Source organism: Sanguibacter keddieii DSM 10542, from assembly GCF_000024925.1.
In the GTDB taxonomy this organism is placed as follows: domain Bacteria; phylum Actinomycetota; class Actinomycetes; order Actinomycetales; family Cellulomonadaceae; genus Sanguibacter; species Sanguibacter keddieii.
In genome coordinates this window covers 226661-457346 of the sequence record NC_013521.1, presented here as the reverse complement: position 1 = coordinate 457346, position 230686 = coordinate 226661, and the positions used below count along the sequence as shown (strand labels likewise).

191 protein-coding genes, 1 tRNA gene and 1 pseudogene (2 of these 193 cut by a window edge) are annotated in these 230686 nt (G+C 70.8%); 91 read left to right on the top strand and 102 right to left on the bottom strand.

All coding sequences use genetic code 11. The features are described 5' to 3' along the window. The 5 genes in view from SKED_RS02010 to SKED_RS19690 are tightly spaced (each overlapping or abutting the next) and all read right to left on the bottom strand, a layout consistent with a single transcriptional unit that may run on beyond the window. Positions 1 to 44, bottom strand: the 5' end (the start) of a protein-coding gene (locus SKED_RS02010) for a MinD/ParA family ATP-binding protein (RefSeq protein WP_012865446.1). Its footprint begins 829 nt before the window's first position; the window shows 44 of its 873 coding nt (coding positions 1-44); it begins with the start codon at positions 42 to 44; its stop codon lies beyond the left edge, outside the window. Further along, complete coding sequence (locus SKED_RS18790; protein WP_012865445.1) at positions 45 to 1361, bottom strand: EsaB/YukD family protein; 1317 nt, start codon at positions 1359 to 1361, stop codon at positions 45 to 47. Next, entirely contained in the window at positions 1358 to 1684 is a 327-nt protein-coding gene (locus SKED_RS20415; protein ID WP_012865444.1) for a hypothetical protein, read from the bottom strand. Before SKED_RS20415 ends, SKED_RS18790 begins: the two co-directional genes overlap by 4 nt. Beyond that, a complete protein-coding gene (locus SKED_RS01990) occupies positions 1668 to 2882 on the bottom strand; it encodes a DUF6177 family protein (protein WP_012865443.1) in 1215 nt (404 codons plus the stop codon). Before SKED_RS01990 ends, SKED_RS20415 begins: the two co-directional genes overlap by 17 nt. Continuing rightward, positions 2879 to 4096: an FHA domain-containing protein gene (locus SKED_RS19690; protein ID WP_012865442.1), complete on the bottom strand. Its 1218-nt coding sequence runs from the start codon at positions 4094 to 4096 to the stop codon at positions 2879 to 2881. Before SKED_RS19690 ends, SKED_RS01990 begins: the two co-directional genes overlap by 4 nt. 386 nt (positions 4097 to 4482) lie before the next feature. On the opposite strand from SKED_RS19690, the gene SKED_RS01980 reads away from it, so the two are divergent. The 10 genes from SKED_RS01980 (at position 4483) to SKED_RS01935 (ending at position 12682) form a co-directional block, all read left to right on the top strand. Continuing rightward, positions 4483 to 5412 carry a hypothetical protein gene (locus SKED_RS01980; protein WP_012865441.1) on the top strand — a complete coding sequence of 310 codons (930 nt, stop codon included), beginning with the start codon at positions 4483 to 4485 and terminating at the stop codon, positions 5410 to 5412. Between the two features lie 310 nt (positions 5413 to 5722). Next, complete coding sequence (locus SKED_RS01975) at positions 5723 to 6058, top strand: hypothetical protein (RefSeq protein WP_042437692.1); 336 nt, start codon at positions 5723 to 5725, stop codon at positions 6056 to 6058. A gap of 36 nt (positions 6059 to 6094) precedes the next feature. Next, positions 6095 to 6409: a pore-forming ESAT-6 family protein gene (locus SKED_RS01970; RefSeq protein WP_012865439.1), complete on the top strand. Its 315-nt coding sequence runs from the start codon at positions 6095 to 6097 to the stop codon at positions 6407 to 6409. 107 nt (positions 6410 to 6516) lie between these two features. After that, positions 6517 to 6870: a DUF6507 family protein gene (locus SKED_RS01965; RefSeq protein ID WP_012865438.1), complete on the top strand. Its 354-nt coding sequence runs from the start codon at positions 6517 to 6519 to the stop codon at positions 6868 to 6870. Next, positions 6867 to 9491 (top strand): WXG100 family type VII secretion target, encoded by a 2625-nt coding sequence (locus tag SKED_RS18785; protein ID WP_012865437.1) that lies wholly within the window; start codon positions 6867 to 6869, stop codon positions 9489 to 9491. The genes SKED_RS01965 and SKED_RS18785 overlap by 4 nt, the downstream gene beginning before the upstream one ends. Continuing rightward, the gene (locus SKED_RS19880) at positions 9473 to 9955 is read left to right on the top strand and encodes a hypothetical protein (RefSeq protein ID WP_143755621.1); all 483 of its coding nucleotides are present in this window, start codon (positions 9473 to 9475) and stop codon (positions 9953 to 9955) included. The genes SKED_RS18785 and SKED_RS19880 overlap by 19 nt, the downstream gene beginning before the upstream one ends. Next, positions 9952 to 10407: a hypothetical protein gene (locus SKED_RS01950; RefSeq protein WP_012865435.1), complete on the top strand. Its 456-nt coding sequence runs from the start codon at positions 9952 to 9954 to the stop codon at positions 10405 to 10407. Before SKED_RS19880 ends, SKED_RS01950 begins: the two co-directional genes overlap by 4 nt. Before the next feature lie 103 nt (positions 10408 to 10510). Further along, positions 10511 to 10846: a hypothetical protein gene (locus tag SKED_RS01945; RefSeq protein WP_012865434.1), complete on the top strand. Its 336-nt coding sequence runs from the start codon at positions 10511 to 10513 to the stop codon at positions 10844 to 10846. A gap of 21 nt (positions 10847 to 10867) precedes the next feature. Beyond that, on the top strand, positions 10868 to 11176 hold the full coding sequence (locus SKED_RS01940; protein ID WP_012865433.1) for a hypothetical protein: 309 nt from the start codon (positions 10868 to 10870) through the stop codon (positions 11174 to 11176). A 63-nt stretch (positions 11177 to 11239) separates the two neighbouring features. Continuing rightward, positions 11240 to 12682, top strand: coding sequence for a serine hydrolase (locus SKED_RS01935; protein WP_081447885.1), 1443 nt, complete (start codon positions 11240 to 11242; stop codon positions 12680 to 12682). Positions 12683 to 12778: 96 nt separating this feature from the next. On the opposite strand, the gene SKED_RS01930 is transcribed toward SKED_RS01935, so the two are convergent. The 3 genes from SKED_RS01930 to SKED_RS01920 form a co-directional block, all read right to left on the bottom strand. Beyond that, the gene (locus SKED_RS01930; RefSeq protein ID WP_143755620.1) at positions 12779 to 13909 is read right to left on the bottom strand and encodes a hypothetical protein; all 1131 of its coding nucleotides are present in this window, start codon (positions 13907 to 13909) and stop codon (positions 12779 to 12781) included. Positions 13910 to 14031: 122 nt separating this feature from the next. Then, on the bottom strand, positions 14032 to 17058 hold the full coding sequence (locus SKED_RS01925; protein ID WP_012865430.1) for a hypothetical protein: 3027 nt from the start codon (positions 17056 to 17058) through the stop codon (positions 14032 to 14034). Between the two features lie 215 nt (positions 17059 to 17273). Further along, entirely contained in the window at positions 17274 to 19322 is a 2049-nt protein-coding gene (locus SKED_RS01920) for a beta-galactosidase (protein ID WP_012865429.1), read from the bottom strand. 273 nt (positions 19323 to 19595) lie between these two features. Between SKED_RS01920 and SKED_RS01915 the strand changes: the two genes are divergently transcribed. The 6 genes from SKED_RS01915 to SKED_RS01890 all read left to right on the top strand — a co-directional run bounded on the left by SKED_RS01915 (position 19596) and on the right by SKED_RS01890 (position 25967). Continuing rightward, positions 19596 to 20909 carry an ABC transporter substrate-binding protein gene (locus SKED_RS01915; RefSeq protein WP_012865428.1) on the top strand — a complete coding sequence of 438 codons (1314 nt, stop codon included), beginning with the start codon at positions 19596 to 19598 and terminating at the stop codon, positions 20907 to 20909. Between the two features lie 182 nt (positions 20910 to 21091). Beyond that, a complete protein-coding gene (locus SKED_RS01910; protein WP_012865427.1) occupies positions 21092 to 22072 on the top strand; it encodes a carbohydrate ABC transporter permease in 981 nt (326 codons plus the stop codon). Between the two features lies 1 nt (position 22073). Then, positions 22074 to 22982, top strand: coding sequence for a carbohydrate ABC transporter permease (locus SKED_RS01905; protein WP_012865426.1), 909 nt, complete (start codon positions 22074 to 22076; stop codon positions 22980 to 22982). 104 nt (positions 22983 to 23086) lie between these two features. Continuing rightward, the gene (locus SKED_RS01900) at positions 23087 to 24100 is read left to right on the top strand and encodes a LacI family DNA-binding transcriptional regulator (RefSeq protein WP_012865425.1); all 1014 of its coding nucleotides are present in this window, start codon (positions 23087 to 23089) and stop codon (positions 24098 to 24100) included. Positions 24101 to 24273: 173 nt separating this feature from the next. Further along, the gene (locus SKED_RS01895; protein ID WP_143755619.1) at positions 24274 to 25188 is read left to right on the top strand and encodes a hypothetical protein; all 915 of its coding nucleotides are present in this window, start codon (positions 24274 to 24276) and stop codon (positions 25186 to 25188) included. Further along, on the top strand, positions 25185 to 25967 hold the full coding sequence (locus SKED_RS01890) for a hypothetical protein (RefSeq protein ID WP_012865423.1): 783 nt from the start codon (positions 25185 to 25187) through the stop codon (positions 25965 to 25967). Before SKED_RS01895 ends, SKED_RS01890 begins: the two co-directional genes overlap by 4 nt. Before the next feature lie 25 nt (positions 25968 to 25992). Here the strand turns inward: SKED_RS01890 and SKED_RS01885 are convergent, their stop codons facing one another. The 10 genes from SKED_RS01885 to SKED_RS01845 all read right to left on the bottom strand — a co-directional run bounded on the left by SKED_RS01885 (position 25993) and on the right by SKED_RS01845 (position 35943). Beyond that, positions 25993 to 26637 carry a response regulator transcription factor gene (locus SKED_RS01885; protein ID WP_245534599.1) on the bottom strand — a complete coding sequence of 215 codons (645 nt, stop codon included), beginning with the start codon at positions 26635 to 26637 and terminating at the stop codon, positions 25993 to 25995. Continuing rightward, positions 26630 to 27886: a sensor histidine kinase gene (locus tag SKED_RS01880; protein WP_012865421.1), complete on the bottom strand. Its 1257-nt coding sequence runs from the start codon at positions 27884 to 27886 to the stop codon at positions 26630 to 26632. The genes SKED_RS01885 and SKED_RS01880 overlap by 8 nt, the downstream gene beginning before the upstream one ends. Before the next feature lie 26 nt (positions 27887 to 27912). Then, complete coding sequence (locus SKED_RS01875) at positions 27913 to 28761, bottom strand: ABC transporter permease (RefSeq protein WP_012865420.1); 849 nt, start codon at positions 28759 to 28761, stop codon at positions 27913 to 27915. Beyond that, a complete protein-coding gene (locus SKED_RS01870) occupies positions 28758 to 29801 on the bottom strand; it encodes an ABC transporter ATP-binding protein (protein WP_012865419.1) in 1044 nt (347 codons plus the stop codon). Before SKED_RS01870 ends, SKED_RS01875 begins: the two co-directional genes overlap by 4 nt. A 143-nt stretch (positions 29802 to 29944) precedes the next feature. After that, complete coding sequence (locus SKED_RS01865; protein ID WP_012865418.1) at positions 29945 to 30946, bottom strand: VOC family protein; 1002 nt, start codon at positions 30944 to 30946, stop codon at positions 29945 to 29947. Between the two features lie 164 nt (positions 30947 to 31110). Continuing rightward, entirely contained in the window at positions 31111 to 33042 is a 1932-nt protein-coding gene (locus SKED_RS01860) for an alpha/beta hydrolase (protein ID WP_012865417.1), read from the bottom strand. Between the two features lie 36 nt (positions 33043 to 33078). Next, entirely contained in the window at positions 33079 to 33252 is a 174-nt protein-coding gene (locus SKED_RS20220) for a hypothetical protein (RefSeq protein ID WP_012865416.1), read from the bottom strand. After that, positions 33245 to 33937, bottom strand: coding sequence for a DsbA family oxidoreductase (locus SKED_RS01855; protein WP_012865415.1), 693 nt, complete (start codon positions 33935 to 33937; stop codon positions 33245 to 33247). Before SKED_RS01855 ends, SKED_RS20220 begins: the two co-directional genes overlap by 8 nt. Before the next feature lie 116 nt (positions 33938 to 34053). After that, complete coding sequence (locus SKED_RS01850) at positions 34054 to 34779, bottom strand: DUF2510 domain-containing protein (protein ID WP_012865414.1); 726 nt, start codon at positions 34777 to 34779, stop codon at positions 34054 to 34056. A 48-nt stretch (positions 34780 to 34827) separates the two neighbouring features. Further along, complete coding sequence (locus SKED_RS01845) at positions 34828 to 35943, bottom strand: DMT family transporter (protein ID WP_143755618.1); 1116 nt, start codon at positions 35941 to 35943, stop codon at positions 34828 to 34830. Between SKED_RS01845 and SKED_RS01840 the strand changes: the two genes are divergently transcribed. Continuing rightward, positions 35942 to 36547: a TetR/AcrR family transcriptional regulator gene (locus SKED_RS01840; RefSeq protein ID WP_012865412.1), complete on the top strand. Its 606-nt coding sequence runs from the start codon at positions 35942 to 35944 to the stop codon at positions 36545 to 36547. The genes SKED_RS01845 and SKED_RS01840 overlap by 2 nt on opposite strands. 74 nt (positions 36548 to 36621) lie before the next feature. On the opposite strand, the gene SKED_RS01835 is transcribed toward SKED_RS01840, so the two are convergent. The 6 genes from SKED_RS01835 to SKED_RS01810 form a co-directional block, all read right to left on the bottom strand. Beyond that, the gene (locus SKED_RS01835) at positions 36622 to 36924 is read right to left on the bottom strand and encodes a putative quinol monooxygenase (RefSeq protein ID WP_042438366.1); all 303 of its coding nucleotides are present in this window, start codon (positions 36922 to 36924) and stop codon (positions 36622 to 36624) included. A 218-nt stretch (positions 36925 to 37142) separates the two neighbouring features. Continuing rightward, positions 37143 to 39440, bottom strand: a complete 2298-nt coding sequence (locus SKED_RS01830; RefSeq protein ID WP_012865410.1) for an exo-beta-d-1,3/1,6-glucosidase — start codon at positions 39438 to 39440, stop codon at positions 37143 to 37145. A 235-nt stretch (positions 39441 to 39675) separates the two neighbouring features. Next, complete coding sequence (manD, locus tag SKED_RS01825) at positions 39676 to 40911, bottom strand: D-mannonate dehydratase ManD (protein WP_012865409.1); 1236 nt, start codon at positions 40909 to 40911, stop codon at positions 39676 to 39678. 180 nt (positions 40912 to 41091) lie between these two features. Then, positions 41092 to 41988: a carbohydrate ABC transporter permease gene (locus tag SKED_RS01820; protein ID WP_012865408.1), complete on the bottom strand. Its 897-nt coding sequence runs from the start codon at positions 41986 to 41988 to the stop codon at positions 41092 to 41094. Then, positions 41985 to 42983: a carbohydrate ABC transporter permease gene (locus SKED_RS01815; protein WP_012865407.1), complete on the bottom strand. Its 999-nt coding sequence runs from the start codon at positions 42981 to 42983 to the stop codon at positions 41985 to 41987. The genes SKED_RS01820 and SKED_RS01815 overlap by 4 nt, the downstream gene beginning before the upstream one ends. After that, a complete protein-coding gene (locus SKED_RS01810; RefSeq protein WP_012865406.1) occupies positions 42983 to 44377 on the bottom strand; it encodes an ABC transporter substrate-binding protein in 1395 nt (464 codons plus the stop codon). Before SKED_RS01810 ends, SKED_RS01815 begins: the two co-directional genes overlap by 1 nt. A gap of 246 nt (positions 44378 to 44623) precedes the next feature. Between SKED_RS01810 and SKED_RS20820 the strand changes: the two genes are divergently transcribed. Together SKED_RS20820 and SKED_RS01800 are read left to right on the top strand one after the other, a co-directional pair. Continuing rightward, positions 44624 to 46813 carry an Ig-like domain-containing protein gene (locus SKED_RS20820; protein ID WP_012865405.1) on the top strand — a complete coding sequence of 730 codons (2190 nt, stop codon included), beginning with the start codon at positions 44624 to 44626 and terminating at the stop codon, positions 46811 to 46813. 212 nt (positions 46814 to 47025) lie between these two features. Continuing rightward, positions 47026 to 49206: an Ig-like domain-containing protein gene (locus SKED_RS01800; RefSeq protein ID WP_012865404.1), complete on the top strand. Its 2181-nt coding sequence runs from the start codon at positions 47026 to 47028 to the stop codon at positions 49204 to 49206. A gap of 109 nt (positions 49207 to 49315) precedes the next feature. On the opposite strand, the gene SKED_RS01795 is transcribed toward SKED_RS01800, so the two are convergent. Further along, complete coding sequence (locus SKED_RS01795) at positions 49316 to 50128, bottom strand: FadR/GntR family transcriptional regulator (RefSeq protein ID WP_081447884.1); 813 nt, start codon at positions 50126 to 50128, stop codon at positions 49316 to 49318. A gap of 25 nt (positions 50129 to 50153) precedes the next feature. Then, entirely contained in the window at positions 50154 to 50642 is a 489-nt protein-coding gene (locus SKED_RS01790) for an anthrone oxygenase family protein (RefSeq protein WP_012865402.1), read from the bottom strand. An 80-nt stretch (positions 50643 to 50722) separates the two neighbouring features. Here SKED_RS01790 and SKED_RS01785 point away from each other — a divergent pair, with 80 nt between their 5' ends. From SKED_RS01785 to SKED_RS01775, 3 genes are all read left to right on the top strand, one after another. Continuing rightward, the gene (locus SKED_RS01785; RefSeq protein ID WP_012865401.1) at positions 50723 to 51739 is read left to right on the top strand and encodes an AraC family transcriptional regulator; all 1017 of its coding nucleotides are present in this window, start codon (positions 50723 to 50725) and stop codon (positions 51737 to 51739) included. A 97-nt stretch (positions 51740 to 51836) separates the two neighbouring features. Beyond that, the gene (locus tag SKED_RS01780; protein ID WP_042438360.1) at positions 51837 to 52085 is read left to right on the top strand and encodes a helix-turn-helix transcriptional regulator; all 249 of its coding nucleotides are present in this window, start codon (positions 51837 to 51839) and stop codon (positions 52083 to 52085) included. After that, complete coding sequence (locus SKED_RS01775) at positions 52075 to 53358, top strand: type II toxin-antitoxin system HipA family toxin (protein ID WP_012865399.1); 1284 nt, start codon at positions 52075 to 52077, stop codon at positions 53356 to 53358. Before SKED_RS01780 ends, SKED_RS01775 begins: the two co-directional genes overlap by 11 nt. Before the next feature lie 141 nt (positions 53359 to 53499). Here SKED_RS01775 and SKED_RS01770 read toward each other — a convergent pair whose 3' ends face one another. Genes SKED_RS01770 through SKED_RS01760 form a run of 3 tightly spaced genes read right to left on the bottom strand, consistent with a single transcriptional unit; the run spans position 53500 to position 59161 of the window. Next, positions 53500 to 57000, bottom strand: a complete 3501-nt coding sequence (locus SKED_RS01770; RefSeq protein WP_012865398.1) for an ATP-binding protein — start codon at positions 56998 to 57000, stop codon at positions 53500 to 53502. Beyond that, positions 57000 to 57632, bottom strand: a complete 633-nt coding sequence (locus SKED_RS01765) for a DUF4194 domain-containing protein (protein ID WP_012865397.1) — start codon at positions 57630 to 57632, stop codon at positions 57000 to 57002. The genes SKED_RS01770 and SKED_RS01765 overlap by 1 nt, the downstream gene beginning before the upstream one ends. Continuing rightward, a complete protein-coding gene (locus SKED_RS01760) occupies positions 57629 to 59161 on the bottom strand; it encodes a DUF3375 domain-containing protein (protein WP_012865396.1) in 1533 nt (510 codons plus the stop codon). Before SKED_RS01760 ends, SKED_RS01765 begins: the two co-directional genes overlap by 4 nt. A 206-nt stretch (positions 59162 to 59367) precedes the next feature. Here SKED_RS01760 and SKED_RS01755 point away from each other — a divergent pair, with 206 nt between their 5' ends. From SKED_RS01755 to SKED_RS01740, 4 genes are all read left to right on the top strand, one after another. After that, a complete protein-coding gene (locus SKED_RS01755; RefSeq protein WP_012865394.1) occupies positions 59368 to 60711 on the top strand; it encodes an ADP-ribosylglycohydrolase family protein in 1344 nt (447 codons plus the stop codon). 78 nt (positions 60712 to 60789) lie between these two features. Further along, positions 60790 to 61464, top strand: a complete 675-nt coding sequence (locus SKED_RS01750) for a hypothetical protein (RefSeq protein WP_143755617.1) — start codon at positions 60790 to 60792, stop codon at positions 61462 to 61464. Between the two features lie 184 nt (positions 61465 to 61648). Next, positions 61649 to 63544, top strand: a complete 1896-nt coding sequence (locus SKED_RS01745) for an alkaline phosphatase (RefSeq protein ID WP_012865392.1) — start codon at positions 61649 to 61651, stop codon at positions 63542 to 63544. A 101-nt stretch (positions 63545 to 63645) separates the two neighbouring features. Then, positions 63646 to 64716 carry a hypothetical protein gene (locus SKED_RS01740; RefSeq protein ID WP_012865391.1) on the top strand — a complete coding sequence of 357 codons (1071 nt, stop codon included), beginning with the start codon at positions 63646 to 63648 and terminating at the stop codon, positions 64714 to 64716. A 193-nt stretch (positions 64717 to 64909) separates the two neighbouring features. On the opposite strand, the gene SKED_RS01735 is transcribed toward SKED_RS01740, so the two are convergent. The 5 genes from SKED_RS01735 to SKED_RS01715 all read right to left on the bottom strand — a co-directional run bounded on the left by SKED_RS01735 (position 64910) and on the right by SKED_RS01715 (position 69675). Further along, positions 64910 to 65590: a response regulator transcription factor gene (locus tag SKED_RS01735; RefSeq protein ID WP_012865390.1), complete on the bottom strand. Its 681-nt coding sequence runs from the start codon at positions 65588 to 65590 to the stop codon at positions 64910 to 64912. Continuing rightward, positions 65587 to 67041, bottom strand: coding sequence for a sensor histidine kinase (locus tag SKED_RS01730; RefSeq protein ID WP_012865389.1), 1455 nt, complete (start codon positions 67039 to 67041; stop codon positions 65587 to 65589). Before SKED_RS01730 ends, SKED_RS01735 begins: the two co-directional genes overlap by 4 nt. A gap of 128 nt (positions 67042 to 67169) precedes the next feature. Further along, positions 67170 to 68015 carry an ABC transporter permease gene (locus SKED_RS01725; RefSeq protein ID WP_012865388.1) on the bottom strand — a complete coding sequence of 282 codons (846 nt, stop codon included), beginning with the start codon at positions 68013 to 68015 and terminating at the stop codon, positions 67170 to 67172. Continuing rightward, positions 68012 to 68920: a hypothetical protein gene (locus SKED_RS01720; protein ID WP_012865387.1), complete on the bottom strand. Its 909-nt coding sequence runs from the start codon at positions 68918 to 68920 to the stop codon at positions 68012 to 68014. The genes SKED_RS01725 and SKED_RS01720 overlap by 4 nt, the downstream gene beginning before the upstream one ends. Next, on the bottom strand, positions 68917 to 69675 hold the full coding sequence (locus tag SKED_RS01715) for an ABC transporter ATP-binding protein (RefSeq protein WP_012865386.1): 759 nt from the start codon (positions 69673 to 69675) through the stop codon (positions 68917 to 68919). The genes SKED_RS01720 and SKED_RS01715 overlap by 4 nt, the downstream gene beginning before the upstream one ends. A 170-nt stretch (positions 69676 to 69845) precedes the next feature. On the opposite strand from SKED_RS01715, the gene SKED_RS01710 reads away from it, so the two are divergent. Then, positions 69846 to 70820, top strand: a complete 975-nt coding sequence (locus SKED_RS01710; protein ID WP_012865385.1) for a hypothetical protein — start codon at positions 69846 to 69848, stop codon at positions 70818 to 70820. 45 nt (positions 70821 to 70865) lie between these two features. On the opposite strand, the gene SKED_RS01705 is transcribed toward SKED_RS01710, so the two are convergent. Then, positions 70866 to 71630 carry a YitT family protein gene (locus SKED_RS01705; protein WP_217167931.1) on the bottom strand — a complete coding sequence of 255 codons (765 nt, stop codon included), beginning with the start codon at positions 71628 to 71630 and terminating at the stop codon, positions 70866 to 70868. Between the two features lie 176 nt (positions 71631 to 71806). On the opposite strand from SKED_RS01705, the gene SKED_RS01700 reads away from it, so the two are divergent. Together SKED_RS01700 and SKED_RS01695 are read left to right on the top strand one after the other, a co-directional pair. Then, a complete protein-coding gene (locus SKED_RS01700) occupies positions 71807 to 72343 on the top strand; it encodes a helix-turn-helix domain-containing protein (protein WP_012865383.1) in 537 nt (178 codons plus the stop codon). 13 nt (positions 72344 to 72356) lie between these two features. Continuing rightward, positions 72357 to 72929, top strand: a complete 573-nt coding sequence (locus tag SKED_RS01695) for a PIN domain-containing protein (protein ID WP_012865382.1) — start codon at positions 72357 to 72359, stop codon at positions 72927 to 72929. Positions 72930 to 72953: 24 nt separating this feature from the next. On the opposite strand, the gene SKED_RS01690 is transcribed toward SKED_RS01695, so the two are convergent. Beyond that, on the bottom strand, positions 72954 to 74285 hold the full coding sequence (locus SKED_RS01690; protein ID WP_081447883.1) for an ABC transporter substrate-binding protein: 1332 nt from the start codon (positions 74283 to 74285) through the stop codon (positions 72954 to 72956). Positions 74286 to 74391: 106 nt separating this feature from the next. Then, complete coding sequence (locus SKED_RS01685) at positions 74392 to 75513, bottom strand: LacI family DNA-binding transcriptional regulator (RefSeq protein WP_012865380.1); 1122 nt, start codon at positions 75511 to 75513, stop codon at positions 74392 to 74394. 114 nt (positions 75514 to 75627) lie between these two features. Between SKED_RS01685 and SKED_RS01680 the strand changes: the two genes are divergently transcribed. Continuing rightward, the gene (locus SKED_RS01680; protein WP_012865379.1) at positions 75628 to 77853 is read left to right on the top strand and encodes a DUF2264 domain-containing protein; all 2226 of its coding nucleotides are present in this window, start codon (positions 75628 to 75630) and stop codon (positions 77851 to 77853) included. Continuing rightward, on the top strand, positions 77850 to 78833 hold the full coding sequence (locus tag SKED_RS01675; protein ID WP_012865378.1) for a hydroxyacid dehydrogenase: 984 nt from the start codon (positions 77850 to 77852) through the stop codon (positions 78831 to 78833). The genes SKED_RS01680 and SKED_RS01675 overlap by 4 nt, the downstream gene beginning before the upstream one ends. A 125-nt stretch (positions 78834 to 78958) precedes the next feature. Here SKED_RS01675 and SKED_RS01670 read toward each other — a convergent pair whose 3' ends face one another. Continuing rightward, a complete protein-coding gene (locus SKED_RS01670; protein WP_042437681.1) occupies positions 78959 to 80947 on the bottom strand; it encodes an Ig-like domain-containing protein in 1989 nt (662 codons plus the stop codon). A gap of 406 nt (positions 80948 to 81353) precedes the next feature. Here SKED_RS01670 and SKED_RS01665 point away from each other — a divergent pair, with 406 nt between their 5' ends. The 3 genes from SKED_RS01665 (at position 81354) to SKED_RS20215 (ending at position 83692) form a co-directional block, all read left to right on the top strand. Continuing rightward, positions 81354 to 82652 (top strand): NAD(P)/FAD-dependent oxidoreductase, encoded by a 1299-nt coding sequence (locus SKED_RS01665; RefSeq protein ID WP_012865375.1) that lies wholly within the window; start codon positions 81354 to 81356, stop codon positions 82650 to 82652. Between the two features lie 105 nt (positions 82653 to 82757). Then, positions 82758 to 83531 carry a class E sortase gene (locus SKED_RS01660; protein ID WP_012865374.1) on the top strand — a complete coding sequence of 258 codons (774 nt, stop codon included), beginning with the start codon at positions 82758 to 82760 and terminating at the stop codon, positions 83529 to 83531. Then, entirely contained in the window at positions 83531 to 83692 is a 162-nt protein-coding gene (locus tag SKED_RS20215; protein ID WP_012865373.1) for a hypothetical protein, read from the top strand. Before SKED_RS01660 ends, SKED_RS20215 begins: the two co-directional genes overlap by 1 nt. 292 nt (positions 83693 to 83984) lie before the next feature. On the opposite strand, the gene SKED_RS01650 is transcribed toward SKED_RS20215, so the two are convergent. Beyond that, a complete protein-coding gene (locus SKED_RS01650) occupies positions 83985 to 85037 on the bottom strand; it encodes an NAD(P)/FAD-dependent oxidoreductase (RefSeq protein ID WP_012865372.1) in 1053 nt (350 codons plus the stop codon). Continuing rightward, positions 85034 to 85951, bottom strand: coding sequence for a class I SAM-dependent methyltransferase (locus SKED_RS01645; RefSeq protein ID WP_012865371.1), 918 nt, complete (start codon positions 85949 to 85951; stop codon positions 85034 to 85036). The genes SKED_RS01650 and SKED_RS01645 overlap by 4 nt, the downstream gene beginning before the upstream one ends. Positions 85952 to 85999: 48 nt before the next feature. Between SKED_RS01645 and SKED_RS01640 the strand changes: the two genes are divergently transcribed. Next, complete coding sequence (locus SKED_RS01640; RefSeq protein ID WP_012865370.1) at positions 86000 to 86572, top strand: helix-turn-helix domain-containing protein; 573 nt, start codon at positions 86000 to 86002, stop codon at positions 86570 to 86572. An 84-nt stretch (positions 86573 to 86656) separates the two neighbouring features. Next, positions 86657 to 86944, top strand: a complete 288-nt coding sequence (locus SKED_RS01635) for a DUF1905 domain-containing protein (protein ID WP_012865369.1) — start codon at positions 86657 to 86659, stop codon at positions 86942 to 86944. Between the two features lies 1 nt (position 86945). On the opposite strand, the gene SKED_RS01630 is transcribed toward SKED_RS01635, so the two are convergent. After that, entirely contained in the window at positions 86946 to 87398 is a 453-nt protein-coding gene (locus SKED_RS01630) for a MarR family winged helix-turn-helix transcriptional regulator (RefSeq protein WP_012865368.1), read from the bottom strand. A gap of 66 nt (positions 87399 to 87464) precedes the next feature. Between SKED_RS01630 and SKED_RS01625 the strand changes: the two genes are divergently transcribed. After that, positions 87465 to 87836 (top strand): VOC family protein, encoded by a 372-nt coding sequence (locus tag SKED_RS01625; RefSeq protein ID WP_012865367.1) that lies wholly within the window; start codon positions 87465 to 87467, stop codon positions 87834 to 87836. Positions 87837 to 87962: 126 nt separating this feature from the next. Here SKED_RS01625 and drmC read toward each other — a convergent pair whose 3' ends face one another. The 4 genes from drmC to SKED_RS01605 all read right to left on the bottom strand — a co-directional run bounded on the left by drmC (position 87963) and on the right by SKED_RS01605 (position 95859). Beyond that, a complete protein-coding gene (gene drmC, locus SKED_RS01620) occupies positions 87963 to 88772 on the bottom strand; it encodes a DISARM system phospholipase D-like protein DrmC (RefSeq protein WP_245534598.1) in 810 nt (269 codons plus the stop codon). After that, positions 88693 to 90711, bottom strand: a complete 2019-nt coding sequence (gene drmB / locus SKED_RS01615) for a DUF1998 domain-containing protein (RefSeq protein WP_012865365.1) — start codon at positions 90709 to 90711, stop codon at positions 88693 to 88695. The genes drmC and drmB overlap by 80 nt, the downstream gene beginning before the upstream one ends. Next, a complete protein-coding gene (drmA, locus tag SKED_RS01610; protein WP_217167929.1) occupies positions 90704 to 94477 on the bottom strand; it encodes a DISARM system helicase DrmA in 3774 nt (1257 codons plus the stop codon). The genes drmB and drmA overlap by 8 nt, the downstream gene beginning before the upstream one ends. A 101-nt stretch (positions 94478 to 94578) precedes the next feature. Beyond that, positions 94579 to 95859 (bottom strand): recombinase family protein, encoded by a 1281-nt coding sequence (locus tag SKED_RS01605; protein ID WP_012865363.1) that lies wholly within the window; start codon positions 95857 to 95859, stop codon positions 94579 to 94581. A gap of 125 nt (positions 95860 to 95984) precedes the next feature. On the opposite strand from SKED_RS01605, the gene SKED_RS19875 reads away from it, so the two are divergent. Further along, on the top strand, positions 95985 to 96854 hold the full coding sequence (locus SKED_RS19875; protein WP_143755615.1) for a type IIL restriction-modification enzyme MmeI: 870 nt from the start codon (positions 95985 to 95987) through the stop codon (positions 96852 to 96854). 182 nt (positions 96855 to 97036) lie between these two features. Here SKED_RS19875 and SKED_RS01600 read toward each other — a convergent pair whose 3' ends face one another. The 3 genes from SKED_RS01600 to SKED_RS01590 form a co-directional block, all read right to left on the bottom strand. Next, positions 97037 to 101080: an Eco57I restriction-modification methylase domain-containing protein gene (locus SKED_RS01600; protein WP_012865362.1), complete on the bottom strand. Its 4044-nt coding sequence runs from the start codon at positions 101078 to 101080 to the stop codon at positions 97037 to 97039. Beyond that, the gene (gene drmD, locus SKED_RS01595; RefSeq protein WP_143755614.1) at positions 101077 to 104241 is read right to left on the bottom strand and encodes a DISARM system SNF2-like helicase DrmD; all 3165 of its coding nucleotides are present in this window, start codon (positions 104239 to 104241) and stop codon (positions 101077 to 101079) included. The genes SKED_RS01600 and drmD overlap by 4 nt, the downstream gene beginning before the upstream one ends. A 275-nt stretch (positions 104242 to 104516) precedes the next feature. Next, a complete protein-coding gene (locus SKED_RS01590) occupies positions 104517 to 104852 on the bottom strand; it encodes a hypothetical protein (protein ID WP_012865360.1) in 336 nt (111 codons plus the stop codon). Positions 104853 to 105226: 374 nt separating this feature from the next. Between SKED_RS01590 and SKED_RS01585 the strand changes: the two genes are divergently transcribed. After that, positions 105227 to 105790 carry an NADPH-dependent FMN reductase gene (locus SKED_RS01585; protein ID WP_012865359.1) on the top strand — a complete coding sequence of 188 codons (564 nt, stop codon included), beginning with the start codon at positions 105227 to 105229 and terminating at the stop codon, positions 105788 to 105790. A 75-nt stretch (positions 105791 to 105865) separates the two neighbouring features. Here SKED_RS01585 and SKED_RS01580 read toward each other — a convergent pair whose 3' ends face one another. Then, positions 105866 to 106291 (bottom strand): hypothetical protein, encoded by a 426-nt coding sequence (locus SKED_RS01580; RefSeq protein WP_012865358.1) that lies wholly within the window; start codon positions 106289 to 106291, stop codon positions 105866 to 105868. A gap of 84 nt (positions 106292 to 106375) precedes the next feature. Between SKED_RS01580 and SKED_RS01575 the strand changes: the two genes are divergently transcribed. From SKED_RS01575 to SKED_RS01560, 4 genes are all read left to right on the top strand, one after another. Then, on the top strand, positions 106376 to 107530 hold the full coding sequence (locus SKED_RS01575) for a hypothetical protein (protein WP_012865357.1): 1155 nt from the start codon (positions 106376 to 106378) through the stop codon (positions 107528 to 107530). Between the two features lie 76 nt (positions 107531 to 107606). Further along, a complete protein-coding gene (locus SKED_RS01570) occupies positions 107607 to 108338 on the top strand; it encodes an LmeA family phospholipid-binding protein (RefSeq protein WP_169310123.1) in 732 nt (243 codons plus the stop codon). 75 nt (positions 108339 to 108413) lie between these two features. Further along, positions 108414 to 109436, top strand: coding sequence for an LLM class flavin-dependent oxidoreductase (locus SKED_RS01565; RefSeq protein WP_012865355.1), 1023 nt, complete (start codon positions 108414 to 108416; stop codon positions 109434 to 109436). Continuing rightward, a complete protein-coding gene (locus SKED_RS01560; RefSeq protein WP_012865354.1) occupies positions 109433 to 112039 on the top strand; it encodes a LuxR C-terminal-related transcriptional regulator in 2607 nt (868 codons plus the stop codon). Before SKED_RS01565 ends, SKED_RS01560 begins: the two co-directional genes overlap by 4 nt. 52 nt (positions 112040 to 112091) lie before the next feature. Here SKED_RS01560 and SKED_RS01555 read toward each other — a convergent pair whose 3' ends face one another. After that, on the bottom strand, positions 112092 to 113345 hold the full coding sequence (locus SKED_RS01555) for an MFS transporter (protein WP_245534627.1): 1254 nt from the start codon (positions 113343 to 113345) through the stop codon (positions 112092 to 112094). Positions 113346 to 113639: 294 nt separating this feature from the next. Here SKED_RS01555 and SKED_RS01550 point away from each other — a divergent pair, with 294 nt between their 5' ends. The 11 genes from SKED_RS01550 to SKED_RS01500 all read left to right on the top strand — a co-directional run bounded on the left by SKED_RS01550 (position 113640) and on the right by SKED_RS01500 (position 125699). Continuing rightward, complete coding sequence (locus tag SKED_RS01550) at positions 113640 to 115712, top strand: Ig-like domain-containing protein (protein ID WP_012865352.1); 2073 nt, start codon at positions 113640 to 113642, stop codon at positions 115710 to 115712. Between the two features lie 178 nt (positions 115713 to 115890). Continuing rightward, entirely contained in the window at positions 115891 to 116109 is a 219-nt protein-coding gene (locus SKED_RS01545) for a hypothetical protein (RefSeq protein WP_042437678.1), read from the top strand. A gap of 94 nt (positions 116110 to 116203) precedes the next feature. Next, positions 116204 to 117367: an ImmA/IrrE family metallo-endopeptidase gene (locus SKED_RS01540; RefSeq protein WP_012865350.1), complete on the top strand. Its 1164-nt coding sequence runs from the start codon at positions 116204 to 116206 to the stop codon at positions 117365 to 117367. Next, positions 117367 to 117858 (top strand): DUF4411 family protein, encoded by a 492-nt coding sequence (locus SKED_RS01535; RefSeq protein ID WP_012865349.1) that lies wholly within the window; start codon positions 117367 to 117369, stop codon positions 117856 to 117858. Before SKED_RS01540 ends, SKED_RS01535 begins: the two co-directional genes overlap by 1 nt. Before the next feature lie 16 nt (positions 117859 to 117874). After that, positions 117875 to 118918, top strand: coding sequence for a methyl-accepting chemotaxis protein (locus SKED_RS01530; RefSeq protein ID WP_012865348.1), 1044 nt, complete (start codon positions 117875 to 117877; stop codon positions 118916 to 118918). A gap of 86 nt (positions 118919 to 119004) precedes the next feature. Then, complete coding sequence (locus tag SKED_RS01525) at positions 119005 to 120042, top strand: LacI family DNA-binding transcriptional regulator (protein ID WP_012865347.1); 1038 nt, start codon at positions 119005 to 119007, stop codon at positions 120040 to 120042. Positions 120043 to 120185: 143 nt separating this feature from the next. After that, positions 120186 to 121445: an ABC transporter substrate-binding protein gene (locus tag SKED_RS01520; RefSeq protein ID WP_012865346.1), complete on the top strand. Its 1260-nt coding sequence runs from the start codon at positions 120186 to 120188 to the stop codon at positions 121443 to 121445. An 87-nt stretch (positions 121446 to 121532) separates the two neighbouring features. Further along, entirely contained in the window at positions 121533 to 122501 is a 969-nt protein-coding gene (locus tag SKED_RS01515; protein WP_012865345.1) for a carbohydrate ABC transporter permease, read from the top strand. Further along, entirely contained in the window at positions 122501 to 123391 is an 891-nt protein-coding gene (locus SKED_RS01510) for a carbohydrate ABC transporter permease (RefSeq protein WP_012865344.1), read from the top strand. Before SKED_RS01515 ends, SKED_RS01510 begins: the two co-directional genes overlap by 1 nt. After that, complete coding sequence (locus SKED_RS01505; RefSeq protein ID WP_012865343.1) at positions 123388 to 124689, top strand: family 1 glycosylhydrolase; 1302 nt, start codon at positions 123388 to 123390, stop codon at positions 124687 to 124689. Before SKED_RS01510 ends, SKED_RS01505 begins: the two co-directional genes overlap by 4 nt. After that, entirely contained in the window at positions 124686 to 125699 is a 1014-nt protein-coding gene (locus tag SKED_RS01500) for a glycoside hydrolase family 43 protein (RefSeq protein ID WP_042438345.1), read from the top strand. Before SKED_RS01505 ends, SKED_RS01500 begins: the two co-directional genes overlap by 4 nt. A 196-nt stretch (positions 125700 to 125895) precedes the next feature. Here the strand turns inward: SKED_RS01500 and SKED_RS01495 are convergent, their stop codons facing one another. The 12 genes and pseudogenes from SKED_RS01495 to SKED_RS01440 form a co-directional block, all read right to left on the bottom strand. Next, entirely contained in the window at positions 125896 to 126201 is a 306-nt protein-coding gene (locus tag SKED_RS01495) for a hypothetical protein (protein ID WP_012865341.1), read from the bottom strand. Then, entirely contained in the window at positions 126195 to 126770 is a 576-nt protein-coding gene (locus SKED_RS01490) for a hypothetical protein (protein ID WP_143755613.1), read from the bottom strand. The genes SKED_RS01495 and SKED_RS01490 overlap by 7 nt, the downstream gene beginning before the upstream one ends. 163 nt (positions 126771 to 126933) lie before the next feature. Then, positions 126934 to 127305 (bottom strand): annotated as a pseudogene (locus tag SKED_RS19355) (carbohydrate ABC transporter permease); the annotation flags it as partial. After that, entirely contained in the window at positions 127304 to 128179 is an 876-nt protein-coding gene (locus SKED_RS01480; RefSeq protein ID WP_012865339.1) for a tetratricopeptide repeat protein, read from the bottom strand. The gene SKED_RS01480 and the pseudogene SKED_RS19355, both read right to left, overlap by 2 nt. A gap of 94 nt (positions 128180 to 128273) precedes the next feature. Then, the gene (locus SKED_RS01475) at positions 128274 to 128837 is read right to left on the bottom strand and encodes a hypothetical protein (protein ID WP_012865338.1); all 564 of its coding nucleotides are present in this window, start codon (positions 128835 to 128837) and stop codon (positions 128274 to 128276) included. Between the two features lie 275 nt (positions 128838 to 129112). After that, positions 129113 to 130570: a hypothetical protein gene (locus SKED_RS01470; RefSeq protein WP_012865337.1), complete on the bottom strand. Its 1458-nt coding sequence runs from the start codon at positions 130568 to 130570 to the stop codon at positions 129113 to 129115. Between the two features lie 122 nt (positions 130571 to 130692). Continuing rightward, positions 130693 to 131685 carry a DUF2971 domain-containing protein gene (locus tag SKED_RS01465; RefSeq protein WP_012865336.1) on the bottom strand — a complete coding sequence of 331 codons (993 nt, stop codon included), beginning with the start codon at positions 131683 to 131685 and terminating at the stop codon, positions 130693 to 130695. Between the two features lie 204 nt (positions 131686 to 131889). Further along, a complete protein-coding gene (locus SKED_RS01460) occupies positions 131890 to 133071 on the bottom strand; it encodes an ADP-dependent glucokinase/phosphofructokinase (protein WP_012865335.1) in 1182 nt (393 codons plus the stop codon). 121 nt (positions 133072 to 133192) lie between these two features. Next, positions 133193 to 134050, bottom strand: coding sequence for a ketose-bisphosphate aldolase (locus tag SKED_RS01455; protein ID WP_012865334.1), 858 nt, complete (start codon positions 134048 to 134050; stop codon positions 133193 to 133195). Positions 134051 to 134097: 47 nt separating this feature from the next. Further along, a complete protein-coding gene (locus SKED_RS01450; RefSeq protein WP_081447877.1) occupies positions 134098 to 135003 on the bottom strand; it encodes a carbohydrate ABC transporter permease in 906 nt (301 codons plus the stop codon). A 1-nt stretch (position 135004) separates the two neighbouring features. After that, on the bottom strand, positions 135005 to 135961 hold the full coding sequence (locus SKED_RS01445; protein ID WP_012865332.1) for a carbohydrate ABC transporter permease: 957 nt from the start codon (positions 135959 to 135961) through the stop codon (positions 135005 to 135007). 90 nt (positions 135962 to 136051) lie between these two features. Continuing rightward, entirely contained in the window at positions 136052 to 137332 is a 1281-nt protein-coding gene (locus SKED_RS01440) for an ABC transporter substrate-binding protein (RefSeq protein WP_012865331.1), read from the bottom strand. A 258-nt stretch (positions 137333 to 137590) separates the two neighbouring features. Between SKED_RS01440 and SKED_RS01435 the strand changes: the two genes are divergently transcribed. Continuing rightward, a complete protein-coding gene (locus tag SKED_RS01435) occupies positions 137591 to 138421 on the top strand; it encodes a DeoR/GlpR family DNA-binding transcription regulator (RefSeq protein WP_012865330.1) in 831 nt (276 codons plus the stop codon). 144 nt (positions 138422 to 138565) lie between these two features. After that, the gene (locus tag SKED_RS20815) at positions 138566 to 139753 is read left to right on the top strand and encodes an HNH endonuclease (RefSeq protein WP_012865329.1); all 1188 of its coding nucleotides are present in this window, start codon (positions 138566 to 138568) and stop codon (positions 139751 to 139753) included. Between the two features lie 15 nt (positions 139754 to 139768). Here the strand turns inward: SKED_RS20815 and SKED_RS01420 are convergent, their stop codons facing one another. Together SKED_RS01420 and SKED_RS19870 are read right to left on the bottom strand one after the other, a co-directional pair. Then, positions 139769 to 140251: a hypothetical protein gene (locus tag SKED_RS01420; protein ID WP_012865328.1), complete on the bottom strand. Its 483-nt coding sequence runs from the start codon at positions 140249 to 140251 to the stop codon at positions 139769 to 139771. 52 nt (positions 140252 to 140303) lie between these two features. After that, on the bottom strand, positions 140304 to 140513 hold the full coding sequence (locus SKED_RS19870) for a hypothetical protein (protein ID WP_143755612.1): 210 nt from the start codon (positions 140511 to 140513) through the stop codon (positions 140304 to 140306). A 353-nt stretch (positions 140514 to 140866) separates the two neighbouring features. Here SKED_RS19870 and SKED_RS01415 point away from each other — a divergent pair, with 353 nt between their 5' ends. Then, positions 140867 to 143611 carry an ATP-dependent DNA helicase gene (locus SKED_RS01415; RefSeq protein ID WP_012865326.1) on the top strand — a complete coding sequence of 915 codons (2745 nt, stop codon included), beginning with the start codon at positions 140867 to 140869 and terminating at the stop codon, positions 143609 to 143611. 343 nt (positions 143612 to 143954) lie between these two features. On the opposite strand, the gene SKED_RS01410 is transcribed toward SKED_RS01415, so the two are convergent. The 8 genes from SKED_RS01410 to SKED_RS01375 all read right to left on the bottom strand — a co-directional run bounded on the left by SKED_RS01410 (position 143955) and on the right by SKED_RS01375 (position 154773). After that, positions 143955 to 146027 carry a glycoside hydrolase family 31 protein gene (locus SKED_RS01410; RefSeq protein ID WP_012865325.1) on the bottom strand — a complete coding sequence of 691 codons (2073 nt, stop codon included), beginning with the start codon at positions 146025 to 146027 and terminating at the stop codon, positions 143955 to 143957. After that, entirely contained in the window at positions 146020 to 146871 is an 852-nt protein-coding gene (locus tag SKED_RS01405; protein ID WP_012865324.1) for a YesL family protein, read from the bottom strand. The genes SKED_RS01410 and SKED_RS01405 overlap by 8 nt, the downstream gene beginning before the upstream one ends. Beyond that, complete coding sequence (locus SKED_RS01400; RefSeq protein ID WP_012865323.1) at positions 146868 to 147776, bottom strand: carbohydrate ABC transporter permease; 909 nt, start codon at positions 147774 to 147776, stop codon at positions 146868 to 146870. The genes SKED_RS01405 and SKED_RS01400 overlap by 4 nt, the downstream gene beginning before the upstream one ends. A 10-nt stretch (positions 147777 to 147786) precedes the next feature. After that, on the bottom strand, positions 147787 to 148761 hold the full coding sequence (locus SKED_RS01395) for an ABC transporter permease (protein ID WP_012865322.1): 975 nt from the start codon (positions 148759 to 148761) through the stop codon (positions 147787 to 147789). Between the two features lie 9 nt (positions 148762 to 148770). After that, a complete protein-coding gene (locus tag SKED_RS01390; RefSeq protein WP_012865321.1) occupies positions 148771 to 150384 on the bottom strand; it encodes an ABC transporter substrate-binding protein in 1614 nt (537 codons plus the stop codon). A 212-nt stretch (positions 150385 to 150596) separates the two neighbouring features. Then, positions 150597 to 152528 (bottom strand): glycoside hydrolase family 127 protein, encoded by a 1932-nt coding sequence (locus SKED_RS01385; protein ID WP_012865320.1) that lies wholly within the window; start codon positions 152526 to 152528, stop codon positions 150597 to 150599. Positions 152529 to 152746: 218 nt separating this feature from the next. Further along, a complete protein-coding gene (locus SKED_RS01380; RefSeq protein WP_012865319.1) occupies positions 152747 to 153751 on the bottom strand; it encodes a LacI family DNA-binding transcriptional regulator in 1005 nt (334 codons plus the stop codon). Further along, complete coding sequence (locus SKED_RS01375) at positions 153748 to 154773, bottom strand: LacI family DNA-binding transcriptional regulator (protein ID WP_012865318.1); 1026 nt, start codon at positions 154771 to 154773, stop codon at positions 153748 to 153750. The genes SKED_RS01380 and SKED_RS01375 overlap by 4 nt, the downstream gene beginning before the upstream one ends. A gap of 179 nt (positions 154774 to 154952) precedes the next feature. On the opposite strand from SKED_RS01375, the gene SKED_RS01370 reads away from it, so the two are divergent. The 4 genes from SKED_RS01370 (at position 154953) to SKED_RS01355 (ending at position 158302) form a co-directional block, all read left to right on the top strand. Next, a complete protein-coding gene (locus SKED_RS01370; RefSeq protein ID WP_012865317.1) occupies positions 154953 to 156281 on the top strand; it encodes a glycoside hydrolase family 27 protein in 1329 nt (442 codons plus the stop codon). A 232-nt stretch (positions 156282 to 156513) separates the two neighbouring features. Beyond that, positions 156514 to 157005: an RNA polymerase sigma factor gene (locus SKED_RS01365; RefSeq protein ID WP_012865316.1), complete on the top strand. Its 492-nt coding sequence runs from the start codon at positions 156514 to 156516 to the stop codon at positions 157003 to 157005. Beyond that, positions 157002 to 157670 carry an RNA polymerase sigma factor gene (locus SKED_RS01360; protein ID WP_143755611.1) on the top strand — a complete coding sequence of 223 codons (669 nt, stop codon included), beginning with the start codon at positions 157002 to 157004 and terminating at the stop codon, positions 157668 to 157670. Before SKED_RS01365 ends, SKED_RS01360 begins: the two co-directional genes overlap by 4 nt. 149 nt (positions 157671 to 157819) lie before the next feature. Beyond that, the gene (locus SKED_RS01355) at positions 157820 to 158302 is read left to right on the top strand and encodes a hypothetical protein (protein WP_012865314.1); all 483 of its coding nucleotides are present in this window, start codon (positions 157820 to 157822) and stop codon (positions 158300 to 158302) included. 49 nt (positions 158303 to 158351) lie between these two features. Here the strand turns inward: SKED_RS01355 and SKED_RS01350 are convergent, their stop codons facing one another. From SKED_RS01350 to SKED_RS01335, 4 genes are all read right to left on the bottom strand, one after another. Then, positions 158352 to 158990 (bottom strand): hypothetical protein, encoded by a 639-nt coding sequence (locus tag SKED_RS01350; protein WP_012865313.1) that lies wholly within the window; start codon positions 158988 to 158990, stop codon positions 158352 to 158354. After that, entirely contained in the window at positions 158990 to 159424 is a 435-nt protein-coding gene (locus tag SKED_RS01345; protein WP_012865312.1) for a zinc metalloprotease, read from the bottom strand. The genes SKED_RS01350 and SKED_RS01345 overlap by 1 nt, the downstream gene beginning before the upstream one ends. A 432-nt stretch (positions 159425 to 159856) precedes the next feature. Continuing rightward, on the bottom strand, positions 159857 to 160900 hold the full coding sequence (locus SKED_RS01340; RefSeq protein ID WP_012865311.1) for an LLM class flavin-dependent oxidoreductase: 1044 nt from the start codon (positions 160898 to 160900) through the stop codon (positions 159857 to 159859). 170 nt (positions 160901 to 161070) lie between these two features. Next, positions 161071 to 161706, bottom strand: a complete 636-nt coding sequence (locus tag SKED_RS01335; RefSeq protein WP_012865310.1) for a TetR/AcrR family transcriptional regulator — start codon at positions 161704 to 161706, stop codon at positions 161071 to 161073. 127 nt (positions 161707 to 161833) lie between these two features. On the opposite strand from SKED_RS01335, the gene SKED_RS01330 reads away from it, so the two are divergent. Both SKED_RS01330 and SKED_RS01325 read left to right on the top strand, forming a co-directional pair. Next, the gene (locus tag SKED_RS01330) at positions 161834 to 163120 is read left to right on the top strand and encodes an MFS transporter (protein ID WP_012865309.1); all 1287 of its coding nucleotides are present in this window, start codon (positions 161834 to 161836) and stop codon (positions 163118 to 163120) included. Positions 163121 to 163261: 141 nt separating this feature from the next. Next, the gene (locus tag SKED_RS01325) at positions 163262 to 164485 is read left to right on the top strand and encodes a glycoside hydrolase family 1 protein (RefSeq protein WP_012865308.1); all 1224 of its coding nucleotides are present in this window, start codon (positions 163262 to 163264) and stop codon (positions 164483 to 164485) included. 94 nt (positions 164486 to 164579) lie between these two features. On the opposite strand, the gene SKED_RS01320 is transcribed toward SKED_RS01325, so the two are convergent. Further along, complete coding sequence (locus SKED_RS01320; protein ID WP_012865307.1) at positions 164580 to 165254, bottom strand: DUF2231 domain-containing protein; 675 nt, start codon at positions 165252 to 165254, stop codon at positions 164580 to 164582. A 227-nt stretch (positions 165255 to 165481) separates the two neighbouring features. Here SKED_RS01320 and SKED_RS20595 point away from each other — a divergent pair, with 227 nt between their 5' ends. From SKED_RS20595 to SKED_RS01300, 4 genes are all read left to right on the top strand, one after another. Then, a complete protein-coding gene (locus tag SKED_RS20595; protein WP_012865306.1) occupies positions 165482 to 166774 on the top strand; it encodes an OmpA family protein in 1293 nt (430 codons plus the stop codon). Positions 166775 to 166846: 72 nt separating this feature from the next. Further along, a complete protein-coding gene (locus SKED_RS19685) occupies positions 166847 to 167500 on the top strand; it encodes a DUF3060 domain-containing protein (RefSeq protein ID WP_012865305.1) in 654 nt (217 codons plus the stop codon). Continuing rightward, on the top strand, positions 167497 to 168258 hold the full coding sequence (locus SKED_RS01305; protein ID WP_012865304.1) for a response regulator transcription factor: 762 nt from the start codon (positions 167497 to 167499) through the stop codon (positions 168256 to 168258). Before SKED_RS19685 ends, SKED_RS01305 begins: the two co-directional genes overlap by 4 nt. Further along, the gene (locus SKED_RS01300; RefSeq protein ID WP_143755610.1) at positions 168255 to 169247 is read left to right on the top strand and encodes a sensor histidine kinase; all 993 of its coding nucleotides are present in this window, start codon (positions 168255 to 168257) and stop codon (positions 169245 to 169247) included. Before SKED_RS01305 ends, SKED_RS01300 begins: the two co-directional genes overlap by 4 nt. A gap of 66 nt (positions 169248 to 169313) precedes the next feature. On the opposite strand, the gene SKED_RS01295 is transcribed toward SKED_RS01300, so the two are convergent. After that, positions 169314 to 169847 carry a hypothetical protein gene (locus tag SKED_RS01295; RefSeq protein ID WP_143755609.1) on the bottom strand — a complete coding sequence of 178 codons (534 nt, stop codon included), beginning with the start codon at positions 169845 to 169847 and terminating at the stop codon, positions 169314 to 169316. A gap of 271 nt (positions 169848 to 170118) precedes the next feature. On the opposite strand from SKED_RS01295, the gene SKED_RS01290 reads away from it, so the two are divergent. Next, a complete protein-coding gene (locus SKED_RS01290) occupies positions 170119 to 171288 on the top strand; it encodes a GmrSD restriction endonuclease domain-containing protein (RefSeq protein ID WP_012865301.1) in 1170 nt (389 codons plus the stop codon). 135 nt (positions 171289 to 171423) lie between these two features. Here the strand turns inward: SKED_RS01290 and SKED_RS01285 are convergent, their stop codons facing one another. Together SKED_RS01285 and SKED_RS01280 are read right to left on the bottom strand one after the other, a co-directional pair. Further along, positions 171424 to 172410 (bottom strand): ABC transporter permease, encoded by a 987-nt coding sequence (locus SKED_RS01285; protein ID WP_012865300.1) that lies wholly within the window; start codon positions 172408 to 172410, stop codon positions 171424 to 171426. Further along, a complete protein-coding gene (locus SKED_RS01280) occupies positions 172407 to 173432 on the bottom strand; it encodes an ABC transporter ATP-binding protein (RefSeq protein ID WP_012865299.1) in 1026 nt (341 codons plus the stop codon). Before SKED_RS01280 ends, SKED_RS01285 begins: the two co-directional genes overlap by 4 nt. A 196-nt stretch (positions 173433 to 173628) precedes the next feature. Here SKED_RS01280 and SKED_RS01275 point away from each other — a divergent pair, with 196 nt between their 5' ends. Together SKED_RS01275 and SKED_RS01270 are read left to right on the top strand one after the other, a co-directional pair. After that, positions 173629 to 174351: a thioredoxin domain-containing protein gene (locus SKED_RS01275; protein WP_012865298.1), complete on the top strand. Its 723-nt coding sequence runs from the start codon at positions 173629 to 173631 to the stop codon at positions 174349 to 174351. Between the two features lie 169 nt (positions 174352 to 174520). Continuing rightward, a complete protein-coding gene (locus SKED_RS01270) occupies positions 174521 to 175558 on the top strand; it encodes a glycoside hydrolase family 43 protein (protein WP_012865297.1) in 1038 nt (345 codons plus the stop codon). Positions 175559 to 175591: 33 nt separating this feature from the next. On the opposite strand, the gene SKED_RS01265 is transcribed toward SKED_RS01270, so the two are convergent. Continuing rightward, positions 175592 to 176521, bottom strand: coding sequence for a LysR family transcriptional regulator (locus SKED_RS01265; RefSeq protein ID WP_012865296.1), 930 nt, complete (start codon positions 176519 to 176521; stop codon positions 175592 to 175594). A gap of 71 nt (positions 176522 to 176592) precedes the next feature. Between SKED_RS01265 and SKED_RS01260 the strand changes: the two genes are divergently transcribed. Next, entirely contained in the window at positions 176593 to 177921 is a 1329-nt protein-coding gene (locus tag SKED_RS01260) for an MFS transporter (protein ID WP_012865295.1), read from the top strand. 34 nt (positions 177922 to 177955) lie between these two features. Here the strand turns inward: SKED_RS01260 and SKED_RS01255 are convergent, their stop codons facing one another. The 3 genes from SKED_RS01255 to SKED_RS01245 are packed head-to-tail and all read right to left on the bottom strand — an operon-like array spanning position 177956 to position 179922. Then, on the bottom strand, positions 177956 to 178519 hold the full coding sequence (locus tag SKED_RS01255; RefSeq protein ID WP_012865294.1) for a DUF6036 family nucleotidyltransferase: 564 nt from the start codon (positions 178517 to 178519) through the stop codon (positions 177956 to 177958). After that, positions 178516 to 179034, bottom strand: coding sequence for a helix-turn-helix domain-containing protein (locus tag SKED_RS01250; protein WP_245534597.1), 519 nt, complete (start codon positions 179032 to 179034; stop codon positions 178516 to 178518). The genes SKED_RS01255 and SKED_RS01250 overlap by 4 nt, the downstream gene beginning before the upstream one ends. A gap of 48 nt (positions 179035 to 179082) precedes the next feature. Further along, positions 179083 to 179922, bottom strand: a complete 840-nt coding sequence (locus SKED_RS01245; RefSeq protein ID WP_012865292.1) for an aldo/keto reductase — start codon at positions 179920 to 179922, stop codon at positions 179083 to 179085. Between the two features lie 142 nt (positions 179923 to 180064). Between SKED_RS01245 and SKED_RS01240 the strand changes: the two genes are divergently transcribed. Continuing rightward, positions 180065 to 180730: a GNAT family N-acetyltransferase gene (locus tag SKED_RS01240; RefSeq protein ID WP_012865291.1), complete on the top strand. Its 666-nt coding sequence runs from the start codon at positions 180065 to 180067 to the stop codon at positions 180728 to 180730. 31 nt (positions 180731 to 180761) lie between these two features. Here the strand turns inward: SKED_RS01240 and SKED_RS01235 are convergent, their stop codons facing one another. Then, positions 180762 to 181181, bottom strand: coding sequence for a hypothetical protein (locus tag SKED_RS01235; RefSeq protein ID WP_012865290.1), 420 nt, complete (start codon positions 181179 to 181181; stop codon positions 180762 to 180764). A 108-nt stretch (positions 181182 to 181289) separates the two neighbouring features. Here SKED_RS01235 and SKED_RS01230 point away from each other — a divergent pair, with 108 nt between their 5' ends. The 6 genes from SKED_RS01230 (at position 181290) to SKED_RS01205 (ending at position 189145) form a co-directional block, all read left to right on the top strand. After that, entirely contained in the window at positions 181290 to 185042 is a 3753-nt protein-coding gene (locus SKED_RS01230) for a TM0106 family RecB-like putative nuclease (protein WP_012865289.1), read from the top strand. 174 nt (positions 185043 to 185216) lie between these two features. Continuing rightward, a complete protein-coding gene (locus SKED_RS01225) occupies positions 185217 to 185420 on the top strand; it encodes a cold-shock protein (protein ID WP_042437666.1) in 204 nt (67 codons plus the stop codon). A gap of 396 nt (positions 185421 to 185816) precedes the next feature. After that, complete coding sequence (locus tag SKED_RS01220; RefSeq protein ID WP_012865287.1) at positions 185817 to 187322, top strand: carboxylesterase/lipase family protein; 1506 nt, start codon at positions 185817 to 185819, stop codon at positions 187320 to 187322. Between the two features lie 332 nt (positions 187323 to 187654). Continuing rightward, positions 187655 to 187858 carry a cold-shock protein gene (locus tag SKED_RS01215; RefSeq protein ID WP_012865286.1) on the top strand — a complete coding sequence of 68 codons (204 nt, stop codon included), beginning with the start codon at positions 187655 to 187657 and terminating at the stop codon, positions 187856 to 187858. Positions 187859 to 188058: 200 nt separating this feature from the next. Continuing rightward, positions 188059 to 188268 (top strand): hypothetical protein, encoded by a 210-nt coding sequence (locus tag SKED_RS01210; RefSeq protein ID WP_012865285.1) that lies wholly within the window; start codon positions 188059 to 188061, stop codon positions 188266 to 188268. Positions 188269 to 188353: 85 nt separating this feature from the next. After that, on the top strand, positions 188354 to 189145 hold the full coding sequence (locus SKED_RS01205) for a methyltransferase domain-containing protein (RefSeq protein ID WP_012865284.1): 792 nt from the start codon (positions 188354 to 188356) through the stop codon (positions 189143 to 189145). Between the two features lie 67 nt (positions 189146 to 189212). Here the strand turns inward: SKED_RS01205 and SKED_RS01200 are convergent, their stop codons facing one another. From SKED_RS01200 to SKED_RS01190, 3 genes are all read right to left on the bottom strand, one after another. After that, on the bottom strand, positions 189213 to 189722 hold the full coding sequence (locus tag SKED_RS01200) for a mycothiol transferase (protein ID WP_012865283.1): 510 nt from the start codon (positions 189720 to 189722) through the stop codon (positions 189213 to 189215). A 162-nt stretch (positions 189723 to 189884) separates the two neighbouring features. Continuing rightward, positions 189885 to 190451 (bottom strand): manganese efflux pump MntP, encoded by a 567-nt coding sequence (locus tag SKED_RS01195; RefSeq protein WP_012865282.1) that lies wholly within the window; start codon positions 190449 to 190451, stop codon positions 189885 to 189887. A 324-nt stretch (positions 190452 to 190775) separates the two neighbouring features. Continuing rightward, on the bottom strand, positions 190776 to 191489 hold the full coding sequence (locus SKED_RS01190; protein ID WP_012865281.1) for a GntR family transcriptional regulator: 714 nt from the start codon (positions 191487 to 191489) through the stop codon (positions 190776 to 190778). Positions 191490 to 191626: 137 nt separating this feature from the next. Between SKED_RS01190 and manD (SKED_RS01185) the strand changes: the two genes are divergently transcribed. The 7 genes from manD (SKED_RS01185) (at position 191627) to SKED_RS01155 (ending at position 200806) form a co-directional block, all read left to right on the top strand. Then, a complete protein-coding gene (gene manD, locus SKED_RS01185) occupies positions 191627 to 192835 on the top strand; it encodes a D-mannonate dehydratase ManD (protein WP_012865280.1) in 1209 nt (402 codons plus the stop codon). 136 nt (positions 192836 to 192971) lie between these two features. Continuing rightward, the gene (locus tag SKED_RS01180; protein ID WP_012865279.1) at positions 192972 to 194375 is read left to right on the top strand and encodes an MFS transporter; all 1404 of its coding nucleotides are present in this window, start codon (positions 192972 to 192974) and stop codon (positions 194373 to 194375) included. Continuing rightward, a complete protein-coding gene (locus SKED_RS01175; protein ID WP_012865278.1) occupies positions 194372 to 195409 on the top strand; it encodes an L-idonate 5-dehydrogenase in 1038 nt (345 codons plus the stop codon). Before SKED_RS01180 ends, SKED_RS01175 begins: the two co-directional genes overlap by 4 nt. 80 nt (positions 195410 to 195489) lie before the next feature. Beyond that, positions 195490 to 197205, top strand: a complete 1716-nt coding sequence (locus tag SKED_RS01170) for a hypothetical protein (protein WP_012865277.1) — start codon at positions 195490 to 195492, stop codon at positions 197203 to 197205. 193 nt (positions 197206 to 197398) lie between these two features. Continuing rightward, positions 197399 to 199393 (top strand): BCCT family transporter, encoded by a 1995-nt coding sequence (locus tag SKED_RS01165; RefSeq protein ID WP_012865276.1) that lies wholly within the window; start codon positions 197399 to 197401, stop codon positions 199391 to 199393. 49 nt (positions 199394 to 199442) lie between these two features. Further along, positions 199443 to 200186, top strand: coding sequence for a Type 1 glutamine amidotransferase-like domain-containing protein (locus SKED_RS01160; protein WP_012865275.1), 744 nt, complete (start codon positions 199443 to 199445; stop codon positions 200184 to 200186). Positions 200187 to 200272: 86 nt separating this feature from the next. Continuing rightward, entirely contained in the window at positions 200273 to 200806 is a 534-nt protein-coding gene (locus SKED_RS01155; protein WP_012865274.1) for a GNAT family N-acetyltransferase, read from the top strand. A gap of 13 nt (positions 200807 to 200819) precedes the next feature. Here the strand turns inward: SKED_RS01155 and SKED_RS01150 are convergent, their stop codons facing one another. After that, positions 200820 to 201803 carry a helix-turn-helix transcriptional regulator gene (locus SKED_RS01150; RefSeq protein WP_012865273.1) on the bottom strand — a complete coding sequence of 328 codons (984 nt, stop codon included), beginning with the start codon at positions 201801 to 201803 and terminating at the stop codon, positions 200820 to 200822. 103 nt (positions 201804 to 201906) lie between these two features. Between SKED_RS01150 and SKED_RS01145 the strand changes: the two genes are divergently transcribed. Continuing rightward, a complete protein-coding gene (locus SKED_RS01145) occupies positions 201907 to 202374 on the top strand; it encodes a VOC family protein (RefSeq protein WP_012865272.1) in 468 nt (155 codons plus the stop codon). A gap of 79 nt (positions 202375 to 202453) precedes the next feature. Here SKED_RS01145 and SKED_RS01140 read toward each other — a convergent pair whose 3' ends face one another. Further along, the gene (locus SKED_RS01140) at positions 202454 to 204346 is read right to left on the bottom strand and encodes a C69 family dipeptidase (protein WP_012865271.1); all 1893 of its coding nucleotides are present in this window, start codon (positions 204344 to 204346) and stop codon (positions 202454 to 202456) included. Between the two features lie 274 nt (positions 204347 to 204620). On the opposite strand from SKED_RS01140, the gene SKED_RS18770 reads away from it, so the two are divergent. Further along, entirely contained in the window at positions 204621 to 206438 is a 1818-nt protein-coding gene (locus SKED_RS18770; protein ID WP_012865270.1) for an HNH endonuclease signature motif containing protein, read from the top strand. Between the two features lie 246 nt (positions 206439 to 206684). Here SKED_RS18770 and SKED_RS01125 read toward each other — a convergent pair whose 3' ends face one another. The 9 genes from SKED_RS01125 to SKED_RS01085 form a co-directional block, all read right to left on the bottom strand. Next, entirely contained in the window at positions 206685 to 207839 is a 1155-nt protein-coding gene (locus SKED_RS01125) for a glycosyltransferase family 2 protein (protein WP_081447871.1), read from the bottom strand. After that, positions 207836 to 208462 carry a hypothetical protein gene (locus tag SKED_RS01120; RefSeq protein ID WP_012865268.1) on the bottom strand — a complete coding sequence of 209 codons (627 nt, stop codon included), beginning with the start codon at positions 208460 to 208462 and terminating at the stop codon, positions 207836 to 207838. The genes SKED_RS01125 and SKED_RS01120 overlap by 4 nt, the downstream gene beginning before the upstream one ends. Positions 208463 to 208733: 271 nt before the next feature. Continuing rightward, positions 208734 to 211163 carry a glycoside hydrolase family 3 C-terminal domain-containing protein gene (locus SKED_RS01115; protein WP_012865267.1) on the bottom strand — a complete coding sequence of 810 codons (2430 nt, stop codon included), beginning with the start codon at positions 211161 to 211163 and terminating at the stop codon, positions 208734 to 208736. 160 nt (positions 211164 to 211323) lie between these two features. Beyond that, on the bottom strand, positions 211324 to 214329 hold the full coding sequence (locus SKED_RS01110) for a glycoside hydrolase family 3 protein (protein ID WP_012865266.1): 3006 nt from the start codon (positions 214327 to 214329) through the stop codon (positions 211324 to 211326). 140 nt (positions 214330 to 214469) lie between these two features. After that, positions 214470 to 214892 carry a hypothetical protein gene (locus SKED_RS01105; protein ID WP_012865265.1) on the bottom strand — a complete coding sequence of 141 codons (423 nt, stop codon included), beginning with the start codon at positions 214890 to 214892 and terminating at the stop codon, positions 214470 to 214472. Positions 214893 to 214982: 90 nt separating this feature from the next. Further along, on the bottom strand, positions 214983 to 217397 hold the full coding sequence (locus SKED_RS01100; protein ID WP_012865264.1) for a glycoside hydrolase family 3 protein: 2415 nt from the start codon (positions 217395 to 217397) through the stop codon (positions 214983 to 214985). A gap of 291 nt (positions 217398 to 217688) precedes the next feature. Then, positions 217689 to 219041 (bottom strand): ATP-binding protein, encoded by a 1353-nt coding sequence (locus tag SKED_RS01095; protein WP_012865263.1) that lies wholly within the window; start codon positions 219039 to 219041, stop codon positions 217689 to 217691. Continuing rightward, positions 219038 to 219751, bottom strand: a complete 714-nt coding sequence (locus SKED_RS01090) for a LytR/AlgR family response regulator transcription factor (RefSeq protein WP_012865262.1) — start codon at positions 219749 to 219751, stop codon at positions 219038 to 219040. Before SKED_RS01090 ends, SKED_RS01095 begins: the two co-directional genes overlap by 4 nt. A gap of 133 nt (positions 219752 to 219884) precedes the next feature. Then, positions 219885 to 221264, bottom strand: a complete 1380-nt coding sequence (locus SKED_RS01085) for a sodium/glutamate symporter (RefSeq protein WP_012865261.1) — start codon at positions 221262 to 221264, stop codon at positions 219885 to 219887. Positions 221265 to 221455: 191 nt separating this feature from the next. On the opposite strand from SKED_RS01085, the gene SKED_RS01080 reads away from it, so the two are divergent. Both SKED_RS01080 and SKED_RS20460 read left to right on the top strand, forming a co-directional pair. Further along, a complete protein-coding gene (locus SKED_RS01080) occupies positions 221456 to 224044 on the top strand; it encodes a helix-turn-helix transcriptional regulator (RefSeq protein ID WP_012865260.1) in 2589 nt (862 codons plus the stop codon). Positions 224045 to 224209: 165 nt separating this feature from the next. Next, a complete protein-coding gene (locus SKED_RS20460; protein WP_012865259.1) occupies positions 224210 to 226252 on the top strand; it encodes a hypothetical protein in 2043 nt (680 codons plus the stop codon). 133 nt (positions 226253 to 226385) lie between these two features. Here the strand turns inward: SKED_RS20460 and SKED_RS01070 are convergent. Beyond that, positions 226386 to 226461, bottom strand: a tRNA-Arg gene (locus SKED_RS01070). A gap of 125 nt (positions 226462 to 226586) precedes the next feature. Further along, entirely contained in the window at positions 226587 to 227279 is a 693-nt protein-coding gene (locus tag SKED_RS01065) for a Pr6Pr family membrane protein (protein WP_012865258.1), read from the bottom strand. 250 nt (positions 227280 to 227529) lie between these two features. Here SKED_RS01065 and SKED_RS01060 point away from each other — a divergent pair, with 250 nt between their 5' ends. After that, the gene (locus tag SKED_RS01060) at positions 227530 to 228309 is read left to right on the top strand and encodes an ABC transporter ATP-binding protein (RefSeq protein WP_012865257.1); all 780 of its coding nucleotides are present in this window, start codon (positions 227530 to 227532) and stop codon (positions 228307 to 228309) included. Then, positions 228306 to 229637 (top strand): FtsX-like permease family protein, encoded by a 1332-nt coding sequence (locus tag SKED_RS01055; protein ID WP_012865256.1) that lies wholly within the window; start codon positions 228306 to 228308, stop codon positions 229635 to 229637. The genes SKED_RS01060 and SKED_RS01055 overlap by 4 nt, the downstream gene beginning before the upstream one ends. A gap of 99 nt (positions 229638 to 229736) precedes the next feature. Here SKED_RS01055 and SKED_RS01050 read toward each other — a convergent pair whose 3' ends face one another. Further along, positions 229737 to 230686 carry the end of a glycoside hydrolase family 65 protein gene (locus tag SKED_RS01050; protein WP_012865255.1) on the bottom strand. It continues 1528 nt past the right edge of the window, so the window shows 950 of its 2478 coding nt (coding positions 1529-2478); the start codon falls outside the window, past its right edge; the stop codon is at positions 229737 to 229739.

The following is a 230686-nucleotide window of genomic DNA, read 5'->3' as shown; positions in this document are numbered from 1 at the left end:
GCCTGGAGCCGGCCGGGGCGGGTGCGGGGGCGAGCGGTGACCACTCAGAACACCTCGAGCAGCATGGGGTAGACCCCGAACACACCGAGCAGGGACGGGACGACGACGAGCACGGCGAGCAGCTCGAACCTGTCGCCCCAGCGGCGGAGCCGGGCGCGCTGCTGGGCGTTGGGCGAGACGGCGACCATCACCACGACCACGACGGCGAGCGCCCCGAGGACGAGCGCGGCGCGGGCCGGGTCGTCCGCGAGCAGCGCGACGGCGCCGAGCACGACGCTCACCGCGACCGACGCCCACGCCACGGCGGCCTGGGGTGCGAGCGGGAGGGGACGGGTGCGCAGGGCAGCGACGAGCAGCGTGCCGGCGCCGAGCACGACGGCCCAGCGGGAGCCGCTGCCGAGCAGGACGGGGACGCACAGGACCACGGCGAGGCCGACGGCGACCGTGCTCCAGGTGAGCGCCTGGTAGGCGTCGTGCAGCGACCGCTCGACGCGCGGGCGGGCGGGCTCGACGCCCTCGAGGGCCGCGTCGTCGAGGCGGTGGACCCCGGCTGCTGTGAGGGCGAACCACGGCAGCGCACCGAGCAGCACGACCGCGACGACGGCGAGCACGGCGGCCGACCGCACCGTGGGCAGGTCGGTCCAGCCGAGCCCGAGCCACAGCAGGCTCAGCACGATGCCGAGGCCGGCACCGATCAGCGCCCCGCGGTCGCGCCGGGCGATGCCGGACGTGGCCGCGAGCGCCGCCCAGCCCACCACGAGGGCGAGCGGCACGGTGACGCCGATGCTGCTGTCGGGCAGCACGGGCCCGACGGCGAGGGCGGTCGCGGGCGCGAGGCCGGCGGCTGCCGACCCTGCGGCGAGGCCGAACCAGCCGGCGCGGGCGGTGACGGTCGCGGCGACGACGAGCAGGAGCACGACGACGGCCGAGAGAGCGAGGGCGAGGGAGGACCGCTCGCCGGTGAAGGACGCGGCGCCGAGCAGGCCGGCGGCTCCGGTGAGCAGCCCGACACCGGCGGCGCCGCTGATGCGGCGGGAGCGCTCGCCCCAGCGGTCGCCGTGCGCGTCGAGGGCGTCGGAGGCGGCCTCGGTGACGTCGGCGACCTCGGCGGGCGGGGGCGCGTCCTGGGTGCGGACGATGCGCAGGATCTCGCCGTCGGCGAGGTCGAGGGCGTCGGCGTCGAGGGTGACGTCGAGCTGCTCGCCGGTCGGGCGCACGAGGGCGACCGACCCGGAGGCGGGGGGCTCCTCGACGAGCTCGAGGAGGCCGGGGACGAGCACCGCGAGCTCTTCGTCGGAGGGGACGACGACGTCAGCCCGGCGCACGGAGCCGACGAGGGTCAGCCGGGTGAAGCGGTTCATGGCGTCGAGCCTTCCGTGGGGTCTGACTGCTGGGTATCCGCAGGCGCGGTGCTGTCGGTCGGTGGTGCCGTGTCTGCCGGCGGTGCGGGGCTCTGCGTCACCTGGGTGGGGCTGGGGCGCAGCGGGCCGGCCTTCTGCACGAAGGAGTACCCCGCGCAGGCCGCGCAGGCGACGGCGGCGATGACGATGCTGCCGACGAACCGCTTGACGTTGTCGGCGGTGGTGCGCCGCCCCGGGATGTCGCCGTGCAAGAAGGCAGCGCGGAGCCGGGCGCGCCGGGTGGCGACCGACTCGAGGAGGACGGAGTCAGCGTCGCGAGGCACGCTGCGCCTCTCCGAGGGCGTCGTCGAGGGCGGAGCGCGGTCCCTCTCCCCCGACGGCGGCGAGCACCCGGTCGGCGCCGAGGGTGCGCACCACCCCGGCGAGACGGTCCCAGTCGGCGTGGTCGAAGGTGCCGAGCGGCACGACGACGCCGGGGACGCGGCGCCGTCCGACGACCTGGGCGTCGTGCTGGTCTGCCAGGAGCGAGAGGTCGAGGCCGAGCTCGCGGACCGCGGGCGGGCCGAGCAGCATGGCGAGGGGGACGACGGGCGTCTCGAGGACCGAGGGGACGAGGAGGTCGGCGCGTCCGGTGCGGGTGGTCACGAGGCCGAAGAGCGGCACGAGGGTGCTGCTCAGCTGTCCGAGCGTCGCGGGGACGGCGTCGACGACCGCGCGGGCGGCATCAGATCCCGAGGGTCCTGCGTGCACGAGGAGCTGGGTGGTCTCCTCGAGGCCGGCGTTCGTGCGTCGCACCACGATCGTGCCGACGAAGCCGTCGCCGACCACCACCAGGCGGGCGTCCTCGGGCATGCGGCCGCGGGCGTAGGCGGTGAGCGCGGTCCTGTCCCACGGGACGATCGCGGGCTCGCGCACGCCCCAGCCGAGGACGGGCGACCCGGTGAGCTGCTCGGCGAGGATCTCGGTGGTGCGGCCGAGGAGCGTGGTGCGGCGCGCCTGGTGGCGGACCGACACGGAGACGACGAGCTGGCGTCCGAGCGGGGCGTCGAGGCGACGGCGGACGTCGGCGGCGTCGGGGCCGTCACCCGTGGGCTCGGAGCGCAGGAAGACCGGGGACACCGCGGCGGACCCCGCGCCGGCGCTGGTCCCTGACGCGGTGAGCACCGGGGCGGTGCGGTCGGTCGCGGCGGAGACCGAGGCGAGGACACGCCCGTCGGTCCCGTCGCGGAGCGTGCCGCCGGCCTCGCGGACCACCCACACGCCACCGGTGCCGACGAGGGCGTCGTGCATGGGGTAGGTGAGGCTCGAGCGCTCGTCGGTCACGAGGACGACGCGTCGCCCGTCGCCCGAGGCTCGCCGCAGCAGGTCGGAGCGCGCCTCGGAGAGGTGGACGACCTCGCTGCGGGTCTCGTGCTGGAGGATCGCGTCGTCAGAGCCGTCGACCGCAGGGTGGGCGACCGCGAGGTGCGGGGGCTGGGTGGCCTCGTCGGCGGGCTGTGGCTGCGGCGTCTGCTCGGTCACGGTGCGGTCTCCACGGGGAGGTCGAGGACGTAGGAGCGCTCACCGAGGAACAGGGTGTCCCCGGGGACCGCCTGGACGGGCTGGCCGGGCGAGCACACGAGCCGGCTGCCGTCGGCGGTGACGATGCTCGTGCCGTTGGTCGACCCGAGGTCCTCGACGTCGAGGCGCGTGCCGTCCCAGCTGAGGCGCGCGTGCGTCTTGGACACGGAGCGGGTGAGGTCCATGACGCGGACGGTCTCGGCGACCACCTCGCCCTCGGCCGCGACGGGGTTGCGTCCGAGGAGGGCGGTCGTGGCGACCTCGACTCGCTCGTCGCCCGCCACGAGGACGATCGCGCGGTGCCGGATCCGGCGGGCCGGAGCCGGTGGGGCGGGCGGTGCCGGAGGGGCGTCGAGCGGTGCGGGCGGCGGGGTCGGTGCCGCACGGCGGGCGGCGACGGGCTGCGGTTCAACCGGTCCGGGTGCCACAGGCTGGGGAGCCGGTGCGGACGTCGGGGCGGGGAACGGGGCCGGCGGCTGGGGTGCGGCGCCCTGGGTGGGGAGGCCGTGAGTGGGGAGAGCAGAGGGCAGCCCGTGGGACAGGCCTGCGGGTGCGCCCACCGTCGACGTGGCTCCGTGCCGCGGGAGTGCCCCCGGCACGAGGGCGACGCCGGAGGGCGCAGCCTGCATCGGGGCGGTGGGTGCCGGCGCCCCTGACGGCACCGCGGTGACCTGCGTGGAGAGCCCGGTGACCTCGTCGAGCGGGATGAGCGGCACGGCCGGTACGGGGTCGCGCGGGTCGCGGCCGGAGAGCCCGACGGCTCGCAGACCACGCAGGCGGAGCCCGCCGGGGGCGGTGCCGGTGAGTGCGTCGACCCAGCGCAGCCCGGCGACCACGGCGCCCGGGGTCCGACCCGTCGACGCCCAGGCCACGACGAGGGCGACGACGACGAGCAGCCCGGTGCCGACGGCGAGCCAGGTGCCGAGGGTCTCGCTGATGACGTCGTTGGCGCCGAGCACGAGCGGGACGGCGAGGAGCGCCACGAGGGCGAGGTCGACCACGAGCGAGGCCAGGACGCGGGCGGCCCCGGCGGGGACGGTGCCGGCGAGGAGGAGCGAGACGGGGCGGCGGGAGCCGGTGGGGCGTGTGCCGCAGCGCAGGCACCACTGGGCGTCAGCGCCGAGAGTGGCCCCGCAGGCGCCGCACGTCGACGCTCCCCAAGCTGTCTGGTCCACTCCTGCCCCTCACGTCGTGCGTCGGTGTGCTGTGTCGTGCTGTGTCGCGGTGCTGTGCGTCGGTGCGGTGCAGCGGCGTGCTCGGGCCTGCACCCGGTCCGCACGGGCGGACCGATTCTGGCACGGTCCGGCCGTCCGGACCCGGCGCGGGAGCCGCCCAGCGGTGGGGAGTTCTGCCCGTCGCCGCTCCGGCGAGCAGGCTCCCAGCCCCAGACCCCTGAGATCCCGCCGGTCTGGCGGGTTCGCGTTGCCCGTCCACAGGCCCTCGACCTGCACCGAGACTACTGATCACCCCCTGCTCGGGCGACCGCCTCCGCCGAACCCGTGGAAAACTGACCAGACCAGCAGATCACCCGGGTCTGCCAGGACGAGAGAGCGAGGTCGCCGTGGCGACGATCATGCAGAAGGCCCTCACCCCGCAGGCTGTCGAGCTGCACCTGACCCGTGGCTGGGACCAGGTCGCCGGCTTCGTGCTGCGTGCCGCGGACGTCGTCGAGGCCCGGACCCCTGCTGAGCTCTTCGAGGCGCACGCCCTCGGCTTCCCGGGCGCCCCCTTCTCGGCCGACATGCCGTCGGTGCACCTGCTGCGCTTCCCGGCGACCGCCCAGCTGCGCTTCGAGGACGCCGTCGGTGGCAACGACAACGCGGGTGCCGCGCTCACCGGAGGGTCGTTCGTCGACCGTCCGCCGTTCACCGGCAACGGCTTCGCCCCGTGGTCTCGCGGCTTCGCGCCCGTCTACTGGCTCGTGTCGTCGCGCGTCCCCGCCGGGTCGGAGATCGTCCGGGTCGACGCCGACGGGTCCGCCACCCTGGTGGCCGTCTACGCCGACGTCGCGACCGGGTGGGTGGCCGGCCCCGGCCAGCCTCCGCTGCCCCCCGTGGCGCTCCCGCCGCAGCCGAGCCTCTACCTCGGGCTGCTGGCCCGCTACCAGGGCTCGATGTTCGCCGCCGACCTGCTCCTCGACGAGCAGACCGTGGTGCTGTCCACGCCCGCGCCGCCGGCCGGCGCGACCGGGTTCGTCCAGACCCCTACGGGCCGCTGGCGCCGCGAGGTGCCGCTCGGCGACCTCACCGAGCTCTTCGAGATCGCCATGACGGGCACCATCAACGGGATCCCCGTGCGCGTGACCGGCGAGGCCGCGCAGGACGGCCAGAAGATCTACCAGGTGGTCTACACCGGCCACAACGCCGACATCGCCGAGGCCCTCGGCCTCACCAAGCTCGACGCGGGCGTCTACGCGGTGTCGGTCCGTGCCGAGGACCTCGGTGACGTGCAGACCGTCCAGCTCGTCGCCCCCAGCTGGCCCGGGGCCTGAGCACGGGCGACGTCCGGGAGACCTGACGAGGGCGTGCGGCCGGTGGCTGCACGCCCTCGTCGCGTTCACGGCGACACCGGCGCGTGGCGGGGCAGCCAGGCCTCCTGGGCGCCGGGGAGCCCCGATGGGGAGCGCTCCCCATGCCTGGAACCCTTCTCCCGCCTGAGGTGGGGAGCAGTCCCCACCCCCTGGGGCCTCCACCCCATGGCCGCACCGCCAACCCTGTCGTAGCGTCGTCGATGTGCCGCACCGGTGGCACCCGACGGACACGAGCAGGGCAGTCCTCGGTAGTGAGCCGAAGGAGTTCTCGATGAAGTTTGCGATGGGGTCAGACGTGCTCTCCACGTTGACCAAGAAGACGTCCACCTCGAGCGAGGACCTCGGTGCGCTGGTCCGCGAGCTCGCCCAGGCCGCCGAGCCCCTCGAGGGCAAGTTCAACGGTGCCGGCCGCGCGGCCTTCGACCAGTTCAAGGCCCAGACGGACCAGATCTCCGTCGAGCTGTCGACCGCCCTCGGGGGCGTCCTCACCGGGATCTCCGGCATGGACCGCGCCTTCGGCGAAGGTGACCAGATGATGGCCGACGAGACGCGCGCCACCGAGGGCTCGACCGCCTTCGACGCCGCCCGCTTCGGCGTCCCCCGCTGACCCGCACCCCACCCACTTCGCACGAGGAGACACATCATGGCTGGCAACTCCGCAGACCGCCGCGACTTCGAGCTCGCGGCCTCCACCACCGCCCAGGAGAACTTCAACCGCGTCGCCACGCGACTGGAGACCCTCATCGACCAGCGCGACGGTGACGTCAAGGCCGCGATGGCCGACTACGAGGCGTCCGGCGTCTCCGCCGACTACCACGGCAAGGAGCAGCGCTGGAACACCGTGGCCGGCGAGGTGCGCACCATCATCCGCACCCTGCGCACCTCCCTGGAGCGCAACGACGCCACCGCGCAGGACTCCCTGCAGCGCGCCAAGTCCGCCGTCGACAACATCGGCTGACGTCCCACCGGCCCGGGGACTCCCCCGGGCCCTCCTGAGCAGGCCTCACCGCCTGCGCCACCGTGCGGCTGCGGCCGCGTCCACCGAAGGGTCAAGGGGTCCTTGCGATGAGCGGGTACGAGATCACGTTGAGCGGGTGCGAGACCGTCCTCAACTCCATGCTGGTCGAGGCGGACGAGCTGTCAACCGCGCTCGGCGGCATCGAGGGGATCGTCACGAGCGCCGTCACCGGCTCCGGCGACTGCCCCGTCGTCGCCGAGGCCATCGGCGTGTTCTTCGAGAACCGCACCACCACCCTCCAGGGCATCGGCACCCGGATGGAGGCCGCGATGACAGGGACCGTCGCGGCCATCGGCTGGTACAACAAGGGCGACGAGGAGATGATGCTCACCCAGCAGCAGCTCGCCTCAGAGGTCGCATCGACCGGTCGCTTCGACCAGTTCACGGAGGCACCCGAATGAGCGCGCAGGCCATCAACGCCACCGGGCTGCCCGGGGCGAACCTCGACCCCGACGCCGTCGAGGCCGCCGCCGCCGACCTGCTCACGCAGGCGACGTCGATCCGCGACCAGGGAGCCGACGTCAAGTCCACCTGGCAGGGCCTCGGCGCCTACTACAAGGCACCCGAGTCCGAGACGCTCGTCGCCGTGATGGACCCGGTCGCCACCACGACCGACACCTTCGCGAGCGACCTCGAGCGCGTCTCGGCGGCGCTCAGCACCTACGCGACCGACATCCGCGACATCAAGGCCTCCCTCGACACCCTCCGCTCCGACATCGGGACCTTCCGCACCTCGATCTCCGGCGACGACGAGTGGCAGTTCGAGCAGGACAACATCGACACCAACGACGCGCTCCGCACGCGCGCCGGGAACCTGCAGGTCCAGCTCTGGGAGGCCGAGCGCACCTGCGCCAACGCCATCCGCGCGATCGACTGCATCGCGCCGTGGACGGCGAGCACCGGCGACGACGACCCCAACGGCTACGGGTACTCCGAGATCCCCGAGGACGCAGAGATGCCCTGGGGCTCCCAGGTGCAGCGCGAGGACCACTGCCCCAAGTCGGCCGCCGTGGGCGTCAAGAGCTTCGTCTGGGACGGCATCGTCATGGACATCGGCTGGGAAGGCCTCAAGGGCCTCGGCGGCATGATCGGCCTCGGCGAGGACGGCTTCTCGTGGGAGACCTTCGAGGCGACCTGGGGCGGGATGGGCGCGCTCATCGGGCGCGACCCCGAGACCGGTGAGTGGGGCTGGGGAACCGCCGGCAACGCCTGGACCGAGACCGGAAAGTCGCTCATCGCGTGGGACATGTGGGCAGAGGACCCGGCGCGCGCCGCAGGCACCGCGCTCGGCAACATCGCGCTGACCGTCTTCACCTTCGGCGCCGGTGGTGTCGTCAAGGGCACCGCGACCGCCGGCCGGACGGGACAGGTCCTCTCCGGGATCGGCAAGGGCGCCTCCGTGGTCAACCGCGTCCTCGACCCGACCGACCTCATCATCGGCGGCGCCAAGGCCCTCAAGGGCTTCAAGCTCGACGACGTGCTCTCCGGCCTGCGGACCAACCTCAGCGACCTCAGCACCGGCCTGTCGACGTCGCTGCGCGGCATCGACATCGACGTGGACATCGAGCTGCCCAACACCCACCGCGGTGACGGCACCGGTGGCACCGGCGGGAACTCGGGCGTCTTCGACGACAACCCCGCCGTCAACCGCGGCGGCGACGACGCCGGGGCGACGAACAACGTCAACCGCGACGTCGACGTCTCCAACGAGCACCCGCGCGCCGAGCAGACCAACAACACGAACCAGGCCGAGACGCCCGCGCAGCAGCCCGTCGTCGACCTCGTGCGCGAGCACGAGCTCGTCGGGGCCGGTGCGCCCGGCTCACCGTCGACGCACCACGGGGGCGGGGTCCACCTGATCGACAACGGTGGCAGCAGCCACAGCGGGTCCGGTGGTGGCGGTGGTGACGGGACCGGTGGTGGTCACGGGTCTGGAGGGCACGGCGGGTCCGGAGACGGCACGCCTGGTGGGCCGGGCGACGGGACGCCCGGAGGACCTGGCAACGGCTCTGGCGGCGGCGGAGACAACGGTGGCGGCGGGAACGGCGGCGACGGCACCGGTGGTGACGGACCGTACCGCGGCGACCGCAGCCCCGACACCCCGCTCGGCAACAAGGCGGGGACGCAGGAGCACTTCAACTACACGCTCGCCCAGGGCCTCGTACGGAACAACCTCACCGAGGCGAAGTTCGTCGAGCTCCTCGACACGCCGCTGAACAAGCTCAGCGCAGACGACCTCTGGGCCTTGCGCGACATCCGCGACTCGCTCCCGGGCGTCACCCCGGACACCGTCCTGCAGAAGGTCATCCCGCCGGACCTCGCACACACCTTCATCAACGACCTCGGCAAGCAGATCGACATCGACTCCCCCGACGCTGCGGCTCAGCTCGCCGCGTACGACCGTCTGGTCCGGGAAAACCCGGAGATCATGGGCACCACCCCCACGAGGTATGGGGCATCAGAGGTGGGAGGCTTCGTCTCTCGATCCGTCGATGTCGGCGACCTGGACACGAGAGGCACCTACGACGGGATCGGCCTCGGCTACGAGAACACGAAGTTCGGAGACGCTCAACGGCAGTACGTGGACCAGAACTACTTCTCCATCGAGTTCGAGGCGGGCAAGACCCAGCCATCCACCGTCCACTACGTGACAGACGCGATCGAGGCGCATCACACCGAGCTCTCACAGCTCAGCCCTGATGCTTTCAAGACACGGCTTCACGAGCTCGTCGAGGAGCAGCACATCGCTCGAGAGCCGAGACCTACGTCGCCGAAGGCTCTCAAGGCCTGGGAAGAAGCCCTGCTGGAGAAGCACAACCACGTCGACTACAGCCTCGATCCCACCAACCTCCATCGAGGGAACGGCTTCGGAGGAACGCGGGGGGCGTACACCCCTGAGCTCCAGATCTTCGGTCGCGTCGAGGTGCCCGCCGGAGCGGAGATGTGGAAGATCGCCCCAGATGGAGAACGCGTCCTCGTCGCACGCATGGACAACTTCCAGCAGTGGAAGATGGTCTTGTGAGAAGAGGTATCTACGCTGTCGTGGAGGGCGTCGAGTACGAAGCATCGCTCCATGCCGGTGGCGTCTCGATCTATGTTCCAGGCACACTGCCTCGTCCCGAGGGGTGGGAGCACGGCCGACGTGACTCGTGGGGAAAGGCCATCCCCCTCGACGCAGTCTCGGAAGCCTACGAGATCCTCACAGACGCGATGCTGGACGAGGTGGCTGTCCATGTAGACCAGGTCGATCCCGTTGCCCGGACGGCCGTCGTCAGAGCGAAAAACCCCACATACTCGAGCATGAGCGACCAGCACCGCCCGCCACCACACCCGCTGCTCGAAGCCGTCCAGAACCCGCCGTACAGCGTCGACTGGATGGGCGTCGTCCCCTGGGACCGGCTCACCGACGTCGACGAGGCAGTCGGACGCATCGACCCGGCGACGGGAGAAGACCTCCTGGACGGACACGAGGAGGCCGGGCTGTGAGGAGCGGGCTCTACGCGGTGGTCGACGGGGTCGAGTACCCGGCGTGGCTCAACAGCGAGGGCCTCGGGATCTACCTCGACCACGCCGGTCCGAGACCTGACGGCTGGGCATGGGTCACCGAGTACCGCTCCTACCGACGGGTCCCGCCTGCCCAGGTGACAGAGGCCTACCGTGTCAGCACGAGCGCGATGCTTGACGACGTCCTCGTCGCCGTCGACTCTGTCGACGCCCTGGCGCACACCGCTCTCGTCCGAGCCGTCTGCCCCAGGTACTCCAGCATCAACGACCAGGACAAGCCACCGCCGCACCCTCTTCTCAAGCCCGCCCCGGTCTCGTCCTACAGCATCGACTGGATCGGGGTGATCCCCTGGGACAGGCTGACGACGGCCACGGAGATCGTCGGGAAGGTCGACCCCACGGCCGGGGAGGTCAGCTACGACAACTTCACGTAGCTGCCCCTGTGGACAACCCTCGGCGCCCGGTATGCCCGACCTAGTCTCGAGGGACCGGTGACGACCAGACCGAGGTCGTCGCCCGTCACGACGGGAGCAGGGCATGAAGTTCGCGATGGGTGCAGGGGTGCTGTCGACGCTCGCGCAGAAGACGTCGACCTCGACCGACGACCTGGGGGCGCTCGTCCGAGAGCTCGCCGCGGCCGCCGAGCCGCTCGAGGGGAAGTTCAACGGTGCCGGCCGGGCCGCCTTCGACAGGTTCCGGGCCCGAACCGAGCAGATCGCCGTCGAGCTCGACACCGCGCTCGCCTCGGTGCTCACCGGCATCGGGGGCATGGACCGCGCCTTCGCCGAGGGCGACCAGACCATGGCCGACGAGACGAGGTCGGCCGAGTCGGGTGCCTCGTTCTCCGCCGCCCGGTTCTCGACCGGTCGCTGACCGACCAGGAGGAGGACCACCATGACGAGCACCGACCGCCGCGACTTCGACCTCGCGGCCTCCACGACCGCACAGGAGAACTTCGACCGGGTGGCCGCCCGGCTCGAGAGCCTGGTCGACCAGAGGACCGCCGACGTGCGCGGCGCCATGGCCGACTACGAGGCCACCGGGGTGTCCGCCGACTACCAGGCCTGCGAGCGCCGGTGGTCGACCGTCGCCGACGAGGTCAAGACCATCGTGCGGACCCTGCGCCGCTCGCTCACCAGCAGCGACGCCAGCGCGCAGGACGCCCTCCGCAAGGCCCAGGCCGCTGTCGAACGCATCGGCTGACCAGCACCGTCGCGTCTGCGAGCGGCGCGGCGGCACCCCGCATCTCTTGATAGCGTCACGTGCATGCCAAGGAAGCCTCTCGACTCCCCGCGCCCCGACCGAGCACTACGAGCCGCGGGAGCGGCAGCCCTGGCAGCGACGCTGGTGGTCACCGGCTGCTCGACCGACGACTCGCCGGACGCCCCGAACCCCGGCACGAGCGCGACACCGACCGCGGACGGCGAGAGCACCCCCGCACCGTCGACCGAGCCGGTGCTCATGCCCGACGGTCCGGCAGGCGAGCAGGCCGTCTGGGTCCTCTCCCAGCTCGACCCCGAGGTCACCGTGGACGCCGACGAGGTCGCCGAGCGTGTCGCACCCGAGGCCCTGGCGGAGATGAGCGCCGAGGAGCTCGCCGGCGCCCTCACGTCCGTGGGCGCGACCGGTCCCTGGACCGCCGTGGCGGTCCGCGGCGAAGGATCTGCGGTTGCCGTGACGATCACCGACACGACCGGCACCTTCCTCGAGCTGCAGGTCGCGACCGACGACGCCGGGCAGATCCTCACGCTGTTCTTCGCCCCTGGCGCCGACCCCTCGCGCGAGCCTGCCGCGAGCTGGGAGGAGCTCGACGAGCTGCTCACCGGCACCGGTGTCACCCACGCCCTCCAGGTGTCGACGGTCGACGAGGCCGGGCTGTGCACGCCCGTGCACCAGACAGGCGACACCGCCACGGCCCTGCCTCTCGGGTCGATCGTCAAGATCTACGTGCTCGGCGCCGTCGTCACCGCCGTCGGCGACGGCAGCCTCACCTGGGACACGGACCTCACGCTCACCGACGACGTGAAGTCCCTGCCCTCCGGCACGCTCCAGGACCAGCCCTCCGGCAGCACCGTGACCGTCGAGCAGGCCGCGACCGCCATGATCTCGATCAGCGACAACACCGCGACGGACCTGCTCATCAGCACCGTCGGGCGTGAGGCCGTCCTGGCCGCCATGGGCGACATGGGTCACCACGACCCGACGGTCAACGCTCCGCTGCTCACCACCCGCGACCTCTTCTGGCTCGGCTGGGGTGCGCCCGAGATCGTCCCGAGCTGGACCGACCTCAGCGCCGAGGACCGCCAGGCGGCCCTCGACCAGGTGCCCCTGGGCGTGCTCGACATCGACCCCGCGTCCATCACCGGCTCCCGGTGGGACGACGGGCTCGACTGGTTCGCGACCGCTGAGGACCTCTGCACCGCGCACGCCACCCTGCAGACCATGGCGACGACCGACGCCGGCGAGCCCGTGCGCGACATCCTCTCGGCCAACCCCGGCGTGGACCTCGACTCCGCCGAGTGGCCCTACGTCGGGTTCAAGGGCGGCAGCGCCCCCGGTGACCTCGCCGGGTCCTGGTACGCCGAGACCGCCGACGGCGAGAAGGTCGTGCTGAGCATCCAGCTGGCCACCGACGACCCCCTCGCACTCCCCGGGGCCGTCGATCTCGTCAACCTCGCGCAGGACGCCTTCGCGCTCTCGACGACCTGAGGTCACGAGTCTCTGAGCGGCGCCAGCGCGCCCCGGAGACGCGCCGCTGCAGCCCGGCGCCATGGAAGGCACAGGGCTGCAGCAGTCGGTCGCGCCTCAGCACTCCCAGTTGTTGCCGAACTCGTCTCCGCAGAGGTCGGAACCGAAACCGGTCTCTGTCTCGACCCAGTACGAGCCGTCACCGATAGGGCCTGGCACAGGGGGAGTCTCTGCAGCAGGGGCCGGAGCTGGTGCCGGTGCAGGCGCAGGGACAGCGGCTGGAGCCCGCGGTACCGACACCGCCGGGCTCGGGCTGCCGCCCGTCCCCGAGGCACCTGACCCCGGCCTCGCCGGAGCCGGAGCGGGAGACGACGGCGCCTGCTGCGTCACTTGAGAGGAGCGGGCCGCAGCGAGACGATCCTGCTCCTCCTGCCACGCCGCGCCAGAGTCCTCGACCCCGCTGATCGCCGCCGTGACCTCAGCCACGAGGTCCCGCAGCGCCTCGACGGCGCCCTCGAGGTCGGCATCGGCCGGCAGCGGAGCCGCCAGGACCTCCGCTGCCCGCCCCGCCCACGCCGCGAGGCGCTCACGGGCGCCATCGTCGAGCACCGCACCCTCGGTCCGGACCAGGAGCTCGTCGGCCTGCGCGGCCAGGGCCGCCACCTCGTCGACCAGACCGTCGTAGGCGTCACGTGTGGTCGCCAGGACCCACTCCGCCTGGGCCTCGACGACGGCCGTGATCCCGACCTCGGCCTCGTCGACGGCTCTCACGGTGAGCACCACCGCTGGGGCGACCGTGGCGATGACCTCGCGAACAGCCGAGAGGTCGGCGTCGACGGGTGCGGTCGCGACCTCCTGCACGGCAGAGAGCGTCTCGTCGAGCGCGGAGAGTGCGGCGTCGAGGTGCTCGCGCACCGAGTCGTCGAGCACCTCCCCCTCGCTCGCCCGGTGCACGTCGGCACCTCGCGCCAGGACCTCCTCGGACGTGACCACGACCCGCGCCCGGTCCTCGAGGTGGGCGGCGAGAGCGTCCCGCGCCTCCTCGAGCTGAGCCTGCGCCCGCTGCTCGGCGACCGCGTTCCACACGACCCCCGTCAGGACGACGGCCGCGAGCGCGACCACCGACGCGACGAGGCGCACCCGACGCGGGGACCTCGCCGGGACCGAGGGGTCTGGTGCTGCTCCTGTCGGGTCAGCAGCGGTGGCCTCTGGCGTGGCGTCCGACGGTCCGCTCTCCGTTGTCTGCATGGTGGGATGATAAGCGGAGTCTGTGCGGGTTTGCGCACGTAGCTCCACAACCGGGCCCTCCCCAGCCCCGGGGAGAGCCGCCTCCAGGAGGTCGACCCCCGTCCGGTCCTCGCCGACCGCGGTCATGAGGTCGGCCCGCCGCGTCGACGGGCGGCCAGCGCGGCGAGGACACCGATCAGCAGGAGCGCGGCCCCCAGGATCAGTGCGGCCACCCCGGCTCCGGTCGCGGCGAGGACGCCCGCGGGAGCTGGGTCTGGCGTGGGGACCTCCTCCGAGGGGACCGGGCCGGGCAGGTCCACCAGCACGTCGGCTGCCTCCTCGACCACCGGCTCGTCCGGGGCCTCGGTGACCAGGGTCGTCTCAGAGGGGATGCCGCACTCCCCGCGGTGCAGGAGCTCGTCGCCGGAGGAGTAGAGCGACTCGACCCAGTAGACGGCCCCGGGTCGGTCGACCGTGGTGTCACCTGAGGCGTAGTAGCCCGGCCCTGGCACCTCGACGCGCTCAGAGGTGAAGAAGGCGGCCTCGCACACCGGCACCTCGTCCGGGTCCTGCGGCCCGAAGGCCTCGAAGACCAGGTAGGCGCCGTCGGGGACGGTCCCGGTGACGAGCGCCGTGTCGCCGAAGGGCTCGCCGACCACGGCCGTCGGCGTGGCCTGCGTGACCACCTGGAGGGGCAGCTCGACCTCCGGCAGCCCGGGGACGTAGAAGCGCTCGAGGACGTCGTCGAAGCGCGAGGTGTAGGCCTCGACCCTGTCGTCTCCCTCGACGGAGTACACGAAGACGTAGTGCCCGGGCTCCGTGGGGCTCACCGGGTGGTCGTCGTCGTAGCCGACGTGGAACACGCCGTTGCGCGCCTCGACCGTCCCCTCCCAGAGGACCGGCGTCCCCTCAGGCACCTCGGCTCCGGAGGGCACCTCGACGACGGGCCCGTAGGCCCGGACCGTCGCGGTCCGCACGTCGGGCACCCACTCGGCGAGCCCCTCGAACTCGCCGTGGTCGGGTGCCATGCCGGTGATCCGGATCGTGTCGAAGGCCCGCCCACCCGGCACGACGTTGTACTCCCGGGCCACGGATAGGTGCTCGACCTGGTGCAGCACGGTCGAGGTCTCGATCGGGATCATGAAGTCGTCCGACCAGTCGTCCGCCACGTAGTCCTGCAGGTCGACCGGCTGGTCGTCGACGACGACACGCCACACCCAGGTGTAGAAGCCAGGCCCTGTCGCGAGGACCTCGCCCGCTGTCGTCTGGGTCCCGGGTGCGGAGAAGGTGAGCCGCTCCGTGCCGGCGACGGGCGCACCTGCCGGGATCTGGCCACCCTCCTCGGAGGGCCGCAGGAAGGGGCCGTAGGCCGTGCCCTCGAACATCACCTCGACCGGGCCTGCGCCACGCGCCTCGAGCCACAGGTCCCCCTCGACCACCGACGCGGTCACGTGGTCGACGAGCGGCGTCCCGTCGTCGACCACCCGGTCGGCACGCTCGGTCACCGCCTCGGGCTGGAAGGGGACGACGTGCGTCTCGGCGACCAGCCCGAAGGTGTCCACGAAGTCGCCGGTGATGTACGGCTGGGAGCGGACCGGCTGCTCGGCCGACCGGATCTCCCACACCCAGGTGTAGTACCCGCTCGAGGTGGCGACCGTCTCCCCCGGGCTGTCGAGCGTCCCCGGGCCGCTGAAGACCAGCGTCTCGGTGGTGACCACCGGGGCGTCGGCGGGTGCGACGGCGCTCTCGGCCGGCTGCGCCACGAAGGGCCCGTAGAGCGTGCCCGTCGCGGAGAGCTCGACCGGGGACCCGTCGGCGTGGTGCAGCCAGAGGTCACCGGCGACGGGCTCAGCCGTGACACGGTCGACGAACCTGTCGCCCTTCTCGACGACCGTGTCCGCGACCTCGGTGCGCACCTGGAAGGCGAAGGGCACGATCGAGGTCTCGACCACCTGCCCGAAGGGGTGCGCGAAGCTCGCGCGGACGTAGGGCCGGACGTCGGGCGCCTGGGCCTCCTTGTCGAACTCCCACACCCACGTGTAGTAGCCGGAGCCGGTCGCGCTCAGCGTGCCGGGAGAGTGCTGGGTCGACGGTCCGGCGAAGGTGAGCGTCTCGCTCCCGACGACCGGAGCACCGTCGGGCACCGTCGCGCTCTCGGCGGGCTGCGAGGCGTAGGGGCCGTAGAGCGTGCCGCGCGCCACGAGCGCGACCGGCGCCCCGCCGACCGTCGCCCACTGGTCGCCGGCCGCGGCCGCCGCGGTGACGATGTCGACCATCGGGTCCCCCTTGGCCACGAAGGTCGAGGCGACCCGCGTGGTGATCTCCGGCTGGAAGTCCCGGACGACCTCGAACTCTGCAGGTGGGCTCGTGACCTCTCGCGGGTCGATCGCAGCGCGATTCCCGTAGGTCAGCACCTCTTGCACCGCTCCCGAGAACACCATGCGGGTCAGCGTGACGCGACCCAGGTCGCCGAAGCTCGCACGGTAGGTGACCAGCCCGTTCCCCGTCGCCGTCCACCCGAACGACAGCGCCTGCGCGCCCGTCGTCCCGCGGAGCTCGTTGGTCCCCGTCTCGTCCCAGACCGCTGGGCCCTCGAGCGTCAGCGTGAAGGGCTTGCCCGCCTGCGGCGTCCCGGCCGCAGAGAGCAGCGCGACCCCGTCGACCCGTCCGGTGCGGCTGTCACCGGTCTGGACGACCGGCGACGCTCCCGCGTACGGACCGGCGTTCGCCGCAGCGCCCGAGATCACCGACGCGGCGAGGTCCTTGATCGCGTCCGGCGTCCCCTGACTGATGAGCCGCGCGGCCTCGGCGGCGTCACCGCCGACCATGGTGCCGGGGATCTGGTGCCGGGTGTGCACCAGGTACGAGAGCGCCGCGCGCATCTCGACGGTCTCCACGTGCTGGTGGGCGGCGACGGCGGCCGCCAGCACCGGGTCGTCGACCGCGGAGGACGCCACGACCACGCTGCTCGCGTTCGGCGGCATCATGCGCCCCTGGATGCACCACAGGAGCTCGCCGGTCCCCGAGCCGGGCGGCGGGGCGAGGGCCCCGAGCCACACGTCGCCGTGCCCGGGCGGGCGGATGTTCATCCCGGGCCCGGTCGGCTCGGCCGTCGCGGACCCCGCGGTCGTGACCAGCCCGGCGGCGACCAGCACGAGGCCGAGCAGCATCGACAGCAGGCTCGTCGCCCGGCTGCGACCTCGACGAGGCCGCCCTCTCCGCGAGGCGCCCGGTGGTCCAGGCGGTGCAGGGTCAGGCGCAGGCGGTCCGGTCGGGCACGCGAGAGTCATCGAGGCTCCAGTCGTCGAGGGCACCGGGGCGGTGCCGGGTGCCCTCGACGCTATGGGGCCTGCGTCCTGCTATGGGGTTATCAACAGGGTCGGTCTCAGCCGATCTCGGAGACCGCCACGGCGACCCCGCCGGCCGGCACGCGCGGCGTCCCGTCGACCTCGTCACCGACGATCACGCGACCCGCACCCGGGACCAGGACGTCCTCGGTGCCGTGGTTGAGGACGACCGTGTACTCCGAGCGGCCGTCGGTCGAGCGGCGACGCACGACCTCCACACCCTCGGGCAGGGAACGCTCGGGCACCAGGCGCGCGTCGGCGTAGGCGCCGTCGAGGAACGCGGTGAGCGCAGCCCCCGTGAGGCGCGTCGAGGTGTACCAGGCGACGCCGTCGCCGTGGACGTTGCGCGTGATCGCGGCCTCACCCTCGGCCGGCCCGCTCGCGTAGGTCGCGGCGACGTCGGCCGTGGTGACCACGAGGTCCTCGGACCACACGTCGGCCTCGAGCCCGTCGAAGCGCCCGCCGGACAGGGCGAGGGTCTCGCCCTCGCGCAGCGGCAGCAGCTCGTCGACCCGCACGCCGAGCACGTCGTGCAGCGCGGCCACGAGGCCCCCCGCACGGACGGCGTCGTTCTCGTCGACCAGCCCGGAGAAGCACGAGACCACGAGCGTCCCGCCGGCCGCCGTGAAGGCGGTGAGGTTGGCCGCGCCCGCGTCGGTGAGCAGGTACGAGGCCGGGGCGAGGACCATGCGGTACCCGCTGAGGTCGGCCTCGGGGTGCACGAGGTCGGCCGTGACGTTGTCGCGCCACAGCTGGTCGTAGAACGCGACGATCCGCTCGCGGTGCGAGTGGTCGACGCTCGGGCGCCACTCGAGGTCCTGGGCCCAGAAGGACTCCCAGTCCCAGAGGATCGCGACGTCGGCGTGCACGCGCGAGCCCTTGACCTCGGCCAGGTTCGAGAGCATGCCGCCGAGCTCGACGACCTCCTTCCACACCCGGCTCGACGTCCCGGCGTGCGGGAGCATCGAGGAGTGGAACTTCTCCGCGCCGGAGCGCGAGGCGCGCCACTGGAAGAACAGGATGCCGTCGGCACCGCGACCGAGGTGCGAGAGGGCGTTGCGCGCCATCTCGCCGCGGCGCTTGGCGACGTTGCGCGGCTGCCAGTTGACCCCCGACGTGGAGTGCTCCATGAGGATCCACGGCTTGCCGCCCGCGAGCGAGCGGGTGAGGTCGGCGTCGAGCGCCAGCGTCACGTGGTTCCGGACCTCGGCGGCCGTCAGGTAGTGGTCGTTGCTCACCACGTCGACCTCGCGGGCCCAGCGCCACAGGTCCATCGACGGGCAGCTGGTCGCCATGAAGTTGGTCGTCACCGGGATCCCCGGCGAGAGCTCGTGCAGGATGTCGCGCTCGGCCGTGAAGCAGGCGAGCAGCGCGTCCGAGGTGAAGCGGGCGAAGTCGAGGCGCTGCGCGGGGTTCACCACGCTCGCCGAGGTGGCCGGCGCACCGATGTGGTCCCACTCGCCGTAGGTCTGGCCCCAGAAGGCCGTGCCCCACGCGGTGTTGAGCCCGTCGAGCGTGCCGTAGCGCGCCTGGAGCCAGGTGCGGAAGGCGCGGACCGAGTGGTCGTCGTAGCTGTCCGAGACGGGTGCGCCGTACTCGTTGTGCACGTGCCAGAGCGCGAGCGCGGGGTGCGCGCCGTAGCGCTCGCCGAGCGCACGGGTGATGCGCTCGCAGGCGCGGCGGTAGTCGGGCGAGGACGGACTGACCATGCCGCGCGACCCGTGCCCGAGGACCACGCCGTCGCGGGTGACCACGCGGGAGTCGGGGTAGGTGGCGTAGAACCAGGCCGGCGGGGCTGCGGTCGGCGTGCCGAGGTCGACGCGGATGCCGGCGTCGTGGAGCAGGTCGAAGAGCCGGTCGAGCCACGCGAAGTCGAAGACGCCCTCCTGCGGCTCGAGCCGCGCCCACGAGAAGATGCCGACGCTCACGAGGTTCACGCCGGCCTCGCGCATCAGGGCGACGTCCTCGACCCAGACCTCCTCGGGCCACTGCTCGGGGTTGTAGTCCCCGCCGTAGCTGATGGTCCCGACACCGGGGAGCCAGCCTGCATCGGCTGCTGCGGTGCGGACGGCGGTGGACTCGCTCATGACTCTCCTTGCCGACAGGCGGCTGTTGACGTGCGGCGACGACGTGCGGCTGGGCGCTCCTGTGCACCCACCGTGCTCGACTGTGCTCACTCCTGTGCGCGTTCACAGACTCTCACATCGCTGTGCAACGACGAGGTAACACTATTTTCTGATGTTTGACAACCAGCAGGAGTGTGCCGGTACTGTGACCGGTCACAGGTACAGTGGCGTTTCTGAGTACGACGTCGTACCCCACCTCAGCGACGAAGCGGAGGTGACGATCAAGGAGGACACATGCGTCTGGCCCGCACCCGACTCACCGCAGCTGCGGTGACGATCGCAGCACTCACCCTCGGCGTCTCCGCCTGCGGGGGCGACTCCGAGGGCTCGTCCGCCGACGGCCCCGTGAACCTCACGTTCTGGACGTGGGCTCCCGAGATGGAGGCCGTCGTCGACATCTGGAACGAGGCCAACCCCGACATCCAGGTCACGGTCAACAAGCAGGACGGCGGCGACGCCGCGGTCACCAAGCTCCTCACGGCCATCAAGGCCGGCAGCGGAGCGCCCGACATCATGCAGGCCGAGTACCAGGCCATCCCGACCATGGTGTCCTCCGACGCCCTCGCCGACGTCTCGGCCGAGGTCGGCGACGACCTCCCCGGCCACTTCGCCGACGGCGTCTGGAACTCCGTGACCCTCGGCACCGACGCGGTCTACGGCATCCCGCAGGACTCCGGGCCCATGCAGTTCTACTACCGCGCGGACATCTTCGAGGAGATGGGCCTCGAGGTCCCGACCACGTGGGACGAGTACGCGGACGTCGCCGAGCAGCTCCACACGGCCGACCCCTCCAAGTTCCTCGGGACGTTCTCGGCGACCGACGCCGGGTCCTTCACCGGTCTCGCCCAGCAGGCCGGCGCCTCGTGGTGGGGCATCGAGGGCGACTCGTGGACCGTCGACATCGACGACGAGGCCACCCTCAAGGTCGCGCAGTACTGGGGCGACCTCGTCGAGGCGGGCACCATCGACAACAAGCCGATGTACACCCCCGAGTGGAACGCAGCCCTCAACAACGGCTCGCAGGTCGGCTGGCTCAGCGCCGTCTGGGCACCCGGCGTCCTCGCCGGCAACGCCCCCGACACCGAGGGCCTCTGGAAGATGGCTCCGATGCCGCAGTGGGACGCCTCGGCGCCCGCGACCGGCAACTGGGGCGGCTCGGCCACCGCGGTCACCACGCAGTCCGACCACGCCGCGCAGGCCGTCGAGTTCATCACCTGGATGAACACCTCGGAGGAGGGCGTCGCCGCCCTCGCCGACGTGTCCGGCATCTACCCGGCCGACATCCCGGGCCAGAGCACCGCGCTCACCGACCCGCCCGCGTTCTTCGCGAACCAGCCCGACTTCTACGACATCGTCGCGGAGACCGCCGGCACGGCCAACCCCTTCACCTACGGCCCGAACGTCAACGTCGCCTACTCGGCCTTCAACGACGCCTTCGGCAAGGCCGCCGAGTCCCGCTCCGCGGCCGGGTTCGTGGAGGGCATCGAGTCGATGCAGACCACCACGGTCGAGGACCTCAAGAACTCCGGGTTCTCGGTCGCCGAGTAGTCACCCGCAGGTCCGCTCCACCCGCAGCACCTGCAGCACCTGCAGCACCTGATCCACCCCACCGCCGTGGGGCGCCGCACCTCCGCGGCGCCCCACGGCACGGCCCGGCCCCGCTGCCGGGCACTCGACTCCGGCGCACCGCGCGCACGCCGACCCCCCTCGCTCCCAGGAGTACGACACTCATGCCGCCGACCACCCAGAAGCTCGCCCCGCCGACCCCCGGGGCCCCGGCCCCGCTCCCGACCGCACGCCGGGGTCGCAGCACGGGCACCCGTGACCTCCCGGCCTGGGGCTTTCTCGCCCCGGCGATCGTGCTGTTCGTCGTCTTCATGGCGCTGCCCATCGGCTACGCCGCCTACCTCAGCCTGCGGACCGTCAAGGTCTCCGGCCTCGGCCTGGGCTCCGGCGCCCGCACCGAGTCGTGGGCAGGGCTCTCCAACTACTCGCGTGCGTTGAGCGACCCGGAGTTCCTCGCGAGCGTCGGCCGCGTCGGCCTCTACGGCCTGCTACTCGTCCCGACGATGATCGTCCTGGCGCTGCTCTTCGCGCTGCTGCTCGACTCCCGCGGCGCCCGCGCCAAGGGCTTCAGCCGCATCTCGATCTTCCTGCCGTACGCGGTGCCCGCGGTCATCTCGTCGCTGCTCTGGGGCTTCCTCTACCTGCCCGCGGTCAGCCCGTTCTACTACGTGTTCGAGAAGCTCGGCTGGGACGCGCCGTCCCTGCTGTCGTCGAACCTCGTGCTCTTCGCGATCGCGAACATCGCCCTCTGGGGTGGCGTCGGCTTCAACATGATCGTCATCTACACGTCGCTCAAGGCGATCCCGACCGACATCTACGAGGCCGCGCGCATCGACGGCGCCAACGAGCGCACCATCGCGCTGCGCATCAAGGTCCCGATCGTCACGCCGTCGCTCATCATGACCTTCGTGTTCTCGATGATCGCGACGCTCCAGGTGTTCGCCGAGCCCACCACGCTGCGCCCGCTCACCAACACGATCTCGACCACGTGGTCGCCCCTCATGAAGGTCTACCGCGACGCGTTCACCCGCGACGACCTCTACTCGGCCGCCGCGACGTCGATCATCATCGCGGCCGCCACGTTCATCCTCTCGTTCGGGTTCCTGCGCCTGGTGCAGAGCCGTGCCTTCAGCCAGGAGAAGTGACATGAGCACCTTGACCTCGTCCCGGCGGGCCTCGGCTCCCCGGTCCTCCGAGCAGAACCCTGTGGTGCGCCACTCCCGGCGCCCCCGCATCGGCTGGGGCGGCACGATCGTCCTGCTGATCGGCGCCGCGTACTGCCTGCTGCCCGTCGCCTGGGTGCTCGTGGCCTCGTCGAAGAGCGCCGCCGAGCTGTTCTCGACCTTCACCTTCGCACCGTCGACGCACCTCGTCGAGAACGTCCAGGAGCTGTCCGCCTACCGCGGCGGCCTGTTCTGGCGCTGGATGCTCAACACCGGGCTGTACGCCGGTGTCGGCGCCCTGCTGTCCGTGATCGTCTCCGCGATGGCCGGGTACGGACTGGCCAAGTACTCCTTCGCGGGGAAGAAGGCCGTGTTCAACATGCTGCTCGCCGGCGTGCTGGTCCCCGCCGTCGTCCTGGCGATCCCGCAGTACCTGCTGCTGGCCCAGCTGGGCATGACCAACACCTACTGGTCAGTCCTGCTGCCGAGCATCATCAGCCCCTACGGCATCTACCTCGCCCGCATCTACGCGGCGGCGTCCGTCCCCGACGACGTCATCGAGGCGGCCCGCACCGACGGCGCCAAGGACTTCCGGATCTTCCGGACGATGGCCGTCCCGATGATGCTCCCTGGCCTGGTCACCGTGTTCCTGTTCCAGTTCGTCGGCATCTGGAACAACTACATGCTGCCGTACATCATGCTCGGCGACGACAAGCTGTTCCCGCTGACCGTGGGCCTGTCGGGCCTGCTCAACCAGGGTGCGTCGCAGCCGGCCATGTACACCTCGGTGATCACCGGGGCCCTGCTGTCGATCCTCCCGCTCATCGCGCTGTTCCTCACGCTGCAGCGCTACTGGCAGGTCGACCTCGCCGCCGGCGCCGTCAAGAGCTGAGCCGCAGCACCACCGGCGGAGGGGAGCGCTCACCCGCTCCCCTCCGCCTCGTGGCACCACCAGGTGCCACCCGTTGACCTAGAGTCTGGAACGTGGAACCCGAGATGGAAGCACGCACCGCGCGCAAGCGCCCGACCATCCGCGACGTCGCGGCGGCCGCCGGGGTCTCCCGAGGGACGGTGTCGCGGGTGATCAACGGCGGCCACTGGGTGTCCCCCGAGGCCCTCACCGCCGTCCAGGAGGCCATCCGGACCACCGGGTACTCCATGAACCAGCACGCCCGCTCGCTCGCGACCGGACGGTCGAACTCGATCGCGTTCCTGCTCACCGAGCCCCAGCACCTGCTGTTCGAGGACCCCACCTTCTCGATCCTGCTCCGCGGTGCCGCCGAGGCGCTCGGGCAGCGCGAGATGCCCCTGCTGCTCATGGTCGCCGGCACCACCGAAGAGCGCCGCCGGATCACCGACTACATCACCGCCGGCCACGTCGACGGCGTCCTGCTCATCTCGTCGCACCGCGACAACCCCATGGTGAAGTCCCTGCTGCGCGCCGAGATCCCGGTGATCGCCTGTGGCGTGCCCATCGGCTACGAGGACTCCGTCGGGTACGTCTCGGCCGACGACGTGGGCGGCGCGCGCAAGATGACGCAGCACCTCCTCGACTCCGGCCGCACCAAGATCGCGACCGTCACCGGCCCCCTCGACACCCCTGGCGGCACGATGCGCCTCGCCGGGTACAAGGAGGCGCTCGGCGACCGCTTCGACGAGTCGCTCGTCCGCCACGGCGACTACTCCCGCGAGGGTGGTCGCGCCGCGATGGCCGAGCTCCTCGAGGCCCGCCCCGACCTCGACGCGGTGTTCGTGGCCTCCGACCTCATGGCAGCCGGCGCGATGACCGCGGTCAAGGACTCCGGCCGCAGCATCCCCGGCGACGTGGCCGTCGGCGGCTTCGACGACTCCGGTCTCGCCGCGACCCTCGACCCGCCGCTGACCACCATGCGCCAGCCCTTCGAGCGGATCTCGTCCGAGATGGTGCGGTTGCTCCTCGAGGTCGTCGAGGGCCAGGAGCCCGCGGCGGTCACGCTCCCGGCGACGCTGGTCCGTCGCGAGTCCGCCTGACCCTTCCCCGCACGACCCACGGACGAGGGCGTCGCACCTGCTAGATTATTCCTGTTCACCGTCTAGGGGGCGCAATGGATATATCGCAGGTCTGGCTCGACCTCGCGGAGCGAGGCCTGGTGCTCGACCGCGCTCCCCGCACGCCCGAGGCCACCCACGACAGCGTGGACATCGTGCTCGACGGCCCCGGGTGGGATGCGGCTCGCTACCAGGTCAAGGCCCTCCGCACGCCGCTGCGGCCGGGTGTGCTCGCACGCTTGGCACGAGAGTCCTGCGCTCCGGACGACCCGATCCACGTGTCTCTGCTGGTCGTGACCGGCGAGGCCACCGACAGCGTGGTTCTCCAGGCAGGGCGGCTGGGCATCTCGGTCTTGGTCGCACCGCGTGATGGTCGTCCCACCACCGGGCTGCTGGTCCACCCGCAGACCGGGCTCGTCATGATGGTCGGGCCTGACGCACCGCCGAAACAGCCCGGACGTCCAGGCCCCGTGGCGTGGTCGACCTATGCCGTCGCTGCCAGCCTGCTCGAGTCGCCGGCCCCCTCACAGACGGCGCTGGCGGAGCGTTGCGGCATCACGCAAGGGCGTGTGTCGAAGATCCTCGGCTCCCTGCGCCCGTTCTGGACCCGGAGCGACACGGGGATCCATGTGTCCGACCCGATCGCGCTGTCGGACTGGTTGGTCCGTGAGTACCCCCGTCGCTCGATGGTGGAGACGGCGTGGTTGACGCTCGAGCCTCTGGCGCCGCTCGCCCGGACGACAGCGACGTATCTCGAGGAGCAGTCCGTCGACTACGCACTGAGCGGAGACGTCGTCGCCGATCTCATCGCTCCCTGGGCCAACCCCACCGTGCTGCGCATCAGCGTCAACGCCCCTCTCGACCTCGCGCCGCTCGGCCTCACTCCTGCTCCGAGAGACACCGCGAACGTGCTGATGGACGTCTCGTCCGACCCCTATGTGCTGCAGACCAGGCGCCGTGTCGACGGCCTGTGGACCACCGAACCGTGGCGGGTCTGGCTCGACCTGCGGGCTGAGGGGCATGACGATGCCGCGCACGCGCTCCGCACGATGCTGATCGAGGCTACGTGAGCGAGACCTCGCTCGAGCTGCTGTCGACGTCTCGTGCGACCGACGGTGCCTGGATGGCAGCCGCAGACGTCGCCTCGGCCGCAGTGGCCGCCGGTGTCGAGTACCGGCTCGTCGGTGGGAACTCGGTGACCCTCTTGACCCACGTCCACGGTGTCGCGGGCAGAGTGCCTGAGCGAGAGACCGCAGACGCGGACATGGGCGCTTCTCTGCAGGTCTGCGGCAGCCCTGGTCTGCTGGCAGCGCTCTCGGAGCGGGCCTACGCGCAGCTGGACGGCTCGCGGTTCGAGCGGAAGACCGCGGGGCGGGTACTCACGATCGACCTGCTGGCGCCGTCCTACTCGGGCACCATGCTCTCGAACCAGGCCGCCGGTTCCGTGGTCGTCGACGCGGTCCCTGGACTGGGCCTCGCGCTCGCCAGGCCCGCGATCGTCGTCGCAGTCGCAGTCGCGCTGTCGCACGGCGAGCGCATCGCCTTCCGCGTTCACCTCCCGGACCTGCACTCGGCGCTGGTCCTGAAGTCCTCTGCCTACCGTGGTCGCTTCGCCGACCGAGACGCCCTCGACGTCTGGCGCCTCCTCGAGGCCGCGCACGCAGCCGGCATCAGGAGCGACGAGTGGCCGAGCGGCACCGAGGGGCGTGACGGCGCGCTGTCCTTGCGGACGCACTTCGGCGACGCCAGCTCGGCAGGTCCGAAGAGGGCCACCCGGGAGAAGGCCTCGCAGGCGCGGATCCGAGCGCTGGTCAACACACTGGTCCCTGACCCCCGACGCCGTCGGTGAACCTCAGGAGCGTGGCACCCGCGCATCAGATCCAGCCGTGGCGGCGGGCCGTCGCCGCTGCCTCGTGGCGGTTGGAGACGCCGAGCTTCATGACGGCGGTCGACAGGTAGTTGCGGACCGTGCCCGCCGACAGCGACACCCGCTGGGCGATCTCGTCGACCGGGGAGCCGTCCGCTGCCAGTGCGAGCACGTCGGCCTCGCGGGCGGTGAGCGGGCTGTCACCGGAGGCGATGGCCTCGGCGGCGAGCTCGGGGTCGACGTAGCGACCGCCGGCGTGCACGGACCGCACGACGTCGGCGACCACGAGCGCGGAGGCCGTCTTGGGCAGGAACCCGCGGACTCCGACGGCGAGCGCGCGCTTGAGGTAGCCGGGGCGGCCGTGGCTCGTGACGATGATGCAGCGACAACCGGGCAGCTGCGTCGCGAGGCGCTCGGCGACCTCGATGCCGTCGAGGCCGGGCATCTGCAGGTCGAGGACCGCGACGTCGGGGGTGGTGCGCAGCGCGACGGCGAGCGCCTCGTCGCCGGTCGCCGCCTGGGCGACGACGTCGAGGTCGTCCTCCAGCCCGAGCAGCGTGGCGACGGCGGTACGGATGAGGTTCTCGTCGTCCGCGAGCAGGACACGGATGGCGGTCGGCACGGGGACGGCGGGGGTCGAGGGGTCAGTCACGGTGGGGCGCTCCGTCGGTGGGCTCGTGCTCGGTCGAGGCTGCGGGTGCGGGTGCGGGTGCCGCCGGGACGGTCGCGGTGACCACGAAGGTCTCTCCCTCGACACGCGTGTCGAGCCGCCCGCCCACGGCGGAGAGGCGCTCGCGCAGGCCGGTGAGCCCCGTCCCGCTGACGGGCGTGGCGGCACCGGACGCGATGCCGTCGTTGGTGATGACCAGGCGGACCGAGGTGCCGTCGTCGTCCTGCACGATGACGAGGGTGCACCAGCGGGCGTCGGAGTGCCGCACGACGTTGGTGGTCCCCTCGCGCACCACCCAGGCGAGCACCTCGCGCTCGGCCGGTCCGGGGAGCTCGGCGTCCAGCGTCGTCCGGGCGTCGATACCCGCGGAGCGCAGCAGGGAGCGGGCACCCGCGAGCTCGGCGTCGAGGTCGGCGGTGCGGTACCCGACGGCGAGGGTCCGTACCTCGCGGAGCGATTCCTGCGCGATCTGCCGCACCTCGAGCATCTGCTCGGCGGCCCCGTCGAGCCCGCGGCGGGCGAGCTCGGCGGCCAGCTCGCTCTTCACGGCAACGACGGAGAGGGTGCGCCCGACCACGTCGTGCAGGTCCCGGGAGAACCGCAGGCGCTCCTCCGCGACGGCGAGCTGCGCCTGCGCGGTGCGGGCGGCGTCGAGCTGCCAGACGAGGGACAGCATCCAGCAGGTCATGCGCCCGGCGACGACCACGAGGAACAGCGGCCACAGGACGGCAAAGAGCACCACGGGCAGCGCGGACTCGCCCCCGAGGCCGTCGCCGGACAGCACGACCGCGAGCGTGATGCCCGTGACGGCGAGCGAGAGGAGAGTCAGCGTGCGGCTCACCATGACCGGGGCGAGGGCGAACAGGCCGAAGGAGGCGACGATCATGACCGCGAGGCTGATGGTGCCCCGCGCGTCGGGACCACCCGCGAGGGCGACGGACACCGCGAGGACCAGCAGGCTCGCCGCACCGAAGCCGATCAGCAGGCGACGGTCCAGCTCCTGACCGGTCAGCATGGTCCCGAGGGCGGCCCGCAGGACGACGGCGCACGCCGCCGCGTGGACCGCTCCGAGGAGCAGCCCTGCGACGACGTGACCGGCCGAGCCGCCCAGCGGGACCTGGGCGAAGAGGAAGACCTCGAAGAAGAGCATCGCGTAGAGCGTCCCGCGGATGAGCAGGTCGAGGGAGTCGGTCTGGCTGCGCCGCGTGCGCGCGGCCTGGCGTCGTTCCACGAGCCCTACCCTGTCACACGCTCCCCTCAGCGACGCGGCTCCCAGCGGAAGTACCGGATGGTCGCCGTGACGCCGACGACGCCCCAGGCGACGAGGACCGCGAGCGGCAGGGCCGCGGCCGAGAAGGTCCCTGCGAGGTCGAGGACCTCGCCGCTGCGCCCGACGCCGGAGATGCCCAGCTCGATGAGCTCGACGACGGGGCTCATCGGCAGGAAGCGCGCGATGTCGAGGAAGGTGTCGGGCATGACCGAGGCGGGGACCGCGAAGCCCGGAGCCGCCATGAGCACGAGGATCAGCGGGAGGGTGGTCACCTGGACGGACTCGACGGTGCTGCTGAAGGCCGAGCTGATCGCGGCGAGCAGCGCCACGACCACACCACCACCGAGGACGGCGATCACGACGAGGGCCACGTTGACGGGTGTGAAGGCCCCCACGAGCACCACGGCGAGCACCGACGCGACGACGGTCTGGACGAGCATGACGAGCAGCGACGGCATCGAGATGGCCGTGAGGACGTCGACGACCGAGCTCTCGCCCGAGCGCAGCCGCTTGAGCACGAGGTCCTGGCGGCGTGCCACGAAGGTCGACACGAGCGAGTAGTAGACGCCGAACAGCAGGGCGAAGCCGGTGATGGTGACGACGAGCCGGGTGGCCTGCTCGCTCGCGCCCTCGCCGGTGTCGGGGAGGATGCGCAGCATGAAGAGGCCACCGAGGATCGGCAGGCCGGCCGAGTAGAACAGCAGCGCCTTGTTGCGCAGGAGCAGACGGATCTCGGCGGCGGCCAGCGACCAGGTGCGGCGCGGGGACAGCTTCCGGTCGCTCGGGGACGAGGTGGGCACGCTCGTGGACGGTGCGGGCTGGGTCGCGGTGCTCATGCTGCGTGCTCCTTCGGTGCGGCGTGCAGGGTGGTGGGCGCCATGCCTGTCGAGGCGGCGGAGGTCTGGTCGTCGACGCGCGGCTGGGCGGCGATCGACAGGAAGGCCTGCTCGAGGGTCGACGCGCGGGCGTCGAGGTCGCCGAGGGTCACCTGGTGCTGCTGGGCCCAGGCGAGCAGGCGGGTGAGGTCGCCCTGGAGGTCGTCGGTCTCGACGAGCGCGCGGGGTCCGTCGCCGCGGAGGCCGCGGACGATCTCGGGCGGCAGGGGCGGTGCGTCGGCCGGGAGAGTCGCGCCGATGCGCGAGGGGTAGCCGGAGACGATCTCGGACTGGGTGCCGGTGACGACCACCTGCCCGTGGTGCATGATCGCGAGCCGGTCGGCGAGGCGGGCCGCCTCGTCGAGGTAGTGCGTGGTGAGCATGATCGTGGTGCCGGCGTCGCGCAGCGTGGCGATGAGCTCCCAGGCCGCGATGCGGCTCTCGGGGTCGAGGCCGGTGGTCGGCTCGTCGAGGAACAGGACGGACGGGCGGCCCATGATGGCGAGCGCGAGGTCGAGGCGGCGGCGCTCGCCGCCGGACAGGCTCTGGATGGCGACGCTCTCGCGGCGGCCGAGGTCCACGAGGTCGAGGGCCTCCCCCACGGGACGCGGGTCGGTGAGGGTGCCGGCCCAGGCCTTGGCCATGTCCTTGACGGTGAGGTCGGCGGGGAACCCGGCGTCCTGGAGCATGATGCCGGTGTGCGGGCGCACGGCGGACCGGTCCAGGAACGGGTCCTTGCCGAGGACGCGGATCGAGCCGCCGGTCGGTGCGGCGATGCCCTCGATCATCTCCATGAGCGAGGTCTTGCCGGCGCCGTTGGTGCCGAGGAGGGCGAAGAGCTCCCCGCGGCGCACCTGGAGGTCGACGCCGCGGACGGCGTCGAAGCCGCGCGAGGCGCCCTTGCGCCGGGAGGTCGGGGCACCGTAGCGGCGCCGGGCGTCGCGCACGTCGATGACGAGGTCACCGTTCTGCGCCGGGCTGGAGGTGGTGTGCTGGCTCATACCTCTACTGTCCCGGCGGGCAGGCTCAGAGGTCAGTGCGTGCGCTCACCAGTCCGGGGTGAGGGCGTCCCGGGTCCGGCATGACATCTGTCATGCCGGTCCCTGTGCAGGTCGAGGGCTGTGCCGGCCAGGGGCCGTGCAGCTCAGGCGGCCGAGACGGCGATGCGGTTGCGCCAGGGGTCGTCGAAGGTGAGGAGCTCGCCGGGGCCGCCGGCGGCCTCGTGAGCGACGGGGACGTCGTGGTGGCGCAGGCGGTCGGCGAGCGCGCTGACGTCGTCCGCGGTCGGGACGACGATCGAGACCTCGCCGAGGCCGAGCGAGACGGCGCGCGGCCCGGCGCCCATCGAGCTCCAGGTGTTCATGGCCATGTGGTGGTGGTAGCCGCCGGCGGACACGAACAGGGCGCTGTGCCACTCGGCGGTGGCCTCGAAGCCGACGGTGTCGACGTAGAACTGGCGGGCACGCTCGACGTCGCCGACCTGCAGGTGGACGTGGCCGACCACGGCGTCCTGGGCGTTGGGGGCTGCGGCGACCTCGTCGGTGAGGTGCGTGCGGATGAACCCGTTGGGGTCGAGGGGCCGGTTGTCCATGACCACCTGGCTGCCCTGCCAGGACCACTGGTCGCGGGCGCGGTCGACGTAGAGCTCGATGCCGTTGCCCTCGGGGTCGTCGAGGTAGAAGGCCTCGGAGACGAGGTGGTCGGCGCTGCCGGTGTACAGCTGCGGTGCGTGCTCGGCGACGCGCAGCATCGTGGCGGCCAGCGCCGCCTGCGTCGGGAAGAGGATCGCGGTGTGGAAGAGCCCGGCCTCGCCCGGGCGGCGGGCGGGCATGTCGGGTGCGTGGCGCAGGACGACGAGCGGGGTGCGCCCGCGTCCGAGCGTGACGATGCCGGCGCGACGGTCGGCGGCCGCGGAGGACTCCCCGCCCGCGGGGGCGATGACGTCGAGGGCGATGGCGCTCGTGTAGAAGGCGACCATGGCGTCGATGTCGTGGACGTAGAGCGTGACGGCGTCCATCGCGGTGTCGGCGGCGAGCAGGTCGACAGCCCCCAGGGCGTGCGGCGCGGCGGCGCGCTCGGCGGTGACCCGTGCGGTGGCTGCGAGGTCGGCCGTGCGGGCGGTGGTGTCGATCATGTCGCGGCTCATGCGGGTGCTCCTCCGGGGTGTGGGGAAACTAGTTGATCATTCATTAGTTGTACTGTCAACCATCGAGGGCGAGCGACGCACCGACGAGCACCGGGGCACGACGGCGAGGCACTCCCCGGAGACCCTCGCCGTCGCGCCCCGACCCTCGGGAAGGCCCGCACGGGTCAGCTCCGCTGCGGACCGAGGGCCGCCACCCACTCGCGCAGGGCCGTCGTGTCGGACTCCGTCCAGCCCTCCGGCGGGACGATCGCCGCCCACGAGTCGACCGTCCCCAGCTCGTAGTTGTGCCCGTACCCGTCCGGCATGTCGATCGAGAACGCCATGTCGACCGTCACCTGCCAGAACGTCACGAAGGGGTACCACTGCATGTCCGGGTTGACCGAGGGCGCCAGGTCCTCACGGAGCCAGTCCGGCTGCTGCAGGATCAGGTCCGGCGACCACCAGACCACCGGGTCGGTCGCGTGCTGCAGGTACACGATCCGCGGCGCCTCCCACGGCCCCAGCGCCGTGAGCGCCTCAGGGGTGTCCACGAACCGCACGTGCTCACCGCCGTCGACCACCGGCAGACGCTCGGGCGAGCCCGCGTCGCGCCCCTCCGTGATCCGACCCCACGGCTCCGTGAAGTTCGGCGTCCCGATCCACAGCGCACCGTCGACCCGCGCCGCCATGTCGTCCACACCGCTGAAGGCCGCCTGCCCGCCGTAGGACCCCAGGCTCTCCCCGAAGACCACCAGGCTCGGCCGGTCACCCTCCGGCAGCTGCTCCCACACCGCGTACACCGCCTCGAACAGCGCACGCCCCGCCTCCTGCGGAGTCCCCCGGTCCGCCAAGAAGGCCAGCGGGCTCGGCAGGTACGAGTACTGCATCGCCGCGATCGCCGTGTCCCCGTTGTGCAGGTACTCGAGCGACGTGCTCGGCGCCTCGTTCACCCACCCGCTGCCCGTCGTCGTCGCGACCGCCAGCACCTCGCGGCCAAAACCACCCTCACGCTCGAGCTCCGCGACCACCATGGCGGCGACCTCACGGAGGTCGTCCGAAGTCTCCAGCCCCGCGTACGCACGGACCGGCGTCATGGCCGGCTCGCCGCTGAACGCCTCGAGGTCCTCGACCGTCGGACCGCCCGCCACGAACACCTTGCCGTTGCGCCCCAGCCCGTCCCAGTCCACCAGCGACTCCGGAGAACCGGTGCGCTCGCGGTCCGCAGGCTGCTCGACCCCGGGCACGTCGGCCCGGTCCGTCGCGGCCGCAGCCCGACCGCCGACCGCGAGGACCGCGGGCAGCACACCGTCCTGCACGAGCACGACGGCGAGGACCACCGCCGTCACCGTGCCGAAGACCTTGGCCGGGAGCGCGGGGACGAACCGTGAGCCGAAGCGCGCGACGATCTTCCCGAGCTGGATGAGCGCCCGGAACAGCCCGATCAGCGCTACGGCCACCAGGCCGGCCACCGGGATCGCGAGGGCGTGGAACCAGCGGCTCTCCGACGGCAGGCCGACGAGCTCCTGGGTGACGGTCTGCGCGTGCCCGCCGAGGAAGAACGCGAGCGGCACGATCACCACGGTCACGACGGCGAGCAGGATCCATGCCCAGCGACGGCGGCTCGCCTTCCAGTCGGGCGAGAAGCCGAGCCGACGCAGCAGGGTCGCGAGCGTCACGCCGACGCCGTAGCCGAGCGCGACGCAGATGCCCGTCGCGAGCGCCTGCAGGTACCAGGGGCGCGGGAGGAGCGAGGCGCTCATCGACCACGAGTAGAAGAGCACGCCGAACCAGGCGCCCACCCCGTGCAGGGACCACCAGTGCGGGGTCTTAGGCACCGGAGGAAGGCGCGGGTCGTTGATGTGCGAGGCCCACCGGCGCCAGCTCTGCCGTGCGGCCTCGCCGAGGGTGATCGTGCCGAGGTCCTCGACGGTCGCCGGGTCCGACGAGGCGGCCCGCGCCGTGGAGCCGGCGCCGACCGCCGCGAGGTCGGCGTCGGTGCCGTTGAGGGCCCGGGACGCGGCGGCGGCAGCGGAGGCGTCTCGCGCGGCAGAGCCTGAGGCGTCTGACGCCACGAGGCCGGAGGCGGCTGGCGCTGCAGGGCGCTGCTCGGTGGTCATGCCGGTGAGCCTAGGCGACCGGCGCGGCGGCTGGCGCTAGGAGTCCTCGGGCTGGTCCTGCGGGACGACGGGCGAGGACGCGGCCCCGGGGATCTCGCAGACCCCGTCGACGCACACGCCCACGTCGTCCGAGCCGAGCATCTGCAGCCCGGCGAGGGCCGGGAGCACCGGCGCCGTCTGCGTCGTCTGCCCTGCGAGCCCCTCAGCCACGGGTGGAGGTCGCCTGGTCAGCGGGCTCGTCCGCGTCGGACGCGGCCTTCTCGAGCACCTGGACGAACACGGCCGGCTCCTGCGCGCCGCTCACGCCGTACTTCCCGTCGACCACGAAGAACGGCACACCCTGGATCCCGTAGGCCTGGGCCTGCGCGATGTCCTGGGCAACGGCCGGCGCGAGCTCGCCCGACTCGAGGACGGCGCGGGCGGCGTCGGCGTCGAGGCCCACCTCTGCCGCGAGCTCGACGAGGTCGTCGATGCGGCCGAGGTGACGACCCTCGACGAAGTACGCGCGGAGCAGGCGCTCCTTGAGCTCGCCCTGGAGGCCGTGCGCCTTCGCGTGGTGCAGCAGCTCGTGGGCCTTGAGGGTCTTGGTGTGCTGGAGGGCGTCGAAGTCGTAGTCGAGGCCGACCGACGCGGCGACCTCGGTCATCTGCCCGAGCATCTGGACGACCTGCTCGCGCGGCATGCCCTTGTGCCCGGCGAGGAAGTCGACCTCGGAGCCGTCGAAGTCCACCGGGGTGTCGGGCGCGAGCTCGAAGGAGTGGTACTCGATCTCGACGGGCCGGGCGGCGCCCGACGCGTCGAAGGCCACGAGGGCCTCCTCGAAGCGGCGCTTGCCGACGTAGCACCACGGGCACGCGATGTCGGACCAGATGTCGACCTTGAGGGGAGCAGTCATGCCGTCGACAACCACCGTCCGCCGCACGGCATTCCCACCCCTCACGACCGGGCGCGACGGCGAGGGTCTCCGGGAGGTCCCTCGCCGGCGCGCCCCGTCCCTCGGGACGGGAGGGGTCAGCGCTCGGAGGCGGTGGCCTCGAGGTAGAGGCCGAGGTCCTTGTCGACGAGGACGTCGAGCAGGAGCGGGGTCTGCGAGCCGTCGCCCCACTCCGCGGTCGGGTACGAGCAGCCGAGGACGAGGTTCTGGCCCGAGCCCGACGGCGCACGGACCGTGCCGACCTCGTTGACGTCCTCGACACCGCCGGTCGCCGAGACGAGGCGATTCGCGTCGGGGTCGCCGGCCGAGAGCGACACGTACTGGTCGGCGAGCTCGGTGCACCCGAGGCCCACCACCCCGAGCTCGCTCGCGGTCAGCGGCTCACCCTGGTCGCTGTCGCGGTCCGTCATGGCGTAGCCGACGGCGAACAGCGCCGCGCAGGCGAGGAACGCGCCGAGGATCCCGAGCTTGACGCCCTTGGGGGTGCCGGGCGACGGCGTCGCGTCGGCGGTCGGGTAGCGCTGTGCACCGCCGAACTGGAACCCCGCCGTCGGTGACTGCGGCTGCTGCTGGGCGTCGGGGCGCGAGCCGGGGGCGGCGGACTGCCAGGACGACTGACCTGCGCCCCACCCGGCGGAGCCCTGCGGCTGCGCTCCCGAGCCTCCGGCCTGCGGCTGCTGCGAGGACGTCTGCGCACCCGCGCCGGGGCGGGGGCCGGTGTGCTCGGTCCAGCGCGTGCCGTCGAAGTACCGGATCAGCTGCTGGTCCATCGGGTCGTCGTACCAGCCGGCGGGGGCGCCCATGAGTGTGCTCCTAGTGGTCGGGAGGCGCACCACGGCGCCCTGAGGAGACTAGGTCGCGGGCGAGACCGACGCAAGGGACCGCGCTGCCCGTCGGCCACGGGCCTCGCTGGTCAGCACGACGCCGACGCCCGCCGCGCAGAGCACCAGCCCGGCGAGCGTCCCGGCGGTGACGACCTCGTCGAAGAGCAGCGCCCCGGCGACGGCCGTGGTCGGGGCGACGCAGAACAGCAGCGCGTTGAGGGCGGTGATGCCCAGCCGGCCCACGAGGTACCAGTACAGCCCGTAGGCGGCGAGGGTCGGCGACAGCGCGACGAAGACGACGGTCCACCAGAAGGTCGCGGTGGTCGGCGGGACGGCCTGGCCCGCGAGCACCGCGAAGGCGCCGATCGCCAGCAGGGCGACCACCGCGTGGACGAGCAGCGTGTCGAGCACCCCCGACGACGTCGGGTGCCGCCGCTCGACGAAAGTCCCGGCCACGAGGCTCGCCATCGCCGCGAGCGGCAGCAGGTAGGCGGTCCAGGGCGCGGTCCCCGACCCGAGGTCGGCGCCGACCACGAGCACGACGCCGACGGCGCCGACCGCCAGGCCGGCCCACTGGGCGCCGCGGACACGCAGCCCGAGCAGCGGCCCCACGAGGGTCGCGACGACGAGCGGCTGGACCGCGTCGATGAGCGCCGTCGTCCCGGTGCTCACCCCCAGACCGATCGCGAGGTAGACGGGCACCACGTAGCCGACCTGCGAGAACAGGCCGACGAGCGCCTGGCGGGCTCTCTCGGGACGCGCGGGCGCACCCCGGCCGCCGTCGTCGCCGTCGCCGTCGTCGCCGTCGCCGTCGTCGTCGTCGCTGTCGTCGTCGTCACTGTCGCTGTCGACGTCGACGCTGTGGCCGTGGCCCTCGTCGCCGGCGCCGCGGGCAGCGCGGCGCGCACCGACCCTGCGCCGCCGCAGCGCGGCGACGACCACGGCCAGGACCGCGACGACCACGGCGAAGCGCCACAGCAGGAGCGTCGCGACGGGCGCTCCGACGTCGACGGCGGCCACGAGGAACCCGGAGGACCAGCACAGGACGAAGACGGCGGAGAGGAGCGCGAGCCCGAGCGCAGCGGGTATACCGATCTGTTTACTCATGACGGCGACTATACAGATCGGTATAGTGGTGCGCATGGAGACCGTCCCCGCCGCCCCTGAGCTCACCCCGGCCGCCCGACGCGTGCTCGACGCCGCGTCCGACCTGTTCTACGAGCGCGGCATCCACGCCGTCGGGGTCGACCTCGTGGCCGAGACCGCGGGCGTCACCAAGAAGACGCTCTACGCACGGTTCGGCTCGAAGGACGCGCTCGTGGTCGCCTACCTGCAGGGGCGCGACCGGCGGTGGCGCGAGTTCCTCGAGGTCTTCGTGGCGGCGTCGGACCAGGCGGCGTCAGACCGGGCCGGGACCGACGGTCCGCTCGTGGTCTTCGACGCGGCTGCGGCGTGGTCCGACGAGCACAGCCCGCGCGGGTGCAGCGCGATCAACGCGCGCGCGGAGACGGCCGACCTGGCGGCGCCGGTCTCCCGCGAGGTCACCCGGCAGAAGGTGTGGCTGCTCGGCGTCTTAGCCGACCTGTGCCGGGACGCCGGGGTCGCGGACCCCGAGGGGGTCGCGCGGATGCTCATGCTGTTCTACGAGGGCGCGATCGTCACCGTCGGCACGGCGGCCTTCGGCGAGCCCTTCGTGGTCGCCCGCGAGGCCGCGCGGCAGGTGCTCGCGCAGGCCCCGCGGGCCTGAGGCTCAGAACCTGCGCGGCGGTCGCAGCCGGTGCCCTTCGCGGGACCAGGCGGCGACCGCCGACGACCAGAGGCTCAGAGGCTGAGCGGCAGGCTCTCGGAGTAGATGCGCTTGACCGGAGGCGCGGCGAGGATCTCGCCGAGGCTCCCGCGCCCCTCGGGCGTGGCGCGCCACGCGGCGTAGGCGTCGTGGTCGGCGGTCGTGGCCCAGCGCTCGACGATGATCACGTGCCCGGGGTCGGCGTCGTCGACGAGCGCCTCGAGGCCCTCGTTGCCCGGCCAGGCGCGGGTCGCCGCGAGCGTCGCACTGAGGTGCTCGGCGGCGCCGGCCAGGTGGCTCGGGTCGATCTGGATCTCGAGGTGGACGATCGTCGTCATGGTGCAGGCCTTCCGCTCGACGGCCGGCCCGACGCCGACCACGCTCCCCGCGACCCTACGCCCGACGCGCCCTCCGCTCCTCCGAAGTCGCACGCCCGAGCTCGAGGTCGCACGGACACGCCAGGACACCGCCTCGGGGACGATGATGTGGCGTGTCCGTGCGACCTCGCCGGCAGACATACGACCTCGCCAGCAGGCGTGCGACCTCGCGGGGGCCGTCAGGCGGTGACCGTGAAGCGGGCTGCGAGGAGGGCTGCGTCGCGTGAGCTCGGGCCGACGAGGAGGTCGAAGTCGCCGGGCTCGACGACGCGGCGCTCGTCGGACGTCACCAGGGTGCAGTCGGCGACCGGGAGCTCGAGGGCGACCGTGACGCTCTCCCCCGCCGGCACGTCGACCTGCCGGAAGGTCTTGAGCTCCTTGGTCGCCCAGGTGACCGAGGTGACGAGGTCGCGCACGTACACCTGGACGGTCTCACGGGACGGCCGTGCCCCGGTGTTGGTCAGCGTGACCTCGGCGCGCACCGTACCCGTCTCCGTGACCTCCGGGACGGCCACGACCAGGTCGGAGTACTCGACCGTCGTGTAGCTGAGGCCCTCGCCGAAGGCGAACTGCGGGTCCTGGGTGAGGTCGGCGTACCGGTCTCCGTGCTGGCCACGCAGCTGGTTGTAGTAGATCGGCTGCTGCCCGACGTGCCGCGCAGCCGTCACCGGCAGCCGCCCCGAGGGCTCGACGAGCCCGAGCACGAGCTCGGCGACGGCGCGGCCACCGCGCATCCCCGGGTTGAAGGCCTGGACCACCGCGGCCGCGCCGAGGGCGGAGGCGGGAAGCACGAGCGGCTTCGAGGAGACGACCACGACGACCGTCGGCGTCCCGGTCTCGGCGAGCGCGTCGAGCAGGGCGACCTGCGCGCCGACGAGCTCGAGTGTCGCGGTCGAGCGCCCCTCGCCCATGAGTCCGATGGTGTCGCCGACCACGGCGACGACGTAGTCGGCCTCGCGGGCGCTCGCGACGGCGTCGGCGATCATCTGCTCGTCCGGCGCCGCGTGGTGGACGACCTGCGGGCGCGGCTGTCCGTCGGGGAAGGTCTCGCCCTCGGGGTCCGGGCCCATGACGGCGATGTCGGCGCCTCGGTCGTGGGTGACCGTCCAGCAGTCCGGGACGACGCGGCGCAGGCCGTCGAGGACTGTCTCGGTGAGCTCGCGCGGGTGACCGTCGGGCATCCAGTCGACCTGCCCGGACGCCCCGGCCCAGTCGCCGAGCTGCGCGTGCTGGTCATCGGCGTTGGGTCCGACGACGGCGATCCGTCGCGCTGGGCGCGCGGCGCCCTCCGGGGCGACCGCACGGCCGTCGGAGCCCGCCACGTACCCGCCGTCGATCGGGAGCGTGCCGTCGTTCGAGAGCAGGACGAGGGACCGGCGGGCCATCTCGAGGTTGAGGTCGGCGTGCGCGGCGACGCCGACGACCTCGGCCTGGCGGGCCTCGTCGGGGCGGCGCGGGTCCTCGAAGAGCCCGAGCTCGAACTTCAGCAGGAGGATGCGGCGCACGGCCTCGTCGACCTGGCCCTCCGTGAGCGTCCCCTGCGCGATCGCGTCCTGGGCCCCCTGGAAGAACCCGGGCGTCGTCATGACGAGGTCGTTTCCGGCGGTGACGGCGCGGGCCGAGGCCTCGGCGACGTCGGCGCAGACCTCCTGCTCCCACACCATGCGACCGACGTTGTCCCAGTCGGTGATGAGCGTGCCGGTGTAGCCCCACTCGCCGCGGAGCACGTCGTCGAGCAGCCACCGGTTGGCGGTGATCGGGACGCCGTCCATCGACTGGTAGCCGATCATGAAGGTCCGACAGCCCTCGCGGGCCACGCGCTCGAAGGGCGGCAGGAACCACGAGCGCAGCTTGCGCCGGCTGATGTCGGCCTCGCTCGCGTCGCGACCACCCTGGGTCTCGGAGTACCCGGCGAAGTGCTTGGCGCAGGCGAGGATCGCGGTCGGGTCGTCGAGGCCGTCGCCCTGGTAGCCGCGGACCATGGCAGACCCGAGCTCGCCGATGAGGAAGGGGTCCTCGCCGAAGGTCTCGGAGACGCGGCCCCAGCGCAGGTCGCGGGTGATGCACAGGACCGGCGAGAAGGTCCAGTGGATGCCGGTGGCCGAGACCTCGACGGCGGTCACGCGGGCGGCGCGCTCGACGAGGTCGGCGTCCCAGGTGGCCGCCATGCCCAGCTGTGTCGGGAAGATGGTCGCGCCGGGCCAGAAGGAGTGGCCGTGGATGCAGTCCTCGCCGACGAGCAGCGGGATGCCGAGACGCGTCTGCTCCGCGAGGTCGATCGCGCGGTTCAGGGTCTCCGGGGAGGTGTGGAGGATCGAGCCGACGTGGTAGTCGGCGACGAGCCCGTCGACGCCGTCCCGCGAGTCCAGCTGCATCATCTGCCCGACCTTCTCGGGCAGCGTCATGCGGCTCAGCAGGTCCTCGATCCGCTCCGGGATCGGCAGGGTGGCGTCGCGGTACGGCAGGGTCTCGGTCATCACGAAGGCTCCATCGGCTCGGTGTGCGCAGGGCACGGGTGCCGTCCTCGGCCGCCCCGCAGGCGCGCAACTACCTTAACGCCCGTTCAGCGTTTTCCCTCACTCCCCTCCCTCAGCCCTCCCGCACACCACCCCCGCTCCCACCTTCATGCCCGTGGCGCGCCGCCATGACCTCTCGCAGAGGGTCACGCCGACGCGCCACGGCCATGAGATGTGGTGGGTGGGGGTGCGTGGTCTACCAGTCGTGGACGGTGCCGTCGGCGAGGCGGTTGACGGGGAGGTAGGCGCGCTCGTAGGGGTGGCCGGCTGCCATCTCCTCGTCGAGGTCGACGCCGATACCGGGGGCCTCGCCGGGGTGCAGGTGGCCGTCGGTGAAGGTGAAGGCGTGCTGGAACACCTCGTGCGTGCGGTCGGTGTACCCGGAGTACTCCTGGATGCCGAAGTTGTGGATGGCGAGGTCCAGGTGGATCGCGGCCGCCATGCCGACGGGCGAGATGTCCTCGGGGCCGTGGATCGCGCTCTTGATGTTGTGCTGCGCGGCGTAGTCGAAGAGCTTGCGCAGCGGCGACACCCCGCCGAAGTGCGTCACGGCCGACCGCACGTAGTCGATGAGCTGCTCGCCCACGAGCGTCTGGTAGTCGAAGACGGTGTTGAAGACCTCGCCGATGGCCAGCGGGGTGGTCGTGTGCTCGCGGACCAGGCGCAGCGCGTCCTGGTTCTCGGCCGGGGTGCAGTCCTCGAGCCAGAACAGGTCGTACGGCTCGAGCGACCTGCCCAGGCGCGCCGCCTCGATGGGCGTGAGGCGGTGGTGCGCGTCGTGCAGCAGCGGGATCTCGGGGCCGAACTCGTTGCGCACGGCCTCGAAGACCGTCGGGATGTGGCGCAGGTAGGCGCGCGTGTCCCAGTCCTCGACGACCGGGCGGGCCGTCTGGTCAAGACGGGGCGCACCGGCGACACCGTCGGCCTCGGCGATGGCCGTGCCCTGGTGCACGCCGTAGACGGTCTTCAGACCGGGGACGCCCGTCTGGATGCGGACCGCCGTGTACCCCTCGGCGAGACGCGCGCGGACCGAGTCGAAGAGCTCGGGGAGGTCCGCCCCGTTGGCGTGCCCGTAGGTGCGGACACGCTCGCGGCTCGCCCCGCCGAGCAGCTGGTACAGCGGCAGGCCGGCGACCTTCGCCTTGATGTCCCACAGCGCGACGTCGACGGCGGCGATCGCGGCCATGGTCACCGGGCCGCGGCGCCAGTACGCGCCGCGGTAGAGGAGCTGCCAGGTGTCCTCGATGCGGTGCGGGTCCGTGCCGACGAGCAGCGGGGCGACGTGGTCCTTGAGGTACGACACCACCGACAGCTCGCGCCCGTTGAGCGTCGCGTCCCCGAGCCCGGTGACACCTGTGTCCGTGGTGATCTTCAGGGTGACGAAGTTGCGTCCGGGGTTGGTGACGATGACCTGGGCGTCGACGATCTTCATGAGGTTCTGCGCTCTTCCTGTCGTGTGCTGCCGGTCGGGTCCCGAGCCGGCGAGGCCCCACCTTCATGCTCGTGGCGCGCCCGCACGATCCTCCGTGGAGGTCCTCGCTGGCGCGCCCCGGGCATGAGGGCGGGTGGTGCTGTGGTGCGGGGGTGCTGTGCTGTCGTGTGCGGTGGCGGGTCAGCCCTTGGTGGCGCCGGCGGTGAGGCCGGCGACGAGGTACTTCTGGCCGAAGACCGCCGCGAGGACGACCGGGACGGTCATGAGCGCCGCGGCGGCCATGAGGCCGCCCCAGTCGGTGCTGGCGTACGAGATGAAGCTGAACAGGGTGACCGGCATGGTCTTGGTGTTCTCGTCGGCGAGGATCAGCGCGAACATGAAGTTGTTCCAGCTGAAGATGAAGGCGAGCACCGAGGCCGTCGCGGTGCCGGGCGCCGCGAGCGGCAGGGCGATCCGCCAGAACGCCCCGAAGGCGGTGAGCCCGTCGGTCCGGGCCGCCTCCTCGAGCTCGACGGGGAGCCCCTCGAAGAACCCGATCATGATCCAGAGGATCAGCGGGACGGACACGAACATGTGGCTGAGGATCAGCACTGTGTAGGTGCCGACCAGCCCGACCTGCGCGAAGAGGTAGTACCAGGGCACCAGCAGCGACACGGCCGGCACGATGCGCGCGACGAGCACGACGGACCCGGTGCGCTGCATCGAGAAGCGCCCGACGGCCCACGCGGCCGGGACGGCGATGACCACGGAGAACGCGGTCGACGCCAGCCCGACGATCAGCGAGTTGCCCATCGACCGCAGGATCTCGCCGTCGGCGAGGATGTTGCGGAAGTTGTCGAGGGTGGGCGAGAAGATCAGGCCGACGGTCGGGTCGGTCACCTGGACGTTCGTCTTGAGGGCGGCGGCGATCATCCAGACGACGGGCATCGCGAAGATCAGCGAGACGACGGTGATGGCGACACCGCGCAACCAGCCCCACGGGGAGCGCGGAGCCTTGCGCAGGACGACGGGCGGCCGGGTCTCCCCGGTGCCTGCAGGACGGGGCGAGCCGGCAGGTCGCGTGGCGACGGCGCTCATGCGGACTTCCTTCCGGAGCGGAGGCGCAGCAGGACGACGACTCCGATGATGAACAGGGTGAAGAGGACGAGGACCGCCGAGGCGAGGCCGTACTCCTGGTAGTCGAAGGTGAGGCCGTAGGCGTACACGTTGAGCGTCTCGACCTCGAAGCTCGACCCGCCGCCTGCGCCCTTGGTGGCGTAGAGGATGTCGAAGGTCTTGAGGGCGTCGACCGCCCGCAGCACCAGCGCGGTGAGCAGGGTGGTCCAGAGCATCGGCAGGATGATGTGCCGGAACCGCTGCCAGGCCGTCGCGCCGTCGACGCGGGCCGCCTCCTCGGGCTCCTCGGGCAGGGTGGTGAGCCCGGCGAGGAGCAGCAGCGTCATCATGGGCGTCCACTGCCACACGTCGATGAGCATGAGGGTGGGCAGCGACTGGCTGACCGACCCGAGGAACTCCTGCGGCGGGATGCCGACGAAGCCCAGCAGGTGGTTCGCGATGCCGTTGGTCGGGTCGAGGATGAGCAGCCAGAGGATGCCGATGGCCACGGGCGTCGCGAGCAGCGGGATCATGAGCACCGTGCGGACCATGCGCATGCCGCGGAAGGCCTTGCGCATGAGCATCGCGAGGGCCAGGCCGAGGACCACCTCGAGGGTGACGGCGACGACCGTGAAGATCACGGTGCGCCAGGCGGCCGGCCAGAACCGGCGGGCGTCGCTCAGGGCGTCGGCGTAGTTCTGGAACCCGATGTAGCGGTTGTCGGCGTTCACGGCACCGAAGGCGTCGGTGAAGCTGAGGTTCACCGTGAAGATCAGCGGGAACACGATCATCAGCCCGACGAAGGCGAGGGCCGGGGACAGCATCAGCCACTTGAGCCGGCGGTTCGCCTGCTCGAAGGTGCGCGGGGCCTTCAGCCCACGCGAAGCCTTGGGTCCGCGGGATGCGCGTCCCGTCGTCGACGACGTGGCCGGGCTGGCCTCGGGGAGCGACGGTGCGTCCGTCGTGCTGCGGCTCATCAGAACTCCTGCTGACGGTTGTCACGGTCGAGGAAGTCGCGGAACTCGGCGTCGGCGTCGGCCGCGACGGGCGCGACGTCCTCGCCGAGGATCCCGGCGACGAGCGGGCGGCCGACGATGTCGCGGGCGCGGCCCACCTGGATCACCTCGGGGCGGTCGTGCCCGATGCCGTTCTCGGCGTTGATGCGCATGGTCTCGGCGAGCTCGGGCGGGAAGGCCGCGAGGGTCTCGGGGTCCGACCACGCCGACTGGCGGGCACCGGGGATGCCCTCGGCCTGGAGCCGCGCGACCATCTCGGGGCTCGAGGCCCACTGGACGAACGCCCAGGCGTCGTCCTGCATCCGCGAGAAGGCGTTGACGCCGATGCTCCACGACGGGATGTTGTGCGGCTTGGAGCCGGCCGGCCCCGCCGGGAAGGGGGCGAAGCCGACGGTCTCCTGGACGGTCGAGATCGACGGATCCAAGAAGTTGGAGTAGATGGCGTCGGCGTCGACGTAGAAGGCGGCCTTGCCCTGCGCGAAGATCGGCATGGCCTGCTCGAGGCTCATGTTGGTGGCCCCGGGAGGCCCGGCCTCGTGCAGCAGGCGCCCGTAGTACTCGTAGGCGGCGACGGCCTCGGGCGTGCCGATGCCCGACGACCCGTCGGCGAGCGTGAAGTCGCCACCGTGGGAGAACAGGAAGCTCGACCACTGGCTCACCGCCCCGGCGCGCTGCCCACGTCCGACGAACCCGAACTGGCCGTTGTCCCGGTCGGCGAGCTCGAGGGACATGGCGAGCAGGTCGTCGAGGGTCTGCGGCGCACCGCCGAAGCCCTCGACGAGGTCCTTGCGGTAGTAGAGCGCCGGGCGCTCCGTGACGACAGGGACGCTGAGCACCTTGTCGCGCGTGACCGAGCGGTCGCGCGGCGCCTCCTGGAAGTCGTCCCACTCGAAAGCACTGTCCTCGACACGGTCGGTGAGGTCGGCCATCCACCCGTTGCGGGCGAAGAGCAGCTGCTCCTGGAGGGCGCGGACCATCATGACGTCGATGTCCGTAGCGGAGGCGTTGAGCTTGACGTTGTAGGAGTTGGACAGCTGGTCGGCGGTGAGCATCTGCATGGAGACGCGGCGGCCGATCATGTCCTCGAACTCCGGGAAGTACGCGGAGATCGCCTGGGACCACACGTGGTTGATGGCCATGACGCGCAGCGGGGCGTCGGGGCTCGGGGTGCCGCTGCGCGGGGCGCAGGCCGTGAGGGCCGCGGTGCCGGCGGCTGCGACGAGCAGCTTGCCGAAGGACCGGCGCGACAGCGCGGTGCTCGCCAGCGAGCCGCTGGTGGGCGAGCCGGTCGTGAGCCCGGCAGTCACGCGGTCCAAGCCTCCGGCGCTGCCGGAGGTGGGGCGGATCAGGGACATCGTCATCCTCGTCGCTCTCTGCCCCGCAGCGTCGCGGGGCCTCGTGCTCTGGGTGGGTGGTGCGGGTGCTGCTGTCTCGCTGCCCGTCGAGACTAGTGGTCCAACTGGTAGGACCAGTTGGACCGTAGCAGAGGATGAACGACTTTTTCCACCCCCTCGCACCCTCACAGCGAACCCGACCCCGCCGATAGATCGTCAGCAGCGGACATCTCCGCCGCATCGGTCACTTGTCCCAGGAGGACAGCCATGCGCACTCGTCGCACCCCGGCTCCCCACCAGTCCCGTCTCCGCGCAGCCAGCCTGCGACGCGTCGTCGCCGCCACGCTCGCCCTGCCGCTCGCCCTCGGCACCCTCGCAGCGACGGCGCTGCCGGCCGCGGCCGAGCCGGGCTACCCGACCATGTCCGGCGCTCCGGCCAGCGCGAAGGTCGACGAGACCATCAACGTCGTCTTCACGTGCCCGAACGTCAGCGACGTCGACTACAACAAGATCGACTGGCTGTCTTCCGCGGGCAACGGCACCTCTCACATCCGGGGAACCGTCGTCGAGGACGAGAAGCAGTACTCCGAGAACTTCTCGTTCCCCACCGCGGGCGAGCAGTACGTCGACGTCCAGTGCGTGACCGAGACCGGCGGCGTTCCCACGGTCGTCGGGGCGAACCGCTTCTACTTCACCATCGAGGCTGCCGCCCCCGTCGCAGCACCCACCACGACTGCGGCGCGCGCCTACCCGGAGGCGGTCGAGCCGGGCAACCCCATCGGTGTCGAGGCGACCGTCTCCACCAAGAGCGGCCTCGTCTCCGACGGCACCGTGCAGTTCTCCCTCAACGGTGATCCGGTCGGAAGCGCCGTCGCCGTCGACTCCCACGGCTATGTCTCCACGTCGATCCCGAACCCCGGGTGGGGCACCTACACGGTCGGCGCCTCGTACGCCGGCACGGAGCTCTTCGAGGCCTCGAACGGCCAGGACGAGGTCTGGGTGAAGTCCAAGGCCATCGTCACCTCGGTGGTCCCCGACCGTGTCCGCGCACCGTTCACCACGCTGCGCGCCTCGGTGGCGCAGACGGCAGGCCTGCCTGTCCCGTCCGGCACCGTGACTTTCCGCTACAGCGAGGGAGCGCGTCTCGGCTCCGCTCCTCTCGTCGACGGGACCGCTGTCCTGCAGCTCCCCGAGCTCGCCCACGGCATCTACCCCGAGGTCTTCGCGGTGTACTCCGGCGACGAGAACTACGGTGACGGCAGCACCGGACGACGCGACATGATCGTCGACAAGGCGTTGCCCGTGACCCCGGTCAAGGACGCGACCGTCGTGACGGTCGACGTGCCCGCCACGATCGTCGGTTCCTCAGTGAAGGCCAAGATCTCGGTCGCACCCGGCATGCACTGGACCGCCGTCGGCGTCGCGGCAGCCAGGACGCCGAGCGGCACCGTCTCCGTCTCGCTCGCCAAGGGCGGCCCGACCCAGAAGGTCACCCTCGTGGAGGGCACCGCGACCGTCGTCTTCGAGGGCGTGAAGCCCGGGACGTACGAGATCGAGGGCTCCTACACCGGCGACGAGTACTTCGACGTGTCTGTCGGCAGCGCCACGACCGTGGTCGAGGCGCTGCCCGTCGTGACGCCGCCCACGCCCGTGAACCCGAAGGTCACCGTCCCCGCGACCGTCACCACGACCGTCGGCACCCCGGCGACCTTCACGGTCGGCCTCCCCGCCGAGAACCGCCCCGTCGCCCTGCGGGTCACCGGCACCGACGCACCGATCGACCTGATCGTCCCCGCCACCGGTGACGTCACCGTCGCCCTGCCCGTCCTCGCCCCCGGCACCCACGAGGTCGTCGTCGAGACCGCAGCCTCGAAGACCCTCAACGGGACCAAGCACACCGTCCGCGTCGTCGTCACCGGCGAGCCCGCCAAGGGCTCGACCACCCCGAACGCCGACCTCACCGGCTCCACGAAGACGCTCGTGACCGGCAAGAAGATCACGCTCGTCGCCCGCGACTTCCTCCCTGGCGAGACCGTCGCGTTCTACCTGCACTCCGACCCCGTCTTCCTCGGCACCGCGGTCGCCGACGAGAACGGCGTCGCGACCCTGGTCGTCGCACTCCCCGCCGGCGTGCCGGCTGGAGCGCACCACGTCCAGGCGACCGGTGGCACCTCGGGCCGCTGGGCCGAGATCCCCGTGACCGTCACCGAGGGCACCCCTGCCGTCGAGACCCCGGTGGAGACCGGTCCGATCGTCACGGTCCCCGTCGCAGCGCCGGTCGCACCCGTGGTCGCCGCTCCGGCGGCTGCCGCACCGGCAGCGTCGACGGCAGTCACCGCAGCCCCGCTCGCCGCCACCGGCGCCGAGACCGGCTCGACCGCACTGCTCGTCAGCGTGCTCCTCACGTCCGGCGCACTGCTCCTCGCGGGCCGTCGCCGGTTCAGCACACCGAGCTGACTCCGCAGCACCGCACGACACCAGAGCCCTCGACCGCACCGCGGTCGGGGGCTCTGGCACGTCCGGGGTGACCGTCTGACGACACGCTCCCCGTCAGGTCCGCAGGACGAGATTCCCCCACCACGACCCCTCACGAGACCCGCCGTCCTGCCGATGGACGGTCAGCAGCGGACATCTCCGCCGCATCGGTCCCTTGTCCCAGGAGGACAGCCATGCGCACTCGTCGCACCCCGGCTCCCCACTCGTCCAGGCCCCGCGCGGCGCAGCTGCGCAGGCTCGTCGCCGCGGCTCTCACCGCACCCCTCGCCCTCGGCGCCCTCGCAGCGACGGCACTACCTGCCGCCGCCGAGCCGGCCCAGCCGGTGATCGGCTTCTACGAGAGCGAGGTCGTCGTCGGCAAGGAGTACTGGGCGGAGATCGCCTGCCCGCAGAACGTCGAGTTCCCGCTCCTCGGCGCGTCATGGGAGACCTCGGACAGCACCGGCGGCTACGCCCAGGAGATCAGCAGCGACGCGTCGCAGCGCTACTACGCCGCGTGGGTGACCTTCGCGACCCCCGGGACCCACGACCTCACCGCCGTGTGCCAGTACTCCGACATCGCCGATGTCCGGAGCCAGTCGCAGCAGGTCGTCGTGACGTCCGACGCCCCTGAGGTCCTCGAGACGACGACGGGCCTCAACGTCTACTCGACCGTCGTCGAGCCGGGCGAGCAGATCGTCGCCCAGGCCGTGGTCTTCAGCGCGAACGGACCGGTCACCGGGGGCACCGTCGCGTTCTACCTCGACGGTCGGCTGACCGGTCCGGCGTCACCCGTCGCCGCAGGCACCGCCGACGCGCGTATCGACGCCGCACCCGGTCACCACGAGCTGACGGCGACCTACAGCGGCTCGAAGGACCTCAACCTCAAGGAGTCCACCTCCCTCGCCCAGGACATCCGGGTCAAGTGGAAGTCCGCGGTCCTCGCGCCTGTCCCCTCGCTCGTGACGGGTTCGCAGGCCACCCTGAAGGCCCAGGTCGTCCAGGCTCCGGAGCTCCCGACCCCGGGTGGCACGATCACCTTCACCTACGACGGCGGGAAGCCCCTGGGCACCGCGACCCCGCTCACCGGCGGCGCCGTCGAGGTCGTCGTCCCGGGCCTCGCCCCAGGGACCTACCGGGACGTGATCGCCACCTACTCGGGTGACAAGAGCTACTCGAAGGGTGCGTCCGAGGGCGCGCAGATGGTCGTCGAGGCTCCCCGGCCGGTCGGCAAGGCGCCCACGACCGTCACGGTCGACGTCCCGAAGGTCAGCAGCCCCCGCGTCGAGATCGCGGTGACGGTCGCACGCGCCCAGCTGCCGTCGATCGCTGGGGTCGCCGAGGTCGAGCACCCGACCGGGACCGTCCTCGTCAGGCTCGGCACGAAGGGCTTGCAGAAGGAGGCGACCCTGGTCGACGGCGTCGCGACCGTCGTCTTCGAGAGCACGCAGCCGGGCAACTACACGGTCGACGCCTCCTACTCCGGCGACGAGCGCTTCCAGGACTCCTTCGGGATCTCCTCGACGTCCGTCGAGGCCCCGCCCGTGATCCCACCCGTCACCCCGGTGACCCCGAAGGTCACCGTCCCTGCGACGGTCACCACCACCGTCGGCACCCCGGCGACCTTCACGGTCGGCCTCCCCGCCGAGAACCGCCCCGTCGCCCTGCGGGTCACCGGCACCGACGCACCGATCGACCTGACCGTCCCCGCCACCGGTGACGTCACCGTCACTCTGCCCGTCCTCGCCCCCGGCACCCACGAGGTCGTCGTCGAGACCGCAGCCTCGAAGACCGTCAACGGCACCAAGAACATCGTCCGCGTCGTCGTCACCGGCGAGCCCGCCAAGGGCTCGACCACCCCGAACGCCGACCTCACCGGCTCCACGAAGACGCTCGTGACCGGCAAGAAGATCACGCTCGTCGCCCGCGACTTCCTCCCCGGCGAGACCGTCACGTTCTACCTGCACTCCGACCCCGTCTTCCTCGGCACGGCCGTCGCCGACGAGAACGGCGTCGCGACCCTCGTGGTCGCACTCCCGGCGGGCGTCCCCGCCGGTCAGCACCACGTCCAGGCCACCGGCGGCACCTCGGGACGCTGGGCCGAGATCCCCGTGACCGTCACCGAGGGCACCCCTGCCGTCGAGACCCCCGTCGAGACCGGCCCGATCGTCACCGTCCCCGTCGCAGCACCGGTCGCACCCGTGGTCGCCGCTCCGGCGGCTGCCGCACCGGCAGCGCCCGCGGCAGTCACCGCAGCCCCGCTCGCCGCCACCGGCGCCGAGATCGGCTCGACCGCGCTGCTCGTCAGCGTGCTCCTCGGCTCGGGTGTGCTCCTGCTCGCCGGCCGCCGACGCCTCACCACGTCGGCTCGCTGAGCACCTGCACGACGCTCCCGCACGACGACGAGAGCCCCCGACCGCCGCGCGCGGTCGGGGGCTCTCCCGCGTCACGGCACCGGCTACCGCCGACGCCGTGCGTGGGCGGTCACCCGCCCTGCTGCCCCCGGAGCAACGTCTCGATGTGCCGGGTGGCCATGACGTCGAGGGACACGTCGAGGTCGGCGCCGTAGGTCCGCAGGCCGAGGGACAGGTGCTCGCGCATGCGGTGGCGGGCGAGGTCGACGTCGCGGGCCTTGACGGCCTCGAGGATCTCGGGGTGGTGCGGGACGCCGGGCTCGCCGATGGACGGGTCGGAGTTGGACCGCAGCATCATCTCGAACATCATGCCGCTGATGGACGACAGCATGATGCGCAGCACCGGGTTCCCCGACGCCGCGGCGATGGCGTCGTGGAAGTCGAGGTCAGCCCTGGCCTGCGTGACGACGTCCTGCGCGGTGAGCAGGATGTCGTTGGCGACGGTCATGGCGGCGATGTCGGCCTCGGTGGCACGCTCGGTCGCGAGGCCGATGATCTCGACCTCGAGCGGGATGCGCGCCTCGATGAGGTGCCGGGCGGTGGGCCGCTCGGCACGGTAGAGGGCGTCGTACCCGCGGGCCTGTGCGGAGGAGTGCTCGCTGACGAAGGACCCACGACCAGGGGCGACCTCGATGAGGCTCTGCGCCTCGAGCCGCCGCAGCACCTCGCGGACCACGTTGCGGCTGGCCCCGAACTGGATGGCGAGCTCCCGCTCCGACGGCAGCTTGGCCCCCACGGCGATGTCCCCGGAGCGGATGTCGTGCTCGAGCCTGCGGGCGATCTGCTCGGTGAGCAGACCACGCTGCTGCGGCGGGACGGGATCGCGGGGGCTGCGCAGGCTCGACGTCGTCTGGTCAGGCGTCGGGGTGGGCGGCACAGGCATGTCCCGAGGATAGTCGAGCGGGTGGTCAGGGCAGCAGGACCCGTGTCCCGAGCAGCGCAGCCCCGAGGACGGACAGCGCGCCGCGCAGGGTGTTGGCCCCCGTCCACTCGCGGGCCAGGGTGAGCCAGCGCGCCTGGCCGGCCGCCGACGACGGGTCGAGCCCGGCGACGAGGTCGTTGCGCGGCACGTTGTAGGTGACCGTGACGACGAATCCGGCGAGGGAGAGCGCGGCTCCCGCGACGCCGACGACGGTCCCCAGCCCGACGGCACCGTCCCCCCTCGCCCGGACCACCTCGACGACGACCACCACGACCGCGCTGGCAGCCGCACCGAAGAAGACCACCATGAACGGCGGCCGGACCGCCGCGAGGTTGACCTGCTGCATCGTGGCGATCGCGTCGGCGGCGGGCCGGGAGCGCAGCGCGGGCATGACCATCGCGGAGAAGGCGAGGTAGACCCCGCCGGTGACGGCCGCGCCGCAGGCCGCGAGGAGGTGTGCTGTGGAGGAGGTCATGCGGTCAGTCCACAGCCTGTGGACGAGACTGTGAATAGTTCATCCGTGTCAGAACATACGTGAGCGTCTAGGGTCGAGGCATGGACCCGTTGTCCGGTCTGCTCGACCACCCCCGTGCCCGCGGAGCGTTCACGCTCCGCGTCGTCATGGACCCGCCGTGGTCGGTCGACGTCCGGGACGAGGCTGCACTCACCCTCGTCGTAGTCCTCCGCGGCGGCGGGCGGCTGGTCGCCGGCGGTGCCACGACCGAGCTGCGGCCGGGTGACGTCGCCCTGGTGCGCGGGCCTGAGCCGTACGTCGTCGAGCACCTGACGGCGCCTCGACCATCACCCACCCCCTCGACCGACGCCGCCACACGTCCGCCGGCAAGACCGGCGACGACAGCGCCGACCAGCGCCGTGATCGGCCCGGACCAGTCCTGCTCGACGCCTGACGGCACCGACCTCCACCTCGCCATGGCGCACGGGACGCGCACTTGGGGCAACTCCGCCGACGGCGCGGACTCGCTGCTCGTCGCCACCTACCAGGGCGCGGGCGAGGTGGGGCGGCTCGCGACCGAGGCGCTCCCGCGCGTGGCCCACGTCCCCGCGGGCTCAGGCCCGGGGACGACGCTCGTCGACCTGCTCGTCGGCGAGGTCGCCGCTGACGGCGTCGGGCAGGAGACGGTGCTCGACCGGCTCGTCGACGTGCTCCTCGTGACCACGGTGCGCGCCTGGCTCTCCGCGCACCCGGACGACGCACCCGGGTGGCTGTCCGCCCCGCACGACCCCGTGGTCCACGGCGCGCTCCGGGCGATCCACGACCGCCCCGCCGAGCCGTGGACGGTGGTCGCGCTGGCGCGCGAGGTCGACGTCTCGCGCGCGACCTTCGCGGCGCGCTTCCGAGCGCAGGTGGGCTCCCCGCCGATGGCCTACCTCACCCGCTGGCGGCTCACCCTCGCCGCAGACCTGCTCACGACGACCGACCGCACCCTCGCGTCCATCGCGACCGACGTCGGCTACGGCAGCCCCTTCGCCCTGAGCGCGGCCTTCTCCCAGCAGATGGGCACCAGCCCGGGCCGCTACCGCCGCCAGCAGACCCAGGCTGGTCAGGGCTGAGCCGACCGACCTCGTGGCCCTCGTGTCGTCGTACGATGACACGACGGTCATGTCGTCGTACGTAGACACCACGTTGGTGTCGCCGTATGCTGACATCATGACAGGCCAGTCGATCACCCTCGCACGGTCGCTCCCGAAGCTGGGCGCTGCCGTCCGGCGCCTGCGCTCCGACCGCGGCATGACCCAGGCGCAGCTCGCCGAAGCCGCCGGCGTCTCCCGACAGTGGGTCGTCGCCGTCGAGAGCGGCTCGAAGCACGGTCTCGAGGTGGGGCTGGTCATGCACCTGCTCGACACGCTCGACGCCTCGCTCATGGTGCGCGACGACAGGCCCGACGATGCCTCCTAGCAGCCCTCACCTCGCCGTGCTGCTCGACGGCGAGGTGGTCGCCGAGGTCGGACGCGGTCGGAGCGGCACCCTCAGGCTCGAGTTCACCGAGAGTGCGCGCGGGCCAGGTCGCACTCCCCTGTCCTTGTCCCTGCCGACGTCGACCGGGACGATCACCGGCGCCCCGGTCGACACCTTCCTCTCCGGGCTGGTCCCCGACGACGACGTCGCCCGTCGTGCCGTCGCGCGCGTCCACGGCGCAGACGCGAACGACGTCCTGAGCCTCCTGGCCGCCGTCGGCAAGGACTGCCCGGGAGCGGTCCAGCTCTGCCCACCGGACGAGGTCGACGTCACCGCAGCGCGCACAGGGCGGCTCGTCCCGGTCTCGGACTCCGACGTGGAGATGCGCCTCGCGACGCTCCGGACCGACAGGGACGCGAGCTGGACGATGCCTGGCGAGCACTGGTCTCTCGGCGGGAGCCAGCAGAAGTTCGCGCTCCGACGACACGACGACCGATGGTTCGAGGCGACCGGGTCCGAGCCCACGAGCCACATCGTGAAGCCCGGGATCTACGCCCTCCGCGCCCAGGCGATGATCGAGCACGTGAGCATGCGGGCCGCTGTCCGCTGCGGAGTGCCCGCAGCGGAGACGGAGTACGCCTCGTTCAAGAGCGAGGACGCGATCGTCATCACGCGCTTCGACCGAGCCTCGACCGGAGAGCCCGGTGGTCTGCGCCGTCTGCACCAGGAAGACCTCTGCCAGGCGCTCGGGGTCCGTGAGAAGTACGAGAGCGAGGGCGGCCCGGACGCGCGCGCGGTCGTCCGGCTCTTGCGAGAGAGCTCGTCCACCGCGCGAGCCGCTGCTACGAACGTCGCCCGGTTCCTCGACGGGCTGGTCTACAACGCCGTCATCGCTGCGCCGGACGCGCACGCGCGCAACTACGCCGTGCTGCTGCAGGGCGACGATGTGGAGCTGGCGCCGTTGTTCGACGTCGCGACCGGGCTCGCGTACGACCCTCCGGCGGGCGGTTCGAGAGCACTCTCGATGAGCATCGCGGGGCAGCTCGACCCGGCCCGCGTCACGCCCGACACCTGGAAGAGATTCTGCGAGACGGTGTCCGTGGACGAGACACCTGTCCTCGAGAAGATCCGGGAGGTTGCCGAGGTCGCTCCCGACGCGATGGCCGAGGCTCTCGCGGGGATCGACGACTGGGACGGCGCGGCGTCCGACGTGTCCGCCCGGCTCTTGCCCGCCGTCCGCGAGCAGGCCCACACCGTCCTCCGCGCCCTGTAGGTCGCCGAGGTCGCACCTGCGCGGTCCAGGTCGCACGGACACGCCAGGACCACCGTCCGAGGACGGACATCTGGCGTGTCTGTGCGACCTCGGCGGCAGGCGTGCGGTCTCGGTGACGGGGGTGCGACCTCGCGACGCGTGTCAGACCTCGGCGCCGAGGGCTCCCAGGAGGTGCTCGGAGCGCTTGCTGCGGTACTGGTTGATGGTGAGCGTCTGCAGCCGCGAGCCGCGGCCCGTGGGGTTGTCGACGTAGCCGACGGCGGAGATGAACGGCTCGATCACGTGGATCTTCTGCAGCGGCGTGACGATGAGCAGCTGCAGCCCGAGGTTGCGGAACAGCTGCAACGCGAAGCGCGTCGACTCGTCGGACCCGCGCCCGAAGGCCTCGTCGATCACCACGAAGCGGAAGGCCTTGGACCGCACCGCGCCCCAGTCGAGGCGGAACTGGTAGGCCAGCGACGCCGCGAGGATCGTGTACGCGAGCTTCTCCTTCTGACCACCGGACTTACCACCGGAGTCGGAGTAGTGCTCGAGCTCGACGTCGTCGGCCTTGGACCGCTCCGACGCGGACAGCACGAACCAGTTGCGCACGTCCGTGACCCGGACCGTCCACGCCTGGTCGGCCTCGGTCTGACCCTCGCGCCCCCGGAACCGCTCGATGATCTCCTTGACCCGCAAGAACCGCTGCTCGGAGTACTGGTCGAGGTCCTCGCCGAGGATCCCGTCCGTGCAGGCCCGCAGCTGGGTGCGGAAGTCGCGCACCTCGGTGTTGGGCGTGCTGGTCATCTCGAGGCGGATGTACGTCCCAGGGTTGTAGTCGATCGCGCGCAGCGAGTCGTTGATGACGTCCACGCGGTCGCTCATGAGGTCGGACTGCTTCTGCAGCTCGGCCGCGAACTGGGCGACGTCGCGGATGGTGTTGGTGTTGAGGTACTCCTTGAAGTTCTCCTCGAAGCGCGGCAGGTCGTCGCGCTCGAGGCGCTCGAGCAGCTCGCGGTACTCCCCCGCGGCCCGCACGTCGTTGTCCATCTCAGAGGTCTCGACGGGGAACTGCTGGCTGAAGGCCGTCATCTGCTTCGCGACGCTCGTCGCCAGCTGGCCCTGCTCGCGCTGACGCGCCTCGACCACCCCGGTGAGCTGGGTGCGCAGCGCGGCCTCGGCCGCGTCGATCTCAGCCATGGTCGTGGCGGCGTCGCCCGAGCCCGGACCACCCGCGACGGTGGCACCCGGCCGGCCGCCGCCCTGGCCCGGCAGCGCCTCCCACAGCGCGGCGACGGCGTCGAGCGCCTCCTGGTCGACGCCCGCAGCACCGGTGGTCGCAGCACCGTCGGCACCGGCGCCCGCACCCGCACCGCCGCTGACCTTCCGCGCGGCCTCGCGCTGCGTCCGGAAGGACTCGACCGCGTGCCGCTCCCCGCCGTTGCGGCTGATGAGACGGTCGCGCTCCTCCGCGAGCTCGGCACCGCGGCGCGTCTGCTCCTGGAGGGTCGACGCGAGCTCGGCCAGCTCGACGGAGTTCGCCTCGATGCGGCGCTTCTCGGCGGTGAGCTCGCCGACCTGGTGGACCACCTGCTCCCAGTCGAGCTCGGTGAAGTCACGGAACATCTCGAGGCGGTTGAGGGCGTGCGCGCGGTCGACCACGGCGTCCTTGGTCGCGATGAGCGCAGCCCGCTGGTCGGTGAGGTCGGCGACCGTCTCGGAGACCGTGGTCGCCTGCGCGAGGAGCGTGTCGACCTTGGTCTGGTTGCTCCAGCCGAGCACGTAGGTCGAGCGGTCGTCGACGCGGTTGCGGTCGTTCTTCACGTGGTGGCTGGCCGAGTGCTTGATCTGGCCCTCGCGCGTCACGGCGCGGTGCGCACGGCGGAACTCGTCGAGGGAGTCCACGCAGGCGTAGTCGGCACGGCGCGCGAGCTCCTGCTCGAGCCACCGCGAGACCGTCGACTCCTGGATCTCGAGCATCTCGGACAGGTGCGGCCAGTCCGCCCCGCCGCCGCTCTCGACGCGCGGTCGGACCTCGGCAGGCACCCGGTAGTACTCGAGGCGCTGGCCGAGGTGGTTGCTGTTGATCCACCCGGACACCGCGTCGTAGTGCGCGGCGGGCACCAGCAGTGACAGCGCGAAGCTGCGGAGCACACGCTCCGCGGCGCCCTCCCAGTCGCGGTGGTCGTCGCGCACGGCGATGAGCTCGCCGGCGAAGGCCAGCTCGTCCTCGGGGATGCCCAGCTCGGTCGCGATCTGCGCGCGGACCTGCAGGCTGCGCGCGGGCAGGCTCGAGCTGCGTCCCTGGAGGCTGCGGATCTCCTCGGTGATCTCGCGGGAGACGACCTTCTGCTCACGGAGCGCGTAGTCGATCTCGCCGATCGCGGTCTCGACCTGCTGCAGCTCGGTCTTCTCCGTCGCGACCTGCGCGAGGACCTGGTCGCGGCGCGCGGCGAACTCCGCGGCGTCGGCGACGCCCTCGAGCCCGGCGGCCTCGAGGTTGCTGCGGTACTCGGCCGCGCGCTTCTCGCGGTCGGCGCGCACCGCGTCGAGGCGCGCGGACTCGGCCTCGATCTGGGCGAGGCGGTCGCCGCCGTGCCCGGCCCGCTCGAGCTCGAGCCGACGACGCTCGGCCTCGCTCGTCCTGATCTCGACGTCGAGGGACACGAGCCGCTCGTCGCGGGCGCGGATCGCCGCGTCGTAGGCGTCGATCTGCGCGGTGAGGACGCTGTCCTTGCGCTGCGCGGTGAACACCCGCAGGGCGTCGCGCTGCGCGGTCGCGGCGCTCGCCTGGTCGACGAGACCCGCGAAGCGGTCGCAGTCGGCGACGAGCGGCGTGAGCTGCATGATCTGCGCGCGCGCCCGGGTCACGGCGTCGTGGGCGCGGGTGAGGTCGTCGAAGTGCGCGACCAGACGGTCGGTCCACTGCCCGGAGTCGAAGGGCTCGAGCATGTGCTGGCGGACGAACTCGTTGAGGTCGCCGACGGACTTCATCGACACGGTCTGGTGGAACAGGTCCATGGCCTGGTCGGACTCGATGCCGAGCATGCGGCGGAAGTCCTTGCCGTACTCGGGGAAGGTGTCGCGGACCTGCGCACCGGCCTCGCGCAGGCGCTTGCGCAGCCGCGTGATGTCCCCGTCGAAGTTCGCGAAGTGCTCGGCGATCGTCATGCTCGACGCCGCGGTGACGTAGAAGCGGCTGGGCTGCCCCTGGTCGCCGTCCTTGAGCCAGAACACCTGGGCGAGGACGCCCGTGGCCTCGAAGCCGCGGTTGACGAACTCACCGAGGATCACCGAGTACGTCGAGCCCTCGCGCAGGCCCACGGGGCGCGAGGTGCCCGTGGCCTCGTTGCGCTCGGACTTGTAGTAGCCCGACACGTACGAGCGCAGCGTGCGCTCCTTGGCCTCGGCGCCGGCCGCCTTGTTGTAGCTGATGCGGTTGGCGGGCAGCAGCAGGGTGGTGACGGCGTCGACGATGGTCGACTTGCCCGAGCCGATGTCCCCGGTGAGCAGGGCGTTGCGCCCCTCGAGGTCGAAGGACCATGTGGTGCGGTCGAAGGTGCCCCAGTTGAGCACCTCGAGGCGCTCGAGCCGGAACCCGGCGCGCTGGTCGACGTCCGCCTCCGCGTCGTGCAGCTCGACTGCGCTGAACAGGCCTTCCATCACTCCACCGTCCCGTCGGTCTGCACGTCCTGAGCAGCCTGGCTCGCGTGTCCCTGTGCTGCGTACCCGGAGTACTCGGCCAGCCGCGCGTCGAGGTCGGCCAGCCACTGCGCGTCGACGAAGGCCTTGAGCACGCGCCGCACCTCGTACTGCCCCTCGCCCAGCCCCCGCAGGAACCCGAGCTCGACGGCGCGGTGCACCATGCCCTCGACGCGCGTCACGAGGCGCACCTCGTTGCTCGACGTGGGCAGGAACACCCGGACCATCTCGACGATCTCGTCACGCCCGAGGATGAGGCGCGTTTGACCGCCCTCGGAGTCGAACAGCGCGAGGCGCTTGCGCAGCAGCGCGAGCAGCAGGCTCACCTCGAAGGGCAGCGAGCGGCGGGCGACGAGACGCAGGGTGCCCTCGCGCTCCGTGTCGTCGTCCATGGAGCGCAGGTAGGCATAGCCCTCGGTGTCGTCGACCACGACGCTCAGCCCGATGACGGCGACGTAGTCGCGCACCTGCGGCTGCAGGGTGATGAGGTCGGCGAAGGTCTGGGCATGGGTGTCGCGGTAGACGACGCCCTTCATCAGGGCCGTGACGACGTGCGACAGCTCCGAGTCGGCGCGGGCCGTGGGCTGGCTCATGAGGTCTCCTCAGGCTGTGCGTGAGATGCGGGCGCTGCGATCTGGTCGGACGGTGCTGCGGTGAGGTCGGACGGGCTCGATCCGGACCTGCGCACGAAGGTCACGCGCGGGACGGTCGCGACGCGCTCGACGTCGCCGAGCATCCAGCGCACCTCGTCCGTGTGCTCGGCGTCGACGACCACGCGGAACCGTGGGTCGTCGAGCGACAGGTAGGTGACCAGCTCGGCGAGTCCCTGGTCGAGGGGCTGCGCGGCGACGACGTCGGGCAGCGACACCTGCGATTCGTGCCGCAGCGCGTCGCGCACACCCGCCGTCAGGCGCGCGGGGTCGACGTGGACCTGGTCGAACAGGCGGCTGGTGTCGAAGTCGACCTCGCCGGGAGCCACGTGCTCGGAGTCGATCTTGGCGACGGTCTGCGGGCGGAACAGCGGGCGCTCCATGGGCAGCACGATGTCGAGGCTCACGCCGTCGATCTCGGTGACGAGCTCGGGCGCCCCCACGGCGCTGTCGCGGACGGCGAGCGCGTGCCCCTCGATGCTGCGCAGCAGGTCCATGACGCGGCGGTTCTCGAGCCACACCTGGTCGTCGAGGAACCGCCGGAGCTGCTCGGAGAGCACGCGGACCGTGGCCTGGGTGCGCTCGCCGGCGTCGAGCCAGTCGTAGTGGATGCGGCGCAGGCGCTTGTCCCCGCCGCTCATGGCGCTCACGGCGTCGAGGGTCTGCACCTTGGTGATGAGCTCGGTGAACTCCTCCTGGCGCTCGCGCGAGAGGAGGAAGTCGTAGAACGCGTGGAAGGAGCGGCCCTGGTCGGACTCGGCGATGGCGTCGCGGCTGCCGACCACCTGCTCGAGCAGCTCGCCCTTGGCGCCGTCCCAGCCGGTGATGCGCTCGCGCATCTCGCGGTCCAGGGAGCGGAAGTTGTCCTCGACCTCGCGGAAGTCGGAGAGCAGCTCGGCGGCCATGGCGGCGAACTGCTGGTAGCGGTCGCGCTGCGACCCGGCGTCGAGCACGGGGACGACGCCGGCACGGACCTGCTCGATCTCGGCGTCGATCTGCGCCCGGCGGGCCTCGAGCTGACCGAGCCGGACGTCGGGGTCGGTCTCGGTGCCCACGGCGAGCTGGCGGAGCAGCTCGAAGACGGTGTTGAGGCGCGACTCGGTCCCGACGAAGGACCGTCCGCGCAGGGTGGCCACCCAGCCGACGGCCTTCTCGACCGACGGTGTCGCGTCGTACTGCGGCTCGTCGGAGCCGGGCCGGTAGTACTTGCGCAGCCAGCCGGCCTCGGGCGCGGCCCAGGTGTCTAGGTACGCCTTGGGGGTGCGCGGGTAGGGCGCGGGGTCGTGCCCGGCGTTGAGGTCGTAGAGGGCGTCGTCGAGCAGTGAGACCAGCTCGGTCTCGCCGATGGCACGGACGTTCTGCTCGATGAACACACGCCCGAGGAAGCTCAGCACGAGGGGCGCGGAGTCGGCTCGGAGCAGCCGCCAGGCGGCGTTGTCGCGGCGCAGGGCCTCGACGTCGTCGTGGTTCATCGCTCTCTCTCGCGGCTTCGGTGGGGGGGTGGGAAGCCGCCCTAGCCTACGCGGTCGAGGCGGTCCGCCGGTCGTCCTGCGGTCGTCTCGCGGTCGTGCTCACGGTGCTGCTCACGTGACCTGCGAGGAGGGGGTGGCGGGTGTTCTCGCTGCTCCGGCGGCGAGGGGTCCTGCCGTCGGGTGCCCCGACTCGATAGGGTTCGACCATGACTCCCGACCCGGTCTCCTTCGACGTGCTCGACCGCGCCTCCGGGGTGCTGCTCGGGCAGGCGTGCGGCGACGCTCTCGGGGTCCCCTACGAGTTCGACTACCCGCCCGAGGGCGAGGCGGAGATGCGCGGCGGCGGCCTCGGCCCGTACGCCCCGGGCGAGTGGAGCGACGACACCCAGATGGCCATCTGCGTGGCCCGGGTGAGCGAGCGCGGCGGGGCGCTCGACACGGAGGCGGAGCTCGACGAGATCGCGGCGGCCTTCGAGGAGTGGTTCGCGCGGGGCGCGACCGACGTGGGTGCGCAGACCCGCACGGTGCTCGACGAGGCGGCCCGGCTCGAGGGCTCACCGTCGGCACGCCTGGTGTCGGCGTCGGAGCACCTGCACCTGCGCACGGGGAAGACGGCCGGCAACGGCGCCCTCATGCGCACCGGCGTCGTGGGGCTCGTGGCGCTCACCGACCGGGAGGCGACCGCACGGGCCGCGACGGCCGTGGCGCGCCTGACGCACGCCGACCCGCTCGCGGCGGAGTCCTGCGTGCTGTGGTCGGAAGCCATCCGGGTGGCGGTCACCGAGGAGCGCCTCGACCTGCGCTCGGGCCTCGACCTGCTGCCTGCGGACCGTCGTGAGCTCTGGGCCGCGTGGATCGCGGACGCCGAGTCCGAGCGCCCCGTCGCCGACCTCGGCAACAACGGCTTCACCGTGACGGCCTTCCAGGCCGCATGGCACGCCATCTACCGGTCGCCGTTCTTCTCGGCCGGGGAGATCACCGAGTACGACCACGTGGTCTCGCACCTGCCCGACGCGCTGCACCGTGCGGTGCGCATCGGCGGGGACACCGACACCGTCGCAGCGATCGCGGGCGCGCTCCTGGGCGCGCGGCACGGCACGCGCTACATCCCGCGCGAGTGGGCCTTCGCGGTGCACGGCTGGCCAGGGGTGCGCGGCATCGACGTGTCGCGGATGGGGCGCCGGACCGCGCAGCACGGGCTGTTCGACGCGTCGGTCGGCGGCAGCGACTCTCCCGGCACCGACGCGTCCGGTACGGCGCTGACCACACCCGAGACCGGGCAGAGCTGCCCGGTGTGCGGCACGGTGAGCCGCCAGCTCGAGCGCTACCCCGACCAGGTGTGCCTGTGGTGCGTGGCGTGGGCGACCGACGAGACCGGGCGCGGCGTCCTGCTGTTCAACGCGAGCTTCTCGGGCGGCCTCGACGCCCAGTACGACGACGGCACGCCCGCGTCGGCCGCGGCGCGCTCCGGCCGGGTGCTCATCGACGGGCGCCGCTACTACGCCCAGGAAGCCCGGTTCGGCGGCATCGTCGTGCTGCCGGCGGTCTGAGGCTGCGCGGACCACACGGACGGCGGGGGGGCGGCAGGGCTGATGGCTGGTGAGAAGGCGCGTACGGCAGGTCACAGGGTGACGACCACCTGGCGCTGGGCCCACGGGACCCTCATGGCGTCGGCTCCACCACCGATGCGCGGCGAGGTGATCGCGTTGATCACGACGTCGGTGGCGCTGTCGATCCTCCCGCTCGGTCTCCTGCTGCCACCTCTGCTCGCGCTCGTCGACGCGTCGTGGGCTGCGGACACGCGCTCCTGCATCGCGCTGCGGACCGCGGCCTCCTGCGGACGGTCCTACCCGCAGCTCGCCCTCGGGCTCGTGGTGCTGGTCGGGTGGCTCGCGCTCCTGGCGCACGGGATCCGATCCCTGTCGCGTCGGTCGCGCGAGCCGCAGCACGTCCTCTCGCTCGACGCCCGCGGGATCGTCGCCCCGCTCAGCCCACCCCGCAAGCCCCTCACCAGCGCCGAGATCCCGTGGGACAGCGTGCTCGCCGTCCGCCCTACCGACGACCGGCGTGCCCTCGAGGTGGAGATCCGTCCGGGGACTGGCGCCTGGCTGGTCTCCGGGCTCCAGCCGTCGAAGAACGAGCGCGTCGACTCGGGGACCGTGCGCATCCGGTCCGGTGACAGCCGCACCGACAGCGCGGTGCTCGAGCACTTCAGCGTCAGAGCGGCGCGGGGCGCCCTCGCCCACGCGACGAGCGCCGAGGACGCCGAGCGGGTGGCTCGGCGAGCACGCGAGGTCGGCTGAGCCGGAGCATGACCGACGCGGCAGCGCGGCGCGTCACGGACCGGTATGGGGAAGACCATCGGCACGTCGCCGACGAACCATGAGCGTTCCGCGAGAGTTTCACCCGGGTTAACCCTGGGTCCACAGCCAACGCACAGGGTTGTCGGTGTCCGCTCCTGATGAGTACCTCACCAAGGAAGAGTCCATGACTTCACGCGTTCCCTCCGCCTGGCTGAAGGTCGCCGGCACCGGCGCCCTCGCCGGATCCCTCGCGCTCGGGGCATCGACGCCCGCGCTCGCCACCGACACCGACCCCGCCGGCCCCAAGAACATCATCGTGCTGATCGGCGACGGCATGGGCTACAACCACGTCGACGCCGCGAGCCTGTACCAGCACGGCACCACGAACCACCAGGTCGCCGTCGACCCCGCCGCCGGGACCATCGAGCACGTGCCGGGCACCGCGTCCCAGGTGTTCGAGTCCTTCCCCGTGCAGGTCGGCATGTCGACCCACTCCGCCAACGGCCGTGCCGAGTACGACCCCGCGAAGGCGTGGGCGGACTTCACGTGGATCGCCACGGGCGCCACCGACTCGGCCGCCGCGGGCACCGCGCTCGCCACGGGCGTCAAGACGAACAACGGGATCCTCGGCGTCGACCCCGAGGGCAACAGCGTGAAGAACGTCGCCGAGCGCGCCGCCGAGCTCGACAAGGCGACCGGCGTCGTCACGTCGGTCCAGTTCAGCCACGCGACGCCCGCGGCCTGGGGCGCGCACAACGCGAGCCGCAACGACCTGCACGGCATCTCCGAGGAGATGATCTCCGGCCCGCTCGACGTGATCGTCGGCGCCGGCCACCCGCTCTTCGACGACGGCCACCAGCCGCTCGCCACGCCCCGCTTCGACTACCTCAGCGAGCAGGGCTGGAACTCCCTCAAGGACGGCCAGACCGACTTCACGCTCGTCGAGGACACCGCCGACTTCGAGGCGCTCGCCGCGGGCGAGAACGTCCCGGACAAGCTGTTCGGCCTCGTCCAGGTGGGCTCGACCCTCCAGCAGGCGCGCCCGGGCGACTCGCTCGGCACCCTGCCCTTCGAGGTCCCGCAGAACGACGTCCCCAGCCTCGCGACCCTCACCTCGGGTGCGCTCAACGTCCTCGAGCAGGACGAAGAAGGCCTGTTCCTCATGGTCGAGGGCGGCGCGATCGACTGGACCGGCCACGCCAACGAGACCACCCGCAACATCGAGGAGACCGTCGACTTCAACGCGGCCGTCGAGACGGTCGTCGAGTGGGTCGAGACCGAGTCGAGCTGGGACGAGACCCTCGTCATCGTCACCGCCGACCACGAGACCGGCTACCTCGACGGCTCCGCCTCCGACCCGACGTGGACGCCGATCACCGGTGAGCAGGGCCAGCTGCCCGACCAGAAGTGGTTCTCGGGCAACCACACCAACCAGCTCGTCCCGGTCTTCGCCAAGGGCGCCGGCTCGGACCTGCTCGCGTCGTACGCGGTCGGCACGGACCCGGTCCGCGGCGCCTACCTCGACAACGTCGACATCGCCCGGGTGGCCTTCGAGTCCTGGGGCTTCGAGGACGCACCCGAGGAGTCGGGCATCCCGATCGAGGCGACCGTCCCGGAGATCGGCGAGGCCGAGGGCAGCCTGACCCTCACCGTCGCCGACGGCGTCGTGGCCCTCGACGGCGGGAAGAACATCGGTGACCGGTTGCGGTTCCTCGGCCAGCTCCCGACCGTCTCGGTGACGGACTCGCGGGCCAGCTCGGCTGTGGGCACCGGTGGCTGGACCGTGTCCGGCCAGGCGACCGACCTGTCGTCGGGCCCGCGCACCATCCGCGCCGCGCACCTCGGCTGGACGCCCAGCACCGCGGCGGCCAAGCCCGGGCTGTCCCTCGGCTCCCCCGTGCGCACCGTGCTCGGCGGCGGCGAGGGCCTCGGCTCCCCCGCGACCCTCGCGACCGCGAGCAGCGAGGGCCGTCTCGGCACCACCGACCTCGGCGCCGAGATCGGCCTCGAGGTCCCCGTCGACACGCGTGCCGGCGACTACACGGGCTCGATGAGCGTCTCGCTCTTCCCGGTCGACTGACCTGCGTCAGGTGCCGGTCGGCCTCCGGGCCGGCCGGCACCTCTCGTCGTCCCCCGCTCCTCCGTGCTGCTCCCACCTCTCCCGGAAGTCGCTGACACCCCATGACCTCTCGCCCTGCTCGCGCCGCGCTGCTGCTCGCCGCCGCCTCGCTGCTCTCCGCCCTCGGCACGCTCCCCGCCACGGCCGCCGACGACGCGCCGCTCCCCGGGACCACGTGGACCGTCGAGCCCGCGACCGCCGACGGCCCCGACGGTCGCGTCTCGCACCGCATCGACGCGGAGCCCGGGCAGACCGTGGCCGACCACGTGGCCGTCACGAACTACTCGGAGCACCCCGCGACCTTCGAGCTCTACGCGAGCGACGGCCTCGTCACCGCTGACGGCCAGTTCGACCTGCTGCCCTCCGGCACCACCCCCGTCGACTCGGGGGCATGGGTGTCCGTCGGCGAGGGCGGCGTGCCCGCGACCGAGGGCAGCACGCCGATGCGCGTCGAGGTCGCCCCCGAGGCGACCGTCACCGTGCCCTTCACCCTGACCGTCCCGGCGGATGCGACCCCGGGCGACCACCCCGCGGGCATCGTCGCCGCGCTCGTGCCCGTCGCGGGCGAGCAGCAGGTGTCCTTCGACGCGCGCGTGGGCGTGCGCCTGCACCTGCGGGTAGCAGGCGACGTGCTGCCGACCCTCGCGGTGACCGACGTCCAGGCCGGCTACTCGCCGTCGTGGAACCCCTTCGCGCCCGGCTCCGTCGAGGTCGAGTACACGGTGACCAACGAGGGCAACGTCCGGCTGGGTGCCGGGATCACGGCCGACGCCGCCGGACCGTTCGGCTGGGCCTCGACGAGCGGCGAGGGTGTCGCTCAGCGCGAGCTGCTGCCGCGCCAGGCCGTCACGTCGACCGTGGTGCTCGCCGGGACCTGGCCGCTGGGACCGGTGTCGGGCGAGGTGACCGTGGTGCCGGTGGTCGTCGGCGACGACGTCGTCGAGGTCGAGGTCCCGACCGTCGCGGCCGGCTGGTCGGCGTGGGCCCTGCCGTGGGCGCAGCTCGCCCTGCTGGCCCTCGCGGTCGCCGCGGTGCTGCTGGTCCGCCGCACCCGCCGTCGCCGCGAGCTGGCCACCCAGCGCCGCATCGACGCCGCCGTCGCAGCCCTCGACCGCGAGACCGTCGACGCCTGAGCTGTCGGCGCCGACCAGGTCACCCCTCTCCCCTTCTGCTCCCCATCCGCGAGGTCGCACCTTCTCCGCCGAGGTCGCACTGACACGCCAGATCCTCCGCCTGACCGCGTCCGTCTGGCGTGTCCGTGCGACCTCGCGGGTCGGTGTGCGACCTGGTGTGCAGCTGTGCGGCCTCGCTGGCCGGGGCCTCGGCTCACCCCTGCGAGCGGACGAGGCCGGACTCGTAGGCGAGGATGACGGCCTGGACGCGGTCGCGGACACCCAGCTTGGCGAGCATGTTGCCGACGTGGGTCTTCACCGTGGTGGTCGAGAGCACGAGCTGCTCGGCGATCTCGGCGTTCGACAGCCCCTCGGCCACGGCCCGCAGCACGTCGGTCTCGCGCGGGGTGAGGTCGCGCAGCACAGGGGCGACCTCGTCGGGACGGGCCGGTGACGCGTCGTCGCCGCCCGGCAGGTGCGGGGCGAAGAGGTCGAGCATCCGCCGCACCACGCGCGGCGCGACGACGGAGCTGCCCGACGCGATGGTGCGGATCGCGTCGGCGAGCTCCTCGGGGCGTGCGCTCTTGAGCAGGAACCCGCTCGCCCCGGCCCGCAGCGCCGCGAAGGCGTACTCGTCGACGTCGAAGGTCGTCAGGACGAGGACCCGCACGGCCGGGTGCTCGGCGACGACCCGCCGGGTCGCCTCGATGCCGTCGACCCCGGGCATGCGGATGTCCATGAGGACCACGTCGGGGGCGAGCGCCGCGACCTGGTCGAGGGCGACGGCGCCGTCCGAGGCCTCGCCGACCACCTCGAGGTCGGGCTCGGAGTCGATGACGAGGCGCAGGCCCATGCGGATGAGCGCCTGGTCGTCGACGAGGAGGACGGTGGTCACGGGGTCTCCTGGGTGGCGTCGTCGTCGGTGGTGGCGCTGCTGGTGGCGACGCCGGTCGTGCTGGTCGACGTGCGCGGGGCGAGCTCGTCGCACGGCAGCACGACGTGCACGCGCCACCCACCGCCGACCAGCGGGCCGGCCTCGACGCTCCCGCCGAGCAGCGCGGCGCGGTCACGCATGCCGGGGACCCCGCGGCCCGACCCTCCGTCGCCCGCCTGGGTGCCTCCGGTGTCGACGACCTCCGCCTCGACCGTCCGCCCGGTGCGGCGGACGTCCACCGAGACCAACGTGGTCCCGGGTGCGTGCCGCAGCACGTTGGTGAGCGCCTCCGTGACGATGCGCACGAGGGCGAGCCGCACCGAGGTGCTCGCCGGGAGGTCGACGTCCAGGCCCGTCGCCGTGACGGGCAGCCCGGCCGCCCGGAAGCGCTCGACGATGGTCTGCAGGTCGGTCTCCGTGGGTTCCGTCGACCCGGAGGCCGACGGTCCCGGCTCGCCGTCGGGGTCGAGGGCGCCGAGCACGCGCTGCATGTCGGTGAGCGCCGTGCGCCCGGTCGCGGAGAGCTCGCCCAGCGCCTCGCGGGAGCGGTCGGGCGCGCGGTCGAGCGCGGCGGAGGCACCGTCGGAGAGCGCGATCATCACCGAGACGCTGTGCGCGACGATGTCGTGCATCTCGCGGGCGATGCGGGCGCGCTCGGAGGCGCGGCCGAGCGCTGCGCTGGCCTCGCGGTCGCGGGCTGCTGCCTCGCGGTGGTCGGCCTCGGCCTCGAGCTTGAGGCGCCGGGCGCGCGAGCTGGCCCCGGCGGCGACACCGAGGAGAAGGAGCACCACGAGGAGCGCGACGGTCGCGGACCGCCGTCCGGAGGAGAACTCGGGCTGGATCAGCTGGTGGAAGGGCTCGGTGCCCGCGGGTCGCTGGAAGGTCCCCCAGACGAACATCTCCCCCACCCCGATGACCTGCCACCGCCAGGCCGCGGTGGTCAGCACCACGACCACCGCGACGACGGCGGACCAGGTGACGAGGGCGGTCCGGGTGCTGGCGACCGAGTACAGGGCGACGGCCAGGCACAGGCCGAGGACGCCGAAGATCCCGGCGGTCACGAGGGACGCGAGGGCGAGCGCGGTGAGGATCCCGACGGCGAGGACCGGCCGGGTGCGCAGCGCGACGAGCAGCACGGCACCGACGGCGGCTCCGGCGAGCCAGACGGTCGGGACGGTCTGCAGCCGGTCGGTGCCCTCGGGGAACATCCCGAGGGCGACGATGCCCTGGACCGTCGAGTGGGCGTAGACAGCGGTGGCGGCCCCGACGAGCAGGACGACGAGGGCGAGCACGGTCTGGACGAGCCACGAGTGATGCCCACCGCGGCGCCGACCTGGGCTCGGGCTGCGCTCCGCCCGTGCGGCCGCGTGTCCGGCACCGAGGAGCGGCGCGGCGGGGATCGTGGCGGGCATGGCGCCTACTCTCTCACCACCCGTGCGGGGGTGCTCTTCCGTGTGTGGGACAGGGACGGGCTCAGGCTGCAGCGCGCGGCGGAGGTCGTGCGTGCCTGTGACGGCGGGGCGCTGGCCCCCGGGGCCGGTCACGTGACGTCTCCGTGTCGCAGCCGGGCTCCGGCGGCGACCAGCAGGCCGACCGCCCACGCGGCCAGCACCAGCCCGGGGCCCCAGGTCCCGAGGTGCGGGCCGAGGCTCGCCGCCTCGGTGACCGCGAGCCGACCGTCGGTCTCCACGAGGCGTGTGCCGACCCCGGGCAGCAGGACGCGCACCGTGTCGGCGACGCGTCCCGGGTTGGCCGCGAGGACCCTGTCGGCGACCACGAGCAGCACCACGCCGACGACGAGCGCACCGGCGGGCCGGCGCACGAGGGCTCCGAGCCCGAGGCCGAGCAGCGCGACCGCGGTGAGGTAGAGGACGACGCCCGCGAGCGCCCGGGCCGTCCCGTCGTGCGCGGCGAGGTCGAGCGTCAGCCCTGTCGTGCCGCTCTGGGCCACGGTCACGGCGACCGACGTGCCGAGCGCGGCGAGGGAGGTGACGAGTGCGATGCCCGTCGTGAGGACCACCTGGGCGGCAAGTACCGGGAGGCGCCGTGGGACGGCGGTGTAGGTGGTGGCTGCGGTGGAGGTGGAGAAGTCGGAGGTGCCGACGAGCACCCCGAGGACGAGGGGCCCGAGCTGGGCGAGGACGACGCCGGAGACGACGAGGCCCGCAGCGGTGGTGCCGTCGCCGGGCCGGGCGAACATGCCGAGACCGAGGGGCATCGCGGCGGCGACCAGCACGGTCGCGAGCGGGACCCACAGCGTCCAGGCGAGCCCGGCGGTCTTGGTCCACTCCGAGGCGAGGACCCTGGCGAAGGTGACGGCTGGGCGGCTGGTGGGGTCACCGTGCCGGGCGGTCGTGCGGGTCCGTCCGGCGGCCTCGGCGGTCACGTGACGTCCCGGGTGCGCAGGCGGATCCCTGCAGCGGTGAGCGGGAGGAGGATCCACCCGGCGAAGACGAGGCCGCCGCCCCACGGGCCGAGGTCCGGAGCGCCGTCGACGCCGCCGTCCTCCGAGGTGGTGGTCATGCGGAAGGCGGCGTCTCCCGGGAGGAAGGCGAGCACGGTGCTCACGGGGTCGAGGCCCGTGGGTCCGGTCTCGACCTCGGCGGTCATCTCCGTGGGCGACGTCGAGAGGTCACCCCCGAGGCTGATGCCGACAGGGAGGACGAAGACGAGCGCGAGCGCCGTGACCATCGCCGGGACGGTGCGCCGCAGGAGCGAGCCGAGGCCCAGCCCGAGCAGCGCCATGCCGACGAGGAGCAGCCCGGAGCCGAGCAGCACCTGGGGCGTCGAGCCTGTGGTGAGGTCGAGGGACATGTCGCGGGACTGCGCGGCGGGCAGCACGCCGAGCACCGTCGCGGCGAGCGTCAGCAGGGCGACCACCACGGCGACGCCGGTCGTCGCGACGGTGCGGGCGACGAGGACGAGCACCCGGCGGGGCGCCGCGGTGAAGGTGGACCGGAACGCGCCGGTGCGGAAGTCCGCGGTGCCGGCGAGCACCCCGAGGACGAGGGTGCCGAGCTGGGAGAGGCCGACGCCGTCGGGCAAGGAGCGCGTCGGGTCGAACCCGGGGTCGCCGGAGGACGCGTTCGCCGCGAGGAACGTGAAGGCGAAGGCGACCGCCACCGTGACGACCGCGACCCACAGTGTCGAGCGCAGGCTGGTGAGCTTGACCCACTCCGAGGCCACGAGCCGGGGGAGGGTCGCGCCGCGGTGGGCAGGGGCCGGGGTGCGGGCGGCACTGTGCTCAGGGGCGCCGGCGGAGGTCGGGCGGGAGGTGGCTGACGAGGTCATCGTGCACCTCCCGACGTCGAGGTCTCGCCGGCGGCGCGGCCGCGGTACTCGACCGACCCGGAGGTGAGCTCGAGGTACGCCTCCTCGAGGGAGCCGCCCGCCGAGCGGTCGACGATCTCCTGGACCGGGGCGTCGGCGAGCAGGCGCCCCTTGCCGATGATGACCACCCGGTCCGCGCACAGCGCGAGCTCGTGCATGAGGTGGGAGGACAGCAGGACGGTGCGCCCCTCCGCGGCGAGGTCACGGACGAGGCGGCGGACCCAGAGGACGCCGTCGGGGTCGAGGCCGTTGACGGGCTCGTCGAGGATGAGCGTCTGCGGGTCGCCCAGCAGGGCCGTCGCGATCCCGAGGCGCTGCCCCATCCCGAGGGAGAAGGTCCCGGCGCGGCGGCGGGCGACGGACTCCAGGCCGGTCATCTCGATGACCTCCCGGACTCGGGCCTTGCCGATGCCGTGGGTGCGGGCGTGGGCCAGCAGGTGTCGGTACGCCGTGCGGCCGGGGTGCACCGACCGGGCGTCGAGCATGACGCCGACGGAGTGCAGCGGCGCCGGCAGGTCCGCGTAGCGGCGGCCGTCGACGGTCGCGGTCCCCGAGGTGGGGCGCTCGAGCCCGACGATCATCCGCATGGTCGTGGACTTCCCGGCGCCGTTGGGGCCGAGGAACCCGGTGACGGTCCCGGGGCTGGCCGTGAAGCTCAGCCCGTCGACCGCCGTGGTCGTCCCGTAGCGCTTGGTCAGCGCCTCTACCTGGATCATGACTCTCCTGACGTGTCGCGGCCCGCACCGGTGTTGGCCTGCCTGACGTCGACGCTACGGAGAGAGGTAGAGGCCACGGCACCTGCCGCAGACCGAGATCCGCGCGGGCTCGACCTCCTCCTCGAGGAGGAGGAGACCAGGCACGAGAGGCGCTTCGCTATGCTCCGACGATGGCCCGCCACCAGCACGCCTCGACCGCCGTGACCGCTGTGGCTCTGACCGCGCTCGTCCTGGCGACCGCGGGGTGCACCCAGTCCTCCGAGCAACCCGTCGAAGGGCCGGCCACGATCGAGCAGAAGGTCATCGACGACGTCGAGACCTTCATCAGCACCGTCGCCGCCGGGAACTTCGCCGAGGCACTCACGCTCACCTCGGAGGAGCGGTCGTCGCTCGCCTGCCCCGACCTCTTCCAGGACGCCGAGACGACCATGCCCTTCGTGCTCCCCGAGGTCGGCGACGTGACCGTCACCGGCGACACCGCGACGGCCGAGGTCCGGTACTCCCTCGGCGGCCCGCAGGAGGAGGTCCTCGAGCTCACCCAGGTCCTCGGTCGGTGGAGCCCCGCCCTCCCCGAGTCCTACGCCGTCACCGTCACCTTCGACGGCCCCACCGTCGCCGAGGTCGTCGTCGACGACACCTGCCGGGTCCCCGTCGTCGACAGCCAGGCGCACGTCGTCATGCCGCCCGGCAGCCACGACGTGACGATCGTCGACCCGACCGGGGTGCTCGAGCGGTCCGAGCACGTCATCCAGCGGGTACCCGAGCAGCAGACCATCGGCACCGACGACCTCAGCGCTCTCGAGGCCGTCCCCACGCTCGGCTTCAACCTGCTCTCCGGCGAGGCTGGCGAGGCCTTCGTCGACGCGCTCGACGCGTGCCTCGACTCCGACCTCACCGACCCGTCCTGCCCCTCAGCCCTCGCCGGAGCAGACCCAGGGTCGGTGCAGGCCGTGGCTGCCGCACCGGTCGCCGTGCTCGACCGGCTCTGGACCGACGACGGCGAGACGTGGCGCTTCGAGGCACAGCCCGGCGCGCTCGCCATCACCGTCGACGGCACCCCGGCGGAGGTGGAGGTGACCCTGACCGGGGAGCTCGCACGAGACAACACCGGGACGCTGGTGGCGACCCTCGACCCGGAGGCCTAGCGCCGGTCCGCGCTCGCGGCGGCGCTGCCCGTGGCAGTCCGGCTCTCAGGCCCGGTAGCGCCCGGGGCGGTGGTTCATGGCGAGGATGACGTTGAGGACGACCACGCCGAGCACCGAGGCGAGGACCGTGGGGACGTCGGCGACGAACAGCGCGCAGAGGACGATCACGGCGTCGAAGCACAGCTGGACGACGCCGGCGCTGAGGCCGAAGCGGTCCTGCAGGTAGAACACGAAGATGCCGAGCCCGCCGGCGCTCGCCCCGTGGCGGAACAGCGCGAGGAACGCCAGGCCCATGAACATGCCACCGAGGGCGCAGGCGTAGAACGGCGTCATGTGCTCGATGGTGATGTTCGCCGCGTGGAAGCTCGTGAGGACCGAGATGAGCGCGACGACGGTGAAGGTCTTGATGGTGAAGGGCCAGCCCATGCGGATGATCGCGAGGGCGTAGAACGGCAGGTTGATGAGGAAGAAGACGAGACCGAAGGACCAGCCCGTCGAGTAGTTGACGAGGAACGCGATGCCTGCGATCCCGCCGGAGACGCCGCCGACGTCCTTGAGCAGCATGAGCCCGAAGGACAGCGCCAGGGACCCGATGAGCAGGGCGACGACGTCCTCGACCAGGCGGTGCGGGCGGGTGACGAGCTCCGCGACCGGGTCGGGGACGGGCGCCCCGTCGTGCACGGGTGCGCCGACCCCGTCGGAGGTGGCGGCGACGCCAGGACCGACGGAGGGGTCCGGTGCGAGCGGCGCGTCGCCCGTCGTCGTGCTCGGGGTGGGCGCGGCGGCGGGGGGCGTGCTCTCGTCTGTCACGGGTGCAGCGTGCGCGCCCGCAGCCCCGCACGCCACCCCGCGCACACCTGCTGGTCGTTACGTGCTCGCGATGCGGACAAGACGTCAGCTCGCCACACCCCCATCACCACCAGAGGCGCTGTACGAACGTTACGAACACCAGTACGCTGTGTTCGACGATGACGAAGGAGATGCCCGTGTCCGGAGCTGAGCTCGTAGAGCAGACATTCCTCCCCAGCCAGGCCGGTGAGCTCGCCGAGGTTCACAGCTTCCTGGAGGCGCACGAGCGCAAGCACGGCACGGTCCCGCAGCGGTACCTTCTCGTCGGCGACGGGGAGGGCGACCAGGTCGAGCTGCCGGAGTCGATGTACCACCTGCTGCACCAGGTCGTCGATGCGCTGACAGCCGGCCGGGCAGTCACGATCGCGCCGCGGTCGACGACGCTCACCACACAGCAGGCTGCGGACCTGCTCGGCGTCTCACGGCCGACCGTGGTCCGTCTGATCGACAGCGGAGAGCTCCCTGCGGAGCGCCCTGGGACTCGGCGCCAGCTCCTGCTCCGCGACGTGCTCGACTACCGAGAGCGACGACGCCAGCACCAGTACGACGTCCTCGCGGCCACCTCGATCGAGATCGACGACGATGACCCGGGAGAGGCGCTCGCCCAGCTGCGTGACGTCCGCAGCACCGTGGCGAGACGCCGTCGCGCAGCCATGACCGAGTCAGGGCAGTAGAGCCGAGCTGCGCGTGTTCGCCGCGGTCCTCGACACCTGTGTCCTCTGGCCCAGCCTCCAGCGCGACTTCTTGCTCAGCCTCGCAGCCGAAGGACTGTACCGGCCGCTGTGGTCGTCGGCCGTCCTCGCTGAGCTGCAGGAGCACGAGACCCGAAAGCTCGTCGGCCGCGGAGCAGACCCTGAAGGCGCCGACGCCGCGGCGCGCCATCTCGTCGGCGCGATGCGTCGAGCCTTCGACGACGCCTGCGTCTCCGGCTGGGAACCGCTCGAGGGCACCTTCGGGCTGCCGGACATCGATGACGAGCACCTGGTTGCCGCAGCGGTCGTCGGCGGGGCTGGGGTGATCGTCACGGACAACCTCCGAGACCTCCCGGTCGAGAAGATGCCATCAGGTGTCCAGGTGGTCACACCTCGGGACTTCGCGCTCGAGACGGTGGAGGTCTCGCCGGCGCTCGCGCGACGAGCGCTGGTCGAGATCTCCATCCGGTCCGTCCGGACGCCGCGGACCGTCGACCAGCTCCTGGACATCTTGGACGTCCGCTACGGCATGTCCGCCGCCGTCAGCCTCCTGCGTCGGGTGGGCTGACGACGGCGCGTCGGACAGCCGCACTCAGCTCGCCAGGACGCTCTCGGCCTCGGCGAACCACTGCTCGACGGCCTGGTCGACCGTCATCGTCCCGTAGCCGAGCTCCTCGCTGAGGCGGACGAACGTGGACTCGAGGGTGCCGAAGCCCGAGACGGGCGGCGGCGGGGAGCTGGTGAGGTACGGCTCGAGGGACTGCTCGTACTCGAGGATCTGCAGGTCGAGGCCCTCGGGCTCGAAGCCCTCGATGGCACTGCTCGACGACGGGACGCCCCGCGACATCCCGAAGATCTCGCCGACCTCGGGGCTGTTGGTGAGGAAGTCGACCAGCTTCGCCGACTCCTCGGGGTGCTCCGTGTTCGCCCCCACCGACAGCAGCAGCGACGGCTTGAGGAACAGCCCGGACTGGTCGGGGTCGTCGGCGGGCGGCTGCAGCAGCTCGAGGGTGCCGCTGCGGCTGCCCTCGCTGAAGCGCACCAGGAAGTTGTCCCAGCTGATCTCCGACGCGGTCTCCCCGATGCCGAGGGCGTCGACGCCCTCGAGCTGGGTGAGGCGCGCCGGCGGCATGAAGGTGCCGTCCGCGTGCAAGGGCTGCGCGCGCTCCCACCAGGTGGCGAGGTCGGACTCGTCGAAGCCGAGGGCGTCGCCGTCGAACATCGTCTTGCCCTGCTGGCCGAGCCAGATCTGGAACAGCCAGAAGATCTGCGTGTAGTCGACCGACCCGTAGACCGTCGGGTCGCCGGACGCACCGGCGGTCGCGAGGTCGCCGAGGAGCGTGTCGTACTCGTCCCAGGTGAGCGGCTCGGTCGGGACGTCGACGCCGAGCTCGGTGAAGAGGTCGGTGTTGACCATGGTCGCGAGCGTCGCGGTGCTCGTGGGGATCGCGACGGTGGTCCCGTCGATCTGCCCGGTGGGCAGGAGGGTGTCGGGCAGGGTGCTCACGTCGATGGTGCTGCCGATGTGCTCGTCGAGGGGCGCGAGGCGCCCGGTCGAGCCGTACTCGGTGACGTAGGCGATGTCCATCTGCATGACGTCGGGCAGGTTCCCGCTCGCGGCCTCGACGTTGCGCGAGGACCAGTAGCTGTCCCACGCGCCGTAGCTGGTGCGGACGTCGATGTCGGGGTTCTCCTTCTCGAAGACCGCCACGGCCTCCTCGTAGCGCTCGGCGCGGGACACGTCGCCCCACCACGTGAAGTCGATGACCGTCTTGCCGCCGGCGTCGGCGTCGCCGCTGGAGCACCCTGCCGTCAGGAGCACCACGGCCAGGGCACCGGCCACGGCCGTCCGCGCTCGTCGGGTCGCCCGGCCTGCCGCCGAGACGGTGGGTCCTGTCGTCGCTCGTGCGTGTGGTCGCCTCATATGAGCCTCCTTGCTCAGTACGTCGCTGCACCGCGGATGTCGCTGCACCGCCGCTGGCATCGTGGCACCGGCCGCGACGCGCACGGACGAGAACCGACAAAAACGTTCACGAACGACGTGCCACCGGACCAGTCAGCCCGGCGCCGTCCGGTGCAGCACCGCCCAGCGCGGCGCCGCAGGACTCGCGCACTGTGAGGCGCGGCAGCAGCTCGACGTGCCGGGACGCGCGCACGCCCTCGCCCTGCCCGACATCACCCACCCGGTCGAGGACGAGCCGCAGCGCCTCGCGCCCCACCTCGCGCCGCGGCGGGGTCACAGCGGTGAGCGGGACGGCGGCGAGCTCCGCGTTCTCGTCGTCGTAGGCGACGACCGCGAGGTCCTCGGGCACCCGCATCCCGCGGTCGAGGGCGGTCTCGACGAGGCGCGCGGCGTGGTCGTCGGTGTGCACCAGGACGGCGCGGGTGCCCGTCGCGGCGCAGTCGTCGAGCAGCGCCTCGAGGGCCTGGGCGAGCTCGGCCGGGTCGTCGTACCCCTTGGGCAGGGACGTGTCCGGCGCGGCGTCGAGCCCGAGCCGGGCGACGGCGTCGGCGTGACCCTGGCGGATCCAGGGTGCCGTGGGCGTGCGGTCGTAGACCGCGAGCGCGACCCGCGTGTGCCCCAGGCGGGCGAGGTGCTCGACGGCGATCACGGCGCCGTGCGCGTGGTCGGTGCGGGCGAGGTCGAGCTCGCGGGCGCCGGGCGGCTCGACGCGGCGCTCGACGAGGACGACGGGCACGGTGAGCGTCGCGAGCCAGCGGCCGAGCTGGGCCTCGTCGCGGTCGCGGAGGGTGGGGGCGAGCACCAGGCCGGAGACGCCGAGCGCGAGGAGGCGTTCCGTCTGGGCCTCCTCGACCTCGGGTCGGTAGTGGGAGACACCGAGGACGAGGCGGGCGTGGAGGGAGGGCGCGAGGGCCTCCATGCCGCGGACCATCTGCGGGAAGTGGGCGGTGGTGCTCGGCACGACGACGCCGACGAGCGCCCGGGCGGCGGTGGGTGCGCGGGTGGAGCGGGCGGCGATCGCGCCGCCGTGCACGCGGACGAGTCGGCCGTCGCGGTCGAGGGCGGCGATGTCGCGGCGCACGGTGACCTCGGAGACCCCGAGGTGCGTGGCGGCCTGCGCGGACCGGACGCTGCCGCGCAGCTCGACCTCGCGCAGCAGGTACTCGTGGCGTGCTCGGGGCAGGTCCACCGGTGTCTCCCGTCCTCGTCGACTGGTGGTCCGCACCCTAGCGGGTCTGCACGGGTAGTGATCGAAAATGTCCGCACCTGACCGTCTCGACTCGCGCGTACGCAGACTGGCCGGGTGACTGCGACCGACGACGCCCGCACCCGTGACCCGCTGATCCCCGCTGCTGCGCCCGGAGGTGGCACGTCGCCCTCGACCGCGGCGCTGGCGACCACTGCGCTCACGACCGCGACGACGTGGGACCGCCAGCACTGGGTCGACCTCGCCGACGCCCTGCTCGCGGCGACCGAGCCGCACGTGTCCCCCGGCCGTGCACTGATCCACCTGCCCGGGCCGGTGAGCGCGTCGGGGCGGTGGAGCGACGGTCTCGAGGGCTTCGCCCGCACCTTCTTCCTCGCAGCGCTGCGGCTGCGCGGCGCCGACGGCGACGACCCGCACGGCCTGCTCGACAGGTTCGCCGAGGGTCTGCGGCACGGGACGGACCCGGCGAGCCCCGAGCGCTGGCCCCGCATCCCGGAGCGACGCCAGGCCGTGGTCGAGGCCGCGTCGATCGCCGTCGGGCTGTCCGAGACGCGCCCGTGGCTGTGGGACCGCCTCGACGCCGGCACACAGGAGCGGGTGGTCGCGTGGCTGGGCGACATCGTGGGGACGAGCGGGTACCGCAACAACTGGACGTGGTTCCAGGTCGTCATCGAGACCTTCCTCGCGCAGGTCGGCGGCCCGTGGGACCAGGCCGACCTCGACCGCTGCACCGAGATCCAGGAGTCGCTGTACGTCGGCGACGGCTGGTACTCCGACGGGCGGGGACGCGACGGACGCCGGCAGTCCTACGACTGGTACGCCGGGTGGGCCTGGCACCTGTACCCCCTGATGCGCGCACGGATGGTGGGGCAGCCGCTCGAGGCGCACCACGCCGAGCGCCTGCATGCCTACCTCGGGCAGGCCCAGCACCTGGTGGGCGCCGACGGCGCCCCGCTGCTCCAGGGCCGGTCGGTCACCTACCGCTGGGGGATGCTCGCACCCTTCTGGGCCGGGGCCCTCGCCGATGCGACGCCGCTGGCCGCGGGCCAGACCCGCACCCTGACGTCGGCCGTCGCCGAGCACTTCGTCAGCCGTGGCGCGGTCGACGCCGACGGGCTGCTGAGCGTCGGCTGGCACGGGCGGTTCGAGCGCGTCCGCCAGCTGTACACCGGTGGCGGGTCGACGTACTGGGCGTCGAAGGGGTTCCTCGGGCTGCTGCTCCCCGCCGACCACGAGGTCTGGACGGCCGAGCCTGCGGTGCCGGACGCCTGGCGGCGAGACACGGTGACCCTGCTGCCCGCACCCGGCTGGCTCGTGTCGTCGACCGTCGCCGACGGGATCGTCCGCGTGCACAACCACGGCTCCGACAGGATGCTCGAGCACCCGGCAGAGCCGCGCGCCGACGATCCCTGGTACCGGCGCCACGGCTACTCGACGGTGACGTCCCCTCAGCTGTCACCCGACGCGATCGCCGCCCCGGTCGAGTCGCACGTCGCGCTCCTCGACGGTCGTGGCCGTCCGTCGCACCGCGACGGGATCGTCCGGGTCCGCCTCGACGAGCACGTCGCCGTCTCCCGGTCCCGGGTGCACTGGCTCGACCTGCCCGGGGCGGGGAGCAGCGCCGACGAGGGCGGCCACGACACCGCGCACGACGACGGTGCTGGAGACGCCTCGACCTGGGCCTCCCTGCGGCGCGGCCCCACCCTCACGACGGCCTCTGTGGTCCGCGGACCGCACGAGGTGCGCATCGCCTGGTGGGACGCGGCACCCGCGGTGACCGGCCGACGACCTGACGGCCCGCTCGACGACGACACCGCCTGGCCCCACGACCCCGGGCCGTGGCGCCTGCGGGTCGGCGGGTGGGCGCTGGCCGCCGACGAGCTCGAGGTCGAGTCCGGACCCGGGTGGGTGCGCGTCGTCCGGAGCGACGGGGTGACGTCGACCGTCCGGTCGCTCCTGAGCCTCGACGACGTCGGGAGCCAGCGCCGCACCGGGGCGGACCCGCTGGGCGCAGGGTCTGCGACGCCGTGGGCTGCGACGGGGTCGGTCCTCGCCGAGGGCCAGCCGTGCGCGGCGCTCGTGACCTTGTCGGGCGGCGCGTCGTCAGGCGGCGCGTCGTCAGGCGACGTGCAGCCGGGCAGCACGGCGTCCGGCGACACCGCGGTCTCGCCCGAGGACGCGTCGGACGTCGTGCGCGTCGCGGTCGTGGGCACCGGCGACGCCCGGGCGGTCGAGGTCCGCTGGTACGACGGTGTAGTCGACGTCGTCGACCTCCGCCCGCTCGCCGGTCTCGCGGACCTGTCGTCGGAGGTGCTGTCATGACCCGGCCGGTCGCCGCCTTCGCGGCGCGCGACGCCGCGCTGCTCGACGACCTCTTCGACGCGCAGACGCTCGCCCGGCTGCGGGCCGCCGTCGACCTGCTCCCCGGCGTCGTCGGGCCCGGGACCGACCTCCGCCAGGTCGAGGTGCTCGTCACCGCGTGGGGCGCTCCCCCGCTCGACGACGACCTGCTGCGGCGCGCCCCGAGGCTGCGGGCCGTCGTGCACACCGGGGGGACGGTCAAGCGGCTGGTGACCGAGGCGTCGTGGGCGCGCGGCGTGCGGGTGTCGAGCGCCGCCGCGGCCAACGCCCAGCCGGTCGCCGAGTACACGCTGGCGATGGTGCTGCTCGCCGGGAAGCGGGTGCTCCAGTCCGCGCAGCTCTTCCGCCAGGAGCGGTCCTTCGGCTTCACGCTCCCCGCGCCGCACGGCAACAACGGACTGGTCGTCGGGCTGGTCGGCGCGTCCAAGATCGGCCGGCTGGTGATCGAGCTGCTGCGGCCCTTCGACATGGAGGTGCTGCTGCACGACCCCTACGTCGACGCGGAGGCCGCGCGGGCGCTGGGCGTCACGGCGGTGCCGCTCGACGCGCTGCTGCGGCGGTCCGACGTCGTGTCCCTGCACGCCCCGTCGCTCCCGGAGACCTACCGGATGATCGGCGCACCCGAGCTGGCGCTCATGCGCGACGGCACGACGCTGATCAACACCGCCCGCGGCGCCCTGGTGCACACCGACGCCCTGGTCACCGAGGTGCTGTCCGGTCGGCTGCGCGCCGTCCTCGACGTCACCGACCCCGAGCCGCTCCCCGCCGACCACCCCTTCTACGAGGCGGACGGCGTCCTCCTCACCCCGCACGTCGCCGGGTCGCTCGGCACCGAGGTCCGCCGCCTCGGGGCAGCGGCCGTCGACGAGGTCGAGAGGCTGGCGGCCGGCCTCCCCCTGACCCACGAGGTCCACGCCACCGACCTCCCCACCACCGCCTGACCCACCCCATGCCCGAGGCGCGACGGTGGAGGGGTGCGCGGAGCACTCAGCCGTCGCGCCAGGAGCATGAGAGCGGGCGCCCGGTGGCGCGTCGAGCTCTCACTCGTGAGGAGCCTGGGGACCGGTCAGGGGGTGGTGCCGGGCGTTGATCGGCGGGCGACGACGAGCGTCGCGCCGGCCAGCAGGAGGGGGCCGAGCAGGAGGAGCAGCCGCGCGTCCGCACCGGACTGGGCGAGCGCCCGGGTCGGCGCCGCCACGTCCGACGCGGGGGGCGTCGCGGCGGGGGCGGGCAGGAGCGCGGGCTGCTGCACGACGCCAGGGAGGGGTGTCGAGGTCACCGGTCCGACCGGTTCCGGACTGACGACAGGGACCTCGACCGACGGCGGCTCCTCGCCCGGGGGCGTCACGACGGGTGGCTCCTCGGCGGGAGGTTCGACGACCGGCGGCTCCTCGCTGGGAAGGGCCGCCACCTCCAGGACGGCGTCGACCGTCCTGGACGCGAAGTTCTCGTCGCCGTCGTAGACCACGCTCAGCGTGTGCGTCCCCGGGCTGAGCGTCCAGCCGGAGCTGTCGACCGTGACCGTCGCACGGCCGTCGACCAGCGACGTCGAGCTGAGCTCGGCGCCGTCGAGCAGCACCCGCACCTGCCCGGTCCCGACGACGGCCGGAACCGGTGCCGCGAGCGCCGCGAGGTCCCCAGACGCCGCGGCGAGGTGCACCGGACCAGCCGTGTCGTCAGGCGCCCCAGGTGCCTGCTCCCGCACGTCGACGTCGACGGTCCACGCCTGGCCGAGGGTCAGCGAGGTCGGGGCGACCACGTCGACCAGGGGGACGGCTCGCTCGACGACCACGGGGACTGCCTTCTCTGCCGGCAGGGTCAGGTCGTCTCCCGGGTAGAAGGCGAGGACGTCGTAGGTGCCGGCCGGAAGCCGCCCGGTCCACGTCCCGACGCCGTCGACCAGGTCGATCGGGCCGAGGTCCACGGTCCCGGCGTCGAGGATCACCTGGCCGGTCGGTGCTGCCGAGGCACCTGCTGCGGACGCCGTCACGGTGATCGTCCGGTCCTGGAGGGCGTGAGCCGTCGGGACCTCGAGGGCGAGGTCCGTGCTGGCGCGGTCGACGTCAGCCGTGACGGAGCCGCTCGACGCGGAGAAGTACGCGTCCTGCACCGTGGTCGCCGTGACCGTCTGCTCACCGAGTCCCGCGACGAAGGTCGCGCTGGCGCGAGAGGTTCCCTCGCTGACCTGCGCCGCCGTCGGGGTGGCGGTCGTGCCGTCAGGGAAAGCGAAGGTGATCGTGTCCGCGTAGGTCGCCCGCGACCCGCGGTCCAGCGCCGGGTTGGTGACGGTGGCGGTCGCCGTCACCGTCTGGCCCAGGAGCGGGGCGGCCGGGTCGAGCGTGACCGTCACGTCGGGGGTCTCGTACGGGACGGTGACGACCACGCTGCTGGACGACGCCTCGAACCACCCGTCTCCCGGGTAGCTCACGGTGAGGAGGCTCGTCCCGGCCGGCACCGGGGAGAGGACGAACACGTCGGAGAGGCCGTTCACGGGAGTCGTCGTGGACCCCACCGTCATGGTGAGCCCTCCGGTCGGGGCCACCGTGGTCCTCTCCCACCCCAGCGCGTACCGGACGTTGCCGGAGCCGCCTGCGACCAGGTCTCCCACGACCTCGAGCGAGGCAGCGGTCGGGCGCTTCTGGATCTCGACGGAGACCCTCACGGTCGGGGTGGAGCCGCCCTGCCCGTCGATGTACACGTCGTAGGTCCCGACATCGAACCCGGCCCGGAAGCGGACCTCCTCCGTGAACTCGTCCAGTGAGACGTTCCCCAGGTAGGTGCCCATCGCCGCCGTCCACTGGACGGCTCCCAGCCGGCCCTCCGGGGATGTCACCCGGAGGACGAACTCGTCTCCTGTGAGCACCGTGGAGGGCGCCGTGACCGTCAGAGAGCCCGCCGCTGCGACCGAGGTCGAGTCCTCGCTGCCCGGAGCGGCCCCGCTCGGCGCCGCGAGCGCGACGGAGGGCACGATCCCGAGCGCCACGGCGGTCACCACGGCGAGCAGCCTGGACCGCCAGCGCAGGGCGGAGGACGACGGGTGACGGGTGGCAGGCACGGTGAGACCTCTCGGACGGCGGACCGCCTCGGGGCTCCGTGGCAGCTCTCTCGACGCTATCGACGCACGCCCCGCCGATCGTCGGTAATCACTACCTAAACCGCGTCCGCACCGCCGCGACCTGCACAGACGCACGGAGCGCACCCTCGTCCGCTCCCGTCGACGACCTCACCGCCTGATGTCCCTGCCCCCACCACGCGACACGCTGGCGGGGTACCTCGCGCGATACCCCGCCAGCGTGTCGAGGGATCAGTGGTGAGTGCTGGGGAGCGGTCGGGGCCTGCGTGACAGTGACACCGGTGACAGTTCGTCATGTCGAGTTCGCAGGGGCTCGGGAGGAGTCGTACGGTGAGAGACGACGCCCGCCGCTCCGCGGGACGCCTCACCCCCCCGTCAGGAGAAGCCCGTGCCGCAGGCCCCGAAGACCCCGCACGTCGTCGTGGTCGGAGGTGGGTTCGGTGGTGTGGCTGCCGTGAAGGCCCTCGCGGGTGCGGACGTCCGTGTGACGCTGCTCGACCGCCGCGTCTACAACACCTTCCAGCCGCTGCTCTACCAGGTGGCCACGGGCGGCCTGAACCCCGGCGACGTCACGTACTTCCTCCGAGGGCTGCGCCTGGACCAGAAGAACGTGCGGGTGGTCCACGAGCACCTCGCGAGCATCGACCACGAGGCCAAGCAGCTGCGGCTGCTCAACGACGACACCATCGACTTCGACTACCTCATCGTCGCCACAGGCGTGACGACCAACTTCTTCGGCACCCCCGGTGCCAAGGAGAACGCGTTCCCCATGTACTCGCGGAGCCAGGCGGTCAAGATCCGCGACGCGCTGTTCGTGCGCCTCGAGGAGGCCGCGTCCACACCGGGCACGGACGAGGGGCTGCGCATCATCGTCGTCGGCGGTGGCGCGACGGGCGTCGAGGTCGCCGGTGCCCTCGCCGAGCTCCGCACCGCAGGCCTGCGCCCCGCGTACCCGGAGATCCACGGTGACGCCTTCGAGGTGAAGATCGTGCAGCGCGGCACCGAGCTGCTCAAGGCGTTCCCGCAGCGCCTCCGCGACTACACGGCGGACGAGCTGCGCCGCCGCGGCGTCGCCCTGCACCTGGGCGCCGGCGTCGCCGAGGTGCACACCGACGGCGTGCTGCTCACCGACGGCACCAAGCTCCGCTCCGACCTCACCATCTGGTCCACGGGCGTGCGCCCGCACGAGGAGGTGGACGCCTGGGACCTGCCGCGCGGCGAGGGCGACCGGGTGGCGGTCGGCCGCGACCTCCAGGTGCCGGGGCGTCCCGGCGTCTTCGTGGTCGGCGACCTCGCCATCACCCCCGACGGCCTCCCCCAGCTGGCCCAGCCGGCGATCCAGTCGGGCAAGCAGGCCGCCAAGAACGTCCTCGCGCTCGTCGAGGGGCGGCAGACCACGCCGCTGCGGTACTTCGACAAGGGCACCATGGCGGTCATCGGGCGCCGGGCCGCGATCGCGGACATCGTCGGGAAGGTGCAGCTGACCCGCGGGTCGGCGTGGCTCGCCTGGCTGTTCGTGCACATCATGGGCCTCATCGGCCCCCGCAACCGCCTCACGACGCTCGCCGGCCTGGTGACCCGCTACGGCTTCCCGTTCCACCGCAAGCAGGTGCCGATCGTCGGCGACGTGCCGACCGTCCGCCCGCCCAAGGGTGGCGGAAGCGGACGCGGAGAACCCACCGCCTGACCCTCCTGCCGGTCCTCAGCAGGTCGTGACATACTCGGCAACCTGCGCACGCGAGTCGCGCACCGGATGCATGCCACGAGCCCGCCAGGCGGAGGAGCCAGACAGGTGAGACACCAGAAGAGCCGTGAGCGCGACGCTCGTCAGGAGCGTCGCGGCGGGGGTGTCGGCTCCGCGATCGTCGGCGGCATCGGCGAGCTGCTCATCACCGCGGGCGTCGTCATCGGCCTGTTCGTCGTGTGGCAGCTGTGGTGGACGAGCGTCGAGGCGAACAACGAGGCCGCGCAGCTGGTCGAGGAGTTCCAGCAGACCCTGCCGCCCGCCCCCGAGGTGGTCGCCGAGCTCCGGACCGACGACCCGCCCGTCCCGGCGAAGGCCGCCTACGGGGAGACGACGGGCGTGCTCATCGTCCCGAGCTGGTACGGCAAAACGAACAACACGATGCCCATCGTCGAGGGCACCGGGCTCGACCTGCTCGACCGTGCGACGGCCGGGCACTACGAGCACACCCAGCAGGTGGGCGAGGTGGGCAACTACGCGCTCGCCGGGCACCGCCGCACCTACGGCAACTCGTTCCGGTACGTCAACGAGCTGGTCGCCGGCGACCAGGTGATCGTCGAGACCGCCGAGGCCTGGTACGTCTACGAGGTGACCGAGCACGAGATCGTGCTGCCGAGCGCCATCGAGGTCACCGCCCCCGTGCCCAACCAGCCGGGTGTCGAGCCGACCGAGCGGATGCTCACGCTCACCACCTGCCACTCGCTGACGCTCGGCGAGTACGGCAACGACCACCGGTGGATCACCTACGCGAAGTTCGTCGGGTGGATGGACCGTGCCGATGGCATGCCCGAGCAGGTCCTCGAGAACCCAGGAGTCGTCTGATGTACCCGTGGATCTTCCGGCACCTGCCCGGGCCGCTGTTCCTGCGGATCATCGAGGCCGTGCTGCTCGTGGGGCTCGTGGTCGCCGCCCTGTTCCTCTGGGTGTTCCCCTGGGCCGCCGAGACCTTCAGCTTCCTCGACCGCGACCCCGGCATCGGCTGACGGCTCGCAAGGCCTGCCCTGGGCCCCGAGATCGCATCGCTCGTCCCGAGGTCGTACCTGCTCGCCACGAGGTCGTACCTCCTGCGCCGAGGTCGTATCCCCCACCACGAGGTCCTACCTCCTGCGCCGAGGTCGTACCGACACACAGGAGCACACCCGTCTGGACGAAGTTCTGGCGTTTCTGTACGACTTCGCGGGCACTGCTACGACTTCGCGAGCACTGGTACGACCTCGCGGGAGACCTGACGGGCGAGCGGGGTCCGATCCGCCGTCGGTGCGGTGCGGGAGAGCGTCAGACGCCGTGGCGGCGGTCGGCGAGGACGGCCTCGTGGACCTCGGACTCCATGGCGGCCGAGAACGGTGCGCGACGCTCGGCGACGGCCTTCGCGAGGTCGGCGACGGCGAGGTCCCCGTGGACGGCGGCGCCGGCCATCACACCGGACGCGGCAGCCGCGACGACCATCGCCATGAGGTCACCGGTGTTGCCCGCGACCCACACACCCGGCACGGCGGTGGCGCCGCGCGGGTCGGGGGCGACGTGCTCCCCGAAGGGCGTGACCGTCCGCTCGCCGCCGAGGGCCTCGTAGAGCTCGGTCCGCGCGACGAAGCGCGGCGCGACGACGACGGCGTCCATCGGGAACGACCGTCCGCCCTCGACCTCGACCGCCTGCACCTGCCGGCCGTCGACCACGAGGCGCTCGACGCGGGGCGTCACCACCCGGACGCCGAGGGCGGCGAGCTGGTCCCACTGCTCCTCGGTCGGCTCGGGGGCGTCGTGCACGAAGAACGTCACGTCGTCGCTCAGCTGCCGGAACAGCATCACCTGGTGCAGGGCGTTCTCGGTGGTGCCGAGGACCGCGATGCGCTGGTCGCGCACCTCCCACCCGTGGCAGAAGGGGCAGTGCAGCACGGAGTGACCCCAGCCCTCGGCGACGCCGGGCACGTCGGGCAGCTGGTCGACCAGCCCGGCCGCCAGGATCACGCGGCGTGCAGTGACTCGCTGCACCGCGCCGTCTCCCTCGTCCGCGCCGTCGACCTCGAGGCGGAAGTCGTCGACGACGCCCGACGCGCCGGTCACCAGCCCCCGGACGACGCGGACGCCGTACCCCTCGGCCTCGGCACGCCCGCGCGCCAGCAGCTCGAGCGGCGAGATGCCCTCCTGGCCGAGGACGTTGTGCGCGCCGTCGGCCGGGGCGTTGCGGGGCTCGCCCGCGTCGACCACGACGACGCTGCGCCGCGACCGGGCGAGCGCGACGGCCGCGGCGAGCCCGGCCGTGCCGCCTCCGACGACGACGACGTCGGCGTGCAGGTCTGCGCGGAGGTCCGCGTGAGTGTCCTCGGTCATCGTGCGTCTCCGTCCTGGGTGGGGGTGGTCGGGGTGGTGGTGCGGTCGTCGGCCGGGCGCACCGCGACCCAGACGATGCGGCCCGAGGTCGAGCGGAGCCCGGAGGTCCCGGCCTCGAGGGCGGCGATGGTCGCGTCGAGGCCGGCGAGGTCCTCGGGCGAGAGGTCGTCGGCGATGCGGTCGCGGTTCTTGGCCAGGTGCAGTGCCATGTAGCGGGCGCCGTCGGTGGTGGTGGCGGAGGCCTCGAAGGAGGTCTCACGACGCTCGACCGGCGCGAAGCACGCCTCGCCGAGGGCGGTGGTCCACTCTGCGGTGACCGGGTAGCCGTACGTCGCGAGGGCAGCGTCGAAGCGGTCGCCGAGGCCGTTCACTCCCGAGCCGAGGTCCGTCGGGGACCAGGTGGCCGCGCCGGCCATCTCGGTGACGACGAGCACGCCACCGGGGGCGAGCGCGCCGTAGGCCTGGCGGAGCACCTGGCCGGGGTCGGACACGTGGTGCAGCGAGAGGGCCGCCCAGGCCAGGTCGACGGGTCCGGGCAGCTCGGCGGGCCAGTCGCCGTCGAGGTCGACGAGGTGCGTGGTCACCCGGTCGGTGAGGCCGGCCGCGTCAGCGCTGTCGGTGAGGCGCTCGAGCATGGTGGCGGTCGCGTCGAGGCTGTGGACCTGGGCGCCCGGGAACCGGGCCGCGAGCGCAAGGGTGCCCGTCCCGGTGCCGGCACCGAGGTCGACGATGCTGCGGGGCGCGCGGCCGAGGGCTGCGGCTGCGGCGTCGAGGGCTCCGGCGAGGACGGAGGCGCCGAGGGTGGCGTCGAGGTCGAGGAGCTCGGCCATGCCGGTGTCGCCCTCGGGTGCGGGGCCGTGGCCGGGGCGGTCGGTGTGGGTGTGACCGTGCGCGTGGTGGTGGCTGTGCGTCATGCCCTCCACGCTAGACGAGAGTTTCGTCTAAGACATAGGCTCTTGCGTATGAAGCAAGAACTGCTCGACGACATCGTCCGCCAGCGCATCCGCGGACTGCGCCTCGCCCGGGGCTGGACCCTCGACGCGCTCGCCTCCCGGTGCTTCCTCTCAGCCTCGACGCTCAGCCGCATCGAGACCGGCCACCGGCGCATCGCCCTCGACCAGCTCGTGCCGATCGCCCAGGCGCTCGGGACGACGCTCGACCAGCTGGTCGAGCCCGAGGACGACGAGGACGTGGTCATCCGCCCGGAGCCCGAGACCATGCCGGGCCTGAGCGTGTGGCTGCTGTCCCGCGAGCGCGACCGCCGCGGCGTGACGATCGCGAAGATGCGCATCACCCCCGAGCGAGAGGTGCACGACGGACAGGTGCACCCCGGCCACGAGTGGTTCACCGTGCTCAGCGGCGTCGTCCGCCTCACCCTCGGTGAGCGCACCATCCTGGTCCGCGAGGGCCAGGCCGCCGAGTTCTCCACCATGACCCCGCACACCATCCAGGCCCACGAGGGACCGGTCGAGATCCTCACGATCTTCGACCACGACGGCGAGCGGGCGCACCTGCCGGGGCACCGGCACGCGTAGGGGCGCCGCACGACAGGCATCGCTAGGGTGCAGAGCAGACGGGAACCGTCGCCCCACGACCGCACGACCCACCGAGGAGCCTGCATGAGCATCCAGACCGGACCCACCGACTGGCAGTTCACCGGAGCCATCGGCGTCGACGTCAAGGGCGATGTCTGGTCCTGCGTCGAGGTCCCGGGGTCGGTCGAGGCCTTCGGTACCGGCAGGTCCGTCAAGGTCGTCGCGACGGTCGACGACCAGCCCTGGACCGGCGGCCTCATGCCGACGGGCACGGGCGGCCACATGCTGTCCGTCAGCGCGAAGCTCCGCAAGAGGCTCGGCAAGGAGATCGGCGACGAGGTCACGGTGCGGATCACCGAACGGCTGACCTGACCTAGACCCCACCGCCCCGCAGCGACGCGACGCTGCGGCCCAGCAGGTCGGCGAAAGCCGCCTGCTCGGCGCGGTCCATCCCGGACTTCATGCGGTCCTCGACCCCGCGCACCGCGGCGCTGGCGGTAGCGAGCTGGCGTCGGCCGGCGTCGGTGAGCTCGGTCGGCAGCGCCCGCCCGGTCGCAGCCTGCTCGGCGCGGGTGACGAGGCCGTCGCGCTCGAGCGTCTGCAGCAGGACGTTCATGGACTGCCGGGTGACGAAGGTGCCGCGGGCGAGCTCGGAGTTGGACAGCCCGGGGCGCTGGGCGAGGAGCTCGAGGCAGGAGTAGTGGGTGATGGTCATGCCGAGGGGGCGCAGGACCGCCTCCATCGCGGCACGGAGCGCGCTCGACGCCTCTTTGAGGAGGTATCCCACGGAGGTCTCCAGGTGGATGCCGGGTCCGTCTTGACTCATGTCAGTAGTCTGACATAGGTTCGTGCATGTCAGATAACTGACACCACTTCTCGACGGAGGCTCACCATGTCCGCTGCAGCTTCAGGCCCCGGCTTCATCTCGCTCCAGGTCCGCGACTACGACGCCTCCGCGGTGTTCTACGAGACCTACCTCGGCCTCACCCGCCAGCCCGGACCGCCGCACGCCGTCGTCTTCGACACCAAGCCCGCATCCTTCGCCGTGCGCTCCCCGCTCCCCGGCGTCGACCTCGACTCCGTCCCGCAGCCCGGCGTCGGCGTCGGCATCTGGCTGCACGCCGCCGACGCGCAGGAGATCCACGACCGCATGGTCACCGACGGCATCACCATCACCTCCGCGCCGGTCGACGGCCCCTTCGGACGCACCTTCACCTTCGCCGACCCCGACGGCTACCAGATCACCCTGCACAGCCGCGGCTGACGTTGGGCGGACGAGGCGCACATGGGTCGACGTGTAGACGATCGCCCAACCTATAGGGCGCACCCCTCCGAGTACATGGCCGACGGCCCGGCCCGAACGATCACTTGTCACATGCCTGCAGACCAGCTAACTCACCCGCTCGTAGATGTGCGACTCGGCACGTAAGAGCTCCCTCTCGATGCGTTCCGCGAGGCGCACGTCATCAATACGAACACCCAACTCTACATTTCCGTACTCGGCGCTCCACGAGAAATTGGCGCTCGTGATCACGACAAAACGATGATCTACGGAGAGGAACTTTGCGTGGTTGCGCACAGCCTTCCCCTCAAACAGCCTTGTCTGCAGAACGTGGCCCGGGGCTAGCCACTCGGCCGTCTCCGACGAAGTGGGACCGACACCACCGGCATTCGCCTCGGCGTCAATGTAGACGCGCAGCGACACGCCGGGTCGAGCAGCCACCCCACGAAGCGCCTCCCACATGCCAGAGGTCTTCTGGAAGTTGAACGTCGAACAGACGACGGACTGACGCGCGGCCTCCACCAGAGCAATCAAGGAAGTTGTCAGTCCGCCAGCTTGAGCGACGTGTCCCGGCATCGTCCACACCGTGCTGACCGCACGCGATGTCGAGTGCGCCCCCTCTACCCCGCGCAGCGCGGCGGCGATCAGTGCGCTCTCGAACGTCAGGTCGGCGGCGCTCGTGATCGCCATGACACGAGCCTTCTTTGCTTGATCGATGATGCCGATCGCACTCGTCAGACTCAGCCCTTCCTCCAACGCCGAGGCGACCAGGCCAGCCTCGGTACCGGACAGAAGCGCCCCCAGCTCTCGAAAGGCGTGCGCGCGGAGTTGAGCGACCTCAGTGGAAGAAGCCAAAGCCCTGGCCCCCCGGCAGGTCGACGAGAAATCGACGATCAAGGAATCGATTGGCCCGTTCACACGAAGTCTCTGACGCCATCGCACATGTGTGGCACGCGGCACCGTGAAGGAAGTCCTCCGGCTCCTTGGGCGTTCGGTGCGCACATACCGGGTCTGACGAGCAGCGTGAGGCCCTCCGGAGCGCTCGGGACATGACACGCTCTAGGTTGCCCGACTCGCTGAGCTGGACCAAGCCGCCGAGCGTCCCGTCGGAGTCTGAGGCGGTCGTGACGATGAGCAGCCCGGCTGCGGCGGGGCGGCCCTCCTCCGCTCTCCACGCATAGATCCGCTCGGACAACGAGGCCGCCGAGTAGCCGGAGTACATGGCCATCTCACGGATCAGAACATGGGAGAGCGTGTGCAGCAACCAGTACCGCGCGGGGCGGAACCGGGCATCGGGGTCGACATCCTTCGCCGTCTCAGAGAACCGCGCATTGAAGTTGCGCTCGTGAGCGGCCCGGTGCGCCTCCCAGAGGTCGGACGCCTCAACCTTCGTCTCCCACGCGGCAACAGCCTCCTCATCGAGCTGCAGGTACACCCCCTCGCCACGATCCTCTGTCGCGACGGTCCACGTCGGTCGACCGTCACGAGCAAGTCGTACGAGCCGCTTGCCAACGTCGTTGGCCCGCTCCATCTCGTCGATCCGGGTGAATCCGAGAACAGCGTTGACCTTCCGCAGCTTGTCGACCGCGAGCACCCGAGTGACGTGGTTGGCGGCGAGCTTCTGGTGCACTCCCCCGTTGGGAGGCGAGAGAATCAACCCGCTCGTGCCGTCGGCCTTGTGGTGAGGGCCAAGTGGTTCTCGCTGCAGGTAGTTCCATTCGGGGACGAGCAAGCTCACGGGGTCGAAGTTCTTACGCTGCTCCTCAATCTGCTCCTGTGAAGGAGGGGGCGCGAGCAGCTCAGCGACGGCGGCGGCAAGCTTCTCCTTAGACAGCGTCGCCAGTTCCGACTCCTCATCTTCCAAGAACTCGTGCCATCGGCCCAGATCTCCCTGCCACTTCTCGACACGCTTCGGACCGACGAGCACGAGCAGGTCCGCCGCGATCGATGCAGCGGTCTCGACGTTCGACTCGGGCATGACGACGATGGAGAGCGTCGCGGGGAACCACAGGTTCGACGCGCCAAGCAACATCAGCTTCGTCCGATTGACGCAACCAGCTTGCTCGAACAAGCCGAGGTGCGGGTGCCTGCCACGGCACCGAGGGAGCTTGGCGGCTCCAGCCTCACCCTGCGCCTCGTTCATCGCTCGCCGGCTTCCGCAGGACGTGCAGGTGATCGTCGCCGACGCTCCCTTGCCGACGGTGCGATCCTCCATCTTCAGTGGGGGAACGTCAGCGGAGGGGCAGTTGCCCCCCTGGTGAACCCACCAGTCATAGGGAAACTCGTCGAGATGCCCATCTGGACAAGCGAGCAGGTATCGTGCCGGCACGGCAGGAATCGGTCTCTTTGAGGGTTTGCCGCGACGACCCGGGCACTTCTCGTGCTCGAATCGAGCCTCGTCCGGCCTGTACGGGTTGGTGTTGCGGTAGGAGAACCTGGTGAGGGGTCCAAGCTGGTCGCAGCCTGTGCAACGCATCCACTGCGGAAAGACGCGTGCCGAGACGCCCAAGTCATCTCCCTCCTTGCTCTGTGCCGTCGCCTTGGGCGCCCAGGGGAACGGGCGCAGCTCGGCGACCTGCCGGCCAAGGTGCGTTCGGACGGCGTCCAGCAGGCGGGGGGCGTGAACGCGGGGCGGCTGTCCCGGACGACGCCTCCAGATGCTCTCCCAGTCGTCAAAGCCGGCAGGCATGACGGTGAACGACGGGAGATCCATCGTCGATCCCGGCCCGTAGGTGTACAACAGGTTTGAAGGGCGCGCAGAGCCGACCTTGGCGCGATTCTTCGTCGCAGTCATCGATTCAAAGGACTCGAGATCACCCAGAGGGTCGAGCGACTCACCTACTTGGATCTCAGTCATCTGTAGCCTCCGCGTCCGTGTCTGGCATCGAGCTCCACTCCCGCGGCACGTTCATGACTTCCCATGACATGAGGCTCTTCGGCGACACCAGGAGATTGATCTCGGGTTGCACCTCACGCATCGAGTTCGCGACCACGAACGGCGCGTGGTCATGGAGGCTCACGTCAGCACGGGACTTCTCTGGCGAGAGCAAGAGCGGCGAGAGCTCCCCCTCTTTGCCGTTCGGCACCTTCTCGTAGACCAGTGTGTGCTGCTTCTTCTGCACGAACTCCCGCCGCTTCGACCATGTGCCCACTCGGTTCTCCAGCCGCTCTTTGACAGCGTGCGCGGCAGGTTCGCCACCGGCCACCTTCGCTCGCTCCACGATCTGGGCGATCAGCTCGTCGAGCCGCCCTCTGGCCTCGTCCACATGCCAGGCATGCTGCTCCGCGGAGAGACCGTCTTCCCGAACAGCGTCCATGACGCGCGCCGCGGACACGAGCACGCCGTCAAGAGACCTTTCGATCGAGGTGTACGAGTACGGCGTGACCGACAGCGGCTCCACCTGCGAGTAGAACGTCTCGTGATAGTGCCGAAACTGCTCGAAGTGAGCCAGATCGCGCGGACGCGCCCAGTTGCCCAATGTCACGACCAGACCAGGGCGCGAGGCGTCGCGCCCGACGCGGGAGGACGCCTGGATGTACTCCGCAGTGTTCTTCGGTTGCCCGACCATCAGCATCAGGCCGAGTCGGGTCACGTCGACGCCGACCTGGAGCATCGATGTCGCGAGGACCACGTCGAACGGGTTCGCCTCGCGGTACGCGAACCGTTGACTCGATTCACGCGCAGACCGTGCCGACCTCGTCCACTCGGCACGCCCAGCACTGGAGTCCCACGCAGGCTCGAAGCCCGTGCTCATCTGATCGAGAGTCGCGGTGATGTCGCTCGATGCGACTCGGGAGGTGAGCTCTGCCACGTGAATCCCAGCGGGGCTTGTCCCATACCGCAGCGGGAAGAACTTCCCCGGTCGACGCTTCTTCACGGCGGTCTGGACGTCGTCGGCGATGTACCGCGCCATACCGGCCAGCTCACGAGTCGCGTTGAAGTACCCGACCAGCGTCATGTACGGGTCAGCACTCACCGGCTTTCCGGACGGTGGACTGATCCCCTGGTCAAGCAGCACCTGTCCCGCGGAGAGCAGGGTCGATGCGAGGACGATCTCTGCAGACGTCAGCCGCACTCCGGTGGTTGAGACACCGACATAACGGCGCCCCGGTGTGTCGCGGCTGACCTCAAGCTCCCGAGAGAAGAAGGTGTCGGACACGTCGAGCACTTGCGGCGGGAAGATCGTCACCCCCCGCCCGTACAAGGCCTTGATCTGCTCCGCAGCATTGCGCACAGTCGCAGTGGAGGCCACGACGAGCGGACGAATCGCCTCGCCTTGCGCGTTCCTCCACGTAGTGAGGACGTCGACCGCGAGCTCGAAGACACCGACGGCCGTGCCCAGTGCACCGGTGATCAAGTGCAGCTCGTCTTGGATGATGAGGTCCGGTGGCCGCAAGCGGTCCGCAGGCCGCACGGTCGCGCTAGGCGCACCTGCCTTGCCTGGATGCTTGCCGTTCGCACCCTTGAGACACTCGCGGTAGTCATCATGGACGTATCCATGCCGTTCACATCGGCGTCGAACGTACCCGAAGAGTGACGCAGCCTCACCCTCTCTGGCGAGACGTGCGAACTTGTCGACGGTCGCGATGACGAACGAGGGCACAAGACGATAGATCTCCTCATCAACTGTCAGGACTGGCAGCCCCTCGTCCCCACCGACGGCGCCTTCCGAGAACGGACAGCCACCGAAAGTGTCGCCACAGAAGACGCGAATCCTCCGAGCGTTGTCGTCGCCCTTCACGTGCTTGGGTTCGATAGGCGTTCCGCACCAGGGACAGCGCTGAAGCTGCAGGACCGTCAAGCCGTACTTCCGGCCGTCGTTCGCCTCGGCGAGCTGTCGGGCAGCCTCGTCGTAGCGCTTGGGAGAGACCGCTGTCCCGACCCATAGACCGATGCGGAACGGTTCTCGACCCCAGGTTGACTCGTCATCACGCCGGGCCATCTCCGCGGCACACACGAGTGCCGTCGCACGCTGAAACTGCTGCGCGGTCAGAAGTCGCAGCGTGTAACGCATGAGGACGGCAACTCCGGCGGTTCCGTCGATCCGACCGTCAGCTCCATCGATGACACCCTGGCGGCGGCGCGTGGCGAACGTGTACGCAGCGAGGCCCAGGTATGCCTCTGTCTTTCCACCTCCGGTCGGGAAAAACAGGAGCTCGGCCCGGGCTCCCACCGAGGAGCGTCGCACCATCCCGGGTGTCGACAGCACCTCGATCTGCATCAGGACAAAGGCAAGCTGGAAGGTACGCCACGAGTGGGCGCGCACGCCTCGCGCGAGCACCTGCTCACGGGCCTCGACCAAGGACAGCTTGGGGTTTGAAGACCGGAGCTCTGCTACCTGCGACTGGACGCGCTGGTCAGCCATGACCCGGTTCATGAAGCGGAAGCACTGCTGCGCCTCGATGTCGCTCACCAGGAAATCGAGGCCCGCGGCAAGCTGGGTCGCCACCAGTCCCGCGTCTTGCAGAGCGCCGGATGCAACATCCTTCAGGTGAGCGGGCAGCTCAGCGATTCTCGACTTCTGCCCTTCCAACCACTCGACGTAATTGGCGACGATTGGCCGCAGTCCTGCCTCGAGGTCCTCAGCCGCTGCGGTGGACAGCGTCATCATGTCCAGCAGTGCACCGTCGATCTCGCGTGCCTGAGTCTGAGGTGTCTCGGAGGTGGGGAGCCAGGTGGTGCGCACCTGGGTGGCCCGGCGCGCGCCCTTGGCCACCGTCCAGTCCACCGAGCATGTACGCCCGACGGCGAACTCGAGACGGTCGCGGTACTGGAGGTCCAGTCGTGCCAGCTCAGGGTCCTCGTCGAGGCGGTCCTCGAGCATGAGGTCAGTCACGGGCAGGAAGACGTCCGTCTCAGACTCGTTCACGTCTGCCTCGACGTAGAGGCACGTCTGGTAGAGCCAGGCGTCTGTCGGAATCGTCCGGGGTGTCTCGCGGTCGTTGCACAGGGCGGCCTCGACGATCCGCTTGCCGTCGTAGTCGATGACGTCGACCCGGATCAGGATGTCGTCCTCCAGCACGAAGTCTTCCGTGTTCCCAGGTGTCAGCGAAGCGACGGGCACAGTGACCCGATGCTCGTGAGGAGTGCGACGGTATTTTCGCCTGGGCCGTCCCGACGCAGTCACTTCATCGGTCTCCTCGGAGCGGTACGTCCCCCACGATGCCCGCACAACGACGTTCGTCACCTCGTGAGAGACCTGGAAACGGAGGCCCATCGACGCCGGGATCATCAGTCCTCGTCGCAGCGGCACATCCTCGGCTCCTTGATCATCCGACCCCGCTGTCTCTTCTTCGCGCACCCCGACCGGGACACCACGCCCAAGGTCCGCGGCTTCAGCGGGGACGACGTCCGCGTCGGACTGCTGGTCGGCGTCCTCGGCCAGTGTGACGCCGCCCCTGCCCACGAGCTTGGCCGGAGCGATGCGTCCGACGAGGTAGAGAGCGTCCGGCTGCGCGTCAAGTAGTTCGTCAGCGCCGTGAGTCGGGCCGAGAAGCTCTCGATCGAGGATGTCCGCCAAGTTCTCACGGTCGGTCCACGAAGAGCCGTCAGGAACGTAGGTCAGCTCGTACTCCTTGCGGACTGTGGCTTTGTCCGCTGGTGCTTCCGTCACTCCGTCCACGCCCCCTTCGACCGGGCGGACCACGACGTCGAGCCGTCAACTACTGGAGCCCCCCTGGTGAACGTCACGCTACCGCCCCGTGCCTGCCTGCCATACGCGACTCACGCATGGACTTTCGGCTTCCAGCGCAGGAGGACACGGTCCTTGTCGAAGTAGCGCCCCACCACACCACGCCGGACCCGCAGACTCTCGACCTGGCTCAACAGGATCTCTCGACGAGCGTGCTCGTCTGAACCCGCCGCATGCCACTGCGCTCGGACCGTCGAGCCGAGCAGAGGCTGGCTCCCGCGCTCCGTCAGAAGTCGGCGCACCAGATACGGGTCCAGAGCGGTTCGTCCCATCGTCTGACGGCACTGGGGGCAGCAGAGGACCGGCTTCTTCTGGTTAGTGCCCCGGCACAGATGGACGTCACAGTCGTGGCAGACGACCACGCGGGAGAGCAGCGGACTCGTGGCGACACGTTCATCCTTCTTCCGGGCCTGGGGTACGTCCCGCTGGTCGAGCGTCCGTTGGAGGTGCGCGAACTCCTCCTGCGTCAGGATGGCAAGTGACTCGTTGATGACAGGCTCACCGCGCTCGTCGCGAATCACAGCCAAAGGGTCTACACGAGTACCGCTGCGTCCACGCCCTGGGTTGTAGGGGGTCATGCCTGCGAGCACTGGGTTCCTCAACAACCCGTCTACGGTCTGTCGGTTCCAGGTCCGAGTGCCGTCGGCCACTCTGATGGACGAGCGGATCGGCATGGGCGCCTTCTCATCAGTGAGCCACCGCGCGATCGCGTTGACCGGTTCTCCCCGGATCGCACGAGCAACAGCCTCCGTCAGCCAAGGGATTCGCTCTGGATCCTTCACGAGGATGCGTCCTGGGCCGTCCGGGTTCTGGGCCGAGACGAAACCGTACGGCATCCCGCCGCCGGGCCAGCGCCCGGCCTTGAGGATCTGCGCGCGGGCCGCGCGAACCCTTGAACGGATCGCCTCCGCTTCCATCTCTCCAAAGACGGCCAGCATGACGGCGAAGGCCCGGCCCTGGGGGCTCGTCATGTCGATCGGGTCCTCGACCGCGACCAAGCCGGCACCACGCTCTTGGAGGGCCTCGTCAGCATGCAGGAAGTCCAGGACACGCCTCGCGAGCCTATCCACCTTCCAGATCACGACTGCATCGAACCCGCTGACTGCCAGGAGATCGGACCACCCCTTGCGCTCCTCGGGTCGGTTGGCGGTCGCAGAGACGCCATCGTCGACGAACTCTCCGAGGACCGACCAGCCCCGAGCGGCCGCGTACTTGCGTCCAGCATCGAGCTGACGCGCGATCGAGACGGACTCTTCCTTCGTGACACTGAGTCGGGCGTACAGCACGCAACGACGCTCTGTGAGGGTGTTCATGCAGGTCATGATCCTGCAGGGGGTCGCGTGCCTCCCCATTCGAGCCGGCTGGGCGGGTTAAGGGGATCCCTGTCAGGTTGGCGGAGAACGCCGGTATCGCCTTCCAAGGGTGCATCGTGCTGGGGATGGGCTTCGTGCTCGAGCCGGAAGAGGCCGCGGAGTGGATTGCCACGGACCCACGCAACGCTGAGGTCCTCTTCCCCTACCTCAACGGCGAGGACCTCAACTCCCGCCCAGACGCCTCGGCATCACGTTGGGTCATCGACTTCAACGACCGCACCGAGGCCGAAGCCGCCAGCTACCCCCTGCCGTTTGCCCGGCTTCTCAAGACTGTCAAGCCCGAACGGGCTGAGAAGCCCCTAGCCGTGAGTTCAGCTCCCTGGTGGAGGTTTCTCCGGACTCGAGGAGAGATGCGCCGGGCAATCGAGGGCAAGTCGGAGGTGTTGGTCATCGCACTTGTCAGCAAGACTGTGATGCCCGTCAGGGTCGCGGCACACCAGATTCCTAGTCACAAACTAGGGGTATTTGCAGATGACTCAGTCGGCACTCAGGCAATTCTGTCGTCAAGCTTGCACTGGCTCTGGACCGTCCGATACTCGTCAACCATGCGGGCGGATATAAACTACTCGCCATCGGATGCATTCCTGACTTTCCCGAGGCCAAATTCGACACCAGACCTGCAGGCCGCTGGCCAACAACTGGAAAGCGACCGAAGAGAAATTATGCTGCGTCGAAACCTTGGCTTGACCAAACTCTACAACCTCGTCAACGACCCGGACGTCCGGACAGATCGCGACATCCAGCACCTGCGCGACATCCACGTGAGTATAGACAATGCGTGCCTGCGTGCGTACGGCTGGGATGACATCTCGCCAACGCATGGGTTCCACACCTATCGCCAGCTGATCCGATGGTCGACATCCCCTTCAGCAGGCGCAGAAATTCTTGACCGGCTTTTGAGTGAAAATTTACGTCGGGGATCTCGATCGGACTGAGTGTCATCACGCTAAGTGTGTCATCGCCGTTGATGGTGGGCCGAGGCAGGTGTCCCGCGCGAGCACGGGGCGGCGCGACCTCGGCAATCTCGGCCATCCAGGGCCTGCGATCGAGGACCATGGCATCGGTCGACCTTGTCTGATGAAACTGGACGGCCTGCCGTTCGCAAACACAGTCGAATCTAGCGACCACCTCGACGATGGTTTTCCTCCAGGAGGCGGTCGAGAAGTTCCACACGGGCCCCTGGGCCCAAAGTCCAACGTCGGTATTTTCGGTACTCGTGAAACCCGTAATCAAGTTCAATGTCACTCCATCCGTACGATCTCAGGACTTCTTTGTCGAGCTCGACGTGAAGATCGCGCAACTCGGCGATTCCTTGGTCGTCGAGGTCCATAGGGTCATTTATCCTGTTGTAGAGTTTGGTCAGTCCGCCGCCGAGGCTCTGCAAAACGCCCCTTCGGTCCACCTCTAGCCGGCAACCGATCTCGGCAAGTTCGACTCTCGCGTTATTTGGCCGAGGGAATGTTTCAAAAATGTCCGATGGAGTATATCGCGGATCGTTTCGCATCCCGGATCCGTAGGTCAAGGACCATGTTTGGTGGATGCTCGACGACAGTATCGCCTGATCGCTGTAACTACTCGTGGCGAATACGATGCACTGCTCACTCGCAACCTGTCCTGTCGGCACGCGAACCGGCATCACCGTCTTGCTGACACGTGCGATGACCAACACTTCGCCAAGATCTGCGATTGCTCGTCGCATGGCCGGGCGTTTCTCTGCGTACTGCCACCATCGTTCGGGGAGAGGCTTCCTGAGCGCGAACAGGCCATCTGGGTTGCGGCGCTGTCGTTCGGGCTTAACAAACTGCGAAATACGCTCGAAGGGGAGGGTGTACGACGCCGCTGTTGCTTCTTCCAAGTCGTTGAAGTCGATGACCCAACGTGATGCCGAGGCGTCTGGGCGGGAGTTGAGGTCCTCGCCGTTGAGGTAGGGGAAGAGGACCTCAGCGTTGCGTGGGTCCGTGGCAATCCACTCCGCCGCCTCTTCCGGGGCAACTACAAAACCCATACCTAGGACGTAGCACCCGACGTAGGCCACCCCAGCATTTTCGGCAAGCCTGATCGGGTTGCCATGGACCCGCCCCGCTGGTTCGAGCAAAGTGCTGATTCGACGGACCGGGATGTCATCGGCCACGCGCGGAACCGCCTCAGCGACAGAAGCGCGAGTGCCCCAGACAGCCGCGTACTCGAGGTTCGCGCTTGCCGCCGGCCACGAGCGCGATTGGATCGACCGCGTGATCGTGAAGCCGTCGGCGACCATCGCGTCCAGACCCACCTGGCGGCTATCGCCCTGCGCGATCGTGTTCGTTGCGATCAGCCCAAGCGCACCCTTGGCGTGCAACAGCGCGGTGGCGCGGAGGAAGAAGTAGGCGACGAGGTCAGCGCTCCCCCTGCGTCCGTCCGCGAGTACGTTGACCAACCAGTCACGAACGTTCGTCCCCATCGCACCGGTCAGCTTCTGCCCACCGAGGAAGGGCGGGTTGCCTACGATGGCGTCGAAACCTCCACGCTCAAGCACATCCGGGACTGCGAGGGCCCAGTGAAGCGGCTTCCAGCGGTCGTAGTCGGTGTCGACAGCGGGGCGAAGCCCTTCTACAACGATGCTGTCCAGCATCACTCGGTCACCTCGACCCGCTGCGAAGGCTCTGTCGACAGCGATACGCAGGTTCTCGTACCGCTCGTTCAGCTTCTTGCCCGACTTTCCACCTTCTTGGAGACCAGCGGCGATGATGCCGTTGGCGACGTCCCGAGTCTGCTCGATGACGTCTTCGTACTCGTGCCACAGGCGAAGCTTGGTGTTGGTTGAGCGGGCTGGGTCGTGGTCGTCGACCTCACTGGCCAGACGCTGCCGGAGCCTGACAGCTCGTTGGATGACAGAGCGGACATCGAGCAGCTCCATGCCCTGCGCTTCGGACCCACCACCGAACAAGGTGCCCTCGGAGTAGTTGCCCAGCACAGAGCTCTTGGCCTGCGCCGGGTCGATGTGCAGCGCTTCGAGCTGGCGGACGTCCGTGATGCCCAGCAGCGAATTCCCGTGCAGCACCTTGTCATCGACGAAGGAGAAAGGCTGGTCCGGGTCGAGCGACACGAGCCAGAGCGAGAGCTTGCACATCTCTACGGCCATGCCGTTGATGTCGGCTCCGTAGAGACACTGGGCGACCACCTGCCGCTTGGCCTTGACCTCTAGCTCGTGGGGAGTTCCGCGAACGCCCTCTGACTGCCACGCCTGGAGCACGCGCGCGGCAAGGTACTCAGCCGCAGCCACAAGGAAGGCGCCAGAACCGCACGCGATGTCGGCCACCTTGAGGTCAAGAATCTCGTTGGAGTCGAGCAGCCTCCACTGGTCCGTATCTTCGGTTTGGTGGGGCCCAGGCCGGTAGACGAGCGGCTCAAGTGCGTATCGGACGACCTCTTGGGCCAACGACTTTGGTGTGTAGTGAGCCCCAGAGTTGGCTCGCGAGGGAGTCTCGATGATGGCAAGGCCACCTGGCCGGATCACGACGGGCCGCTCGCGCAGATCGCGACGGATGATCCCGACGAACGGCCGGAGCTGATCGAGGAGCTCGGAATCGCGCGTGACCGACAGCAGCGCGCGTTCGCCGTCCTCGACAACTGAGTCGAGGAGCTTCTTGAGCGCGGTGGCGGACTTTGTGGCAGCACCATGCTGGTTGTCCTTGACCCACTTGACGACCGACTCAGCCAGCTTCTTTGCGTCCGGAGCGCTCTCAGCGAGGCCCTCGAGAGTAGTCAACGGAATCTCGGGCTCTTCGCCGTCCTTGCCTACTAGGCCGACCACGACCTCGTCCACGTCAGCTGCGGTGTAGCCAAGCAAGCCCTCGTAGATGTAGCCGATCTGCTCGACATCGATGTCGCGGAACGACACGCGGCGACGCTCACCGCTGATGACCGCTTCCTGGACGGCTCTGAGGACTTCGAGCATGACGCGGTCGGAGACGGTCACGGCGAGCGACCCACGATCGTCAGTCGCAGTCATGAACATGAACCGGGAGGGGTCGAACAGAGAACCACCGTAGGCGGGAAGCCGCATGTCTTCGCTGGTCACGCCCTGCGACAAGGCCTGGGACGTGGCCAGCAGGCGGTGCCAGGTGTAGTGAGTGCCGTCGAGGGCCTCGGCCCCTTCCTCGCGCTTTCGCTTGTCGAGCGCGTCGAGGAGCCCGGACACCCCGTAGCCCTCGGTGAAGAGCGGAGACTGCGGCATCATCGAGCGCTCTTCGGCGAAGAGCAGGAACACCACGCGCATCATCACGGTGACTGCCCCCTCATAGACGAGTCCTCGGTCAGACGGGAGCGGATCAGTGCGACTGCTCTCTCGCGCATCGGCCGTCCCCTCCGAGAACGCCGTCACCAGAAGGTCGACAGCCCGCCTGACCTGGGTCCCGAGCGCGACGGTGATGTCCTCAGCCGCCGTCACTGACTCGTAGAACAGCGCTCGCAGTCGATCGTTCTCCTGGCCACCGGCCAGCCGCAACGGAGAGAGAAGCTCGAAGAACCCGTCTCGAACATCGGCCTCTTCGATCCAGGTCTGGGAATCGACGATGCCTGAGGCAGTCATGACTCGATCTTGCGCCGAGACGATCGCCCACCAGCGTCCGTCCGTTACGACGCCGATCTCATAGTGGGATGCGCGAAGGATGGCATCCATACGGTCGATCGGGCTAGCGGTCCATGGCTCGTCGACTAGTGGGTCGCGCAAGGACTCAACCGGATCGACCACGAGGACGAGCGCTGCGATCTCACCCTGCCGCGAGAAAGCGCCACTCGCCTCTACCGAGTCGACCCGACTGGGCGAGGATGCCTTGGGCGTCGAACCGACAAACACCTCGTCCCCCCAGCCGAGGAACTCGTCCCAGCCAGCCGCGTCGCGCAGCACCGCGTCGATCCACTTGTCTCGAGCTCCGTGGTACTGCTCGAGAGCACTCTCAACCTGATTCTCATCAGACGTCTTGCTCCAGGCGTCCCACGACCGGTCGAAGTCAGGCTTGGCGTCACGCAGCGCGGCCTTCTCGTTGGCTCCCATCTGCGGGATCCCTTGAGGGTAGACGCGCTTGAGCGCTGGGATAGCGACGAACGGGCCTTCGCGGTCGACCAGCTCGAGCCAGTCCCGGTGCTCACGTGTGAGGCGGGGCTTACGGGGAATCTTCACAGCACTCCTGCCTGGGCATCCGACGGGGTCAAGGCGAAGACCACCGCAACGGCCGACACGAAAGGTCGAATGTCGGTGTAACGTTCCCTGATCGCTTGGATCTCACGAGCTTCTTCAGCTGACAGGTTCTCCAACCGGTTCTCCATCGATCTGATGTCCAAGCGGTATTGCTGGGCCTGGTTCGGGTCGAGGTCGAACAGCATGCTGTTGATCTCCTCCTGCTTGGCACGGCGATCGGTCAGTGACTCTTGCAGGTTGCGCCGGAAGTTCCCGAAGATCGCCCTGGCCCGGTCCACGTCTGCCTCGCGCCGTTTGGTCAAGTCCGCTGTCACCGACTCCTGCTGGCGGGTGGCTCGACCGCGCATCTCACTCTCGAGCTTGGACCGCAGCCGACCGTCGTCGATCGTCCACGCCTCGGCGAGTCGGGTCCGGAGGCCCTCGTCGGCGAGCGTGAGCTCCGCATGATCCAGGGTCCGCTCGAGGAGCGCCTCGGCCTTCGCCTCCGCAAGACGCTGCCCCTTGACTCGGACGCCCGTGACGAAGACCTCTTCGTGGAGCCGGAGGCCACCCCGTCCGACCAGGACGAGGCGAGAGATCGCCGCGACGCACGACTCGTCGAGTCCGTCGACCACGACGGCTGTGACTCTGTTGACTGAGGAGTCCGTGGTGAACAAAGTCGAGCGGAGGATGCGCGACGCCTTCTGCATGAGCGTATGGCCGAGGTGGACGTGAACAACTTCCTCGAAGCTGCCGGAGTGGATGGCGTCGTCGAAGGTGATAGGCCGATAGACGCCTGGGCGGAGACGAGTATCGAGGCCCCTGATCGCCGCATCCCACGAGGGGGCAAGGTTCGGCACCCGGAATACCTCGACGTCGTGGTCCTGCGAGCCCTCTTGAACGAGGGTCGGCTGGTTCGTCAGCGTCAGGGCTGTGTCGACGACGCGACGGGCATTGGACGGCGTGAGGTGCATGCGCACCTTCTGATCGTCGTAGGTGTTGGCGAGCTGTGTGAGCGTGCGGTTGAGGTCTTGATCTCCGGCGAGCGCCCTGTTGATGATGGCGTTGCCCTCGTCCTTGAGGACTTGGGCGCGCGTAGCGACCTTCACACGACCAAAGTGGTTCTGGATGTCCGCGTCGATCACCTGGTTCACGGACCCGAGGTCGTCGGCGACGGTGGCGACCTTCTCGGCGATGCGGCGCATGAACTCCATGTCAGCCCCGTAGGTGCCAGAGTCCTTCTCAGGTAAGAACTGGAAGACCTGCGGTGCCTGAGTCTGCCCGTACCGGTCGATACGACCGATCCGCTGCTCGAGACGCGACGGGTTGAACGGCACGTCGAAGTTGACGAGGCGGTGGCAGTGCGCCTGCAGATCGATACCTTCGCCAGCTGCATCCGTAGCCACCAGGACGCGGACCGGCTCCCTGGACGGATCGGCGTTGAACCTGGCGCGCGTCAGCTCACGTTCCTCGGCGGGCGAAGATCCTTCGATGGTCAAGAGGCGGGTCCCGTCGAAGCCTTGGCTCCGAAGCACCTCGACGATCCAGTGCAGCGTGTCCGAGTACTCGGTGAAGATGACCACACGCTCGTTGGTCCAATTCTTGCCGTCGGGCTTGCAGATCGCGTTGAGCCAGTCCACCAACGCCCTGAGCCGAGAGTCAGGCTTTGATTGGAAGCCCAGACCCCAGTTGACGAGTTGTTCGAGTTCCTCTTCGGTGGCCGTCACCAGCGGGTGCGCGGTCTTGGATTTTCGCAGAGCATCGAACTCCGGGTGCTCGGCAGCGCCTTCCTCTTCGTCTGACTGGTCCGATCCGAGAACTTCGGCGTAGTACTCGTCCTCGTCGTCCCAGTCTGCCGGGGCACCGCGCGTGGCGTCACGGTATCCGGCGAGGGTCGACCCGAAGGCGTACGGGGACGAGAGGAACCGCTTCTTCAGCAGCATCGAGACGATGTCGCCGCTGCGTTTCTGGCCGTTGGCCCGAGCGCTGGCCTCCAAGATTGCGTCTAGCCGTTCGAAGGCCTCCTGCTCGTCAGATCCAGGCTCGAAGGTGATCGTCTTCAGTTCGCGCGCTCTGAAGTTCTTCTCCTTGATGTCGCGCTTGAGCCGCCGGACCGTGACATCCTTCAAGGCATCCGAGTCGACCGTCGCACCTCGAGAGAACCGACGATTGTCGATCATCTCTAGGAGAGCGGTGAACGACTCCGAGTGGCCGTTGTGCGGCGTAGCCGAAAGGAACAGGCGGTGCTCACACACTCTAGCCAGATCGCGAACAGCGATGGTGCGCTGGGAGTCGACCGCGTACCCACGGGCTCCGCCGACCGCTGTCGGGCTCGACGGAGCGACATGGTGCGCCTCGTCGACCACGAGGATGTCGAAGGCGTAGTTGCGAGCAGAACCTACCTTGCCTACCTCGGAGTAGACGTCTCGAAGCAGGCGCTGGGCACGCAGACCCGGCAGCCATGCCATCGACACGATCACACGAGGGAACAGACGTAGCGGGTTGGCGTTCAGGCCATGGGACCGACGAACCTGAGCCATCAGGTCAGAGTTGACGATGACAAAATCAAGGCCGAACTTCTCACGCATCTCGTCCTGCCACTTGAGTGCAAGGCTTGGCGGGCAGACGATCACCACGGACCTCGCGCGGTGCCGCAGGAGAAGCTCTTGGACGACTAACCCAGCTTCGATGGTCTTACCCAGCCCGACGTCATCGGCGAGCAACAAGTTAGTGCGAGGGGCCTGCAATGCGCGGCGTAGCGGCTCCAGCTGGTACGCCTCGACATTCGCTCCGGAGCGGAATGGGGCCTGGAACGCGCCTTCGTTCGCCGACGTCACCGCACCCCAACGAACAGCGTCGACGAAGGCAGCGAGACGATTGGGATCGTCGAACCCATCGGGGGTGATCGTCTCAGGCAAGCCTTGGTCCGGGGCGACTGAGTTCCCGACTTCGAGCTCCCAGATGACGCTGAGCTCTTCACCCATACGGTCTTCGGCGAGCGACTGGAGCGAGAGCACATGGTTGAGCTCCGGGACGCCGTCATCCGCACTGCTGCGTGGCAAGCCCTGCTCACGCACATCAGCCACAGCCCAGTTCGATCCCCGTACCTCGACGATGTCACCTGGCCTCGGGAGACGCGGCGCCGCCTCCGACTGTGCCGTCATCGGTCAGAATCCACGAGGCTCAGAGACATGATCCCTAGTATGCGCGTATCCAGCCTGCTCGTTCGCGACTTGCGCGCTATCAGCACTCGTGTCGCTCTGGACAGCTCGCAGGGAGCTGCGGGACCGATGGTCACTGTTCCAGCACAGCTTCGCCTAGGTCACGACCTCGAACGCGACGCTGGCGCCGCCAAGTGCGAAACCTCGACCTGAGAAACGCCAGAGGGCCTGAACACCGTCCATCGTGTTGCTCCGCTTGCCGCTGCGCCTATGATGCTCTACGGCAGATCTTGGAGCAGATCTACCATGCCAGCCCACAGCTGCGGTGTTGGAATCTGGAGCGGATCGATCCCGAGGACATCGATCGTTCTCAACAGATAGTCGATCCGACTGACGAGGTAGGACACACGAAGGTCGATGACATCCGGTGGGCCGTGGCCGACGGCGTTAGGATGCCACCGGTGGTCCTCATTCACCGCCCCACTGCAGAGTTGCATCCATACGAGATCGTCGAGGGGCGCCACAGAGACGACGCCGCGCTCCTCGATCTGATCTTCATGCCAGCCTGGGTTGCACACATGGGTCGTTGCGGAGGCCCTCCGGCGGACCTCCATGGCTGAGACCTCTACTTGGCCGCGCTCTCGTCCAAAGTTCAGGACTCGCGGTGGCGTTAGCCGTCGCGAGCTGCCGTCTACGGCGTCGGACCAGCCGTGAGTGCAGAGCGTGGCACGTCGTCGCCTGGTCAGGCCCGCTGAAGAGGGCTCTGCACTCGGTGGCCTGCTCAGCGCGTTCGTTGGCGGACAGGTCACGCAGGTCTGCATCCGAGTTCGCTGTTGAACAGGCCGGATCGGCGCGTAAGGAACTCACGGCAGAAGTAATAGCTAACCGTCCTGACCACCGGGCGGAGCCGTCCCGGTCGCGAGGCGGGACCGTCTCGCACAGACTCGACCGGGTAGCGCACCGCACGCGACCTCGAGAGGCGAGCACCATGACCCGCATCGGCATCATCCTCGGCAGCACCCGACCCAACCGCAACGGCGAGCAGGTGGCCCGCTGGGTCCTCGACATCGCGTCGCAGCGGGACGGCGTCGAGTACGAGCTCGTCGACCTGCGCGACTACCCGCTCCCCCACCTCGACGAGCCCGTCCCGCCGTCCATGGGCGAGCACACCCAGGAGCACACCAAGCGGTGGGCCGCGAAGATCGCGTCCTTCGACGGGTACGTCATCGTCACGCCCGAGTACAACCACTCGACGTCCGGCGTGCTCAAGAACGCCATCGACTACCTGTTCCACGAGTGGCACGACAAGGCCGTCGGCTTCGTCTCCTACGGCTCCGTGGGCGGCGCCCGCGCCGTCGAGCACCTGCGGCTCGTCGCCGGCGAGCTGATGATGGCCGACGTCCGCCAGCAGGTGACCCTGCCCCTCGCCTCGGAGTTCAAGGACTACTCCGAGCTCACGCCCTCCGACGCGTCCGTCGACGCCCTCGGCACGCTCCTCGACCAGGTCACCGCCTGGAGCGAGGCCCTCGCACCGCTGCGTGCGAGGTCCTGAGCGGGGTGACCGCGGCGGGGCGACCCGCCGCGGGCACCACCCCGCGCGCCTCTCCGCGCACCGCACCCGCAGAGATCACTCGGCGACGAAGACGTTCTCCGACAGGGCGACCGTCCCGCTCGGCGCGTCCTGACCGTCGGCCACCACGAAGAAGGTCCCGACGCCACGACCGCCGAACTGCGGCGGCGTCGCGCCCGTCCCGCCGCACGCGTGGACCCACTCGGTGTCGGAGGCGTACGCGGCCAGGCACACCATGTCGTCCTCCTCGACGGCCCCGATCCACAGCTGCACCCCGTCGTGCTCGGCCACCCACCGGTACCCGGCAGCAGCAGCATCATCGTCGGAGTCGGAGACCACCGGCGGGAGCTCTCTGGTCACGCCCTGCGCCGCGTCCAGGTCGGCGTACGCCGGCTCACTGCCGGAACAGGCCGCGAGCCCTCCCGCGGCGACCATGCCGAGCGAGACGGCGACGAGCAGACGTGACGTTCCCCCTGAAGTCATCGATCCATCCTCGCACGGCCTCCCACGGACCTCTGGTGAGAAGTCCCCAACGCCCTCGTCGCCGCGCTCCCCTATGCTCGGTGCGTGCTCAGACTGATCGCCTTCGCCGCCCTCGGTTCCTTCCTCGGAGGGGTGGTCGTCGCGGTCGTCGGCGCACCCGGGACCGGGGTGGCCGTCGCCGGTGCCTCGTTCACGGTGCTGGTCTTCGCGACCGTCATGACCCGCGTCGCCGGGTCGCTCGGCGGCAGCGTCGCCGCGTCGCCGAAGGCCGTGCAGCAGGCGCGCGACGCGCGCCGACTTGGCCTCGCGCGCATCGACGCGCTCCGCCAGACCGGCACGCAGATCAACGACCAGCCGCTCTGCGACATCGACGTCACCGTCCAGCCGCTCACCGGGACGGCCTTCGCCACGAGCCTGCGGACCGTCGTGCCGCTCACCGCCATCCCGCGGTTCCAGCCCGGCGCCGAGCTGGAGGTCGCGATCCTGCTCGACGGCGGCCCCGAGGTCGCCTTCGTCGACGGCGAGCTCTCGCCCCGCGACCACGACCGCCTCACCGTACCGCCGCGCCGGACCGTGCCGCTCCTGCCCGTCGAGCCGCACACCCGCATCGTCGACGGGCGCCGCAAGGGTCCGCTCCTCGGCGTCGGGACGAAGGGCCGACCGCTCCGGCTGGCCCTCTTCGCCGTCGTCGCGGTCGCCGCCGCTGCCGTCGTCGTGACGCCGTACCGCGTCGCCGTCGCGCAGACCGTCGACGCCGTCCAGGACGGGCACCTGCGGCCGGACATGCGCCAGCCCGACCTGCTCGCCCAGGCCCAGGAGGCGCTGATCGAGGAGATCGGCCACGACCAGGTGGTGTCCGTCGCGATCACCCAGGACCTCGTGCGCGTGGACGCACCGATCCGCCCGGGGGCCACTGCCACCGACCGCTGGACCTACAGCACCGGCCGCGTCACCCACGACGGTGCGGCGACCATCCAGCCCACGACCGCCGAGGAGCAGCTCGCCTGGTCCGACCTCGCCCTCGACCAGCTCTGGGGCCTCATGGAGTCGTCCGCCGAGCAGGCCGGGGTGCCCGTCGACGACGCGAGCGCCGTCGTCCGCCGCTCCGTCGACGCCGACATCAACAGCGAGACCTTCGGGCAGCCGACCAGCGATCCCGTCATCTCCGTCGGCGTCGGCGACGACTACGGCACCACGTCCTTCCGCTACGCGACCGACGGGACCGCGCTGGAGGGCTAGTCCCCGCCGGACACATCCCCGTCCCCACCGCAGACCCGCCACCGGTGACGGCATGTCCCGTCGGTACTCTCTCGCCATGACGCACGCAGGGGGACGCGACCAGGCGGGACGGTCGCGCCGTCGCAGGATCCAGACCTGGTGGCGGTGGGCTTCCCGGCCGCAGCGCAGGCTGGTGGTCGCCGCTGTCGTGGCCGTCGTCGCCGCCGGTCCGCTCGAGTGGTCGCTGAGGACCCACACCGCCGACGTCGTGAGGTACGAGGTCGAGCGCACGGTCGGCGCCTCGGGCGACGTCGACGTCCGACTCGGAGGCTGGCCCCTCATCCCACAGGTGGTCCGGGGCTCGCTGTCGAGCGTCACGGTGACGCTGGAGACGACGACCTGCGGCGACCTCGCGCTCGACGACGTCACGCTCACGGGGTCTGACGTCCGGCCGTCGGTGCCCTACGTGCACGACCTGTCCGTCCGTGCTGTTGTCTCTCCCGAGGCGATCCAGGCCGCACTCGACCGAGACGGCGGCGAGGACCTCGATGTCACGACCGACGCCGGGCGCCTCGCGGTGACCGCACCAGCCGACGACCGCGCCCACCCCCTGGAGGTCTCGGTCGTCGACCACCGTCGCGTCACCTTCGCCGTCGACGACAGCACTCCGGCGGGCACGGACCTCGCCGAGAGGATCGCGAACCTCTCCTTCGACACCTCGTGCCCGGCCTCGTTCGGCTGGATCGATGCCGCGACCGTCGACGACGCGGGCATCATCCTGACCGGCCACACAGCGGCCGCGGCCCTCTACGAACGTGAGGCTTCCTAGACGGAGGTGGCCTGCGCGCCCGTCGGCGCGGACGAGACGCCTCCGGCCATCCGCCGAGGACCGTAACCTGAGGGCATGAAGCGCATCGGTTTCCTGTCCTTCGGTCACTGGACCGACTCGCCGCACTCGCAGACGCGCTCTGCGTCCGACGTGCTGCTGCAGTCGATCGACCTGGCGGTCGCCGCCGAGGAGCTCGGCGTGGACGGCGCGTACTACCGCGTGCACCACTTCGCGCGGCAGCTCGGGTCGCCGTTCCCGCTGCTCGCCGCGGTCGGTGCGCGCACCAGCCGCATCGAGATCGGCACCGGCGTCATCGACATGCGCTACGAGAACCCGCTCTACATGGCGGAGGACGCCGGCGCCGCGGACCTCATCTCCGGCGGCAGGCTGCAGCTCGGCATCAGCCGGGGATCGCCCGAGCAGGTCCGAGAGGGCTACCGGCTGTTCGGCCACGAGCCCGCGCCGCACGACCGCGACGGCGCCGACATGGCCCGTGAGCACACCGCACGGTTCCTCGAGGTGCTCAGCGGCGAGGGCTTCGCCGAGCCCAGCCCCAACCCGATGTTCCCCAACGAGCCCGGGCTGCTGCGCATCGAGCCGCACTCCCCCGGCCTGCGGGACCGCATCTGGTGGGGTGCCGGGTCCATGGCCACCGCCGAGTGGACGGCCGAGCAGGGCATGCACCTCATGAGCTCGACGCTGCTCAGCGAGCACACCGGCAAGCCGTTCCACGAGCTCCAGGCCGAGCAGATCGCCCGGTACCGCGCGCGCTGGGCCGAGGTCGGGCACACGGGCGAGCCACGGGTGTCGGTGAGCCGCAGCATCTTCCCGCTCATGGACGACCGCGACCGCGCGTACTTCGGTCGTGACGCCGGGTCGCAGGACCAGGTCGGGTCGCTCGGCGGCACGCTCGCCACCTTCGGCAAGTCCTACGCGGCCGAGCCCGACAAGCTCGTCGAGCAGCTCGCCGCCGACGACGCCGTCATGGCGGCCGACACCCTGCTGCTCACCATCCCCAACCAGCTCGGCGTCGACTACTGCGCCCACGTGCTCGAGAGCTTCGTCCAGCACGTCGCACCGTCGCTGCGCTCACGGTGACCTCCGGCGCAGCCGCGCCGAGGACCCACGGCGGCGTCCCTCGTCTCTACGGCTCACCCCGCGTGCCCTCGTGGCTCGTGCCGCGCCCGCAGCTCGTGCGCGCCCTCGACACGGACGTGCCCCTCGTCGTCGTCACGGGGCCGCCCGGCGGCGGCAAGAGCGTCGCGCTCGCCGAGTGGGCCCGGGCGTCGACGGACCCGGACCTGCGGGGCGTCGTGCTGGACCTCGGGGGACGGCCGCTGTCGCGCGTCGCGCTGTGGTCCCAGGTGTCGGGGCTCCTGCTCGACGCGGGGCTCGTGGGCGAGGGGCGCCTCTTCTCGTCCGGTGCCGACTCGTTGCGCGAGCTCGCCGACGTCCGGGCGTTCCTCGTCCGGGCCTTCACCCAGGTCGCTCCCCTGACCCTGGTGCTCGACGGCGCCGACCGCCTCGACGACGAGTCCGCGGGTGACCTCGTCCACGTCCTCGACGCCGTCCCCGGCGTGCGCGCCGTCGTCGCGGGCCGGTCCCTGCCCGCCCTGGCGTCCGGCGACGCCCGGCTGCGCCTCGACGTGGCCACCGTCGACGGCGAAGACCTCGCGCTCACCGTCGAGGAGACGGCGGCCGTGCTGGGTCTCGACGTCGCCGCGGCGACGGCGGTCCGCCGCGCCACCGGTGGGTCCCCGCTGGCCACCCGTGTCGTCGCCCTCGAGCGGGACCAGCCGGGTGTCGACCCGGGCCAGGCGCTCGAGACCGTCGTGCTGGCCGCCGTCGCGCACCTCGACCCCGAGACCGTCGACCTCCTGCGGTGCGCCGCGACCGCAGACGTCGTCTCGCCGGAGCTCGCGACGACCCTGACCGGCCGTGACGACGCCCCGGGCACCTTGGAGCACGTCGCCGACCTCGGGCTCGGCACCTGGGTGCGCGCGGGCGCAGACCGGGTCTTCGTGTGCACCCCGGTCGTGCGGATCGCGCTGCGCGCCGAGCTCCGCCGCACCGACCCCGGCAGGTTCGCCCGGCTGCGTGGGCTCGTCGCCCGGTGGTGCGACACCCACGACCGCCCGGTCGAGGCGCTCGAGGCCGCGGTCGACGCCGACGACGTCGACCTGGTGAACACCGTCGTGCGTCACCACTGGCGGGCGTTCCTGTCGCAGTACGCCGGGACCGTGCAGCCGACCGTCTCTCCCCTCGGCCTCACCCGGCTGCGCCACCACCCGGTGCTGCTGTTCTTCATCGGGCTCGGGCACAACGCGCACCGAGGTGGCCGGCTCAAGGCCCTCGCGCTCTTCGGGCTCGCGATCACGTCGGCCCGCACGGCCCGCAGGTCCGTCCCGGCCGAGGAGCGCCTGGTGCTGCGGGTCGTCGAGATGATCGCGCTGCGCCTCACCGGCCGGGCCGACGCCGCAGCAGCGGCTGCCGACGACGTCGCACGACGCGTCGACGAGCTCGAGCCTGCGCGACGCGCGGAGATCCAGGACCTGCTCCCCCAGGTGCACGCGCACTCCGGCGTCACCTACCTGCGGGTCGGCAGGTCGCGGGACGCCGTCGCCGCCTTCGAGCGCGGCGTCGGCGAGGCGTCGAGCGACCTCGCGACGCTGCCCAACCTCGCCCTGCTCGCCGGTGCCCACGCCCTCGACGGGTCGCTGCAGCAGGCAGCCGCCGTGGTGGCCGACGCGCAGACGCGCACCTGGCCCGACGGGTGGGTGGAGGGCTACACCGGGTCCCTGCTCCAGGTCGCCCAGGCGGTCCTGGCGCTCGACGCCCTCGACGTCGTGGAGGCCCAACGTCGCCTCGACCTCCTCGACCGGCACCTGGCCACGATCGAGCACTGGGCGCCGATCGCCGAGGTCCAGGCCCACGTGGACCTGCTCGCCTCCGGTGCCGACGCCGCGCTGACCCGGTTGCAGGCCACCCGTGACTCCCACCGTCAGCGCCGCTCGAAGCACGCGGAGACGGAGGCCGCCCTCGACGCGACCCAGGCGCTCCTGCTCGTGGCGGCCGGCAGGCCGTACGCGGTGCTCACCGGGGACCTCGGGCCGGTCGACCACCCGGCGGTCGCGGTCTCGCTGGCGCGCGCCCAGTGCGCTGCCGGGCTGCCGGAGCAGGCGCTCGGGACACTTGCCGGCGTCGCGGGCTCGTCGCGCGCCTCCGTCCGCACCCGGGCCGAGGCGGCCCTCGTCGAGGCCGTCGCCCTGCTGGCCGTGGACCACGAGGTCGAGGCCCGCTCCGCCCTGGCGCGGGCCACCGGGATCCTCTCGGTGCACGGGCTGCACCTCCCGCTCGCGCTCCTCCCGGCCGACGACCGCGTCCGGCTGCGCACGCTCGCCGAGCAGTCGGGGACCCCCGTCGCCGTCGGGCTGCTCGCCCAGGACTGGCCGGAGACCATGCTCCCGGGCGGTGCGGTCGCCCCGCTCACGTCCCGCGAGGCGGTGATCCTCCGCGAGCTGGCCAGCACGGGGTCGACGTCGGTGATCGCCGAGCGCCTGGTGGTCAGCCCGCACACCGTGAAGTCCCAGCTGCGCACGCTGTACCGCAAGCTCGGGGTGACGTCGCGCGCCTCGGCCCTCGCCGTCGCCCGTCGGTACGGGCTCCTCGAGGCCGACGCCCCCGACGACACCGCGACCTGAGGTCGGCGGTCGAGCCTGCCGGTCCGCGCGGGTGTCGGCATCCGCGTCGAGGTCAGGCCACGCCGCGGATCCGCAGGACGGGCACGAGGGACACGAGCACCAGGGCGATCGCGAGGACGAAGAGGCCCTCGTACGCTCCGCCGGTCGCGGACAGCAGGAGCGCCGCGACCACCGGGGCGAGCGTCTGGGGCAGCACCTGAGCGAGGCCCAGGACGGCGAGGTCACGACCGGTGGTGAGTGCCTCCGGCAGGACGTCGATCATCAGCGCGGTGTCGACCGCGAGGTACACGCCCCGGCCCAGCCCCGCCACGACCGCGTAGACCAGGACCGCGCCGACCGTGGGCGAGACGAGAGGCACGACGAGCGCCGCGGCGACCACGACCGTCGAGACGACGACGAAGGGCTTGCGCCGACCGAGCCTGTCGGTCCACCGTCCGGTGAGCGCCGCACCGACCCCGAGGCAGACCGTGTGCACCCCGACCACGAGGCTCGCCTGCGCGGCGGCCTCCGTCCGGGTCAGGCCCACGTGGTCCATGAGGATGAACAGCATGTAGCTCGAGATCATCTGGTTCCCCAGCACCAGCGCGAAGCGCCCGACGAACACCCGCCGGAAGTCGTCGTGCCTCCACAGGCTCACGAGGGTCGCCACGACGGTGGACGCCCGGGGCGTCGCGCCAGCGGCACTCCCGACCAGGGCAGCCTCGGGGACGGCACCTTCGAGCGCCGCGCCGGACGACGTCTGCCGCACGAAGACGACCGCGGCGACGAGCACGAGGCCCGCGAGCGCGCCGGTCGCGAGCACCGGCCGGTCGACGAGCCGAGCAGCCCACACCACCCCGAGCGCCAGCCCCGCGGCGACCCCGACCCCCAAGAACGACCCCGCCCGTCCGCGCTGCCGGCGGTCGACCCCGTCGGCGACGGCCGCCTCGAAGGGCGACTGCACTGCGTTGAGCAGCGCCTGGGCGGCGACCCAGCCGAGCGTGAGCCCCAGGACGGAGGTCGCCCACCCGAGCGACAGGACCGCGGGCACCGCAGCCACGGCCGCACCGAGGATCCACGGCGACCGGCGGCCCCAGCGAGAGCGGGTGCGGTCGGAGAGCGCCCCGACCCACGGCGAGACGACGAGGGTCACGAGCGACGACGACGTCATGACGACGGCCAGGCCGACCTCTTTGCGGGACTCGTCGACGAGGGCGACCTGCGAGGGGATGACGATCCCGCCGAGCCCGCCGTAGGCGGCGTTGAGCGCGACGGCAAGGAGCAGGGCCGACCACAGGAGCCGTCGCCCGTCCCGCGCAGCAGGCATCGTCACCGGGGCTCCTCGGAAGATGTTTCTGGGGCCGACCGCGTGAGGTCTCGGGGCGCTGCACGTCAGGTGTCGTCGGCCAGGAGACACCGTAACGCCGGGCAGCCCGCAGGCACGGCGTGCACCGGTATGAAACCCGGTATGGAATACGCCTCTCCCGGCGTCCCGGCGCCGTCCAGGGTGCGAGCCTCGGTGAGCGTCGGCCCTGGAGAACGCGCTGCCACGGTGCCCGGCCAGCATGACGCAGACCGTCTCCGGTCGACCGTGCCACGCCCATCCTCGAGGAGCATCTCCGTGCATTCAGCCCTGTCCACCGCCCCCGCCCGACCCCGGCGGGCGTCCGCACCGTCGGCCGCACGTCTGGGTGGCGCGACCCTCGCCGCCGCCCTCGTGCTCGCCGGAGCCACCGTCGTCGCCCCCGGCGCGGCGTGGGCCGCCGACCCCTTCTCCCCGACGTCTCTCTACGGGACGATGTCGGGCAGCCGCACCATCCAGGAGATCGACCCGACCACCGGGACGGCCGCCCCGACCACGCTGACCGTGCCGGTCGTCGGCGCGAACCCCGGGAACGTCAACCAGATCGGTGTGTCCGTCGACGGCGGGCTCCTCATGCTCACCGACGGCACGACGGTGCACCGCTACACGGCCTCGACCGAGGAGTGGGTGTCGGTCGCCCGCACCACGGGCCCGGATGTCGCGAACACGATGGGCGGGGTCGACGCGCGGTCCGGTGACCTCTTCTTCGGGGGTCAGTCCAGCGGCTCGACGTTCACCTTCGCGCGCTACGACGCGGCGACCAACACCATCGCCCCCGACTCCGTGACGGTGACTGCAGCAGGAGCCCCCGGCGGCAACGGTGACCTCGTGTTCGACGGCCAGGGCAACATGTACTTCGTCGCCGGGGCGGGCGACGCCGCGACCGGCGGCCAGGTGTACCGCGCCGACGCGGCCGACATCGCCACCGGAACCGCGACGGCCACCGCCGTGGGTGGCGCGATCACCGCAGGCGGCGTCAACTCGATCGCCTTCGGCAGCGACGGCTACCTGTACCTCTACGGGGGCGGCACGTTCTTCCAGATCAACCCGACCACCGGTGGGACCGTCGGCTCCCAGGCCTTCGCGACGCCGCTGACCGACCTGGGCAGCCGGGCACTCCCCTTCACCGCACGCCTGACCACCGAGCTGCCTGACGGCCGCTACGACGACGGTGACGACTTCACCGTCGAGCTCGGCACCGGCGGCGACCCGATCGGCAGCCCGGAGGGCACCGACGGACGCGACTCCGCCGTCGTCGGCCCGATCCTCATCCTGCCGGGGCAGACCTACACGATCGACCAGCGCCCCACCCCGGGCACGAACCCGGACGACTACACGACGACGTGGACGTGCCTCGACGCCTCGACCGGGGGCCTCGTCACCTCGGGGACCGGCAGCTCCGGCTCCTTCGTGGTGCCCGTCGGCGTCACCGACGTCACCTGCTCCTTCGAGAACGTCGCCAAGGACACCACCGCCGCGGCCGACGACGAGAAGCTCGACAACGCGCAGGGCCAGCCCGTCACCCTCCCCGTGCTCGGCAACGACGCGGGCGTCGACCTCGACCCCGCCTCGGTGCGGGTCGTCGGGGCCGAGGGCGACCTCGTCACCGAGCTCGTCGTCGAAGGCGAGGGCACGTGGACCGTCGACCCGGCAGACGGCTCGATCACCTTCACGCCCGCCGCCGGGTTCTCCGGCAACCCCACGCCGATCACCTACCAGGTGAGCGACGACCGCGGGAACACCGCCCAGGCCGACGTCCTCGTGACCTACGTGCCCGCAGCCGCCGCTGACCAGTCGCTCGACAACGTCCAGGGCCAGCCGGTCACCCTCGACGTGCTCGGCAACGACCTCGGCGACCTCGACCCGACCACCGTCCGGATTGTCGGGCCCCAGGGCGACCTCCTCACCGAGCTCGTCGTCGAGGGCGAGGGCACCTGGACCGTCGACCCGGTCGACGGGTCGATCACCTTCACCCCCGCCGCCGGGTTCACGGGCAACCCCACCCCGATCACCTACCAGGTGAGCGACGTGCGCGGGCTCAGCACCGAGGCCCTGGTCACGGTGACCTACCTGGCGGCGACCGTCCCGCTGACGCCCGGGTCCCCGGTCACGCCCGTCACGCCGGTGACCCCCGCGGCACCGGTCGCGCCTGCTGCGCCTCAGGCACCCGCCGTCGCGGCGGCCCCGGCCAGCACGCCGGCCCCCACCGTCGCGGCCGAGGGCCTCGCCAGCACCGGCTCGGCCGTCGTCTGGATCGTGGCCGCGGGCCTCGCGGCATCGGTGGCCGGAGCGTCGCTGCTCCTGCTGCGCCGCCGGAGCACGCAGGGCTGACCCTGCTCTGAACGATCGAGGGTGAGGGCCCGGCGGACGTCCGCCGGGCCCTCACCTCGTCGTCGTGGTGGAGCTGCTGGACGACGTGGTGGCGGGGCTAGTGTGGCGCTGAGCGTCTGCGAGGCGACCTGCCTCGACCGCAGACCGACGACGCACCGACAGCAGGGGGAAGCAGCCCGTGGACGAGAGCCCCACACCCGAGGACTACCGCCGAGCAGGGCTGCAGGCCGCTCGACGACGGGCACTGCTGATGATCGTCCTGCTGACGCTCCTCGCCGCCGGGATCATCGCCGCTGCGGCCTGGCTGATCTCCGGCTACGAGCCGCCGTCGACGGCTGCCGAGGCGCACGGGGTGCAGGGGTCGGCGCACGCGGTGGCGCTGGGTACCGAGGCGTAGAGCCGGAGACCACGAGAGGTTTTCCACAGCCCCGCCGAGAACGCCGATCACGGACCTCTGCGCCGTACGATGACGGTTCGGGAGGAGGTGACGGATGGCTGACCGCGTGAGAGTGCGACCGACGCTGCTCGAGTGGGCTGCGACCCGCGCCGGGCTCGGCGACGACGAGGTCGCGCGACGCTTCCCGAGCTTCAGCGCCTGGGTCTCCGGTGACCGTCGCCCCACGTTCCGCCAGCTCGAAGGATTCGCGAAGGCCGTCCACGCCCCGCTCGGGTACTTCTTCCTCGACGAGCCGCCCGAGGAGCCGGTCCCGCTCCACGACTTCAGGACCTTCCGCGACGAGCGCGTCAGGCGCCCGTCCCCCGACCTCCTCGACACGATTCACCTGTGCCAGTCCCGCCAGGAGTGGTACCGAGAGCACGCCCTCGCCGAAGGCAGCGAACCCGTCTCCCTCGTCGGGTCCGTCACCACGACCGCCCCGGTCCGAGATGTCGCCCGGGGCATCGCGACGGCCCTCCGCTTCACGGTCGAGGAGCGTGGCGCATACGCCAGCTGGGAGATCGCGCGACGGCGGCTCATCGACGCCGCCGAAGACCTCGGCGTCCTCGTGATGGTCAGCGGGATCGTCGGGAACAGCACGCACCGGCGGCTCGACCCGCAGGAGTTCCGCGGGTTCGCCCTGGCCGACCCGCTCGCGCCGGTGATCTTCGTCAACGGTGCCGACACGAAGGCGGCACAGATCTTCACCCTCGTGCACGAGCTCGCGCACATCGCGGCAGGGCAGACCGGACTGTCTGACGTCGCCCTCACCGATCACGACGGCCAAGCCGACGAGCGATGGGCGAACGAGGTCGCCGCCGAGGTCCTCCTGCCCCTCGCGGACCTTCGTGAGCACTACCGCCAGCCGCCCGACGTCGGCGAGCTCGAGCGGCTGGCGCGGTCGTTCAAGGTCAGCACCCTGGTCGTGGTCAAGCGCGTCTACGACGCCGGCCTGCTCGGCTGGGACGAGTACCGGGAGCTGTACGACGCCGAGCTCGAGCGTGTCGTAGCGATCCTCGCGCGACGCGACGACGGTCCCGGCGGAGGTGACTGGCTCAAGACCCAGCCCTTGCGGGTGAGCCGGACCTTCGCCCGGGCCGTCACGACCGACGCGTTCGAGGGCCGGACGCTGTTTCGCGACGCCTACGCACTCGTCGGGGCCGCGAGGCACGAGAGCTTCGAGCACCTCGCCGCCGAGGTCGGGGTCGGAGGCCGCTGATGTACCTGCTCGACGCGAACGTCTTCATCCAGTCGTACCGCGCCCACTACGGGTTCGACATCGCGCCGGGCTTCTGGGAGTGGCTCTCACGCGGCGGGGCTGTCGGGATGCTGGCCAGCGTCCGCATCATCAAGGACGAGCTTGACGTGGGTCAGGACGAGCTGACGGGCTGGGCCGTCGATCACGCACCCCTCTTCCTCGCGATGGACGCAGCGACTCAGCCGACCCTGGCCCACCTCGCCCGGTGGACCACCTCTTCCTCGACCGGCTACACCCAGGCCGCTCAGGCCGAGTTCCTCGCGAGCGGCGACTATCAGCTGGTCGCCTATGCCCACGCCTACAACCACACCGTCGTCACCTACGAGGTCCCCGCTCCCGGGTCGAAGAAGAAGATCAAGTTCCCTGACGCCTGCCGAGCACTGGACGTTCCGTGCACCGGGCCCTACGCGATGCTCCGCGAGGAGTCGGCACGGTTCGTCCTCGAAGCCTGAGCCTCCTGGGAGCCCGGTGGCCGACCGCGAGGCGACCAACCGGTGGGTCACGCTCACCGCTGCTGCGCTCGCCCTCGTCATCGGCGCGTCGCTCGCCTGGGTCGTAGCCCGCGGCATCGTCCGCCGCCTGCACGCCGTCCGTGACGCGCTGCGGGGCCTGGCCGACGGCGACCTCACCGTCCGTGTCGACGTCGACTCCGCCGACGAGACCGGCCAGATGGCCGAGGCGCTCAACGAGGCGTCCGGCAACGTCGCGGCCCTCGTCCGAGACATCTCCGCGACCACCACGGCTCTCGCGAGCGCCAGCCAAGACCTCGAGACCGTCTCGGCGTCGGTGGCCGCCGCCTCCGACCGCGCCTCGCAGCAGGCCGACGACGTCACGCGTGCCGCTGCGGGCGTCTCGGAGAACGTCTCGACCGTCGCCGCCGGCTCCTACGAGATGGAGACCTCCATCCGGGAGATCTCCCGGAACGCCAACCAGGCCGCCGAGGTCGCCGCGACCGCCGTGAGCGCCGCGCAGAAGACGGACACCGCCGTGGTGAGCCTCGCGGACTCGAGCACCGAGATCAGCAACGTGGTCCGCCTCATCACCGCCATCGCCGACCAGACCAACCTGCTGGCGCTCAACGCGACCATCGAGGCGGCACGCGCCGGTGAGGCCGGCAAGGGCTTCGCCGTGGTCGCCGGCGAGGTCAAGGAGCTCGCGCAGGAGACTGCCCGGGCCACCGACGAGATCTCCCGGCGCGTCGACGCGATCCGCACCGACTCGCAGGGCGCGGCCGACGCCATCCGCGAGATCGGGCAGATCGTCGCGTCGATCAACGACTACCAGATGTCCATCGCCTCGGCCGTCGAGGAGCAGACCGCGACCACCAACGAGTCCGGCCGCAACATCACCGAGGCCGCCAGCGGGTCCGTGCAGATCGCGTCGCACATCTCCGGAGTCGCCGAGTCGACCGGCGAGGTCGCCCGCGGCATCGTCCAGGCTCGGGAGAGCATCGAGGGGCTGGCAGCCCTGGCCCGCGAGCTGAGCTCGCAGGTGGCGCGGTTCCGGCACTGAGCACGAGGCAGCGCCGCAGGGACGGACGACGCCACCGTCGCCTCCAGGGATCGCCACAGGCCGTTGCAACGTTGTAACCTCCGAGCATGGCCACTGGACCAGAGGGGAGGGCAGCCCCGACGCTGCGTGACGTCGCGCAGGTCGCCGGCGTGTCCTTCAAGACCGTCTCGAACGTGCTCAACGACCACCCGCAGGTCCGCCCCGCGACCCGCACGAAGGTGCTGGCCGCGGTCGAGCAGGTCGGCTACCGGCCGAACCTCGCGGCACGCAACCTGCGCCTCGGCCGGAGCGGCGTCATCGGGCTGGCCGTCCCCGAGCTCGGCCAGGCGTTCTTCGCGCAGCTCGCCGACGAGGTGATCCGGGTGGCCGCCGAGCAGGACCTCGTGGTCCTCGTGGAGCAGACCGGGGGTCTGCGCGAGCGCGAGCTCGAGGCCCTGCGCAACCCGCGCCTGTCGCTGACCGACGGGCTCCTCCTGGCCCCGCTCGGGCTGACCCAGGACGACGTCCTGCCCGACCCGGCCGGTCGACCGCTGGTGGTCCTCGGCGAGCCGCTGTTCCCCGGGCCGGTCGACCACGTGACCATGCAGCACGAGGCTGCGGCCCGCGCCGCCACCGAGCACCTGCTCGGGCTGGGGCGCCGCCGCGTCATGCTGCTCGGCGCGCACGCGACCGAACGCACCGGGGTGGCCGCCCTGCGCTACGCGGGGTACCGAGAAGCCCTCACAGCCGCCGGCCTCGCCGTGGACGACGACCTCGTGGTCCCGGTCGAGACCTGGGACCGCAGCAGCGGCGCCGAGGCCATGGCCCGGGTGCTCGACGCCGGAGTGCGGATGGACGCGGTCTTCGCGATGAACGACGACCTCGCGCTCGGCGCGCTGCGGTCGCTCCAGGAGCGCGGCGTGGCCGTGCCCGGCGACGTCGCCCTCATGGGCTTCGACGACGTCGCCGACGGCCGGTACACCTACCCGAGCCTCACGACGGTCGAGCCCGGGCGGCACGACATCGCCCGCGCCGCGGTGACGATGCTGTCGGAGCGGATCGCCGACGCCGGCACCGGGGCGATCGAGCCCCGCCTCACCGCACCAGAGTTCCGGCTCGTCGTCCGGGAGTCGACAGGCGGCTGACCGGCGCGTTCGTCGCGTCACGACCTCGCACCCGCAGGTCCCACCCGGACAGGGCTTGACAGCACACGCTCTCCAGTCGGAAGATCTCACTTACAACGTTGTCTTACAACGTTGTAAGTGGGATTCCCTGAAAGGACACCGCAATGAAGCGCATCCCCTCCCTCGTCGCCGCGTCGCTCACCCTGGCGCTCGTCTCCCTCACCGCCTGCTCGAGCGACGGCTCGTCCGACGCCGACGGTCCCGTCGAGCTGACCTTCTGGCACGGCTACACCGAGGCCGACGGCGACGTCCTCGAGCAGATCGTGGACGACTTCAACGCCGCGCACGACGGCGAGATCACCATCACCACCCAGGTGAACCCCTGGGCCGTCATCGACGACACGTTCCTGCCCGCCCTCTCGGCGGACAACGGCCCCGAGATCGTCGCCATGCCGGCAGAGCGCCTGCCGGTCTACGCCGACCGCGGCGCCTTCGTCGACCTCGACGACTTCTACGACGCCGACGAGGCGACGCCCGCCCTCAACACCGGCGCCCTCGACATGGTCACCGTCGACGGCACCCGGTACGGGGTCCCGACCGGCTTCGTCCCGCTGACGATGTTCTACAACAAGGCGCTCTTCGACGCCGCGGGCGTCGAGGTCCCCACCACCTGGGACGAGTGGGTCACGGCCGCCGAGGCCCTCACCGTCGACCAGGACGGCGACGGCACCCCCGAGCAGTACGGGCTCGCCCTCGCCGACCACGCGACCGTCGGCAACGGCGTGTGGCCCTCCCTCTTCTACGGCAACGGCGGCGCGATCGTCGAGGACGGCAAGGCCGTCGTCGACTCCCCCGAGAACGCCGAGACCCTCGAGTTCTGGCACGACGCCATCACCGCAGGGAAGATCAGCCCCACCGGCGTCGACGGCGTGAGCGGCGACGGGCTCTTCAGCAGCGGCCGCGCCGCGATGTACATCGGCGGCCCCTGGATGGCGACCGTCTCCGAGGAGAACGGCGTCGACTACGGCATCGCCCCGATCCCGGCCGGCCCGCAGGAGCAGGCCGCGTCCGCGATCGGCGTCTCGATGGCCCTGACAGAGCAGGCCGACCAGGCCCAGCAGGAGGCCGCGCAGGAGTTCTTCAGCTACTTCCTCTCCCAGCAGGAGGCCACCACCTGGGCGCTCGGCTCCGGCTGGCCGCCGCTGCGCACCGACGTCCCCGCGTCGGACGTCGCGGAGAACCCCGTCGTCGCAGCGCTCACCGAGCAGGCCGCGCTCGGCCGTCCGCTGCTGCCCGGCGTCGTCAACAGCACGGACGTGCTCACCGCCGTCGACACCCTCACCCAGCGCGCGATGGCCGGCGACCCGGTCGACGCCCTGCTCGCCGAGGCGCAGACCGCCGTCCAGGCCGCACTGGACGACTGACGGGACCGCACCACCCGCCCCACCCCTGGACCGGCCGCCCCCGGGACCCCCCTGCTCGGGGGCGGCCCCCGCTCGAGAGGTACCCCCATGACCACCGCGCACGTGGACAGGCCCCGCAAGCGGCCCTATCGCGCACCAGCGCCGCTCGGCGGCCGCGGCAGCTCCGGCGTGCAGCGCACGCGCACCGGCAGCCGACGCTCCCGCTCCGCCCTCGCGTTCCTCGCACCCGCCCTGATCGTCCTGGCGATCTTCGTCGTCTGGCCGATGGTCTCGGCCCTGCAGATGTCCTTCACCGACGCCAGCGGCTTCGGTCAGGCGGAGTGGGTCGGGCTGGACAACTACACCCGGATCTTCACCGACCCCGACATCCGCGACGCCGTCGTCAACACGGTGGTCTACGCCGTCCTGTTCACCCCGACGGCCGTGGTGGTGGCTCTCGCCCTCGCACTGCTGCTCACCAGCGACCGGCTGCCGCTGCGCGGCCTGTTCCGCACCGCTCTGTTCCTGCCCTTCATCATCTCGCTGGCCGTGGCCGCGCTCGCGTGGTCGTACCTCATCGACCCGCAGGTCGGGCTGCTGCACTACTGGCTGCGCGGTGTCGGCATCGACCTCGGCAACGTGCTGCAGGACCCGACGCTCGCGATGCCCGCGGTCGCTCTCGTCGCCGTGTGGAAGAACTTCGGCTTCTACATGGTGATCTTCATGGCCGGCCTCCAGGAGATCCCCGGCTCGCTCTACGAGGCCGCGAAGATGGACGGCGCCAACGCCTGGACCCGCTTCTGGCGCATCACCCTGCCCATGCTGTCGAGCACCACGGCCTTCGTGCTGATCTTCGCCACCATCGCCGCGCTCCAGGCCTTCGACCAGATCTACGTGATGACCGGCGGCGGGCCCTACGGCAACACCCAGACCGTGGTCATGGAGATCTACGAGTCCGGCTTCCGCAAGCTCGACCTCGGCTTCGCGTCAGCGCTGTCCTACGTCCTGCTGCTCGCCACCCTCGTGCTGAGCATCGTCCAGTTCGTCTTCTTCGGGCGCCGCGAGGAGGAGTCCTGATGTCCGTCGCCACCCCTGCCCCCGTCCGCACCGCGGTCCGCCCACCGGCCGCCGCACCGCGCCGCCGCGCCCGGGTCCGCGTGTCGACCGTCGTCATGACGGTCGGCGTCGCGATCGCCACCCTGGTGGCCCTGCTCCCGCTGTTCATCGTCCTGTTCACCGCCTTCAAGCCGACGGCAGAGGTCAACGCCTTCCCGCCCACGCTCCTGCCCGACGCGTGGACCACGGCGAACTTCGAGCGGATCTTCTCCGACCTGCCCTTCGCCCGGCTCATCGGCAACAGCTTCCTGTTCGCCGGCGGCGTCACGCTCTTCGCCGTCACCTTCGACGCCCTGGCCGCGTACGCGCTGGCACGGATCGACTTCCGCGGTCGCAAGCTCATGCTCGTCGCGATCGTCGCGACCCTGATGATCCCGTTCCAGGCGACGCTCGTCCCCGTCTACCAGATCGTCAGCGACCTCGGGTGGGTCAACTCCTTCGCCGGGCTCATCGCGCCCCGCGCGGCGGACGCCTTCGGGATCTTCTTCCTCCGGCAGTTCTTCGTCGCGCTGCCTCGCGACCTCGACAACGCCGCCCGGATCGACGGTGCCTCCGAGCTCCGGGTGTTCTGGCAGATCATCCTGCCGAACGCCCGACCCGCGATCCTCACCCTCGCGATCTTCATCTTCGTCAACAACTGGAACGACCTGCTCTGGCCGCTGGTCTTCACCACAGAGAGAGACATGGGCACCATCACCTCCGGACTCACCCAGCTGACAGGCCCCGGCGGCATCGTGCCGTACGGCGTCATGATGGCGGGCTCGCTCGTCGCCGTCGTCCCCCTGGTCCTCGCCTTCATGCTCGTGCAGCGCAAGTTCATCGAGTCCATCGCCACGACGGGGCTCAAGTGAGCGCCGCCAGCCGCGCGCCGCGGTGGTACGAGGACGGCGCCCTGCACTTCGGCCTCGGCATCGAGGACACCTTCGTCCCGCAGGGCGGTCCGGGCGAGCGCCCGATCGACGAGTACGAGCTCACCGACCACTACGCCCGCTACTCCGAAGACCTCGGGCTCGCCTCCGACGCCGGTGCGACCTTCATGCGCTGGGGAGTGCCCTGGCACCGGGTCAACCCTGAGCGGGGCGTCTGGGACTGGTCTTGGGTCGACCGGGTCGTCGACCGGTTCGGCGAGCTCGGCCTGCGCCCGGTCATCGACCTGCTGCACTACGGCACGCCGCTGTGGCTCGACGGGCAGTTCTCGAACCCCGACTACCCGCAGGTCGTCGCCGAGTACGGCGTGGCCTTCGCCGAGCGCTACGGCGACCGCGTCACCGACTACACCCCGGTGAACGAGCCGATGATCCACGCGCTGTTCTGCGGCGTCTACGGCTACTGGCCGCCCTACCTCACGGGCGACGAAGGACTCACGACGATGGTCCGCGCGCTCGGCGAAGGGTTCGTCCGCACGCAGCGCGGCATCGCCGACGTGCTGGGCGACCGCGCGACCTTCATGCACGTCGACGCGTCCATGCGGTACGCGGGCGACGTGCACGGCGAGCACCGTGCGACGGCCGAGCGCCTGCGGCACCAGGCGCACCTCGTGGAGGACCTCGTCACCGGCCGCGTCGTCGACCAGCACCCGCTGGTCGGCGTGCTGCGCGGCCATGGCATGGACGACGCGTCCCTCGCGTGGTTCGCCGACCACGCCGTCCGGCCGGACATCGTGGGGGTCAACTACTACCCCCGGATCTCGACCGAGCTGTTCGAGGAGGGGGTGCACCACGGCGGTGGTTTTGCCGACCCGCGCCCAGCCCAGGACGCTGGTGTCGACGGGCTCGTCGAGGTGCTCCTCGAGGCCGAGCGCCGGCACGGCGCACCCGTCATGCTCACCGAGACGGCCGTCACCGCACCGGTGGCCGACCGTGTCGCGTGGCTGCACGAGTCGGTCGCCGCGATCCGCACCCTGCGCTCGCTCGGCCACGACATCGCCGGGTACACGTGGTGGCCAGTCTTCGACATGTACGAGTGGACGTACCGCCACGGCACGGCCCCGCGCGAGGAGTACCTGCTGACGATGGGCCTGTGGGACCTCGTCGAGGACGGGTCTGGCGGCCTGGACCGTCTGCGCACCCCGGTGGCCGACACCTTCCGCGCGCTCGCGACCGATGCACGCGCCAACGGCGCGCTGCCCGAGAAGAGGTGGGCCGCGTGAGCGGGAGCGTCGAGGTCAACCCGATCGTGCTGCAGCGGGCCGATCCCTGCGTGCTGCGCCACGACGGCACGTACTACTTCACGGGGTCGCACCCGCTCTACGACCGTGTGGTCCTGCGACGGGCGGACCGGTTGGAGGACCTTCAGGCCGCCGAGGAGGTGACCATCTGGGAGCGGCACGCCGACGGCCCGATGTCCCACCTCATCTGGGCGCCGGAGATCCACCGGGTGGACGGCGCCTGGTACGTCTACCTCGCGGCGGCTCCCGACGACCACGGGACGGTCGACGTCCCCGGGGCCGCGGAGACGTTCAACCACCGGGTGTTCGTCCTCGAGAACACCGCCGACGACCCCTTCACCGGAGAGTGGGTCGAGCGCGGGCAGGTCGACACCGGGTGGGAGTCCTTCGCGCTCGACGCCACGAGCGTCGTCGTCGAGGGTGTCCAGTACCTCGTCTGGGCGCAGCAGGCCTTCGACGTGCGCGGTCACTCCAACATCTACATCGCCCGGATGGCGAACCCGTGGACCCTCGCTACCCCGGCCGTCATGCTCACCCAGCCCGAGCACGACTGGGAGACCGTGGGCTTCTGGGTCAACGAGGGACCGTCCGTGCTGGTGCGCGGCGGGCGGGTCTTCCTCACCTACTCGGCCTCGGCCACCGGCGTCGAGTACGCGATGGGCCTGCTGACCGCCGACCTCGGCAGCGACCTCCTCGACCCGGCGTCGTGGACCAAGAGCCCCGCGCCCGTGCTCGTCTCCGACCCGTCGGTCGGCCAGTACGGTCCCGGCCACAACTCGTTCACCGAGCTGCCCGGCGGCACCCCCGTGCTCGTCTACCACGCACGGACGTACACGGACATCGCCGGCGACCCGCTCTGGGACCCGAACCGTCACGCACGGGCGCAGGTGCTGCCCTTCGACGAGGACGGCAACCCCGTGTGGGGGACACCGGTCGCAGACACGCGGCCCGTCCCGACGAGCCAGGAGGTGCTACCGCCGGGCGGGATGTGAGCGGACGAGGTGCGGACGCGCGCTACGCGGACCGGCGCACTCTTCTGCCCGCCCATCCCGGGACCCAGGCCCGGGCCTCCATGGCTCGATCAGAGACCGATGTCATGGGCACGGAGGAGCGACGCACACCGAACAGTGATCCAGCTCGCAGTGGACCGTCAGCAGGACCGCGGTGCGAGGTATCGATCCCACTCCATCAGGACTCAAGCTCCCAGACGCGAGGCTCGACTTCGAGCAGGCCATCGAGCTCACGCCTCAGGTTGACGATCAGTCGATCCGCCTGTTCTGCGTGAGCGAGCCTTGACGTCGGACGATCCCATCCCGTCTCGTAGCTGAAGTGAGCGTCGAAGCCTTCGGCCCACGCCAGAAGGTCTCGGGTGAGCCCAATCGACAGCGGCAGCTCGTGCTCTAGGACCTGACCGCCGTCAGACCACCATAGTGGCCACACGGACGCATAATCATTCATCAGCCTCACACCGACGTGCCCTTCAAACATCAGCATCGATCTCCGGGGTGCGCAGTGATGACTTTTTTGGTGTCTGCGCCGATGATAACTGTCGGGTGGAACTCATACACGGGAACCATATCACTGTTGATGAGAATGATCGGCGCCGTGTAGCAGATCTTGTTGTCGCTCTTGTCGACCACCCTGGCCGGGTAGGTCAGCGACTCGCGCACCACGAAAAACATAAAATCATCCCACCGCGAATGTGTATCGTCAACCTTCGCGATAACATTCTGCCAATCTTGCTGGTGGCGATCGCGAATGTGTCGATATCCATGCTTCGAGTCGCCGCACGTCAGACTGACGCTGCCGCCCCCGAGAGACGAGAAGTACTTCACATCATCGATTCGTCGCACCTCGTGGTCGACCTGATTCAGAACGTTGCATGCGACGAGGTCCACGGGGTCGAGCAGCATGGGGGTCACCTCGCCAGGGCGGCTCCCCGTCTCGGGGAACAAGACGTCAATCTCTGCGCCGGGGGTGTATTCGCCGTTGATGACGACACCCCAACCACTGTCTTCGACATCCTCCGTCGGCCCGGCCGCAGCACCGGCAGTGACTCCCATGGAGACGACGAGCCCGACACATAGCACTGTCGACTACCTCACGCTTAGCCGTCGACAGTACATGCTCCCGCACCCCGCGTAAAGCTTCGCAATCGACGCCAAACGTTTCGACGTCAAGTGCCGCAAGGTCGTCGCCCCCTCCTCCCGCATCGATTCCGCGTCTCTACGAAAGGTATGCGACAACGTGCTGCCCGCCCATCCCTGTCGTCGCGGCGTCCTGCACGATGCGCCGCTGGAACAGCATGAACACCACGAGCAGCGGGATCGCGGCGACGATCGCGGACACCATGGTCTGCGCGTACTGCACGCCGTAGGCGCTCTTGACGGTCTACGGGCCGACCGGGAGCGTCATGAGCGACGGGTCGCTGGTGACGATGAACGGCCAGAGGAAGTTGTTCCACGCGCCAATGAACACGAAGTTCGCGACCGCCACGGGGATCGAGCGCGACAGCGGCAGGACGATCGTCCAGAACAGCCGCCAGGGACCGGCACCGTCGATGCGCGCGGCGACGACGAGCTCCTCGGGGATGCCGTCAAGCCGGCGGTTGCCGAGGTCGTCGACGAGGGCGCCTCCACGCGCGACCGGTGATGATGCCGCGCACACCCCTGGCGGGTGGCTCCGCCTGCTCGGGGTGTGCGCGGTGCCACCCGCGCTCCGCCAGGACGCGGCACGCCAGCTCGTCACCGGACTCGCAGGACAGGGTCAGGAACCGTCGAGCCTCGTCCGGCTCGCCCAGGTCGAGCAGCAGGATCCCGAGGTTCGCCTGCGCGTTCTCGTCACCCAGCAGCGTCGCGTCCTCGAGCGTGGCACGTGCGCGCGCCACGTCTCCGCGCTCTTCGTAGAGGTCGGCCAGCGTCACGGACACGGGGAGCGGGTCCGTCTCCACGAACGACTCCAGCAGCGCGATCCCCTCGTCACCCACGACCAACCCGCGGAGGACGCACTCGACCGCCGACTCCGGGCTGTCGAACCGTGTCTCGTAGACGAGAGCACGGGCCTCCTCGTCCCTACCGAGGCCACGGAGCACCTTCGCCAGCCGGACCGCCGTCTCCGGCAGCACCGTCGCACGCCGGTAGAAGGACTCTGCCCGGGCGAGGTCTCCGGTGTCTGCTGCGAGCTGGGCGGCCATGAACGCGCCCTTCACGTCGCCCGCCTCGGCGGAGCGCTCGAACCACACCGCGGCGGCGTCGTCCTCGCCGAGGTCCATCTTCGCGATGCCCAGGTTGAGGAGCGAGTCCGTGACCCCGCGTCGCTGCGCCTCGTGGAAGACGGTGGCCGCCGCTGCGTGGTGCCCTGCCCTGCGGAGCGCGTTCCCCAGGTCATGCAGAGCGTCGACGTCCCCCTCGAGCAGTCCGTCGACCGCGAAAGCCACCTCCTCGTCGACGTCGTCGTACCGCTCGTGACTCATGAGGCCCCCGCCCACTCCGCAGGCCCGGTCGGGACTGGCTGGAGAAGACTACGGTCTCGCCGGTCGGGCTGGTCAAGGGCTCGAGGGTGGAGTTCTAGCGCTCGGCCTGCATCCGTCCGACCCACTCCTCGAACGGATCGGGATCGGCGACAGTCCAGGTCGCCGGGACCTCCGCGCCGAGCTCCGTCTCGACCCACGTGCGGAACGCGGCATGCGCCTCGACGGCCTCGTCGTCCTCGGGCTCCTCCTCGAGCTCCCACGACGTGAGCTCGCGGTGGCCGATCGCGACCAGCCGCAGGAAGTCGACAGCGGAGTCGGCGAGCAGGAAGGTCTCACCGTCCGACCCGAGGACGACGAACCGCGCCCGGTCCCCGTCGATCCAGACGGCCCCCGTGCTGCCGTCCCCCGACACCTGCGCGATCGGCACGAGCTGGTCGTAGCACGGGTCGCCGGGCTCGAACCACCCGCTCAGCGACTCCTGGGCGGAGAACACCACGCCGAGCTGGCGCGTGCCGGCGTACGGCGTGACGAAGTAGCCGTTCGGTCCGTCGACCACCCACCCCTGCTGCTCCATCCACGACCAGGCGCGGTCGAGCGGTTCGGGGATGCTGAAGCCTGCGGGCAGCCGCGGTGTCAGGAGGTCGGTGAGCCTGGACATCGGAGGATCCTCTCGGTGGCGGGCTCTCATCGTGTCGTATGCGACGCGATGAAGCGCGGGTAAGGTCCCCGTTCGTCGTTCCCTGGGAGGGAGCCCGAAACGGTCGAGCGCCACTCTCGTCGCCAGAGAGACTCGGTTGACCACTGCTCCGGTCGCGCTCCCGGGAAATGACGAGATCGCCGTGGCCTTGCGGCCTACGGCGATCTCCGAACCCCGAGGGGAATGTGAACAGAGCATAGCGTCCGGTCAGCTCAGCCCCAGCTGACTCGTTGCCGTCAGACGAGGAAGCCGGCCGGAGCCCCTTCCGCCACGGTGATGCTCGTGACGCGGGTGCCGACTGAGGTGCGGGCGTGGATCCAGCCCTGCTCGAACTCCCACACGTAGTCGCGGTCACCGAAGGTCTCGGGACGGCTGAAAGCGATGTCAGCGATCATCGGGACGCCAGGCATCCCGTCGACGAAGGCCTCGAAGCGCTCGGCCGCGTGCTTGCTCGTCCCGATCTCGACCGAGGCGACGTCGCCCTTGCTCAGGCGCACGCGGACACCAGGCAGGGCGGACACCTGCGCGACGAGCGCGTTCGACGACGGGCGTCCCAGGACGTCGAGGAAGGTCGTGAACTCGCCCGACCGCCACCGGTTGATGCCGTGCGACACGGTGACCGCGCCGAGGACCGCGGTGATGGACGTCGGGACCTCACCGCTGTGCTCGCTGAGCACCCCGTGCTTGCCGACGACGCCGTGCTCGACGACGAGGTCGAGGTGCCCGTAGCGGCAGAGGTCGGTCCGACCGCTCGTGGCGAGCGGTTGGCCGAGCGCCTCACGGAGACTGTCCCTCGTGAACGGCGGCGTCGCGCCTGGGACGAGGTCGTCGACGTGCCGGTAGCTCGAGTCGCCTGCTTCCGGGCTGAGGATGACCCGCACGCTCAGCACCAGGTCGTCCTGCACCTGCATCTCGACACCACCGTCGAAGGTGAGCAGCCGCCGGGGGAAGCCTGACGATCCGGCCCACCGTCGGTGCGCGTTCCCGGCGAGCGCCGCAGCGGCCTGGAAGGCCGGCCCTGCCTCGGGCTCTCCGACGGCCGCGAGCAGCACGCCGAGCTGCCCGCCAGGCGGCGGCACCGGCGCGTTGCGCTCCAGGGCGACCTCGACGAGGCCGTCGTCGTCGAAGCCAAGGCGAACCGGGTAGCCCTCGATCTGGAAGGTGTCGGTCGCGGCGTCGACGGGTGCTCCGAGGATCGTGCGCGCCTGCTCGCGGGTGCTGCCGGCGCTGAGCCCGCCGATCAGGGCGTCCGGACGCGGGTAGGCGCCGTCGCCGACGAGTGCGAAGGTCAGGGTGCGCACGCCGTCGTCGTCGGCCTCGACCACGGCGGTGCCGGCCGCGAGGCGGCGGGAGGTCTCGACGCTCGTGCTGTCGGAGGGCTCGCTCAGGGCGTCGAGGTGCCACCAGACCTCACCGCGGCACGGGTCGGGGAGCCTGCGGGTGCGCGCGAAGGACCATCGTTCCGGGCGGAACGTCCTGCCGCCGGGGTAGTGGAGCAGCAGGTCGTCGTGCTCACCGCGCCAGCACTCCATGACGAAGTCGTCGCCGAGGACCTCCCCGGCGAGCGCCGTGGCGTACTGCTCGTCCGTCAGCGCGAACAGCGCGTCACCAGACCCGTGGCCGACCTGCTGGTCGACGCCGATCCAGGCGCGACCGCTGTCGAGCTCGACGCCGAGGCTGGGACGCTGGTTCACCTGGACGAAGTCGCCCGATCGTGGACGACTAGCCTTCTGCTTCACCGTGGCACCCTTACCTGAGATCACCCGCACGACAGCTTGCTCGCGCACGGACCGGAAGTCTCTCGCACCTCATGTCTTCAGGTCCACCTCAGCGAAGTCGTTGATCTCTTGATCTCCACGCCTCGGTACCCGTACCTGTCCAAGAGAGCCTCGAGCGACGGTCTGACGAGCTCAAAGTTCTGGGCGGGGCCGACGGTGATGCTCCGGATCGGCAGGGTCCGGACGCGCGCCCCTCGAGACTTCTCGTCATGTCGATCCAGAGTCTCGGCTGCCTGGATGCACAGGTATCTGACGATGCCGACTGTCGAGGCGCGAAAGCTGATGATCTTCGGGTTCGTCCAGTACCCCGGCGTCACGACGAGGCGAGACTCGTTCTCTCCAGAGAACCCTGGACCTTTGACGAACTGCGCCAACCTGCTGATCGACAATCCGAGACGGGAAGCATTGTCGATGTACCTGCTGTCGCGATCCATGCTAGAGATGTCTTCTTCGGAGTGACGCCCACCGGTAGAGTCTTCAATCCCTGACGCCCAAGTGACCAAATCTTCAAACGCGCAGTTCCTCGAGTCCTTGTCGTACATCACGGGCGCCCACTCTGTCACCGCCTCGCCAGATGGCAGATCCCACTCGGGGTCGTGATCAGCGCCGGACTGACCGGGCACGGAGATCTCGAGCCGGACACTGGTATCGAGTTCCACGCTAAACCCACGACCGTTGTCGGCGTAGAGCCTCCACTGATTTGCGTCGTCCTTGCACGCTGAGGCGCAGGCAACGAACACACCATCGAGCCCATCAGCCAGCACGATGGAACCCGACAGAAACTCGTCGACGATGTCCGCCTTCTCCCTCCCCAGAATTCCAGTGAACCTCTCCCTCTCCTCGCGCCATCGGTCACCTATGTAGGACTCTCCTTCCTTGATCTCTGAGTAGTCGTTCAGCCCGCTCGCCTCAGTTGCCCACAACTGACCGGACTGCACCATCCCGAGAAATCCGTGTGCCGACGTGTAATGAAAGACGACCGACGGAGCAGAGGGCAGCCCGGTCCAGACCGGAGCGTGGGAGTTTTCCATCTTCCGATCGTAGTTCAGGCCTCGTTCCCGCTGACGCCGACGACCGAAGATCCGCCGGAGAACCATTGACATGGCATCTCCCTGGGAGCGCGACGCGCCCCCGCGACCGTTCCGAGTCGGACTGAGCCAGCGGGACGTCTCACCACTACGACCTGCACCCAGAACAATTCTCGCAGCCTGGGTTCAGTACTCGGGGATCGCCACTCAGCGTGAATACGCCTCGATGAACCCGCCCACGAAGGTGTCGCCCAGGCCGATCGTCGTCGGCGTCCGCACGTCGAGGACGAACGCCGGCACGGCGACGGTGACGTCGTTCGTCTCGAGCGTCTTCGCCATCTGGACCCCACCTTCGTGCACCGCCAGCCGTCCCACCGCCTCGTAGTCGGCCACAGTGAACCCGTCCCCGTAGCAGTACCGCGTGCTAGCCATCGTGATCCCGCCCTGCAGCGCAGCCCGCAGCTCCGCCGCGCGCTCTCCCCGAGCGAGCGACCAGTACTTCGTGTGCACGACGAGCGTCGCCGCCGGGATCGCCGCATGCAGCTCCCCCAGCGCCTTCTCGACGTCGTCCACGTTGAGAAGGTCCACCGTCCGCCCGAGGTACGACTGCATCTCGTCTTCGTTCATCGAGTACACGTCGATGCGGTCGAGGATGCGGTCGCGCACCCGCGTCGCGAACTCCGGGATGTGGTAGCCAGCGTCCTCGTAGAACACCAACGACCCCGCCGGCATCCGGTCGATATCGTCAGCGATGTGCGCGAGCCGCTCTTCGAGCAGCACCTCGTCCTGGATGACGTTGAACCCGGCCACCATGAACACGTCGGCCGTGCTCAGCACGTCCCCGAGCTCTTCGGCGATCACCAGATCGCGGTTGGGCGGGTCGTTGGCGTAGATGATGCGGTTGGGGTGCGGTGCCGTGAAGTCGATGTCCTCGGCCGTCACGCGCACCCCCGCCCCGAACTGCACGATGAGGTGCGGGTCGGTCGAGTCCTCCTCGGCGGAGCAGATGTACGCACACCCCTCCGGCAGCAGCCGTCGGACGTGGTCGTCGATGCTCACGAGGTGCAGCGTGCACGTCACCCCGAGGGTCCGCATCGCGATGGCCGCGCGCACGCAGGTCCCGCCGAGCGTGATCTCCCGCTGGAACCGTGCGGAGAACGTCTCGATGATCTCGGACGACGCGACGAACCGCTCCCCGCCGACGCCGTCGCGCACGAAGGCCAGCAGCGTCACGACGAGCGCCCGCTCGCTCGACACCGGCACGGCGGTCGTGAGCTCGTCGGCGCGGATGTCGTACTCGCGGATGAGGCCCTCGAGCACGCTCGAGTCCCACACGATCTCGTAGTCGACGGTCCCGCCGAGCCCGAGCACCAGCCGCTTGTTGTCCATGGTCGTCCTGTCCTCCGTGCGTCCGCGCTCCGTCGCGCGTCGCCTCATCATGTGCGAGTACGCCGCTGACCGCCCTCCTTGTGCAGGTGGGCGGCCAGGGCCATCTAGGGGGTCGAGCCGGTCAGTACAGGTCGGCCTTGCCGGCCGCGTTGAACAGGTCGATCTTCTGCGCGGCGACGACCTTCATCGCGGCGACCGACGGCGGCTGGATGCTGTTGGGCTCGCGCTCCCCGGCGTCCAGGAGGACCTCGCGCATCTTGCGGTGGTAGGCCGCCTTGATGTCGCTGGAGATGTTGATCTTGTTGACGCCGAGCTTCACGGCCTGGCCGATCTCGTCGTCCGGGTTGTTCGAGCCGCCGTGCAGCACGAGCGGGATCGGCAGGAGGTCCTTGATCTGCTCGAGCAGGTCGAGGCGCAGCTCGGGCTTAAGCGTCGACGGGTACAGGCCGTGGCTGGTGCCGATCGCGATGGCGAGGGAGTCCACACCGGTCTCCTTGACGAACTGCACGGCCTCGGAGGGCACCGTGTAGATGATCTCGCCGCCTGCCTCGGCCTGCTCGTCGAGCTTGCCGATGGTGCCGAGCTCGCCCTCGACCGAGAGGCCCACGGCGTGCGCAGTCTCGACGATGCGCTTGGTCAGCGCGACGTTCTCGTCGAAGGGCAGCATCGACCCGTCGATCATCACGGACGTGAAGCCGGCCTGGATGGCGGTGAGCACCTGCTCGTAGCTGGCGCCATGGTCGAGGTGGATGGTCACCGGGACGGTGGAGCGGTGGGCTCGGGCGATGATCGAGTGGAGCATGTCCGTCCCGATGTGGCTGAGCTCGTCGGGGTGGATCGCGATGATGACGGGGGCGTTCTTCTCCTCGCTGATCTCGAAGATGCCGTTCATCATCGCGTAGTCGCTGACGTTGAACGCGGGGACCGCGAAGTCGTTGTCGTTGGCGACAGCGAGCAGGTCCTTGCCGTTGAGCAGCATGTGAGAATTCTCCTTCTGAGGGTGTGGAGCGGTGGGCTTGAGGGGGGTCAGCTCTTGACCGACCCGGCGGTGAGACCGCCGATGAAGTACCGCTGGAAGAAGAGGAAGAGGATGAGCACGGGGATGCACCCCAAGATGCTCATCGCCATCATCTCGTTCCACTCGTACGAGTGCTGGCCCATGAGGAGCTGGATCCCGATGGGCACGGTGCGCATGTCGTCCGTGCGGGTGAGGGTGAGCGCGAAGAGGTACTCGTTCCACGCGATCATGAAGGTGTAGATGCCGACCGAGACGATCCCGGGGATCGCGATGGGCACGAGGATCCGCCAGAGGGCGGTGAGCGCCCCGGCGCCGTCGACCTTGACCGCCTCGTCGAGCTCTTTGGGCAGGGTGTTGAAGTACCCGGTGAGCATGATGATCGCGTAGGGCAACGTGAACACCATGTAGGTGAGGATCAGTCCCTGGTAGGTGTTGTAGAGCTTGAGCGTCACCATCAGCCCGAAGAACGGGATGAGGAGCGTGATCGGCGGGACGGCCTGGACCGTCACGATGATCATGCTGAGCGCCCGCTTGCCGCGGAACTCGTAGCGGCTGAACCCGTACGCCGCGAAGATCGCGACGATCAGGGTCAGCGCCGTCACCGAGAGGGACACCACGTAGCTGTTGACGAAGAACCGCACCTTGACGGGGTCGCCGAGGATGGTGGTGTACGCGTCGAGCGAGAAGTTCTCGGTGATGATGCGGGGCGGGAACTGGAAGATCTCGGAGTTGGCCTTGAAGGAGCTCGAGAGCATCCAGAAGACCGGGAACCCTGCGAAGAGCGAGCCGATGACGAGGGCGATCGAGACGCCGATCTTCTGGAGCCGCTGCTCCCTGGCGCGCTTCTCGCCCGCGGGCCTGATCTTGACGTTCTGGGGCGTCGAGGTGGACGCCTTGGTCACTGTGGTGGTCATGTCAGTCCCGCGCATTCTGGTGACGGGCGTAGAAGAACGCCAGGACCAGGGTGGCGAGCAGCACGATCACTGCGGCCGCCGAGGCCATCGAGAACTCGTACCGGGAGAACGCCAGCTTGTAGGTGAAGGTGCTGACCATCTCGGTGACGTTGAGGGGGCCACCTCCCGTGGTCATCCAGATGAGCGCGAACTGCTGCGACGTCCAGATGAAGTCGAGCATCGCCATCGAGATGATGATCGGCTTGAGCTGCGGGAGCGTGACGTTGAAGAACTGCTGCCGGGCGCTGGCCCCGTCCACGGTGGCCGCCTCGTAGAGGTCCTTGGGGATCCCTTGGAGCCCTGCGAGGAGGCTGATCATGTAGAAGGGGTAGCCGGCCCAGATGTTGATGAAGGTGACGGCGAACAGCGCGGTCGACGGTGAGGACAACCACTCGATGTTCTGGTCGATGATCCCTGCGGTGTTCAGCAGGTAGTTGATGACGCCGTTGGGGTTGAGCATGAGGCGCCACAGCACCGCGATGATCGCGACGGTGAACAGCCACGGCAGCACGTAGATCACGCGGAACAGGGCCTTGACCTTGTTGCCGAGGAGCTTGGTGTTGAGCAGCATCGCGAAGCCGAGCCCGAGGAGCAGGTGGGCCACGACGCTCGACCCGGTGAACACGAGGGTGTTGCGCACGGCGACGAGGAACGTCGGGTCGGTGAGGATGTCGACGTAGTTGCCGATCCCGACGAACACCGGGTTCTTGTTGGTGATGACGTTGTCCATCAGCGAGTAGCTGATGACCATGATGATCGGCACCAGCAGGAGCACGATCATCAGGATGCCGGTGGGCGACAGGAACGCGTAGGGGACGAGGGTCCGCTTGAGGGACTTCCTGCGTCGGGGTGCCGGAGCGACATCCGTGGACCGGTCGAGGCCGGTCTCCGCGTCACGGTCTGCGAGTGCAGGCCTCATGGCGCTTCCTCCTCAGGGGGGTTGCGGTCGCGCCGCCGGGGTTCAGGGGGGATCCCCCGACGGCGCGACCTGCTAGGTACCAGGAACGGTCTAGAACTCAGCCGTCCAGGCGTCCTGCGACGCCTGCAGCATGTCGTCGACCGACTGGTCACCGGTGAGTGTCTTCTGCAGCTGCTCGTCGAAGAGGCGCATGAGCTGCTCTGCGACGGGGAGCCCGACGAACTCGTTCGCGGGGTACCCGGACTTGTAGATCTCGAAGGCGGCCGCGAAGGTCTCGTCGTCTTCCACGAAGTCGGGCACGGAGGTGGTGTTACCAGGGAAGGCGTTGGCCATGGACGAGAGGTCGGAGTTGGTCTTCTCGCTCATGAGGAAGTCCACGAGCTTCCAGGCCTCTTCCTTGTGCTCGGAGTTCTCCGAGACACCGATGCCCCAGGAGGCGTAGGGGATGCCACGCTCGCCGGTGAAGTCGTCCTCGGCCGGGACGGCCGAGACGGAGAAGTTGAGGTCGGGGTTGGACTCGCGGATGAGGTTGATGTGCGCGAGGGAGTCGATCATCATGCCGACACGGCCGTTGGTGAACTCCTCGACCTTGTCCTGCTCCTTCATGGTGAGGGAGCCCGGTGCGACGACGCCGGCGTCCCAGAGGGACTTGACGTAGTCGACGGCGGAGGTGACGTCGGGGTTGGTGAGGTCGGGCTGGCCGTCCTTGAGCATGGTGCCGCCGGAGGCCCAGGCCCACGACATGACGTCGTTCTGGATGCCGTTGGGGGCCTCGAGGGACAGCGGGACGATCCAGCCGTAGGTGTTCTCGCCGAGTGCGGTGACGGCTTCTGCGGCGTCGGTGAACTCGGTGCGGGTCGACGGCGGTGCGTCGACGCCGGCCTGTGCGAGGAGGTCGTCGTTGGTGAACATCGGGTAGACGAAGTTCACGACGGGGATCATGTAGGTGGAGCCGTCGATCTGCACCTGGCTGGCCAGCTGGCTGTCGTCGTACTTGGCGTCCGTCATGAGCTGGGACATGTCGGCGAGCGCGCCCTGCTTGGCGAAGTCGCTCACCCATGCGCCGTCGAGGCCGACGACGTCGGACATGGTGCCGGTGGCGGCTCCTGCGACGACCTGCTCCTTGGTGGAGGCGTAGGGGCCGCTGAGGAGCTCGACGGTGATCCCGGGGTTCTCGGACTCGAAGGTGTCCATGAGGGCACGGAGCTCGCCCTCGGGGAGCTCCGGCTCCCACCACTGCGCGAACTCGAGGGTGACGCTGCCGTCTGCGGAGGCGTCGTCTCCTCCTCCTGAACAGCCTGCTGCCAGCAGCAGTGCCATCGTCGTGGCGACTGCGCCGACGACCTTCGTTGAACGAGCGACGTTGCTCATCTCTCTCCCATCAGACACGTGCTGGATTGCGCCGACTTCTGCGTCTTAGTGCACGATTAGCAGCACTGTAGGCGCGCCCTCGACCGCCCGTCAAGCACTAGATCGCTGGGAAGTTGCTGTGATCGTGACTCAGGTCACGTAGTTTGGCCGGAGTTACGCCGCTCTGTTCCGCAGTTTTGTGCACGACTCTGCGGTTCTCTTCGGATCTTCGCGGCTCCGGACTCCCCAGAAGCCGCATGGACGTGCTACAAACGGGGGATGGTAGCCATCACAACGGGCAGCGATCGCACCGGCACACCCCGCCGCTTCCCCGCCGGCCGCAAGGCCGAGCTCGCCGCATACGTCTCCGAGGCAGGTCAGGTGACCGTCGCCGAGATCGCCGAGCGCTTCGACGTCTCCACCGACACGATCCGCCGCGACCTCGACCGCCTCGCCGAGGACGGACTCCTCGTCCGCACCCACGGGGGCGCGATGAGCACGACGGCGGTCCCGCAGATCAACACCGGCTTCGACAACCGGCTCGGCTACCAGGCACAGGCCAAGGAGAAGATCGGCGCGCTCGCCGCGACGCTCGTCGACGACAACTCCGTGGTGATGATCAACGCGGGGACGACGACGGTCGCGCTCGCACGAGAGCTCAAGGACCATCGCGGGCTCACGGTCGCGACCAACAGCCTGCGGCTGCCGCCCGAGCTGTCTACCGACTGCTTCCGCGGGCTGTACGTGTTCGGCGGGGCCGTGCACATCGCGGACCAGAAGACCATCGGGCCGGTGAGCTTCCACTCGTCTACGGGCAACCACGACCTCGATGTTCAGTGCGACCTTGCGCTGCTAGGCGTGGGAGCGGTCTCAGCAGAGACGGGCTACTCCACGAGCAACCTCGAGGAGGCCACCATGATGAGCGAGATGATGGCGCGGGCGTCCAGGGTCGCGATCCTTGCTGACTCGTCGAAGTTTGGGCGCAGGTTGTTCGCGCAGATCGCGAGCCTCGGGCGGGCTGACTACTTCGTGACGGATGCGGAGCCGCCGGAGGAGCTGGCGGGGGCTTTGCGGGACAACGGGGTGGAGATCCTCGTTCCCTCCGCCTGAGTCGGCCCTGCAGCAAGACCACCCGGTCAGATTCTTCTCGATCCGCCCTTACGAAACAATCTCGACGATGAGCCACGTTCGTCAACCATAAGATCGCCATGACCTGGGGCCGCCAGCGGCCAGGACACGCGATCTGGGGGATCTGTGGCACGCCTGTCTGACCTGACTGAGTCAACCGCTGTTGAGGGTGCGATCAGCGAGTTCCGCCGGCTGGGCCGGGGGGACTTCCTCGACCGATACGGCTTCGGAGAGTCTCGGGACTACTTCATCCTCGATGGCGGGGACCTGATCGACAGCAAGCCTGTGGTGGCTGCTGCGTTGGCTCTTCAACACCCTGCCGCTCAGCGGCTCGGCCCGGACGACTTCACCGGTGGGATCTCCGGGGCTGTCCGCGTGCTCCGAAGCCTTGGGTTCACCGTCGTGACACGCGCGCAGGTCAAGCCACCACTCCGTGGCGCCCGGTATCGCGATCGCGCGGCTGTCAGGGCTGCATTCGGCGGAGACATGATGGCTGGGCCCATCCGGTTCCCCGGAGAGGACATCGTTAATCTCTTCTCCGACGCGAGCGGACCCTACGCAGACGAGTCTCCCTCTCTGACCGAGACCTTCGGATACCGGGGCCAGGGGCAAGTTGGGGACCAGCGGGTCGACTACCGGGCCAATCGCCTCATCGAAGAGGCTCGGACCTCCGGTACGCCGGCGCGCTTCTGGCATCGGCCCAAGGGCGGCGAGTTCACGTTCGAGTGCTGGGTCGTGGTCGAGAACCGCGTCTGGGTCGAAGGGGTCGGCACGGACGGGCAAGAGCGTCTGGAGATCGACTGGCGGCTCACGCCAGTTCCCAGCACTGACCCCCAAGAGTGGCCCGAACCCGCAAGGCTCGCGCGCACTGTGACGCCGTTGACTCGCGAAGAAGTCGCCGGCGCTGCGGAGGTCAGTCCCTCGCCGACGTACGGTGAGCTCGTTCGACGTCTCGCTGACCTAGAGCGCACGACGGAACCTCAGACCGTAAGCAGAATCGCCTATCAACGGCAGTACGCGGCTCGCCGTGCGGTCCTGATCCGATCGGCTGGTCAGTGTGAGTCGGAGCGGTGCACGGGCATGCCTGCCGAACTCAACCGCAAGGGGATGCCCATCCTCGACGTCGACCACATCGTCGAGCTCTCGCAGGGCGGAGCAGACCACCCACTCAACATGGTGGCCTTGTGCCCGAACTGCCATGCGGCGAAGACTCGAGGGCAGCACGCGAAGCGCTGGGAGAAGGAGCTCCGTCGGATCGCGCAGGCTGCGCATGACCGGAGCCGGCTGGACGTGACCGAAGGATCCGCGGTCTGACGGTCGCCGCCAGACCTACGACGTGCGGTTCTCGGAAGGCGTGTCTGACATCAGATGAGGCCATCTCTCCCGCCATCCGTAGATCTCAGCGGAGGAGACCTCGACGCTCTCTGCGTCGTAGCCCTCCAGGTCTTCACCATAGGCATCGACGAACGGCGCCCAATCGTCTAGCCACGTCAGAGGGTCATGGGCACCGCGGGCGTCAAGTATGTCGCCCGATGGCATCCGCACACCTGCATGGACCCATCCAACGACTCCGCCGTCCCCGTCTCCGACGGCTACGACCGGCAATCCGGTCACCTCGTGCAGAGCATCCGAAAGGAGATCGCACTCCCCTTCGGTGAACCGCTCTTCGAGCGCAGGGCTGAGATGAGATGTCCCCGACGCGTTCGGCCCGTTGACCGTCTCGGCCCCGACGATGGCACGAGCCGCAGAGAGCGCCAGAGCGTAGCGATCCCCCTGGTGCTCGAGGGAGTCGGCATCGCAGGGGGATCGCATGCGGCTCACGGTACCGAGCTGCGGACGCGTGGTCCGCGACCGTCAACCAGATCTACTTGTCGTCGGCCTTCAGGTTCTCGATCGCCGCGTCGTTCTCCGGGGACTCGATGCTCTCGGTGACGGCTGCCTCTTCGTTGACCTCTTCCTCGGAGGCGTCCCGAGGCTCGTCAGCGTGCGGGTTGACGTCCTGGTCTTCCTTGAGGTTCACGGGGACCAGGGGTACGGGGTAGCCGCCCTGTCCACCGAATGCGTTAGTCGTCATGGTGTCCTCCTCAGCGTCGTTGCGGATCGGTTCCCACATCCTCCCTTACCGTCGGCCTGGCGACACCCTGAACGGTCGCGTTGCGCCCCCGGCCAGTAGCTTGCAACGCCCCGGGCGCCTCTCCCTGTCGGCCTCGTTCGAACGATACGCGTGGCCTAGAACTTGCGGGGGTAACGTGCGCTTTGGTCGACTTATGCTGAAAGCCTGTTCTGCCAAATAGTTCATCCACGAGACTTGTACAAACCAGCAGCGCCCTGTTCCCAATACACCCATTCCGCACTACCCTGTCCCAAGGGCGTCGACCCAATCTCCGCCCTCAGATCTCGAGTCTTCTACGGCAGTGGGGCAACATTGTGGCATCAATCCATGACCAGGTACGAAGCGCAAGCAACGTTATTGAGCAGAACATTGAGGCGCATTCAGCGGATCGAGGTCTCCTCGCTCAGAACATGCTGAGCCAATTACGCAACCTGACGGAGGGCTTGATGCTCTGGGCCTTCAAGTCCGACGGCTCCAAAGACTACGACTACAACGAATTAGGTCCGGCGGTTGATTATTGCCGCGCAACAAGTCGATTTCGGATACTGAGTCGACTTCACGGACAACTGCAAGCCAGCACATCCCATTACACGCTAGACAAGGATCCGTCCGAGCGCCTCATGTTGAAGTACTACGAGTACTTGCTGAGGGTTCGCGACCTGTCAAGGACAGAATTCCAGCAAGAAATCCTTCAAAATCTTCAACAATTCCCAATTAACATCGATTCGGCAATGCGCGATTATCAAGAGAAGATCGCTGCACTCGTGGATCAGGTTCAAAGCTCGCCTGTGGGTGACCCGAGAACCGCACGATACTACGTCCACAGCTCCCGCCCCTTCTTTGTGGGTGGTCGAATCTACTACGAGATCACATTCTCGCTAGCTCATAATCGAACGAACAAATTCGACCGTAATATCGGATTCACCGACATCGACATGACTGACAAGTACGCCGCAAGCCTCGACCTGGTCTCAGGGGAGATTAGCGTGTTTTCGCAGCGCATGCCGATTACGGTGATTCGGTCGTGGGCCGTTTCAATCCGTCCTTGCGAGCTGACAAATTTCTCATCGCTTCTCACTGGCTCTTCCGGCAATGTCCGCACGTCGCAGCCTGAGTATCGAAACCTGATGTCGTATCTCACACAGACTCGCTCGAGCCTTCTCGACCTCGTTGACATGAGCGAACCGAGATTCAAAGCGGTTCGGGATTGGGCTGTTAAAGATTCGAAGACACCGACCTTGATTTTTAACTCGATCGAAAGTGCGCGCGAGATACTTCAAGCGGACAAGGCGGGTTCGAGGTTAATCCGCTATCTTTTACTTCGCATGCGGAACGAGGTGATTAAAGCTCAGTACGAGCCTGCGCCAAACTCATGGATGTCCGGACTGTATGTCAGCTCCCAGAGCCGACCATTCGACACCATGCCTCTTTGCACCTCTCCCAAAAGACATAAGCCTCGCTTCGCAGACTTGGCTGAGGTTTTCCGGTCGGAGGGACGCGAGCATGAGCTCCTGGCTCACAAAGTGACCACGAACGTCGAACAGAATGGCATCATTTACACTCCGGAGACGGAGCTCGAGCACATCGGTGATCTGGATGCCCTGATTTCGAGGTACAACCTCGCGTTGCCCCCTACGCCGAAACACGCGCCAAGGACTTTGGTTCGCGACAAAGGCCACGTTTTTATGGCTGGCTATGAAGACGGAACAGTAGACATAATTACGCAGGTTCAGGCATTTAGCACCTCCGGGGTGCCCAATCACAGTCAAGATGTATTGAATTGGATAAACGCGAATCCGAACGCCTTTGACGATCCGCTGAAATCTGCGGCGTTGACCTCGCTATTCGAGCACTCACGGGTTGCCCTGATATACGGAGCGGCCGGCACGGGTAAGTCGACCATGGTTAACCACATTTCGCAATATTTCACCGGCGAGAAAAAGCTTTTTCTTGCTCACACCAATCCGGCCGTTGACAATCTCAAGCGTCGCGTCGCCCATGAGGGATCGACGTTCAGCACCATTGCATCGCACACAGCTCGCGGGCAGTCCGGAATCAAGTACGACGTGCTGGTGATTGACGAATGCAGCACCGTGAGCAACGCTAGCTTGCTTAAAGTTCTGGAGTACACGTCCTTCGACAAGCTGGTTCTGGTCGGAGACGTTTACCAGATTGAGTCAATCGAGTTCGGCAATTGGTTCTCGACAATCCGCTCCTACATCCCGGCGGAGTCTGTTTTTGAGCTAACCAGACCATTCCGGACAAGCGACCCGGCGCTGCTCACCTTCTGGGAACGCGTCAGGAACCTAGACGACAAGATCGAAGAATCGATAGCGCGTAACGGATACGCAGCGGTTCTCGGCGACACACTTTTCCAGCCCCGCAGGCCGAACGAGGTAGTTCTCTGCCTCAACTATGACGGCCTCTATGGTATTAACAATGTAAATAGGTTCATGCAGGCAAGCAATCCGAACCCTCCCGTCATCCGTGATGGCGCAACCTTTAAGGCGGGCGATCCCGTACTGTTCTACGAATCGGACCGCTTCGGAGGCGTAATCTTTAACAACCTGAAGGGCAGGATCGTATCGATCGCTATCCATCCAGGGTTCACAACCTTCGAGATGGAGATCGACAGGAACGTCACTGCGGTCGACGTATTCGGGACACAGCTTCGATATATTCGAGATTCAATTGTCGAGTTCGACGTACTTGACCGTGGCAACACCGACGAGGACGACGACAGCTCGGAGACCATGATCCCATTCCAGATTGCGTATGCGGTTGCGATCCATAAGGCCCAAGGCCTAGAGTACGACTCCGTCAAAGTCGTGATCACGGATGCGAACGAGCAGAACATTTCTCATGCCATCTTCTACACAGCGATAACCCGGGCTCGAGAGCGACTGGAGATCTTCTGGACGCCAGAGGTTCAGCAACGCATGCTCGGTCGTTTGGCGGTCAGAGAAAACTCGAAGGATGAGCATCTTCTCCGTGCGCGGCGGGGTCTGCTCCAAGTAACGAAGCGCCCGAAGTTGGCCAACGCACGGACGGCTCCTTAGTTCCCGGGTGCGGCTGCCCTACTCCCCTCCTCCTCCTGGACGGGGAGAGTAGGGCCTCGATGCACCTCACAAGCTGCTCGCTTGTTGGTCGACAAGATCCGAGTTCAAGCGCGTTCCGGGACCCCGTGCCCTGGGTAGCCACAAGGAAAAGTCAGGCATAACCGGCCCCTGCAAGCTTGTTCCTCACATAGGCCGCACTTACGGAGCCGAAGTATGCAGCGTCGGGCCGACTCTGCAGTCGAGTCTTTCAACGTCGCGTACCGCTCACCTCCATTCATGACTGAACTGCCTGATCGTAGGCTTGAGCGCTTGCCGCTGTGACCGTAGGGTCGCTAATTTGCACTCAATGGATTGGAGCTTCGGTACCGATTGTCCGGACCAGCTCCGCGAGCGCCGAGTCCCGCGCGAACACCGGGATGACGTCGAGCGGCGCGTCGACCTCGACCCACACCCCACCGTCATACCGCTCCCCCGTCGCCAGCGACGTCCACGACGCCCCCGCCGGCAGGTACACCCGCCGCGTCCTCGCCCCAGCCTCCAGCACCGGAGCCACCAGCAACGACGGCCCGTACAAGAACTGGTCGGCCACATCCCACGCCGCAGCATCCTCCGGGAAGTCGTGGAACAACCCCCGCATCACCGGCTGCCCGTCAACATGCGCAGCCTCCATCAATCCCCGCGTGTACTCCCGCATCTCTTCGCGCAGATGCACGTACCGCGACAGGATCTCGTAGACCTCGTGCCCGTACGACCACAGCTCGTTGTCCGCGCCAGAGTTACAGCGCCGGCTCCCGTCAGCAGCCAACACCTCGTGCGACGGCCCGCGGTCCCCGTGCAGCCGCATCACCGGCATGAAGGTCCCCATCTGGAACCACCGCACCAGCAGCTCGTGGAATGCGGGGTCGTCGACCCGCCCGCCCCCGAACCCGCCGATGTCCGTCGTGAACCACGGGATCCCCGCGACCCCCATGTGGATCCCGGCCGTCACCTGCCGCCGCATCGACGGGAAGGACGAGTGGATGTCTCCCGACCACACGAGCGCCCCGTACCGCTGCGACCCGGCCCACGCGCACCGCACGAGGTTCACCGGATCGCTCTGCCCGTCAGCCACCTGCCCGTCGTACACAGCCCGTGAGAACAGCTGTGGATAGACGTTCCCCACCTCGAGCACCTGGCCGGCGTAGTACGAGTAGGCGCCGAACTCGAAGAAGGCGTACTCCGGCTCGGCCTCGTCGAGCCAGAACAGCTTGACGCCCGGATAGTTGACGCGCAGCTTCGCCCACAGCCACTCGCGCGCGGCAGGGTTGGTCACGTCGAGGAACCGGCTCGGTCCTTCGAAGCTCATCTGGATGTCCACACCCCGGTTCGACCGCACCAGGTACCCCAGGCGGTCGAGCTCGGCGAAGTTCTCCGACTCGAGGGACACCTGCGGCCACACCGACACCATGAGCTCGATGCCCATGCCCGCCAGCTCCGCGACCATAGCCTCCGGGTCCGGCCAGAACTCGTCCTCGAACCTGAAGTCGCCCATCTTGGGCCAGTGGAAGAAGTCCGCGACGATCACGTCCATCGGCAGCCCTCGCCGGTGGTGCTCGCGCGCCACCGTGAGCAGCTCCTCCTGCGAGGAGTACCGGAGCTTGCACTGCCAGAACCCAAGTCCGTGCTCGGGCATCATCGGCGCGTGCCCGGTGGCATTCGCGTAGTTCCGCGCGATGTCAGCAGGCGTGGCGCCGGCGGTCACCCAGTAGTCGATCTGCGTCGTCGACTCGGCCACCCACTCGGTGCGGTTGGTCGCGAAGGTCGCGCGCCCGATCGCCGGGTTGTGCCAGAGGAACCCGTACCCCGCGCTCGACATGACAAAGGGCACGGACACCTGCGAGTTGCGGTGCGCGAGCTCGACCGTCGACCCCTTGAGGTCGAGGAGGTCCTGCTGGTACTGCCCCATGCCGTAGAGCTTCTCGTCGCGCGCACCGACGAACGACACTCGCGCGCGGTGCGTCCCGCCGGGCAGCGCGTCGTAGTCGCGGGCCCGCAGCTTGAGGGCCCCGCCGTCCTCCTCCTCGGCGAAGAGCAAGGTTCCACGTGAATCGAAGAACTCGAGCCGGCACCGCGACCGGCTGTACTGCGCCTGCCAGTCGTAGTACTCCCGCGACGTCGCCACCACACGGATCTCGCCGTGGACGAGCGTCGCGACGTCCCCGTCGACGGTGACACTCACCCCCGACCCACGCCCCGCCGACTCACCCAGCCCAGCCGCAACCCCCTGCGGCAACAACGCCCAGTCGGTGTCGACCACCGGGCCGCCGAGCGCGGCGCGCACGCGCACCGAGTCGGCCCCCCAGGGCTCGATCACGACGGTCTCGCCGCTCCCTCTCCAGATCAGACGGTCGGTGTCGATGACGAACGCGTCAGGCACGTGCGGACTCCTTGCGGGTCGAAGAGGAAGGTCTCGTAGAGCTGGTCTGAGCACCGGTGAGGGACAGCTCCGCATCAGCGCGGGCATCCTGCACCGACGGAGCAGCAGGCTCGACGTCGGCAGGGCCGGCGGTGACCTCCCGGCCGCCACCGTCCCCGGCGCCGTCCGCACCGGGCTCGGTGCCGCCCGAGCCGCCGCCACCCGGACCGTCGGCGGACGCGCGCGGCAGCACGCCCGTCTGCCACACGTACCCGACGATCGCGAAGGCCGGGGCGACGACCCCGAACACGATCCCCAGGCCGGGCAGCACGTAGTACGCGCCGAGCGCGACGGCGAGCACCGCCGCGCACATGAGCGCGAGCAGCGGCCGCGCGATGGTGAGCACCGCGCTGCGTCGCAGGATGCGCCCGGGGCTCTCGGCGAAGTGCGCGTGCAGCACGAACACCGTCGAGCTCATGACGAGCAGCAGCAGCGTGAGCAGCCACAGCGCGCCCTGCAGCGCAGGCCCGGCGACGCCCATGTCGACGGCCCGGAGCAGGCGGTGGTCGTAGACGACCACCGCCCACCCCGCGGTGAGCACCACGCCGATGACGTTGGCGCTCACCAGCTCCGACCGCCACGCGGCATGGAACTCCCGCCACAGCGGGCCGCGGTCAGCCGTGCCGGCCCACCCGTCGGCCTGCATGCGGTCCCGGCGCAGCACCGCGAAGACCGCAGCAGTGGCCGGGTAGGCGCCGAAGACCACGGCACCGAGCAGCGTGTGGACGATCCACAGCAGCTGGAGGTACGCGAGCCGCAGACCGGCGTCGCCGATGCGGGTGTGCCACCCGAGGACGCGGTTCATCCCTTCACCGACCCGATCATGACGCCCTTCTCGAAGTACTTCTGCAAGAAGGGGTAGAGGATGATCACCGGCAGCGTGGACACCACGATGACGCCGTACTTGATCTGGTCCGCGAACTGCTGCCCGTACCCGCCACCCGTGCCACCGGCACCACCTGCTCCGCCGGCGAACGCCGTGTTCGAGATGAGGATGTCGCGCAGCACGATCTGCAGCGGCTGCTTGTCGTAGTCCCGGATGAAGATGAGACCGGTGAAGAAGTCGTTCCAGTGCTGGACGATGTAGTAGAGCATGATCACCGACAGGATCGCCTTCGACAGCGGGATCGCCATCTTGAAGAAGAACTGGAAGTGGTTGGCCCCGTCCAGCGTCGCCGCCTCGTAGAGCTCCTCGGGCAGCGAGTGCTCGTAGAACGCCCTCGCGATGATGAGGTTGTAGACGTTGAGGGCCGACGGCAGGATGAACACCCACATGTTGTTCAGCAGGCCGATCTCCTTGTACAGCATGTACGTGGGGATCAGACCGCCGTTGAAGAACATCGTGAAGGCGAAGAACAGCATGAGCGGACGACGGGCCGCGAAGTCGCGACGCGACAGCGCGTACGCCGCCGGGATCGTCACGAGCATGTTCACGGCCGTGCCGAGCACCGTGTAGATGAGCGTGTTCTTGTAGCCGTTCCAGATGCGGGAGTCATTGAGGATCTGCTCGTACCCGAACCAGTTGATGCCCTTGGGGATGAACGACACGTCGCCCGACTGCACCAGCGCGGGTGCGCTGATCGAGGCGATCATGACGAAGTAGATCGGGTACAGCGTCACGAAGACGATGACCACGAGGGACACCGAGACGAGCACCGTGAAGGCGATGTCGCCGGGCGTGCGGCTCCTCAGGCGTGTGAGCGTGCTCATGGGTTTCCCTTCACCACAGGCTCGTGTTGGAGACGCGTTTGGCGATCTGGTTGGTGATCACCAAGAACGTGAAGTTGATGGCCGTGTTGAACAGCCCGATCGCCGTGGAGTAGCTGAACTGCGAGCCGATGATCCCGATCTTGTACACGTAGGTCGAGATCACCTCCGAGACGGGGAGGTTCAGCGTGTTCTGCATGAGGAAGATCTTCTCGAAGCCCGCGTTGAGCACACCGCCCATGTTGAGGATGAGCAGCACGACCATCGTCGGCACCAGCGCCGGGAAGTCGATGTGCCGGATCACCTGGAACCTGTTGGCCCCGTCGATCCGCGCCGCCTCGTACAGCTGCGTGTTCACGCCGGCCAGCGCCGCGAGGTAGATGATCGAGTTCCACCCGCAGTGCTGCCACACCTCGGAGATCACGTACACCGGCACGAAGGTGCTGGTGCTCCCGAGGAAGTTGACCCCCTCGATCCCGAAGAACCCGAGGAACCGCGTGATGAGGCCCGTGCTCGGCGACAGGAACACCTGCAGCATGCCGACGATCACGACGATCGAGATGAAGTGCGGCAGGTACGTCGCGGTCTGCGTGAACCGCTTGCGACGCCGGCTGATCACCTGGTTGACCAGGATCGCGAGGATGATCGGTGCGACGAACCCGAACACCAGCGTCGTGAGGCTGATGGTCGCGGTGTTCCGCATGAGCGTCCAGAACTGGGGCGACTCGAAGAACTTGGTGAAGTACTTCAGGCCGACCCACTCACCGCCGGTGAGCCCCTTGGTGAAGTCGAACTCCCGGAACGCCAGCTGGATCCCGTACATGGGCCCGTAGGCGAACAGCGCGGTGAACCCGATGGCGGGCAGCAGCATGACCCACAGCTGCCACTGCCGCGAGAAGTGCCGCTTCACCCGCGGGCCGGCCCCGGTCGGCTTCCCGTTCTTCGCCACCTTCGCGGTCTTCGGTGGCTTGTCCAGCGTCAGTGCCATGACGAGCCCCTACTTCGACGCGATGTAGTCGTCGTAGTACTTCTGGTGCAGCTCGTCGTTCTGCGTGACACCCAGCGTCTCGAGCTGCGCGACGTAGTCGTCCCACTGCTCCTCGACGCCGCCGGAGGTGATCCACTCGGCGAACTTGGGCATCGCGACACCGAAGATCGCGGTGTTGTTGAGCGAGATGGTGCTGAGGTCCTCGGACGACATCTTGATGAACGGTCCGGGCCACACGTTCGCATCGACGTCGAGCGCGTCGAAGGCGGGCTGCAGCGGCACGGCGTCCTCGACGGCCTCGGCGAGGTCGCTCGGCAGCTCGACCTCGGCGTCCTCACGGATGTAGAACGCCCCGTTGTCCGCGAGGGACGACGTCCACTTCCACGTCGACGGGTCGAGGTTCGCGTCCGCGGGCGGCAGCACCTTGTACTCGGTGTCCGAGACCTTCTCGACGTTGGGTCCGATGTCCCCGAAGAGCTCCTGCATGGAGGTGTCCGCGCTGTACAGCTCGTTGACGACGCGCAGCACGGCGTCCTTGTTGGCCGCCTGCGCCGACATGGTCAGGTGGTTGCGCGTGAGGTTCTCGTAGTCGTAGGACCACGACGGGTCGGCCGACTGGCCGGCCTCGGCCATCAGCGGTGCCATCGGCGCGTACTGCTCGTACACGCCTGGGCCGAAGCGGTCCGAGCCGGACCAGCCCCACGAGAACCCGACACGGGCCTCGTCGCCCGTGCCGCGAGCCACCGACTGGTACGTCGAGTAGTCCTGCGTGAAGGCCTCCTCGCTGATGAGCCCGGCCTCCCAGCAGCGGTTGAGGAACGCCACGACGTCCTTGTAGCGCTCGTCCACGAAGAAGTTCGCGACCGTGCCGTCCTCGACGAAGATCCCCGAGCCGCCACCGCCCGAGATGGTCATGCCCGTGCTGCCGAGCAGCGCCGTCGGCTGGAAGTACCCGAAGCCCGTGGTGCCCACCGGCGAGAAGTCGAGGGGGATCTCGTCCGCCTGGCCGTTGCCGTTGGGGTCGCCCTCCTTGAAGGCGACGAGCACGTCGTACAGCTCGTCCCAGGTGGTCGGGGCCTCGAGGCCGAGGGTGTCGAGCCACTGCTGGTTGATGTACTGGTGCGTGATCGCCTGCGGCCAGAACCGCTTGTACGACGGCAGCGAGTACACCGGGCCCTCGAGCGACGTGGCCATGGCCTGCGCACCGTCGACCTCGTCGAACATCGCCTGCACGTTGGGCAGGGCCTCCATGTCGTCGCCCAGGTCCTCGAAGAGCGTGCCGAAGGTCGCGAGGTCGGAGTCGGTGATCGCGTTCGGGCCGATGATGAGGTCGGGCACGTCACCGGCGGCCAGTAGCGGGTTCTTCTTCTGGTCCCAGTCGGCCGAGACCTCTTCCCAGCGGATCGTGACGTCGGCCTTCTCCTCGAGCTCGGTGACCCAGGCCATCTCGCTCATCGGCTTGGTGAGCGGGTGCTTGGTCACGAGGATCGTCACCTCGTTGCCGTCGCCGGAGCCGGCCTCGGAGCCTCCCCCGCCGCAGGCGGACAGGACCAGGGACGCCGTCGCCATGAATGCCACGGTGACCGCGGCCTTCCGCGATCGGGCGCTTCGGTGCTGGGACATGGGTCTCCTCCTTGAGACACGCGCCGACGCTGGCGCGGGTGGGTGTGCAGCAGTGCAGTGGGGTGCAGCGGGGGTTGAGCGGGTACGGCAGAGGTACAACGGTCGAGAGGTACAGCGGCGGTGCGGCACTTCGGTCGAGCGGTCAGTGGTCGTGCAGTCCAGCAGTCGAGCGGTCGTGCGGTGCGGCGGACCGGCCCCGGAGAGCCGGGCCGTCAGGTCTGGGTGGGCAGCCACACCCGCATCGCGCCCGGGGCAGCGTTGCCCCAGGTGGAGAACGGGATGGCCGGGACGGTGAAGGTCTGGGCGTCGGACGTCGTGTCGCCCGGCGCTGTGTAGAGACCGCCGGTGGCCGACGCGGTGGTCACGGTGACGTGCAGCTCGCGCGGCCCGACCTCGACGGGTGCGTCGGCGGTGAGGACGAGGTCGTCGACGATCGCTCCCTCGGGCAGGCTGGCCTGCTCGATGCAGAAGACGACGGGCCCGCGCTCGAGGGCGAGGCACCCGCGCACGGCGTCCACCTTGTGGTGACCGCGCGTCCAGCGTGGGGTGACGTCGAGCTCGAGCGTGTACGTCGCGCCCTCGGCGAGGTCGACGTGCGCGTAGCCGTCGTCGTCCGCGGCGACCGGCCCGTCGGGCGTCGTGAGCGTGCTCGCTGCCGACCAGCTCGGTACGCGGACCGCGAGGCGAGCGCCAGGCTCGACGCGGCCGTGCACGGTGATCTCGACGGTCGCGCCCGCCGGGTACGTGGTCTCGACGCGCAGCACCCCATCGCCGAGGTGGCCGGGGAGGTCGATTTCCGCGGCGGCGATCTGGTGCAGCCACAGCTCGCCGGGAGCGTCTCCGCCAGACTCCGAACCGCCGGTGGTCGACGCGACGTACGACGACATCTGCGCGACGGTCCGCGCGATGTTCGGCGGGCAGCAGGCGCAGGCGTACCAGGGGGTGCGCTCGCGCGGGGCGTTCTCCTCGGAGAACCGGTCCGGGCGCTGCTGGAGCGGGTTGGAGTAGAAGAACTTGGTGCCGGTGGCGTCGATCGACGCGGCGAGGGCGTTGTGCACCTCGCGCTCGATGGTCTCGGCGTAGGCCGCGGTGCCCGCGGTGCCGCCGGCGAGCAGCATGCGCCAGGTCCAGTGCAGGTCGGCGATGGTCGCGCAGGTCTCGGCGTAGGCGCGCTCGCTCGGGAGCTCGTAGTCGTCGCCGAAGGCCTCGTCGCGGTGCCGCGAGCCGAAGGCCCCGGACAGGTACATCTTGCGCTCGTGCACGCTCGACCACTGGGCGTCCATCGCGGTCAGGAGCGTCGCGTCGCCGTTCTCGAGGAACGCGTCGGTGACCCCGGCGTTGAGGTACAGCTGGCGGACGGCGTGCCCGACGGCGTCGGACGCCTCGCGGACCGGCGCGTGGTCCTGGAAGTACCGGGCACCGAGGCCGCCGACCTTGAGCAGGCCGGTGCCGCGCAGGTCGATCATCCGCACGGCGAGGGTGAGGTACCGCTGCTCGCCGGTGTGGCGGTAGAGCTCGACGAGGGCGGTCTCGATCTCGGGGTGCCCGCAGATGCCGTCGTCGCGGCCGGGGCCGAAGCGGCGGTCGACGAGGTCGACGAACGCCCGGGCGATGTCGAGCAGGTCGTGGCGCCCGTTGGCGCGGTCGAGGGCGACGGCCGCCTGGACCATGTGGCCCAGCACGTACATCTCGTGGGTCCACTCGAGCTCGGCGAACTTCTTCTCCGGGTGCACGCCCTGGATCCAGCTCATGACGTAGCCGCTGGGCTCCTGCGCGCGGCCCACCAGGCCGATCACGCTGTCGAGCCAGGCGTCGTGCTCGGTGGTGCCGGTGCGGGCGATCTCCCACGCGACGGCCTCGATGACCTTGTAGAGGTCCGAGTCGGCGAAGACGAAGCCCCGGTACTCGGCGCCCGACTCCCCGACCACGCGGCGCAGGTTGTCGATGACGCCGGAGGTCTCGAGGTTCTCGATGCAGTGCGGGATGGTCGCGGCGGCGTTGAGCGTCTGCCAGTCGGCGAGGGTCCCGGTGGTGAGGCGGACGGAGCGCAGGTCGAGCGGGCGGTGCGCGGCGACGTCGGCGACCGGCAGTGCCGGTGCGGCGCTCGCGAGGGGCGCGGTCGTGGGAGCAGGAAGAGCTGTCACGGGTTCAGGTCCTTCATCGTTGAAGTGGCTGACTGGAGTCTGGACCCGTTGGTTCAGCGTTGTCAACCATGAGACAAGAACGAGATCCAGACGTGACGAGACCGAGACCCACCGCGCGCAACCACACCGAGCGCGCCCGCCCTCATGCTCGTGGCGCGTGCGCACAGCCCTCCCTAGAGGGGCGCGTGGGCGCGCCTCGGGCATGAGATGGGACGGCGTCAGGTGGAGGTGGTCGAGTCCCGGACGACGAGGTCGGCGCCGGTGTGGACGTGGCGACCCGGGCCCTCGAGGCCGTCCATGCGCTCGACGAGCATCGACACGGCGCGCTCGACCATCTCGGGCTTGCGGGGGCTGACCGAGGTGAGCGACGGGACGGTGAACTCACCCTCGTCGGTCGCGTCGAAGCCGGTCACGGCGACGTCCTCGGGGACCCGTCGGCCGTGGCTGCGCAGCGCGCGCAGCGCTCCTACGGCGATCGCGTCGTTGACGCACAGCGCCGCGTCGAAGCGCACCCCGGATCGCAGCAGCGCGACCATCGCCTCGTAGCCCGAGGTGCGGCGGTCCCAATCGGAGCCGCTCGCGTAGAGCGACGGGTCGAGCGCGACGCCGAACTCCCCGATGGCCTGCCGGTAGCCGTCGTAGCGGTCGCCGGACGGCAGCTCGCCGTCGGGCGAGTTCCACACGAGGGCGATCCGCCGACGGCCCGACTCGAGCAGGTGACGCGCCGCGAGGTACGCGCCCTCGCGCTCCCCCATGACGACGCAGTCCAGCCGGTCGATCGGCTTGCCGCCGAGCTGCACGACGGGACGGCTGAGCGTCACGCCCTCGATCATCTCGTCGACGAACTCGTGCGGGCAGATGATGACCCCGTCGACGTCGGGCGTGCTGGTGCCGAGCACCGCGGCGCGCTCGGCCTCGATGTCCGGGGCGATGCGCAGCGTCGTCGTGTAGCCGTGCGCCTCGAGGGCGAGGATCGCCCGCTCGGCCATCTCCGCGAAGTACGGCTGGTAGAGCATCGGCACCACGACGGCGACGCGGCCCGTGCGCCCGGACACCAGGCCGCGCCCCGCCTGGTTCACCACGTAGCCGACCTCGGCCACGGCCGCCTGGACGCGCTCGCGCGTCGCGGGCGAGACGCCGGGCCGCTCGAGCAGCACGTTCGAGACGCTCTTGGCCGAGACGCCCGCGACTGCCGCGACGTCGGCGAGCGTGGGCCGCCTCATCGGAGCCCCGCCCCGAGCGTCGACTCGCGGCGCACCAGCTCGACCGGCGAGATGACGCGGCGGGCCGTCTCGCCGCCGGTGCCTGCGAGCCTGTCGGCGAGCAGCTCGACGGCGGAGCGGGCGAGCCGGGCCGCCCCGGGGTCGACCGTGGTGAGCGACGGCGTCGAGAAGGACGCGTCGTCGAGGTTGTCGAAGCCGATGATCGCGACGTCGTCGGGCACGGCGACCCCGGCCTCGACGAGCGCGTAGAGCGCGCCGAGGGCGAGCTCGTCGCTGCCGCAGAGCAGCGCGTCCGTCTCGGGCGCCCGGGCGAGGAGGTCGCGGGCGGCGCGTGCACCGTCGGCCCTCCCGACCACGCCGTCGACCCGCGGGACCGCCGGCGCGATCCCCGCGGCAGCCAGGGCGGCGGTCATCGCGTGGTTGCCCTGGCGCGTCCGGTCCTGCCCGACGAGCGCCGGACGCGAGCGCCCCATCACCACGAGGTGCCGGGCGACGAGCGACGCGGCCTCGACGAGGTCGGAGTCGACCGAGTCGACCGTGACGGTCGGCTCGTGGTGCACCAGGACCACGGGGTCGGTCGGGCGCAGGCCCGCGAGGACGTCGGACGGGCGGTCCGGGTCGCCGGGGTGGTCGGTGGGGTGGTCGGCCGCCGGGCCGATGAGGACGATCCCGTCGTAGAGCCGCCCGCGGGCGGCGAGCAGCGCGGCGAGGCGGTCGGGCTGGTCGTGCGTGGGCTCGACGGTCGCCTGGAGCCCGCGGCGGTTGAGCTCGGAGACGACGGCCTCGGTGATCATCGACAGGTACGGGCGGCGCAGCTCGGGGACGCCGACGCCGATCACGCCGGTCCGCCCGGTGCGCAGCGTGCGGGCGCTGCCGTTGGGGACCCACTCGAGCTCGGCGATGGCCGCGCGGACGCGGCGGACCACCTCGGGGCGGGTGTGCGGCTCGAGGTTGACGACACGCGACACGGTCTTCACGGACACCCCGGCCAACGCCGCAACATCGCGCATCGTCGCTGCCATGGGCTCCATCGTAGGGCTGAGCAGGGGCGACGGCGTGGGGTGGGTGCGGGTGAGACGGCGGTCGGGTGGGGAGCATGCCGCTCGCCGGCCCCGGGGCGCGGGCCACCCCCGGGAGGGGTGACACATCGGACCGCGGTTGTTAACGTTCACAGACCGCACCCCTCACGAGGAGCTCACGCATGGCAAAGACGCCGTCACCCCGACCCCCCATGGGCTGGAACAGCTGGGACTGCTACGGGACCACCGTCACGGAGGCCGAGGTGCTCGCCAACGCCGAGCACATGGCGCAGCACCTGCTGCCCTTCGGCTGGGACACCGTGGTCGTCGACATCGACTGGTCCGACCCGACCGCCCGGTCCCACGGGTACAACGAGGGCGCGCCGTTGCACCTCGACGACCTCGGTCGCCTCGCACCCGACCCCGAGCGCTTCCCGAGCTCGGCCGGCGGCGCGGGCTTCGCGCCGCTCGCCGAGAAGGTCCACGCCCTCGGGCTGAGGTTCGGCATCCACGTGATGCGCGGCATCCCGCGGCTCGCGACGGGCGCTGCGTCGCCCGTGGAGGGCACCGAGGTCACCGCCGCCGACGTCGCGGACCAGACCAACCGCTGCGAGTGGAACCCGCACATGGACGGGCTGCGCCACGAGCACCCGGGCGCGCAGGCGTACTACGACTCGGTCGTCGCGCTCTACGCCTCGTGGGGCGTCGACTTCATCAAGGCCGACGACATGCTCTGGCCGTACCAGGCCGCCGACATCGAGGCGTTCTCGCTGGCCATCGAGCGCTCCGGCCGCCCGATCGAGCTGTCGCTGTCCCCCGGGCGCGACCTCTCGCTCACCCGCCTCGACCACCTGCGCGAGCACGCGACCATGTGGCGCATCTGCGACGACCTCTGGGACGTGTGGGAGGACGTCGAGGCCAACTTCGCGCGCTTCGCCCGCTGGGCGCCCGTCGCGAGCGAGCACGGCTGGCCCGACGGCGACATGCTGCCGCTCGGTCATGTCGGCATCCGCGCCGAGCGCGGCGAGCCACGCGACTCCCGGCTGACGGCGGCGGAGCGGGTCACGTTGATGACGCTGTGGGTCGTCGCGCGGTCCCCGCTGATGATCGGTGGCGACCTGCCGACGTCGTCGCCCGAGACGCTCGCGCTGTTCACGAACGCGGACGTGCTCGCACTGCTGGAGTCGCGCGGGTCGCGGGAGGTGTTCCGCGAGGGCGACCTGGTGCTGTGGACCGCGGACGACAGCGACGGGGCTGGGTGGGTCGCGGCCTTCAACCTCGGGTCTCAGCCGCTGAGCGTCGCGCTCGATGCCGGAGACGTCGGGGTGCCGACGGACGGGAGCGCGCGGGTGCGCGAGCTGTGGACCGGCGAGGAGGTCGCGACGCACCAGGTGACGGTGCAGAGCGACGCGGCGCGTGGGGTGGCGCCGGGGAGCGTGGCGATCCCGGTGACCATCGAGGGGCACGGGGCTCGGTTGCTGCGGTGGGAGGCGCCTGTCAGCTCGTCGTAGAGCGCCGCCGAGGATCCCCTCGGCCCGTGCCCGCCTGACGACGGCACCGCACCGCGCTGCAAGACGAGGGCGTCTCACTGTCACCGACGGGCCTCGCTCGCGTCGCTGGCAGCGAGGCGATCTGGAGAGTCCACCCGCTCGTGACGTGACAGCCTGAGGACCCTCGTCGATGTACAGGCAAGGGCACTCGCACACGGCGGGAGGGATGCCGCGGACGAGGTGGGGCACAGCGATGTTCTCGACATTCTTCACGACGAACTACCCCCCTGCGCTCCGTCTCGCGGAGCGACGGCTGAGCTCTCGGGACGACGCGGAGGAGGTCGTCACCGAGGCGTTCCGCATCATGTGGGAACGATCGGTCGCCGGAGGGTCGTTGAGCGTGCCGTGGCTGTACGGCGTGCTCCGCAACCTCGTCGGCAACGAGTACAGACGGCGCCTGCGCTCCGCGGAGCTGCGCCGGACGCTCGCCGACGACCTGCGGATCGTCCGCCCTCGAGCGGACGACGCATGCCTCGATGTCCGTGACGCCCTTCTACGGCTCCCCCCTCTGCACCGAGAGGTGCTGGTCATGACCTACTGGGGACGCCTGACCGACCACGAGATCGCAGGAGCGCTCGAGATCACCCCGGCTGCCGTCCGCAGCCGGCTGACTCGTGCGCGTGCACTCCTGAGGAGCACCCTCCTCGCCGATCCCGTCACGGAGAACAGGCTCACCGTCACGTGACCCTCGCTGGCCTGAAGCGGTCCTGGCACCCAGGACCTCTGACCCGGCAGGTGGTCGGACGTGCCAGCCGCGCACGCGAGTACAGGCACTCGCAGGGTGAAGGTCTCGAGGCATGTAAGGAACGGGCACACATGGACAACTCTGTGAGCATGAAGCACCAGCACACGGTGGACCTCAAGACCACGAAGGTCTTCACGGCACTCTTCGAAGACCACTACGACCGCGTCGTCAGGTTCGTGGTGCGTCGCGTCGACAACGAGGCGGACGCCACCGAGCTCGCCGCCGAGACGTTCCGCCGCGCCTGGGAGCTCAGCCGCCGCGAAGGCCGCGTCCCGTCACCAGCATGGTTGTTCGCGACCGCGCGACACACGGTCGGAGATCTCTACAGGTCTCGTGAGCGAGCATCGAGGCTCGAGGCGGGGCTCTGCGACCGAACCTCCCTACCACCGACCGACGACGCAGCAGACGACGTCCTGCAGGCGCTGTCAGCACTGTCGACGACCGACCGAGAGTTGCTCCAGCTCCGGTACTGGGACGACCTGACCGTCTCCGAGATCTCCCACCTCCTGGAGGTCTCGGCGTCCACGCTCTGGGTACGCCTCCACCGCGCACGACGTCGCTTCGCCGACCACTACACGCAGACCGAGCAGAGGACAGCATCATGAGACCCGTCGAGCGGCTCCGAGCAGCCAGTCCCGTCCCCCGAGACCGCAGCGGGCACCGGCGTCCCACCCTGGACGCCGTCGTCCCTGGTCTCCAACGCGCCGCTGCCGGCCCGACCACGGCGAGCCCACACCGCAGGGGGCGCCCTGCAGTGCTCGCGGCCGCAGCATGCCTGGCAGTCACGATCGTCGCTCTGGTCGCGGTCCCACGACTGCTCGAGCCGGACGCACCTCTGGCCGACTCGGCGTACTACGAGAGCTTCGAGCAGCTGGAGTCGGCGTCCGCGAACCTGGTCGCCGCCACGGTCATGACAGACGCACGAGTCGTCGTCGAAGGCAACGACATGGTCTCTTACACGGTATCCGTCGCAGCCGTCACCGGCGACGGACGAGAGGGCCAGATCGACGTCCTCGTCCCCGCTGTAGCCGATGGGATCGAACCCACCGCGGAAGCAGAGCCACTGCAGGTCGGCCAAGAGTACGTACTGGCCCTCTCACCCCTCGGAGACCGCTGGCAGCTCACGTCACCGGCGGGCCAGAGCGCCTTCCTGGTCCACGGCGACCAGGTCGGTGCCAGTCTTGACGGCTCTCTGACGGTCAGCCCAGCAGCGGCAGAGGCCCTCGGGCTTCGGTGAGCGAGCCGGACGGGAGGCGCCGCTGCACGCCATCCCGTCCGGCAGCCGCTCAGCTGGGCTCCGCGACCAGCTCACGGATCGCGTCGAGAGTGTCGACGTCGCCAAGACCGGAGTCCGGCTCGACCGCCGTCACAGAGTCCCCCTCGACCTCGAAGAGACCCTGAGCGGGATTGATCAGGTCGAACCGACCAGCCCCGGTGTCGTTGAGGAGCACGACCACCTCCGTCGCCGCGACCTGCTCGAGCAGCGTCGTGCTCTCCTCGTCGTACTGGACGTCGTCGTATCGCCCACCGAGCTGCGACACCTCGATGACGTCTCCGACCTGGAGGTCCCCCTTCAGCACCTCGGTGACCTCGACCCGGCTCACGGTGATGACGACCGCCATCTCGTCGAGGTCCTCCTGCGACACGTCGACTCCGTCCTGGGGGTTCGTCTCGGCATCGCCACCGGCGTCGACAATGGGGTAGAGGAGGTCGACCTCGGAGCTGATGTACACACCCCTGACCACCGCGTCGGCCTCGTCTCCAGCAGCCTCAAGCGAGTCGTAGACCGGGTAGTCCGCACTCAGGGTCACGGAGTCGTCACCGCCTGCTGCGGACCCGTCGACGTCCGGTGCCGAGCAGCCTGCGACGGTCAGCGCGGCGACTGCGGCGGTCGCAGCAAGGGCTGTCTCGAGTCGCGTGCGCATCAGTAGATCCTCTTCACTTCGGAGATGTCGTACGCCTGCGGCTTGATGACCGTGGTGCGGTTCCGGCTGTGCTTCATGAGAGACGCCTTGGTCGTGTCCGGGTTGTCGGACAGGCTGAGCGCGTGGCCCAGCTCGTGCGTCGAGGTGCTGTTGATCCATGCGGTGAGGTTGCCGCCGGCGTTGTCCGAGAGCGTCCGCGCGTTGATCTTGATCGAGAACACACGGTTGATCCCGCGCACGCCCGACGGCGAGTACAACCCGTACCACGACTCGTTGTAGCGGCTCGCCGTCATCGTCGCGGCCGCGGTCGTGGTCTTGCCGATCGAGACCCCGGTGCCCGAGGTGTTGTTCCACCGGGCTCTGGAGTCGTTGAAGTGCTGCGTCCACTGGTCGTTGACCGCGACGTAGCGGACGTTGAAGGTCGTCTTGGGCATGCCACCGGCGTAGTAGTCCGCGTGCGCGGGTAGCCCAGAGGTGACTACCAGGCAAGCGGCCAGCAGCACCGAGCTCGCTGTCAGCCGAGTCCGGCGGCGGGCCGTCCACGGTCGATCGTGGTCGTTCGAGGTCATCGTCTCTCGTCCTCTCGTCTCGGGGACAGAGCGTCCCCTCGACCGCCTCGTTGGGCGACGGCGACCTTCCGTGACCGCGCAGCGGACATCGTGATCACTTCGTGACCTCTGGCGCGCCGTCCCGCGACGGGAGATGCCCGGCCTGCGCAACCACCTCCCCGCGGTCACCGGTGCGAGTCGGCGACCTTCACGGGTCAGCTCGAGGTGGATCTGGCGGCGGCCCTGGTACCGCTCGACGAAGCGTCGTCTCCCGGCTGGGCCAGCGGGGCGTCAGCGTGTCCCCACGACAGAGAACAGCTAGGCCCCGTCGTGCAGCATCTCCCGCACCAGCGGCACGACCTTGGTCCCGTACAGCTCGAGGCTGTTGAGCAGCTTGCCGTGCTCCATCGGCCCGTTGGCGTACTTGAAGTCGAAGCGGTCGAGGTCGAGGCCCTTGACCACACGGACGATCTTCTTGGCGACCGTCTCGGGGGACCCGATGAAGTACGCGCCCTCGGGGCCGACCTGCGCGCGGAACTGGCCCTCGCCCATGGCACGGCCGCCGCGCTCGAGGGCGATCTTGGAGAAGTACTTGCCGATGAGCGGCCAGGAGTCCTCCATCGCCTGCTCGTCGGTCTCGGCGATGTACCCGGGGGCGTGGACGCCGACGGGCTGGAGCGGCTTGCCGAACTCGCCGAGGGCGCGGCGGTACAGGTCGGTGAACTGCTTGAAGGCCAGCGGGTCACCACCGATGATGGCGAGCATGAGCGGCAGGCCGTAGCCGGCGGCGCGCACGACGCTCTGCGGGCTGCCGCCGACCGCGATCCAGGCGGGGAGCAGGCCGTTCTCGACGTGCGGGAACACCTCCTGGTCCGTGAGCGACCGGCGGGTGGTGCCGGACCACGTGACGGGGTTCTGCTCGCGGACCTTCATGAACAGGTCGAGCTTCTCCTCGAAGAGCTCCTCGTACTGCTGCAGGTCGTAGCCGAACAGCGGGAAGGACTCGATGAAGGAGCCGCGCCCGAGGATGACCTCGGCACGCCCGTTCGAGATCGCGTCGATGGTCGCGAAACGCTGGAACACGCGGATGGGGTCGTCGCTCGACAGCACGGTGACCGCAGACCCGACGCGGATGCGCTCGGTCTTGGCGGCGATGGCGGTGAGGACGGTGTCGGGCGCGGAGATGGAGTAGTCGGCGCGGTGGTGCTCGCCGATACCGATGAAGTCGAGGCCCACCTGGTCGGCGAGGACACCCTCTTCGACCACGTCACGGATCACCTGCGCGTGGCTCTTGAGCGTCCCGTCGGGCCCGGGGGTGACGTCGCCGAAGGTGTCGATGCCGAATTCGAGTGCGTTGCTCATGTCCGTCTCCTGCTCGCCGGTGCCGACGCCCCGCCGACACACCCCACAGTAGTTGATGCTTCAACCAAATGCGACCCGTACCCATGCTCGGGGCGCGACCGCGAAGCCCTCCGTAGAGGGGTGCACGGTCGCGCCCCGGGCATGAGGACGGCCGGGCGGGGTGGGGTGGGTCAGGAGCCGGGGGCTGCCGGCGAGCCGCCGGAGACGGGCCCGGCCGAGCCGGGCGTCTGGTCGGGCTCGTCGGTCCCGTCCGCGGGGGCTTCCTCGTCGAGCGCCAGCCCGAGCGCCTCCGCGAGCCGCACAGCATCCCCTGCCATGTCGATGCTCGGGTCGTGGAGCCACTGGAGCTGGAGGCCGTCGACGACGGCGAGCATCACCCGGGCGCGCCACGCGTCCTCGTCGTCGCCTCCGCCGGGGCCCGTCGCACCGATCTCGTCACGGAGGCGTGCGTAGCGGGCGGCGAAGAACTCGTTGGCAGGGTGGTCGGACTCGACGGAGGCGGCCGCGATGCGCGTGAAGAGCCGGACCAGCCCCGGGGTCTGCATGTTGTGCTGGACCAGCGGCGCGAAGTGGTCGGCGTAGGCGCGCGCGTCGACCTCGTCGCGCTCGGCGACCACGGCGGTGAGGAGCTCTTCGCGACCCCCGAAGTGGTGCAGCACCCCGGCCTCGCTCAGTCCGGCACGGCGGGCGATGTCCTTGATCGTGGGGCCCGCCGCGTCGCTCTCCGCGTAGGCCTCGAGGGCCGCCTGGAGGATCTCCTCGCGCCGTCGCGCGGTCTTGGCGTACGGGCCTCTGGGGCGGTTCATGCGCCTCACCCTAGTCGCGTCTCGCCTGGTCAAGAACGAAAACCGAGCGTGGCTTGGTTTTCATGTATGCTCGCTGCCCTCAGCCACCGACTGAGCTGGAACCGCACCGCCGCACCAGGAGACACAGATGTCCCTCACCTCAGACCCCAGCACCTCGCCGCAGTCGCGCGACGGCCTCGACGTCGGACCCGCCACCCCGGACGTCCAGCCGGCCCGGCCGCGCCTCGGCCGCATCGCGCCGGTGTTCCTCGTCGCCCACTTCGGCTGGATGCTCCCCGTCGCCGCGGGTGGCACGCTCATCCAGGCACTCATGGAGCAGATCGACGCCGACGCCAAGGTCGCCCTCTACGCCGTCCTCTCCGTCGTGGGAGCGGTCGCCGGGATGCTGGCGAACATCGTCTTCGGCGCCCTCTCCGACCGCACGCGCACCCGCTGGGGCTCGCGCAACCCGTGGATCCTCGTCGGCGGGCTCGTCGCAGCCGCCGCGGTCATGACCATGTCGGTCGCACCGAGCTTTGCGCTCCTCGTCGTCCTGTGGGGCGTGTTCCAGGTGTCGCTCAACGCGTTCCTCGGACCGCTCATCGCGATCCTCGCCGACCGCGTCGCCCCCGAGAGCCTCGGCAAGGCGTCGTCCGTCGTCGGTGTCGGGCAGCTGCTCGCGCAGAGCCTCGGCGGCGTCGTCGCGGCCAGCTTCCTCGCCGTCCCCCGCGACGGCCTCAAGGTCGTCCCGCTCACCCTCGTCGTCGCCGCGCTCGTCGTCTTCTTCTTCGCCCGCGACACCGACAACCGCGGCGTCCCGCGGCCAGCGCTGAACGCCCGCGAGCTGCTCGCGACGTTCCGCGTCCCTCGCGACGCCGACTTCCTCTGGGCCCTCGCCGGCAGGTTCCTGCTGCTGCTCTCCTTCATGCTCGTGGTGCTCTACCAGCTGTTCGTGCTCACCGACTACGTCGGCCTCACCACCGAGCAGGCCGCCCCGGTGATCGCGACCGGCGGGCTCATCATGGCCGCGTCGTCCGGCCTGTCCACCCTCGTGTCCGGACCGCTGTCCGACTGGCTCGGCCGCCGCAAGGCCCTGGTCATGGGCGCGTCGTTCGTCCTCGCCTTCGCGACGGTGCCGCTCGCCGTCTCGCCGACCGTCACGTCGTTCTACCTGTTCCTCGCCGTCGGCGGGTTCGCCTACGGCATCTACGTCGCGGTCGACCAGGCCCTCATGGCAGAGGTCCTCCCCGACCAGGAGAACCGCGCCAAGGACCTCGGCATCCTCAACGTCGCCAACACCGGCCCGCAGATCCTCGCCCCCGTGATCGCCGGCGTGATCGTCAGCCTCGCCGGCTACCGCGGCATCTTCGTCACGGCCATCGTCGTGGCGATCGTCTCCGCGCTCTGCATCAAGCCGATCCGCCGCGTCCGCTGACCGTTAGGTCCGCTGACCGCCGGGCACCACGCCCGCAGCCACCCCAGCTGCCTGCCAGAGCCGGCCCCCAGCAGCACCGCACGCCGGCCCGGCCGCGCCCACCCCGCGCGGCCGGGCCGCACACCACCACCGAGGAGCACCATGTCCGTCAGTCCCACGACCGACCGCCCCAACTCCGTCCGCCCCCTGTCGGTCCCCGCAGGGTTCCTCTGGGGCGCGTCGACCGCCGCCCACCAGATCGAGGGCAACAACACCGCCTCGGACTGGTGGCACCTCGAGACCACCCCCGGCAGCCACGTCGTGGAGCCGAGCGGCGACGCCGCCGACAGCTACCACCGGTGGGCCGAGGACATGGACATCCTCGTCGACCTCGGGCTCACCGACTACAGGTTCAGCATCGAGTGGGCTCGCATCGAGCCGACCGAGGGTCGGTTCTCGAACGCCGAGCTCGCCCACTACCGGCGCATGGTCGACGGCGCGATCGAGCGTGGCCTGCGCCCCGTCGTCACGCTGCACCACTTCACCGTCCCGCAGTGGTTCGCCGCACGCGGCGGCTGGACGGCGCCTGGCGCGGTCGAGCTCTTCGTCCGCTACGTCGAGCGCACCGCCCCCGTCATCGGCACCGGTGTGAGCCACGTCTGCACCATCAACGAGCCGAACATGGTCGCGATGTTCGGAGCCATCGCGTCGTTGGGCGCCGAGGCGTTCCGCGAGGCCGGCCTCCCGCTGCCCGACGCGGCGACCACCGAGGTGCTCGTCGAGGCGCACCACGCCGCACGCGCCGCGATCAAGGCCATCGACCCGCAGATCCAGGTCGGCTGGACCATCGCCAACCAGGTGTACCAGGCGCTCCCCGGCGCCGAGGCCGTGACGGCCGAGTACTCGTGGCCGCGCGAGGACGTGTTCCTCGTGGCCGCCCGCGACGACGACTGGGTGGGCGTGCAGTCGTACACCCGCACCCGCGTCGGCACCGACGGCCCGCTGCACCCGGAGCCCGGCGTCGAGCTGACGCTCAGCGGCTACGAGTTCTACCCCCAGGCCGTCGGCGAGGCCGCACGGCACACGTGGGAGGTCACCGAGCACACCCCGGTGATCGTCACCGAGAACGGGCTGTCCGTCACGGACGACACCCGCCGCGTCGCGTACCTGCACGGCGCGCTCGACAGCCTCGAGCGGGCGATGGCCGACGGCGTCGACATCCGCGGGTACCTGCACTGGAGCCTGCTCGACAACTACGAGTGGGGCTCCTACGCGCCGACCTTCGGACTCGTGGCGGTCGACCGCGAGACCTTCGAGCGCCACCCGAAGCCCTCCGCCCACGAGCTCGGCCGCATCGCCCAGGGCGGCGCCTTCCCCCGCCCCTGACCCCCACCTCTTCATGCCCGGGGCGCGACCGCGAGGCCCACTACGGAGGGCTGCGCGGTCGCGCCCTGGGCATGAGGACGGCCGGGCGGGTGGGTCAGGAGCCGGGGGCTGCCATGTGGCCGCCGAGGAAGCCTCCGGCGCCGAGGGCACCGCTGGCGACCAGGCCGAGCACCACCCCGGACGTGCGCTTGCCGCGGCGGCGCTGGATGAGCGACGCCGTGTACAGGGTGAGGGCCGCCGCGTTGGCGGCCGCGTGCACGATGCCGACGCGCTGCGTCTTCTTGGGCGCCGAGCCCCAGTCGGCCCAGCCGGTCAGGGCCGTCGGGACGGCCGTCGCGATACCGAGGGCGACGAGCGTGTCCGCCGCCTTCGCGGACTTCTCGCCCTGCAGCAGGTCGAGGGTCGTGGCCGACGACCAGAACCCGACCGGGAGGTCGGACAGCACCGGGTGCAGCTTGTGCCCCAACCAGGCTCCCTGCAGCGCGGCCCGCCTCACCGGCTCGGCGGTCAGCCACTGCGCCCACGGACGGGCGAGGTCGGCGGGGCCGTCCAGGACCTCGGCCTCCTCGAGCGCGTGGGCGACGCCGAGCAGCGGCGTCGCCATGTGGTCGTGGTTGTGCCGGTGGTCGTCGTGCGGGTGCTCGTCACCGTGCGGACCGCCGTCACCCGATGTGCCGGGAGCAGCGTCGGGCGCTGCGCGCTTCGGGGTGTCCTGCGTCCCGCTGTCCTCTTCGGGGAGGAGGCGGTGGTTGAGAGAGTCGTCGATCATGGCGGAGCTCCGTTCGGGTGGGGCGCCGGCGAGGGCGCGTGTGGAGCGGCAGGCACGTGGTCTCGACCTGGCCTGAGCATCGCAGCGTCCTGCCCACCCCGCCACAGGCCAGCCCTCGACCATGTCCCGGCCAGGTCCCAGGCCGCTCCCGCCCACGATCCGAGATGTCTCAGGGTTGCGACACCGTTGCGACGCAGCCGCGACATCCTGCGGCTAGCGTCATCCTCATGACCTCGATCTCGGCTTCGACGACCCTGCGCGGGACCTCCCTCGCACTCGCCCTCGCGGTGCTCCTCACCGGCTGCCAGGGCGGCTCCGACACCTCCGCGGACGCCACCTCGCCCTTCTCCGCCACCGCCACCGCCACCGCCACGCCGACCGACGACCCGACCTCGGACGCGAGCGAAGAGCCGTCCGACGACGCGACGGCGACCCCGACGCCCACCCCGTCGCCCTCCCCCTCCGCGCCGAGCACCCCGGTCGCCGCGGGATACGCGGCCGGCGAGATCCCGCCCGTCCCGCTCATCACCATCCCCGACCTGTCGATGCTCGACGCGTCGCTGTCCGGCTTCACGCACGAGATCACCGAGCTGGTGGGCGACTACCCCGGGCTGACGATCGCCCCGGCGTCCTGCGACGCGAGCGGGACCGTCCGCGAAGGTGCCGGCAACGTCCTGCTCTACGGCGACGGGTCTGGCGTGTACACGGGACCGGACGGCACCACGGTCAACTACGGCGACGGCTCCGGCACCTACGTCATCGACGGGGTCTCGGTCACCGTCTACGGCGACGGGTCGGGCGTGTACTCGAGCGACACCGTCTCGGTGGCCAACTACGGCGACGGCGCGGGCGTCTACTCCGACGAGACGGTCTCCCTCTCCGTCTACGGCGACGGCTCCGGCACCCGGACCGACGAGACGGGCACCATCACCAACTACGGCGACGGGTCCGGGGTCTACACCGGCGAGGACGGCGTCACCATCAACAACTACGGCGACGGCTCGGGCATCTACACCGACGGTCTCATCACCATCCAGAACGACGGCCAGGGCACCGCGCTCGTCAACGGCGTCCCGGTCGACGCGGAGCCGCTCCCACCCGTCCCCCGCATGGGCGTGTTCCCGCCGATGGGCACCATCGAGCCGATCGCCTCGTGCGGCACCACCATCACGCTGTCCGACGCGGCGCTCTTCGACTTCGGCAAGCACACCCTGCGGCCCGAGTCCCAGCAGACCCTCGACTCCCTCGCCGCGGCCCTCGCCGAGACGGGCGCCCCGGTGCTGCAGATCGGCGGGCACACCGACTCGATCAGCGACGACGCGTTCAACCAGACGCTCTCCGAGGACCGCGCCCAGGCCGTCGCCGACGGGCTCGTCGAGCGAGGTGTCACCGCGACCCTCGAGACCACCGGGTACGGCGAGACGCAGCCCGTGGCCCCCGAGACCACGGCCGACGGCGCCGACAACCCGGCCGGCCGCCAGCTCAACCGTCGCGTCGAGATCTTCGTCCCGGCGTTCTGACAGACTTCGACCCTCTCGCCGCTGCCGGCCCGTTCCGGTCACCGAGAGATCCGTGCACACGAAGGAGCACCGATGACGCCCCGGCCCCAGCCCGCGAGCGCGACACCGCCGGACGGCGCGTCTCGCGCGCACCGAGGGTCGCTGCTCGTGCGCGCCGCGGCTGCGGCCGCGGGCCTCGCCCTCCTCACCGGGTGCACGGTCGAGGTCGTCGACCGCCGGGAGGACACGGCGAGCCCGTCGTCCGACGAGGTCAGCCGCGACGACGACGCCAGCAGCGGCACCACGACGCCTGGCAGCACGGAGACGACGGACGACGCGTCCGAGCCCGAGTCCCCAGACGACGCACCAGGAGAGCCGGCCGAGCCTGCTGACCCCACCGGCGGCACCACCGAGCCCGCCGACGACGACTCCCCCACCCCCGTAGCCACTCCCTCCGCCCCGACGAGCACGGTGAGCTGCGCCGACGACGGCACCCTGGTCCTCTGGCAGGCAAGCCAGGCAGTCGAGCTGACCGAGGACTGCGACCACGTGACGGTCGCCGCGTCCGACGTCCAGCTCACCGCACGGTCGATCACGACCCTGGAGATCGCGGCGGCGGGCGTCGTGGTCCACGCGACGGAGATCGAGAGCCTGTCGGTCGCGGGCGCCGGCAACACGGTCGTGTGGGACGAGGGCTCGCCGTCGATCACGGACGACGGCGCCGACAACGTCCTGGTGGCGTCGTGACCGCGCCAGGCGCGGGTGCCGCGAGCGCCGCTGTCCCAGGGCCTGACAGCACCCGTCCCGCGGTCTTGCTCGTCGACGACGAGGAGGCCATCACCGGCGCCCTGGCCCCCTTCCTCGAGCGGTCCGGTTTCGAGGTTCGGGTCGCGCACGACGGGCAGGAGGCGCTCGACACCCTCGACGTGTGGCACGCCGACGTGGTGGTGTCCGACGTGATGATGCCGCGCCTCGACGGTCGCGAGCTGGTGCGGCGGCTGCGGACGCGGGACGACTGGACACCGGTGGTGCTGCTCACCCAGGTGGGCGAGTCCTTCGAGCGGTCGGCTGCCCTGGACGAAGGCGCGGACGACTACCTCAACAAGCCCTTCAACCCGCAGGAGCTCGCGTCGCGCATCCGGGCGGTGCTGCGACGGTCGGTCGGCGGGGAGAAGCCGCTGAGCGCCGCGGACAGGTTGGTGTCGGGCGACCTGCTCGTCGACAGGACCGCGCGGCGCGTGTTCCTCGCCGGTGCCGAGGTGGTCCTCACGCCGCGTGCGTCGTTGCTGCTGGACTACCTCATGACGCACCCCCGGGAGCTGCACACCCGCGAGCGCCTGCTGCAGGCGCTGTGGGGCTTCGACCTGGTGCCGAGCACCCGGGCGGTGGACCACCGCGTCGCGGAGATCCGCCGCGTGCTGCACGACGACGCCGGTGCCCCGCGGTACGTGGAGACGGTGCCGAACCTGGGCTACAGGTTCTGCGGTCAGGTGCGTCGGGCGTGAGCGGCGGGAGCAGGAGCACCGGGGCTCCCGGGCCGTCGCGCCGCCCGGGTTCGCCGTGGTCGAGCCCGTGGGTGCTGGTCCCGACGGTCGTCGGGCTGGTGGTCGCGGTCGTGCTGCTGGTGGCGGGCAACCCGCAGGGCCTGCGCTTCACGGTGCCGCTCGCGACCGTCGTCGGCGTGGCTGGTGTGGGTCTGGGCCTCGTCGCCCTCGCCGTGCTGATGCTCCGGCGGGCTCTCGCCCGTGCCCGGGCGGCGGGTGCGGCGCAGGCGCGCGAGGTCGAGCGCGTCGCGCACCGCCGGTTCCTCGACCGTCTCGACCACGAGCTGAAGAACCCGCTCACCGCGATCCACGCGGCCGCCGCGTCGGTGTCCGCGACCACCACGGACGACGACCGTCACTCGCCCGTCGCGGTCATCGACGCCCAGGCGGCCCGCATGGGGCGCCTGGTGGGCGACCTGCGCAAGATCGCAGCTCTCGACTCCCAGCCCATCGAGCAGGAGCCGGTGGACGTCGAGGCGCTGGCGGAGGACGTCGTGTCCGCGGTCCAGGAGGAGCTGGCTGTGCAGGGGGAGCTCGCGGGTCAGGGCGCCGCGGGCCGGGACATCACCGTCGCGCTCCCCCGTGTGCCGTGGCCGCTGCCGCCGGTGCGCGGTGACGTGGACCTGCTGTTCGTCGCGCTGTACAACGTGCTGTCGAACGCGGTGAAGTTCTCGCCCGAGGGTGCGCGCATCGAGCTGCGCGGCTTCGAGGAGGAGGGCGCGGTGGTCCTCGAGGTCGCCGACTCCGGCGCGGGGATCCCTCCCGACGAGGTCTCCTTCGTGTGGGACGAGCTCGCCCGCGGCTCGAACACCCGCGGCGTCCAGGGCTCCGGGCTCGGCCTGGCGATGGTCCACGCCGTCGTCCGCCGCCACGGCGGCCAGGTCCAGCTCTCCTCCCGCCTCGGCCACGGCACGAGCGTCCGCCTCAGACTCCCGACAGCGCGAGGGTGACCTCACTTGTAGGCGCCCCGGCATGTCGTAAATCCGTGCATCTCAAGGCTCCAGTGAGAGCCTTGCCTAGCGGGAGAAGCTCGCGATCGTAGGCCGGGTCGGGGGAGACCAGCTCACGGAACGCTGCAGTTCGATGCCTCCACCACCACTGAAGCGGAAGTTTGTCGCCCTGTCCGTCCCGGCGAAGAGATAGTTGACGTTAGACCAGGGCCCAGCGCGCGTACCCGTTCCGATATAACCGTGTGGCACCGAGTTCCGGATGCAGACGCTGGTAGCCGAGCATCCCGGCCCCAGCTGCGAGATGGCCCGATTGATGTCTGCCTCGCGGACCCAGACCGCCGCTGTGAAGACCTCGGTCTCGAGGTCGTACGCCACCTCGACGGGAAGACCTGAAGCCATCATGGCCTCAATCTCGTCACTCGGCTGTTCTCCTGCGAGCTGCTGGAGCGTCCGCTGCACCTCAGCCGATCCCCTTGCTCCGGCCAATGCGCCGCTGGCGGCGGTCCCGCCATCGTCTGCGCTCGCGGCGCCGCCGGGAACCGCAGCCAGTCCAACGGCAACCAGAACCGCGATCAGTGTTCCTGACATCTTCTTCATCATGACCTCCCAAGATACCGCCAACCGCTCTGTTGACGCTAAAGAACCATATCGCCCTTGTCATCTTCTGTATAGGTTTAGCAGTCGCGGCACTCGAACCTAGGTTCGCCGCACATCACACCAAGACGAGGATCACCCTGCTGGCTACCTCGCCTACCGCTTCCGCGCCCCTACGATGCGAGTCGTACTCCGTGCGTGGGCAGCGTGCGGCGGCTCGTGAGAGCGGTGCGCTGCCCTCCTCTGCGCGCGGCCCCACCCCTCGGAAGAGTCCGCCATGCGTGCCCGCCTGTCGTCATCACGACCCCGCTCCTCGTCTCCCCGCCGACCGCTGAGCCTCGCCGGCGCGCGCCGCGGCACCGCCGCCGCGCTGCTCGCGGCGCTGCTGCTCGCCGGCTGCTCGGCCGAGGCCGCACCCACCACGCCGACGGAGGTCGCGGAGCCGACGGCCACCGTCGAGCCGACGCCCGAGCCGACCCGGGAGCTCCCCGCGCCTCAGCTCGCCGGCCCCGTGGACGTCGTCGAGGTGACCACCGGCGCCACGCCGCAGACCGCCCTCGCGACGGTGACGCTCCTCGAGGTCAAGGGCCGCGCGCCGAAGACCGGCTACTCGCGTGACAACTTCGGCGCCCGGTGGGCGGACGTGGACCGCAACGGCTGCGACACCCGCAACGACATCCTGGCCCGCGACCTCACCGCGCTCACCTACAAGGACGGCACCCAGGAGTGCGTCGTGCTCACGGGCACCCTCGACGACCGCTACAGCGGCACGACGATCGCCTTCGAGCGCGGCGAGAAGACGTCGACCGCCGTGCAGATCGACCACGTGGTCGCGCTCTCGGACGCGTGGCAGAAGGGCGCCCAGGCCTGGGACGACGAGAAGCGCACCGCCTTCGCGAACGACCCGCTCAACCTGTGGGCTGCCGACGGTCCGCTCAACGGCCAGAAGGGCGACGGCGACACGGCGACGTGGCTGCCGCCGAACAAGGCGTTCCGCTGCGAGTACGTCGCCCGCCAGGTTGGCGTGAAGTTCACCTACGGCCTGTGGGTCACCGAGGCCGAGCAGGTCGCCATGGCCTCCGTGCTGAGCACCTGCCCCGACCAGCCGCTCCCCGAGGGCTCGGCCGTCCCGGAGCTGCCCGCACCGGAGCCCGAGCCGACCACCGAGGCGCCCGCCCCCGCACCCGCTCCTGCCCCGGCGCCCGCTCCCGAGCCCGCCCCGGCACCGGTCCCGGCCGTCGAGCCCGCCCCCGCGCCCGTCGTCGAGGAGGCCCCGGTCGTCGAGGCTCCCCCCGCACCCGCCCCGGAGCCCGAGCCCGTCCCGGCGGCCTGGTCCTACAAGAACTGCACCGAGGCCCGCGAGGCCGGGGCCGCCCCCGTCTACGAGGGCACCCCGGGCTACGGCGTCCACCTCGACCGCGACCGCGACGGCATCGGCTGCGAGTAGCCCCTCCTCCCCCGGACGAAGACACGGGGCACGGCAGAGGGACCAGCCTCTCTCATGTCCGTGGCGCGCTGGCGGGATACCTCCCGGAGCACCCCGCGGGCGCGCCACGGGCATGAGAAGGGGTGAGGTGGGGTGTCAGGAGACGTCTCGGCGGCGGAAGACGACGAGAGCCACAGCCAGCACCACGGCCAGCAGGACGGTGAGCTCGACGGCCCCGTGGGTGAGGGACACCGTGCGCTCGACCCACGTGCAGGAGACCCCGCTCGACGTGGTGGTGCAGTCCTCCACGCCGTAGGTCGAGCTGCCGCGGAGCACGGCCTGGAAGCTCTGGAACAGGCTCCAGGCCTGGGCTCCGGAGACCATCTGCACGAGGAAGCCCTCGACGACCACGAAGTACCCGACGGCCAGCCCGATCGCCGCGGCGGTGCTGCGCAGGATCATGGCGAGCGCAGCGCCGAGCACCGCGAAGCCGACGGTGAGCAGCAGCACCCGCAGGCCACCCACGGCGACCTCGGACCAGACCTCGGCCGTCACGCCGTCGGCAGCTCCCCACGCGGCGAAGAGCCCCCAGGACCCCGCCACCACGAGCACGGACGCGAGGATGGTCGGGACCACGACGCCCAGACCGGCCGCGACCGTCTTGGACCAGAACACCCGGGTGCGGCGCGGCTCGAAGGTGAGCCAGCTGCCCATCGAGCCGGTGGCGAACTCCGCCGCCACGAAGCTCACGCCGACCACGAAGGCGAAGAACGCCGTCGCGAAGCCGATCGCGGGCACCAGCCCGGCGGCCTGGTCCACGAGGTCCCGGTCGGCCTGCAGGTAGTTCTCGAGCTGCGGCTCGAGGTACTTGCAGCCCCAGTCGACGTCGGGGTTCGTCTCCTGCTCGGCAGCCTCGTCCGCGAGGCAGTCCGCCATCTCCTGCTTGCCGTTCTCCTCCCAGTAGACGAGCTGCTCCTCGTACCACTCGGTGGCCTGGGCCACCTCGGCCTCGGAGGCCGGCTTGGACGTCTGGTAGGTCGCGAAGAGCGCGACCAGGACCATCCCGAGCAGCCCGACGAGGGCCACCTGCGTCGAGCGTCGGCTGAAGAACCGGTCGAGCTCGACCTTGAGCAGCCGCATCATCGGTCTCCTCCTCGGCGTGAGCGGCGGGTCGGTCTGCCGTCCGGACCTGGTGGCGCCTGCGTCCCGGGGCCCTCGCCGGCGGTGAGCTGGAGGAACACGGCCTCGAGGCCTGCCTTGACGGAGACGAGCTCGCGGACGAACAGCCCGTCGTGGGCGAGGCGGCGCGTGATGTCGGCGGGGTCGTCGACGCCGTCGACCATCAGCGCGTCGTGGTCGGTGCGGACGGTCAGACCGGCCCGCTCGAGCACCGTGCGGGCGGCGGCGGGATCGGCGATGCCGACACGCACCGTGGTCGACGTCCCGGCGATGATGTCCTCGACGCGGCCGCTGGCCAGCAGGCGACCGTGGCCGATGATCGACACCGTGTCGGCGACCTGCTCGACCTCGGCGAGGATGTGGCTGCTCACCAGGACCGTCTTGCCCTGGTCGGCGAGGCCGCGCATGGTCGTGCGGATCTCCCGGATACCGGCCGGGTCGAGGCCGTTGGTGGGCTCGTCGAAGATCAGCAGGTCGGGGTCCTTGAGCAGCGTCGCGGCGATGGCCAGGCGCTGCTTCATGCCGAGGGAGTACGTCTTGTAGCGGTCCTTGGCCCGGTCGTCGAGACCGACGGCCTCGAGCACCTTGCCGACCTCGACGGCGGGTGTGCCGATCGCGGCGGCCAGCAGGTCGAGGTTCTTACGCGCGGTGAAGGTGGGGAAGAACTTGGGCTGCTCGACGATCGCACCGACCCGGCCGACCACGTCGGGCAGCGCCTGCGGGACCTCCTGGCCGAAGATCGACATGGTGCCGGAGTCGGCGCGCACGAGGCCCAGCAGCATGCGGATGGACGTGGTCTTGCCCGACCCGTTGGGGCCGAGGAACCCGTGCACCCCACCGATCGGCACGTCGAGGTCGAGGCCCTGCACCGCGACGTGGCGCCCGTGGCGGGTGCGGTAGGTCTTGCGCAGCGCCCGGGTGCTCACCGCGAGGGACCGCGGGTCCACGTCGGGCGGCGGGCTGGCGGTCTGGGCGTGTGCAGGCATGGTCTCCCCCTGTCGCGCGGCGCACCGTCGTGGAGCGCACCGATGGAGCGTATCGACGCGTGACCTGGGCGTCTGTAGTCCTGCGGGGGGATCTTCCCCGGCGGGTCCAGACTCAGGGCCGCTCCCAGCCGGCGCCCAGACCGCCTAGGGCCGACGTCCCAGGATCAGCCCGATCTCCCGACGGAGGATGGAGGGCATGTGGACGCCCCGTACCTCGCGCCGTGCCCGCCCCCTCGCCGTCTCCGCGCTGGCCATGAGCCTGCTGCTCGCCGGCTGCTCCTCGGACGAGCAGCCGCGCCCCTCGGCCGTCGCGTCGGCCGACCAGACGGTCGCCCAGCAGACGCCGACCGCCGCGACCACCGGGGCCGTCACCGTCACGAGCACCTCGGTGGTCCTCGGAGACCCCGACGCCCCCGAGCGCGTGGTGGTCTACTCCGACCTCGCCTGCCCGCACTGCAAGGTGCTGCACGGGTTCATGGCCGACGACATCGACCGCTGGGCGGCCGGCTCGGACGTCGCCGTGGAGCTCGTCACGGTCGACTACCTCAGCCCGCGGACCACCCACGAGTTCTCGCTGCTCGGCGCGAACCTCCTCGCCCTCGTCGCGGAGGACTCGCCCGAGGCGTGGCCGGCCGTGCAGTCCGCGCTCTACGACCTCCAGCCCGGGTCCACGACCGACTCGGCCCTGACGGTCGACGACCTCGTGGCGGTGGCGGAAGACGCCGGTGCCACACTCGACGACGACGCGTCCGAACGCCTCGCGCAGCTCGCCTACTCGGGCTGGGTCGAGTCCGTCACCGGGTCCGCGGCGGCGGCCGGCGTGACGAGCATCCCGCAGGTGTTCGTCGACGGGTCCCAGGTGAGCGGGGAGTCCCACGAGGAGACCGCGGCGCTGGTCCGGGCCGCGGTCGGCGGGTAGCCGCGGCCGTACCCCAGCGGTCCGCGGGGCCCCACCTGGCGCACCCGACCGCGCGCAGCCGGCCGTCTACGCGTCGCACGACCGCTCGACGCACCCCTACGCTCCTTGTTAACGTTCACAGTGGGCACGGCGACGACGCCGGACCCCAGGCCGACCTGAGGACGTGCTCGTGACCGACAGCCGCACCCCTGACGCCCCCGCCACCTCCGCCGCGGCCGCGGACGGCACCCCGGACTGGGCCGGGTACGTCATGGTCCACCACGACGACGCGACCCACCAGGTCCACGCGATGCTCTCCGACGGCCCTGATCCCACCACCTGGCGCGCCCTCGACGGCGGCGCCGGGATCCTCACCTCGGCCCTCGGCGAGCAGGGCCTGCGCGACCCGCACCTGCTGCGCTCGGCCGACGGCAGCCGCTTCTACCTCATCGCGACCGACCTCGACATCCGCGTCACCGAGCGCCCGGGTGTCACCGGCAGCTTCTGGGACTGGCTCGGACGGCACGGCAGCCGGTCGATCAACGTGTGGGAGTCGGCAGACCTCATGACGTGGGGCCCGCAGCGCCAGGTCGAGGTGTCCCCGCCGTCCGCGGGCATGGCGTGGGCACCCAAGTCCGTGTGGGACCCGGCGGCCGAGGCGTACCTCGTGCTGTGGTCCGCCCGGCTCTACGCCGACGACGACCCGGACCACACCGGCGACGGCATCCACCGCCTGCTCGGCGCCCACACCACCGACTTCGTGACCTTCACCGAGCCGCGAGACCACGGCCACCCGACCCGCTCCGTCATCGACGCGCTCGTCGTGCGCGACGGCGGTTTCACAGACGACGACGGCGACACGGACGACGACGGCACGGGCTGGGTGCGGTTCGTCAAGGACGAGGCCGCCGGCCTGGTGTTCTCCGAGCGCTCCGACGACCTCCACGCACCGGTCTGGGAGCCCGTGTCCGACAGCGTGACGGCCGGCACCGAGACCGGCATCGTCGAGGGGCCGCTGGCCTTCCGGTCCTTCACGGACGGCGAGTGGTACCTGTGGGTCGACGAGTACACCGGGGCCGACCGCGGCTACGTCCCCTTCCACGCGTCGTCCCTCACCGCCGAGCGCTGGGAACCGGTCGTGGACTACACCTTCCCCGGCAAGATCAAGCACGGCACGGTGCTGCCGGTGACGGCGACCGAGTACGCCCGGCTCGTCGAGCGCGTCTGACGCACCGGCCCTCAGCCCGGAGACCAGGGCGGCTCAGGGACCGGGATCGACCCCGGCGTCGGCCTGCCCTGGTCCGGTGAGCGAACGCAGCGCGTCGAGCACCCGGACCACCACCTCCGACGACGGCGCGGGCAGCACCGCGGCGCCGATGTCCCGGCTCGCACGGGCGTCGGCGAGCGGCACCTGGACGCACCCGGCAGGCGTGGCCGTCGTGCGCGGCGCGACCGCGACGCCCAGCCCGGCGGCGACGAGCCCGGTGAGGGTGTGCAGGTCCTCGCCCTCGAAGGCGATCGACGGCAGCACCCCGGCCTCGGCGAACAGCTCGTCGACCGATCCGCGCAGGCCGTACCCGGTCTTGAGCGTGACGAGCGGCTCGGACGCGAGGTCGACCACGGCCGCACCGCCCGCGAGCGCAGCCGGGTGCCCTTCGGGGACGAGGAGCACGAGCTCCTGCTCGAAGAGCGGCACGACGCGGACCCCGTCGGGTGGCGGGTCGAGGCGGGAGACGAGGGCGATGTCGGCCTCTCGCTCGAGGAGCGAGTCGAGGCAGGAGCTCCGTGCCCCCTGGCTGAGCACGAAGCGGACGGTCGGGTCGTCGGCGCGGACGGTGCGGATGAGCTCGGGGACCAGCTGCTCGCCGAGGGAGGTCTGGAAGGCGATGCGTACGGTGGTGCGGGCTCGCTGCCCCTCGGTCTCGACGGCTGCGAGGCCGTCGGTGAGGACGTCGAGGGCGCGCTGGGCGTAGGGGACGAGGGTGCGGGCGGCGGGGGTGAGGCGGACGCCGCGGCCGTCGGGCTCGAGGAGCGGGGCGCCGATCTGCTGCTCGAGGCGCCGGACGGTGCGGCTGACGGTGGGCTGGGGGACGCCGAGCATCGCTGCGGCGATGGTCACGTGCTCGACCTCGCCGAGCGCGACGAGGAGCCGCAGGTGCGGGAGGAGGGCGGCGACCGGGTCAGCACTCATGTCGTCATCGTATGAGTTGAGCCCTCTCGATGCATTGGAGGTATCGGTGCGCGGTGCCTAGCGTCGCTCGGGTGACGACGACCCTCCCGAGCAGCACCGGCACAGCGGCACGCACGGGCCTCCCCGCAGGCACCGCCCTCGAGGCGGGCGCTGGACCTGCCCCGGGGCGCGCGCCCCTGCCTCACGCCATGCTCGGCGAGCGTCGCCTCGCCGCCGCGCTGTGGTGCGCGGGGCTGGCCACCTTCGCCCTGCTCTACGCACCCCAGGGCCTGCTCACCGACGTCTCGGCGTCGCTCGCGGTGAGCCCGTCGCGCGCGGCGCTCCTCGTCTCCGGTGCGACGCTCGGCCTCGCCGCGTCAGTCCTGCCGTGGGCGTGGCTCTCCGACCGCATCGGCCGGCCCGAGGCCATGCGCGCTGCCGCGGTCGCGTCGGCGGTGCTCGCGGTCTTGGTCCCGTGGCTGCCGACCTTCGAGCTGCTCGTCGTCGGGAGGTTCGTCCAGGGGGCGGCGCTCGGAGGCATCCCGGCGCTGGCGATCGCACTGGTCCACGACTGCGCCCTGCCCACCCGCGCTGCCGCGCTCGCCGGGTCGTACGTGGCGGCGACCTCCGTCGGCGGGCTCGCGGGACGCCTGCTGTCGGTCCCGGTCGCCCAGCACCTCGGGTGGCGGATGGGGCTGGTGGCCGTCGGCGCGTGCCTCACGGCGCTCATGGCGCTGCTCGTGCTGCTGCTCCCCCACGGCCGCGAGCACCGCGCCCGACGAGCAGCCGCACGGCTCGCCGTGGCAGGCCGGGCGGAGCCCACGAGGTCCGGCGCGCACCTGCGGGCACACCTGCGCGACGGCACGCTCGTCTCGCTGTTCTGCATCGGCGGGCTGCTCGTCGGCGGCCTGGCTGCCGTCTTCAACTACCTGCCGTTCCGGCTCGAGGCCCAGCCCTACGGTCTGGCCCCGACCGTCGTCTCGCTCGTGTTCCTCACCTACCTGGCGGGCACCGTCGGCTCCCGCCTCGCCGGCGCGCTCAGCGATCGCTGGAGCCCGCGCGTCGTGCTCGTCCTGGCCTGCGCGCTCATGGGCGCGGGTGCGCTCGTCACCCTGGCCAGGCCGCTCGTCGTGGTGGTCCTCGGCGTCACGGTCCTCACCACGGGGCTGTTCGTCGGCCACGCCGTCGCCGCGAGCCGCGTCGGCGCCCGCGCCACGACCGGCCGCGCGCAGGCCACCGCGCTCTACACCGTCGTCTACTACGCCGGCGCGAGCCTCTTCGGCTGGCTGGCCGGGCACGCGTGGGACGCCCGCGGCTGGCCCGCCGTGGTCGCGCTCGTCGTCGGACTCGCCGCGGTCGCCCTGGTGCTGTCGGCGCGGCCGGCCCCCTCCGAACGACCCGTCACCCACACGACGGACTGATCCTCAGGAGGAGCGAGCGCTCGACGAGACAGCTTCAACCCCGCGACGCGACCCATCGCAGAGCCTGTGCCGCTCTGCCGGCCGACGCATCCGGGACCTCACGCAACCGTGACTCGACGACCCGAAGGTCCACGAACCCTGCATCGGCGAGGGCACCGACGAACTCCAGATCCTTCTCTCGGTAGGCGCAGAGCTTCGCGACGCAGAGGTCTTCCTTGTCGAGACACAGGCCTGTGAACTGCGGAGCGCCGCCGATGGCAGCGGTGTTGAGATTCTGGACAGCTACCAGCCGCTCCCGCCAACCTGCCGGCAGGATGGCCGTCTCCAGGTCGACCCCGTCGATGCTGAAACCGTGCATCTCGTGGAAGTCTGACCACTCTCCCGCAATGCCTTCGAGGAGGTCCGCGAGGCGAGCCGTCTCCTCGTCGCTCGTCGCGATCGGCAAGATGTCAATCTCCAGCGACATCGTCGCGGCAGCAGGCAACCGCTGTTCGTCGAAGGTCCCGAGGATCGACTGCGACCCGACGACGATCACGGTCGGGTGACCGAGGATCTGGCACGCGGTGCGGATCGCGTGCTCCAGCTGGTCACGCCTCACGACGCCACACCCACGACACGGTCACGATCCTGGTGCGACAGGAGGCCGCGGAGCGGCGATACCTCCCGCATCTCGATCGACTCGACGTCGAGACCGGTCATCGCGCGCCGGACACCCGCGACGTCCTCGTCGGAGACCAGCTGCCGCCAGCGCGCGAGGTTCCGTCCGTGTGGTTGACCCTGGACCCGTGCCTCGAGATCCGCGAGGTTCTTCTCGACGATCGGCCCCCAGGCGCGGATCGCGCCGACAGAGAGCTGGGCGGCGAGCTCGCGGTGCAGGAGCCAGCTCCTCCGGTGGGACCGGTCGAGCGGGACGTCGACCGGTCGCCTCACGACCTCGAGGCGACGCCCCATGCAGGCCAGCAGCCGCGACAGCATGTCGTCGCTCATCGACGCGCGCCCCGAGAGGAACTGGCTGATGCTCGGCTGACGGACGCCGCTCACGCGCGCCAGCTCGACCTGGGAGGTCCCCGTCTCGGTCATGACCTCCCGCAGTACTGCAGAGCCGCTGTCCATGCGGCCACTATAGCAACGGATGCTATAGGGGCCGCACAGTCCGTCAGGTCAGCGGAACTGCGTGAACTCTGCCGTCGCGGGGTCGGCGCCCGTGCGGTTGCCGGCCTCGAGGGAGCTGATCTGCTCGATCTCGTCGACGGTCAGCTGGAAGCCGAGGACGTCGAGGTTCGCGGCGATGCGCTCGGGGTTGTTCGACTTGGGGATGACGATGTGGTCCTGCTGCAGGTGCCAGCGGATGACCACCTGCGCCGGGGTGACCCCGTGCGCGGCGGCGATCGACGTGACCTCGTCGGACTCGAGGTCGGCGCCGCGGCCGAGCGGGCTGTACGCCTCGATCGCGATGCCAGCGGCACGCGACACCTCGACGAGCTTGCGCTGCTGGAAGGTCGGGTGCACCTCGATCTGGTTCACGGCCGGCACGACGTCGGTCTCGGCGAGGAGCGTCTCGAGGTGCTCGGGCAGGAAGTTCGACACGCCGATCGCGCGGACCGCGCCGTCGGCGAGGAGCTTCTCGAAGGCCTTCCACGTCTCGACGTACTGTCCCTTGCTCGGCACCGGCCAGTGGACCAGGTAGAGGTCGACGTAGTCGATGTCGAGCGCGGCGCGCGACGCCTCGAAGGCCGCGAGCGCGTTGTCGTACCCCTGGTCGCCGTTGCGGAGCTTGGTGGTGACGAACACGTCCTCGCGGGCCAGCCCGCTCGCACGGACGGCGGCGCCGACGCCCGCCTCGTTGTAGTAGCCGGCGGCGGTGTCGATGTGGCGGTAGCCGGTCTCGATCGCAGACTCCACGATGCGCTGCGTCTGGTCCTCGGCGACCTGGAAGGTGCCGAAGCCGAGCTGCGGGATCGTGACGCCGTTGTTCAGGGTGATGTCAGGGATCTGTGTCATCTCTCCTTCCTACCTCAGGGGCGCGCGGGTCGCCCGCCCGGGGGCGCGTGGTTCGCGGGGCGCGGAACCCGCAGGCGAGCCGGTGCCCACAGGCCCCTGCGACGACTCCGCCGGGGCCTCGGAGTGAGTAGGGTCTCGGGGTGTGAGCACGCCCACCCCCACGACGACGACGTCGCAGCCCCGTTTCACCATCCGCCCGGCCCGGACCACGGACCCGGCCGAGGTCGACCGCCTCTACGACATCTGCCTGCGCACCGGCAGGGCCGGAGACGACGCATCCGCCCTCACCGAGCACCCGCGCCTGCTGGGCGACACGTACCTCGGGGCGTACCTGCGCTTCGAGCCAGACCTCGCCTTCGTGCTCGTCGACGGCGAGGTCGAGGGCCCGGAGGCCGTGGTCGGCTACGTCCTCGGTGCGCGCGACACCGCGGCCTTCGACGCGACGCTCGAGCGCGAGTGGTGGCCTGCGGTCCAGGACCGCTACCCGGCCGGCTCGGCGCCCGAGGGCTCCTTCGACGCCGGGGTCGTCGCGACCGTCCACGGCCCCAAGGGCACCGACCCGGCGGTCGTCGCGGAGTTCCCCGCGCACCTGCACGTCGACCTGCTGCCCGAGGGCCAGGGCGGCGGCAACGGTCGCCGGCTCCTCGAGACGCTCTTCGACGCGCTGCGGGCGCTCGACGTCCCGGGTGTGCACCTCGGTGTCAGCACCGACAACACGCGCGCCATCGGGTTCTACCAGCACCTCGGCTTCCGCATGCTCGGCGACGGCGGCTGGCAGCTCGGGCTGGACCTGCGGGGCCAGCCCTGACGGACGACGTGGGCGGGTACGCGGAGCGGCGCTACAGCGCGTAGCGGCGCACGAGGGCTGACGCCCCCGCGAGGACCGCGACGAAGACCCCTGCCGTCAGCGCACCCCGGGAGGTCGCGGTCAGGCCCGAGAGCACGACCGCTGCGGTGAGCGCGCCGACCACCGAGGCCGCGAGCGCGACCCCGGCGGACCGGGCAGGTCTCCGGGTCGGCGCGAGGACCAGGACGGTCGCCGCGGCGAGCACGCTCGTTGCCCCGACGAGCAGCCCCGTCGCCCCTCCGAGCAGCGCGCCCCAGGCTGAGAACCCGCTGCTCCCGTCGACGACGGCGAGGACCATCCCGACGACGGCCCCGAGACCTCCGCCCGCGGCGACCAGCCCGAGCCCGCGCGCGACCGTGCGGGACGGGACGACCGGGGTCGTGGGCCGCGGGGGCCTGCGCATGGACAGCATGCGGCCATCGTAGGTCTGCTGCGCTGTGGCGTCGGCGTCTGCGTGGGGGCGTCAGCGTCGCGGGGTAGGTTTCGGGGCAGGCATCCCTGCCCGGCGGAAAGGCCCTCTGTGTTCTTGCGTGACGACGTCCTCATCAGCAGCGCGACCGACCTGGCGGTCGCCGCCGAGTGCGAGCTGGCGCTGCTGACCGACATGGACGAGCGCCTCGGGCGCTCGCCGCGGACGGTCACGGCCGACGCGATGCTCGAGCGGACGACGGGGCTCGGCCTCGAGCACGAGGACCGCGTCCTCAGCGGGTACCTCGAGCGGCTGGCGGCATCGGCAGCCCGTGCCGAGGGCTCCGAGGACTTCGCCTTCACCGCGTCGGCCGTCCCGGGCTACGTGTCCTTCGCCGGGCAGGACTGGTCGACCCTCGACGACCTGCGCGCGGCGCACGACCGCACCGTCGCCGCGCTCCGCGACGGGGCTGCCCTCGTCTACCAGGGCGTGCTCTTCGACGGCCGGTTCCTCGGCCGCCCCGACTTCCTCGTCGACGACGCGCGGCTCGGCGCGGAGGCACCCTCCGCCGCGGCCGACGTCCCGGACGGCACCGAGCACGGCACCCCGCCCAGCACCCCGCTCGTCACCGTCGTCGACACCAAGCTCGCGCGGCACGCGAAGGTCACCGCCCTGCTCCAGCTGGCCGCCTACGCAGACCAGCTGGTGCGCGCCGGGCTCGACGTCGCGCCGTCCCTGCGGCTCGTGCACGGCGACGGCTCCGTGTCGGAGCACCCGCTGGCCGACGTGCTCCCGGTCTACCGCGAGCGCCGCGCCCGCCTCGAGCGCGTGGTCGACGCGCACCTGGCCGACGAGGGCCCGGTCGCCTGGGGCGACGAGCGCTTCTCCGCCTGCGGGCGTTGCCCGGCGTGCTCGCGCCACGTGGTGGCCGAGCGGGACCTGCTGCTCGTGGCCGGCATGCGGACCACGCAGCGTACCCGCCTGCGTGCGGCGGGGATCACGACGATCGACGCGCTCGCGTCGAGCACCGGCCCCGTCGACGGGGTCCCGCAGCGGATCCTCACGGACCTGCGGACGCAGGCCGCCATGCAGGTGGCCCAGGACGCCCGCCCGCCGCTGCCCGACGGCCGCCCCGACGTCCGCGCCGAGCTGGTCGCGCGCGAGGCCCTCGAGGCGCTGCACGCACCCGACCCGGGCGACGTGTTCTTCGACTTCGAGGGCGACCCGCTGTGGACCGCCCCGGGCTCGACCGACTGGGGGCTGGAGTACCTCTTCGGCGTCGTCGAGGCGCCCGTGTCCCCCGGTGACGAGCCGGTGTTCCGGGCCTTCTGGGCGCACGACCGCGCCCAGGAGAAGCAGGCGCTCGTCGACTTCTTCGCCTACCTGCGCGACCGTCGGGCGCAGTTCCCCGGCATGCACGTCTACCACTACGCGCCGTACGAGAAGACGGCCCTCGGGCGCCTCGTGGGCCGCCACGGGGTGGGCGAGGAGCAGCTCGACGACCTGCTGCGCCAGGGCGTCCTCGTGGACCTCCACGCGACGGTCCGGCAGAGCGTGCGGGTCTCGCAGCCGTCGTACTCGCTCAAGAAGCTCGAGCCGCTGTACATGGGCGACGAGCTGCGCGACGACGACCTCGACAACGCGGCCGACTCGATCGCGCAGTACGCCGCGGCCTGCGCGGCGCGCGACGAGGGCCGCTCCGACGAGGCCGCCGCGGCGCTCGACCTCATCGCGGGCTACAACCGCTACGACTGCGTCTCGACGCTGCGGCTCCGCGACTGGCTGCGCGGGCTCGCGACCGAGCACGGCCTGCGCCTGCGCGGCGCCGAGGACCCAGCCGACCCGGACGCCCTCGTCGACGCTGCTGCTCCAGACCACGACCCGGCTGAGCCCGACGAGCCGACCGACCCGCTCGTCGACGCCCTGCACGCGATCGTCGGCGACGCCCGCGACCTCGCGCCGGCGGACCGACGCCCGGACGACCAGGCCCTGCTGCTGCTCGCGGCCGCCCTCGGGTACCACCGCCGCGAGGACAAGCCGTTCTGGTGGGCGCACTTCGACCGGCTCACCGCACCCTCGGACGAGTGGGCGTCGAGCCGCGACGTGCTCGTCGCCGACGAGGTCACCGTCCTGCGCGACTGGTTCAAGGAGGGCTCGCAGCGCTCGCTGCGCCGTGAGCTGCGGCTCGTCGGCGAGCTCGCGACGGGCAGCTCGCTCGGTGCGGGCAGCGGCGTGTGGTGCATCTACGAGGCTCCGCTCCCCGAGGGGCTCGTGCCCCCGCTCGGCGGGGTCCGCCAGGTGAGCGGGACCTCGACCGTGGTGTCGGTCGAGACCGACGACGCGGGACGCGACGTGGTCGTGGTCGAGGAGGTCCTCAAGAAGGGCCTCGAGCCCTACACCGAGGTCCCGATGGGCGTCGGACCCGGCAGCCCTGTCCCGACGGGGCTCGTGGAGGGCGCGCTGCGCGAGGTCGCCGAACACGCCGTCCGGTCGCTCGACGGCGGCGCGGGGTCGTTCCCGGCGCAGCCTGCGCTCGACGTCCTGCGCCGGCTCCCCCCGCAGCTCAAGGCCGACGACCGCGCCGAGGTCTCGGGCGACGTCGACGGGGCAGCCCTCGGCCTGCCGCCGGTCGGCTCCGGCAAGGGCGCCTACATCTCCGCGATCACGGACGCGGTCCGGCGGCTCGACCGCTCGTACCTGGCCGTCCAGGGACCTCCCGGCACCGGCAAGACCTACGTGGCGGCACGCGTCATCGAGCGGCTGGTGCGCAGCGGCTGGCACGTGGGCGTCGTCGCACCCTCGCACGCCGTGGTCGAGCACCTGCTCGACAAGGTCGTCGAGGCCGGCGTGCCCGCCTACCGGGTCGGCAAGAAGCCGCAGGGCGACCCGTCCGACCACGCGTGGACCGCGATCGGCGACAAGAAGCAGGGCAAGTTCCTCGGTGAGCACAAGGACCACGGGTGCGTGATCGGCGGGACCGCCTGGGACTTCGCCAACGCGAACAAGATCGGGCGCCGCTCCCTCGACCTGCTCGTGGTCGACGAGGCCGGGCAGTTCTCCCTGGCCAACACCGTCGCGGTGTCGGCTGCCGCGGAGAACCTGCTGCTGCTCGGCGACCCGCAGCAGCTGCCGCAGGTGAGCCAGGGCACGCACCCCGAGCCGGTCGACGGGTCGGCGCTCGGGTGGGTCGCGGACGGTCACGACGCCCTGCCGCCCGAGCTCGGGTACTTCCTCGAGCGCACGTGGCGCATGCACCCGGACCTCTGCGCGCCGGTGTCGCGCCTGAGCTACGAGGGGCGGCTGCGCTCCGAGGAGGACGCCACGACGGCGCGCCACCTCGAAGGGCTCGCGCCCGGCGTGCACGTGGTGAGCGTGCCGCACCGCGGCAACGCCGTGTCCTCGGAGGAGGAGGCGGCCGTCGTCGTCGAGCAGGTGCAGTCTCTGCTGGGGCGCACGTGGCACGACGGCGAGCGCGGACGTCCCCTCGCCCCGTCCGACCTGCTGGTGGTCGCGGCCTACAACGCCCAGCGCGCCCTCGTCGAGAAGCACCTGCGCGACGCCGGGGTCGAGGGGGTCAAGGTCGGGACGGTCGACAAGTTCCAGGGCCAGGAGGCGGCCGTGGTCCTGGTGACCATGGCGGCGTCGTCGGTCGAGGAGGTGCCGCGCGGCATGGGGTTCCTGCTGTCGCGCAACCGCGTCAACGTGGCGGTGTCCCGCGGTCAGTGGGCCGCTGTGGTGGTGCGGTCGCCCGCGCTCACCGACTACGTGCCGACCACGCCGGAGGCCCTGTGCGAGCTCGGTGCGTTCATCGGGCTGTGCGCGTCCGCGGAGGGGTCAGCAGATCTGGTCGACCCGAGGGCCTAGCCACGAGCCCCTCGGCCCTGTAGTGTGCATCTTGAAGTTGCAGTGCCTCTCATGTCTTTGCCGCACCGGGCCACATGCCTCGCGGATCTTGTTCTTTCAAGAGTTGACGACGGAACACCGTGACGAGCGTCCTCCACTCGGGAGGGCGTCCGACAACTCTGAAGGAGTATCGATATGACTGTTGGAACTGTGAAGTGGTTCAACGCTGAAAAGGGCTTCGGCTTCATCGCACCCGAGGACGGCTCCGCCGACGTGTTCGCGCACTACTCCGCGATCGCCTCGTCCGGCTACCGCTCGCTCGACGAGAACCAGAAGGTCGAGTTCGACGTCACCCAGGGTCCCAAGGGCCCCCAGGCTGAGAACATCCGCCCCCTCTGATTCACGGATCTGCTGACCTCGGCCCTCGGCTGAGCGTCGCTGCCTGAATCTTCCACGAGTGCCCCGGGTCCATCTGGACCCGGGGCACTCGTGCGTCCGGGACCAGACACCCCTCTCCCCACCACTACCGCCGTCCTCCACCGAGGTCGCACCACCGACAGCGATGTCGCACCGACACGCCAGAACCCGCGTCCCGGCACCGTCACCTGGCGCGTCCAGGCGACCTCGGCGGCGCGTGTGCGATCTCGGCGGCCTGCGTGCGACCTCGCGGTCTGCACCGGATCACCCCACGTCCGGGCGCTCGCACCCAGCGGGACCAGGCCTCGACCGGTTAGCCTCGTGAGGAGAGAGCCACCCGCTGACCAGCGGGTCCGCGAGCACAGCAAGGAGCCGCCCGTGTCCACCCCCGCGACCCAGGTCGAGACCAGCCACGGGACGGTCCGCGGCACCACCACGCCCGCCGGGCTGCGCGCCTTCCGCGCCATCCCCTACGCCGCGCCACCAGTCGGGAACCTGCGCTTCCGGGCACCTCAGCCCGCGCAGCAGTGGACCGGCGTCCGCAACGCCATGCACCACGGACCGGTCGCCCCGCAGCGGGTCACCCAGGCGTACACCGGCGCGGGCCCCGACACCGAGCAGTCCGAGGACTGCCTCACGCTCAACGTGCTCGCCCCGGCCACCACCTCCGAGACCCCGCGCCCGGTGATCGTGTGGTTCCACGGCGGCGCGTTCTCCCACGGCTCCGCCTCCGCCCCGGCCTACGCGGGCGACGTCCTCGTCGAGCGCGGCGACGTGCTGGTCGTGACCGTCACCTACCGGCTCGGCGCGCTCGGCTTCCTGGACTTCAGCGAGTTCTCGACCCCCACCCGGACCTTCGAGTCGAACCTCGGGCTGCGCGACCAGGTCGCCGCGCTCGAGTGGGTCCAGCAGAACATCGCGGCCTTCGGCGGCGACCCCGACAACGTGACGATCGCCGGGCAGTCCGCCGGCGGGACCTCCGTCACGACGCTGATGTGCATCCCCTCGGCCGCTGGCCTGTTCCACCGTGCGATCGCGCAGAGCCCCGCGCTCGGCGCCGCCTACGGGCAGGAGCGGGCAGCCGGGTGGGCCCGCGACCTCATCACCTGGCTGCAGACCACCGAGAGCCTCGCCGTCGACGCGCTGCTCTCCGCACCTCCGGCCGAGCTGGTCTCCGCCGGCGCGCGGCTCACCGCGCTGAGCCACCGCGAGGCGCCCGGTGCGCTGTGCATGAGCCCGGTGGTCGACGGCGACTTCCTGCCCGAGCACCCGACCGACGCCTTCGCCGCGGGGCGCGCGCACCAGGTCCCGCTGCTCGTCGGGTCCACGAAGCACGAGGGCGCGGCCTTCGGTGCGCACGGGTCGCTGCTGCCGACCGGCTCCGAGGCCATCAACCTCATGTTCGAGATCACCGACCCCGGCGCGCAGCTCACCGTCCTGTCGGCGTACCCCGGCTACCCGAGCCACCGGGCCCGTGCCCAGCTGGTCGGCGACGCGACGTTCTGGGTCCCGGCCGTCCAGGCCGCGCAGCACCACAGCCGCACGTCACCCACGTTCGTGTACCGCTACGACTTCACGACGCCGATCCTCAACCTCCAGGGGCAGGGCGCCTCGCACGGGACCGACATGCTCGCCGTGCTCGGCTCCCTCGACTCCTCCCGAGCCCGCGCCGCCACGCTCCTCGGCGGGTCGGACGAGCTCGCCGCGCTCAGCGAGCGCATGCAGGACCACTGGTTGACCTTCGCCCGTTCGGGGGACGCCGGATGGCCCGCGTACGACGCCGACGACCGTCCGACCAAGATCTTCGCGGCGCACGACCGCGTCATCAGCGACCCGGGCCGCGAGCGGCGTCGGGCGTGGGAGGGCGTCGCACGGTACCGCTGACGCACGTACCGAGCCGGCTCACTACTCAGGTCGCGCGTCTCTGACCTGCGTAGACAGCCCTCGGACCACTCCATCGCGCCCTCCGTGGCTCGGTGCGCCCCTGAGGTGTGCTAGCGCCCCCGGTTGACGGGGACGCACAATTTCTCCACAGGCCTAGCACCGACGCGTGTCGTATGGCTAAAGTAGGCCGCGAAGTTGCAGTGCCTCGCACGTCTTACCTGCACCGACGCGAGTCGGGGTAGTTCTTGGTCTTCAGGAGTGGACGACGAACACCGTGACGAGCGGCCTCCACAGGGGAGGTCGTCCGAGCAAACTCTTGAAGGAGTATCAAGATGGCAGTTGGGACCGTGAAGTGGTTCAACGCAGAAAAGGGCTTCGGCTTCATCGCACCGGAGGACGGCAGCGCTGACGTGTTCGCCCACTACTCTGCGATCCAGAGTTCGGGTTACCGTTCGCTCGACGAGAACCAGAAGGTCGAGTTCGACATCACCCAGGGCCCCAAGGGCCCCCAGGCGGAGAACATCCGCCCGCTCTGATCTCCCCCGCGGTGATCTAGACATCTGACGAAGGGCCCTCGCCGAGACGGCGGGGGTCCTTCGCCGTCCGCTCGTGATGTGCAGATGTCACCCGTGAATCGCAGAGATCGGCCGTTCGTCACCTGTCATGGGTAGAAGTACCCATGCGTGATACCCCTCCAGCCGTTGAAGGGGTCGGCGGCTCGCCCTACTGTCGCAGTGTGATCAGGCAGACACTCTCCACCACCGAGGCGGCACCGACGTCGCTCGTCTCGCTCGCGCGCGCCGGCTTCGCCGGGCTGCGACTCGCCGAGCTGAGGACCCCGGCTGCCCTCGTGCCGCCGGGCCAGCTGATCCTGCCCTCGCCCAGCGCCCTGCCCCGCCGCAAGGCCTCGGCTGCCGCGCGCCGCTCGAGCAGCGCGACCGCCTGACCACCACCCCCACGCTCGTCGCACGGTCGTCAACGACGCCGGCTGTGCGGCGGAACGAATCCGAGCCACAGGTAGCATCGCCACGATGAGGCTCGACGCGCACTACACCGACCCGACGCTGGTCTCCCGCTACGACGCGGAGAACTCCGGGCGCGATGACACCGACTTCTACGTCGCCCTCGCCGACGAGCTCCAGGCACGCACCGTCGTCGACGTCGGGTGCGGGACAGGCGTGCTCGCCGCCGAGCTGGTCGACGCCAGCCGGGACGCGGCTCCGGGTTCCGAGCCGACCTCGTCGGACCGCACCGTCGTCGGCGTCGACCCGGCAGCGGCCATGCTCGACGTCGCCCGCTCTCGCACCGGTGGGCAGCAGGTCACCTGGCTCGAGGGCACCGCCGACGCAGCCCTCGACCACCTCGGCCCGGGCTCCGCCGACCTCGTGCTCATGACCGGGCACGTCGCCCAGGTGTTCCTCACCGACGACGACTGGTCACAGGTGCTGGCGACCGCCGCCGCGCTGCTCGCGTCCGGCGGTCACCTGGCCTTCGAGACGCGCGACCCGGAGCGGCGCACGTGGACCCGGTGGACACCCGAGCTCACCCGTGAGCGCAGCACGGACCCCGACGGCACCGTCAGCACCGGGTGGGTGGAGGTGACCGCGGTCCACGACGGACTGGTGACGTTCGACGGCCACACCGTGCTCGAGGACGGCGTCGACCGGGTCAGCACGAGCACGCTCCGCTTCCGCAGCCGGTCGGAGGTCGAGGCCTCGCTCGACGCGGCCGGCTTCGACGTCGCCTGGACCTACGGCGACTGGGACCGGTCCCCCGTCGGCCCGCAGACCTCCGAGCTGATCATGGTCGCCCGCCGCCGCTGAACGGGCGCCTCGCCCAGCAGCAGCGCGTCGACCGCGGTCCGCCGCCTCACGAGCCCGGCCGCAGCCGTCAGCCTCGCTCGATGATCCCCCGGACGTACGCGGCCTGGCCCACGTGCTCGAGGTCGTCGGCCAGGATGCTCAGCACCCGCACGCCGACGGTCACCGGAGGGTCGTAGGACTCGTCGATCACGCGACCCAGGTCCGCGTCGGTCATGCCAGCGAGGATCTGCCGCGTCCGCTCGAAGGTCGCGTCCTGGTACGCCGTCAGCTGCTCGGCGGTGATGCCGCGCACCGCCGCGACCTGGTCGTGGTCGTGGCCGAACCCGGTGTCCTCTCGGTCGAGGGCCAGCCCGAACCGGTCCACCCACCCGTCGGCGAGCCACACCTCGTCCGACCCGGCCAGCGCTGCCATCTGCGCGTCCTGGACGCGGGACGTGTGCCACAGCAGCCAACCGATCGAGTTGGCGTCCTCGTCGGGGCGGGCCTCGAGCTGCTCCGGGGCGAGATCGGCGGCGGCCTCGCGCACGCCGTCGCGGACCCGCGCGAATCCTTCGGTCAGCACGTCGAGAGCAGTCATGGGGTGTCCTCCGAGGGTCGAGGTCGGCGCGCCGCGGCCGGCTCGGGCCGCAGCTCGCGCTGTCCTCTTCACCCTCGCACAGCGCTGCCGCCGGAGCACCCCGGCGCCTGCGGCCGACCACCCTCGTGACGCGGCCCCTGTCGCGTCAGGGCACCTGTCGCGTCAGAGCACCCCGGTGTGCTCGAGCAGGATCTTGGTGCCGATGCCGATGAGGACGAGCCCGCCGAAGACCTCGGCGGGACGCCCGAACCGTGCCCCCATCCGACGCCCGAGGACGACCCCGACGAAGGCGAGGGCGGCTGTCGTCACCCCGATGAGCGTGACGGCCCCGCCGATCGACACGTCGAGGAACGCGAGGCTGATGCCGACGGCGAGCGCGTCGACGCTCGTGGCGACCGCGAGGACGCCGAGCTCGCGGAGGTCGAGGGTGTCGGTGTCGACCTCGTGGTCCTCACCGGGCCTGACGGCCTCCCAGAGCATCTTGGCCCCGATGACGGCCAGCAGCCCGAAGGCCACCCAGTGGTCGACGCTCTGGACGTAGTCGGCGAAGCGTGTCCCGAGCAGCCAGCCGAGGAACGGCATGACTGCCTGGAACCCGCCGAAGGTCAGGGCGATGACGACGGCGTGCCGGAGGTTGAAGGACTTCATGTGGAGCCCTTTTCCGAGGGCCACGGCAAAGGCGTCTGCGGAGACGCCGAGGGCGATGAGGAAGAGCGGCCAGAAGCTCACGGGACGTTCGGCCTTTCGTGGGGTCGCGCGCAGCGTCAGACTGCGGCTCGACCTGCCACGAGGTGGCGGGAGGCGCAGCATGACGGCGTCGGCGCGAGGGATTCCGGGGGTGGAGAGGAGGTCTGAGATCGACCTTACCGCCCGGTCAGGCGCCCAAGAATGCCCACCGGATGTGAGGCTGATCTCCGAAGAATGCACCGTCGGACACCCCCGGAGAATGCCGCGCGGAATGCGCATCCAAGAGTTCGGACGGCCGGAAACAGCACCCCGGGGTCACCTGCCGAGCTGGCCTGGCCCGGTCTCCCGACCTGGCGGTCAGCCTGGTCAGCCCCAGACGGCGACGTTCTTGCGCCTCGGCGCGACGCCCGTGGAGGACGCGAAGAGCTCGGGCGAGTGACGGCGGACGCTCTCGATGTCGGCGAACACCCCGCGCAGGTGCTCCTGCAGGAGGGCGCGGGCGTGGTCGCGGCGGCCGTCGAGGACGGCGTCGAGGATCCCGCGGTGCTCGTCGAGGAACCCCTGGGTGGTGGCCTTCTCCTGGAGCCCGAGGTGGCGGGCCCTGTCGAGGTGCCCCTTGGCGGCGGAGACGGTCGGCCAGGTGCGCTGGTGCCCGGCGAGGTGCAGGAGGTCGTGGTGGAAGGCCTCGTCGAGCTCGAAGAACCGCTCCATGTCGCCACCCGCCTCCTGCTGCTCGCGGAGGTTGCGCTGCATGCGCTCGACGACCTCGGGGTCGAGGTCGTCGGGGAGGTCGTCGAGGGACGCGACCTCGACGGCCTCGCGGAGGAACTGGGCGTCGGCGACGCGGGCGGGGTCGACGCGTGACACGAAGGTCCCCACCTTGGGGAACACCTGCACGAGGCCTTCCTGCTGGAGCAGGATGAGGCTCTCGCGGACGGGGGTGCGCGAGACGCCGAGGGCCGCCGAGAGCTCGTTCTCGGAGAGGGTCTCGCCGGGCGCGAGGTCGAGCGTGACGATGCGCCGGCGCAGCTCGTCGTAGACGGCTCTGCGGCTGGAGGGACGAGCGTGTGCGGCGGGCATGCCTCCATCGTAGTGAACAGCGCTGGTCGACATCTGGGACTTGACGACACTCGTATGCATGGTCTTACATACAAGAGATGTATCGCAGACTTCCCGCGGTGCTGACGCCGATGACGCCGTCCCAGGAGAGACACACCATGAGCACCATCGAACGCGCAGAGGTCTTCGTCGCAGGACCCGGGCGCAACTTCGTCACCCTGCGCATCACCACCTCCGACGGGGTCACCGGCATCGGGGACGCCACCCTCAACGGCCGCGAGCTCTCCGTCGCCAGCTACCTCCAGGACCACCTCGTCCCGCTGCTGGTCGGGCGCGACCCCGCGCGCATCGACGACATGTGGCAGTACCTCTACCGCGGTGCGTACTGGCGCCGCGGCCCGGTCACCATGACCGCGATCTCCGCGGTCGACACCGCCCTCTGGGACATCAAGGGCAAGGTCGCCGGCCTGCCCGTGTACCAGCTGCTCGGCGGGCGCTCCCGCGACGGCGTCATGGTCTACAGCCACGCGAGCGGCCGCGACACCGCCGAGCTGCTCGACGACGTCACCCGATTCCAGGAGCTCGGGTACAAGGCGATCCGCGCCCAGGCCGCCGTGCCCGGGGTCGGCGGCTCCTACGGCGTCCGCAAGGGCGCCATCTACGAGCCCGCCGCGACGTCGCTCCCCGACGAGCAGCCGTGGTCGACCGAGGCCTACCTGCGCTTCGCCCCCACGTACCTCGAGGCCGTCCGCGACCACGCGGGCCCCGAGCTCCACCTGCTGCACGACGTCCACCACCGCCTCACCCCCATCGAGGCCGCGGCCTTCGGCAAGAGCGTCGAGGCCGTCCGGCTGTTCTGGATGGAGGACCCGACCCCGGCCGAGAACCAGGACGCGTTCCGGCTCATCCGCCAGCACACCACGACCCCCATCGCGGTCGGCGAGGTGCTCAACAGCATCTGGGACGTCAAGGACCTCATCACCAACCAGCTCGTCGACTACGTCCGGACCACCGTGGTGCACGCCGGCGGCATCAGCCACCTGCGGCGCATCTTCGACCTCGCCGCGCTCTACCAGGTGCGCACCGGGTCGCACGGCGCGACCGACCTGTCGCCCGTCACGCTCGCCGCGGCGGTCCACCTCGACCTCACGGTGCCCAACTTCGGCATCCAGGAGTACATGGAGCACGCCCCCGAGACCATGGAGGTGTTCCGCAGCGGCGTCACCCTCGCCGACGGCATGCTCAACCCGGGCGAGGCACCCGGCCTCGGCGTCGAGTACGACGAGAAGGCCGCCGCCCGCTACCCCTACGACCCCCGCTACCTCCCCGTGGCCCGCCGCCTCGACGGCTCCGTCCACGACTGGTGACCACCGCGGGGTCACCCGCCGCACCACCTGCTGAACCCCTCGGCACCGGGTCGACGCCGACCCGCCCCCTCCCCGCGCGCCGACGCGGACCCCCTGCGCAGCATCGTTCCGCACGCGCGGAGCAAAGGAGCACACGATGACGCACCACAAGCCCACGGCCACAGACGGCCGGGACAAGGCCACCCGCACGACGAGCGACCTCAAGCGGGCCGCCGTCTCCGGGTGGCTCGGCACGGCGATGGAGTTCATGGACTTCCAGCTGTACTCGCTCGCCGCGGCGATCGTCTTCAACGAGATCTTCTTCCCCGAGGTGAGCCCGGCCATCGGCCTCATCGCCGCCATGGGCACCTACGGCGTCGGCTACGTCGCCCGCCTCGTCGGCGCCGTGTACTTCGGCCGGATGGGCGACAGGATCGGCCGCAAGAAGGTTCTGTTCATCACCATCGCTCTCATGGGGGCGTCCACGACGCTCATCGGCGTGCTCCCCACCTACGCGCAGATCGGCATCGCGGCCCCCGCGCTGCTCGTCCTGCTGCGCCTCGTCCAGGGCTTCGGCGCCGGCGCCGAGATCGCCGGCGCGACGACCATGCTCGCCGAGTACGCGCCGGTCAAGCGCCGCGGCGTGATCGCCTCGCTGGTGAGCCTCGGCACCAACACCGGCACGCTCGCCGCGACGGGCCTGTGGGCCTTCCTGCTCCTCGTGCTCTCCGAGGACCAGCTGCTCTCGTGGGGCTGGCGCCTGCCGTTCCTGCTGAGCTTCTTCCTCATGATCCTCGCCGTGTGGATCCGCCGGAACCTCAAGGAGAGCCCGGTCTTCGAGAACCGTGCCGACGTCGACGACGACGGCGTGGCACTCAGCCGCGACGAGCTCGTCGCCGCCGCGAAGGACGACTCCGACCCGCAGGACAAGGGCGTGCTCTCCGCGGCGCTGCACCAGCGCAAGGGCAAGGCCTTCTTCATCGCGCTCGGGCTGCGCTTCGGCCAGGCAGGCAACTCCGGCCTCATCCAGACCTTCCTCGTCGGGTTCCTCGCGACGACGCTCCTGCTCGACCGCAGCATCGCGACCAACGCCCTGCTCATCAGCTCCGCCGTCGGCTTCGCGACGGTGCCGCTCGTCGGGCTCATCAGCGACCGTGTCGGGCGACGCCCGGTCTACATGGTGCTCACCGTGGTCTCCGGCATCCTCGCCTTCCCCCTCATGCACCTCATCGCCCAGGGCAGCACCCTCGGCGTGACGATCTCGATGATCCTGCTGCACAACCTGGCGGTCCTCGGCCTCTTCTCCCTCGAGTCCGTCACCATGGCCGAGCTGTTCGGCGCCCGCACCCGCTTCACCCAGCTGGCCCTGGCCAAGGAGATCGGCGGCATCCTCGCCACCGCGATCGGCCCGCTGCTCGCCGCGACCCTCACCGCAGCCACCGGCTCGTGGTGGCCCATCGCCGCGATGCTCGTCGCGTACTCCTCCATCACGCTGATCTCGGCGATCGTCTCGCCCGAGGTCCAGGGCCGCGACCTCGTCCGTCTCGAGGACGCAGCGTGAGGGCGGTCGTCGTCCACGGCGCCGGAGACCTCCGCGTCGACGAGGTCGCCGACCCCACGCCGGGCCCCGGCGAGGTGGTCGTCGCGATGGAGTGGGGCGGCATCTGCGGCTCCGACCTCGCGTACTGGAAGCACGGACGCTCGGGCACGGCCACCCTCCAGCACCCGATGGTCCTCGGCCACGAGGTGGCCGGGCGCATCATCTCCCTCGGTGACGGCGTCCGCGGGCTGGAGGTCGGCCAGCCCGTCACCTTCCAGCCCGCCCAGCTCGTCGGGGACGGCATCATGCCGGAGCGCCTGGCGGGGCGGACGAACCTCTACCCGCAGGTGCGGTACTTCGGATCGGCCGCCTTCGACCCGCACACCGACGGTGGGTTCAGCGAGCTCCGCGCGGTCCGCGCCGCGCAGGTCAGGCCGCTGCCGGACTCGGTGAGCACCCGCCGCGGGGCGCTCGCCGAGCCGCTCGCCGTCGCGCTGCACGCCGTCGGCCGGGCCCCGGCGCTCGCCGGACGCACCGTGCTCGTCAACGGCGCCGGTCCTATCGGGTCCCTCGTGGTCGCGGCGGCCAAGCACGCCGGCGCGGCCCACGTGATCGCCGCCGACCTCGCACCGGCCTCCCTCGATGTCGCCCGCGCGATGGGCGCCGACTCGACGGTCGACCTGACGGCAGAGTCACTGCCGGACGACGTCGAGCTCGTCTTCGAGGCCTCGGGGGCACCGTCCGCCGTCGGTGCCGTCCTGCGGGCGACCGCCAAGGGCGGCACGGTGGTCCAGGTGGGCAACCTGCCCGGCACCGCCGCGGAGGTCACCCTCGGCGACCTCGTCACGCGCGAGCTCACGTGGATCGGGTCGTACAGGTTCTCCGAGGAGGTCGACGACGCGATCCTCGCGCTCGCCGACGGCCTCGACGTCGACCCGCTCATGACCCACACCTTCGACCTCGCCGACGCGGGCGAAGCCCTGCGGGTCGCCGCCGACAGGTCCTCGGGGAGCAGCAAGGTGATGCTCCGGCTGGGCGCTCCCGCGACAGCCTGACGGACGACGAGGGCCGCGGCACGGTACGGGCGCTACAGCCGTACCTGTACCGCTACGCGGCTTTTGCCTATCATCGTCTGATGCGCCCTCCTGCCCGCCGACGCGTCCTGCTGCCCCTCGTGCTCGTCCTCGCGCTCGCCACCGGCGCGTGCAGCCCGCCGACCGGGGAGCGCGACGAGGCCGAGCCTCCCGCCGCGGTCACGGCGGACGGCCCGCACGCGTCCCCCGACCGCCAGGTCGCCGAGCCCGAGGTGATCGCCTCGCCGGACCTCACCCGCGTGCGCTTCGACCTCGGGAACATCGACGTCAGCCCTGAGGGGCGGTCCGGCGAGTTCGTCGCGCCGTCGCGCGGCACCCTGACGGTGCCGCACGACACCGGTACAGCACTCCCCGTCGTGGTGCTCGGCCACCTGCGCGCCGCCACCTGCGAGGACGGGAGTTTCCGCTACCCGTGCCCCGGCGGCGCCTCGGTCCGCTACGACGTCGGCATGGACTACCTCGCCGACGCGATCGCGTCCCAGGGCTACGCGGTCCTCGCCCCCGACCTCGCGCCCGTGATGCTGGGGCACCAGGTCCGCGGTGCGTACGACCAGCAGTCGGCCTGGACCGAGACCGTCCGGGCCCAGCTGGCAGCCCTCGACGGCGGCGCGCAGCAGGGACCGTCCGCCGAGCTGCTGCACGGTGGCGTCGACGAGCTCCGCACCGCCCTGCAGGTGCTCGACACGTCGTCGGTGGACTGGGTGGTGCACTCCCGCTCCGGGATGCTCGTCCCTTCAGCCGCCGAGTCCTTGGCCCCAGACCACGAGACCCGGAGCATCGTGTACCTCGCCACGGCCCACGACCTCGGCACCGATACCGAGGCCGAACCGCTCGACGCACCTCCGCCGGACGTCCCCAGCCTCGGCATCACCGGGAGCGAGGACAGCGACGTCCCGGAGGCGTCGACCCGGTGGGCAGCCGCGCACTTCGACCAGGACCGGCGCGAGCCGCTGGCGGTCGGCACCGTCAGAGGCTTCGGCCACAACGCCTTCAACGAGGCCACCGCGTCGGACGACGACCGCAGGGCGTGCTACGGAGAGCCTGCGTCTGCGTCGTGCCCCGGCACGGACGAGGCGCAGGCTCTCGCGAAGCAGACCGTGGTGGAGTGGCTGCGAGCGGTCGAGACCGGGAGCTACCCGACCTTCATGGTCGACGCCGCGACCGAGGCACCCGACACCTGGGCCGGCTTCGCGGCCCAGTGGTTCGTCCACACCCCCGGCCCTCGCCAGGTCCTCGTCTCGGCCGACGCGACCCGCGACCTCACGGACCCCGAGGTCCCCGGGGCGGTCGCGAGCGAGGGGGCGTCGGTCGCACGGTGCCGGGTGGTCGACGGCATGTCCGCAGGGCGCGAGCCGTTCTCCTGCCCAGACACGGGCGACGTCGCGGTGCGGGCGGGGACGGCCCAGGTCCTCGTCGGGTGGAGCCCCGGAGCAGCAGTCCGGTTCACGGTGCCGGACCCTGGGTTCACCCCGCGCACGCTCGTGCTGCACGTGTCCCCGTTCACGACCCCGGAGGGTGTCGACGGCGTCCCGGTGGCTCTCGGCTACGCCGGCACGACGGTGGACCTCCCTCCGACGACGGCCGGTCTCAGGGCGCACGGGGACGAGGCCTTCGGCTCGATGCCCACGACCGTCCGGGTGCCGCTCGACCCCGCGCGTCCCGGCGTCGACCTGACCGAGCTGGTCCTCGGCGGGCTCGACGACCACCCGGGGCCGACCTCCGGGCTCCTGGTCACCGGGATCGAGGTCGCTCCCTGACACCTCGGCGCACCTCCGGCCACCGGCGCTGCCCGGTACTGCCCGGCGCTCGCCTCGCGCTCCCGCTCGAAGCACAGTACTTTTTACTCCTTTGTGCCCGCACCATGACCCCTGGTCGACGGTGCGGGGCCCTCCCGACGCCTTCCGCCCCCGAGGACGGCGTCACGACCTGCCAGGACGGACCCTCTCCCCCATGCGTCAGTCACGGAAGACCCCTGCGTCACCGACAGACCCTGAGACACCGAAGACCGCCGCCGACGAACCCACCGGTGGCGCACCCGTCGGGCCGGCCACGAGCGTGAAGCGGACCATCCGCAGGCTCGCCCGCGACGAGTCCGTGCACCCCGCGCTCATCCCCGGCATCGGGGTCGAGGACACCGGCCGAGAGTTCCGGATCAACAAGCCCGTGCTGGCCGTCGCCGCCGCGCTCACCCTCGCCGTGGTCGTCTGGGGGTTGACGAGCCCCGACTCCCTCGCGGAGACCGGCAGCACCGCCCTGGCCTGGGTCATGCAGAACTTCACGTGGCTGTTCGGCATCCTCGCGATCGTCATCGCGCTCTTCATGCTCGTGGTCGGTTACGGCCCGACCGCCGGCGTGCGCCTGGGCTCCGACGACGAGAAGCCCGAGTTCTCCCTGCCCAGCTGGATCGCGATGCTCTTCTCCGCGGGCATCGGCATCGGGCTGCTGTTCTACGGTCCCTACGAGCCGCTCGTGTACTTCCTCGAGCCGCCGCACGGGTTCCTCGACGAGCCCGGCAGCCGGGACGCCATGCACTCGGCGATGGCGCAGACCATGCTCCACTACGGCCCGATCGCCTGGGCCATGTACGCCCTGGTGGGTGGCGCGATCGCGTACAGCTCGTACCGCCGCGGGCGCCCGCCGCTGATCTCGGCGATCTTCGAGCCGATCTTCGGCCCGGGCAAGAGGAACCCCCTCGGCGCGACCATCGACGTCTTCGCGATCATCGTGACCCTCTTCGGCACCGCCGTGTCCCTCGGGATCGGCGTGCTGCAGATCAGCCGCGGCTACGAGATCGTCAGCGGCGCCGGCCCGACGGGCAACGCGTTCCTCGTGGCGCTCATCGCGATCCTCACGTCGCTGTTCGTCATCTCGGCCGTCTCGGGCGTCAAGCGCGGCATCCGGACGCTGTCCAACATCAACATGGGCCTGGCCGGCGGGCTGGCGCTGTTCATCTTCGTGGCCGGGCCGACCATCTTCCTGCTCAACCTGCTGCCGTCGGCCGGGGTCGCCTTCGTCGACGAGCTCGGCACGATGCTCACCCGCAACCCCGACCACGGCCAGGAGGCCGCGGACTTCCTCTCGGCGTGGACCACGTACTACTGGGCCTGGTGGGTGTCGTGGACCCCGTTCGTCGGGCTGTTCGTCGCGCGCATCTCGCGCGGCCGCACCCTGCGCGAGTTCGTCACCGTCGTGATCATGGTCCCGTCGGCCGTCTGCCTCGTGTGGTTCACCGCCCTCGGCGGGACGTCCATGTACATGGAGTCGCGCGGCGACGGCATCAGCGAGGCCGGCAGCCCCGAGGCCATGCTCTTCGCGGTCCTCGACAACCTGCCCTTCGGCGCCGTGACCTCGGTCGTGGCGATGATCGCCATCGTCATCTTCTTCGTCACCTCGGCCGACTCCGCGTCGCTCGTCATGGCGTCGATGAGCGAGAACGGCAAGCCGCGCCCGTCCGCGCGCGTCACCGTGATGTGGGGCGTGTCCCTCGGTGCCGTCGCCTGCACCCTGCTGCTCGCCGGGGGCGAGAACGCGCTGTCCGGGCTGCAGTCGATCATGGTGGTCTCGGCGCTGCCCTTCGCGGTGGTGCTCATCGGCGTGATGATCGCCTGGGCCAAGGACCTCCGCAACGACCCGTACATGCTGCGCAACAAGTACGCGAAGACCGCGATCGACCAGGGCGTGCGCCGCGGCATCGAGGACCACGGCGACGACTTCGTGTTCGGCTCGGACGAGGTCCCGGCCGCCGAGGGAGCCGGCGCCTGGCTCGACACCGACGACCCGTCCCTCACCGAGTGGTACACGGACGCCCAGGGCAACGGGTCGGCCACGGACGAGGAGCCCGACGGTGCGCCTGCCCTCACCGGCGAGACCCCCGCGGTCGAGGCCATCGAGGCCGCACCCCGCCCCGACGAGATCGAGGCAGGCCCGGGCACGGGCAAGGGGTGACGACGGCGGTGGGTGACGACGGCTGAGGGATGACCGCTAGCGTGGGTGCATGACTGCCTCGAGCCCGACGATCCTCGCGACGAGCGCGGGGTACGTCCCGCACCCGCGCCTGCGGTTCACCTTCGGACCGATGATGGCGCTGGCCGTCGACCTGGCCTCGGAGAGGGGTCTGGTCGACGGCCCCCTCGCTCGCATCTGCAACATCGGGACGGCGTCGGGGGACGACTCGGGCTTCCAGCGCGACATGGAGGAGGCCGCCCGCGACGCCGGGTACGTCCTGCACCACCTCTCGCTGTTCTCGCAGCCGAACGTCGACGACGTCGAGTCCTACCTGCGGTCCTTCGACGTGATCTGGGTGAACGGCGGCTCGGTCGTCAACCTGCTGGCCGTGTGGCGGGCCCACGGGCTGCCGGAGATCCTCCGTACCCTCTGGCAGGAGGGCGTCGTGCTGGCCGGGATCTCGGCCGGCTCGCTCTGCTGGTTCCAGGGCGGGACGACAGACTCCTACGGGCCGGAGCTCGCCCCGGTCACCGATGCGCTCGGGTTCCTCCCCTACGGGAACAGCGTCCACCACGACTCCGAGGACGGACGCAGACCTCTCGTCCACCGGCTCGTCGCGGACGGCACCTTCGCCGAGGCGCACTGCACCGACGACGGCACCGGTCTCGTCTACCGCGGCACCGAGCTGGCCGAGGCCGTCACCGAGAAGGACGGCGCGTCAGCCTGGCGGGTGCGCCGCAGCGCGGACGGCACGACGGTCGAGGAGCAGATCCCGACACGGCTGCTCGGCTGAGAGGAAGGAGTGCCGGCGAGCCGTCTGGCGGCGCGATAGCGTGGCGCCACACGACCGTCCCCCGACGCGAGAGGCCCGACTCTTCCGTGACGCTCCTGCTCCGTCCCTGGCGTGCGTCCGACGCGCCCGACCTCCTGCTCGCGTGCACAACCACCCTGGACCTAGCCACGCAGCTCCCCACGGCCGAGATCACGACCGTCGAGGCCGCGCGAGACGTCATCGCCGACCGCCTGACGCCGGGCGACACCTGCCGCCCGTGGGCTCTCGAGGTCGACGGGGCCGTCGTCGGTACCGTCGCGCTGTCAGCACTCGAGACCCGGCACGGCACCGGTTGGGCCTCGTACTGGCTCACGTCCGCCGGCCGGGGTCGCGGCCACGCGTCAGCAGCGCTGGCCGCCGCCGCTGCCTGGGCCTTCGAGCGCGACTGGTTCCGTCTGGAGCTCGGGCACCGCGTCAACAACCCCGCGTCGTGCGGTGTCGCGACCCGCGCCGGCTTCGTCGCCGAGGGGGTCGAGCGCGCCAAGCTCCGCTACGGCGACGAGCGCTACGACGTCGAGACCCACGCCCGCCTGGCCTCCGACCCGTACCCCGACCTCTCGCTGCCGCGCATCGTCGGCTAGCGCGCATCGTCGGCTAGCGCGCGGCGGCCGACGCGGCTCGAGCGGCGAGGAGGGCGAAGGCGTCGGCCAGCTCTGGTGGGCCGACGACGTCGAGCTCGGCGTCGAACCGGCACAGGGACGCAGCGAGGGACACCCAGGACCACGAGCCCGACTCGAACCGGCACCGGTCCGGCCCCAGGTCCTCGACCGCGCCGTCCCCGGCGTAGGGCAGCACCTCGGAGGCCGGCAGGTGCAGCACGACCTGGCCGGTGCAGGGCCAGGTGCCGGCGCGGTCGGAGCCCTTGAACCGGGCCTGGACGAAGGCCACGACGTCCCCACCAGGCACCTCACGCGGGCCGAACCGCGCACCGCCGGGGCTGCGCAGCGTGATGCGGTCCGCGCGGAAGGTCCGCCAGTCGTCGGCGTCGAGGTCCCAGGCGAGGAGGTACCAGCGGCCCTGAGAGGTCACGAGGTGGTGCGGCTCGACGCGGCGCGGCGGCCTCGGCTCAGCACCGGATGCCGGAGAGCCTGGTGCCTCGTAGTCGAGCCGCAGCACCTCGCGGGCACGCACGGCGGCCGACAGCGCGACGAGGTGGTCAGGCGTGACGGGCGTCGAGGCCTTGCCCCTCGTACCCGGTGGGATCGCAGCGACCTGGACCGCGTCCACCCGGTGGCGGAGCCGTGGTGGTGTCACCTGCCGGACCGTCGTGAGCGCGCGGGCCGCTGCCTCCTCGACGCCTGCGCCGGAGAGCACCGCGGTCTGGAGGGCGACCGTGATCGCGACGACCTGGTCGTCGTCGAAGAGCAGCGGGGGCAGCTCGCTGCCGGCGTCGAGCCGGTAGCCGCCGTCGGGGCCCATCGTCGCCTGGATGCTGTAGCCCATCTCGCGCAGCCGGTCGACGTCGCGCCGGACGGTGCGGTGGCTGATGCCGAGCCGCTCGGCCAGCACCGCCCCGGGCCACTCCCTCGTGGTCTGCAGGAGCGACAGCAGGCTGAGCAGACGGGAGCTGGTGGTCATGGGTCCGAGACTAGCGACGGTCGAGGACAGAAGCTGACCTAGACGTCTGTGAGTGTTGGCTCGGCCAGGGAGACGCCCTGCCGCAGCCTCACGAGGAGCAGCCATGAGCATCACGACCACCACCCACCTCAACTTCCACGGTGACGCCCGAGCAGCGCTGACGTTCTACCAGTCCGTGTTCGGCGGTCAGCTCGTCGTCGCGACGTACGGCGACATGGGGATGCCGGCCGAGGCACCCGGCGCCGACCAGGTCGTCTTCGGTTCGGTCGAGTCCGCAGACGGCTTCCGCGTGATGGCGTACGACGTCCCCGGGGTGTCCGCCGGACCCGCGGCGGCCGCCGGCTCGACCCGCCGCGTCGACGGCACGACGGTCACCGACCAGCCGTTCTTCGTCTCCGTCCGGGGCGAGACGCTCGACGAGGTGCAGCAGCAGTGGGACGTGCTCGCCGGTGGCGGCACGGTCGTCGAGCCCCTCGCGGCGTCCGCCTGGAGCGCCGGCTTCGGCATGGTCACCGACCGCTTCGGCGTCACCTGGGTCCTCGACGTCGCGGGAGCGCCCGCGGCGCAGTGACACCCACGGCACCGCCGACGGCGTGCCGGGAGCACCCGTCACGCCGTCGGCAGGTCACGCGGTCACGCGGTCGGACGACTCAGGCCGTCCGGCGCCCGCGCGTCACCAGGACCGTGAGCAGCGCACCCAGGCCGAGGCCGGCCACGCCTGCGCCGATAGCCCACCAGGCCGTGGTCGAGGACGCCTGCCCGGCGCCCGCGTCGGCGGACGCACCGCGGTAGTCGACGACCGCGTCCGGGTCGCCGTAGCTCCCCTGGCGGTCGGCGGTGCTGCCGTCCGCCCAGCCGCCACCCATGTCGCAGCTCATCCGGTCCCGGGAGGTCGCTCCCTCGAAGGACATGTCGAGGCTGCGCGACGACGCCGTGGTCCCGGCCGGGACCTCGACCTGCGGGACGTGGATCCCGCCGTCGTCCTTGCTGCGCTGGATCAGGTCGTCCAGGAGGTATCCCCCGAGGGCGAGGCCCTCGTCAGCGCGCTCGACCGTGAGGTCGGTGAGGAGCGCCTCGGCACCCACGGCGTCGCCGTCGGCGTACAGCGTCTCGGCGTCGGCGATCGTCTCGCGCCACTGCGCGATCGAGCGGGCGTCCATGCCCTCGAGGTTCGCGGTCACCTCGCCGAGGTAGTCCTCGGGCCGCGAGCACGTGATGTACATAAGGCGCTTGTAGGTCTGCGTCGCGTACTCCGTGGCCTCCTGCTCGGCGTACTCCGGCTCGAGGTACGTCGACGCGGCACCCGAGGTGAGGTAGCGGTGCTGGCTGTACTCGACCGGCACCTCCTGCGAGCCGATCATGATCGGGACGTACGGCGCGGTCACGGCCGCCGTCGGGGCCAGCCACAGCGTGTGCAGCCCGGCGTCCTCGACGTCGCTGCGGATCTCGGCGACCTGCCCGTAGCCCGCACGGTCGTCCGACCAGCGGGGGTCACGGACGAACCGCATCGCGTCCTCGAGGGTGAGGTCGTCCATCGAGCGCAGCTCCTCCTCGAGGGAGAGCGGGTTGCGGTACGGCGCGGTGTCGTCGGCCGAGGCGACGGTGCCGACGGCGAACTCGTCGGTCGGGAACGGCTGGCCGTAGACAGCCTGCAGGTCGATCGTGTCGCCCTGGTCGGCGCTCCACCACCCCTGCTCGACCGCGACGTCGAGCAGGTTGTCCGAGCCGCGGTAGTCCGGGTCGTCTCCCCCGACCGCGTCGACGGGGAAGTCCCGGATGTAGCCGGGGTAGGAGACGCGGACGTCGTCCGGGCCGAGCCGCTCGGCCGCCCAGAGACCCTCACCGCCCGAGAACTCGACGAAGACCCAGCCCTCCTCGGCGTCGGCGAACAGGTGGGAGTTGCCGCCGTAGGTGGTGTACCCGTGCTCGTCGACGAGGTCTCCGAGGATGTCGACAGCGTCGCGCGCCGAGGTCGCGCGCTCCATCGCGATGCGCGACAGGTCGCTGTAGCTCGGGCCCGTCTGGTCGAGCGGGGTCATGTCCCACAGCTCTTCACGGGAGTTGGACCAGACGTCGCGGGCGGCGACGCCGTGCTCGTTGAGACCACCGTTGGTCAGCGGCGCCGGGAAGCCGGCGAACTCGGAGTAGCTCGACGTGATGTAGCGCGCCGTCTCCTCCACCTGCGGGATCTCGGTGAGCACGCCGGGCATCTCGGCGTCCTCGGTGGCACCGACCGTGATGGTCGAGCCGGCCGGGTGCTGCTGGCGGGGCACGATCTCGACCCAGTGGCTCGAGGGCTCGTGGCCGAAGCCGCCGAGCATGGTGTTCCCGGAGGCGGTCGTGTTCGCACCTGCGTAGAACGCGATGCTCTTGTCCGGGTCGCGAGGGAGGTCGAGCGCGGGTGCGGGTGCGGGTGCGGGTCGAGCGTCGGCGGGCGCCGGGGTGCCCGTGGTCGGCACCGGGGCGGCGACCGCCGGGGCGGTGAAGGTGGCCGTCGCGAGAGCGACGGAGAGCACGAGGCTGGCAGTGGCCAGTCGGGGCACAGGGTCCTCCTCAGAGGGATCGGGGGAACCTCTGGTCTAGCCGCGCGGCCGCGGGCTGGCCAAACAGCGACGCCTCCGCTACCCGCGTGGGCGCGGGGTAGCGTGCGCCGGCGTGTGGCGGAGAGCACGGGCGGGACGACGCAGGCGTCGGTCGGGTGAGGGCACCTCGCCACCACGAGGAAGAACGGCGGCGCGGCGGCCGGCACGAGCCGGACGGGCAGCACTCGGCCTGTCCGCCTCCGCGACTGTCAGTGGCGATCGGTAGATTCCTCGCATGACGACCGAAGCATCCGAAGCGGACGAAGCGGCACGCACCGAGCTCTCTCGCGCTGTCGCTCCGCCCGGCCTGGGTCTCGGCGAGCGAGGTCAGGGCGCGTCGCAGGCGCCCCGTGGTGAGCGCCCAGACCGCTCGGGGGCGCTGACCCTCGCGGCGGCCGGCGAGCGCCTGGCCACGGTCGTCGACGCCATCGCGGCCGTCGACCGCGAGCTCGCCGCGGTGTCAGCGCGTCGCGCCGTGCTCGTCGACCAGGCTCGACGGTGGTCCCGGCACGTCGCCGACGCAGCAGCCCGAGGGCAGGGCCGGGAGCAGGCGACGACGTTCGAGCACCACCAGGCCGAACGCTCCCTGGTCGCCGAGATCGCCTGCGCGCTGCGTGTGCCGGAAGGCACGGCCTCAGGCCTGGTCCTGGAGTCGCAGGCGCTCGTCGACGACCACCCCTCCACCATGAGCGAGCTGAGCGTCGGAGCCCTCTCGTACCGTCACGCGCAGACGATCCTGGACGTCACCACGGGGTTGGACGAGAGCGCCAGGGCCACGCTGGACACGACCTTGTCCGCACGCGCCACGACCAGCACCGTCGCGGCCCTGAGGCGATACGCACGTCGTCAGCGCGAGCGTCACGACACCCGGCCACTCCTCGAACGCCACCGGGTTGCTTCGCAGGACCGGACCGTCGAGCTCCAACCCTGCCGAGACGGCATGGCCTGGATCCACCAGCTCCTCCCTGCGGTCCAGGCCACGGCGATCTTCCACCGGCTGAGCGACATCGCCACCGCCGTCCACGGACCCGATGAGCCCCGCACCCTGGCGCAGCTGCGCGCCGACGCGAGCGTCGACCTGCTCCTCGACGACGACGCTCGCGCCGCACTGGCAGCCGCACACCACGCCCCGGAGGGTCAGGCACCAGTTCCGGCAACCGAACCGGCACGCCCGACACCGGCACCCCTCGCACCGACACCGCCAGCGGCGCAGGGCGAGGGCTCCAAGTGCCCCGGCACGAGCTCCAGCACCGGCACGGGCACAGGCACAGGCACAGGCACAGGCACGGGCACGGGCACGGGCACGGGCACGGGCAGCATCGACGGCTTCGGAGGCGGCGGCGATATCGGCACTCCCCGCACCACCAACGCACCCGTGCCCTCGATCGCTGGCATCGCGGACCGTGTCTCCCTGGGCGGCATCAAGCCCCAGGTCGCCGTCACCGTCCCAGTCATGACCCTGCTCGGACTCTCCGACGAGCCCGGCGACCTCGCCGGACACGGCCCCATCGACGCCGACACCGCCCGGCGACTGGCAGCGCAGGCGTCGAGCTTCCTGCGGATCCTCACCCACCCCGAGACCGGAGCGGTTCTGTCCGTGGGACGCGACCGCTACGCGGTCCCCGCAGACCTCAAGACCTGGCTACGCATCCGCGACGAAACCTGCCGGTTCCCCGGATGCTCACGCAGAGCCCAACGCTGCGACATCGACCACGTCAAGGACTGGGCCCACGGCGGAACCACCGACCACCACAACCTCATCCACCTGTGCCGTAAGCATCACCGGCTCAAGCACACCACCGCGTGGACGGTCCAGCTCGAACCGTCCTCGAGACCCGCCGGTCTCCGGGACACGGGCTCACCGCGCGACGAAGCCGCACCGAGCGCTGACGTCGTGCGCTGGACCGCGCCCACCGGCCGCCACTACCTCGACCACGCCGCCGTCACGATCGCAGCCGGCACGGCGGACGTCAGCGCACGAGACCGCCGGTCCCCACCCCACCCTGAGACCGGCGATCCCACAACGGCCTTCCCAGACGAACCGCCCTTCTGACTGCTGGTAGCTCGCAGCAACCGCACCACCACGACCCCGCAGCCGCACCAGCCGCACGACGGCCGTACCCACCCAGCCGTACAGCCGCACCAGCGCGACCACACCCGCACACCCGCGACCACACCCTCACAGCCGCACCCTCACACCCGCACCCGCACCCGCACCCGCACCCGCACCCGCACCAACGCGACCACACCCTCACAGCCTCACCCGCACCAGCACCAGCACCGACCACACCCTGCCGCTCTAGCTGAACCCGACGACCCGCTGGGCCACCCGGTAGGCGAGCACCGACACGCGCCGCCCGGCGGGGCCGGGGAGGTTGGTGATCTGGCCGAGCGCGCTCCAGCGCAGGCGGCGGTAGAGACGCGGGTCCTCGCGGCGGATCTCAGCCCACAGCTGGTCCTTCTCGGCGAGCGAGGCCTGCGTGCCCGAGCGGATGAGCAGGATCGACGACACCGCGCAGATGATCCGGACGTAGTGCATCCGGTAGGCGCGCATGCGCTTGTCCTCGACCTCGGTCGACCGCACGTGCCGCAGCATCATCCAGTTGACCCGGAGCTGCTGGTCGAGGCGCTTGAGCATGACCGACTCGTGGACCGACTGGTCCTCGCGGCCGATGAAGTACCGGTAGAGGTCGACGTCGAGGTAGAACGCGGACCTCACCTTCGCGAGCGGCACGAAGGCGTAGAGGTTGTCGACGTAGAACGTGTGCTCGGGCAGCTCGAGCCCGACCTCGCGGAGCAGACCGGTGCGGTAGATCATCGAGTGCATGAGCAGGTACTGGCGCTTGCGGAACCGGTGCGTCTCCGACCAGGAGAACACGCGGCCTCGCGGCAGGGCGTTGCGGTAGCGCACCGCCACCTTCCGGCGCTTGCCGACCTTCTCGTAGACGAAGTTCGACACCACGAGGTCGACGTCCGACCCCGACGCCGCGAACCCGCGGAGCGTGTCGAGCACCTGGGCGAGCGCCGTCTCGTCGACCCAGTCGTCGCTGTCGACGACCTTGAGGTAGCGCCCACGCGCCCGAGCCAGCCCGGTGTTGATCGCCGACCCGTGCCCGCCGTTCGGCTTGCTCACGAGCACCACCACGCCGGGGAACCGGTCGACGTAGGTCTGGGCGAGGGCTGCGGTCCCGTCGGTCGAGCCGTCGTCGACCACGATGATCTCCAGCTCGGACCCGGCAGCCACGAGCGTGTCGAGGCACCGGTCGAGGTAGTCCTGCGAGTTGTAGCTCGGGACGATGACCGACAGCAGCGGCTCGGGGACCGGGGCGAGGACGTCGACCCCGCCGACGGGAGCGCCGGACACGCCGGCCCGAGGCCCGGGTGTCGCACCCCGTCGACGGGATCCCGGCCAGCCGTGACGGGTACGGGTGGGGACGTGCGCCTGGGTGGTCATGACTTCTGCTCGCTCGGCTCTGAGGCGATATCGGTGACGGGGTCGGACTTGAAGATCACCTTGAAGATCGGGAAGAACACCCAGAAGGAGATCGCGCTGTTGATGATGACGGTGACGAAGTCGGCGAGCGTCTCACCCGTCCCACCGAGCCCCCAGGTGTCGATGAACAGGTCGTAGATCGGCGCCTTGTAGAGGCCCTGCAGGGCCGCGGCACCGATGGTGATGAGGACGTACGCCACGAGGTACCAGAACGCCGCCCGGCCGACGCTGCTGTTCGACTTGAACGTGATGTTCCGCTGGGCGAAGAAGTTGATGACCTGCGCCACGAGGATGGTGATCTGGACCGCGAGGAAGTATGCCAGACCCCCACCGCCGAGCGGCAGGGCGCCCGCCGCGTAGTCGAAGACGTAGTACACCGAGCCGTCGGTGTTGGACCCGATCTGCCAGTGCTGGAACGCCGTGTCGATGAGAGCGGTGTGGCTGAAAGCCCACTTGACGAGCGGCATCAGTGCGAGCTGCAGGGCGGTCACCCCGTTGCTCAGCGCGAAGAACACGACGAACTGCGCGACGCCCGGTCGGGCTTCGGCGAAGCGGCTCCATGCGGCCTTGAGACGGGTGACCATGATGTGCGATCTCTCTTCGGTGGGTGCTGCGGTGCGGGGGTGCTGTGGTTCGGGGGTGCTGCGGTTCGGGGGTGCTGTGGTTCGGGGGTGCTGCGGTTCGGGGGTGCTGCGGTTCGGGGGTGCTGCGGTTCGGGGGTGCTGCGGTTCGGGGGTGCTGCGGTTCGGGGGTGCTGCGGTTCGGGGGTGCTTCGGTGCGGGGTGCTGCGGTGCGGGGTGCTGCGGTGCTGACGGCCTGCGTACCGGTAGCCCGAGGCGCGGCGTCCGGGCGCCGTCAGCCGGCGTCGCGCAGTGCGCGTGCGGTCCGGCGGTTGGCGCGGAGGTTGCGGACGAAGCCGCGGACCGTGGCCGCGGCTCCGGTGAGCAGGTGCCCGTTGACGATGCGGACGATGCCGTCGACCATCTCGGTGCTCACCATGCCGTTGGTCATCTTCCCGATGGCCCGGAAGGGCATGTTGAGCAGGAACAGGGTGTTGAGGTCGGGCGTGCCCTTCTTCTCGCTGCGCCGCAGCTGCCAGGCGAGCACCTTGTAGGCGAGGCGAGCCAGCGGGCTCCGTGCCGACTCCATGCGGCCGAGCGCGTCGTTGGGACCGAGCTCGCCGGTCCAGGCGGCCTGCGGGGCCGGGCGGCCGAGCAGCGCGGCGAACTCCGCGTCGCCGACCGACTGCACGTCGCCCGTCTGGTAGCTGGGCAGCGCCGGGTCAGCCGTCCCGGCGGGCATGGTCCCGCGGACCACGAGCGTCCCGGAGAGCGGGGTGTCGTCGACGTTCGCGCCCACGAGGACCTCGTACTCGCCCTGCTCGACCTGCCAGCTGCCCGACCCCACGTCGTAGTGCCGGAACGCCCTCGCGTCGAGCGGCACCGTCACGGTCACGCTCCCGCCGGCGGGCACCTCGACGCGCGCGAAGCCCTTGAGCTCGCGGTCGGGGCGGTGCACCCCGGCGCTCGTGCGACGCACGTACACCTGGACGACGTCGGCTCCGTCGCGGTCACCGGTGTTGCGGACCGTGACCTGCACGCCGTCCTCGGCGACCACGAGGTCGCTGTGCTCGAAGCTCGTGTACGACAGCCCGAACCCGAAGGGGAAGGCGACCGGGACGTCGGCCGTCGTGTAGTAGCGGTACCCCACGTAGAGCCCCTCGCGGTACTCGGCGGTCCGCTCGGTCCCCGGGAAGGTCCGTGCCGTCGGGGTGTCCGAGAGCGCGAGCGGCACGGTCTCGGCGAGCCGGCCCGAGGGGTCGACCGCGCCCGTGAGGACGTCGAGGAGCGCCCCGGCACCGGCCTGCCCGGCGAGGTACCCGTGCACCAGGGCACGGCACGACGCGAGCCATGGCATCTCGACCACGCCGCCGGCACTGAGCACGACGACCACCTCGGGGTTGGCGGCCGCGACCGCGGCGAGCAGCTCGGTCTGGGCCGCGGGGAGCCGCAGGTGAGAGCGGTCGAGCCCCTCGGACTCGGCGATCTCGTCGAGCCCGAGGAAGAGCAAGACCACGTCGGCCTCGCGCGCGGCCGCGACCGCCTCGGCGACGAGGGCGGCGTCGGGTGCGCTGCCGCGGCGGAAGCCCTGCGCGTAGGCGGTCATGCTGAGTCCGTGGGACCTGCCGAGCCCGCTGCCGCCGGCACGGCCGAGGACGTCGAGGACGCTGTCGAGCCGGGTCGGGTTGACCGCCGACGAGCCTGCGCCCTGGTAGCGCGGCGTCTGCGCGAAGTCGCCGACCACCGCGACCCGGGTGCCCTCGGCCAGCGGCAGACGGGACCCCTCGTTCTTGAGGAGCACGGCGCTGCGGGCGGCGGCGCGGCGGGCGAGGTCGTGGTGCGCGTCCTGGTCGACCGCCGCGGCGGTCCCGGGAGCACGGGACTCGGCGACGAGGGTGCGGAGCTCGGCGACGCGGGCGTCGAGGTCGGCCTCGGACAGGCGGCCCGCCTCGACGGCTGCCACGAGCTGGCGTGCCGAGTCGAGACCGGCGGCCGGCATCTCGAGGGTGCTGCCGGCGCGCACGCCCTCGACGATGTCGTTCGAGCCGCCCCAGTCGGTGACGACCGCGCCGGTGAAGCCCCACTCGTCGCGCAAGATCTCCTGGAGCAGGGGCGCGTTCTCGTTGGCGTAGGTGCCGTTGACGAGGTTGTACGCCGACATGATCGCGCGGGGAGCAGACTCCTGGACGACGATCTCGAACCCGGTGAGGTAGATCTCGCGGAGCGTGCGCTCGTCGACCACCGAGTCGTTGACCATGCGCCGCAGCTCCTGGCTGTTGGCCGCGAAGTGCTTGGGGCAGGCGGCGACGCCGTGCGACTGGATGCCGCGCACGTAGCCGGCCGCCAGCCTCCCGGAGAGGAGCGGGTCCTCGGAGAAGTACTCGAAGCTGCGCCCGCCGAGCGGGCTGCGCTTGATGTTGAGGCCCGGCCCGAGCAGCACGTCGACGCCCTGCTCCGCGGCCTCGGCGCCGAGCGCACGACCGATCTCCTCCGCGAGCCCGGGGTCCCAGCTGTTGGCGACGGTCGCCGCCGTCGGGAAGCAGGTCGCCTCCTGCGAGGCGTGCAGGCCGAGGTGGTCGGACGAGCCGAGCTGCTTGCGGACCCCGTGCGGGCCGTCGGAGAGGAACAGCGAGCGGATCCCGGCGCGCGGCACCGACCTCGTCTCCCAGACGTTCTTCCCACTGAGGAGGGCGGCCTTCTCGAGCACCGTGAGTTCTGCCGTCATGACCTGCTGCTTCCTTCGTGTGTCCTGGGGTGGGTGTGCCCGGGGTGTCGCTGGTGGGCCGTGGACCCGTCGGGGGTGCGCTGCTCGCGACGCCCCGCGCGCGAGGCCCGACGTGCGCCGGGCAGGCGGGGGCCTGCCCGGCGCACGACGGGGTCTCGGGTCAGTCGCCGCTGGGCTCGGGCGACTGCGAGACGACGACCGGCGCGTCGGACGCCCGGTGCCGCAGCACACGACGGGTCACCATGAACCCGCCGGCCACGACCAGCAGGCCGAGCACGATGCTCGCGCCGATCTGGATGTACACCCAGGTCGGGGGCGTGTAGTCGACCGTCGCGCCCGGCGCGATCCCGTTCATCGCGTTGGAGTTCGCGACCGTGAACAGGATGTTGTGCGTCGCGGTCCGGATGTCCGTGACCGCCTTGGCCGACGTGGTGTCCCCGAAGGACTTCGAGGGCTGGAACGTCAGCGTGAGGTCCGTCCCGGCGCTGATGCTCTGGTTCGGGTTCATGTACGGGTAGAGGTTGAAGTCCGAGATCGCGAAGCCCTCGAAGCCCCACTCCCCGCGCAGCACGTCCGTCATGAGCGCCTCGGAGCCACCGGCCCAGACAGCGCCGATCCGGTTGAAGGAGCTCATGATGCCGCCGGCACCGATCGTCGTCTCGGCGACCGTGCCCTCGTCGTCGGCGATGTACCTGACCGGCATCGAGGTGTCCTTGACGACCATCTCGAAAGGCTTCAGGTAGATCTCGCGGATCGTCTGCTCGGTCGCCCACGTCGCGATGCCGTTGTTGACGCGGTTGGTCTCCTGCTCGTTGAGCGCGAAGTGCTTGAGCATCGTGTAGACGCCCTTCTCACCGGCACCGTTGGAGACGGCGGTGGCGAGGGCACCCGACAGGAGCGGGTCCTCCGAGTAGTACTCGAAGTTGCGCCCGCCGAACGGCGAGCGGTGCAGGTTGACGGCGGGCGCGTACCAGCCGTTGAGGTCCTTCTGCAGGACCTCGTTGCCGATCATCGAGCCCATCGCCGTGCCGAGGTCGACGTCCCAGGTCTGCGCGATGAGCACCTGCGACGGGTAGGCCACGCCGTTGATCGAGGAGTTGATGAACGACGAGAGCCCTGCGGGCCCGTCGGGCTCGACGGTCGCCGGCTTGGCGATCGAGCCGATCGCGGCCGTCTGGTAGGCGCCGTTGAGGAGCATGTCGGTCATGTCGCCGACCGAGACGGAGTCGAGGAGCGACTCCCACTGCGGGTCGTCCTTGGGCAGGCCGCGCAGGTCGACGAGCGCGAGCTCGGTGCGGGCGTCGGTGGTCGGCATGTCGCCGTCGAAGGCCGCGGCCTCGGCGTCGTAGTCCCAGGCCTGGAAGTCCTCGACCGTCGCGTCACTCGCGACGTACAGGTCGGGGGTGGGGGCCGTCGGGAAGGTCCCGGCGAAGTCCGCCCGCGACATCATGAGGATCTTGCCGTCCTCGGTCTCGGCGCTGAACGCCGCCGAGACGTCGTCGAACCGGTTGGTCACCTCGGAGAGGTCGGTCGACCGGTGGTCGTCGCCGGAGAACACGACGTCGGAGTCGACCGTGTAGGTGATGGCCTCGGTGCCCGGGGCGACGGTGTTCGAGTCGGTGCGCAGCGTGATCGCGTAGTCGCCCGCCTCGAGGACGTACGCCTGGGCGCCGAGGTGGTCGTAGGAGGCCATGTCCTCGACCGCGAGCTCGATGGTCACGGTCTCGCTCGCACCCGGCTCGATGACGTCCGTCTTGGTGAAGCCGCCGAGCACCACCTCTGACTTCTCGATGCCGCCCGGCGTGTAGGGCGCGGAGTAGTACAGCTCGACGACGTCGCGGCCGGCGACCGCGCCGGTGTTGGTGACGTCGACCGTCACCGCGACGGTCCCGTCGACGTCACCGGCCTCCGTGCCCGTGACCTCCCACGCGAAGTCCGTGTAGCTCAGGCCGTAGCCGAAGGGGTAGACGACGGCCTCGTCGTAGTCGATGAAGCCCTCGGCCGCCGCGGTCTCGTAGTACCGGTAGCCGACGTAGATGCCCTCGGCGTAGTTGACGAAGGGTGCGTCCGCGGTGACGGTCGCGTTCGAGGTCGCGGTCTCGATCGCGGCGACCGGGAAGGACGCCTCGATGTTCTCGTACACGTACTCGCCGAAGTTGGCGAAGGTGGGGTCCGCGGTGAAGTCCGCGGCCCAGAGGTCGGCCGTGCGGCCCGACGGGTTGACGTCACCGGTGATGACGCTGCCGAGGGCGTTGAAGCCGGTCGCGCCGGGAGACCCGGCGAGGAGGATCGCGTCGATCTCGGGGTCGTCCTGGAGGGCGCCCATCTCGAGGGTGGTCGAGGCGTTGACCACCACGACGACGGTCTCGAAGCTCGCCTTGGCGAGCTCGACGAGGTCACGCTCGTCCTGGTTGAGCTCCAGCTGGTGCTCGCCCGCCTCGGCGGTCTCGCCCTCGCCGACCATGTCCTGGGTGAGGTCTCCGCCCTCGCCGCCGGGGCGGCCGATGAAGATGATCCCCGCGTCGGGGCTGCTGGCGAAGGTCGCCGCCTGCTCCTCGTACGCGCTCACCGGCAGCTCGCCGATCGTGTAGGTGGACGCCTCGGGGTTGTCCATCTCGATGTGCCCGCGTGGGTTCTCCTCCGCGAAGGCGCTGATCACGTCGTAGACCGGCTCGTTCACCGAGAGGCCGGCGTTCTCGAGCCCGCCACGGGCGGTGACCGCCGAGTTGGTGTCGACCGACCCGGAGCCGGAGCCGCCGAACACGGGGTCGGCCGCCGCGCGACCGAGCATCGTGACGTTCGCCCCTGCCGCGAGAGGCAGGGCGCCGGACTCGTTCTTGGCCAGGACGATGCCGGACCCGGAGATCTCCTCGACGAGGGCCTTGGCGGCCTCGTCGACCTCGTCGATGGAGGCGAAGTCGGACGTGTAGTAGTCGGTGTCCCACTCGGCGGAGCTCTCCGCGTTCGTGAAGGTGTACGTGCCGGTCCCGAGCTGCGAGGCGACCCACCCGCCGGCGACGTTGAGCGCCACGTTGGCGACCACCGTGACGACGGTGACGGTGGCCAGCGTCGGCACCCAGATCCACAGGTACTTCTTGTTCGACATCGGCTTCTTGGGCGACGTGGACTTCTTCTCGCGACCGGCGTTCGTTGCCTTGGCGTTCACTGCATTCCTCCTCGAGTGCGAGCGGTGATCAGGTCAGGGGTTCGAGAACGTGCTGTTCGCCGCTGCCTTGCGATCGGGGGTGCTGCGGTCCGTGAGGAGCGCAGCGGTGCACCGGCCCAGAGCCGGTGCGGCCGGGTACGTCAGGACTTCTCGGTGATGGTGCCGTCCTGGTCGATCTGCCAGGTCTGGCCGGTCGCCTCGGAGTCGGCCTCGATGACGAACGCGCCGTCCTCGATCGCGACGGTGCCGGTCACGCGCGAGGCGGCGTCCGAGGGCGTGAACGGGACGACGAGCATCCCGTACTTGACGGTCGGCGCCTTGACGTCGCTCGCCAGCATGATCTGGTTCCACGAGTCGTCCTCGGCGAGCGCGTCGGCGACGGCGGTGCGTGCGGCCTCGAGGTCGTCGGCGACGTCGACGTCAGCGGCGGCCACGTCCGAGGCCTCGGCGGAGGTCGACGACCCCGTCGTCGCGTCGTCGTCGCTGCCGCAGGCCGTGAGGCCGAAGGTCGCGGTGGCTGCGATCAGCAGGCCCAGGCCGGTGCGCTTCATCGTGTTCTTCACTGCTGCTCCTTGATGAGGTGTGGGGGTGGTGCCCCCGGGTGGCCGGTGGTCGTCCCGACCGGCCACCCGGGGTCGTGCTCTCGCGGGCGATCAGTCCGTGATCGTCCCGGAGTAGTCCAGGCCGAAGCCGAAGGAGTACGCGTTGCCTGCCGAGTCGACGTACGGCTCGGTGTCCTCGCCGACGTCCTCGAGCTGGGCCTCGACGGCGTCCATCGAGGCGGGGAAGCCGATCGGCAGACGACCCTGCGGCTCGTGCAGACCGAGGGCGACCTCGATGAGCGCCTGGTCGCTGATGCCGAAGCCGACGAGGATCGCGTCGGACGCGGCCTCGAACTCGGTCGGGACGGTCGGGTTCTTAGCCTTGAGGACCGTGACCACCGGGATGTCCTTGCCGCTGGCCTCGACCGCCGACACCGCTCGCTCGAAGGCGTCGAGGGCCGACTCGTTGGCGATCCGCGACGTCGCGCCGAAGTACGAGCGGTTCTCCTGCGTGCCGTCCTCGAGGATGTCGCCCGAGATCGAGACCTGACGGACGTTCTCGCCGTCCGCCGTGTACGGGCGGTACTGGAGCGAGAGCGGGTACCAGGCGCCGGTCTCCGCGTCCTGACCGGCGCTGGAGAAGTTGCTGCCGTTGTTCGGGCTGCTCATCCCCACGAGGACGAGGTCCACGTCGCTGAGGTCGGGAGCCGTGTAGCCCGTGACGACGCCGTCGGCGTCCTCGACGGCCTCGTCGGTGACGACCGCGGCGAAGTACTGCTCGGCGGTCTCGACGTCCAGGCCGGGGCCCTCGGTGTACTCGCCGGGCCCGAAGGTGCTGTCGAAGCCGGTGTCGTAGGACCGCGGGATGTAGACGGTCTTGTCCTTCCACGACTCGGCGTCGGAGGCCGAGACGGTCTCGCCGTCGTTCTTGAGCATCACGGCCGAGGCCAGCTGGGCTGCGTAGCCCGCCGCGACCTTGTCCTCCGAGGCGAGCGTCGCCTCGGACTCCTCGAGGTCGAGGAACGCGTTCTCGTACAGGCCGGGCTGGAACAGCATCGTGAGGATGCGCGTGCCGGACTCCCGGAAGCGCGTGTCCGCGTCGACGTCGTTGGTGCCTGCCTCGAAGTCGGCCTGCCACATGTCGTAGGCCTCGAGCACGGGCTCGACGGCATTGTTGCCGCCGAACATGTCGACGTCGTTCTTGAGGATCGCGTAGTGACGCTCTGCGACCGTGAGGTCGTCGGCGCCCCAGGACGTCCCGATGAGGGCGTCGGGGTCGGTCGAGCCACCGGCGGTGACGCCCCAGTCGGTGACGACGACGCCGTCGAAGTCCTCACGGAGGAGGCCGGTGCGGGCAGAGTCGTAGGCGCTGCCCACGCGCTCGCCGAACAGCGGCTCGCCGTCGCCGTCGAGGGCGATGGAGTACGCGGTCATGACCGCCGCCGAGTCGATCGCACCGAGGAACGCCTCGGTGTGCGCGTCGAAGTTGTCACCCGGGTAGACGCCGTACTTGCCGACCGAGGTGTGCGACTCGCGGCCGCCCTCGCCGGGTCCGTCGCCGGCCCAGTGCTTGATCATCGCGGCGACCGACTCCTCGCCCCAGCCGTCGGTCCCGGGCGAGCTCTGGAGCCCGTCGACGAGGGCCGCGGCCATCTCGCTGGTGAGCTCGACGTTCTCGCCGAAGGTGCCGTCGACGCGCAGCCAGCGCGGCTCGGTGGCCAGGTCGATCTGCGGGCTCAGCGCGGTGGTGATGCCGAGCGCGCGGTACTCCGCCGAGGACATCTCGGCGAAGGCGCTCACGTGCGCGGGGTCGAAGGTCGAGGCGAAGCCGAGGTTCGACGGCCACCGCGAGATGTCGCCCGTCGCGTTGTAGCTCCCGCCGCTCTCTGCGGTCGACCGCGGGTCGGAGCTGAAGTTCACGGGCACGTAGGGCTCGTCGTCGGTGACCAGGGACTCGGCGTGCGCCTGCAGCTGGTTGGTCCAGGTGACGTTGGCCTCGGTGTCGTTCGGGCCGGCGTTGAGGACGTTGCGCAGGCGCGACTCCTCCATGTACGTCTTCTGCGCGTCGGTGATCCCGTCGGCGGGCGAGCGCTCGTGCGAGCTGAAGAGCATGAGCCCGGCGATCTGCTCGATCGACAGCTCCTCCGCGAGCGCGGCGGCGCGGACGCTGTCGTCCTCGCGCCAGTCCTCCCAGACGTCGAGCTCGCCGCTGCCGTTCATGTCCTTGAAGGCGAGGGTCTGGCCGTCGACCTCCTCGGTGATGAGCTCGATGCGGCTGTCGGCGCCGTAGGAGAGGGTGGGTCCGTCGCCCGGGTTGGTGACGACGGTGAACGTCGTCTTGCCGTCGGTGACCTCGCGGGTGGTGAAGGCGCTGCTGCCCTCGGTGGCGCTCGCGCCGCTCCCCTCGGCGGGGGTGTCTGCGGAGCAGCCGGCGATCGCGAGCATCGCCAGACCGGTGAGCGCCGCTGCTCCCTTGATGCCCGTCGTCGTGCGGTGGCGACGTGGTGTCGTCGTCGTAGTCTTCATCGACCTTCCCTCTCCTTGCGCGTGCGTGCGCACGCGTGTCGTCTTCGACTGTCAGAGGCCCACCACAGGCGTCGGCTCCCGACGCCCCCACTGAAGCGCACTCCCGGGACGGCGCTGCGCCGATCTGCAGAACCTGTCGTTCTGGGTGCACAACCTGTCGTCGGGAGGGCACGGAGACGTCGCCCCGGAGGGTGTGCGGGGGCGCGCGAGGGCACCCGTGCGCGACGCTGGCAGCCGTGGACGGCGGGGGTCCCGCTCCGTCGGGCAGAGCGGGAGGGGCGCCCTCCCGCCTCAGGCGATCTGGCGCTCGGCCTGCTCGGTCCGCACGTAGTCGCGGGGCAGCGGCACGAGGATCCGCACCACGAACCAGTCGCCGTCGGTGCGGACGGTCATCGAGCCGCCGTACTTCTCGGCGGTGTAGCGCAGGCTCTTGAGGCCGTAGCCGTGGCGGTCGCGGTCGCTGCGGCGGGTGACGACCTGCCCGGCCTCGGTGCGGACGTCGCCGTCGAAGTAGTTCTCGAAGGTCATCACCACGAGCTCGTCGCGGGCGAACAGCGCCATCTTGACGAGGCGCTTCTCGGGGTCCTCGACGCGTGAGGCACCGTCGATCGCGTTGTCGAGGGCGTTGCCGAACAGCGCGCTCACGTCCATGACGGTCATGAAGCCGAGCAGGCTGCCGTCGGCCACGCAGGTGAGGTCGACGTCCCGCTCGACGCACTCGAGGTGCTTGGTGGTGAGGATGACGTCGAGGACGCTGCTGCCGGTCTTGCTCTGGGTGTCGACGTCCTTGATGGTCGCCTCGAGCTCGTCGAGGTAGGACGCCTGCTTGCCGGGGTCGACCTCGGCGCGGATGACGCCCACCTGGTGCTTGAGGTCGTGGTACTTGCGGTTGACGCGCTCGATGCTGCGCTTGGACTGCAGGTACTGCTGGTGCTGGCTGCGCAGGATCTCGTCGATCGCCTTGAGCTCGCCCTTGGCGTGCTGCTGCAGGCGCTGACCCTGCTGGGCGTAGAGCGCGACGAAGCCGCAGAGGTCCACGAGGGTGCGGATGTAGAAGATCTCGAAGCCGAGGCGTCCGCTGAACGGGGTGCTCGCGTTGAGGAAGCTGAGGTTGCTCATGCCGAAGGTCACCAGGGCGATCGCGGCGGCCGAGGCCACGTCGCGTCCGGTGACGTCGAGCGGCTGGGACGGTCGGAAGTGCCGGGACTCGACGACGTACGCGACGGCGAAGGCCGCCACGTAGACCACGGCAAACAGCATGATCCTCGACGGGCTGGCCATGTCGCCGTCCCGCAGGAAGAAGAAGCAGTGCATCTGCCAGTGCAGGGCCGCGACCAGCTCGGCGAGCACCAGGGCCCGCGCGCAGAAGTACCCGGCGTCCTTGACGGGCAGCCGGGCGGCCGCGTAGATGAACGCGTACATGCAGGCGGCCGACGCGGCCATGCCCACGGGCCACCAGGCGAGCGGGAGCATGCCGGCCCCGACCTGGACCCCCACGAGGACCACGAGCGCGACAGCGGAGAGCACCGCCAGGCGGGACGGCCGCAGGCGCTGCTGGCGCAGCAGGACGTACACCATGCACGCCGCCCACTCGGCGAGCCCGGTGAGCTCGCGCGGGATGTCGGGGAGGACGTCGAAGGTCATGCCCCGCGCCCGCCCACGTAGTCGGTGAGCGCGTCGAGGAACGCGCGCTTGCGCGGGCGGCTGATGGTGAGGTCGTGACCGCCGACCATCTGGCAGGTGCTCTGCTTGACGCCGGTCACGTGCCGCAGGTTCACCAGGTAGCAGCTGTTGGAGCGGAAGAAGCTCTTCCCCTCGAGCTGCGCCTCCATCGCCTTGAGCGCCCCGACCGTCGAGTGCGGTCCGTCGGTCGTGTGCACCACGAGCCGGTGCTTGACGCTCTCGATGTACACGATCTGCGCGGTGTCGACGCGCACGAGCGCGCCGTCGACCGACAGCATGAGGTAGTCGGCCGACCGGCGCCGGATGCGCTGCAGGGACCGCTTGATCTCCTGCGAGAACGCGAAGTACGGGACCGGCTTGAGGACGTAGCTGAGCGCGTCGACCTCGTAGCCGCGGATCGCGTACTGCGCCATGTTCGTGATGAACACGATGATGACGTCGGAGTCGACCTCGCGGATCTTCTCGGCCGCGGTGAAGCCGTCCATCTCGGCCATCTGGATGTCGAGCAGGAGGATGTCGTAGTCCGGCCGGTAGCCGGCGACGACGGTGCTGCCGTCCTCGAACAGCGAGACGGCGAAGTCCTCGTCGTGCTCGCGCTCGTAGCGGCGCAGGTGCTCGACGAGGAGGCGGGCGCTGGCTGCGTCGTCCTCGACGATGCCGATGCGGATCACTGGCGCTCCTGGAGGCGATGACCAGCCGCGGGCTCGGGCGCGACGCGGACGAGGGCTGCTGGCAGGGGATGGCACGAGAGTACCGAACCCGACCGGGTGCCCGAGCACCCGGTCAACCGTGGCCCGACGCCCGTCATCCACGGCGTCGCACGCACCCCCACACCCCGAGCGCCACCGCGACCAGGCCGGACACCACCGTGAAGGGCAGCAGACCCCACACGGTGATGAGCGGCACGGACAGGGCCGTGAGGATGCCGCCGCCGAGCAGCGGCTCGTAGGGGAGCTGCTTGTACCCGTAGTCGTTGGCCGTGGTGGTGCGTCGTGCCGGGTCGACCATCTCGGCCAGGACGAACCCGGTCGCGACGTTGCCCTGCGACTGCCCGAAGTCGGCGATCGCGTGCTCGAACCAGTCCTTGCGGTGGATGCGCGGTCCGAGCCAGACGAGGGCCACGACGCTCCACCCGACGCCCAGGACGGTCATGACCACGATGACGGGGACGTTGTCGCCGAGGGTCGCGAGCGACATGGTGCCGATCGCGCAGACCACCAGGCCGTCGAGCGCGACGGACGACATCCCCGCGACGACGCGCTTGTCGATCCGCTCGGCGAACCCGAGCCGCGTGGCGACGGTCTGCACCACGAAGCCGCCGATCACGGTGACCGGGAACAGCGGGAACGAGTCGAGGATGTCCGACCCGAGCTGCCCGGCGACCCAGCGCGCGGTCCACAGCATGACGACGGCGACGGCGATCGCCAGCAGGATGAGCATCCCGGCGAAGGTGGTCGCGTGCATGCCGTGGTCGTTGTCCTGGTCCTCGTCGACGGGCGAGAGCCGCACGATGTCCACCTCGGGGTCGTCCTCGAGCGACGGGACGTGCACCTGGTCGCGGGCGACCGCGAGCCGTGGGCTGCGGACCGCCCACCGCACCAGGACGGAGCCGCAGACGATGCCGGTGATCATCGAGATGGTGGCGAGGCTCAGGCCCACGTCGACGAGGTCCTCCGCCCCGGCGTCGGCGAGCAGCTGGCCCATCCCGGCGATCGTGCCGTGGCCGCCCGCGAACGACATCTCGAGGAGGGAGCCGGCCTCGGGGGCGACGCCGAACACCGGCCCGAGGAGCACGAGGACGGCGAGCCCGCCGAGGAAGAGCTGGCCGAAGGAGAGGAGCGACCCGAAGATCGCGTGCGGCGCCGCCGCGTCCCAGAGCTCGCCCCAGCGGGGCAGCACCTTGCCGATCATGATCGCGGCGAACACCACGTTGATGAGCAGGCCTGGCATGACGCGCCAGACGTCGAGGAACGCGCCGGGTATCAGGCCCTGGGTCCCGGTGAGCGAGCCGAGGACCTGCGGCCCGACGAGCAGCACGAGGAAGCCGGTGACCACGCTGACCGGCAGGTAGAGCGCACCGAGCGGGCGCACCGACCGGCGCAGCACCCACCCGGCGCCCAGGAGCGCTCCGAGGGCGACGAAGGACAGGCCGATGATCTGCGGCTGGGAGAGGTCGGGAACCATGCGTCAACGATGCGCGATGTTCGACGCATAAGTCCACTTGGTGACGTTGGTCGCGCCTGAGCCGGTCCGCGCAGCGTGCGGCGACATCATCCTTGGCAGGCCCCAGGGCTCGCGCTACAGTGCGGCAACCACACTTCCAGGCGACCGTGAGCCTGCGCCCCGGTGCAGGGAGACCGTGAGGGGCCATCACCGTGCTTGCAGGTCGTGACCACGAGCTCGGGACGGTCGCCGCGCTGCTCGACCTCCGGCTGCTCGCCCCCGGGCAGGTCCGGCTCGTCCAGGTCGACGGCGCGATCGGGGTCGGCAAGAGCGCGTTCCTCGCCGGTGCGCTCGCCCGCGCCAGCGCGACGTCGTCCGGGGACGGCACCGGACCGGTCGGCCCGTCCGCCGAGGCTCGCGCCCCGCGCGTCTTCCTGTCGCAGGGCGACCACCTGCACAACGAGGCCCCGCTCGCCGCTCACCGCCACATGCTCGAGGACCTGCTCGGCGAGCCCCTCGAGCAGCTGCTCGACGACGCGCCGCCCTCCGTACTGGCCAGCCGTTGCCTGGAGGCCCTGCACGACGACGCAGCTGTCGTCGCGGTCGACGACGCCCACTGGCTGGACCGGACGTCCGAGGACTTCCTCATCGCGCTCCTCGGTACCCCGGCGCCCGTCCCGCTGGCCCTCGTCCTGGTGCACCGGCCCGGCCTCGAGCCCGAGCGGGTCGTCACCGCTGCCCGCCGGCGGGGCGCCGCGCACGACCACATCACGCTCGGGCCGTTGTCCGACGACGTCATCGGCGACCTGGGCACGGGGCTCTCCGCGGTGCAGGTCGACGCGGTCCGCGACGCCGCGGCGGGCAACCCCCTCCTCGCCCAGACCGCCGTCGCCGCGTTCCGGCGCCACCCCGCGGCCACGCGCGTCGACGACGTGCTGCGCCTGGCGGCCGGCAGCCGCGCCGCGATGCTCAGCGCCGCCGTCGCCGACGACATGGCCACCCTCGACGACGCCTCGCGCCGTGCGCTCGAGACGCTCGCGGTGCTCGGCAACGACGGCACCGGCACGGAGGCGTCCGACGTCGCCGGTCTCGCGCCCGACGAGTTCGAGGCCGCCGAGCGCGACCTCGCCGACCGAGGGCTGCTCAGCGACAGCCCGCACGAGGCACTGCACCCCGTGGTCCGCTACAGCGTCTACCAGAACACCGAGGTCGGCCGGCGCGAGCAGATGCACCGTCGGGCCGCGTCCCTGCCCGACGCGCACCTCCTGCGACGCGCAGACCACGTCGCACAGGTCGGCTCCGACCTCACGGCCGACGAGTCGGAGGTCCTCGTCGACGCCGCGCACCTCGCCATCGGCTCGGACCCTCGAGCGGCGTCGCACTGGCTCGCACGACTGCCCGCGGCTCACCGGAGCAGCCGCTCGGAGCTGCTGCTCGCCCGTGCCCTGATCCTCGAGGGCAAGACCCCCGAGGCCCTCGACCGGCTCCGGCACCTCGTCGACGCGCACCCGGGCGCACCGCCGGCCAAGGCGCTGATCCTGCTCGCCAGCGCCCTGCGGATCTCCGGAGACCCCGTCGAGGCGCGCGCCGTCCTGGCCTCCGCCGACGACAGCGTCGACGCCGAGCTCCTCCGCGAGCACGTCGACGTGGTGGCGCTCCTCGACGGGCGGGTCCCGGAACGGCTCCTGTCCCGCCTCGAGCAGCTGCCCGGTGAGGAGAACCGCGTCGTCGCGGCGGTCTACCGCACCATGGACCTGCTGTCCGAGGGCAGGGTCCCGCAGGCGCGCGCGACCTTCGCGCCCGTCCCCGGGTGGGTGACGAGCGCGGGGAGCCGCGAGGTCGCCGACGTCGTGCACGCCGTGGCCTGCGCCGTGTGGGCCGCGTACATGCTCGACGACTACGGGACCGGAGCCCGCCTCGCCGAGCGCAGCCTGCAGCTCGCCCACCGGTTCGGCCAGGCCGACGCCCTGGCCAACCTGGGTACCGGTCTGCTCTTCTGCCGTGCCTCCCTCGGCCTGCTCGACAAGGCCGAGCAGGCCGGCGAGCAGGCCGTGCTCGACGCCGAGCGCTACGGCCCGGCCGACGTGGTCGGCATGGCCCGGGCCGGGCTCATGGTCGTCGCGCAGGGCCGGGGCGACCCCGAGCTCCTGCGACGTCGCCTCGAGGAGGTCGACGCGACCGCGCTGCCGGAGTTCGGCTGGTGGCGGCGCGCCATCCTCACGCTCCGTACCCGGGTGTCCGCGCAGCTCGGCCGACCCGAGCCGTGCCCCGAGCTCCTCGGTGAGCCGCGGGACGCGATGACCGCCCTGCGGCACGCCGACGCGGCCGTCGTCGCAGCGGCGATGGGCGACCCGACGACAGCGGCGAGCCTGGTCGCGGAGGGCGTCGCCATCGCCGAGTCGCAGGGACAGGCAGGGCAGAAGGCGATGATCCAGACCGCGTACGCAGAGATCCTGCTCGCGGCCGGCGAGCCGCTCGAGGCCGTCAACCTGCTGCGGTCGGCCAGGGAGATCTTCGATCGCCGGGACATGCGGCTGCAGCTCGGGCGGGCGCAGGCCGGCCTGGCACGAGCCGAGGCGATGCTCGCCCGCCTGAGCGAGCCGCTCGGGCAGCTGACCCCGCGGGAGCGCGAGGTCCTCGAGCTCGTGGTCGCCGGCCTGAAGAACGGTGAGATCGCCGAGCGGCTCACCCTCAGCAAGAGGACCGCGGAGAACCACGTCAGCCGGCTCCTGCGCAAGCTCGGGGTGTCGAGCCGCGAGGAGGCCGCCGACCTCGTGCCCTGGTCCGGGCGGCAGGACTGACCGCACCACCCCAGGTCTCACCAGCGTCTCGCCCAGGTGAAGTTGAGTAAGAACGTGAGTGAGCGGCTGTTCACCCAGAACCACCCCTCGGCGACGATCGTTGAGGCGTCGTGTGCCGGTCACGCGGTCGCCCCATCTCTCGCACACGTCCTGGGGGTTTCACCGATGAGACACAGAGCGGTCAGCAGACCGACGCACCACGGCACACGCACAGCACGGGGGCGGTCTGCGGTCGCCGTCGTCGCCTTCCTCGCACTGGTCTTCACCGGTGCCACCTCGGTCCAGGCGCACGCCGCCGAGCCGCCGCCCGCCGGCCAGTACGGGGGCAGCAGCACCGCCTACACCGGCGCCGAGGTGCGGTTCTCCGTCGACGAGGGCGGCAGCCTCAGCGGCTTCGAGACCGAGAGCTACTGCACCACCTCGTTCGGGACGCTCCCCGTCCAGTGGTCCGGGATGCCCGCGACGCAGGTCCAGGCGGGTGAGCCCTTCGAGCTCACCTGGGAGGGCGCCCCCGGTGACATCCAGGCGTACTACGAGCTGACCGGCGTCGTGCAGGCCGACGGCACGGCGAGCGGCACCGGCCGCGCCGGGTTCCTGCCCTTCGGGACCTGCGGGGGTTCGGTGTTCAGCTGGACCGCGACGCTCGGCGGCGGTGGCGGAGACCCCGGGCCCGGTCCGGGTCCTGGCCCCGCCGACCCCGCGCTGCGAGCAGAGCCCTCCGTCCTGCGGCACGTGGAGCTCGAGGTCATCGGCACGGCCTTCGAGGCCGTCGGGCTCACGCCTGACACCGACGCGAGGCTCACCATCACACGGGACTACGACGACCGCTTGCTCCGAGAGCGCGACCTCCGCGTCGACAGCGACGGGGTCGCCTTCCTCTACTACCGGGACGACCTGCCGTCGAGCCACACCGGCGAGGACTACACGGTCGAGGTGACCGGGACCCGCGACGGCGCCCCGATCACCCTGCAGACCTCGCTCGTCGTCATCAACGACAGCAACGCGTTCATCAGGGTCACCTCGCACGACACCACGCTGACTCCCGGTGAGCTGACCGTCGACGAGATCGCGACGAGCGGCGTCCGGATGGTCACCCCCGGCTTCCCGGCTGGTGTGACGCCGACGCTGTACGTCGACGGGCGCGTGGTCGGCGACCTCCCGACGACCGTGGGCGGTGGCCTCGACACCACCTACGTCGGAGCGCTCGGGGTCGGGCAGCACGAGATCATGGTGCTCGCCTCGGTGCCCGAGGGGCACAACGCGACCCCGCACCGTCACGCCAGCATCCGCACCTTCACGGTCACCGACACCCCGGTGGTCGACCCGCCGGTCGATCCTCCGGTGGACCCGCCTGTCGATCCACCCGTGGATCCCCCGGTCGACCCCGTGGACCCGCCTGTCGATCCCGTGGACCCGCCTGTCGATCCCCCGGTAGACCCGGTCGACCCACCTGTCGACCCGGTCGACCCACCCGTCGACCCTCCGGTGGACCCGGTCGACCCGCCCGTCGACCCCGTGGACCCGCCGGTCGTCGATCCCCCCGTGGTGGACCCGCCCGTCGCTCCCCCGGTCGACCCGCCTGTCGTGGACCCGCCCGTCGTCGAGCCGCCGGTCACCGAGCCGCCGGCGGTCGACCCGTCGGAGCCGATCCCGGCCATACCGCCGACCGCAGAGGCCCTCGACCCCGCGCTCGAGGGGTCCGTCACGGCACCCGGCACGGCGACGCCCGGCGAGGAGATCACGGTCGTGGTCAGCGGGGCAGCGACAGGGGACCGTGTCGGCACCTGGATGTTCTCCACACCGGTGTACCTGGGGGCGCACCTCGTCTCCGCGGCGAGCACCGTCGCGGTCGCGATCCCCGCTGACGCGGTGCCGGGCGAGCACCGCATCGCCGTCTGGTCCGAGGCCGGCGAGCAGCTCGGGTGGACCACCATCACCGTGGTCTCCCCCGAGCCCGCACCGGTCGACGGCATCCCCGGTGCTGGTGACGGCACGGACGGCGCCGGGACCGGAGGGGGCGACGCCCCGGCAGGTGCTGGCGCTGCGACCACGGCCGACGGCGCTGCACGCGCGGTCGCCGCGGCCCCTGCCTCCACCCTCGCCGCCACCGGCAGCGGGTCGGTCGCCGCGCTCGCCGCGGCAGGCGCCCTCCTGCTCCTCGGCGCCTCGACGCTGGTCACGCGTCGTCGCTGGTCTCGCACCGGCTGACGACGAGTGAGCGGTGGGCCTGGAGAGGGTCGAGCACGTCGGTCCTCTCCAGGCCCAGCGCACGAGGCCCAGCAGCAGCACCGCTCAGACGACGAGAACGGCCCCAGTCCGAAGACTGGGGCCGTTCTTGGGTTGGTGCGCCCGGAGGGATTCGAACCCCCAACCTTCTGATCCGTAGTCAGATGCTCTATCCGTTGAGCTACGGGCGCCCGGTGAACCGAGAGAAACGTTACAGGGGCCGGGACCCAGACGCCAAATCAGTTCTCCGTGACCCACGACACGCCGCTCAACCCGAGGCCCGCCAGGGGCCTCACCGGCCTCCGGCGGCGGTGGCTCAGCCCTCCGAGCGGCTCCGGGAACCGCGTCCTCGCGCGGATCCTGACCGCGACCCGGGGCGCGCGCCGCCCGGCACCTTCGGCCCGATCACGGGGTTGCGGGGCAGCACGCGGTCGATCCCGACGATCACCAGCCCGAGCACGAAGAACCCGACGCCGTAGAGCACCACGTTCTGCACGAGGCCGAGGTACCCGATCTCGGCGACGTCCACGAAACCGTAGGGGTAGTCGGTGTCCGGGAGGACGACGCCGCGGACGGTGGTGAAGGCGCAGTAGGCGACCGGGTACAGCAGCCAGAGGGCGGCGTTCTTGACGCGCAGCCGTCGGTGCGGGTCGAAGAGCAGGAAGTCGACGAAGGCCATGATCGGCGTGAGCTGGTGGACGATCTGCCCGTCGGTCAGCCCGAGCACCACAGCAGGCTCGCCGGGAGCGTCGGGCGGCAGGATGAAGTACGCGACGAGCCCGGTGATGAGGATGAACAGCGTCACCGCACCCTTGAGCCACGCGGGCGGCTGCGGCTGACGCGCGAGCGACGCGAAGCCCGCCCACACGAAGACCACCGCGAGCAGCAGGTTGGACTGGTTGGTGAAGTACACGAGCCCGGACGGGTCTCCGTCGCGCCAGATCTCCTGGGTGCCGATCAGCGCGAACACCGCGACCGCGATCCTGTACAGCCCGACGACGACACCCATGGGACGCACTCCTCCACCTCGTGGCGGGCACCGGCCCGCGCCGCACGCTCGTCCGAGCGGCAGGAGCAGAGCCTATCGGCCGACCAGGAGCGCTGCGCTGCGAGGCCACGGCGACAGGGCCCGTGCCGCGCCGTCCCCCTGGCAGCGGAGGCCACCCGCCGTGCCCTCCCCCTGCGGGCCGACGCCCGCTCGTCGCAGACCCACCCGCTGCCCGACGCGGTCGCGGGACCTCGCGCAGCAGGCTGGGAGCATGCAGCCCACACCCTCTCCCCTGGCACCGCAGCACCCTGCCGCGTCCCTCCTGACCGCCCGCGCCCTGCAGATGGTCTACGGGACCGACCACACCGCCACCCGCGCCCTCGCGGGCGTCGACCTGACGATCGCACCGGCTGAGTCGGTCGCGATCATGGGTCCGTCCGGCTCCGGCAAGACGACGCTCCTGCACTGCCTCGCGGGCATCGTGCGGCCGACCTCCGGGTCGGTGCTGTGGAGGGGGCAGGACCTCGCGACGCTCAAGGACGTCCAGCGCACCGCGCTGCGCCGCTCGGACTTCGGCTTCGTGTTCCAGTCGGGCCAGCTGCTCCCCGAGCTCCCCGCGGTCGAGAACGCCGCCCTCCCGCTCATGCTGGGCGGCATGCCCCGCGCTGCCGCGGTCGCGACCGCCGCAGCACGGCTGCGCGACCTCGGGCTGGCGGGGATGGAAGACCGTCGCCCCGGCGAGCTGTCCGGCGGGCAGTCCCAGCGTGTGGCCATCGCTCGGGCGCTCGTCGGGTCTCCCGGCGTGATCTTCGCCGACGAGCCCACCGGTGCCCTCGACCAGACCACCGGCGCCGAGGTGATGGCCGTGCTCACGCAGGCCGCCGCCCGCAGCGGTGCGGCGCTCGTCGTCGTCACCCACGACCCCACGGTCGCCCGCTGGTGCTCGCGCACCGTCGCGATGCGGGACGGGCTCGTCTCCCGCGAGTTCTTCGCACCGGGGCGCCAGGACGACGCCCCTTCCCCCGCCGAGCAGGGAGGGCAGGCACGATGAGGGCGACCTGGTCCCTGTGGCGGCTGCTGCGCCGCCGTGGTGCGTCGAGCACCGACCCGCAGCGCCTGACCACCACCCTCGCGGTCATCGCCTTCGCGGTCGCGACCGCGATGCTGCTCGTGGTCCTCGGCGGCGTCGGCGCCTTCGTGGACCGCGCGGCGGCCCCCGGTGCTGACACCGACGCGGCGTCGTACGTGGTCTTCGCATGGGTGGCCACCGGCCTGCTCGTCGTCCCGCTGACCACCCTCGGGGCCGCCGCGGCACGCCTCGCCGTCGCCCGTCGTGACGCCCGCCTGGCAGCGCTGCGCCTCGCCGGGGCGTCGACCGGTCAGGTCACCGGGCTGACGGTGCTGGACGCGACGGCGCAGGCCGTCGTCGGCGCCGCGCTCGGGGTGGTCGGCTACCTGGCGCTGCTGCCGCTCGTCGCGCGGCTGCACTTTCAGGGGCGCACCTTCGCGCTCGCCGAGCTGTGGACGGGCGTGCCGATCGTCCTCGCGGCGCTCGCCGGGGTGGTGCTCGTCGCGGTGGCGTCGTCCGCCATGAGCCTGCGGCGCGTCGCGATCACGCCACTGGGCGTCGCGAACCGCGTGCAGCCTCCTGGGCTGACCTGGTTGCGCGCTCTCGTGGCTGCTGTCGCGGTGGGCGCCTTCGCCGTCGTCACCACGGGCTTCGGGCAGGTGGGGGTCGGCGTCATCGGCGTGATGCTCGTGGTCGGCTTCGCGACGCTCAACCTCGTCGGGCCGTTCACCGTGTGGGTGGTGGGCAGGGTGACCGCGCACCGCGCACGGACCGCTGCGACGCTCCTCGCCGGCCGCAGGATGGTCGACGACCCCAAGACCGCGTGGCGCAGCGTCGGCGGGGTCGCGCTCGCGACCTTCATCGCCGGGCTCGCGAGCATCGCGTCGCTGTTCTCGTCGGCGTCGTCAGGCGCCACACCCGAGGAGGCGGTGTTCCTCGGTGACATCGCGACCGGCGGCTATCTCACGCTCGCGATCGCCGGGCTGCTCGCCGCCGTGTCGACCGGGGTGATGCAGGCCGGCAACGTCATCGCCCAGCGGACGGAGTACCGGGCGCTGTCCCTCGCGGGCACCGACCTGCGGGTGCTCGACTCCGCGCGGATGCGCGAGACCTTCATCCCGCTCGTCGTCACCGTCGGTACCTCAGCGGGCTTCGCCCTGCTGTTCATGCTGCCGGTCCTCGGCGCCGGGATGCTCACCCAGGTGTCCGTCGTCGTCCAGTTCGTCCTCAGCGTCCTCGCCGCGACCGGCCTCGTCCTGCTCGGGGCGGCCGCGTCCCGCGCGGTCGTCCGAGACGTCGTCCGCGTCTGACGACGGGACACGCCGAGGGGGTATCCCGCGGGATACCCCCTCGGCGTGTCGCGTGGCCGGTGGTGGAGTGGCTGAGGTGCCCGACCTCCGGGGACGCGCTCAGGAGTGCGGGACGGTGGCCTGGATGAGGGTGCCGTCCTCGCGGCGGTTGCCCGAGAGCCGGCGCATGCTGGGCCGTCCCGAGCGGACGGGCCCCTGGTCCTCGAGGGCGACGACCGTCGGCTCGCCTGGGCGCACGTCGTGCTGGACGCCGCGGACCGAGACGTGCGCACCGTCGCCGGTCTCGCAGGTCAGCTCGATGGCCCCGGCCGTGAGGTGCACGCGCAGGCGCGAGCCCTTGACCGTCACCCGGAAGGTGAGCGAGTCCCACGACGCCGGCAGGCGCGGGTCGAAGGCGACGTGCCCGTCGTGGTCCCGCATGCCGCCGAAGCCGAAGGCGAGAGCCGACCACGAGCCGCCCGCCGACGCCACGTGGACGCCGTCGGACGCGTTGGCGTGCAGGTTCGCGAGGTCCACGTAGACGGACTTCTCGAAGTACTCGAGCGCGAGGTCCTGGTAGCCGACCTCGGCCGCGACGATCGACTGCACCACGCCCGACAGCGTCGAGTCCCCCGTGGTCAACGGGTCGTAGTACTCGAAGTCCGCGAGCTTCTCCTCGTCGGTGAACTGGTTCCCCTGGAGGAACAGCGCGAGCACCACGTCGGCCTGCTTGAGCACCTGGTAGCGGTAGATCACGAGCGGGTGGTAGTGCAGCAGCAGCGGCCGGCGGTCCGCCGGGGTCGCCGCGACGTCCCACACCTCGCGCTCGAGGAAGTGGAAGTCCTGCGGGTGGATGCCCAGGTGCTCGGCCCACGGGATCGACATCTTCTCGGCGGCCTTGGACCACTCGTGCACCTCGGCGTGGGTGATGCCCAGGCGGGCGTCCACGTCGGCGCGCGAGGCCGGGTCGGTCTCGCCGATGATCTCGAGCGCCCGCACCGCGGCACGCAGGTTGAAGCGCGCCATGACGTTGGTGAAGAGGTTGTCGTTGACGACCGTCGTGTACTCGT

Excerpts from the sequence above, each read along its gene's own strand:
- SKED_RS18790 (WP_012865445.1), bottom strand. The coding sequence starts at position 1,361 with ATGAACCGCTTCACCCGGCTGACCCTCGTCGGCTCCGTGCGCCGGGCT.
- SKED_RS01975 (WP_042437692.1), top strand. The coding sequence starts at position 5,723 with ATGAAGTTTGCGATGGGGTCAGACGTGCTCTCCACGTTGACCAAGAAG.
- SKED_RS01970 (WP_012865439.1), top strand. The coding sequence starts at position 6,095 with ATGGCTGGCAACTCCGCAGACCGCCGCGACTTCGAGCTCGCGGCCTCC.
- SKED_RS01965 (WP_012865438.1), top strand. The coding sequence starts at position 6,517 with ATGAGCGGGTACGAGATCACGTTGAGCGGGTGCGAGACCGTCCTCAAC.
- SKED_RS18785 (WP_012865437.1), top strand. The coding sequence starts at position 6,867 with ATGAGCGCGCAGGCCATCAACGCCACCGGGCTGCCCGGGGCGAACCTC.
- SKED_RS01945 (WP_012865434.1), top strand. The coding sequence starts at position 10,511 with ATGAAGTTCGCGATGGGTGCAGGGGTGCTGTCGACGCTCGCGCAGAAG.
- SKED_RS01940 (WP_012865433.1), top strand. The coding sequence starts at position 10,868 with ATGACGAGCACCGACCGCCGCGACTTCGACCTCGCGGCCTCCACGACC.
- SKED_RS01935 (WP_081447885.1), top strand. The coding sequence starts at position 11,240 with ATGCCAAGGAAGCCTCTCGACTCCCCGCGCCCCGACCGAGCACTACGA.
- SKED_RS01930 (WP_143755620.1), bottom strand. The coding sequence starts at position 13,909 with ATGCAGACAACGGAGAGCGGACCGTCGGACGCCACGCCAGAGGCCACC.
- SKED_RS01925 (WP_012865430.1), bottom strand. The coding sequence starts at position 17,058 with ATGCTGCTCGGCCTCGTGCTGGTCGCCGCCGGGCTGGTCACGACCGCG.
- SKED_RS01920 (WP_012865429.1), bottom strand. The coding sequence starts at position 19,322 with ATGAGCGAGTCCACCGCCGTCCGCACCGCAGCAGCCGATGCAGGCTGG.
- SKED_RS01915 (WP_012865428.1), top strand. The coding sequence starts at position 19,596 with ATGCGTCTGGCCCGCACCCGACTCACCGCAGCTGCGGTGACGATCGCA.
- SKED_RS01910 (WP_012865427.1), top strand. The coding sequence starts at position 21,092 with ATGCCGCCGACCACCCAGAAGCTCGCCCCGCCGACCCCCGGGGCCCCG.
- SKED_RS01905 (WP_012865426.1), top strand. The coding sequence starts at position 22,074 with ATGAGCACCTTGACCTCGTCCCGGCGGGCCTCGGCTCCCCGGTCCTCC.
- SKED_RS01900 (WP_012865425.1), top strand. The coding sequence starts at position 23,087 with ATGGAAGCACGCACCGCGCGCAAGCGCCCGACCATCCGCGACGTCGCG.
- SKED_RS01875 (WP_012865420.1), bottom strand. The coding sequence starts at position 28,761 with ATGAGCACCGCGACCCAGCCCGCACCGTCCACGAGCGTGCCCACCTCG.
- SKED_RS01870 (WP_012865419.1), bottom strand. The coding sequence starts at position 29,801 with ATGAGCCAGCACACCACCTCCAGCCCGGCGCAGAACGGTGACCTCGTC.
- SKED_RS01865 (WP_012865418.1), bottom strand. The coding sequence starts at position 30,946 with ATGAGCCGCGACATGATCGACACCACCGCCCGCACGGCCGACCTCGCA.
- SKED_RS01860 (WP_012865417.1), bottom strand. The coding sequence starts at position 33,042 with ATGACCACCGAGCAGCGCCCTGCAGCGCCAGCCGCCTCCGGCCTCGTG.
- SKED_RS01855 (WP_012865415.1), bottom strand. The coding sequence starts at position 33,937 with ATGACTGCTCCCCTCAAGGTCGACATCTGGTCCGACATCGCGTGCCCG.
- SKED_RS01850 (WP_012865414.1), bottom strand. The coding sequence starts at position 34,779 with ATGGGCGCCCCCGCCGGCTGGTACGACGACCCGATGGACCAGCAGCTG.
- SKED_RS01840 (WP_012865412.1), top strand. The coding sequence starts at position 35,942 with ATGGAGACCGTCCCCGCCGCCCCTGAGCTCACCCCGGCCGCCCGACGC.
- SKED_RS01845 (WP_143755618.1), bottom strand. The coding sequence starts at position 35,943 with ATGCGCACCACTATACCGATCTGTATAGTCGCCGTCATGAGTAAACAG.
- SKED_RS01835 (WP_042438366.1), bottom strand. The coding sequence starts at position 36,924 with ATGACGACGATCGTCCACCTCGAGATCCAGATCGACCCGAGCCACCTG.
- SKED_RS01830 (WP_012865410.1), bottom strand. The coding sequence starts at position 39,440 with ATGACCGAGACCCTGCCGTACCGCGACGCCACCCTGCCGATCCCGGAG.
- manD (WP_012865409.1), bottom strand. The coding sequence starts at position 40,911 with ATGAAGATCGTCGACGCCCAGGTCATCGTCACCAACCCCGGACGCAAC.
- SKED_RS01820 (WP_012865408.1), bottom strand. The coding sequence starts at position 41,988 with ATGAGCGCCGTCGCCACGCGACCTGCCGGCTCGCCCCGTCCTGCAGGC.
- SKED_RS01815 (WP_012865407.1), bottom strand. The coding sequence starts at position 42,983 with ATGAGCCGCAGCACGACGGACGCACCGTCGCTCCCCGAGGCCAGCCCG.
- SKED_RS01810 (WP_012865406.1), bottom strand. The coding sequence starts at position 44,377 with ATGTCCCTGATCCGCCCCACCTCCGGCAGCGCCGGAGGCTTGGACCGC.
- SKED_RS20820 (WP_012865405.1), top strand. The coding sequence starts at position 44,624 with ATGCGCACTCGTCGCACCCCGGCTCCCCACCAGTCCCGTCTCCGCGCA.
- SKED_RS01800 (WP_012865404.1), top strand. The coding sequence starts at position 47,026 with ATGCGCACTCGTCGCACCCCGGCTCCCCACTCGTCCAGGCCCCGCGCG.
- SKED_RS01795 (WP_081447884.1), bottom strand. The coding sequence starts at position 50,128 with ATGCCTGTGCCGCCCACCCCGACGCCTGACCAGACGACGTCGAGCCTG.
- SKED_RS01790 (WP_012865402.1), bottom strand. The coding sequence starts at position 50,642 with ATGACCTCCTCCACAGCACACCTCCTCGCGGCCTGCGGCGCGGCCGTC.
- SKED_RS01785 (WP_012865401.1), top strand. The coding sequence starts at position 50,723 with ATGGACCCGTTGTCCGGTCTGCTCGACCACCCCCGTGCCCGCGGAGCG.
- SKED_RS01780 (WP_042438360.1), top strand. The coding sequence starts at position 51,837 with ATGACAGGCCAGTCGATCACCCTCGCACGGTCGCTCCCGAAGCTGGGC.
- SKED_RS01775 (WP_012865399.1), top strand. The coding sequence starts at position 52,075 with ATGCCTCCTAGCAGCCCTCACCTCGCCGTGCTGCTCGACGGCGAGGTG.
- SKED_RS01770 (WP_012865398.1), bottom strand. The coding sequence starts at position 57,000 with ATGGAAGGCCTGTTCAGCGCAGTCGAGCTGCACGACGCGGAGGCGGAC.
- SKED_RS01765 (WP_012865397.1), bottom strand. The coding sequence starts at position 57,632 with ATGAGCCAGCCCACGGCCCGCGCCGACTCGGAGCTGTCGCACGTCGTC.
- SKED_RS01760 (WP_012865396.1), bottom strand. The coding sequence starts at position 59,161 with ATGAACCACGACGACGTCGAGGCCCTGCGCCGCGACAACGCCGCCTGG.
- SKED_RS01755 (WP_012865394.1), top strand. The coding sequence starts at position 59,368 with ATGACTCCCGACCCGGTCTCCTTCGACGTGCTCGACCGCGCCTCCGGG.
- SKED_RS01745 (WP_012865392.1), top strand. The coding sequence starts at position 61,649 with ATGACTTCACGCGTTCCCTCCGCCTGGCTGAAGGTCGCCGGCACCGGC.
- SKED_RS01740 (WP_012865391.1), top strand. The coding sequence starts at position 63,646 with ATGACCTCTCGCCCTGCTCGCGCCGCGCTGCTGCTCGCCGCCGCCTCG.
- SKED_RS01730 (WP_012865389.1), bottom strand. The coding sequence starts at position 67,041 with ATGCCCGCCACGATCCCCGCCGCGCCGCTCCTCGGTGCCGGACACGCG.
- SKED_RS01720 (WP_012865387.1), bottom strand. The coding sequence starts at position 68,920 with ATGACCTCGTCAGCCACCTCCCGCCCGACCTCCGCCGGCGCCCCTGAG.
- SKED_RS01715 (WP_012865386.1), bottom strand. The coding sequence starts at position 69,675 with ATGATCCAGGTAGAGGCGCTGACCAAGCGCTACGGGACGACCACGGCG.
- SKED_RS01710 (WP_012865385.1), top strand. The coding sequence starts at position 69,846 with ATGGCCCGCCACCAGCACGCCTCGACCGCCGTGACCGCTGTGGCTCTG.
- SKED_RS01690 (WP_081447883.1), bottom strand. The coding sequence starts at position 74,285 with ATGAGGCGACCACACGCACGAGCGACGACAGGACCCACCGTCTCGGCG.
- SKED_RS01675 (WP_012865378.1), top strand. The coding sequence starts at position 77,850 with ATGACCCGGCCGGTCGCCGCCTTCGCGGCGCGCGACGCCGCGCTGCTC.
- SKED_RS20215 (WP_012865373.1), top strand. The coding sequence starts at position 83,531 with ATGTACCCGTGGATCTTCCGGCACCTGCCCGGGCCGCTGTTCCTGCGG.
- SKED_RS01650 (WP_012865372.1), bottom strand. The coding sequence starts at position 85,037 with ATGACCGAGGACACTCACGCGGACCTCCGCGCAGACCTGCACGCCGAC.
- SKED_RS01645 (WP_012865371.1), bottom strand. The coding sequence starts at position 85,951 with ATGACGCACAGCCACCACCACGCGCACGGTCACACCCACACCGACCGC.
- SKED_RS01640 (WP_012865370.1), top strand. The coding sequence starts at position 86,000 with ATGAAGCAAGAACTGCTCGACGACATCGTCCGCCAGCGCATCCGCGGA.
- SKED_RS01635 (WP_012865369.1), top strand. The coding sequence starts at position 86,657 with ATGAGCATCCAGACCGGACCCACCGACTGGCAGTTCACCGGAGCCATC.
- SKED_RS01630 (WP_012865368.1), bottom strand. The coding sequence starts at position 87,398 with ATGAGTCAAGACGGACCCGGCATCCACCTGGAGACCTCCGTGGGATAC.
- SKED_RS01625 (WP_012865367.1), top strand. The coding sequence starts at position 87,465 with ATGTCCGCTGCAGCTTCAGGCCCCGGCTTCATCTCGCTCCAGGTCCGC.
- drmB (WP_012865365.1), bottom strand. The coding sequence starts at position 90,711 with ATGACTGAGATCCAAGTAGGTGAGTCGCTCGACCCTCTGGGTGATCTC.
- SKED_RS01605 (WP_012865363.1), bottom strand. The coding sequence starts at position 95,859 with ATGAACACCCTCACAGAGCGTCGTTGCGTGCTGTACGCCCGACTCAGT.
- SKED_RS19875 (WP_143755615.1), top strand. The coding sequence starts at position 95,985 with ATGGGCTTCGTGCTCGAGCCGGAAGAGGCCGCGGAGTGGATTGCCACG.
- drmD (WP_143755614.1), bottom strand. The coding sequence starts at position 104,241 with ATGACGGCACAGTCGGAGGCGGCGCCGCGTCTCCCGAGGCCAGGTGAC.
- SKED_RS01590 (WP_012865360.1), bottom strand. The coding sequence starts at position 104,852 with ATGGAGGTCCGCCGGAGGGCCTCCGCAACGACCCATGTGTGCAACCCA.
- SKED_RS01585 (WP_012865359.1), top strand. The coding sequence starts at position 105,227 with ATGACCCGCATCGGCATCATCCTCGGCAGCACCCGACCCAACCGCAAC.
- SKED_RS01580 (WP_012865358.1), bottom strand. The coding sequence starts at position 106,291 with ATGACTTCAGGGGGAACGTCACGTCTGCTCGTCGCCGTCTCGCTCGGC.
- SKED_RS01570 (WP_169310123.1), top strand. The coding sequence starts at position 107,607 with ATGACGCACGCAGGGGGACGCGACCAGGCGGGACGGTCGCGCCGTCGC.
- SKED_RS01565 (WP_012865355.1), top strand. The coding sequence starts at position 108,414 with ATGAAGCGCATCGGTTTCCTGTCCTTCGGTCACTGGACCGACTCGCCG.
- SKED_RS01555 (WP_245534627.1), bottom strand. The coding sequence starts at position 113,345 with ATGCCTGCTGCGCGGGACGGGCGACGGCTCCTGTGGTCGGCCCTGCTC.
- SKED_RS01540 (WP_012865350.1), top strand. The coding sequence starts at position 116,204 with ATGGCTGACCGCGTGAGAGTGCGACCGACGCTGCTCGAGTGGGCTGCG.
- SKED_RS01535 (WP_012865349.1), top strand. The coding sequence starts at position 117,367 with ATGTACCTGCTCGACGCGAACGTCTTCATCCAGTCGTACCGCGCCCAC.
- SKED_RS01525 (WP_012865347.1), top strand. The coding sequence starts at position 119,005 with ATGGCCACTGGACCAGAGGGGAGGGCAGCCCCGACGCTGCGTGACGTC.
- SKED_RS01520 (WP_012865346.1), top strand. The coding sequence starts at position 120,186 with ATGAAGCGCATCCCCTCCCTCGTCGCCGCGTCGCTCACCCTGGCGCTC.
- SKED_RS01515 (WP_012865345.1), top strand. The coding sequence starts at position 121,533 with ATGACCACCGCGCACGTGGACAGGCCCCGCAAGCGGCCCTATCGCGCA.
- SKED_RS01510 (WP_012865344.1), top strand. The coding sequence starts at position 122,501 with ATGTCCGTCGCCACCCCTGCCCCCGTCCGCACCGCGGTCCGCCCACCG.
- SKED_RS01495 (WP_012865341.1), bottom strand. The coding sequence starts at position 126,201 with ATGCTGATGTTTGAAGGGCACGTCGGTGTGAGGCTGATGAATGATTAT.
- SKED_RS01490 (WP_143755613.1), bottom strand. The coding sequence starts at position 126,770 with ATGGGAGTCACTGCCGGTGCTGCGGCCGGGCCGACGGAGGATGTCGAA.
- SKED_RS01480 (WP_012865339.1), bottom strand. The coding sequence starts at position 128,179 with ATGAGTCACGAGCGGTACGACGACGTCGACGAGGAGGTGGCTTTCGCG.
- SKED_RS01475 (WP_012865338.1), bottom strand. The coding sequence starts at position 128,837 with ATGTCCAGGCTCACCGACCTCCTGACACCGCGGCTGCCCGCAGGCTTC.
- SKED_RS01465 (WP_012865336.1), bottom strand. The coding sequence starts at position 131,685 with ATGGAAAACTCCCACGCTCCGGTCTGGACCGGGCTGCCCTCTGCTCCG.
- SKED_RS01460 (WP_012865335.1), bottom strand. The coding sequence starts at position 133,071 with ATGGACAACAAGCGGCTGGTGCTCGGGCTCGGCGGGACCGTCGACTAC.
- SKED_RS01455 (WP_012865334.1), bottom strand. The coding sequence starts at position 134,050 with ATGCTGCTCAACGGCAAGGACCTGCTCGCTGTCGCCAACGACAACGAC.
- SKED_RS01450 (WP_081447877.1), bottom strand. The coding sequence starts at position 135,003 with ATGACCACCACAGTGACCAAGGCGTCCACCTCGACGCCCCAGAACGTC.
- SKED_RS01445 (WP_012865332.1), bottom strand. The coding sequence starts at position 135,961 with ATGAGGCCTGCACTCGCAGACCGTGACGCGGAGACCGGCCTCGACCGG.
- SKED_RS01440 (WP_012865331.1), bottom strand. The coding sequence starts at position 137,332 with ATGAGCAACGTCGCTCGTTCAACGAAGGTCGTCGGCGCAGTCGCCACG.
- SKED_RS01435 (WP_012865330.1), top strand. The coding sequence starts at position 137,591 with ATGGTAGCCATCACAACGGGCAGCGATCGCACCGGCACACCCCGCCGC.
- SKED_RS01420 (WP_012865328.1), bottom strand. The coding sequence starts at position 140,251 with ATGCGATCCCCCTGCGATGCCGACTCCCTCGAGCACCAGGGGGATCGC.
- SKED_RS19870 (WP_143755612.1), bottom strand. The coding sequence starts at position 140,513 with ATGACGACTAACGCATTCGGTGGACAGGGCGGCTACCCCGTACCCCTG.
- SKED_RS01405 (WP_012865324.1), bottom strand. The coding sequence starts at position 146,871 with ATGAACCGCGTCCTCGGGTGGCACACCCGCATCGGCGACGCCGGTCTG.
- SKED_RS01400 (WP_012865323.1), bottom strand. The coding sequence starts at position 147,776 with ATGAGCACGCTCACACGCCTGAGGAGCCGCACGCCCGGCGACATCGCC.
- SKED_RS01395 (WP_012865322.1), bottom strand. The coding sequence starts at position 148,761 with ATGGCACTGACGCTGGACAAGCCACCGAAGACCGCGAAGGTGGCGAAG.
- SKED_RS01390 (WP_012865321.1), bottom strand. The coding sequence starts at position 150,384 with ATGTCCCAGCACCGAAGCGCCCGATCGCGGAAGGCCGCGGTCACCGTG.
- SKED_RS01380 (WP_012865319.1), bottom strand. The coding sequence starts at position 153,751 with ATGAGGCGGCCCACGCTCGCCGACGTCGCGGCAGTCGCGGGCGTCTCG.
- SKED_RS01375 (WP_012865318.1), bottom strand. The coding sequence starts at position 154,773 with ATGGCAGCGACGATGCGCGATGTTGCGGCGTTGGCCGGGGTGTCCGTG.
- SKED_RS01370 (WP_012865317.1), top strand. The coding sequence starts at position 154,953 with ATGGCAAAGACGCCGTCACCCCGACCCCCCATGGGCTGGAACAGCTGG.
- SKED_RS01365 (WP_012865316.1), top strand. The coding sequence starts at position 156,514 with ATGTTCTCGACATTCTTCACGACGAACTACCCCCCTGCGCTCCGTCTC.
- SKED_RS01350 (WP_012865313.1), bottom strand. The coding sequence starts at position 158,990 with ATGCGCACGCGACTCGAGACAGCCCTTGCTGCGACCGCCGCAGTCGCC.
- SKED_RS01345 (WP_012865312.1), bottom strand. The coding sequence starts at position 159,424 with ATGCCCAAGACGACCTTCAACGTCCGCTACGTCGCGGTCAACGACCAG.
- SKED_RS01340 (WP_012865311.1), bottom strand. The coding sequence starts at position 160,900 with ATGAGCAACGCACTCGAATTCGGCATCGACACCTTCGGCGACGTCACC.
- SKED_RS01335 (WP_012865310.1), bottom strand. The coding sequence starts at position 161,706 with ATGAACCGCCCCAGAGGCCCGTACGCCAAGACCGCGCGACGGCGCGAG.
- SKED_RS01330 (WP_012865309.1), top strand. The coding sequence starts at position 161,834 with ATGTCCCTCACCTCAGACCCCAGCACCTCGCCGCAGTCGCGCGACGGC.
- SKED_RS01325 (WP_012865308.1), top strand. The coding sequence starts at position 163,262 with ATGTCCGTCAGTCCCACGACCGACCGCCCCAACTCCGTCCGCCCCCTG.
- SKED_RS01320 (WP_012865307.1), bottom strand. The coding sequence starts at position 165,254 with ATGATCGACGACTCTCTCAACCACCGCCTCCTCCCCGAAGAGGACAGC.
- SKED_RS20595 (WP_012865306.1), top strand. The coding sequence starts at position 165,482 with ATGACCTCGATCTCGGCTTCGACGACCCTGCGCGGGACCTCCCTCGCA.
- SKED_RS19685 (WP_012865305.1), top strand. The coding sequence starts at position 166,847 with ATGACGCCCCGGCCCCAGCCCGCGAGCGCGACACCGCCGGACGGCGCG.
- SKED_RS01295 (WP_143755609.1), bottom strand. The coding sequence starts at position 169,847 with ATGATGAAGAAGATGTCAGGAACACTGATCGCGGTTCTGGTTGCCGTT.
- SKED_RS01290 (WP_012865301.1), top strand. The coding sequence starts at position 170,119 with ATGCGTGCCCGCCTGTCGTCATCACGACCCCGCTCCTCGTCTCCCCGC.
- SKED_RS01285 (WP_012865300.1), bottom strand. The coding sequence starts at position 172,410 with ATGATGCGGCTGCTCAAGGTCGAGCTCGACCGGTTCTTCAGCCGACGC.
- SKED_RS01280 (WP_012865299.1), bottom strand. The coding sequence starts at position 173,432 with ATGCCTGCACACGCCCAGACCGCCAGCCCGCCGCCCGACGTGGACCCG.
- SKED_RS01275 (WP_012865298.1), top strand. The coding sequence starts at position 173,629 with ATGTGGACGCCCCGTACCTCGCGCCGTGCCCGCCCCCTCGCCGTCTCC.
- SKED_RS01265 (WP_012865296.1), bottom strand. The coding sequence starts at position 176,521 with ATGAGTGCTGACCCGGTCGCCGCCCTCCTCCCGCACCTGCGGCTCCTC.
- SKED_RS01250 (WP_245534597.1), bottom strand. The coding sequence starts at position 179,034 with ATGGACAGCGGCTCTGCAGTACTGCGGGAGGTCATGACCGAGACGGGG.
- SKED_RS01245 (WP_012865292.1), bottom strand. The coding sequence starts at position 179,922 with ATGACACAGATCCCTGACATCACCCTGAACAACGGCGTCACGATCCCG.
- SKED_RS01235 (WP_012865290.1), bottom strand. The coding sequence starts at position 181,181 with ATGCTGTCCATGCGCAGGCCCCCGCGGCCCACGACCCCGGTCGTCCCG.
- SKED_RS01225 (WP_042437666.1), top strand. The coding sequence starts at position 185,217 with ATGACTGTTGGAACTGTGAAGTGGTTCAACGCTGAAAAGGGCTTCGGC.
- SKED_RS01215 (WP_012865286.1), top strand. The coding sequence starts at position 187,655 with ATGGCAGTTGGGACCGTGAAGTGGTTCAACGCAGAAAAGGGCTTCGGC.
- SKED_RS01205 (WP_012865284.1), top strand. The coding sequence starts at position 188,354 with ATGAGGCTCGACGCGCACTACACCGACCCGACGCTGGTCTCCCGCTAC.
- SKED_RS01200 (WP_012865283.1), bottom strand. The coding sequence starts at position 189,722 with ATGACTGCTCTCGACGTGCTGACCGAAGGATTCGCGCGGGTCCGCGAC.
- SKED_RS01190 (WP_012865281.1), bottom strand. The coding sequence starts at position 191,489 with ATGCCCGCCGCACACGCTCGTCCCTCCAGCCGCAGAGCCGTCTACGAC.
- manD (WP_012865280.1), top strand. The coding sequence starts at position 191,627 with ATGAGCACCATCGAACGCGCAGAGGTCTTCGTCGCAGGACCCGGGCGC.
- SKED_RS01180 (WP_012865279.1), top strand. The coding sequence starts at position 192,972 with ATGACGCACCACAAGCCCACGGCCACAGACGGCCGGGACAAGGCCACC.
- SKED_RS01170 (WP_012865277.1), top strand. The coding sequence starts at position 195,490 with ATGCGCCCTCCTGCCCGCCGACGCGTCCTGCTGCCCCTCGTGCTCGTC.
- SKED_RS01165 (WP_012865276.1), top strand. The coding sequence starts at position 197,399 with ATGCGTCAGTCACGGAAGACCCCTGCGTCACCGACAGACCCTGAGACA.
- SKED_RS01160 (WP_012865275.1), top strand. The coding sequence starts at position 199,443 with ATGACTGCCTCGAGCCCGACGATCCTCGCGACGAGCGCGGGGTACGTC.
- SKED_RS01150 (WP_012865273.1), bottom strand. The coding sequence starts at position 201,803 with ATGACCACCAGCTCCCGTCTGCTCAGCCTGCTGTCGCTCCTGCAGACC.
- SKED_RS01145 (WP_012865272.1), top strand. The coding sequence starts at position 201,907 with ATGAGCATCACGACCACCACCCACCTCAACTTCCACGGTGACGCCCGA.
- SKED_RS18770 (WP_012865270.1), top strand. The coding sequence starts at position 204,621 with ATGACGACCGAAGCATCCGAAGCGGACGAAGCGGCACGCACCGAGCTC.
- SKED_RS01125 (WP_081447871.1), bottom strand. The coding sequence starts at position 207,839 with ATGACCACCCAGGCGCACGTCCCCACCCGTACCCGTCACGGCTGGCCG.
- SKED_RS01120 (WP_012865268.1), bottom strand. The coding sequence starts at position 208,462 with ATGGTCACCCGTCTCAAGGCCGCATGGAGCCGCTTCGCCGAAGCCCGA.
- SKED_RS01115 (WP_012865267.1), bottom strand. The coding sequence starts at position 211,163 with ATGACGGCAGAACTCACGGTGCTCGAGAAGGCCGCCCTCCTCAGTGGG.
- SKED_RS01100 (WP_012865264.1), bottom strand. The coding sequence starts at position 217,397 with ATGAAGACTACGACGACGACACCACGTCGCCACCGCACGACGACGGGC.
- SKED_RS01095 (WP_012865263.1), bottom strand. The coding sequence starts at position 219,041 with ATGACCTTCGACGTCCTCCCCGACATCCCGCGCGAGCTCACCGGGCTC.
- SKED_RS01085 (WP_012865261.1), bottom strand. The coding sequence starts at position 221,264 with ATGGTTCCCGACCTCTCCCAGCCGCAGATCATCGGCCTGTCCTTCGTC.
- SKED_RS20460 (WP_012865259.1), top strand. The coding sequence starts at position 224,210 with ATGAGACACAGAGCGGTCAGCAGACCGACGCACCACGGCACACGCACA.
- SKED_RS01065 (WP_012865258.1), bottom strand. The coding sequence starts at position 227,279 with ATGGGTGTCGTCGTCGGGCTGTACAGGATCGCGGTCGCGGTGTTCGCG.
- SKED_RS01060 (WP_012865257.1), top strand. The coding sequence starts at position 227,530 with ATGCAGCCCACACCCTCTCCCCTGGCACCGCAGCACCCTGCCGCGTCC.
- SKED_RS01055 (WP_012865256.1), top strand. The coding sequence starts at position 228,306 with ATGAGGGCGACCTGGTCCCTGTGGCGGCTGCTGCGCCGCCGTGGTGCG.